The organism is Lacibacter sp. MH-610 (assembly GCF_045780045.1).
In the GTDB taxonomy this organism is placed as follows: domain Bacteria; phylum Bacteroidota; class Bacteroidia; order Chitinophagales; family Chitinophagaceae; genus Lacibacter.
Window position 1 is genome coordinate 346,029 of the sequence record NZ_CP116002.1, and the last position, 230,686, is coordinate 576,714.

Annotated in this window: 216 protein-coding genes and 2 tRNA genes (1 of these 218 running past the window's edge); 106 read left to right on the forward strand and 112 right to left on the reverse strand. The window is 40.5% G+C overall.

All coding sequences use genetic code 11. The features are described from left to right. Window positions 1-180: 180 nt before the first annotated feature. The 3 genes from PDL71_RS01575 to PDL71_RS01585 form a co-directional block, all read right to left on the reverse strand. Window positions 181-432, reverse strand: coding sequence for a hypothetical protein (locus PDL71_RS01575; RefSeq protein WP_407524468.1), 252 nt, complete (start codon window positions 430-432; stop codon window positions 181-183). A gap of 120 nt (window positions 433-552) precedes the next feature. After that, a complete protein-coding gene (locus PDL71_RS01580; RefSeq protein WP_407524470.1) occupies window positions 553-1,059 on the reverse strand; it encodes a DUF2480 family protein in 507 nt (168 codons plus the stop codon). A gap of 165 nt (window positions 1,060-1,224) precedes the next feature. Next, the gene (locus tag PDL71_RS01585) at window positions 1,225-3,345 is read right to left on the reverse strand and encodes a peptidylprolyl isomerase (protein WP_407524472.1); all 2,121 of its coding nucleotides are present in this window, start codon (window positions 3,343-3,345) and stop codon (window positions 1,225-1,227) included. A 608-nt stretch (window positions 3,346-3,953) separates the two neighbouring features. Here PDL71_RS01585 and nadA point away from each other — a divergent pair. Both nadA and PDL71_RS01595 read left to right on the forward strand, forming a co-directional pair. Then, window positions 3,954-4,964 (forward strand): quinolinate synthase NadA, encoded by a 1,011-nt coding sequence (gene nadA, locus PDL71_RS01590; RefSeq protein WP_407528442.1) that lies wholly within the window; start codon window positions 3,954-3,956, stop codon window positions 4,962-4,964. 9 nt (window positions 4,965-4,973) lie between these two features. Continuing rightward, on the forward strand, window positions 4,974-5,942 hold the full coding sequence (locus tag PDL71_RS01595; RefSeq protein WP_407524474.1) for a class I SAM-dependent methyltransferase: 969 nt from the start codon (window positions 4,974-4,976) through the stop codon (window positions 5,940-5,942). 141 nt (window positions 5,943-6,083) lie between these two features. On the opposite strand, the gene PDL71_RS01600 is transcribed toward PDL71_RS01595, so the two are convergent. The 5 genes from PDL71_RS01600 to gcvT form a co-directional block, all read right to left on the reverse strand. Next, window positions 6,084-9,827 (reverse strand): SNF2-related protein, encoded by a 3,744-nt coding sequence (locus PDL71_RS01600; RefSeq protein ID WP_407524476.1) that lies wholly within the window; start codon window positions 9,825-9,827, stop codon window positions 6,084-6,086. Between the two features lie 172 nt (window positions 9,828-9,999). Next, window positions 10,000-10,728, reverse strand: a complete 729-nt coding sequence (locus tag PDL71_RS01605; protein ID WP_407524478.1) for a 2-phosphosulfolactate phosphatase — start codon at window positions 10,726-10,728, stop codon at window positions 10,000-10,002. 58 nt (window positions 10,729-10,786) lie between these two features. Further along, on the reverse strand, window positions 10,787-12,898 hold the full coding sequence (locus PDL71_RS01610; protein WP_407524480.1) for a matrixin family metalloprotease: 2,112 nt from the start codon (window positions 12,896-12,898) through the stop codon (window positions 10,787-10,789). Window positions 12,899-12,949: 51 nt separating this feature from the next. Next, the gene (locus PDL71_RS01615) at window positions 12,950-13,426 is read right to left on the reverse strand and encodes an SRPBCC family protein (protein WP_407524482.1); all 477 of its coding nucleotides are present in this window, start codon (window positions 13,424-13,426) and stop codon (window positions 12,950-12,952) included. A 63-nt stretch (window positions 13,427-13,489) separates the two neighbouring features. Continuing rightward, complete coding sequence (gene gcvT / locus PDL71_RS01620; RefSeq protein ID WP_407524484.1) at window positions 13,490-14,575, reverse strand: glycine cleavage system aminomethyltransferase GcvT; 1,086 nt, start codon at window positions 14,573-14,575, stop codon at window positions 13,490-13,492. A 90-nt stretch (window positions 14,576-14,665) separates the two neighbouring features. Here gcvT and PDL71_RS01625 point away from each other — a divergent pair, with 90 nt between their 5' ends. Further along, entirely contained in the window at window positions 14,666-15,328 is a 663-nt protein-coding gene (locus PDL71_RS01625; RefSeq protein ID WP_407524486.1) for a Crp/Fnr family transcriptional regulator, read from the forward strand. Window positions 15,329-15,377: 49 nt separating this feature from the next. Here PDL71_RS01625 and PDL71_RS01630 read toward each other — a convergent pair whose 3' ends face one another. From PDL71_RS01630 to PDL71_RS01645, 4 genes are all read right to left on the reverse strand, one after another. After that, window positions 15,378-16,004: a DUF998 domain-containing protein gene (locus PDL71_RS01630; protein WP_407524488.1), complete on the reverse strand. Its 627-nt coding sequence runs from the start codon at window positions 16,002-16,004 to the stop codon at window positions 15,378-15,380. Between the two features lie 25 nt (window positions 16,005-16,029). After that, complete coding sequence (locus tag PDL71_RS01635) at window positions 16,030-16,488, reverse strand: nuclear transport factor 2 family protein (protein ID WP_407524490.1); 459 nt, start codon at window positions 16,486-16,488, stop codon at window positions 16,030-16,032. Between the two features lie 172 nt (window positions 16,489-16,660). Then, entirely contained in the window at window positions 16,661-18,832 is a 2,172-nt protein-coding gene (locus PDL71_RS01640) for a PspC domain-containing protein (RefSeq protein ID WP_407524492.1), read from the reverse strand. A gap of 23 nt (window positions 18,833-18,855) precedes the next feature. Next, window positions 18,856-19,254: a PadR family transcriptional regulator gene (locus PDL71_RS01645; protein WP_407524494.1), complete on the reverse strand. Its 399-nt coding sequence runs from the start codon at window positions 19,252-19,254 to the stop codon at window positions 18,856-18,858. A 469-nt stretch (window positions 19,255-19,723) separates the two neighbouring features. Here PDL71_RS01645 and PDL71_RS01650 point away from each other — a divergent pair, with 469 nt between their 5' ends. Then, window positions 19,724-19,852 carry a hypothetical protein gene (locus PDL71_RS01650; protein WP_407524496.1) on the forward strand — a complete coding sequence of 43 codons (129 nt, stop codon included), beginning with the start codon at window positions 19,724-19,726 and terminating at the stop codon, window positions 19,850-19,852. 1 nt (window position 19,853) lies between these two features. On the opposite strand, the gene feoB is transcribed toward PDL71_RS01650, so the two are convergent. Continuing rightward, window positions 19,854-21,971 (reverse strand): ferrous iron transport protein B, encoded by a 2,118-nt coding sequence (feoB, locus tag PDL71_RS01655; RefSeq protein WP_407524497.1) that lies wholly within the window; start codon window positions 21,969-21,971, stop codon window positions 19,854-19,856. A 209-nt stretch (window positions 21,972-22,180) separates the two neighbouring features. Here feoB and PDL71_RS01660 point away from each other — a divergent pair, with 209 nt between their 5' ends. The 3 genes from PDL71_RS01660 to PDL71_RS01670 are packed head-to-tail and all read left to right on the forward strand — an operon-like array spanning window position 22,181 to window position 24,525. After that, the gene (locus PDL71_RS01660) at window positions 22,181-23,818 is read left to right on the forward strand and encodes a M28 family peptidase (RefSeq protein ID WP_407524499.1); all 1,638 of its coding nucleotides are present in this window, start codon (window positions 22,181-22,183) and stop codon (window positions 23,816-23,818) included. Between the two features lie 21 nt (window positions 23,819-23,839). Next, window positions 23,840-24,274, forward strand: coding sequence for an IPExxxVDY family protein (locus PDL71_RS01665; protein WP_407524501.1), 435 nt, complete (start codon window positions 23,840-23,842; stop codon window positions 24,272-24,274). A 17-nt stretch (window positions 24,275-24,291) separates the two neighbouring features. Then, complete coding sequence (locus PDL71_RS01670; RefSeq protein WP_407524503.1) at window positions 24,292-24,525, forward strand: 4a-hydroxytetrahydrobiopterin dehydratase; 234 nt, start codon at window positions 24,292-24,294, stop codon at window positions 24,523-24,525. Window positions 24,526-24,532: 7 nt separating this feature from the next. On the opposite strand, the gene PDL71_RS01675 is transcribed toward PDL71_RS01670, so the two are convergent. From PDL71_RS01675 to PDL71_RS01705, 7 genes are all read right to left on the reverse strand, one after another. Then, the gene (locus PDL71_RS01675; RefSeq protein WP_407524505.1) at window positions 24,533-24,865 is read right to left on the reverse strand and encodes a DUF4870 domain-containing protein; all 333 of its coding nucleotides are present in this window, start codon (window positions 24,863-24,865) and stop codon (window positions 24,533-24,535) included. A 65-nt stretch (window positions 24,866-24,930) separates the two neighbouring features. Beyond that, a complete protein-coding gene (gene selD, locus PDL71_RS01680; RefSeq protein WP_407528445.1) occupies window positions 24,931-25,971 on the reverse strand; it encodes a selenide, water dikinase SelD in 1,041 nt (346 codons plus the stop codon). A 62-nt stretch (window positions 25,972-26,033) separates the two neighbouring features. Then, window positions 26,034-27,494, reverse strand: a complete 1,461-nt coding sequence (locus PDL71_RS01685; protein ID WP_407524507.1) for a hypothetical protein — start codon at window positions 27,492-27,494, stop codon at window positions 26,034-26,036. 9 nt (window positions 27,495-27,503) lie between these two features. After that, window positions 27,504-28,562 (reverse strand): tRNA 2-selenouridine(34) synthase MnmH, encoded by a 1,059-nt coding sequence (gene mnmH, locus PDL71_RS01690; protein WP_407524509.1) that lies wholly within the window; start codon window positions 28,560-28,562, stop codon window positions 27,504-27,506. A gap of 250 nt (window positions 28,563-28,812) precedes the next feature. Beyond that, window positions 28,813-29,136 carry a hypothetical protein gene (locus PDL71_RS01695; RefSeq protein WP_407524511.1) on the reverse strand — a complete coding sequence of 108 codons (324 nt, stop codon included), beginning with the start codon at window positions 29,134-29,136 and terminating at the stop codon, window positions 28,813-28,815. 17 nt (window positions 29,137-29,153) lie between these two features. After that, the gene (rho, locus tag PDL71_RS01700) at window positions 29,154-30,779 is read right to left on the reverse strand and encodes a transcription termination factor Rho (RefSeq protein ID WP_407524513.1); all 1,626 of its coding nucleotides are present in this window, start codon (window positions 30,777-30,779) and stop codon (window positions 29,154-29,156) included. A gap of 363 nt (window positions 30,780-31,142) precedes the next feature. After that, window positions 31,143-31,640, reverse strand: a complete 498-nt coding sequence (locus PDL71_RS01705; RefSeq protein WP_407524515.1) for a hypothetical protein — start codon at window positions 31,638-31,640, stop codon at window positions 31,143-31,145. 166 nt (window positions 31,641-31,806) lie between these two features. Here PDL71_RS01705 and asnS point away from each other — a divergent pair, with 166 nt between their 5' ends. Together asnS and PDL71_RS01715 are read left to right on the forward strand one after the other, a co-directional pair. Beyond that, window positions 31,807-33,255 (forward strand): asparagine--tRNA ligase, encoded by a 1,449-nt coding sequence (gene asnS, locus PDL71_RS01710; RefSeq protein WP_407524517.1) that lies wholly within the window; start codon window positions 31,807-31,809, stop codon window positions 33,253-33,255. 53 nt (window positions 33,256-33,308) lie between these two features. Next, window positions 33,309-33,980, forward strand: coding sequence for a hypothetical protein (locus PDL71_RS01715; RefSeq protein ID WP_407524519.1), 672 nt, complete (start codon window positions 33,309-33,311; stop codon window positions 33,978-33,980). Here the strand turns inward: PDL71_RS01715 and PDL71_RS01720 are convergent. The 4 genes from PDL71_RS01720 to PDL71_RS01735 form a co-directional block, all read right to left on the reverse strand. Then, window positions 33,973-34,311: a DUF2304 domain-containing protein gene (locus tag PDL71_RS01720; protein WP_407524521.1), complete on the reverse strand. Its 339-nt coding sequence runs from the start codon at window positions 34,309-34,311 to the stop codon at window positions 33,973-33,975. The two genes, PDL71_RS01715 and PDL71_RS01720, sit on opposite strands and share 8 nt — an antisense overlap. After that, window positions 34,308-34,988 (reverse strand): glycosyltransferase family 2 protein, encoded by a 681-nt coding sequence (locus tag PDL71_RS01725; RefSeq protein ID WP_407524523.1) that lies wholly within the window; start codon window positions 34,986-34,988, stop codon window positions 34,308-34,310. The genes PDL71_RS01720 and PDL71_RS01725 overlap by 4 nt, the downstream gene beginning before the upstream one ends. A 43-nt stretch (window positions 34,989-35,031) precedes the next feature. Then, window positions 35,032-36,648 carry a hypothetical protein gene (locus PDL71_RS01730; protein ID WP_407524525.1) on the reverse strand — a complete coding sequence of 539 codons (1,617 nt, stop codon included), beginning with the start codon at window positions 36,646-36,648 and terminating at the stop codon, window positions 35,032-35,034. A 94-nt stretch (window positions 36,649-36,742) separates the two neighbouring features. Beyond that, window positions 36,743-37,849, reverse strand: a complete 1,107-nt coding sequence (locus PDL71_RS01735) for a DUF3089 domain-containing protein (RefSeq protein ID WP_407524527.1) — start codon at window positions 37,847-37,849, stop codon at window positions 36,743-36,745. Window positions 37,850-38,003: 154 nt separating this feature from the next. Here PDL71_RS01735 and chrA point away from each other — a divergent pair, with 154 nt between their 5' ends. Next, entirely contained in the window at window positions 38,004-39,179 is a 1,176-nt protein-coding gene (gene chrA, locus PDL71_RS01740; RefSeq protein ID WP_407524529.1) for a chromate efflux transporter, read from the forward strand. On the opposite strand, the gene nadD is transcribed toward chrA, so the two are convergent. Together nadD and PDL71_RS01750 are read right to left on the reverse strand one after the other, a co-directional pair. Then, window positions 39,159-39,746 carry a nicotinate (nicotinamide) nucleotide adenylyltransferase gene (gene nadD / locus PDL71_RS01745; RefSeq protein ID WP_407524531.1) on the reverse strand — a complete coding sequence of 196 codons (588 nt, stop codon included), beginning with the start codon at window positions 39,744-39,746 and terminating at the stop codon, window positions 39,159-39,161. The two genes, chrA and nadD, sit on opposite strands and share 21 nt — an antisense overlap. A 13-nt stretch (window positions 39,747-39,759) precedes the next feature. Beyond that, a complete protein-coding gene (locus tag PDL71_RS01750; RefSeq protein WP_407524533.1) occupies window positions 39,760-39,993 on the reverse strand; it encodes a ferrous iron transport protein A in 234 nt (77 codons plus the stop codon). A gap of 56 nt (window positions 39,994-40,049) precedes the next feature. Here PDL71_RS01750 and ybeY point away from each other — a divergent pair, with 56 nt between their 5' ends. The 3 genes from ybeY (at window position 40,050) to mnmG (ending at window position 43,121) form a co-directional block, all read left to right on the forward strand. Further along, complete coding sequence (gene ybeY / locus PDL71_RS01755) at window positions 40,050-40,487, forward strand: rRNA maturation RNase YbeY (protein WP_407524535.1); 438 nt, start codon at window positions 40,050-40,052, stop codon at window positions 40,485-40,487. Window positions 40,488-40,489: 2 nt separating this feature from the next. Continuing rightward, complete coding sequence (locus PDL71_RS01760; RefSeq protein WP_407524537.1) at window positions 40,490-41,149, forward strand: CAP domain-containing protein; 660 nt, start codon at window positions 40,490-40,492, stop codon at window positions 41,147-41,149. A 103-nt stretch (window positions 41,150-41,252) separates the two neighbouring features. Next, window positions 41,253-43,121, forward strand: coding sequence for a tRNA uridine-5-carboxymethylaminomethyl(34) synthesis enzyme MnmG (mnmG, locus tag PDL71_RS01765; protein ID WP_407524539.1), 1,869 nt, complete (start codon window positions 41,253-41,255; stop codon window positions 43,119-43,121). Between the two features lie 125 nt (window positions 43,122-43,246). Here mnmG and PDL71_RS01770 read toward each other — a convergent pair whose 3' ends face one another. Beyond that, the gene (locus tag PDL71_RS01770; RefSeq protein WP_407524541.1) at window positions 43,247-45,703 is read right to left on the reverse strand and encodes an ATP-dependent helicase; all 2,457 of its coding nucleotides are present in this window, start codon (window positions 45,701-45,703) and stop codon (window positions 43,247-43,249) included. A gap of 62 nt (window positions 45,704-45,765) precedes the next feature. After that, window positions 45,766-45,924 (reverse strand): hypothetical protein, encoded by a 159-nt coding sequence (locus PDL71_RS01775; RefSeq protein ID WP_407524543.1) that lies wholly within the window; start codon window positions 45,922-45,924, stop codon window positions 45,766-45,768. A gap of 301 nt (window positions 45,925-46,225) precedes the next feature. On the opposite strand from PDL71_RS01775, the gene PDL71_RS01780 reads away from it, so the two are divergent. The 3 genes from PDL71_RS01780 (at window position 46,226) to PDL71_RS01790 (ending at window position 51,872) form a co-directional block, all read left to right on the forward strand. Beyond that, complete coding sequence (locus tag PDL71_RS01780) at window positions 46,226-47,743, forward strand: T9SS type A sorting domain-containing protein (RefSeq protein ID WP_407524545.1); 1,518 nt, start codon at window positions 46,226-46,228, stop codon at window positions 47,741-47,743. A gap of 53 nt (window positions 47,744-47,796) precedes the next feature. Further along, complete coding sequence (locus PDL71_RS01785) at window positions 47,797-48,633, forward strand: S1 RNA-binding domain-containing protein (protein WP_407524547.1); 837 nt, start codon at window positions 47,797-47,799, stop codon at window positions 48,631-48,633. Window positions 48,634-49,418: 785 nt separating this feature from the next. Beyond that, entirely contained in the window at window positions 49,419-51,872 is a 2,454-nt protein-coding gene (locus PDL71_RS01790) for an outer membrane beta-barrel protein (RefSeq protein ID WP_407524549.1), read from the forward strand. 38 nt (window positions 51,873-51,910) lie between these two features. Here PDL71_RS01790 and PDL71_RS01795 read toward each other — a convergent pair whose 3' ends face one another. After that, complete coding sequence (locus tag PDL71_RS01795; protein WP_407524551.1) at window positions 51,911-52,771, reverse strand: helix-turn-helix domain-containing protein; 861 nt, start codon at window positions 52,769-52,771, stop codon at window positions 51,911-51,913. A gap of 129 nt (window positions 52,772-52,900) precedes the next feature. On the opposite strand from PDL71_RS01795, the gene PDL71_RS01800 reads away from it, so the two are divergent. The 3 genes from PDL71_RS01800 (at window position 52,901) to PDL71_RS01810 (ending at window position 55,337) form a co-directional block, all read left to right on the forward strand. Beyond that, window positions 52,901-53,425, forward strand: a complete 525-nt coding sequence (locus PDL71_RS01800; protein ID WP_407524553.1) for a dihydrofolate reductase family protein — start codon at window positions 52,901-52,903, stop codon at window positions 53,423-53,425. Between the two features lie 447 nt (window positions 53,426-53,872). Next, window positions 53,873-54,511 (forward strand): GIN domain-containing protein, encoded by a 639-nt coding sequence (locus PDL71_RS01805; RefSeq protein ID WP_407524555.1) that lies wholly within the window; start codon window positions 53,873-53,875, stop codon window positions 54,509-54,511. Between the two features lie 442 nt (window positions 54,512-54,953). After that, the gene (locus PDL71_RS01810; protein WP_407524557.1) at window positions 54,954-55,337 is read left to right on the forward strand and encodes a hypothetical protein; all 384 of its coding nucleotides are present in this window, start codon (window positions 54,954-54,956) and stop codon (window positions 55,335-55,337) included. A 170-nt stretch (window positions 55,338-55,507) separates the two neighbouring features. Here PDL71_RS01810 and PDL71_RS01815 read toward each other — a convergent pair whose 3' ends face one another. Next, the gene (locus tag PDL71_RS01815; RefSeq protein WP_407524559.1) at window positions 55,508-55,672 is read right to left on the reverse strand and encodes a hypothetical protein; all 165 of its coding nucleotides are present in this window, start codon (window positions 55,670-55,672) and stop codon (window positions 55,508-55,510) included. A 26-nt stretch (window positions 55,673-55,698) separates the two neighbouring features. Here PDL71_RS01815 and PDL71_RS01820 point away from each other — a divergent pair, with 26 nt between their 5' ends. From PDL71_RS01820 to PDL71_RS01880, 13 genes are all read left to right on the forward strand, one after another. Beyond that, the gene (locus PDL71_RS01820; protein ID WP_407524561.1) at window positions 55,699-56,628 is read left to right on the forward strand and encodes a carbohydrate kinase family protein; all 930 of its coding nucleotides are present in this window, start codon (window positions 55,699-55,701) and stop codon (window positions 56,626-56,628) included. Next, the gene (locus tag PDL71_RS01825; protein WP_407524563.1) at window positions 56,625-57,548 is read left to right on the forward strand and encodes a pseudouridine-5'-phosphate glycosidase; all 924 of its coding nucleotides are present in this window, start codon (window positions 56,625-56,627) and stop codon (window positions 57,546-57,548) included. The genes PDL71_RS01820 and PDL71_RS01825 overlap by 4 nt, the downstream gene beginning before the upstream one ends. Before the next feature lie 134 nt (window positions 57,549-57,682). Next, window positions 57,683-58,084 carry an HYC_CC_PP family protein gene (locus PDL71_RS01830; protein ID WP_407524565.1) on the forward strand — a complete coding sequence of 134 codons (402 nt, stop codon included), beginning with the start codon at window positions 57,683-57,685 and terminating at the stop codon, window positions 58,082-58,084. A 101-nt stretch (window positions 58,085-58,185) separates the two neighbouring features. Beyond that, entirely contained in the window at window positions 58,186-58,518 is a 333-nt protein-coding gene (locus PDL71_RS01835; RefSeq protein WP_407524567.1) for a heavy metal-binding domain-containing protein, read from the forward strand. A 22-nt stretch (window positions 58,519-58,540) separates the two neighbouring features. Continuing rightward, window positions 58,541-59,173 carry a DUF3347 domain-containing protein gene (locus tag PDL71_RS01840; RefSeq protein WP_407524569.1) on the forward strand — a complete coding sequence of 211 codons (633 nt, stop codon included), beginning with the start codon at window positions 58,541-58,543 and terminating at the stop codon, window positions 59,171-59,173. A gap of 16 nt (window positions 59,174-59,189) precedes the next feature. Next, window positions 59,190-60,479: an efflux RND transporter permease subunit gene (locus PDL71_RS01845; RefSeq protein WP_407524571.1), complete on the forward strand. Its 1,290-nt coding sequence runs from the start codon at window positions 59,190-59,192 to the stop codon at window positions 60,477-60,479. Window positions 60,480-60,481: 2 nt separating this feature from the next. Further along, window positions 60,482-62,407 carry an efflux RND transporter permease subunit gene (locus PDL71_RS01850; RefSeq protein WP_407524573.1) on the forward strand — a complete coding sequence of 642 codons (1,926 nt, stop codon included), beginning with the start codon at window positions 60,482-60,484 and terminating at the stop codon, window positions 62,405-62,407. Beyond that, on the forward strand, window positions 62,394-63,647 hold the full coding sequence (locus PDL71_RS01855; protein WP_407524575.1) for a TolC family protein: 1,254 nt from the start codon (window positions 62,394-62,396) through the stop codon (window positions 63,645-63,647). The genes PDL71_RS01850 and PDL71_RS01855 overlap by 14 nt, the downstream gene beginning before the upstream one ends. 11 nt (window positions 63,648-63,658) lie before the next feature. Next, entirely contained in the window at window positions 63,659-65,152 is a 1,494-nt protein-coding gene (locus PDL71_RS01860) for a multicopper oxidase family protein (RefSeq protein WP_407524577.1), read from the forward strand. Between the two features lie 11 nt (window positions 65,153-65,163). Further along, a complete protein-coding gene (locus PDL71_RS01865) occupies window positions 65,164-66,531 on the forward strand; it encodes an efflux RND transporter periplasmic adaptor subunit (RefSeq protein WP_407524579.1) in 1,368 nt (455 codons plus the stop codon). A gap of 2 nt (window positions 66,532-66,533) precedes the next feature. Beyond that, on the forward strand, window positions 66,534-67,730 hold the full coding sequence (locus tag PDL71_RS01870) for an efflux RND transporter periplasmic adaptor subunit (RefSeq protein WP_407524581.1): 1,197 nt from the start codon (window positions 66,534-66,536) through the stop codon (window positions 67,728-67,730). A gap of 62 nt (window positions 67,731-67,792) precedes the next feature. Continuing rightward, window positions 67,793-68,167: a YccF domain-containing protein gene (locus tag PDL71_RS01875; protein ID WP_407524583.1), complete on the forward strand. Its 375-nt coding sequence runs from the start codon at window positions 67,793-67,795 to the stop codon at window positions 68,165-68,167. A gap of 20 nt (window positions 68,168-68,187) precedes the next feature. Then, the gene (locus PDL71_RS01880; RefSeq protein ID WP_407524585.1) at window positions 68,188-69,120 is read left to right on the forward strand and encodes a toxin-antitoxin system YwqK family antitoxin; all 933 of its coding nucleotides are present in this window, start codon (window positions 68,188-68,190) and stop codon (window positions 69,118-69,120) included. 98 nt (window positions 69,121-69,218) lie between these two features. Here the strand turns inward: PDL71_RS01880 and PDL71_RS01885 are convergent, their stop codons facing one another. Both PDL71_RS01885 and PDL71_RS01890 read right to left on the reverse strand, forming a co-directional pair. After that, window positions 69,219-69,554 carry a cupin domain-containing protein gene (locus PDL71_RS01885; protein WP_407524587.1) on the reverse strand — a complete coding sequence of 112 codons (336 nt, stop codon included), beginning with the start codon at window positions 69,552-69,554 and terminating at the stop codon, window positions 69,219-69,221. Between the two features lie 15 nt (window positions 69,555-69,569). Beyond that, on the reverse strand, window positions 69,570-69,704 hold the full coding sequence (locus tag PDL71_RS01890; protein WP_407524589.1) for a hypothetical protein: 135 nt from the start codon (window positions 69,702-69,704) through the stop codon (window positions 69,570-69,572). Between the two features lie 288 nt (window positions 69,705-69,992). Here PDL71_RS01890 and PDL71_RS01895 point away from each other — a divergent pair, with 288 nt between their 5' ends. From PDL71_RS01895 to PDL71_RS01935, 9 genes are all read left to right on the forward strand, one after another. After that, complete coding sequence (locus PDL71_RS01895; protein WP_407524591.1) at window positions 69,993-71,267, forward strand: tyrosine-type recombinase/integrase; 1,275 nt, start codon at window positions 69,993-69,995, stop codon at window positions 71,265-71,267. A gap of 154 nt (window positions 71,268-71,421) precedes the next feature. Beyond that, window positions 71,422-71,607 (forward strand): hypothetical protein, encoded by a 186-nt coding sequence (locus tag PDL71_RS01900; RefSeq protein WP_407524593.1) that lies wholly within the window; start codon window positions 71,422-71,424, stop codon window positions 71,605-71,607. A gap of 40 nt (window positions 71,608-71,647) precedes the next feature. Continuing rightward, the gene (locus PDL71_RS01905; RefSeq protein ID WP_407524595.1) at window positions 71,648-71,875 is read left to right on the forward strand and encodes a hypothetical protein; all 228 of its coding nucleotides are present in this window, start codon (window positions 71,648-71,650) and stop codon (window positions 71,873-71,875) included. Between the two features lie 69 nt (window positions 71,876-71,944). Beyond that, window positions 71,945-73,480 carry a hypothetical protein gene (locus PDL71_RS01910; protein ID WP_407524597.1) on the forward strand — a complete coding sequence of 512 codons (1,536 nt, stop codon included), beginning with the start codon at window positions 71,945-71,947 and terminating at the stop codon, window positions 73,478-73,480. Between the two features lie 482 nt (window positions 73,481-73,962). Beyond that, complete coding sequence (locus PDL71_RS01915; protein ID WP_407524598.1) at window positions 73,963-75,396, forward strand: hypothetical protein; 1,434 nt, start codon at window positions 73,963-73,965, stop codon at window positions 75,394-75,396. Window positions 75,397-75,438: 42 nt separating this feature from the next. Next, window positions 75,439-79,338 carry a DUF5977 domain-containing protein gene (locus PDL71_RS01920; protein WP_407524600.1) on the forward strand — a complete coding sequence of 1,300 codons (3,900 nt, stop codon included), beginning with the start codon at window positions 75,439-75,441 and terminating at the stop codon, window positions 79,336-79,338. Between the two features lie 18 nt (window positions 79,339-79,356). Beyond that, window positions 79,357-79,875 carry a hypothetical protein gene (locus tag PDL71_RS01925; RefSeq protein ID WP_407524602.1) on the forward strand — a complete coding sequence of 173 codons (519 nt, stop codon included), beginning with the start codon at window positions 79,357-79,359 and terminating at the stop codon, window positions 79,873-79,875. Between the two features lie 30 nt (window positions 79,876-79,905). Continuing rightward, window positions 79,906-84,243 carry a DUF6443 domain-containing protein gene (locus PDL71_RS01930; protein ID WP_407524604.1) on the forward strand — a complete coding sequence of 1,446 codons (4,338 nt, stop codon included), beginning with the start codon at window positions 79,906-79,908 and terminating at the stop codon, window positions 84,241-84,243. A 5-nt stretch (window positions 84,244-84,248) separates the two neighbouring features. Further along, complete coding sequence (locus tag PDL71_RS01935) at window positions 84,249-84,632, forward strand: barstar family protein (protein WP_407524606.1); 384 nt, start codon at window positions 84,249-84,251, stop codon at window positions 84,630-84,632. Between the two features lie 332 nt (window positions 84,633-84,964). Here the strand turns inward: PDL71_RS01935 and PDL71_RS01940 are convergent, their stop codons facing one another. Then, complete coding sequence (locus PDL71_RS01940) at window positions 84,965-86,134, reverse strand: hypothetical protein (RefSeq protein WP_407524608.1); 1,170 nt, start codon at window positions 86,132-86,134, stop codon at window positions 84,965-84,967. Window positions 86,135-86,206: 72 nt separating this feature from the next. Between PDL71_RS01940 and PDL71_RS01945 the strand changes: the two genes are divergently transcribed. Then, window positions 86,207-86,449: a helix-turn-helix domain-containing protein gene (locus tag PDL71_RS01945; RefSeq protein ID WP_407524610.1), complete on the forward strand. Its 243-nt coding sequence runs from the start codon at window positions 86,207-86,209 to the stop codon at window positions 86,447-86,449. A gap of 236 nt (window positions 86,450-86,685) precedes the next feature. Here PDL71_RS01945 and PDL71_RS01950 read toward each other — a convergent pair whose 3' ends face one another. The 3 genes from PDL71_RS01950 to PDL71_RS01960 are packed head-to-tail and all read right to left on the reverse strand — an operon-like array spanning window position 86,686 to window position 88,954. Beyond that, window positions 86,686-87,669 carry a DUF3871 family protein gene (locus PDL71_RS01950; protein WP_407524612.1) on the reverse strand — a complete coding sequence of 328 codons (984 nt, stop codon included), beginning with the start codon at window positions 87,667-87,669 and terminating at the stop codon, window positions 86,686-86,688. Next, complete coding sequence (locus PDL71_RS01955) at window positions 87,656-88,543, reverse strand: AAA family ATPase (protein WP_407524614.1); 888 nt, start codon at window positions 88,541-88,543, stop codon at window positions 87,656-87,658. Before PDL71_RS01955 ends, PDL71_RS01950 begins: the two co-directional genes overlap by 14 nt. A 51-nt stretch (window positions 88,544-88,594) precedes the next feature. Next, window positions 88,595-88,954, reverse strand: coding sequence for a hypothetical protein (locus tag PDL71_RS01960; protein WP_407524616.1), 360 nt, complete (start codon window positions 88,952-88,954; stop codon window positions 88,595-88,597). A 162-nt stretch (window positions 88,955-89,116) separates the two neighbouring features. On the opposite strand from PDL71_RS01960, the gene PDL71_RS01965 reads away from it, so the two are divergent. The 3 genes from PDL71_RS01965 (at window position 89,117) to PDL71_RS01975 (ending at window position 91,132) form a co-directional block, all read left to right on the forward strand. Continuing rightward, window positions 89,117-89,344: a hypothetical protein gene (locus tag PDL71_RS01965; protein ID WP_407524618.1), complete on the forward strand. Its 228-nt coding sequence runs from the start codon at window positions 89,117-89,119 to the stop codon at window positions 89,342-89,344. Between the two features lie 79 nt (window positions 89,345-89,423). Beyond that, window positions 89,424-90,917: a hypothetical protein gene (locus PDL71_RS01970; protein ID WP_407524620.1), complete on the forward strand. Its 1,494-nt coding sequence runs from the start codon at window positions 89,424-89,426 to the stop codon at window positions 90,915-90,917. 5 nt (window positions 90,918-90,922) lie between these two features. After that, window positions 90,923-91,132 (forward strand): hypothetical protein, encoded by a 210-nt coding sequence (locus PDL71_RS01975; RefSeq protein ID WP_407524622.1) that lies wholly within the window; start codon window positions 90,923-90,925, stop codon window positions 91,130-91,132. On the opposite strand, the gene PDL71_RS01980 is transcribed toward PDL71_RS01975, so the two are convergent. The 10 genes from PDL71_RS01980 to PDL71_RS02025 form a co-directional block, all read right to left on the reverse strand. Continuing rightward, window positions 91,122-91,961: a putative phage abortive infection protein gene (locus PDL71_RS01980; RefSeq protein ID WP_407524624.1), complete on the reverse strand. Its 840-nt coding sequence runs from the start codon at window positions 91,959-91,961 to the stop codon at window positions 91,122-91,124. The genes PDL71_RS01975 and PDL71_RS01980 overlap by 11 nt on opposite strands. Window positions 91,962-92,003: 42 nt before the next feature. Beyond that, window positions 92,004-93,239 (reverse strand): restriction endonuclease subunit S, encoded by a 1,236-nt coding sequence (locus PDL71_RS01985; protein WP_407524626.1) that lies wholly within the window; start codon window positions 93,237-93,239, stop codon window positions 92,004-92,006. Further along, on the reverse strand, window positions 93,236-94,858 hold the full coding sequence (locus tag PDL71_RS01990; protein ID WP_407524628.1) for a class I SAM-dependent DNA methyltransferase: 1,623 nt from the start codon (window positions 94,856-94,858) through the stop codon (window positions 93,236-93,238). Before PDL71_RS01990 ends, PDL71_RS01985 begins: the two co-directional genes overlap by 4 nt. A gap of 17 nt (window positions 94,859-94,875) precedes the next feature. Continuing rightward, on the reverse strand, window positions 94,876-95,073 hold the full coding sequence (locus PDL71_RS01995) for a hypothetical protein (protein WP_407524630.1): 198 nt from the start codon (window positions 95,071-95,073) through the stop codon (window positions 94,876-94,878). Between the two features lie 12 nt (window positions 95,074-95,085). Beyond that, on the reverse strand, window positions 95,086-98,154 hold the full coding sequence (locus PDL71_RS02000; protein ID WP_407524632.1) for a type I restriction endonuclease subunit R: 3,069 nt from the start codon (window positions 98,152-98,154) through the stop codon (window positions 95,086-95,088). Between the two features lie 141 nt (window positions 98,155-98,295). After that, window positions 98,296-98,369 (reverse strand) — tRNA-Asn (locus tag PDL71_RS02005). Window positions 98,370-98,441: 72 nt separating this feature from the next. Continuing rightward, window positions 98,442-98,801, reverse strand: coding sequence for a Rieske (2Fe-2S) protein (locus PDL71_RS02010; protein ID WP_407524634.1), 360 nt, complete (start codon window positions 98,799-98,801; stop codon window positions 98,442-98,444). Continuing rightward, on the reverse strand, window positions 98,801-99,985 hold the full coding sequence (hflX, locus tag PDL71_RS02015) for a GTPase HflX (protein ID WP_407524636.1): 1,185 nt from the start codon (window positions 99,983-99,985) through the stop codon (window positions 98,801-98,803). Before hflX ends, PDL71_RS02010 begins: the two co-directional genes overlap by 1 nt. A gap of 110 nt (window positions 99,986-100,095) precedes the next feature. Further along, entirely contained in the window at window positions 100,096-100,839 is a 744-nt protein-coding gene (locus PDL71_RS02020; protein ID WP_407524638.1) for an outer membrane beta-barrel protein, read from the reverse strand. Between the two features lie 117 nt (window positions 100,840-100,956). After that, window positions 100,957-101,033, reverse strand: a tRNA-Ile gene (locus tag PDL71_RS02025). A 62-nt stretch (window positions 101,034-101,095) separates the two neighbouring features. Between PDL71_RS02025 and PDL71_RS02030 the strand changes: the two genes are divergently transcribed. Continuing rightward, entirely contained in the window at window positions 101,096-101,710 is a 615-nt protein-coding gene (locus PDL71_RS02030) for an HAD family hydrolase (protein ID WP_407524640.1), read from the forward strand. 28 nt (window positions 101,711-101,738) lie between these two features. Here PDL71_RS02030 and PDL71_RS02035 read toward each other — a convergent pair whose 3' ends face one another. Next, a complete protein-coding gene (locus tag PDL71_RS02035) occupies window positions 101,739-101,966 on the reverse strand; it encodes a hypothetical protein (protein ID WP_407524642.1) in 228 nt (75 codons plus the stop codon). A gap of 170 nt (window positions 101,967-102,136) precedes the next feature. On the opposite strand from PDL71_RS02035, the gene PDL71_RS02040 reads away from it, so the two are divergent. From PDL71_RS02040 to PDL71_RS02100, 13 genes are all read left to right on the forward strand, one after another. Further along, window positions 102,137-102,604, forward strand: coding sequence for a ribosome maturation factor (locus PDL71_RS02040; RefSeq protein WP_407524644.1), 468 nt, complete (start codon window positions 102,137-102,139; stop codon window positions 102,602-102,604). 39 nt (window positions 102,605-102,643) lie between these two features. After that, window positions 102,644-103,891, forward strand: coding sequence for a transcription termination factor NusA (gene nusA, locus PDL71_RS02045; protein WP_407524646.1), 1,248 nt, complete (start codon window positions 102,644-102,646; stop codon window positions 103,889-103,891). A gap of 77 nt (window positions 103,892-103,968) precedes the next feature. Then, entirely contained in the window at window positions 103,969-106,791 is a 2,823-nt protein-coding gene (infB, locus tag PDL71_RS02050; RefSeq protein ID WP_407524648.1) for a translation initiation factor IF-2, read from the forward strand. Window positions 106,792-106,863: 72 nt separating this feature from the next. After that, entirely contained in the window at window positions 106,864-108,228 is a 1,365-nt protein-coding gene (locus PDL71_RS02055) for a peptidylprolyl isomerase (RefSeq protein WP_407524650.1), read from the forward strand. Window positions 108,229-108,299: 71 nt separating this feature from the next. After that, the gene (locus PDL71_RS02060; RefSeq protein WP_407524652.1) at window positions 108,300-108,758 is read left to right on the forward strand and encodes a MarR family winged helix-turn-helix transcriptional regulator; all 459 of its coding nucleotides are present in this window, start codon (window positions 108,300-108,302) and stop codon (window positions 108,756-108,758) included. Window positions 108,759-108,812: 54 nt separating this feature from the next. Continuing rightward, window positions 108,813-109,523, forward strand: a complete 711-nt coding sequence (locus tag PDL71_RS02065; RefSeq protein ID WP_407524654.1) for a pirin family protein — start codon at window positions 108,813-108,815, stop codon at window positions 109,521-109,523. Between the two features lie 39 nt (window positions 109,524-109,562). After that, window positions 109,563-110,087 carry a YceI family protein gene (locus tag PDL71_RS02070; protein ID WP_407524656.1) on the forward strand — a complete coding sequence of 175 codons (525 nt, stop codon included), beginning with the start codon at window positions 109,563-109,565 and terminating at the stop codon, window positions 110,085-110,087. Between the two features lie 76 nt (window positions 110,088-110,163). After that, entirely contained in the window at window positions 110,164-111,027 is an 864-nt protein-coding gene (locus PDL71_RS02075) for a pirin family protein (RefSeq protein WP_407524658.1), read from the forward strand. A 6-nt stretch (window positions 111,028-111,033) separates the two neighbouring features. Then, entirely contained in the window at window positions 111,034-111,414 is a 381-nt protein-coding gene (locus PDL71_RS02080; protein WP_407524660.1) for an OsmC family protein, read from the forward strand. A 10-nt stretch (window positions 111,415-111,424) separates the two neighbouring features. After that, on the forward strand, window positions 111,425-112,135 hold the full coding sequence (locus PDL71_RS02085; RefSeq protein ID WP_407524662.1) for a pirin family protein: 711 nt from the start codon (window positions 111,425-111,427) through the stop codon (window positions 112,133-112,135). An 11-nt stretch (window positions 112,136-112,146) separates the two neighbouring features. Continuing rightward, window positions 112,147-112,704: an NADPH-dependent FMN reductase gene (locus PDL71_RS02090; RefSeq protein ID WP_407524664.1), complete on the forward strand. Its 558-nt coding sequence runs from the start codon at window positions 112,147-112,149 to the stop codon at window positions 112,702-112,704. 148 nt (window positions 112,705-112,852) lie between these two features. Next, entirely contained in the window at window positions 112,853-114,700 is a 1,848-nt protein-coding gene (locus tag PDL71_RS02095; RefSeq protein WP_407524666.1) for an amidophosphoribosyltransferase, read from the forward strand. 186 nt (window positions 114,701-114,886) lie between these two features. Continuing rightward, window positions 114,887-115,378, forward strand: a complete 492-nt coding sequence (locus PDL71_RS02100; protein ID WP_407524668.1) for a SixA phosphatase family protein — start codon at window positions 114,887-114,889, stop codon at window positions 115,376-115,378. A gap of 4 nt (window positions 115,379-115,382) precedes the next feature. On the opposite strand, the gene PDL71_RS02105 is transcribed toward PDL71_RS02100, so the two are convergent. From PDL71_RS02105 to PDL71_RS02115, 3 genes are all read right to left on the reverse strand, one after another. Further along, window positions 115,383-115,787, reverse strand: a complete 405-nt coding sequence (locus PDL71_RS02105) for a hypothetical protein (protein WP_407524670.1) — start codon at window positions 115,785-115,787, stop codon at window positions 115,383-115,385. A gap of 83 nt (window positions 115,788-115,870) precedes the next feature. Continuing rightward, entirely contained in the window at window positions 115,871-117,184 is a 1,314-nt protein-coding gene (locus PDL71_RS02110; RefSeq protein WP_407524672.1) for an amidohydrolase family protein, read from the reverse strand. Between the two features lie 54 nt (window positions 117,185-117,238). Next, a complete protein-coding gene (locus PDL71_RS02115) occupies window positions 117,239-120,283 on the reverse strand; it encodes an amidohydrolase family protein (RefSeq protein WP_407524674.1) in 3,045 nt (1,014 codons plus the stop codon). A gap of 241 nt (window positions 120,284-120,524) precedes the next feature. Between PDL71_RS02115 and PDL71_RS02120 the strand changes: the two genes are divergently transcribed. From PDL71_RS02120 to PDL71_RS02130, 3 genes are all read left to right on the forward strand, one after another. Beyond that, window positions 120,525-123,557 carry a PAS domain S-box protein gene (locus PDL71_RS02120; RefSeq protein WP_407524676.1) on the forward strand — a complete coding sequence of 1,011 codons (3,033 nt, stop codon included), beginning with the start codon at window positions 120,525-120,527 and terminating at the stop codon, window positions 123,555-123,557. 7 nt (window positions 123,558-123,564) lie between these two features. Beyond that, entirely contained in the window at window positions 123,565-124,200 is a 636-nt protein-coding gene (locus PDL71_RS02125) for a response regulator (RefSeq protein WP_407524678.1), read from the forward strand. 91 nt (window positions 124,201-124,291) lie between these two features. Further along, window positions 124,292-124,786 (forward strand): asparaginase domain-containing protein, encoded by a 495-nt coding sequence (locus tag PDL71_RS02130; RefSeq protein ID WP_407524680.1) that lies wholly within the window; start codon window positions 124,292-124,294, stop codon window positions 124,784-124,786. On the opposite strand, the gene PDL71_RS02135 is transcribed toward PDL71_RS02130, so the two are convergent. The 3 genes from PDL71_RS02135 to PDL71_RS02145 all read right to left on the reverse strand — a co-directional run bounded on the left by PDL71_RS02135 (window position 124,787) and on the right by PDL71_RS02145 (window position 128,607). Further along, the gene (locus PDL71_RS02135) at window positions 124,787-126,058 is read right to left on the reverse strand and encodes a DoxX family protein (RefSeq protein WP_407524682.1); all 1,272 of its coding nucleotides are present in this window, start codon (window positions 126,056-126,058) and stop codon (window positions 124,787-124,789) included. Window positions 126,059-126,079: 21 nt separating this feature from the next. Further along, the gene (locus PDL71_RS02140) at window positions 126,080-127,048 is read right to left on the reverse strand and encodes a GIN domain-containing protein (RefSeq protein WP_407524684.1); all 969 of its coding nucleotides are present in this window, start codon (window positions 127,046-127,048) and stop codon (window positions 126,080-126,082) included. Window positions 127,049-127,398: 350 nt separating this feature from the next. Next, window positions 127,399-128,607, reverse strand: a complete 1,209-nt coding sequence (locus PDL71_RS02145; protein ID WP_407524686.1) for a helix-turn-helix domain-containing protein — start codon at window positions 128,605-128,607, stop codon at window positions 127,399-127,401. A gap of 229 nt (window positions 128,608-128,836) precedes the next feature. Here PDL71_RS02145 and PDL71_RS02150 point away from each other — a divergent pair, with 229 nt between their 5' ends. Together PDL71_RS02150 and PDL71_RS02155 are read left to right on the forward strand one after the other, a co-directional pair. After that, window positions 128,837-129,619, forward strand: a complete 783-nt coding sequence (locus PDL71_RS02150) for an acetoacetate decarboxylase family protein (RefSeq protein ID WP_407524688.1) — start codon at window positions 128,837-128,839, stop codon at window positions 129,617-129,619. A 36-nt stretch (window positions 129,620-129,655) separates the two neighbouring features. After that, a complete protein-coding gene (locus PDL71_RS02155; RefSeq protein WP_407524690.1) occupies window positions 129,656-130,435 on the forward strand; it encodes a glycoside hydrolase family 16 protein in 780 nt (259 codons plus the stop codon). Between the two features lie 5 nt (window positions 130,436-130,440). On the opposite strand, the gene PDL71_RS02160 is transcribed toward PDL71_RS02155, so the two are convergent. The 3 genes from PDL71_RS02160 to PDL71_RS02170 all read right to left on the reverse strand — a co-directional run bounded on the left by PDL71_RS02160 (window position 130,441) and on the right by PDL71_RS02170 (window position 133,617). Then, the gene (locus PDL71_RS02160) at window positions 130,441-131,340 is read right to left on the reverse strand and encodes an HAEPLYID family protein (protein ID WP_407524692.1); all 900 of its coding nucleotides are present in this window, start codon (window positions 131,338-131,340) and stop codon (window positions 130,441-130,443) included. Between the two features lie 96 nt (window positions 131,341-131,436). Then, window positions 131,437-132,219: an alpha/beta hydrolase gene (locus PDL71_RS02165; protein WP_407524694.1), complete on the reverse strand. Its 783-nt coding sequence runs from the start codon at window positions 132,217-132,219 to the stop codon at window positions 131,437-131,439. A 60-nt stretch (window positions 132,220-132,279) separates the two neighbouring features. Continuing rightward, window positions 132,280-133,617 (reverse strand): flavin-containing monooxygenase, encoded by a 1,338-nt coding sequence (locus PDL71_RS02170; RefSeq protein WP_407524696.1) that lies wholly within the window; start codon window positions 133,615-133,617, stop codon window positions 132,280-132,282. A gap of 96 nt (window positions 133,618-133,713) precedes the next feature. On the opposite strand from PDL71_RS02170, the gene PDL71_RS02175 reads away from it, so the two are divergent. Together PDL71_RS02175 and PDL71_RS02180 are read left to right on the forward strand one after the other, a co-directional pair. Continuing rightward, a complete protein-coding gene (locus PDL71_RS02175; protein ID WP_407524698.1) occupies window positions 133,714-134,355 on the forward strand; it encodes a hypothetical protein in 642 nt (213 codons plus the stop codon). Window positions 134,356-134,391: 36 nt separating this feature from the next. Further along, window positions 134,392-135,204 carry an RNA polymerase sigma factor gene (locus tag PDL71_RS02180; protein WP_407524700.1) on the forward strand — a complete coding sequence of 271 codons (813 nt, stop codon included), beginning with the start codon at window positions 134,392-134,394 and terminating at the stop codon, window positions 135,202-135,204. A 1-nt stretch (window position 135,205) separates the two neighbouring features. Here PDL71_RS02180 and PDL71_RS02185 read toward each other — a convergent pair whose 3' ends face one another. From PDL71_RS02185 to PDL71_RS02195, 3 genes are all read right to left on the reverse strand, one after another. Next, window positions 135,206-136,807, reverse strand: coding sequence for a peptidase dimerization domain-containing protein (locus tag PDL71_RS02185; RefSeq protein ID WP_407524702.1), 1,602 nt, complete (start codon window positions 136,805-136,807; stop codon window positions 135,206-135,208). 63 nt (window positions 136,808-136,870) lie between these two features. Beyond that, complete coding sequence (locus tag PDL71_RS02190) at window positions 136,871-137,425, reverse strand: 1-acyl-sn-glycerol-3-phosphate acyltransferase (protein WP_407524704.1); 555 nt, start codon at window positions 137,423-137,425, stop codon at window positions 136,871-136,873. Between the two features lie 96 nt (window positions 137,426-137,521). Beyond that, window positions 137,522-139,513: a prolyl oligopeptidase family serine peptidase gene (locus PDL71_RS02195; protein WP_407524706.1), complete on the reverse strand. Its 1,992-nt coding sequence runs from the start codon at window positions 139,511-139,513 to the stop codon at window positions 137,522-137,524. 176 nt (window positions 139,514-139,689) lie between these two features. Here PDL71_RS02195 and PDL71_RS02200 point away from each other — a divergent pair, with 176 nt between their 5' ends. Then, window positions 139,690-141,564: a phosphoenolpyruvate carboxykinase (GTP) gene (locus PDL71_RS02200; RefSeq protein WP_407524708.1), complete on the forward strand. Its 1,875-nt coding sequence runs from the start codon at window positions 139,690-139,692 to the stop codon at window positions 141,562-141,564. Window positions 141,565-141,616: 52 nt separating this feature from the next. On the opposite strand, the gene PDL71_RS02205 is transcribed toward PDL71_RS02200, so the two are convergent. Next, on the reverse strand, window positions 141,617-144,052 hold the full coding sequence (locus PDL71_RS02205) for a TIM-barrel domain-containing protein (protein WP_407524710.1): 2,436 nt from the start codon (window positions 144,050-144,052) through the stop codon (window positions 141,617-141,619). A 99-nt stretch (window positions 144,053-144,151) separates the two neighbouring features. Between PDL71_RS02205 and PDL71_RS02210 the strand changes: the two genes are divergently transcribed. Together PDL71_RS02210 and PDL71_RS02215 are read left to right on the forward strand one after the other, a co-directional pair. After that, on the forward strand, window positions 144,152-144,739 hold the full coding sequence (locus PDL71_RS02210) for a DUF5606 domain-containing protein (RefSeq protein ID WP_407524712.1): 588 nt from the start codon (window positions 144,152-144,154) through the stop codon (window positions 144,737-144,739). A gap of 91 nt (window positions 144,740-144,830) precedes the next feature. Continuing rightward, window positions 144,831-146,549, forward strand: coding sequence for a M3 family oligoendopeptidase (locus PDL71_RS02215; protein WP_407524714.1), 1,719 nt, complete (start codon window positions 144,831-144,833; stop codon window positions 146,547-146,549). A 66-nt stretch (window positions 146,550-146,615) separates the two neighbouring features. Here PDL71_RS02215 and PDL71_RS02220 read toward each other — a convergent pair whose 3' ends face one another. Together PDL71_RS02220 and PDL71_RS02225 are read right to left on the reverse strand one after the other, a co-directional pair. Next, on the reverse strand, window positions 146,616-147,032 hold the full coding sequence (locus PDL71_RS02220; RefSeq protein ID WP_407524716.1) for a Fur family transcriptional regulator: 417 nt from the start codon (window positions 147,030-147,032) through the stop codon (window positions 146,616-146,618). A gap of 81 nt (window positions 147,033-147,113) precedes the next feature. Next, entirely contained in the window at window positions 147,114-147,770 is a 657-nt protein-coding gene (locus PDL71_RS02225; protein ID WP_407524718.1) for an SCO family protein, read from the reverse strand. A gap of 164 nt (window positions 147,771-147,934) precedes the next feature. On the opposite strand from PDL71_RS02225, the gene PDL71_RS02230 reads away from it, so the two are divergent. Continuing rightward, window positions 147,935-148,333: a MerC domain-containing protein gene (locus PDL71_RS02230; protein ID WP_407524720.1), complete on the forward strand. Its 399-nt coding sequence runs from the start codon at window positions 147,935-147,937 to the stop codon at window positions 148,331-148,333. A gap of 42 nt (window positions 148,334-148,375) precedes the next feature. Further along, window positions 148,376-148,687 carry a DUF3817 domain-containing protein gene (locus PDL71_RS02235; RefSeq protein WP_407524722.1) on the forward strand — a complete coding sequence of 104 codons (312 nt, stop codon included), beginning with the start codon at window positions 148,376-148,378 and terminating at the stop codon, window positions 148,685-148,687. Here PDL71_RS02235 and PDL71_RS02240 read toward each other — a convergent pair whose 3' ends face one another. The 4 genes from PDL71_RS02240 to PDL71_RS02255 all read right to left on the reverse strand — a co-directional run bounded on the left by PDL71_RS02240 (window position 148,688) and on the right by PDL71_RS02255 (window position 152,626). Continuing rightward, window positions 148,688-150,346 (reverse strand): amidase, encoded by a 1,659-nt coding sequence (locus tag PDL71_RS02240; protein ID WP_407524724.1) that lies wholly within the window; start codon window positions 150,344-150,346, stop codon window positions 148,688-148,690. A gap of 46 nt (window positions 150,347-150,392) precedes the next feature. Further along, window positions 150,393-150,905: a GNAT family N-acetyltransferase gene (locus PDL71_RS02245; RefSeq protein WP_407524726.1), complete on the reverse strand. Its 513-nt coding sequence runs from the start codon at window positions 150,903-150,905 to the stop codon at window positions 150,393-150,395. A 415-nt stretch (window positions 150,906-151,320) separates the two neighbouring features. Further along, on the reverse strand, window positions 151,321-152,355 hold the full coding sequence (recA, locus tag PDL71_RS02250; RefSeq protein WP_407524728.1) for a recombinase RecA: 1,035 nt from the start codon (window positions 152,353-152,355) through the stop codon (window positions 151,321-151,323). Then, a complete protein-coding gene (locus PDL71_RS02255) occupies window positions 152,294-152,626 on the reverse strand; it encodes a hypothetical protein (protein WP_407524730.1) in 333 nt (110 codons plus the stop codon). Before PDL71_RS02255 ends, recA begins: the two co-directional genes overlap by 62 nt. A gap of 135 nt (window positions 152,627-152,761) precedes the next feature. Between PDL71_RS02255 and PDL71_RS02260 the strand changes: the two genes are divergently transcribed. After that, window positions 152,762-153,229 (forward strand): DUF4920 domain-containing protein, encoded by a 468-nt coding sequence (locus PDL71_RS02260; protein ID WP_407524732.1) that lies wholly within the window; start codon window positions 152,762-152,764, stop codon window positions 153,227-153,229. Between the two features lie 65 nt (window positions 153,230-153,294). Here the strand turns inward: PDL71_RS02260 and PDL71_RS02265 are convergent, their stop codons facing one another. Continuing rightward, a complete protein-coding gene (locus PDL71_RS02265; protein WP_407524734.1) occupies window positions 153,295-154,701 on the reverse strand; it encodes an N-acetylmuramoyl-L-alanine amidase in 1,407 nt (468 codons plus the stop codon). 95 nt (window positions 154,702-154,796) lie between these two features. Here PDL71_RS02265 and PDL71_RS02270 point away from each other — a divergent pair, with 95 nt between their 5' ends. Continuing rightward, on the forward strand, window positions 154,797-156,710 hold the full coding sequence (locus PDL71_RS02270; protein WP_407524736.1) for a prolyl oligopeptidase family serine peptidase: 1,914 nt from the start codon (window positions 154,797-154,799) through the stop codon (window positions 156,708-156,710). 34 nt (window positions 156,711-156,744) lie between these two features. Here the strand turns inward: PDL71_RS02270 and PDL71_RS02275 are convergent, their stop codons facing one another. The 4 genes from PDL71_RS02275 to PDL71_RS02290 form a co-directional block, all read right to left on the reverse strand. After that, window positions 156,745-157,833: an iron-containing alcohol dehydrogenase family protein gene (locus tag PDL71_RS02275; protein ID WP_407524738.1), complete on the reverse strand. Its 1,089-nt coding sequence runs from the start codon at window positions 157,831-157,833 to the stop codon at window positions 156,745-156,747. Next, entirely contained in the window at window positions 157,826-158,551 is a 726-nt protein-coding gene (gene kdsB / locus PDL71_RS02280) for a 3-deoxy-manno-octulosonate cytidylyltransferase (RefSeq protein ID WP_407524740.1), read from the reverse strand. The genes PDL71_RS02275 and kdsB overlap by 8 nt, the downstream gene beginning before the upstream one ends. Window positions 158,552-158,659: 108 nt before the next feature. Next, on the reverse strand, window positions 158,660-159,856 hold the full coding sequence (locus PDL71_RS02285; protein ID WP_407524742.1) for a DegT/DnrJ/EryC1/StrS family aminotransferase: 1,197 nt from the start codon (window positions 159,854-159,856) through the stop codon (window positions 158,660-158,662). 224 nt (window positions 159,857-160,080) lie between these two features. Then, window positions 160,081-160,710 carry a YceI family protein gene (locus tag PDL71_RS02290; RefSeq protein WP_407524744.1) on the reverse strand — a complete coding sequence of 210 codons (630 nt, stop codon included), beginning with the start codon at window positions 160,708-160,710 and terminating at the stop codon, window positions 160,081-160,083. 243 nt (window positions 160,711-160,953) lie between these two features. Between PDL71_RS02290 and PDL71_RS02295 the strand changes: the two genes are divergently transcribed. From PDL71_RS02295 to PDL71_RS02305, 3 genes are all read left to right on the forward strand, one after another. Further along, entirely contained in the window at window positions 160,954-161,130 is a 177-nt protein-coding gene (locus PDL71_RS02295) for a hypothetical protein (protein WP_407524746.1), read from the forward strand. Window positions 161,131-161,237: 107 nt separating this feature from the next. Next, window positions 161,238-164,357 carry a VPS10 domain-containing protein gene (locus PDL71_RS02300; protein WP_407524748.1) on the forward strand — a complete coding sequence of 1,040 codons (3,120 nt, stop codon included), beginning with the start codon at window positions 161,238-161,240 and terminating at the stop codon, window positions 164,355-164,357. 504 nt (window positions 164,358-164,861) lie between these two features. After that, window positions 164,862-167,531: a DNA methyltransferase gene (locus PDL71_RS02305; RefSeq protein ID WP_407524750.1), complete on the forward strand. Its 2,670-nt coding sequence runs from the start codon at window positions 164,862-164,864 to the stop codon at window positions 167,529-167,531. A 3-nt stretch (window positions 167,532-167,534) separates the two neighbouring features. On the opposite strand, the gene PDL71_RS02310 is transcribed toward PDL71_RS02305, so the two are convergent. Then, window positions 167,535-168,530 carry a hypothetical protein gene (locus tag PDL71_RS02310; RefSeq protein ID WP_407524752.1) on the reverse strand — a complete coding sequence of 332 codons (996 nt, stop codon included), beginning with the start codon at window positions 168,528-168,530 and terminating at the stop codon, window positions 167,535-167,537. 428 nt (window positions 168,531-168,958) lie between these two features. On the opposite strand from PDL71_RS02310, the gene PDL71_RS02315 reads away from it, so the two are divergent. Then, entirely contained in the window at window positions 168,959-169,525 is a 567-nt protein-coding gene (locus PDL71_RS02315; RefSeq protein WP_407524754.1) for a hypothetical protein, read from the forward strand. Window positions 169,526-169,559: 34 nt separating this feature from the next. Here the strand turns inward: PDL71_RS02315 and PDL71_RS02320 are convergent, their stop codons facing one another. The 8 genes from PDL71_RS02320 to PDL71_RS02355 form a co-directional block, all read right to left on the reverse strand. Beyond that, window positions 169,560-169,940, reverse strand: coding sequence for a VOC family protein (locus PDL71_RS02320; protein WP_407524756.1), 381 nt, complete (start codon window positions 169,938-169,940; stop codon window positions 169,560-169,562). Between the two features lie 39 nt (window positions 169,941-169,979). Continuing rightward, window positions 169,980-170,513 (reverse strand): DUF4199 domain-containing protein, encoded by a 534-nt coding sequence (locus PDL71_RS02325; protein WP_407524758.1) that lies wholly within the window; start codon window positions 170,511-170,513, stop codon window positions 169,980-169,982. Between the two features lie 172 nt (window positions 170,514-170,685). Further along, window positions 170,686-171,168, reverse strand: coding sequence for a response regulator transcription factor (locus PDL71_RS02330; protein ID WP_407524760.1), 483 nt, complete (start codon window positions 171,166-171,168; stop codon window positions 170,686-170,688). 87 nt (window positions 171,169-171,255) lie between these two features. After that, window positions 171,256-171,918 carry a head GIN domain-containing protein gene (locus PDL71_RS02335; protein ID WP_407524762.1) on the reverse strand — a complete coding sequence of 221 codons (663 nt, stop codon included), beginning with the start codon at window positions 171,916-171,918 and terminating at the stop codon, window positions 171,256-171,258. A 32-nt stretch (window positions 171,919-171,950) separates the two neighbouring features. Continuing rightward, window positions 171,951-174,299: a TonB-dependent receptor domain-containing protein gene (locus tag PDL71_RS02340; protein WP_407524764.1), complete on the reverse strand. Its 2,349-nt coding sequence runs from the start codon at window positions 174,297-174,299 to the stop codon at window positions 171,951-171,953. 352 nt (window positions 174,300-174,651) lie between these two features. Beyond that, window positions 174,652-176,478, reverse strand: coding sequence for an STN and carboxypeptidase regulatory-like domain-containing protein (locus PDL71_RS02345; protein ID WP_407524766.1), 1,827 nt, complete (start codon window positions 176,476-176,478; stop codon window positions 174,652-174,654). Window positions 176,479-176,490: 12 nt separating this feature from the next. Beyond that, a complete protein-coding gene (locus tag PDL71_RS02350) occupies window positions 176,491-177,471 on the reverse strand; it encodes a FecR domain-containing protein (protein WP_407524768.1) in 981 nt (326 codons plus the stop codon). Further along, entirely contained in the window at window positions 177,468-178,061 is a 594-nt protein-coding gene (locus PDL71_RS02355; protein ID WP_407524770.1) for an RNA polymerase sigma-70 factor, read from the reverse strand. The genes PDL71_RS02350 and PDL71_RS02355 overlap by 4 nt, the downstream gene beginning before the upstream one ends. A gap of 187 nt (window positions 178,062-178,248) precedes the next feature. Between PDL71_RS02355 and PDL71_RS02360 the strand changes: the two genes are divergently transcribed. Continuing rightward, window positions 178,249-178,797 (forward strand): DUF3124 domain-containing protein, encoded by a 549-nt coding sequence (locus PDL71_RS02360; RefSeq protein WP_407524772.1) that lies wholly within the window; start codon window positions 178,249-178,251, stop codon window positions 178,795-178,797. 8 nt (window positions 178,798-178,805) lie between these two features. Here PDL71_RS02360 and PDL71_RS02365 read toward each other — a convergent pair whose 3' ends face one another. The 4 genes from PDL71_RS02365 to PDL71_RS02380 form a co-directional block, all read right to left on the reverse strand. Beyond that, a complete protein-coding gene (locus PDL71_RS02365; protein ID WP_407524774.1) occupies window positions 178,806-179,753 on the reverse strand; it encodes a helix-turn-helix domain-containing protein in 948 nt (315 codons plus the stop codon). Then, on the reverse strand, window positions 179,737-180,522 hold the full coding sequence (locus PDL71_RS02370; RefSeq protein ID WP_407524777.1) for a hypothetical protein: 786 nt from the start codon (window positions 180,520-180,522) through the stop codon (window positions 179,737-179,739). The genes PDL71_RS02365 and PDL71_RS02370 overlap by 17 nt, the downstream gene beginning before the upstream one ends. A 110-nt stretch (window positions 180,523-180,632) precedes the next feature. After that, window positions 180,633-181,283 (reverse strand): cytochrome b/b6 domain-containing protein, encoded by a 651-nt coding sequence (locus PDL71_RS02375; protein WP_407524780.1) that lies wholly within the window; start codon window positions 181,281-181,283, stop codon window positions 180,633-180,635. Between the two features lie 80 nt (window positions 181,284-181,363). Next, the gene (locus PDL71_RS02380; RefSeq protein ID WP_407524782.1) at window positions 181,364-183,037 is read right to left on the reverse strand and encodes a DUF4080 domain-containing protein; all 1,674 of its coding nucleotides are present in this window, start codon (window positions 183,035-183,037) and stop codon (window positions 181,364-181,366) included. Between the two features lie 115 nt (window positions 183,038-183,152). On the opposite strand from PDL71_RS02380, the gene PDL71_RS02385 reads away from it, so the two are divergent. From PDL71_RS02385 to PDL71_RS02400, 4 genes are all read left to right on the forward strand, one after another. Continuing rightward, window positions 183,153-186,422 carry a hypothetical protein gene (locus tag PDL71_RS02385; RefSeq protein WP_407524784.1) on the forward strand — a complete coding sequence of 1,090 codons (3,270 nt, stop codon included), beginning with the start codon at window positions 183,153-183,155 and terminating at the stop codon, window positions 186,420-186,422. 86 nt (window positions 186,423-186,508) lie between these two features. Beyond that, window positions 186,509-186,979, forward strand: a complete 471-nt coding sequence (locus tag PDL71_RS02390; protein ID WP_407524787.1) for a regulatory protein RecX — start codon at window positions 186,509-186,511, stop codon at window positions 186,977-186,979. After that, window positions 186,936-187,946, forward strand: coding sequence for a lipid A-modifier LpxR family protein (locus PDL71_RS02395; protein ID WP_407524790.1), 1,011 nt, complete (start codon window positions 186,936-186,938; stop codon window positions 187,944-187,946). The genes PDL71_RS02390 and PDL71_RS02395 overlap by 44 nt, the downstream gene beginning before the upstream one ends. A gap of 21 nt (window positions 187,947-187,967) precedes the next feature. Beyond that, window positions 187,968-188,765: an amidohydrolase gene (locus tag PDL71_RS02400; RefSeq protein ID WP_407524793.1), complete on the forward strand. Its 798-nt coding sequence runs from the start codon at window positions 187,968-187,970 to the stop codon at window positions 188,763-188,765. On the opposite strand, the gene PDL71_RS02405 is transcribed toward PDL71_RS02400, so the two are convergent. The 8 genes from PDL71_RS02405 to PDL71_RS02440 all read right to left on the reverse strand — a co-directional run bounded on the left by PDL71_RS02405 (window position 188,762) and on the right by PDL71_RS02440 (window position 194,244). Continuing rightward, on the reverse strand, window positions 188,762-189,085 hold the full coding sequence (locus PDL71_RS02405) for a hypothetical protein (RefSeq protein WP_407524795.1): 324 nt from the start codon (window positions 189,083-189,085) through the stop codon (window positions 188,762-188,764). The two genes, PDL71_RS02400 and PDL71_RS02405, sit on opposite strands and share 4 nt — an antisense overlap. A 107-nt stretch (window positions 189,086-189,192) precedes the next feature. Then, the gene (locus tag PDL71_RS02410; protein WP_407524798.1) at window positions 189,193-190,713 is read right to left on the reverse strand and encodes a S41 family peptidase; all 1,521 of its coding nucleotides are present in this window, start codon (window positions 190,711-190,713) and stop codon (window positions 189,193-189,195) included. Between the two features lie 3 nt (window positions 190,714-190,716). Then, window positions 190,717-191,751 (reverse strand): thiamine-phosphate kinase, encoded by a 1,035-nt coding sequence (gene thiL, locus PDL71_RS02415; RefSeq protein ID WP_407524801.1) that lies wholly within the window; start codon window positions 191,749-191,751, stop codon window positions 190,717-190,719. Between the two features lie 21 nt (window positions 191,752-191,772). Next, window positions 191,773-192,171: a four helix bundle protein gene (locus tag PDL71_RS02420; RefSeq protein WP_407524804.1), complete on the reverse strand. Its 399-nt coding sequence runs from the start codon at window positions 192,169-192,171 to the stop codon at window positions 191,773-191,775. Window positions 192,172-192,213: 42 nt separating this feature from the next. Continuing rightward, complete coding sequence (locus PDL71_RS02425) at window positions 192,214-192,993, reverse strand: inositol monophosphatase family protein (protein WP_407524806.1); 780 nt, start codon at window positions 192,991-192,993, stop codon at window positions 192,214-192,216. Between the two features lie 186 nt (window positions 192,994-193,179). After that, window positions 193,180-193,356: a hypothetical protein gene (locus PDL71_RS02430; protein WP_407524809.1), complete on the reverse strand. Its 177-nt coding sequence runs from the start codon at window positions 193,354-193,356 to the stop codon at window positions 193,180-193,182. Between the two features lie 13 nt (window positions 193,357-193,369). After that, window positions 193,370-193,888: a hypothetical protein gene (locus tag PDL71_RS02435; protein WP_407524812.1), complete on the reverse strand. Its 519-nt coding sequence runs from the start codon at window positions 193,886-193,888 to the stop codon at window positions 193,370-193,372. Window positions 193,889-193,899: 11 nt separating this feature from the next. Next, window positions 193,900-194,244 (reverse strand): hypothetical protein, encoded by a 345-nt coding sequence (locus PDL71_RS02440; protein WP_407524815.1) that lies wholly within the window; start codon window positions 194,242-194,244, stop codon window positions 193,900-193,902. A gap of 118 nt (window positions 194,245-194,362) precedes the next feature. Between PDL71_RS02440 and PDL71_RS02445 the strand changes: the two genes are divergently transcribed. The 3 genes from PDL71_RS02445 to PDL71_RS02455 all read left to right on the forward strand — a co-directional run bounded on the left by PDL71_RS02445 (window position 194,363) and on the right by PDL71_RS02455 (window position 197,660). Then, window positions 194,363-194,602 (forward strand): helix-turn-helix domain-containing protein, encoded by a 240-nt coding sequence (locus PDL71_RS02445; protein ID WP_407524817.1) that lies wholly within the window; start codon window positions 194,363-194,365, stop codon window positions 194,600-194,602. A 271-nt stretch (window positions 194,603-194,873) separates the two neighbouring features. After that, window positions 194,874-196,052, forward strand: coding sequence for a glycosyltransferase family 2 protein (locus PDL71_RS02450; RefSeq protein WP_407524820.1), 1,179 nt, complete (start codon window positions 194,874-194,876; stop codon window positions 196,050-196,052). A 75-nt stretch (window positions 196,053-196,127) separates the two neighbouring features. Continuing rightward, the gene (locus PDL71_RS02455; RefSeq protein WP_407524822.1) at window positions 196,128-197,660 is read left to right on the forward strand and encodes a GH3 auxin-responsive promoter family protein; all 1,533 of its coding nucleotides are present in this window, start codon (window positions 196,128-196,130) and stop codon (window positions 197,658-197,660) included. A gap of 2 nt (window positions 197,661-197,662) precedes the next feature. On the opposite strand, the gene PDL71_RS02460 is transcribed toward PDL71_RS02455, so the two are convergent. Together PDL71_RS02460 and PDL71_RS02465 are read right to left on the reverse strand one after the other, a co-directional pair. After that, on the reverse strand, window positions 197,663-198,784 hold the full coding sequence (locus tag PDL71_RS02460) for a BamA/TamA family outer membrane protein (RefSeq protein WP_407524825.1): 1,122 nt from the start codon (window positions 198,782-198,784) through the stop codon (window positions 197,663-197,665). A gap of 71 nt (window positions 198,785-198,855) precedes the next feature. Then, window positions 198,856-199,428: a GNAT family N-acetyltransferase gene (locus PDL71_RS02465; RefSeq protein WP_407524828.1), complete on the reverse strand. Its 573-nt coding sequence runs from the start codon at window positions 199,426-199,428 to the stop codon at window positions 198,856-198,858. 63 nt (window positions 199,429-199,491) lie between these two features. On the opposite strand from PDL71_RS02465, the gene PDL71_RS02470 reads away from it, so the two are divergent. The 3 genes from PDL71_RS02470 to mtgA are packed head-to-tail and all read left to right on the forward strand — an operon-like array spanning window position 199,492 to window position 201,441. Next, entirely contained in the window at window positions 199,492-200,121 is a 630-nt protein-coding gene (locus PDL71_RS02470; RefSeq protein ID WP_407524831.1) for a LysE family translocator, read from the forward strand. 47 nt (window positions 200,122-200,168) lie between these two features. After that, complete coding sequence (locus PDL71_RS02475; RefSeq protein WP_407524834.1) at window positions 200,169-200,684, forward strand: hypothetical protein; 516 nt, start codon at window positions 200,169-200,171, stop codon at window positions 200,682-200,684. Window positions 200,685-200,706: 22 nt separating this feature from the next. Then, entirely contained in the window at window positions 200,707-201,441 is a 735-nt protein-coding gene (mtgA, locus tag PDL71_RS02480) for a monofunctional biosynthetic peptidoglycan transglycosylase (RefSeq protein ID WP_407524837.1), read from the forward strand. Window positions 201,442-201,458: 17 nt separating this feature from the next. Here mtgA and PDL71_RS02485 read toward each other — a convergent pair whose 3' ends face one another. Then, window positions 201,459-202,046: an AAA family ATPase gene (locus tag PDL71_RS02485; RefSeq protein WP_407524839.1), complete on the reverse strand. Its 588-nt coding sequence runs from the start codon at window positions 202,044-202,046 to the stop codon at window positions 201,459-201,461. Between the two features lie 120 nt (window positions 202,047-202,166). Here PDL71_RS02485 and PDL71_RS02490 point away from each other — a divergent pair, with 120 nt between their 5' ends. The 4 genes from PDL71_RS02490 (at window position 202,167) to PDL71_RS02505 (ending at window position 205,661) form a co-directional block, all read left to right on the forward strand. After that, entirely contained in the window at window positions 202,167-204,173 is a 2,007-nt protein-coding gene (locus PDL71_RS02490; protein WP_407524842.1) for an LTA synthase family protein, read from the forward strand. 44 nt (window positions 204,174-204,217) lie between these two features. Continuing rightward, entirely contained in the window at window positions 204,218-204,799 is a 582-nt protein-coding gene (locus PDL71_RS02495; RefSeq protein WP_407524845.1) for an RNA polymerase sigma factor, read from the forward strand. Between the two features lie 11 nt (window positions 204,800-204,810). Then, window positions 204,811-205,128, forward strand: a complete 318-nt coding sequence (locus PDL71_RS02500; protein WP_407524848.1) for a hypothetical protein — start codon at window positions 204,811-204,813, stop codon at window positions 205,126-205,128. Window positions 205,129-205,274: 146 nt separating this feature from the next. Continuing rightward, window positions 205,275-205,661, forward strand: a complete 387-nt coding sequence (locus PDL71_RS02505; protein ID WP_407524850.1) for an Hsp20/alpha crystallin family protein — start codon at window positions 205,275-205,277, stop codon at window positions 205,659-205,661. Between the two features lie 37 nt (window positions 205,662-205,698). Here PDL71_RS02505 and pnuC read toward each other — a convergent pair whose 3' ends face one another. Then, window positions 205,699-206,325 carry a nicotinamide riboside transporter PnuC gene (gene pnuC / locus PDL71_RS02510; RefSeq protein ID WP_407524853.1) on the reverse strand — a complete coding sequence of 209 codons (627 nt, stop codon included), beginning with the start codon at window positions 206,323-206,325 and terminating at the stop codon, window positions 205,699-205,701. Then, entirely contained in the window at window positions 206,322-206,963 is a 642-nt protein-coding gene (locus tag PDL71_RS02515) for a M23 family metallopeptidase (protein WP_407524856.1), read from the reverse strand. Before PDL71_RS02515 ends, pnuC begins: the two co-directional genes overlap by 4 nt. 54 nt (window positions 206,964-207,017) lie before the next feature. On the opposite strand from PDL71_RS02515, the gene PDL71_RS02520 reads away from it, so the two are divergent. From PDL71_RS02520 to PDL71_RS02535, 4 genes are all read left to right on the forward strand, one after another. Next, the gene (locus PDL71_RS02520) at window positions 207,018-207,434 is read left to right on the forward strand and encodes an OsmC family protein (RefSeq protein ID WP_407524859.1); all 417 of its coding nucleotides are present in this window, start codon (window positions 207,018-207,020) and stop codon (window positions 207,432-207,434) included. A 77-nt stretch (window positions 207,435-207,511) separates the two neighbouring features. Then, a complete protein-coding gene (locus tag PDL71_RS02525) occupies window positions 207,512-208,327 on the forward strand; it encodes an SDR family oxidoreductase (RefSeq protein WP_407524862.1) in 816 nt (271 codons plus the stop codon). 158 nt (window positions 208,328-208,485) lie between these two features. Further along, complete coding sequence (locus PDL71_RS02530; protein WP_407524865.1) at window positions 208,486-208,689, forward strand: hypothetical protein; 204 nt, start codon at window positions 208,486-208,488, stop codon at window positions 208,687-208,689. Window positions 208,690-208,742: 53 nt separating this feature from the next. Next, complete coding sequence (locus tag PDL71_RS02535) at window positions 208,743-209,864, forward strand: saccharopine dehydrogenase family protein (RefSeq protein ID WP_407524867.1); 1,122 nt, start codon at window positions 208,743-208,745, stop codon at window positions 209,862-209,864. A 116-nt stretch (window positions 209,865-209,980) separates the two neighbouring features. On the opposite strand, the gene PDL71_RS02540 is transcribed toward PDL71_RS02535, so the two are convergent. Next, entirely contained in the window at window positions 209,981-210,577 is a 597-nt protein-coding gene (locus tag PDL71_RS02540) for a NifU family protein (RefSeq protein WP_407524870.1), read from the reverse strand. Between the two features lie 138 nt (window positions 210,578-210,715). Between PDL71_RS02540 and PDL71_RS02545 the strand changes: the two genes are divergently transcribed. The 3 genes from PDL71_RS02545 (at window position 210,716) to PDL71_RS02555 (ending at window position 212,295) form a co-directional block, all read left to right on the forward strand. Beyond that, on the forward strand, window positions 210,716-211,243 hold the full coding sequence (locus tag PDL71_RS02545; RefSeq protein ID WP_407524873.1) for a ferritin: 528 nt from the start codon (window positions 210,716-210,718) through the stop codon (window positions 211,241-211,243). An 11-nt stretch (window positions 211,244-211,254) separates the two neighbouring features. Next, window positions 211,255-211,458, forward strand: coding sequence for a hypothetical protein (locus PDL71_RS02550; RefSeq protein ID WP_407524876.1), 204 nt, complete (start codon window positions 211,255-211,257; stop codon window positions 211,456-211,458). Window positions 211,459-211,560: 102 nt separating this feature from the next. Further along, on the forward strand, window positions 211,561-212,295 hold the full coding sequence (locus PDL71_RS02555; RefSeq protein ID WP_407524879.1) for an esterase family protein: 735 nt from the start codon (window positions 211,561-211,563) through the stop codon (window positions 212,293-212,295). A 131-nt stretch (window positions 212,296-212,426) separates the two neighbouring features. Here PDL71_RS02555 and PDL71_RS02560 read toward each other — a convergent pair whose 3' ends face one another. The 3 genes from PDL71_RS02560 to PDL71_RS02570 are packed head-to-tail and all read right to left on the reverse strand — an operon-like array spanning window position 212,427 to window position 214,429. After that, entirely contained in the window at window positions 212,427-213,278 is an 852-nt protein-coding gene (locus tag PDL71_RS02560; protein WP_407524882.1) for a TraB/GumN family protein, read from the reverse strand. Between the two features lie 16 nt (window positions 213,279-213,294). Then, window positions 213,295-213,930, reverse strand: a complete 636-nt coding sequence (locus PDL71_RS02565; RefSeq protein ID WP_407524885.1) for a hypothetical protein — start codon at window positions 213,928-213,930, stop codon at window positions 213,295-213,297. Beyond that, window positions 213,920-214,429 (reverse strand): RNA polymerase sigma factor, encoded by a 510-nt coding sequence (locus PDL71_RS02570; protein ID WP_407524888.1) that lies wholly within the window; start codon window positions 214,427-214,429, stop codon window positions 213,920-213,922. Before PDL71_RS02570 ends, PDL71_RS02565 begins: the two co-directional genes overlap by 11 nt. Before the next feature lie 56 nt (window positions 214,430-214,485). Here PDL71_RS02570 and PDL71_RS02575 point away from each other — a divergent pair, with 56 nt between their 5' ends. The 3 genes from PDL71_RS02575 (at window position 214,486) to PDL71_RS02585 (ending at window position 216,876) form a co-directional block, all read left to right on the forward strand. Next, window positions 214,486-214,839, forward strand: coding sequence for an arsenate reductase family protein (locus tag PDL71_RS02575; RefSeq protein WP_407524891.1), 354 nt, complete (start codon window positions 214,486-214,488; stop codon window positions 214,837-214,839). 74 nt (window positions 214,840-214,913) lie between these two features. After that, window positions 214,914-215,393 (forward strand): GNAT family N-acetyltransferase, encoded by a 480-nt coding sequence (locus PDL71_RS02580; RefSeq protein WP_407524894.1) that lies wholly within the window; start codon window positions 214,914-214,916, stop codon window positions 215,391-215,393. Window positions 215,394-215,661: 268 nt separating this feature from the next. Further along, entirely contained in the window at window positions 215,662-216,876 is a 1,215-nt protein-coding gene (locus tag PDL71_RS02585; protein WP_407524897.1) for a PQQ-binding-like beta-propeller repeat protein, read from the forward strand. A gap of 124 nt (window positions 216,877-217,000) precedes the next feature. Here PDL71_RS02585 and PDL71_RS02590 read toward each other — a convergent pair whose 3' ends face one another. Further along, a complete protein-coding gene (locus PDL71_RS02590; protein WP_407524900.1) occupies window positions 217,001-217,261 on the reverse strand; it encodes a hypothetical protein in 261 nt (86 codons plus the stop codon). Window positions 217,262-217,445: 184 nt separating this feature from the next. Between PDL71_RS02590 and PDL71_RS02595 the strand changes: the two genes are divergently transcribed. Beyond that, window positions 217,446-218,603, forward strand: coding sequence for an exo-beta-N-acetylmuramidase NamZ domain-containing protein (locus PDL71_RS02595; RefSeq protein WP_407524903.1), 1,158 nt, complete (start codon window positions 217,446-217,448; stop codon window positions 218,601-218,603). Between the two features lie 77 nt (window positions 218,604-218,680). Here the strand turns inward: PDL71_RS02595 and PDL71_RS02600 are convergent, their stop codons facing one another. Continuing rightward, a complete protein-coding gene (locus PDL71_RS02600; protein ID WP_407524906.1) occupies window positions 218,681-218,875 on the reverse strand; it encodes a hypothetical protein in 195 nt (64 codons plus the stop codon). Window positions 218,876-218,961: 86 nt separating this feature from the next. Here PDL71_RS02600 and PDL71_RS02605 point away from each other — a divergent pair, with 86 nt between their 5' ends. Then, window positions 218,962-219,900 (forward strand): aminotransferase class IV, encoded by a 939-nt coding sequence (locus PDL71_RS02605; protein ID WP_407524908.1) that lies wholly within the window; start codon window positions 218,962-218,964, stop codon window positions 219,898-219,900. Between the two features lie 187 nt (window positions 219,901-220,087). On the opposite strand, the gene PDL71_RS02610 is transcribed toward PDL71_RS02605, so the two are convergent. After that, entirely contained in the window at window positions 220,088-221,131 is a 1,044-nt protein-coding gene (locus PDL71_RS02610) for an NAD(P)-dependent alcohol dehydrogenase (RefSeq protein ID WP_407524911.1), read from the reverse strand. A 194-nt stretch (window positions 221,132-221,325) separates the two neighbouring features. On the opposite strand from PDL71_RS02610, the gene PDL71_RS02615 reads away from it, so the two are divergent. After that, window positions 221,326-222,045, forward strand: a complete 720-nt coding sequence (locus PDL71_RS02615) for a hypothetical protein (protein ID WP_407524914.1) — start codon at window positions 221,326-221,328, stop codon at window positions 222,043-222,045. Window positions 222,046-222,267: 222 nt separating this feature from the next. Here PDL71_RS02615 and PDL71_RS02620 read toward each other — a convergent pair whose 3' ends face one another. Next, on the reverse strand, window positions 222,268-222,624 hold the full coding sequence (locus PDL71_RS02620) for a DUF86 domain-containing protein (protein WP_407524916.1): 357 nt from the start codon (window positions 222,622-222,624) through the stop codon (window positions 222,268-222,270). Continuing rightward, window positions 222,617-222,838 carry a nucleotidyltransferase family protein gene (locus tag PDL71_RS02625; protein WP_407524919.1) on the reverse strand — a complete coding sequence of 74 codons (222 nt, stop codon included), beginning with the start codon at window positions 222,836-222,838 and terminating at the stop codon, window positions 222,617-222,619. Before PDL71_RS02625 ends, PDL71_RS02620 begins: the two co-directional genes overlap by 8 nt. Window positions 222,839-223,061: 223 nt before the next feature. On the opposite strand from PDL71_RS02625, the gene PDL71_RS02630 reads away from it, so the two are divergent. Next, entirely contained in the window at window positions 223,062-223,478 is a 417-nt protein-coding gene (locus PDL71_RS02630) for a ubiquinol-cytochrome c reductase iron-sulfur subunit (RefSeq protein WP_407524921.1), read from the forward strand. Here the strand turns inward: PDL71_RS02630 and PDL71_RS02635 are convergent. The 6 genes from PDL71_RS02635 to PDL71_RS02660 all read right to left on the reverse strand — a co-directional run. Beyond that, window positions 223,468-225,297, reverse strand: a complete 1,830-nt coding sequence (locus tag PDL71_RS02635) for a cytochrome-c peroxidase (RefSeq protein ID WP_407524924.1) — start codon at window positions 225,295-225,297, stop codon at window positions 223,468-223,470. The genes PDL71_RS02630 and PDL71_RS02635 overlap by 11 nt on opposite strands. Before the next feature lie 105 nt (window positions 225,298-225,402). Continuing rightward, a complete protein-coding gene (locus tag PDL71_RS02640) occupies window positions 225,403-226,875 on the reverse strand; it encodes a hypothetical protein (RefSeq protein ID WP_407524927.1) in 1,473 nt (490 codons plus the stop codon). Between the two features lie 503 nt (window positions 226,876-227,378). Further along, window positions 227,379-229,424, reverse strand: coding sequence for a DNA/RNA helicase domain-containing protein (locus PDL71_RS02645; RefSeq protein ID WP_407524930.1), 2,046 nt, complete (start codon window positions 229,422-229,424; stop codon window positions 227,379-227,381). Continuing rightward, a complete protein-coding gene (locus tag PDL71_RS02650) occupies window positions 229,421-229,642 on the reverse strand; it encodes a helix-turn-helix domain-containing protein (RefSeq protein ID WP_407524933.1) in 222 nt (73 codons plus the stop codon). The genes PDL71_RS02645 and PDL71_RS02650 overlap by 4 nt, the downstream gene beginning before the upstream one ends. 163 nt (window positions 229,643-229,805) lie before the next feature. Then, window positions 229,806-230,336: a hypothetical protein gene (locus PDL71_RS02655; RefSeq protein WP_407524936.1), complete on the reverse strand. Its 531-nt coding sequence runs from the start codon at window positions 230,334-230,336 to the stop codon at window positions 229,806-229,808. Between the two features lie 251 nt (window positions 230,337-230,587). Then, window positions 230,588-230,686 carry the end of a hypothetical protein gene (locus PDL71_RS02660; protein ID WP_407524939.1) on the reverse strand. It continues 537 nt past the right edge of the window, so the window shows 99 of its 636 coding nt (coding positions 538-636); the start codon falls outside the window, past its right edge; the stop codon is at window positions 230,588-230,590.

Genomic DNA, 230,686 nt, shown 5'->3' on the forward strand with positions numbered 1-230,686 from the left:
GGGTAAAAAGAAAATCTTTCTGTTCTTAATATCCTTTACCTCATTGATTATAAGTAATGCTGTTTTATTCATCCTTAATTTACCCTTTTCAAAATACAGTATATTGATAAACTCATTGGTTGTAGTCTTTCCGCTGCTTACAACATTAATTGGTTGGAGAATTTTGAAAAAAGCAGAAGATTAAAAATGCTCCATGCTTTTGAGCATTTCATATTCGGTTTCGTAGCTGCTGTGTTTAAACCAGCCGATGACAAAACCACCGCCCAGCCAGAACATAATTTCAAACAGGAGAAAGATTAATCCGCCGATGCTGGTGTATAAATTCAGGAAGCCTTTATAGTCAAAAAGAAGCTGGGCCAGTTTAATCACAAAGAATAAAATCATTCCTTCCCGCAACACTCCGTAATACAAAATGTATTTCCAGCGTGGCATAAGGCGGCGTTTTTCCCAATGTTTGAGGAAGCGCCTTTGCTTCAGCGTTAGCCGGTAAGGATGATAGTTGGAGAGGTCGTTGATTTGCATCGGGACTTTGGGGCCTCGGTTGGTTTTGGTTTATTTTTGCTTAAATACAGGAACCGTACTGCAGGGTTCTCCATACATAATGCTCTTTGCTACCGGTTGCAGCTTACGGGTAATTTCAAAATAGGCTTCAGCAGGTATTGGTTCATCTCCACAACCTTTTACCACAATTCTTTTGCCGGCATACTCTTCACTGTTTAACCTGTTAATGGCTGCCAGCAGTTCCCGTTGCCTCCACTGTTCCGGTGTTTCCATAAACAGTTGCGTGGTTTGTGGTGCCAGGTAAGATGCCAGTAACATATAAGCCCATACCGGAATCACTGCATCAGCACTGCAAATAATCAACACTGTTTTCTGCCGGTATTGCTCCCAATTGGTATTTTTCAATGCCTCCCGAAAATCTTTTTCTTTTAAGATCAACCCCATGAACAGGTAATCTTTTAAATCAAAAATCACGGGTTGCTCCAGGGGCAGTAATTCTTCCAAGTCAATAGTTACCAGGGCGCTTTCAGCAACTTTGTTTACTATCGGTTCACTCATATCCTCTTTGCTTTGTTGATAGTAAAACTACGGCAAATATGAAACATCGATTTTAAGAACAGTACACCATCGTATTTTTTCATACCGCAACTCGTAGAATTACTGTTAATAAAAATGGGCATAACTCAAAATTATGCCCATTTACATTCTTATGATTCAATGTGATTAATAGAAGGTGATCCTGTTGTCTTTTATAGTAGCTGATTTACGCAATCCCTCTGTGTACTTATAACCAATATTTCCTTTGAGTGATTGTTCCATCTGCATACGGCGCATCAGGTAATCACCATCCGTAGATGGTTTTAAACCGATGGATTCGTTTTTCACCAGGAATACGCCTGAATTACCGGCGATGGGTTCTGATACTTTGCCTTTGTTTTTTGCATCAAAAGAAACACCGGTAACTTTTGATTCCTGGCCGATGCCCGGAATAAACGGTGATAAGAAAGAAATGCTGTCAGCTCTGTTTACTACTGTTTTAAAATCAGCAGCAACGGCGTTCAGGTCTCTCTTGGTTCCGATCTTCTTAATAATCTGTTCCGCTTTTTTGTAATTACGTACAATGCTTTCTACCTGCATGCGTACATCTTTGGCACGTGGTACTCCTTCTTCTTTTTCTTCTGTAACCACTGCTACCACATATTTATCGCCAATGCTCTCCGGTTCAGATACAGCGCCGATTTTATTTTCATAAGCCCATTTGATTAAACGGCGGGCGCCGCCAATACCGATGATAGAATAATCATTCGGTTTTACTTCTGCCACACGGGTAGCAAGTTTTTTCTTTTGTGCATTGGCATCAAATGATTTCAGATCCCTGCTTTCAGATGCAAACTGTGTTGCAGCGGTACTGGCAGCATTAATGGTTTCATCACTCGCTTCTACCGGCTTGGCATAGTAAGCAATCTTAAACGCAGGTTCAAAATTCTTTTGACTGATTACTTCAATATAGTGCCAGCCAAATTGTGTTTTGATTACTTTTTTAGTTCCTGCAGGATTGTAGAAAATAAATTCTGAAAACTCTTTGGCCAGTGTTCCGAACTGCTGACTGGTAAATTCATATTCACCGCCATTGTCTTTACTTCCCTGGTCTGTGCTGAACTGTGCGGCCAATGTTTTAAAATCACTTCCTTTAGCAACAGCTGCAGCAATACTGTCTGCTTTAGCATGAGCAACACTGTCGCCCATAATTTCTGCGCCGGTTTGAGGATCTCTTGTACCAAATAATATATGACGGCATTTTACTGAATCGGGTAAGGTACGTTTGCCCACCATGCGTGCCAGTACAAAATTGCCTCCATCGAGGTAAGGACCAAATACACCACCATCTGCAAGACCTTGAATAGAATCTGCATTTGGCACCTGCATTTTTGATTTCAATACAAATCCATCAAAATAAGTTACAGCAGAACCATTGGCGTTTACAAACTGTGCTGCATCTGCAGCCTGTACAAATTGAGATTTCATTTTAGCAACTGCATCTTTTGCAGCGGCTGTATCAGCAGCAGTGGGGGCTGCATCAAAAACGATATAGGAAATAGTGCGGCTCTTTTCCTGTTTGTATTCTGCTTTATGTTTTTGAAGATAGCTGTCAATATCTCCATCAGTTACCGCTACTGTACTATCCGGAATGGAAGCATAAGGAATAGCTACATAGCTGATAGAAGCAATAGCGTTTTGATCATTAACATCTTTATCACTCAGCCATTTGGGGTAGTACACGCTTCCTGCAAACAACGCATTGTATTTATTTCTTAAGCCGGTACTCACCAGGTAAGCAATCAGGTTCTTTTCAACGTACTGGCGCTGGGGATCGTTGGCTTTTTTCTTTTTTAATGAATTGATGAACTGGCGTGCCGCATTGGCATCATAAGTACCCTGCGGTGTTTTAAACTGCTGGGCCAGAACCGGGGGCGGGTTATCACCGTACAACGCTTCGTTCATATCCGTTGCTGAAAAAGTAAGACCCAGTTTATCATATTCATTCTTGAGCAGGGTCTCTTCTACTTCATTATTCCATAAAGCGTCAATAATCTGCTGGCGCATTTCTTCATTCACTTCCATACCTTGTGAACGGTAATTGGCTTCCATTTCTTCCACACGGGTGCTGAAGGTGGCATACTCAATTTCCTTACCGTTTACTTTTCCTAAAGTGGTGCTGTTTCCGCCAAAAACATTGGTACGGCTGCTTAAAGCATCCATTAAAATAAATCCGATCAAGCTCAAAGCAATCACAGCAATACTTACCGCTGCATACCTTTCCCTGATCTGCTGAATAATTGACATAATATTCTATTGTGTACGTTAAAAAAGTGAGCGGCAAAAATAGGGGAAAAAAGAGTTGGAACAAATTGTGGAAAACTCCGCAAAACAGCGCAGGATAAGCGTTTTAAGAAAACGGATGGGCAAGTACTTAAAACAGGAGACAAGGTTGTTAACACCGGGGTGTGAATGGCTGTGGATTAGGATGGATAACCTGCGTAAAAATCGATGTGAGTTTCTGAACGGACGGTGGATTAAAAGCAAAGTTCCGGACCGCAGTACCGGGAGTCTTAATTACCGGCCATTTATTCCACGGGTTTGCACACAGCTGTGAAGTAAAAAGAACCTTGATTTTTTACAGTGATTACAGAATCCACAATTGTGCACAACCAACGTAAATCTTTAATGGTACTGCATTTTGTATGTGGATGGAATTGTGAATTACAGTGTATAAACTGCAGAGTTCTACCTTTGCAGCGATGTAAAAAAGAATCTATCCACAAATTCACAGCCATAATAGTAATAGTGTTTTATATAAATAAATATCTATTAATAGTTATTAAGTGAAATAAAGGACTGATGAATCAATAACAGACTTAAATTCAATCAAAGAAAAAAAATAAAAACAAATGATGAACGAGGTATTGGTCGGCGCCGCCAAAGCAGAGGTGGATAAGAAGGGCTTCCTTGACCTGGAACTGGATCCTGAGCTGGATCTGTTCGCAGAAATTGAGCGGCTTAAAAAGCAAAAGAATGCCATTGTGCTGGCACATTATTACCAGGAGCCCGATATCCAGGATGTGGCAGATTATATTGGTGATAGCTTGGGGCTGGCCCAGAAAGCTGAAGCCACCAATGCTGATATGATTGTGTTTGCCGGTGTGCATTTTATGGCAGAAACGGCCAAAATTCTCAACCCAACTAAAAAAGTGGTCATCCCCGATCTGCTTGCCGGATGTTCTTTGAGCGATAGTTGTCCGCCGCCTTTGTTTGAACAGTTCAAAAAGCAATACCCGGATCACCTGGTGATTTCCTACATCAACTGCAGTGCAGGTATTAAGGCGCTAAGTGACATCATCTGCACCAGCAGTAATGCACAAAAGATTGTGGAAAGCCTGCCACCTGAGCAAAAGATCATTTTTGCACCTGATAAAAACCTGGGTGCTTACATCAATAAAGTAACAGGCCGCAATATGGTGCTTTGGAACGGTGCCTGCATGGTGCATGAAATTTTCAGTGTTGAAAAAATTACAAAACTAAAAATGCGTCATTCCAACGCTAAAGTAATAGCACATCCTGAATGTGAAGAACCGGTATTGAGATTGGCTGATTTTATTGGCAGCACCACACAACTTTTAAAGTATTCTATGACTGACAGCAGCAATGAATATATTGTTGCTACGGAAACCGGTATTCTGCACCAGATGATGAAGAGCAGCCCGCAAAAGACATTTATTCCTGCGCCACCCAATAACAGTTGTGCCTGTAATGATTGTCCGCACATGAAACGGAATACACTGGAAAAAATTTATTTATGTATGGAGTATGAAACGCCTGAAATTATGATGGATGAAGAATTGCGGTTAGCAGCTAAAAAGCCGATTGATAAAATGCTGGAGTTAAGTGCTCAGTTTGGATTATAAAAAGTTTTTATGCGCTACATTACGCAGGATGATTTTATTGAAACCTTTTCAAAACTTAAACAGAGAGGTTTAGGCTTTTTATTATCGAAGTTTTCATTGAACGAATCTAAAAGAACCATCAGCGCTTTCAATGAATGGGATATAGAAGGAAGTAACTGGTGGATGATTCCGGCTGTACAGCAACGATGGAATTTTTTAATTACAGGTTCAGCTCAGCTCACCTATGAACAATATCTGGCTCAAAAATATCTTTCAACCAAACAAACAGGCACTCTTCTTTCAATTGGAAGCGGCACCTGCAGTCATGAAACTGAACTGGCCCGCTTATGTAAAAACTGGCAATTTCATTGTACTGATATCGCCGGTGATTTACTAAAGGAAGCTAAATCACTGGCGCAAAAAGATGAAATTGATAATATCTTTTTTTATGAAACAGATGTAACAAAGCATGAATTACCGGGTAACGCATTTGACATCGTTTTTTTTCATTCTTCATTACATCATATTCCTCATGTACATCAGTTTTTAAACAATCGAATATTACCAATAATAAAAGATGAGGGATTAGTCATTATAAACGAGTATACAGGTCCTGACAGGTTGCAATATCCTTTGCATCAAATTAATGCTATTAATGAATTATTGAAAATAATGCCGGCTTCAAAAAGAGAAAGGTATAAGAGAAAAGCAATTAAAAATACAGTTTCAGGCCCGGGGCTTTGGCGTATGATTGTTGCAGATCCTTCAGAATGTGTGGATTCTTCATCTATCTTACCATCCTTACATGAGTTAATGCACACTATCGAGGAAAAACCAATAGGCGGCAATCTGTTAATGTTACTGTTTAAAGATATATCACACCATTTTCTTACAAACGATTCTGCAACAAGACAATTGCTGGATATTTTATTTAAAGCTGAGGATAGTTATTTATTGAATAATCAAAGTGATTTTATTTTTGGGGTTTATAAGAAATAAAAAAGGGCTGGATGGAAATCCGGCCCCGCTTTAAAATCCAATATCCTATGAAAAACCGAGTGTAAGATATAAACAGTTTTGAAAAGGTTGCAATATTTTCCCAAAAAAAATTATTGTGTCCTTTTTAAAAAAATTTAATTCCTAACTAAACAGGTATTCTACATCTTCTCTTGTGAGTGATTTTACAAAGCCTGTATCATCGGTAATCAGGTCTTTTGCCAGTGCCCGTTTCCCTTCCTGCAGCACCAGTATTTTATCTTCAATGGTATCTTTACAGATCATCCGGTAAGCGAAAATATTATTTACCTGGCCGATACGATGGGTACGGTCAATGGCCTGTTGCTCCACAGCCGGGTTCCACCAGGGGTCAACAATGTACACATAATCAGCAGCTGTGAGGTTCAAACCCACACCACCTGCTTTTAAAGAAATAAGAAACACACGCACTTCTTCATTGTTCTGAAATTCATTCACTGCTTTTTCCCGATCAGGCGCCGATGTACTTCCATCAAAATAAACAAACGGTATTTCCAGCTCGGTTAATTTTTCTTTGATAAGCCCGAGCATACCCAGGAATTGAGAAAACACCAATGCTTTATGATGCCCCATGTTTTCCTGCAGTTCACGGGCCAGTTCATCCAGCTTAATAGAAGCATTGGGTAATTTTTCAGTTTCGTTCAGAATAGAAGGCGAATCACAGATCTGGCGCAACTTCATTAAACCCTGTAAGATGGTGAGTTGTGAACTGCCGATGCCCTGCTCTTCAATGGTACCTAAAATTTTAGAACGGTATTCATTGCGATACGCATCATAAATTTTACGTTGTTCATCTTCCATTTCACAGTACAATACGGTTTCTGTTTTCTCCGGAAGATCTTTCGCCACCTGTTCTTTAGTACGACGTAAAATAAACGGATATAACAAACGCCGCAGGTGATCTTTCTGTTCTTTTTCTCCAAACTTATCAATGGGTGTTGCAAAGTCATTTCTGAAATGCTCTACACTACCCAACATACCGGGATTTAAAAAGTTCATTTGCGCAAATACATCAAACGTATTGTTCTGCAGTGGTGTACCGCTCATGCACAAACGGTTCTTTGCTTTAAGTAAACAAGAAGCTTTAGCTACTTTACTCTGCGGGTTTTTAATCGCCTGGCTTTCATCCAGAATCACATAATCAAACTGCTGCTCTGTAAATAATTTGATATCACTTCTCAATGTACCATAGGTAGTAATGATCACATGAGATCCATCAAATGATTTTACATCCCTTGTACGTTGTGCACCATGATGAATATAATACGTTAAGGAAGGAGTGAATTTTTTAATTTCATTTTCCCAGTTAAACATCAACGTTGTAGGACAAGCCACCAATGCTTTTAAGTTGCCGTTCTTTTCATTGAGATGATGCAGAAAAGATAATGCCTGGATGGTTTTACCCAAACCCATATCATCTGCCAGAATACCGCCCCAGCCCACTTCATTTAAAAAGTTGAGCCAGTGAAAACCACTTTCCTGGTAAGGACGAAGAATCGGTTGCAGGTGTTGAGGTGGTTCAACAGCTTTAATACGGTTGAACTCACGAAGACGTTCATACTTTTCTTCCAGTTCAATCATCAACTCTGTTTCATCTCTTGTTTCATAGAGTTGATCAATAACACTGATGTGATATTTGGATAAACGAAGCTGCTCCTGTTTGTTTTCACCAAGGCGGAATAACATGGAATAACGTTTAATCCATTCTTCCGGCAACACACCGAGTGTGCCATCCTGTAACTGCACAAAACTCTGTTTGTTCTGCAATGCTTTTTTTACTTCAGCAATGGTTACACGTTGATCGCCAAACACAACATCCACTTTGGCATCAAACCAATCTACACCGTTGCTGATGTAGATTTGAGTTTTTGGTTTATGTGTATTGAAACGGAAATTCTTAAGTACTTCCCATCCTTCTACCGGTACTTTCATTTCCTTCATGGCATCCACAAACAAAAAGAACCAGTTATTACGCAGCACTTCTGCTCCTTTCAGTGCCAGTTGTGCACCACCTTCCGGTCTTATAAATTGGGAATGCAGGTTTTCAACCTTGGTTAAAAATTCTTTTTCTTTTTCCCTGTTTCGGTGTACCAACACCAAACCATCATCCTGTTGTAAAATAATTTCATCTTTATCATTAGGACGGATCTTATATCCTTTATAACTGAAAGTGGGGTTTAGTACAAGATACTCACCACGTTCCTGTAATTGCAGAGTTACTTCCGGCTCGCCTGCTTTAACTTCTTTAATTAAACTTTCATCAAACTCTACATGATAGTCTTTGGCCAGGCGTAAGGCTTCTTTTTGCAGAAAGTTTTCCAGCTCTTTACCACTTATAGTTGTATTACCATTGCCTACAAACGGAAGCGCCAGCAAAGCATCTTCTTTCGTTTGCCAGGTACGCATTTCATTGTTGAGTAAAAATACAAGCGGACTGTTCCATTCATTCTCTGCCACATCTACATCAGCACTGTTTACTTTTACTTTATAACTCCATAACCATTTTTTATCCTGTTGTTTCAGTTCAAAAAAAGGATGCAGAAAAACAGAAGACAGCGAAACCTGTTGAAGAGTTTTGGTTTTAAACTCTTTTCCCTTTGGTAACAAATAAACCGGGCCGCTATGTTCAGTAAACAGTTTTTGCAGGCGGGGAAGCATATAATCTGTAATTAACTCCCTTGTATCTTCCGGTAAATCATCTTCTTCATGATGGATGATGTTTTCCCAGATACCGGAGAATGGAGAATTACGGTTTACAAACTTGCTGATTTCTGCCGGTTGTAATCTTCTTAAAAGCTGCAATAGCTGTTTATCTGTTTCGGCTAATTCATTGGTTTCAACAAACCTGGAGATATCCAGCTTTTCTACATTACCAACAAAAGCAAGACCTTCTTCATCAGCCTCCCCCTTAACAACATCAACCGTGAAATAAGGAAACTGTTTGTGATTATTATTTAACACCACACCTAACCGCACACCTGTTTTCAGTTCTTCTGCTTCAGCAACAGCAGTAACGGTTTCTTCCTGTACCGGTGCAGGTTTTTTAAGTGTTGAAGGATCTACTCGTTTTACGGTTTGATCCAGCACTCGTAGAAAAGGTTTACCGTCTTTATAGATGAATTCAAACTTATCCTGCCAGTTATCTTTTAAACTGTAGCCATAAATTCCTAATAATTTATCTTTTTCTTTATCAATATTGCGGATACTGTCAAAGTAAAGAGGACCATATACATTAAGCAGTTGAATAAACACAATCGCTTTATGCTCGCAAATAGCATGTTCTGTTTCAGCACAGGTACAGCTTGTATCAAAGTTGCGTTCATCATTTCTTTTGATGGTAACGGGCCAGGATTCACCTGCGCTGGTAACTTCTGCTTTCACCACATCATCTTTTGCCGAAAGAATGGAAGCTTTATTGGTTCTTAAAAACTGTTCTGCATCATGCAGGGCTGCAGGTGCTGTGAGCGTACGGATACTTTTCAAATCGATGCTTTTCATTTTTACCACCGTATGGCGCTGGTCATACACCGCATCTTTCAGTCCCAGAATATTCCGGTCAATTAAATCCTGCAGGTAAAACAAAGAAGCTACCTCGTGCCGGCAGATATCGCCCAGGTTATACGGGCAACTGCAACGCACATTCATCGAGCGCTCATCCTTGTACTTCTGAATATATACCTTGTAAAACGTGGCGTAAGAATCATCTTTTACACGAAACACAACAGTACCCATAAGTTCATCATGCTCCACCAGTTCCACAAAACCAATAGCATGAATTTTTTTTCCCCTGCGGATGACTTCTTCTGTTCCGTGATTGTAAGCGAATTTTAGTAAGTGCGGTAGTGCCAAGCCAAGTAGAGTTTAATGAATGACGAAATACATTTTATTGCACGAGTTGAATCAGGGGCAATCGGCAAATGTAAAAGCATTTCCTTCATATTTCCATTGGAAAATGCAAAGAATTAAAAACAAAAGGCGGGAGGAATTAATTCACAGAAACTGCCTTATCTTTAGAGATTTTTTATCCCCGTATCAGCAAACCTTCTTTGTACAACGGCAGCACATTTGCTGCATTTTCAGTTAAGCAAAAACGGATGTCTTCAATCAAACCAAATCGCTCCACCAGGCGGTGATAATGTGTAAGCTTGGGTGCAAAACCAATTAAATCATCTTGCTGTTGCAAATACATGTTTTCGGCCGTTAATGAACTGTCGCAATGAATGGTAAAATATTCTTTGATGCGATTTATAACCGCACCGGCAAACAAGGTGTCTTCCAGGTTGTAACGGTCTTTCCATCCGGCACAACCCAGCACTACGTTTTTATTTTCTTTGATTAAAAAATCACACACCGCACCAAGATTGGGAAATGAGCCCGTAATAATGGTTTCGGCCTGGTTATCTAATGCCATTTGCAGTAATCTTGTACCATTGGTTGTAGTAAGAACCAGCGTACGGTCTTTTATAAACTCCGGATGATATTCCAACGGTGAATTGCCATGTTCCAATCCTTCTGCAATTTTTCCATCACGCTCACCGGCAGCAATGCCGTTTACATTTTTACTGAGCGCTACCGCTTTGGGAACACTGTCAACCGGAATCACACACTTCGCCCCGTTATTCAATGCATATGCTATGGTTGATGTAGCACGAAACACATCAATAATAACAACAACAGCTCCTTTCAAATCATATAAATGAAGTAAAGCGGGAGATAAACAGGTAAACAGTGTAGGTTTTTGTGATGACATAGCTGCAAAAATAAGGTTGCCGGCGTAAAACACCGGCAACCCATGCAAAAGTGCATTGTTAATATAGATTGGTAAGCTTACCGCTGATGATTTCTTTTTTAGTAACCAGGCGGTACGTATAAACAGCGTTCGAAGTTAATTGAACAGGGAACGATACAGAAGAGGAAGTGATTTGCTTTGAGAAAACAAGCTGCCCGCTGCTGTTAAAGAGTTCCAGCGTTGCCGGTTGTTCCAGTGCAATGCTGTTGTACAAAAACAAAGTTGAAGCGCTGAGCCATATCTTCCATTTTGGTGTAGCATCTCCGTTAATGGTTACAACAGAAGAATACGTGACCTTTCCGTCATAATCTTTTTGTGCCAGCCTGTAATAACGCTTGAAAGGACCGGCCCCGTTATCGTTAAAGGAATAAGAAGTTTTTTCAGCAGAGCTTCCTTTGCCTTTAATAAATTTCAGTGGTGAAAAAATCCGGCTATCGTCGCTACGCTCTACGGTAAAGCCATCATTGTTCAACTCCTGTTCTGTTTCCCAGGTAAGAAGATTGACTGTATTGCTGATACGCTTGCCGGAAAACAAGGTCAGTGTTACGGGTAAAGTAGTACAGGAGCCGCCCGGTACAGCCGTCATCGGTGTTCCTGCGCCGGCGGGATTGAAACAGGTGGCAGCGGTTGAATAGCCCATTTTCGCATTGCCCGCTGCAATATCTCTTGCTGCCAGTGTACGAACAGAAGCTCCGTTAGATATGGCATAGTGCATTACAAGACCCGGCGCAATAATATGTCCCAATCCATGTAAGTGTCCTACTTCATGCAATGCAACAGATTCAAAATCAAATTCAGAGCCTGAAGGCGCAGCAGGACCGTATTCCCATGTGAAACCGGCAGCGGGAGGTTCGTTAAACACTATATCAATTTCTTCTAACCACAAAACGGTATTGGCCTGATCGCAAACACCACCAATTCCCGATCCTGAAAAATAAGAAGTGGCTCTTGCTAACACACCCACAGGCAAACCGGAATCAAAAGAAACAATATTGATATTATCGTTTGCAGCCGTAGCCACAGCAGAAGCTGTTGAAGATGTATTGATATTAAAACCGGTATTACAGCGCCAGGTTACTAAAGCACGGTTAAAAGAACTTTTTGCAGCCGCATTACTGTTGAATGTAGTATTAAAGGTGAGTGAATAACCACCCTGCCCGTTTAAGTTCCGCAGGTAGTAACGTTGCCTGGTGCTGGTGGCGAAGTTCAGAAATGTATTGTCAATGCTTGTGTGTGCATAGTTAATTGTAAGATTGGAAGGAGAAAGAAAATCTATTCCGCCATTGGTTCTTACAAAAAAATCACCGGTACCGGCATTTGGCGGAACTTTTACGGTGATGGAAGTAGCGCTCCACGAAACATAATCTGAAGCAACTGCGGGTATAATGTAATTTGATCCGCCGTTATCAGCATTTCTGAATGCTACAAAACCGGCGCCTCTTGCTGCTTCAAAATTGTTTCCTGTAATCGTTAAAAAATCTCCGGGTACAATGGTTCCGGCATTGGTGGGCGAAGGAGAAAAACCGGAAACAGTATTGATAGCTTCTGCTTTAAACATTTGTTTGCGTGCAACAAATAAAGAACCATCTGTTGTAAGGGCAGGGGCACCGGTTAGCTTTTCAATGGTAGCAAACAGCTCCTCTTCGTTGAAACTTCTTTTATTCACAACATCATCATATACGAGGTTGTTTTGTAAAAGGGCTCCCTGCACATCCGCATATGTTTCAAATACAGGCAAACTATTCTGCGGAATACTTTTACTTATTGCTTTTGTTTCACTCTCAGCCGCCAGCATAAAAACATATTCACTTCCTGTTTCTAACTGCAAGGCCGGGTGTGCAATCATGGCCCGGTCTCCGTCAACACCGCCGAGTGTAAGCACGGCCAGTTTTGTTTCTGCAAGCCTTCCTTTAAGCCAGGCTTTTATCACAACTGTATTGCGGGTGTAGATAAGCCCGTTTTCTTTTTGCGTAAAACAATCTTTCGAAACCACCTCACCAAGTGTTATAACTGCAGCAACATTAACCCTTTGTTCCAGCGGAACGGGATAGACCATACACTGTGCAAACAATGTTGTTTTAATACCTGTTAATAAAAGCAGTGAAAGAAAGAAGGCCGTAAGATGTTTCATTTGTTTTGATTGAGTATTCTAAGATAGAGCGGCTTTTCGGAGGAGGAAAATTTAGTTATTCAGAAGCGCTTCCCATTTTTTTGTTTCGGCATATTCTTTAATGGTCCTGTTACGATGCACCAGCAGTTGCTTCATGTAATTGGTAAGATAAACCCGGTTAAATAAACGACCGAAGATGCCGTAAGGCGATTCAAACTGTAAAGTATCAATAACAATGGTTCCGTTTTGTACCGGTTTGAAATAGTGCTGATGCTGAAATAATTTAAAATCCCCTTCTTCCATTACATCTTCAAAAAAAGAGAAGGGTTTCATTTCTGTTATCCTGATTTTGAGAAAGCGGGTTTTAAATAAATGCTTTGCTTTCCAGGTAACAGATTCTCCCTTTTGTATTAAGCCGTTGGTGATACCGCTCACAGCTTCTTCTTTATGCTGTTGTTGTGAAATTTTATGCAGACCGATATGACGGCTTAAATCAAACACCACTTCCGGTGGAGCAGCAATAAATGTTGTAATATGAATGGTGGGCATATATTAAAGCGGTTGAATGAGTATCGGAACCTACTACAGCAAACAACGTGCTCAAATAATCGTTTACAGAAAAGGAACCTTCACCACCTTTGCCTTGAGTAATTTATCCCGCACCTCTACGTAAATCTCCGAGTCAAAAGCACTGTGCTCAACTGCTACATATCCAAGACCAATGGCTTTTTGCAATGAAGGAGATTGTGTGCCGCTGGTAACTTTTCCGATTTCATTACCTGCTGCATCTTTGATTTTATACTCATGACGGGGAATACCACGGTCAACCATTTCAAAGCCAATGAGCTTACGTTGCGCACCATCGGCTTTTACTTTTTCAATGATGGGTCTTGCTGTAAACTCTTTGGTAAACTTTGTAATCCATCCCAACCCCGCTTCTAAAGGATTGGTCGTATCATCAATATCATTCCCGTACAGGCAAAATGCTTTTTCCAAACGCAGCGTATCCCGTGCACCCAGGCCAACCGGCTTAATACCGCTTGCTTTTCCTGCTTCAAAAATGGCATCCCAGATTTTATCTGCTGCACCATCTTTGTCTTCAAAATAAATTTCTACACCACCGGCGCCCGTATAACCGGTAGCGCTTACTAAAACATTTTCAACTCCTGCAAATACACCTTTTGCAAAGGTGTAATACTTAAGATTGAGAATATCCATCTCTGTTAATGGCTGCAGAATTTTGGTAGCGTTGGGTCCCTGTACAGCCAGCAAGCAGGTTTTATCGCTGATGTTGTGCATTTCTACATTACCTGTGTTATGCTGTTGAATCCAGTTCCAGTCTTTTTCAATATTACTGGCGTTAACCACCAGCATATACACCTTATTTTCTTCTACACAGTACACTAATAAATCATCAACAATGCCGCCGTTGTTATTTGGCAAACAACTGTATTGAGCTTTTCCGTTCGTGAGCTTGGATGCATCATTGGTAGTTACACGTTGTATTAAATCCAGCGCTCCTTCTCCTTTCAAAATAAATTCTCCCATATGGCTCACATCAAACACGCCACAGTTATTACGAACAGCAGCATGTTCATCATTGATTCCGCTATAAGAAATGGGCATATTGTAACCTGCAAATTCGGCCATTTTGGCCCCAAGAGCAATGTGTTTGTGTGTAAAGGGAGTTTGCTTCATTTTAATCAATCGTTTAGAGTTGCAAAAGTAGGCGCAAGGGGTGAATTAAAAATAAATTAACTTGTATCTGTTCCGGAAAAGCTAAATCGTATGATTGATACAAATGTTTTGCTTGCCTGGGGTGCTGCTTACCGAAAGCTGTTGCCCGGCGAAATCCTTTTTAAAGAACAAACACATTGTCATTTTTATTACCAGGTAGTGAGCGGGCAATTACGCTGGACAAATGTGGACGATGATGGCAGCGAATACCTGCAGGGACTTGTTAATGCAGGTGAATGCATTGGTGAGTTGCCTTTATTTGATGATGAACCCTACGCTGCTACCGCAATTGCTAATAATGAAGTAACGGTATTGTTTTTGGAGAAGACTACTTTTCTGAAATTGTTACAAGAGCAACCGCAGATTCATTTTCAATTTTCAAAATTGCTGACACAGAGGTTGCGGTTTAAATTTCATATGTTAAAAAGTCTTGCCCGGCATAATCCTGATAAAATTATACGATCCGTTCTTGAATATTTTAATCATACAGGTAACCACAAGTGCAATGTTTGTCATAAAATACTATTGACAAGAAAACAAATAGCAGAGATGACATCATTACGTGTGGAAACGGTGATACGGGTAATGCGTCGTTTGGAAGCAAACAGGGAGGTAAGCATTTCAAGAGGAAAAGTGTACCTCGGCGCAGACGGTTGCTGCAAAAAAGAAAGCTGCCCGGTAGATGCCCTTCTTAATTTTACCGGAAACGGATGATTCCTGATTGATTTTTCAAGGTTCGTTTATTTGTTCAAAAAAATCAGTTTCAATAAAAGGAGCTTCTTTTTATAAACAGTGCAGTTATCAGCAAAGAAGCTAAAACACTTCCTTCAAGAATCCGCTGATACAATCCACCGTAGGCACTATCTAATTGTGTAAAAAATAAAAACGAAAACACAATTGCCAGCAAGCCGCACAATGTTATAATTGAGCCCACCCCTTTTGGCTCTTTCCATTTAAAAGCACTAATTCCCAACAGCAGCAACAGGAAAGGAACGGTTAGATACGTTACCAATCCTGAAAGACTATGAATCAATTGGGCAATACTTGGATCAACCATTTTTTTATTACATCCCGCATCGCAGGGAAAAATGCCGGTGAGCAAAGTACCGCCGCCATAAAACAAACCAATGCCTTTTAAAGCAATTGATGCTGCTCTGCTTTTTGGGAGATGCTTTATTGCAAGAAAGCAAAACAAAAATATCAAAAACCCGGATGGTATATAACCCAGTAACCGGAGATAAATGCCATACTTTGTATCTATAGCATATGATTCACTCAGGTATTGTGATAACTGGCTGTACCCGGGAATAAGTAATGCACCGAACACTGCGGCAACAACAAATAGTGCTATACCCAATAAACCAATTACAGAAACCGTAAGTCTGCGCATGCCTTCTTATTTTATGAAAGTAGAATTAATGATCCACGCTGATTATTCTCGTCACCTTCCAGCCTGTTGCTGTTTTTTTCCATACATGAATGAATTTAAAAACGCCGCAATCCATCTTTCCGTTTTCCATGTGGCAGAAACGATGTTGGGCTATTTGCACTGCACCATAGTTAGGCACGGGGTATACTTCCATGCTTTCTTTAATCAACGTTCTTGTAAGGTCCGGTACATTTTTTAGGATGTTGGTAAAAGCGTTGATATTGTATTTGAAATCAGACAAACCGGTTTTGTCGTGATAAAACTCCAAAGAAGAATCCATAAACATCGAAAAAGCTTTCAGGTCTTTTTTATTGAAGGCATCAAACCACAGACTGTCCTGTGTAAGGATGGTGTTGTACAATTCCCGGTCTGTGTGCTTTTGTGTTTGAGCCCGCAACATAGCCGAAGCTAAAAGCAGCATAGAAATGATTGTAATTTTTTTCATGTAATTGATTTTAAGAAAGCACCATACTGGTCTGCCGAAAGGGGAGAAAAAAGCCCCGCCGCTTTGTTCCGAAGCATTGGGGCCGTTGGCTGTTCCAACTTTAACCACTATGTTTAAATGAGTGCATTGGTGATGATGAGGTTTTGTTTTGACGATGATAAGGTTGTAATGGTTACAATGCACTCACTGTAATGGGCTGAAATAAGATCGTATTGTTATCTGTATGGTTAGCAATGGCCTTGGTTTTAGCGGTGTCTGCAGCAGGCTTGCCGGGTTGATAGCGGTAGCGGTTAGTATCAATTTCTTTTTTGATTTCCTGCTCACGCTCTTTCAGTTCTTCTTTGCGGCGTTCAATTTCCTGCAGCTCATCCTGTGCATCACGGTTGTTATACTTGTATTTTTCATTGTCTTTACCATCTGTACGACGTAAGCCATCAGCCGTCATCACATAATCCACATCAGGACTGTAATCAAAATCGGTGTACACATCTACATCCCAGTCTTCATCAAAACGGTTCCAGCGGTTTTTGTGTGTAAAGCGATAGTTTACGGGGTTGAGTTTACGTTCAATGGAACGATCAAAGCGTATTTGATTTCCTACAGGAACCTTCACTACTACGGTTACATGCTGTCCACGGAACTTATCGGTTTTTGCAATGGCCATATAGCTGCCAAGATCCAGCACACTGTCTTTATAGCTTACATGGTAATCTATTTTTTCAGCTTTTGCCTTTGCATTTGATTTGCTTTGGCCATAACTGCGGCGCACCATTTGAACACTAAAAAAGGAATCTGTGCTTTGTTCAATCTGCAAACGAACGGTGCTCAGCTTCAAACTATCATCATTAATATCCCATCCGCTGGCATCGTTATCATCATGCAGCCACCAGTAATGTCCGCTGTAGTTTACTTCAGGTTCAGTTACGGTTACTGTCATTTTACCTTTTACCGGTTGTGTTATAGAAACAGTTTCTGTAACCTCAGTACGGTTGCGGAAGTTTTTGCTGATACTGCTGATGAGCATAATCACACAAACCCAACCTACAATCCACAATCCACCAAACACATAACCTAAGTAGCTGTTTTTCGATTTGATGCTGAAAATTTTGCGGATGATCCATGTAAAGAAAGCAACGGCCGGTACTAACAGGAAGAAGAATAAAGTACCCCACACCGCAAAGTTTTGATAACCGCCTTCAAAGAAAAAGTCTTTCAATGGCCAGGCTACAATACCCGCTACAGTAATTCCGAACAATCCCATAAGTAGTGCAAACGCAATACAACCGGCAATGAACAAAAAGAATGCTTTGAACAAAATACCGATGGCATTACCAATACCACTGGCGGTGCTTTGTGCTACAGGGCGGGCTTCACTTGCAAATGCCTGTGCACGCTCTTTCACTTCTTCGCCTACAACAGCGGCACCTGATTTCATTTGTTCACTTACACGTTGTGCACCTGTTTTCACATCATCGCCCATTTTTTTCAAATCTTCTTTTACGGCTTTGCTGATGCTGCCCACATCAATTTTTTCGCCTCTCATCTGCAGCTTATCTGCAGCGGTTGTGGCCTTGGGCAACACAATCCATAATACCACATAAGTAAGGAACAGTGTACCTCCAATACCACTTGTAAAGAAGAACGGTGCGGGTGAAAAATCAAATATGTTCGGGATAAAGCCCAGTGCTAAGGGCAGCACAAAAATTAAACGGGGAATCCATACAGCGATGTTGAAATAATTGGCCAAGCCGCTGGCAACACCGGCCACCACTTTCTCATCCGGATCACGGAAGAGACGTTTTTTGATGTTGGACACCAGTTCACGTTGTGGTAATACCGCCCACAGAATGATGTAGATCAATACACCTGCACCAAACCCGCCGAACGAAACGAGTGCAAACAACACACGAACAACGGTAGGATCAATTTTGAGATAATGAGCGATACCACTGCACACACCACCAATAATTTTATCATTGGCATTGCGGCTGATGCTGCCACGGGGTTCTTCCGTTGCTGTAAATGTAGAGCCACTGTTAGCGCCAGCACCGGCAGCAGAAGAAAGCGATGGTTCGCTGTCCATCTGTTCAAAATCTTCTACACGGCCCATGCTGTTAAGGATGGTGTTTACGGTATCATCTGTAATACAGGCAGAACCTTTTTTCAGATCCTCTTCAAACAACTCGGCAATACGGTCTTCAATATCATTGATGATTTCGTCTCTTCCTTCCTCTTTGGCAAAGTAGCGGCGTAAACTTTCAATGTAGCGCTGTAATTGTTCAAAAGCAGTTTCCTCTATAGGAATCACCCGTCCTTTGAAGTTTATATTAATTACCTTTTTCATCTTTAAAAAATTTAGAGTGGTGGTTAAAGTGGATTTTCACCGGAGGAAGGATGAACAGTTATGGTTTCACCTTCTACTGCTTTGTTGGTTACACCGTTTTTCTGCGTTACCGCATTCACGGAGTTCACCATCTCGTTCCAGGTAGCCTGGAGTTCTTTGTAAAAGGCAGCCCCTTTCTCTGTGAGTGAAAAATATTTGCGGGGAGGTCCGCTGCTGCTTTCTACCCAGCGGTAGGTGAGCAGATCGGCATTTTTCAGGCGAGTTAAGAGCGGATAAAGGGTACCTTCAAGGAGGGTGAGATTGGCTTTCTTCATCTCCTCGATGATATCACTTGGGTAAACTTCGCCCCGTTGTATAACGGAGAGAATGCAAAACTCCAGCACTCCCTTTCGCATCTGGCTTTGTGTGTTCTCGATATTCATAACCTCTGAGTTTTGTTTTTTTGATGTGGTGGCCCTGTAGCTATCAGGACGGGAGGACGGCTCAACTTGCGCTTCGTTCAGTACCCTCTTTCACCACTTTAATCATTGACAAAACAAACATAAGACAATATTTGGTACTATGCAACACATAGTACCATCTTTTTTTTAGTAGTTGGCAGAAGAAGATAGCTTACTATTTGCTTAAGTAGCTATTTTTCAGCGACTTGAAACAATTTCTGCAGTCAAAAATATTTTAAAAATTTTTTTCTGATGGCCGGAAAACAAGGTGTTTTAGCTTTCCTTTTTGAAGAAACGGTCTGGTTTCTGTTGTTCCTGAAGCCTGGAAAAGGTCCCTTTACATGGTTTTTGAACCAGCGGGGTCGCCAATAAAATTCATACAATCATCAAACGGCAGTCATTGACCATAAATGACCAATGCTGAACTTTGCATTTGTAAACACTCATAACTATGTGGAAATTGATAGCGCTGATAGGATCACTCACAGCCCTGGTATTGCTGGCTAATAAACTCATTGATAAATGGATGAATGTACCGGGTGCTGATTTCAATAAGATGTATGATAAAACGATGTTGTGATTTATTGCAACAGCCAATACGCCGTCATACTCAACACATAGGCAAGCCCTGTCATGTACAGCAATTGAATGATGGGCCATTTCCAGCTTTGTGTTTCTCTTTTTACAACAGCAAGAGTGCTCATACATTGCATAGCCAGCAAATAAAAAATCATCAGGCTCACACCTGTAGCTAAGGAATAAACCTTTGTACCATCAGCTTTCACTGCTGCATTCATTTTATTACGCAGCGTTTGTTCATCTTCTTCTCCACCTTCTACTGAATACAAAGTAGCCATCGTTCCTACAAATACTTCACGTGCCGCAAAGGAGGTAATGAGTGCAATACCAATCTTCCAATCATAACCCAGTGGTTCAATCACTGGCTCAATGGCTTTACCCATGATGCCGGCATAAGAGTTTTGCAGCAAGGCTGCCTGTTTTTCTTTTTCAAGTGCTGCAGCGCTGTTGGGGTTTTGCTGAATGAGCGTTTCATATGTAGCAGTGGTTTCACTCATTACATTTTCCGGGCCATAGGAGCTTAATACCCATAACAAGAGCGAAATCACCATGATGATTTTACCTGCATCAAACACAAACACTTTGGCTTTTTCAATCATGGTGTACAAAACATTTTTCCAGCGGGGGCTTCTGTAAATAGGTAATTCTAAAATGAAAAAACTTTTGTCTTTAATGTTTATGAGTCGCTTGGCTATCCATGCCACTATCAATGCAATCACCAATCCGAAAATATAGAGCCCCATCATCACCAAACCCTGCAGGCTCAAAAAACCTAAGTAAAACGTATTGGGAATAACCAAGGCAATTAAGATAGTATACACCGGTAGCCTGGCACTGCAACTCATAAGTGGTGTTACGAGTATAGTGAGCAAACGCTCTTTACGGTTTTCAATATTACGCACACTCATAATGGCTGGTACGGCACAGGCAAACCCGCTGATCATAGGCATTACACTCTTACCATTGAGCCCCACTTTACGCATCAACTTATCGGTAAGAAAACTGATGCGGGCCATATAACCTGTTTCTTCAAGAACGGTAATTAATCCGAACAAAATCATAATCTGCGGTACAAACACCAGGATGCCGCTGAGGCCGGCTACCACTCCATTAATCAATAAATCGCTCCACCAGCCTTCATTTAAAAAAGCGGTCAACCAGGTTTGCAGTTTGGCAAAGCCGGTTTCAATCATATCCATGGGGTATTGTGCAATCCAGAATACGCTTTGAAACAGCAGGAACAATACTGTAAGCAAAATGGCATAGCCCCAAACTTTATGCAGGAGTAATTTATCTAACTGCTCAGCATACAGTTGTTTTTCACGCTGCGTTTTTTCAATCACCGTGTTTTGCATTACCTGGCGAATGCGCTGATACCGTTGTACAATTTCAGTACCCTGCACGGCTGTGGGTTGAAACTTATTATCTGTTTCAGCAGCTTCTATCTGCACCTGCAGCGCATCAGGCAAAACAAAATTTTCATGATTGATGAGATGGTGCAGGGCGCTGTAATCACTAAGACCCGGTATCAATTCTTTCACCTTAGTGATTGCTTCAGGCGCCAGTTCTTTGTTTTCAATAAAATCATAGGCCGGCGGTTTCCAGGTTTGTGTAGCGGCTTCGTAAATGCGTTTTTTCAGCAAATCAAACCCTTTGTTTTTCCTTGCATTTACCGGAACAACAGGAACGCCCAGCTCCCGCTCTAACTGCAGCACATCAATCTTCATTTCTTTCCGGCGGGCCAGGTCCATCATGGTAAGCGCTACCACCACGGGTTTTTTTAAATCAATGAGCTGTGATACAAATAATAGATTCCGTTTCAGGTTGCTGGCATCTGTTGCCACCACTACCACATCGGGCTTAATGGAAGCATCCTGGTTCATGAGCACTTTATAAGCCACCCACTCATCGCTGCGGCGGGGATATAAACTGTAAGAGCCGGGCAAATCAATCAGTTCAGCTTTCACCGTTTCATTCAAAAGCACAGTGCCGGAGTGTTTATCCACTGTAACACCTGGAAAATTGCCCACTTTCTGGTTCAATCCCGTTAAAGAATTGAACAGGGAAGATTTTCCACTGTTAGGGTTACCGGCCAATGCTATCTGGATGGTTTTGCTCATGCGTGTGCAAAGGTAACGGCAAAGCTTGTTTGCCATTTACGAAGATGGAAAAAGAACAGGCCTGTTTTAACCCTTGAATTTCAACAAGGGAATGCTTTTTGTAACTATAACATAGGGCTTCGTAAAAAATTTGACAAATTCATTGATAAAGAGGGAGAGAAAAGAAGCAGCCGCTACCTTTGCTTATTCTGTTTAACCAACAAATTACCATGAAACGTTTTCTATCTTTCTTTTTGCTTGTACTTGTATCTTTTTCAACCTCTGCACAAAAATTAAACAAAGCAGATAAGGTAACACTTGCCAACTTAAAAGCTCATGTTATGTTTTTGGCTGATGATAAGCTCGAAGGTAGACGCACCGGCACCAAAGGAGAAGAATTAGCCTATCAATACATCAGCAGCCAATTTGAGAAATACGGACTGGAAGCCAAAGGAACCAGCGGTTATTTACAACCCTTTGAAGTAAACGAAGGCAAACAGATTCTTTCTACCACATTCCTGATTATGGATGGTGAACATTTTAAGGTGGAAAAAGATTTCTTTCCATTAGCATGGAGCGGCAACGGAAGTGTGGAAGCGATTGCTTCACCCAGTCTTGCAGAAAATGGAGGCCCCTGGTTTTATGATCTGAAAGAATTGCTGGAGCAAAATCAAAACAATCCGCATTTTGATCTTTCCAATGCTTTGCGTGAAAAAGAAAAAGCTGCTGTAAGTAAAGGCGCCTCGGCGTTGTTGCTATATAACAGTGGTTCCATAGCAGACAATCTGAAGTACGACAGCAAGGATAGATCAGCAGTTTCTGCCATTCCGGTTTTGTATCTCACCAAAAGTATAACTGCCAAACTGTTGAAAGATATTTCTCACACATGGGATATTAAATTAAAAGCGGAGCAGGGTGATAAATTACGCAAAGGACATAATGTGGTAGGTTATATCAACAACAATGCACCTATGACTATTGTGCTGGGTGCTCACTTTGATCATTTGGGTTATGGAGAAGATAATAACTCCCGTCATACAGGAGGCACCGCTATCCATAATGGTGCTGATGATAATGCCAGTGGCACCGCTGCATTAATGGAGTTAGCACGTCTTTTGAAAAACGGCAGTAAGAAAAGTAATTATCTCTTTGTTGCCTTTAGCGGAGAAGAACTGGGTTTGTATGGTTCTAAATATTACGTTGATCATCCAACGGTTTCACTCAGCGCTGTTAATTACATGATCAATATGGATATGGTGGGCCGCTTCAGCGATTCTTCCAAAACCATTACCATTGGTGGCGTAGGTACCTCACCAAGCTGGGGTAAACTCCTGAACGGTGAAAAGAAAATGCCCTTTGCTGTAAAGGTTGACAGCAGCGGAACCGGACCCAGCGATCATACTTCCTTTTATCGTAAAGACATTCCTGTTTTGTTTTTCTTTACCGGACTGCACACAGATTATCACAAACCATCTGATGACTTTGATAAAATCAACTACAACGGTCAACTGCAGATTGTGAATTATATAAATCGTTTGGTAAGTCGTACGGAAACCGAAAACAAATTAGTGTTTACAAAAACAAGAGAACAACAAACCACCACTTCTGCCCGCTTTACCGTAAGCATGGGTATTATGCCTGATTATACATTCAGTGGCGGCGGCGTTAAAGCAGATGGTGTAAGTGATGGAAAAGCAGCACAGAAAGCAGGCATCAAAGCGGGTGATGTGATTGTACAACTTGGTGATTTTGCCATCAGCTCTGTAGAAAGTTATATGCAGGCGCTCAGTAAATTTAAAAAAGGCGATGCTACCAAAGTGAAAGTGAAACGGGGCAATGAAGAGCTGCTGTTTGATATTGTTTTTTAAGAAACATACCGCAACACGTTCATGAAGCTTAAAGTTGATAATGAATTACTGGTAGATGAGTTTTTTGAAGACACGCATCTGCTGGGCATAATGGCGCCGGTTGAGAGCCATCTTTTTGTATGGCAGATCAATCAGGGCCTTGGTTTTGATTTCCGCATTAACGATGATCTTGAAATTCAACTCAACAAAAAGAGCCGCACCTATTTTTTTAAAGTATATGAATTTAAAGAGTCGCTACGCACCATTACTTATTATCTCTACAAAAATCATTGCGATGGTGAATATCTGTTACCGGAGTTCAAACACCTGGATTATTTATGGCTAACAAAAGGCGAAGCATTAACAACCACAGAAGCAACGGAACTGCATAAGGGTTTGCTGAGTATTCATCATGTGCAACTGGTGGTGGAACTTACCAATGAAAAAATCAAGAATAAGCAGCATTTGATTTTATAATATCAATTTCAATATTTATGTGGACCGAAACCAACAATCAGCTTTACCGTAAATTTGAATTCAATAATTTTTCTGAAGCCTTTGCTTTTATGACAAGAGTGGCAATTGAAGCAGAGAAAGCCAATCACCATCCATTATGGTCCAACGTTTGGAACAAGGTGGAAATATGGCTGAGCACTCATGATGCCGGAAACATTGTTACAGAAAAAGACCGGCAACTGGCCCGTGCCATTGATCAATTATTGAAGTAAGATCTGCTTATTTAATAAACTGAAACCATTGCTGGTACATCGGCCCAAGTACAGGAACCGGTTTTTCTTCTCCATTAAGTGCTGCTATTAATCCCAGGATCCATAATACTAACATTACAATCCATACAAGGGAAAAAATCCGAAACATAAACGGAACAGCGATACCCAGTACAGCTAAACCAACATACAATGCAAAGCCAGTTACGATTATTCCAAAGCTTTGTCTTAAATGAAAAGTGGCGAGTGAGCTTTTAGGATTCGTGTTTCCATATTGCACAAAAGCAATGATCCATCCGATAATGGTGATGTAAGAAACCCAGGAAATAGTTTTGGCGTCCATACGATGAAGTTTTTAAAGTAAAGAATCAACATCAAGGTAGTGAAGGCCAAATGCAATTACAATAGTCAGGCAAGAATCTTTATAAGTTTTTCTCCTGCGGGTATGAACTTACCAATGATCACTGCATCTCCGTTTATTTTTTGAATTTCTTCAACGGCATCTTCTGTTGCTGCAATAAGTAATCCGCCATTGGTTTGCGGATCAGGCAGCAGGTTAAAAGCTTCCATCACATTTACACCGGTTTCAAAACCAACTTTGGTACTGTAGCTATTCCAGTTACGGTAGGTGGCATCGGGTACAATACGTTGGGCCAGGTAGGTTTTTGCTTCTTCAATCACCGGAATAGTAGCATAGTTCAGTTCGGCACTCAAACCACTTCCTTCAGCCATTTCAATTAAATGCCCTAAAAGTCCAAACCCTGTAACATCAGTCATGGCGTGTACACCGGGTAAAGATGAAAGCAGGGCGCCTGCTTTATTTAATTGTGTCATCCATTTCACAGCAATGCCGTCGTGTTCCGGTTGCAACACTTTTCTCTTTTGTGCAGTTGAAAGAATTCCTACGCCGATGGGTTTGGTGATCAGTAAAATATCACCCTCCCTGGCAGTATTATTTTGTTTTAACTGCTGATTGTTGACAAGACCGTTTACCGCCAGTCCGAAAAAAGGTTCTTTACTGTCAATGCTGTGCCCGCCTGCCAATGGAATATTGGCTTCTTTGCAAACAGCTCTTGCACCATCTAATACCTGTTGGGCCAAAGAAGCAGGTAATGTTTCCACCGGCCAGCCGAGAATAGCAATGGCCATCAACGGAGTGCCGCCCATCGCATATACATCGCTGATGGAATTAGCAGCAGCAATTCTGCCAAAATCAAAAGCATCATCAACAATTGGCATAAAAAAATCCGTGGTTGAAATCAAAGAGCTGCCGTTTCCCAAATCATACACTGCAGCATCATCTTTACTGTCATTGCCTACCAGCAAGGAAGGAAAGTGTGCTGCCGTTTCATTTGTTTTTAAAATTTCTTCCAGCACGGCAGGTGCAATTTTACAACCACAACCGGCACCATGTGAATATTGAGTGAGGTTAATCTTTTCAGTTTGCATATTCATAAAAAAACAAAACCATTTGGTTTTGTTTTACAAAGTTGAGGGTTTATCGGTAAGCTTTATTCTCTTTTTAATAGTACAACCGCACTTTTATTAAGTGTGGATGTAAAGAACACCTGGTAACGTTGATCACCGCTGTACACTACCAGCAATCCTGAGTTTGGCGGAATAGATCCAAGATTTTCAGCAAACAATGTTAACTGAACGATTTCTCCTTTTTTGAAATAGACAGTGTGTTTGTAAGCGCTTGCTTTTAAACCAATATTGTTAATGATTTTTTCATTGTTGAGAAATACACTCACGGTGTCACCATCAATTTCACCATTATCATACAAAGCCAGCGTAACGCTGTCTTCAAATACACTTAATGTTTGAATTACTTCTGTTTCTCTCTTGGTGATAGCCGGGTTATTGATAACTGGAGGCGCACCGGGTTTTTGAATGGCCGCAGTGGAATCTCTTGTTACAGCTTCATTGGGTTTTGATATAGCTACCTCTGTTTTTTCTGGTGCTTTTGTTACAACAGGTTGTTGAACTATAGGCGGCTGCTGAACAGGTTTTTGAACGGTAACCGGTTGTGCATTGTTCTGTGGTGCAGGTTTCGGCTGATTGTTGGCAGCAACAGTCGGTTGTTGTTTGGGTGGTGCCGCTACCGGTACTGATGAATTGTTTTTTGGTTCGGTAACAGGCTTAGAAGAATTCTTTACAACTGTGTTTGATTGCGCTGAATCTTTTTTCACCACAGGTGCCGTTATGGTTGTATTATTTTGATTGATCGGCTTGGTTTCCGGTTGCTTTTGTACAGAAGCAGTTGTTTGTACTGTATCTTTTTTTACAGTTCCAGTTGAAGCTGGTTGCTTGGTAATTACTTCAGGCTCTTTGCTGATAACACCGGCAGGTGATTTAGAGGCTATCGTTGGTTCCTGTTTTACAGGTTCTTCAGTTTTAGTTGCAGTAGCAGGATTTGATTTCGGTTTATTTACAGCTACATCAGCCACTTTGAAACCCGGTACAAATGCAATGGAGCGGTGCAGCTGTTTTTCTTCCAGTCGTTTAAAAAGCTGTGTGGTTTCGTAGAGTGGCTCTTTCTTTACTTTTACTTTTCCGCTGATGGACATGTATTTGTTTCTGAAACGGCTGGTAGTCCATTCTCCACTCATTGTATCTGCATCGGGTTGTTTGGGATTAAGATTAAAAAAATAAGCGGCTTTGATTTTCCGGTTGGCACGTTCGTCAAAATTTCTGGATACTGATTCATCATCTTCTACAATCAACATATTGCCGGATACTCTTGCAGTTACACGAACCGTATTGTAAATAAGTGAATCGTTTACGATGAACAGGCGGTACAGATAACCGTTGATCTTTCCTTCTTTCTGCTCCAGCACCATTTCAAAATCAATACGCACTACAGGGCTGTCCTGTATCATGGTTCCCTTCCAGGTTCCTTCAAATTTTTGTGCAGTGGCAGCAAGAAACAGGCTGCAGAGCAGGGCTAAAAGTAAGAGTGGTTTTTTCATCTTTTTGAATTAAAGAAGTTTCTGATAATTGGATATAGTTACGCTTTCGCAGGGTATCTTCTGTAATAACGTTTCCAGCTGCTCTCTATTATTCATTCCTTTTAAATACCATTTGTCGTAATAGCGGAGAAGGATCCGGAAACAGTCTTCCACACGGTCTTCTATCAATGCGTTGATGCTCTCTTTTGTTTCCAGTCCGCCCAGTCTTTTTTTGATACGGATGATGGAGTTCACCAATCGTTCCCGCTCCAGTTTACCGTATTCTTCCGTAATGTGTTTCAGTCTTTCTTCAAAAGGAATATCTAAAAAGTAAAGCGGTTGTTGCCGCCATTGTTTCCATAGCACAATAGGGATATTCACATCCCCGATCCGCTGGCTTTCATCTTCCACCCAAATGCAACGATTGGCTTTCCGGTGCAATTCCAGTGCCAGCTTATTTTCAAACAGCTCCTGTGAGGGTTGCGGCGGCATACCGATGTTTCCAAATGCAGAGCCTTTATGATGGGCCAGCGTTTCCAGGTCAATCACTGTTTGGCCGTTTTGTTCCAACGCTTTGAGCACATAACTCTTTCCGCTTCCGGTAAACCCGCCTACTACTTTAAAAGAATAGTTTTTTTCAAACTGTTCCAGCACCCACCGTCTGAAAAGTTTATATCCACCTATTAAGGTGTACACTTTAAAGCCATACAAATCCAACAGCCAGGCCACCCCTGCACTACGCATACCACCCCGCCAGCAATGAATAAGAATTGTTTTCGTTGGCGGCTGTACGTTGTCCGTATTTCGATTATCGGCTAACGGAACTCGGCCAACAATGTCTTCCGCTTCCTCCACCATTTTCCGCATTTTCACACCAAAATAATCAAGGCCGATTTTGATCGCCTCTTCCCTGCTTTTTTGTTTGTAAGCAGTGCCTACAACTTTTCTTTCTTCATCAGTAAATAAAGGAAACGAAACTGCGCCGGGTATATGTGCATGTTTGTACTCACCCGGACTACGTACATCCAGCACGGGATGCTGTTGTGCCAATTGTAAAAACTCTTCGATATGAATTTTAGTAACTGCCATTGCTGCTATAAAAATAATTACTCCTCCTCATCTTTTTGAAAGCGACTCATCAGCAGGCTGATGAACCAAAGCAACAGTGATAAGGCAAAGAACAGAATTGTAAGCCTTTTGGCAATTACAAAGAAATGAAGATCGGAGGTATAGAACCACAGATAGCAGGTGAGTAAAAAACAAATCACTCCCAGTCCCCGGAAAATATAATTGAGCAGTTGCAGCATAAGAAAAACCCCCGCAAAAGCAGGGGAGTTATTTAGTTTTCTTTGATGTTGATGTTTACATCTTTTCCTTTCTTTTCAATCTTTATCTTGCCGCCATCATCCGTTTTCAGCTCCACCTTTCCGTCTTTGCCTTCAATCTTAATACCGTCTTTTGAGTTGATTTTAATACCCACAGTATCTTTGCCATCTTCAGACGACTGAATGCTGATACCGTCTTCATTGATTTTCACTTCGCCGGAATCAGTTTTGATTTCGATTTTGGTTTCGCTTTCAACTTTTTCATTATCTGTTTTATCACCACTGTCATTACAGGCCATCAATAAAACAAACGCAAAAGGGAAAAGAAGTTTTTTCATATGTGTTTTTTAATTGTTTAACCGTTCATGCTGGTTAAAAATTCATTATTGTCTTTTGTGCCTCTCATGTTTTGAAGCAGTGTGTTCATTGCTTCCTCAGTATTCATATCACTCATGTGCTTACGCAATACCCACATACGTTTAGCCACATCTTTATCCAGCAGCAGGTCATCTCTTCTTGTACTGGAAGCTACAATATCAATGGCAGGGAAGATGCGCTTGTTAGCAAGTTTACGATCCAATGCTAATTCCATATTACCGGTTCCTTTAAACTCTTCAAAAATCACTTCATCCATTTTGCTTCCGGTATCAACAAGTGCCGTAGCAAGGATGGTAAGCGAACCGCCGTTCTCAATTTTACGGGCCGCACCAAAAAACTGTTTTGGTTTTTGCATGGCGTTTGCTTCCACACCACCACTCAATACTTTACCACTTGCAGGAGCTACGGTATTATGTGCACGTGCCAAACGTGTAATGGAATCCAGTAAGATAATTACATCATGACCGCACTCCACGAGGCGCTTGGCTTTTTGCAATGCAATCGTACTCACTTTTACATGCTTTTCAGCAGGCTCATCAAACGTACTGGCAATTACTTCAGCTTTTACGCTTCGTTCCATATCTGTTACTTCTTCCGGACGTTCATCAACAAGAACAATCATGAGGTAACAATCAGGATGGTTTTCAGCAATGGCATTCGCTACTTCTTTCAGCAGCATGGTTTTACCTGTTTTAGGTTGTGCTACTATCAATCCACGCTGACCTTTACCGATAGGTGTAAACAAATCCATGATACGGGTGCTGTAGTTGTTGCTCGACGTACACAGATTTAATTTTTCATAAGGGAATAAAGGCGTGAGATAATCAAAAGGCACACGGTCTCTCACTTCATCCGGACGCTTACCATTGATGGTATCTACCTTCAGCAGCGCAAAATATTTTTCTCCTTCTTTGGGAGGACGAACAGCGCCATAAACCGTATCGCCGGTTTTTAAACCAAACAACTTGATTTGTGAGGGCGATACATACACATCATCCGGACTGGATAAATAGTTATAATCACTGCTTCTTAAAAAGCCATAGCCATCAGGCATCATTTCCAGAACTCCTTCTGCTAAAATCACACCATCAAATTCAATATTAAATACCTGTTCTCTTTTGTTGGGATATTGCGGACGTTGCTGCACCGGTGCTTCAGGCTGTGCTGTTTCGGCACTTTGTGTATCAGCGGCACCTGAATCTTCAGCCACATAGTTATCATCGCCGGGAAGCGAAATAGCAGACAGGAAATTAGCCGCCAGTTCAGCCGGGTCGGGAGCCGTTTCTGTTTTCTTAACCACTTTTTTACCTGCGGGAACAGCGTCTTCTTTTTTCTTTTTGCCCTTGGCAGGAGGAGTGGTATCACCACTTTCCACTACCGCCTCTTCAGTACCTGTAGAGGTGGATGTTTTTACAATACGTTTACGGCGGGCTTTTTCTTCACCTCCGGTTTTTGTTTCACTTGCCATAACTGCCTGTTTGTCGAGGATTTTGTAAATAAGTTCCTGTTTGTCCATTTTTTTGGCGCCTGCAATCTTAAGTTGCTCTGCTACATCCAGCAGCTCAGGAACGAGCATGTCGTTCAGTTGAAGTATGTCGTACATAGAGTTTTAATTCATGAATCAGATACCGGTGATCAATAGTAAATCTGATACGAAAATTTGTTGATTATGATAAACGTTGGGAGCGGAAAACGACTTATTCAGACGAGCTTGATTTTGAAGAATCGGATTTTGAAACCAGTCTGTTTCCGATGCAATGTTACGGCATTTTTGAAAAAAGCAAAAAAATTGTTGTTGGGAACTGGCTGAAAGTCCTTTAGGTATCGGTTTTGTATGGCGGCGGCTTGCGGAAAAGGTCTTCAAAACAATTATTTAACTACTTGCTATTGTTACAAAGGCTTTTAAAAGAAGCAAGCATGGGTGTGTTCTTGCACGCCTATAAATCAAAAGGGACGAGTATGTAAATTAATGTATTGCGGCTCTTTTCCAATTGTTGTTAGTGTCTTCTACAAACTTTACGGAATTCCCTTTAAAATTAAACCATGATGAATCCATTGTCAGCCCTTTTTTTGAATACATATATCCCCAAGAAGTGTCGAGCAATCCGTCAACTGTAAAAAGAATGGTATCACCAGACTTTATGAACTCCCGAAGTTTTGTTTCCTCTAATTTGATTCTTAAAGCAGAAACTATTTTAGTATCAAGTTTTAAAGAGTCTTCAATTACATGTAAAAAATGAGCGTCTTGATCACCATCTTTGTCATTTAATTTGATTGAAATTCCATTTAGCCTTTTGTAATGTCTTGTAAAATCATCCATTTCATAAACATCTTTTTGGCTAAGGATAAGGTTTGCCAGCTCATTAAACTCCTTGTCTTGGTATTTGATGGGTTCGGGTACAAGTTCAACACAAGAATTTAAAAGAAGTATAAAGAGAGTTATGAGAAGGGTTTGTTTGTTCATGTTTTTCTGCTTAAAACGAGTTAACACGTAAAATTGATGCTTTAAAACTACAAGTAATATTAGTCAATTGAAAAATAAAACCTTTTTATTTCAAGTAGTTCTATCTGTTAATTGCCCGCTTTAAACAACTTCTCATTCTTTATCTTTGCCCCTCAAAATCAAGTGTATGTTTAATAAAAGAACGAAGATTAAGGAACTGCTCAGTTGGGAACCCGGCGAACAGGAAGTAACCGTTATGGGATGGGTGCGTACGTTTCGTAACAACCAGTTTGTAGCGTTGAATGATGGCAGTACCAATAATAATCTTCAGGTGGTGCTGGAGCTGGGTAAGTTTGATGAGGAGCTGCTGAAACGTATTACCACTTCTGCTTCTTTGAAAGTGAGCGGTGTTATAATTCCCTCTTTAGGTAAGGGACAAAAAATGGAATTGAAGGCAACTGCTATTGAGATATTGGGTGATAGTGATGCTGAAAAATATCCTTTGCAACCCAAAAAACACAGTCTAGAATTTTTAAGAGAAATCGCACACCTCCGTTTTCGTACCAATACGTTTGGTGCTGTATTTCGTGTGCGTCACTCCATTGCATTTGCTGTTCACAAATTCTTTCACGAAAAAGGATTTGTATACCTGCATACACCCATTGTTACTGCCAGTGATGCTGAAGGTGCCGGTGAAATGTTTCGTGTGAGCACATTACCTTTTGATAATCCGCCACGTAATGAAGATGGAACGATCAACTTTAAAGAAGATTTTTTTGGCCGGGCTACTAACTTAACGGTGAGCGGTCAGTTAGAAGGTGAATTAGGTGCAACAGCCTTTGGTGAAATTTATACATTCGGTCCTACGTTCCGTGCAGAGAACAGTAACACAGCCCGTCATCTTGCTGAGTTCTGGATGATTGAACCGGAGATGGCGTTTCATGATTTAGAAGACAACATGAACCTTGCTGAAGAATTCATCAAATACATCATCCGTTTTGCAATGGAGAACAACCGAGAAGACCTGGAGTTCCTGGCGCAACGTTTGGCGGATGAAGAAAAACAATTGCCGCAGGACAAGCGCAGCGAAATGGGTTTGATTGAAAAATTGGAGTTTGTTCTCAATAATAATTTCGAACGCATTACTTATACTGAGGCAATTGAAATCCTGCTGCAATCTCCTGCTTATAAAAAGAAAAAGTTTCAATACGATGTAAAATGGGGTATTGATATGCAGAGTGAGCATGAGCGCTATCTCGTGGAAAAGCATTTTAAAAAACCCGTGATTGTTACGAATTACCCTGCAGCTATCAAAGCCTTCTATATGCGTCAGGACGATGGATGTGAACCGGGCCGGGAAACCGTTGCCGCTATGGATATATTGGCTCCGGGCATTGGAGAAATTGTAGGAGGCTCTCAGCGTGAAGAACGTTTGGATAAGCTCATGAGCCGTATGGAAGCGATGCATGTGCCCGCAGATGAATTGTGGTGGTATTTAGACACTCGTCGTTTTGGTACTGTGCCGCATGCCGGTTTTGGGCTTGGTTTTGAACGAATGGTGCAGTTTGTTACGGGCATGGGAAATATCCGTGATGTAATTGCCTTCCCCCGCACACCCAAAAACTGTGAATTTTAAACAACAAGCTTCAGGCTAAAGGCGTTTTAGTATCTTACAGCAAAACCTGTCTTATGCAAAAAGCCTCTCTTTTCCTGTTTTGTTTTTTTGTGTACATAGTACTCAGTTCCAGTAACTGTAACAAAAAGTCCAATCAAACACCCGAGCCTGATTTCACTTATCAACCAACTACAACAGGTAGTCAATGGAATTATACTACTACAGGCACAGCAGGGGGCACTTCTGTTAATGCTGCTTTTGTGCTTACGGCTACCTCAAGAGATACGCTTTCTAATGGCCGTACGTATAAAGTTTTTACGAACTCTATCGGTCCGAACGAATATTATAATAAATCCGGGAATGATTATTACAGAATTTCAAGTCTGGCCGCTTTACCGCAACCGGTTGAGGTTTTATATTTAAAGGATAACCAGGCCGCAGGCTTTGTGTGGAGTGAAACGAAGAACTTTACCATCACAGGAGTTCCCTTCCCTATTCCGGCAACACTTACATTTACGAATGCACGTGTAAAGTATGATACTTCTTTTAACGGTAATAATTTTAAAGATGTGATCAGGGTACGGTTGTCAATAGCTATACCGGGTGTAACTATTGATAATAATGATATCACCTATCTGTTTGCAAAAAACGTAGGTATGATCGCCAACAAAGTAAATATAAAAGTAGTAGCGGCGGGTATTGATGTAAATACAGAAACCAAGCTCGGAACTTTTACTGTTAAGTAATCTCTTTATCCGGCTCTACAGCATTTTCTTTTGCGTCTTTACGAATCAGTTCCGTTGTTATTTGTTCCAGTTTTCTGATGCGTGCATATAGTTTCAGAATCACAAAGACAAACAGAACAATACAGGTATAAAAAATCAAGTCAGCACCACGGCCCACTCCCATACGGTGGGCTATTTTATTGGTCCACTCCGGAAATACAATAAATAATACCGCTAACAGCACCAATGAAACTAAAAGAATCAAATCGGTTAAGCTGTTTCGCAACCGTACAAAATAATACAGGGCAATAAACAGAAAAGAAGCAATCAATAGAATCTGTATGCCGCTCATTGAAAAAATTTGTATAAAAGTAAATCAAAGAAAATACGTACGCTGTTGAAGGTTGATTGACCCCGCCTCATCGTTTCATTTTTGTACAAAATAGTTACAGGAACTTCGCACCACCTCCATTGATAGCGCTTAATGTGAAATAAAAGTTCGGTAGCATGGCTCATTCTGTTTTCAGTAAACTTTAATTGCATAGCGGTTTTCCTGTAAAATGCCCGTAAGCCATTGTGTGCATCTGAAAGAAGAATACCGGTAAAGCTATAGTTTACCCAACGGGCCGCTTTAAGTAAATACTTACGGAGGAATGGAATGTTATTAGATGGAAATAAAAAACGTGACCCCATTACCAGGTCTGCTTTGTTGTCCAGCAACGGTTGCAGCAGTTTTGGTAAATCAGCGGGCTGATGTTGACCGTCTGCATCAAAATGGATAATAATATCTGCACCTCTTTCAAGGGCAAACTCTGTTCCTGTTTGCAGTGCGGCTCCTTGTCCCAAATTTGTTACATGTTTAATGTAATACACCGGTAGCGTCTTAAGGAATTGTAATTGTGAAAGCCGGGAGCCATCATCAACCACTACCACGTTTATATTCATTTGTAACAAAGAAAGTGCTGTTTGATAGATTGTATCCTGCTCATTGCAGGCGGGAACAACAGCAAACACTTCTGATGGAGGCATTTATTAAAGATATGAAGATAACCGACTCTATAGCGGTTTGAAACTAATATAGAGAAGCAAGAGAAGACTGCTGGGGAACGATTAAGTGGAAGATCCGTAACCGTCCGTTCTTGAAAACTTCTTTCGCTCCTTTTGATTTTACAAAGAACACTTCTTCTTCTTTCAGCGTTGGTTGTGTTACCAAAATAAGCTGCACGGGCTGAGATGTTCTTAATCCTGTATTGTTGATCTGTTTCAACGTTTTCGCCACACTGTACTCGCCTGCAGATGGATTATACTGCAGCAGCTTTATGGAGGATACCGCCACAACAGGAAGATTGTATTTCTTTTTGAGAATATCAATTTCAGTTTCAATAATATTTTTTTCGATTGCACTTATCTGGTGGAGGTCTTTAAGATTGTCTGTAGCGGCATTAAAAAGGAATTTTCCAAACAGCATAAGATTCACAACAACAACGGATGTAATTGTAACTCTTTTTAATACAGTAAAAGATGGCAGGTGAATAAATGGCAGGCCATCCAGTTGTTTTCCAAAATAGATAAGAAGCAGAAGCGAGCAAACAATAAAGTACCTGTCTTCACGCAGATAAGTAAATACACTTCCATAGTTTACCTGGGGACTGTACAGAACAGAAAGAAATACGAGAAGTGTAATAATGGAAAGGATAACAGTAAGTAAGAAGAGTTTTGAAACCTGCAAGCCAGATCGCTCTTCTTCAAAGTTCCAAAGACCGCCTTTTGATTTTTTGATGGCACGAATAAAACAATAGCCCAACAGAACAACTGATAAAATAAAGCTTGAGAGATAATACGGAACCAATGTCCATTTACCTATAAGGAGTAATTTATTTTCAATGTAGCTGATGTTCAGAAAGCTTTTTAATAAGAACGGATAGGCCCATTGCAGATTTTGAGGATAAAATCCTTTTTCATCAGCAATATAGGCAGCGCTTCCCGTTTCCTGGTACAGCATTGCTACCTGGAAACTTAACAGGCAAAAAACCACCGATAACGATAGCAAACCGCTTTGATATAAATGTTTTTGTTGCTTCCACCATCCTGTAAAAAGTAAAAACAACGGGAATATAAAAACCAAAGGATAATACTGGTAGCGAAATGCTGCAGGTAAAAAGAAAAATATGGAAGCAATAAAGATTTGCGCTTTGGTAGCATAGGGCATTTGTAAGAAGCGTAAACTAAACAAGACACCCCATAACATAAACAGCGCACTGTAAAGATCAGATATGCCAAGGTGCGCAAAGGGGTCGGGGTTAGCAGCAATAATGATCCATAACAGCACTTGTGTTTTTGCTCCAATCTGCATCAGTTGAAAGATCGACCTCAAAATGATTAACAGTAAAAGCATACCCATACTCATCAAGAATAAATCAGCAGCGGCGCTGCTACCTGTTATTGCTTTTGCAATCGAAACAAGGTAAGCAACCAGTGGCGGCCATTCATTCATTGGTTGGTATAGAATGGAGGAAAGATCGTTAGGGTTGGCGGTTGTAAAAGAAAGTCCGTTGCCGCTTAATAAATTATCAACGGCCGCATGAATCAATTGATGATCAGTTCCTGCAGGAGGATACAAAAAAATATAAAGGATTCTGAAGAAAACGGCGAGCATGAAAAACGCTCCCGAGGTTTTTCCAGGATTCATGATATTGGAATTTCAATACTAAAATAGCTGAAACTTTGATAATCAGCAAGTCCAGCCACGATTTTTGTGCCTCATCGGAGTAAACAGCGTAGTTCTACTTTTCCAGACGTTGAAAATACGCATCCACCCTTTGTGTTATATTATGGCGGATGTTCATATAAAAGAGATTGATATCTCCGGGGTGATAGTTTTTGCTGAAGTATAAAATACTGCCCGGAAACTTTGGTCGTTCCACCCATAGAATTCCTTTATATATCTGTGCTCCGTTCGGATGTGGAACTATTTTATTGAAGTTGTACAATACAGCACCTTGGTTCAGGTTTCTTTTAACAGGTAAAGAATCAAGACTCCAGGTGAGTGGATTTGTTACCCAGGAGCCGCTTGTTTCTTCTTTAATATAGGTTGGAATATATTTCCTGCGGTAAGTTCTCCAGCCTGCAAAACATCCTGTAGTTGTTGAATCATTACATGGCTGCAGAAATACAAATTCTTTTTTTGCAATTACCAAGCCCGGTATATAGGCGCAAACCAATTGCTTTGATAAAGCCGTTCCGTCAAAATAATTCTTGAGCAACAGCTGTGCATGCAAGGTACCCTGGCTATGGCCGGCTATGATAACAGGTCTTCCATTATTGTAATATTTCAGATAATATTCAAAGGCCTTCTTTACATCTTCATACGCAATGCGTAGCGCCATCTTGCCCTGTTCTTTGTCTTGGGTAAAAAAGGAATACAAATGCGCTTGCCTGTACCTTGGGGCAAACACACGACACTTGCCATTAAAAACACTTGCCTGGTATAGTATAGATGAGTAATCTGTTTTCGCATTAATAGCAGCATCATTGATATCTGCATTCCAGGTTTTGCCTCTCAATTTTTTAGAGGTCAATGTGGTTGGATGAATGAAAAACACATCAACCAACGAATCTTTTGGTTCATTAAGTAGTGGCAGAGGAATACTGTCCGATAAGTCTTTTTTCCATGGGTGGGCTGCCCAGTAATTTATGTTTGAATAGTCCGGAGCAGATAAAGAATCGTTTTCTGGAAAGGTTTCTTTGTATTGTGTAATGAATGATTTGTAAGTTGGTCTGCAGGCAGAAAGAATGCAAATAAAAAAATGGATTAAGAGGGGGAAGAAACGATTATGTATTTTAAAGAGATTTAAAAAGATCGTATGTAAGTGGTTTCTGTTTGGTTGCATGAAAGTTAATTGTGTTGAGAAATCAAATGAGATTCAGGGCCTTTTGTAAACAAGGTTTATGATATTTATTTACTTTTAATTATTATCTCTTCCAGCTCAAAAATAAGCAGAACTGATTCTTAAGCGCCATATACCATTTCTAAAAAGTGTATTAATGTACACCCTTACTGCATTTGGTGGCCCACAAGGCCATTATGGTCTTATGATGAAGAATTTTGTAAATAAACAGCGTCATGTAACGCAGGAAGAGCTTACGGAGCTGATCTCTTTCTGTCAGCTTTTGCCAGGGGCTTCGTCTACACAGACTGTTACTTTGATTGGGTATAAGCGGGGTGGCATACCTCTAGCTATTATCACCCTACTCATTTGGATTATGCCGGCCTGCTCCCTTATGACCGCATTTTCGTTTCTGGTACACTCTATTGATAAGCAGGCGTTGCATACGGATATTTTCAAGTTCCTTCAGCCAATGGCTGTTGGCTTCCTGATTTATGCGGCTTGGGGTACTTATAAGATTGCTGTTCATAATACAATTACAAGAGTAATTATGATTGTTGTGGCAATCCTGATATACCTGTTTTTTAAGTCACCTTGGATCTTCCCTATTATTTTAATTGCTGCAGGAATTGCTACTAATTTCAGTGATAAAAGGATTCCGCAAAAAGGTCAGCCGCCTAAAAAAGTAAAATGGACCAATATCTGGCTTTTCGCTATTGTGTTCATTCTTGCCGGCTTATTGAGTACAATTGCCAATAAGCAACAGTGGGAAAACAGGAAGGCGTTTAACCTGTTTGAAAACTTTTACCGTTTTGGTAGCCTGGTATTTGGTGGCGGACAGGTTTTAATGCCCATGATGTATGAGCAATTTGTGGTTCGTGAAAAAACACAATATGTTACCAAAGAAGAATTATTAACCGGTGCCGGTTTTGTGCAGGGTATACCAGGTCCCGTTTTTTCAATGGCTACTTATGCCGGTGCTATGGCGCTACGTAAAGATGGACAAGGAATGCAACTTACAGGTGCTGTAATAGGTACGGTTGCTATTTTTTTGCCGAGTGCCTTGCTGGTCTTGTTTTTTTATCCGGTCTGGCATAACTTAAAAAGATACGTTGTTATTTACCGATCGCTTGAAGGAATTAATGCTGCTGTTGTAGGCTTAATGATTGCTTCCGGTGTTTATGTTACACGAGATATAATTGTACTTGACTTCAATACTGTTAGTTATATAAATACTATTGTAATCCTCAGTACTTTTTTGATTTTAAACTTTACAAAGATCCCAACACCGCTGATTCCTCTTGTGTGTCTGTTACTGGGTTGGCTGCTTTAGTTTATAGTAGTTATTCTGTTCAATTTCATCTTTTACAACATCCGGCACCAGGAACCGTATGGATTTATGATGCTGAATTAGATTACGTATATGAGTAGCCGAAATTTGCAGTAAGGGGGCTTTTATTTTAATAACGTTCGAATTGACGTCAGATAGGAGTGGAAAACCCGGGCGCTCGTAAACATATATAACATACCGGCTTTTTAGCTGTGCTGCGTTTTTCCAATCATCAAGGTTCTGAAAGCTGTCGCTTCCCATAATTATAGAAAAATCATAGGCAGGATACTTTTCATGGAGGTAATGAAGCGTGTCAATAGTATAGGAAGGTTTGGGTAATTTGAATTCAATGTCCACAGCTTTCATATCATTGGAGCCTTCGATTGCTTTATTAACAAGGTGAAGCCGGTCGTATTCATTCAAAAGTGTTTTTTGCTGCTTAAAAGGATTCTGGGGAGATACGACGAACCAAACTTTTGAAAGATCGGTCTCGTTTAATAGGTGTTGGGCAATAATCAAATGACCATTGTGAACTGGATTAAACGACCCAAAGTAGAGACCAATTTTCATAAACAATTGAAAATCAAAAATATATGCGTTTTACAATAATCGATTCAGCTTCTTCCTGGCGCAGACTTAAGTGATAGCCGGCAACCTGAATACTTATTGGATCACCCAGGGGGGCTATTTGCTCAACGATGATTTCTTCTCCTGGAACACAACCCATTTCCATCAATTTTAAATAGAGATCCTCATTTTTAAATGACAGAATCAAACCTTTCTCACCGGGTAAAAGCTCTGATAGTTTTTTATTCATAAATCTGTTGCAAAAGTATCATCCATATCCATTCAGGATTTCCGATTTTTGAAAATATGTCAAACGTGATTCGCTTTTTTTTCAATGATGTACAAATCAGCTTTAGAGACCGCACTATTCTAAAGTTGTTCTTAGCTTCTTTATTTAAAAAGGAAAGGCGCTCAATTGACTATCTGAATATCATTTTCTGCACAGATGAAAGTTTATTACAGATCAACAAAGATTTTCTGAATCATAATTACTACACGGATATTATCACTTTTCATTATACCTCATCTGATCAGCCAATTCAGGCTGAACTTTATATCAGTGTTGACAGAGTGAGAGAGAATGCAGATAACTTAGGTAGCACCATTAATGCAGAACTCCATCGGGTTATTTTTCATGGGTGCCTTCATCTCTGCGGATATGGAGATAAAACTTCACAACAAATTAAGAAGATGCGTGAACGGGAGAACCATTATTTACGTTTGTATTTTTCGAAACACAAATAGACATGAGGTATTTAAAGGCTGTATTTCTCCTTTTGATTTATAATCTTTCGTTTTCGCAGGGTTCTATTACACTTCAGGACAAACCATTTGTTTTTAATAGGCCCATTGATTCGGTGATTTGGAATACTTTGAAAGCTGATGTTGCTTTCCGTGAGCTGAATATGCAGGAACAAATGTTGTTTTACTGGACGAATCTAATGCGTCAAAATCCACAGACGTTTTATAATGATATTGTAAAGGAATTTATAAGACAGTTCCCGGAAGCAAATAAGCCGGAGGTTAAAAGTCTTGAGCGAGATATTCAAAAGTTAAAAACACCTCTTCCTCTTTTATTGCCGGATGCTAATCTTGGCAGAATGTCCGCTGAACATGCAAGAGATTTGTCCAGACGAAACGGTGTTATATCCCACAGGTCTTCCTCGGGCAGGGACTTTGTACAGCGATTAAAAGAAGTTGGTTCATTCAGGTGTGGCGCAGAAAACCTTTTTATCGGAAATCCCAACCCCCTCGAAGCATTAATTACCCTCTTAATTGATTATGGTGTGCCTGATAAAGGCCATCGGGTTAATCTTTTGGACCCAACATTTGAGCGTATGGGAGTTTCCTTTTCAAGTCTATCAAATAAGAAGTTGGTTCTGGTTCAGGTGTTTGCCTGCAAGTAGCAGTTTCACGTGAAAAAATGAAAATGTTCCAGGGTGGAACGTTCCACGTGAAAAAACAGATTTCAAAGTTTGCAGGGCTATCTTTGCAATCCTTTTATTTTGAATGTTTCCAGAATACGATATTATAGTTGTAGGTGCCGGTCATGCAGGTTGTGAAGCAGCCGCTGCAGCTGCCAATATGGGCAGTAAGGTGTTGCTCATCACCATGAACATGCAAACCATTGCTCAAATGAGCTGTAATCCGGCCATGGGTGGAATTGCGAAAGGTCAGATTGTGAGAGAGATAGATGCGCTGGGCGGGTATAGCGGTATTGTGAGTGATAAAAGCATGATTCAGTTTCGAATGCTGAACCGAAGCAAGGGACCGGCTATGTGGAGCCCCCGTACGCAAAACGACCGTATGCTCTTTGCTGCAACCTGGAGAGAAATGCTGGAGGCAACACCCAACGTTGATTTTTACCAGGATATGGTTCGGCAACTGCTCGTAAAAGATGGAAGATGTTATGGCGTAATTACTGGGTTGGGACATGAGATAAAGGCGAAATCAGTAGTTGTCACGAGCGGCACTTTTTTAAATGGTGTCATTCATATTGGTGAAAAGCAATTGGGGGGTGGACGTATCTCTGAAAAAGCAGCAACCGGTATTACTGAGCAACTGGTTGAACTTGGATTTGAAAGCGACCGGTTAAAAACCGGAACGCCTCCCCGCATTGACGGAAGAAGCCTAGACTACTCAAAAATGGAAGAGCAGAAGGGGGACGAAGAAATCTCTGGCTTCTCTTACATGAACGTAGAGCGTATTACAGCGGCTCAGCAAAGAAGTTGTTTTATTACCTATACCAATTCAGCGGTACATGAAATCCTGAAAACAGGGTTTGACAGGAGCCCGATGTACCAGGGGCGCATTCAGGGAACGGGTCCAAGGTACTGCCCGAGCATAGAAGACAAAATCAATCGATTTGCTGACAGAGACCGTCACCAGCTTTTTGTAGAGCCGGAAGGATGGAACACAGTGGAAATCTATGTTAATGGCTTTTCTACCTCTTTACCAGAACAAGTACAATACGAGGCGCTTCGTACGGTACCCGGCTTTGAGAATTGCCGCATGTTCAGGCCTGGTTATGCCATTGAATACGATTACTTTCCGCCTACACAGCTTCAGTACTCATTGGAAACCAAGCAGATACAAAACCTGTTCTTTGCCGGACAGATTAATGGAACCACTGGTTATGAAGAAGCAGCCTGTCAAGGGTTGATGGCGGGTATCAATGCCCACCTGAAAGCCAGAGAACAGAGTCCGTTCATTTTGAAACGAAGTGACGCCTATATTGGTGTGTTGATTGATGACCTCATCAGCAAGGGAACCGATGAGCCCTACCGCATGTTTACCAGCAGGGCTGAGTACCGGACTCTGTTGCGTCAGGATAATGCTGATTTGCGTTTAACAGAGCTTAGCTACAGAATGGGACTGGCGAGCCAAGAACGAATGGAACAGACAAGGTACAAACTTGACTCTGTTGAAAAACTGAAACAAGTGTTAAGTGAAGTTTCAATCACTCCTGAAGAAATTAATTCCTTCTTAGAATCAAAGAACAGTGCGCCGATTACTCAAAAACAAAAGGCACAACAGATATTGTTACGACCAGGCATTTCGCTGGAAGCATTTGTACATGCTTCGCCCACATTGCAAGAACTAACGGCAGGATATAACCGAGAAATTCTGGAGCAAACAGAAATACAGGTGAAGTATGATGTGTATATAGAAAAAGAAAAAGATTTGGTACAGCGCATGAGTCAGCTGGAAGATTTAGAAATACCTGATTCCTTTGATTACAACAAGATTTCTTCTTTAAGTGCAGAAGCCTTGCAAAAGTTCAAAAAGATAAAACCCAGAACACTTGGACAAGCATCACGCATCAGTGGTGTAAATCCCAGCGACGTGCAGATATTGATGGTGTATATGGGAAGGTAGTGTGATTGTGTTGTGAACCATTGACGCCATTGTTACCGAACGATGAAGAGTGCGACGCAAGAGACGATGCCATGAAATAAATAGCCGGTCAACAAAATTAAAAAAGCTCCCGCAGGAGCTTTTTCTTATTCAATGATTCTGAGTTTTGCATAATTGAGCATAATCTTCTTCTCACCATTCAATTCAAATTTTACAGTTGCAATGGGATTGTGTGCACTTCCTTCCATTTTAGCCACCACACCAAAGCCGAACTTTTGATGCTCTACTTTTTGACCTTCTTGTAAATTGCTGGTATCACTGGCAACAAAATCTGCAGCGGGTTTATGCTCGATGGTTTGATTACGAGCTGGTGTAATTAGCGAAGAGGTTGTTGTTTTCTTTTGCGAGGGCGGAGGTCCGTATTTCTTTTCAGCACGGGCTACATCATCATAATCATTTCCTTTATTGCCCCAACCTTTCATACGGTCAAATGCAGAGCCACCGCCAAAGGATGATTGATTACGTAATCCGCCGCCTGCATAACTTTTATCAATATGTGTTTCAGGCAACTCATCTAAGAAACGACTCGGTTCGTTTTGTACAATCTGTCCGAACTTATATCGGGTATTGGCATAAGTAATCCAGAGTTTCTTCTTGGCTCTTGTAATCACTACATAAAACAAACGGCGCTCTTCTTCCAGTTCTTCACGAGTGTTAATGCTGAGCGCATTGGGAAAAAGCATTTCTTCCAACCCCGCAGCAAACACACATTCAAACTCCAAACCTTTGGCTGCATGGATGGTCATGAGTTTTACACTGTCAGCATCAGGGTCTTTTTCGTCAGCATCGGTGAGCAGGGTGATTTGTTGTAAATAAGCACCCAATGATATCGGGCCAACTTTCAGCTGCTCTTCTGTAGGCGCTGCTTCAAACGTGAGTTGCTGTTGCGGTTTGTCTTTTTCTTCAAAAGGATTATCGGCAATTACCACACCATCATCATCAATTTGCTGACGGTTCGTAGTGTCATCTACCCATTCCTTAATAGAGTTGAGTAACTCTTGTATGTTTTCATAGCGTTGCAACCCTTCCGTGCTTTTATCATTGAACAGTTCTTTCACCAGGTTGGTTTGTTTACCCACATGCACTGCCACTTCATACGCATTGTTTTTCTGCAGCATACTGGCAAAGCTTTTAATCATGGTTACAAACTCATCAATGGCATCGGCAGTGCCTGCTTTAAAGCCCAACTCTCTTGAACGTGTGAGTACTTCCCACATGCTGATGTTTCGCTCATTGGCAAAAAGCACACATTTATCAACGGTGGTTTTACCAATGCCACGTGCCGGATAATTAATTACACGCTTGAGCGCTTCTTCATCACGTGGGTTGACGATTAAACGCAGGTAAGCAATAAAGTCTTTGATTTCTTTACGCTGATAAAAACTGATACCGCCATAAATAATATAGGGAATAGCCATGCGTCGCAGGCTTTCTTCAAACGCACGGCTCTGTGCATTGGTGCGGTAGAGAATAGCAAAATCTTTATTACGATAGTGGTTGCGTAGTTTTTGTTCCTGGATGGTATCAGCCACAAACTTGCCTTCATCATTATCCGTCATAGTGCGAACAAGACGAATCTTTTCACCATCTGTATTATCAGTAAAGAGAATTTTTTCTATCTGGTTTTTATTGTTGGCAATTACTTCATTGGCAACATGCAGAATGTTTTTAGTGCTGCGGTAGTTCTGCTCCAGCTTTACCACATGTACATTGTCATAATCTTTTTGAAACTGTAAAATGTTTTCAATGGTAGCGCCACGGAAGCTGTAGATGCTCTGTGCATCATCGCCCACCACACATACGTTTTCATGCATGGCGCCGAGCAGCTTGATGATTTCATACTGAGCCGGATTGGTATCCTGGTACTCATCAATCATGATGAACTGAAACTTGCGCTGGTACTTGCTTAAGCTTTCCGGAAAGTTTTTGAGCAGTTCATAAAATTTAATGAGCAGATCATCAAAGTCCATCGCTCCGTTTTTAAAACAGCGTTTGCTGTATGCATCAAATATTTGTGCAATGGCCGGCCGGTTGGCCCGCATATCTTCCTGCTGCAGGTGCCAGTCGTTCTTGTATTCTTCAGCATTCACAAGAGCGTTCTTGGCTGATGAGATTCTGTTATAAACCGTGGATGGTTTGTAATGTTTATCATCCAGGTTCATTTCATTGATAACGGTTTTGATCACGCTCTTGGCGTCATCCGTATCATAAATGGTGAAGTTGTTAGGGTAGCCCAGCTTATTAGCTTCCGTACGTAAGATGCGGGCAAACACACTGTGAAAGGTGCCGATGTATAAGTTGCGTGCTTCGTGGTTGCCGAGGATATGCTCCACACGCTCCTTCATTTCTTTGGCTGCCTTGTTGGTAAATGTTAGCGCCAATATATTGAAAGCATCTACACCTTTGGCCATCAGGTGAGCAATACGTGTAGTAAGTACTTTGGTTTTTCCGCTCCCGGCGCCGGCCACAATCATGAGCGGTCCGTCAATCGTTTCTACTGCTTCTCTTTGCCGCTCATTGAAACCTTTTAAATAATCCATCATGGGCGCAAGTTACTTGAAGCAGCCTGTAAAAATTGTTGTGTGAAAAATTATTGAAGCGGTATTTAAGCTCCCCGCTGTGCACCGCCCACATGCTTGCCGGCGTTGTTACCTGCTTTTGTATTGGCTTTGCCGCCTTTGGGTGCAATGAATGCTGATTTACTTTGAGGAGGTGTTCCTTTCTTTTTGTCTTTCTTGTTTTTTCCTGAGTTGAATAGCGACATGAGTTTTTGCTTTTAACCATAAATCTCTGAAAAGACGGGTAAAAAACAAAAAACAGGAACTGTTATTTACGGATCAAAGTTCGTGAGCCTTTTGCAGCCACCGGTACATCTCTTTCTCTGGCATTAATATTGTGCCTGTTGAATATCCTTCTGAATCAATTGTAACTCCTCTCCCTTTTTCACATTACAGTCGCAATCGTTTACGGTTAAGAAAATAAGTATTTATACGATAAAGTAATAAGCGTTTACTCTTATTTGTATCGTGTGTTTCAAGTTATTTTGTACAACACAATCTATTAACATGAAAAAAGTTTTACAGCTGCTCGCAACTGCGGGTATCAGCATTTTCTGCAATACCGCTCAGTCTGTGGCACAAACAGCAGTTACTGCCTACAACATCACCTCACAAACACCTGCAACCACTTCTAATACTTCAGCAGGTTGGAACCTGGCTGCTCCTTATCCTAACAGTACAACCTATACAAACTTTTATGGTCAGCGAAACGGAGGTGCAGCAGGTGTGGAGCGGGTGGTGACAGGCTTCAATATTGGCGCCAGTTCCTATATACCAAGACCAAGACCGGGCGGAAGGCCTTTTGACAATGTGGTTATTAATCGTCACCCTTCCATACCCGGCGATACAGTTAACACACTTTACGAATACACTGCCGGTGCCGGTAATAACTTATTTTTTGAGCCTTCTTATTTGCCCAACCTTCAAGACGTAATTAACAGCTTTGTATGTAACCGTGGATCTGATAATACCTTTTCCAATTCGCCCACCACACAGGCGAATATTGAACGGATTGACTTAATCATTAACGGTGGCATTATTTGTAATTCACCTACTTTCCAGGGGTTTTTAATTAATGAGCGGAACGGCAACGATAATTTTAAAGTTGCTGCTATTACCGCTCTCAACGGGTCCAACTTAGTAAGCGGTTTGGGAAATCTTGTATCTATAATCACCACCAACTGGGGAGCTGTAGGCCCATCTTTTATATCAAGAGTAATGAGCCGGAGAACAGGATCTGATCCTAACTTAAGAGCCAAGCAGGATATAGCATCACAAACAATCAGCGGTGTTTATATTTCATTCAGTAACCTGGGTATTACCAATGGCACCCGTATTTACGGACTTGCCGTTTTTCCTAATGATGTAACATCAGCTATGGACCTGGTTGGTCTTACCAATGTTCCTTCCAATACAGATGCCGGGGCTAATGGCGGACTTGATATGATGGCGGGCGGAGGCTACTTTGTACAATCGTCATTGCTGCCGCTTCAATTAAAAGATTTAAAAGCTGCTGTTAAGAATACCGATGTTGTTTTAACCTGGGTGGGTGAAAACCAGGTGAATGTAAGTCACTTTGAAATTGAACGCAGCACCGGTACGCCCGACAAATTTGAAAAGATCGGCAAAGTAGATGCCTCCGGTTTTAATCAATCATATTTATTTATTGATCCGGTGGTACCACAAGGCAAAGCCTTGTACTACCGTCTTAAAATGGTGGATAAAGATGACAGTTACAGCTACAGTTCTGTTGTAAGAGCGGCAGTGAGTGTTAAACAATCCTACCAGCTAATTCCTTCGGTTGCAAAAAGAGGCGAAGTGGTTTATCTCTCGTCAAGAGAGTTGATTAATGGTGTTGCAAAAGAACTTACAATTATGAATGGCAACGGCCAGGTGGTGTACACCAGTCGCATCTTACAAAATGGTGTTGTGCCTATTCAAACAAGTCAGCTTTCTGCAGGAATATATGTACTCAAAATACAAACGGAAACAGACGTAACACTGCTGCGTTTTATGGTACAATAAGAAAGCTGTAAAGTTTCGCTGTTAAACTCTGCCGGCCTGCGTATCTTCAACGCATGATACAAACGGGTAATTATAACCGGCTCACAGTGCAACGTATAAAAGATGCCGGGGCTTTTCTGGATGATGGTAAGGAAGGTATTCTTCTTCCCAAACGATTTGTGCCCAAAGGAACCAAGGTGGGCGATGAACTGACGGTGTTTGTATATCACGACAGTGAGGACCGTTTGATTGCCACCACGCAACACCCCAAAGCTGTAGTGGGGGATATTGCTTTTTTAAAAGTAGTGGGTAACAGTGCCCACGGTGCTTTTTTAGATTGGGGGCTGATGAAAGATTTGTTTGTACCTAAGAGCAAACAGATTTCGCCTATGCGTTTGGGTGGTGAGTACCTGGTGCATCTTTATATTGATACCCAGACCGGCCGAATTGCCGCCAGCCAGTACATAGAACATTTGCTGAGCAATGAAGAACTCACGGTGAAAGAAAAAGAGGAAGTGGAGTTGATTATCTATCGTGAAACAGAACTGGGCTGGGCCGTGATCATCAACAATAAGCATTCGGGATTGCTCTATGCCAATGAGGTGTTTCAAACTTTACAGGTAGGCGATAAAATGCAGGGCTATATTAAACAGATACGGGAAGACGGAAAAATTGATGTGGCTCTTGGAAAACTTGGTTATAACAAAGTGGAAGATGAAGCAACTAAGATTTTACGACTGCTGGAAGAACACAATGGTTATTTACCCTATCATGATAAAAGCGAACCCGAAGCCATTTATAATTTCTTTGGTATGAGTAAGAAGGTGTTTAAAATGACGGTGGGTAAACTGTACAAAGAACGGAAGATAGCACTTACAAAAACGGGTATGCAATTAATGGAAAAGAGTTGATGTTTTAATATGGTTTTAAAGTAGATTAAATGTATCATAATGATCTTAAAAGTAATCTATTACTACTATTTTCTTTTTTACATCAAAATACTTTCTGAAAGAGAGCCTCATACTGTTACTGTGTTTGTATTAAGTGTTTGTGAGGGCTTAATATTGAATTTTTTTATCAGGGTATCATACACTTATGCTACTTGTAATTTGTATGGAGTTAGTGGTGACATTATAATAACAGCTCTAATCTTGATTGTCAATTTTTATTATTATCTCACTTTAAAAAACGGAATCAGAATAATAAGGGAAAAACCGGCACTTTTTAAGAGTAAAAAAATCTCATTATTCATTGTTGTATCCTTTTTTCTTGTCTGTTTGAATTTGATTTTTAGTGGGGGGTATGTATTACAAAATATTAGAAGCAATTGTTAGCAGCTTTCGCCCTGTTAGGTTTCTCTTTCAATGATAAAAGAAAGAATAAAAAAAATACACCTCCCTCATTGTTCGGACAGTGCGAAGCCGCATGTATCACAAGCGAGAATTCATAAGTAAATAGATAAACAAATTATTACAGATTCTTTCCTTTTCACATCATTATCTCCTGAAGCATCAAATTATAATTTATGTGTTCTTCAGTATGCGAACATTACTACTAGTGACCGCATCCCCCCGATGTAAAAAAAGGACAACCACTCCACCCCCTGTTCTCCGTTTACAACAGCCAATGCATTCCTTATCAATATTAACTACGAAAAAAATCGGATGTGGTTCATTTTTGCTGAAACTATCGTTTTATGAAAAAAACATTGAACCTTATCATCCTTTTCTTCACCGCCTTACAATTGTATGCCCAGTCTCCTGTAAAAGGCACCATTACCGTACGTGTATTGAATGAACAGCAGCAAGCATTGGAAAGTGTTACAGCCACCTTATTGCGTAGCAAAGATTCCTCACTGGTAAAAACTGCTATTACCGATCGTAACGGTGTGGCCGAGTTTGTGAATATTGCAGCAGGCAATTATTTTATTAAAACATCTTTACTCAATCATCAGCCCTTTTTATCTGCCTCCGTTACAGTAACAGAAACGCAAACAACAGTAGCGGCACCTGATATCATTTTAAAACCGGCTGCCAAAGAGTTAAAGACCATTGAGGTAAGCGCTAAAAAGCCTTTTATTCAAAAGCTTACTGACCGTATCGTTGTAAACGTAGAAAACAGTGTAGTAAATGCCGGCAGTTCAGCCTTTGATGTATTGGAGCGCTCACCGGGCATACTCATTGATAACAACGACAACATCAGCATGCGTGGCCGTGCCGGTGTTATTATTATGATTGATGGAAAACCTTCTCCCATGAGCGGTGCTGACCTGGTGAATTATTTAAGAAGTCTGCCTTCCAATGCTATTGAGCGGATTGATCTCATCACCAACCCTTCCAGTAAATATGATGCAGCCGGTAACAGCGGTATCATTGATATACGATTGAAAAAAGATCAACGCTACGGCACTAACGGTTCAATAACTGCCGGCTACGGACAAGGTGTTTATCCCAAGGCCAACAGCGGTATCAACTTTAATCACCGGAATAAGAAACTGAATTTGTTTGGTGGTTATAACTATGCTTACCGTATGAATCTCAATCACCTCATTTTAGACCGTAATTTTTTTGAAAACGGAAATTTTTCAGGAAAAGATATCAAGGATAATTATACCAAGATTCCGCTTAACCTCCACACGTTCAGGCTGGGTGCAGATTGGTACCTGAGCAAAAAAACTATTGCCGGTGTGGTGGTAAACAGCAATTACAATCTTGTACAACCGAGAAACGCCAACAGCTCCGTAGTAATTAATAATAACTACGAACCTATCTTTACCTTCAACACCAATACCAATAACCGCAATAAAAATTTTAATACCGTAGCCAATTTTAATATCAAGCACGTGTTTGACAGCACCGGCAGACAGTTAACGGCTGATATAGATTACGGTCAATTTGGGATTGATAATTATTCAAGCGTTGCTACAAATTATAAAAAGCTGGATGGCTCTGTGCTGCAACCGGACTATATACTGGATGGTTACCAGGATGGCAAACTTCGCCTCGCTACTGCAAAAGCAGATTATACGCATCCCTTACAAAAGCAAGCAACAATTGAAGCAGGTATTAAAACCAGCTTCGTACACACGGATAATGATGCCCGGTTTTTTGATATGAGCACTGGTGTTCCGAAAGATGATGTAAACAAAACCAATCATTTTTTTTATGATGAAAATATTAATGCGGCCTATGTAAACTTTAAAAAGCAGTACAAGAAGGTTGATTTTCAGTTAGGGCTCCGTGCTGAAAACACCCGTGTTAAAACCCGGCAGGTAAAAGGCAATGTGTTGTGGGATAGTGCCTACACACAATTGTTCCCCAGCGCCTTCTTTAATTATCATCTCAAAGAAGATCAAACACTGGGCCTCTCTGTGAGTAGACGCATTGACCGGCCTAACTACTCCCAACTGAACCCCTTTTTGTTTTTGATTGATGTAACTACTTATGGTACCGGCAACCCTTCATTGCTGCCGCAGTTTACCTGGAGTTACGAGTTAAGTTATACCGTAAAAAATATCAATATCACTTTTGGCTACAGTCACACTAACCGCAACCAGAATATTGTCATCACCCGTTTTAAAGATGTATTCCCAAATATACCTGCCGATGATAATGTTACAGTACAGATTCCCGTAAACCTCAGCTCCAGCGATTACTATGGTGTTACCATTGCGGCGCCTGTCAAGATTAATAAGTGGTGGAATATGATGAATAATGTAAATGTGTTTTACAATCACTTCAACGGCAATCTTGCGGGAACTACTTTAGACAATGGAAGAGCAGTAGCAGATATACGCACCAATCAAACCTTTACTTTCAAAAAAGGCTGGACAGCAGAACTTAACGGTAACTATAACACGGGAGGGCAATATGGTTTTATGGTTACAAGACCGCAATGGGGCGTAGGCGCCGGTGTTCAAAAAAATATATGGAAAGGAAAAGGCCAGGTACGGTTCAATGTAACAGATATTTTCTGGACCAACCTGCCCCGTGCTACCATTACCTATAACAACTACATTGAAAAATGGAGAGCGTACCGTGAAACAAGGGTAGCCAACCTGAGCTTTACCTATCGTTTCGGAAATAATAAAGTGCAGCAGGCGAGAAGAAGAACCACCGGTTCAGAAGAAGAACGCCAGAGAGCACAATAAGTCTCGTTTTCTCATGCTGATAGATCGGACCGGTAGTCTTACCGGTCTTCTTTTTTGTGCAGGCTTTTGAGCAGGTGCAGGTGAGGTTGCAGATCAATAAGATTTTGACGTGATAAAAAACGGCGCAGGTGTTTGTAGAAATGACTGTGATCATAATAACCCCATGCTGCTGCATGAAAATCACGTGGGTTTTGCAGAATCTTACTGATGGCGCTTCGTATACGCATTACCTGTAATGCATTTTTATAACTCACACCGGTGCATTCTTTAAAATAACGCTGCAATGTTTTTGCAGAAACGCCATATGCAGCAGCACGCTCCTGCGCCAGTGTGAGAAAATCATTATTGGTAGCAGCCTGTTCCAACAAAGACGTTACAATATGAGCTTTGTGTAAAGATGTTTTATGTGTGTTGAGTTGCCGGAGATAATGCTCCTGCAACAGTTGTACCCTTTGCTCAAAATCAACAGCTGACCGTACCTGTTGCAGCAGTTGCGCATCCATCAGGTAGCTCAATGAAAAGACCTGTCCTTTGTATTCTGAAAAATTAATTCGTTTTTCAAACAGCACCGGGCTCACTTTAAACTTGATGCCAAACAAAAGATTGCCGGTTTGGTGAAAACATTCAATATGATTGAGTCTCGGTAAGAAACCATCATTACGGATAGGAGTGTTGATTTCGTTTACCTGCATTACCAACGGTGTGCCCAGGTTAATGAGAAACGTATAACCAAGGTTAGGAAACAAAACATCACTGAAACCCTGCGGGTGCTCTTGCCATAAATCATCAAAATCTGTTTCCCAAAAAAAATCAATGAAACGGGATAGCTCCCCGGATGCGTACACACGCCGGTAGTTGTTTTCAAAATGATGCTGATGTATAAACTCTATATGCCGCACTGCTGCAAAATAAATTTCAGTCTTTGGATGACAGCGTTAATATGTATGAATGGCAAGGCTGCCTCACATAAATATGTGAGTCGTAACAAATGGCTTGTCTTCTAATTTTACCGGGTTAATCAAAAATATATGCCAAGACCACTTGAACTTTATATTGCCATGAGCCTGGATGGATATATTGCGGCACCCGGTGATGATCTTTCGTTTCTGGATGCGGTACAAACACCCGGTGAAGATTATGGTTATGGTGCATTTATTGAAACTGTGGATACTGTGATTGTGGGCAAACGCACTTATGATAAAGTATTGCAGATGGGTTATCCTTTTCCGCATGCAGATAAGGAAGCATATATTATAACACGTACACCTCTTGCCTCTATCGGCAACAATCATTTTTATACAGGTGATGTGCTCACACTTGTACAACAGCTCAAAGCAAGAGAAGGCAAAACAATTTTTTGCGATGGCGGTGCACAGGTGGTGAATCTTTTACTGCAACACAGTTTGATTGATTTGTTTACCATTTCCATTATACCCGTACTGCTGGGTGGCGGCACCCGTTTATTTGAACAGTTTCCCGTGCAGCAACTGCAGCTGGTAAAAACCAATGCTTATAAGAGCGGGTTGGTACAGCTGCGGTATCAAAAGAAATAATTTTTTGGAAGCGTTTCGCAGGGCTGGTTTTCCCACTGCTGAAAAATAATCAATGATGAAACAGCATCCGGACCTTGTTGCGTCTGCTGAGCGAAGCCGAACGTATTACCAACGAGGAATTCATAAGCAATTAGATAAGTTTAATTTGGAGGGAGTAATGGCGGTGTGCAGGTGTCGTTGGTGATAACACCCAACGACGGCGGGCTGAGTACCGTTATAAATTAATTAATACATCTAAGCTGTGTGCAAGACTTACAAAGGTCAAAAATTGTGTAAGACGGACAGGCAGTAATGCCAAATGGAAACAAAATAAAAGAAATGCCTGCCGCTCATCACAAATCAATAATAATTTGCTGCTGCGTCTCAACAATCGATATACATACCTGTTAGTGCAATTGCGCTCCCTAATTTTAAAAAGGGTCAATTAGTATCATTTAAAAACACACTATGAACCGGAACATTTTTTCAGCAGTTGTACTGCTGTCGCTTGCCGTAACAACAAGTTTTGCACAATCCAATCCGTTTACAGGTTCTGAAAAACCGGTCACTAAAACCTACAGTAACACAGGCTTTACAAAAATCAAGTTGCTGGATGTAGATGGTGCAGTAGAAATTGAAACAGGTAAACCCTTTTCTATCGCAGTAGAAATGAAGGAAAAGTATTTCATCATTTTTGATGTAATACAAAAAAGTGAGGAACTCACTTTGAAATTTAATTACACTAAAGACAATAATAAGTACATCACCAATCCGCAGATAAAGGTAAAAATCACCTGCCCATCTTTGGTTGATTTGTTCAAACAGGGTAATGGCACCATTGCTTTATTTTTAAAAAGCGAATCTGATTTTTCCTTTGTAAACGATGGCAACGGTGCTGCTGTTGTAAAAGGCACCGCACAAAAAGTGCGTTTGCAATGCACCGGTAATGGTGGCATCAATGCACAGGAACTTTTGGTAAGCAACGCTTTTGTTGAGATAAATGGCAATGGAGGCGTCAGCATCAATGCTTCTGAAACACTTTCGGTACATCGAACAGGCAATGGAAAATTGGTACAAAAGGGGCAAGCTGTGATTGAAAATAAATAAAAAACAATTCTTGCCGTTGTTGTTGTTCTACATAGCTGATAAAATAAAAAACAGCAAACAGCTCTTTACTTCGCAGCAACGTCTCCCGCTGTACTGCGTTTGAAATGATGCAAATTGCCAGATGGGGACGTTGCGTACTACGGAGCAGAATTTGTATCTTTTTTCTGTGCCTGTATGCAAGTAATACCTTAAAGTGAAGGAAATGTTGATTCAACGAAGAAGCATAGTTCTTCGTAGTACGCAACGTCCCTTACCGGAGACGTTGCTGCGAAGGAAGGAATTCATAAGCACTTAGATAAGTTGAATTTGGAGGGAGTAATGGCGGTGTGCAGGTGTCGTTGGTTAAAACACCAAACGACGGCGGGCGGTGTGCAGTTGTAAACTAATTAATAAATTTATGCTCGTTGCAGCACCAACCATGTCCAACCAATAGTAAAATAAGATGACTAATAAAATATTATTACAATATGTAATTTCATCTGTGATTGCATGCTTTATCTTCTATATTATAATTATAGTCAGTAATAATTATAATGAACTTTTTCAAGTAGTATTTGAAGGAACAAAAGATTATTTAAATTTTATTTTGTTTTGGCTTTTACAAGGATTGACTATTGGATCGGCTTTACTTTTTCTTGGTAAAATGAGTACAAACCTTATGCTGCAATTTGTCATATGTGTACTTACTTCATTATTCATCACTTATTTCTATCGGCCTGCAATTGAATCTGCATATGAAGGCGTTTTAGTTTGGGTAGTTTTTTTAGGTATAATTGCTGGGGGACTTATTTTTTTAGTAAACAGATTGATGTCTATTTGGTGGTGATTTTTTAACTTCCCAGCAACGTCTCCCGCTGTACAAGTGTTGAAATGATGCAAATTGCCAGATGGGGACGTTGCGTACTACGGAGCAGCATGTGTATCTTTTGCCGCTGTTGGATTTTCCATATTTAATAAAATGAAAAAACAGTACCCGACCTTGATGTGTCTACTAAGTCAAGCCGGATGTATAACCAATGCATCATAAACTTCCACCCACCCACGGGCTGCACCGCTTAGGCGTAAATGGCCCGCTGTTGTTTTGGCGGCCATTGAAGACGGGCGGTGATAACTGTTGCCACCGGCACCGCTGCTGAAAGCCCCAAAAGGAGTTTTTGTCAAAACAAATCCACCTTACTTTTGCCCCCATGCCAAAACCCATCATTTGTATAGGAGCTGCCCTGGTGGATGAACTCTTTCATGCCACCGAAACCATTCTCAACGCTACTACCAATAATGCACATGTAACCAAAACAGCCGGCGGTGTGGCCCGCAATATTGCCCACCAGTTAGCCCTGCTGGGTGTGCCGGTGCAATTGATTTCAGTATTCGGTAACGACAGTGATGGCCACTGGCTCAAACAGGTATGTACACAGGCGGGCGTGCAATTAGATGGTTCCGTTACCATAGAAGGACTGAGTGGTAAATACACGGGCATCCTGGATCGGGACGGAAGTTTGTACACAGCCTTTTTAACCAATGCTGCTATACAATTGATTTCGCCATCGCACCTGCAGCAGCAACGGGCCTTGCTGCAAACAGCCGGCTATATCCTTGCCGATGCAAACGTGTCTGTTGAAACCATGGAATGGCTGCTCAGCTTCAGTAAGGAAACGGGTATTCCGTTTATTATTGAACCGGTGAGTGTGCCCCCGGCCAGCAAACTGGCGGCATTACAGTTAGAAGGTTTGTATTTAGTAACACCCAATGAAGATGAACTGCCGGTGATGTGCGGCGATGAAAGCAGCAGCACCAAAAAACAGGTAGAAGAATTATTAAACCGTGGCGTGCAGCAAATATGGCTGCACAATGGTATTCACGGCAGCAGTATAGTTAGTAAAGAAAAAACAGTATCACTTCATGCATCGCTGGTGGAAGTGGTGGATTGTACAGGTGCGGGCGATGGATCCTTAAGCGGTTACCTGCTGGGGAAACATTTGGGAAAAGAGGACCTGGACTGTTTAAAAATTGCACACTCGCTCTCTGCTGAAATTTTACAGGTAAACGGCGCCATTGCCACTCATTTAAACCGGGAACAACTGCTGGAGCTGGTTCCTAAATATTTTCCTGAAGCATGAATTCATTTTTAGAAATACATCCGCAAGTGCAGTTGGCCTTGCAGGAAGGAAGACCTGTAGTGGCCTTGGAATCTACCATTATTTCGCACGGCATGCCTTATCCGCAAAATGTAGAAACAGCATTGGCCGTAGAAGAGGTAGTGCGTGACGGAGGAGCTGTGCCTGCCACCATTGCCATCATGAACGGAAAATGTTATGTGGGTTTAACTGCAGAGCAGGTTGAATTATTTGGTAAAGCAAGAGATGTGTGGAAGGTGAGCCTGCGGGATATACCTTATGTGCTTACGCAAAACAAAGCAGGTGCTACTACGGTGGCGGCTACCATGCGTATTGCTTCTATGGCAGGCATTGCTGTATTTGTAACAGGCGGTATTGGCGGTGTACACCGTGGCGCTGAAAACAGTATGGACATCAGCGCTGATTTAACGGAGATGGCGCAAACCTCAGTAGCCGTGGTATCAGCCGGTGTAAAATCTATTCTCGATATTGGTTTAACATTGGAATACCTGGAAACAAAAGGCATCCCTGTTGTAACAATGGGCCAGGATGCATTCCCCAGTTTTTATTCCCGTGAAAGCGGCTACGAAACACCGTTACGATTGGATACGGCAGCGGCTGTGGCGGCTTTACTGCACAGTAAATGGCAACTGGGGCTGGAAGGTGCTGTACTGATTGCAAATCCTGTTCCTGCACAGTATGAAGTACCGGCATCACAAATGGAAGCACATATACAGCAAGCCTTGCAGGCAGCGGCGCAACAACAGGTGAAAGGAAAAGAGGTAACGCCGTTTTTATTGCAATACATTGCGGCACATACAAAGGGAGAAAGCCTGGCCGCCAATATTGCGTTGATCAAACATAATGCAAGGACAGGTGCTGAAATTGCAAAGGCCTATGCAGCGGTTAAAAAATTGATCTGAAAAATCTGTAAATCAAACAAATAGACTTTTTGCAATCCCGGTTTTTCCCATTCTTAACGTTCCGTTAGATGGATGAGCAGGAAAAAACCTGAATGTAACTCCAAAATAGTTCTACTTTTGCTGCTGCAACAGCAATGAAAAAATTCATCGCCGCCATATTAGCCTTTTTATTTCTTGCTTCTTCCACAGGAGCAACGGTGCACATGCATTACTGCATGGGCAAGCTGGCTGATTGGGGTCTGACATCTGAAAGCAACAGCAGTTGCGGTAAATGCGGTATGGAGAAGAGCAGCGAAAACGAGAACGACGGCTGCTGCAAGGATGAACAGAAATTTGTTAAGAACACTGCCGACCAGAAGATTGCAGAAACTTCCTTTGAGTTCAAGACTGCTTTCAGTGAGGCTGTTGTGCATAGCTATCCTGAATTACCTGCTTTACAAATCACTTCTATTACTGAAGAATATCCCTTCAGTCATGCGCCACCCCGAACGCAGGGTGTTGCCGCATATATTCTCAACCAGGCATTCCTGATTTAAGACTGACTTTTTCTTTGAAGCCGGGCAAATGATTTTGCCGGGCTATTGGCATTTACTATGCCTTTTTGTACTTTATTTCTCAACATCACAACCCAACAAAAATGAACACAATTAAAATGCTGTTGATGGCAGCCTTCACCATCTTCTCCGTTTCTGCAATGGCACAACAAAAGAGTGCTAAAAAGAATAACCCGCAGCAGGAAACTTCGTACTACTGTCCCATGAAATGTGAAGGTGATAAAACCTATGCCAAAGCTGGTAAGTGCCCGAAATGCAAAATGAACTTAAAAGAAAAAAAAGCAACAACAGCAAAAGCCTACTACTGCCCTATGAAATGTGAAGGTGATAAAACCTATGCCGAAGCCGGTAAATGTCCGAAATGTAAAATGAACCTTGTTGAAAAGAAAGAAGAACATTCCAATCACAAACATTAAGTAACGTTCAAAACAAAAGGATATGAAACAGATTTTTTCAGTAATGATAATAGTTGCCGCAGTTGCTTTTACGGCCTGCAACAATAATACAGCTGCCAATGAACACGAAGGGCACGATATGCATACACCTGCCAAGGATACAACACAACATACCGCAGCGCCGGATGATAAAGAATTGAAAACAATTACAGCCGTGTTTACCAATGTAGATGCGAAAGCGGCTGCTACCATCAAGGAAATAGTGGATCATTACCTGCATATTAAAAATGCATTGACAAATGACGATGCAGGTGATGCGGCCGATGGTGCGCAGGCCATGGAAAAGGCATTGGCAAAAATGGACAAATCGCTTTTTACAGCAGAACAGAAAACAGCGTATGATGCTACCGAAGAAGCATTGAAAGAACATGCAGAGCATATTGGTAAGAACGGTGATAACATCAAACATCAGCGTTCCCATTTTGCAATGATGAGTGAAGAAGTATATACACTGGTAAAAAACTTTGGCGCCGGCCGTGCTTTGTATCATGATCATTGTCCGATGGCCCGTGATAACAAAGGCGCTTTGTGGGTGAGCGAAATCAAAGAAGTAAAGAATCCTTACTTCGGTGCTCAAATGCTTACCTGCGGAACGGTAGAGGAAGTAATTCAATAATGATTAATCAAACATCATGGTTCAAAAATTAATTGAACTGGCTTTGCGTAACAGGCTTATTGTGCTGCTGCTTGCAGGCGGCCTGTTTGCCTATGGCATTTACTCAGTAAAAGAAAATCCCATTGATGCCATTCCTGATTTGAGTGAAAACCAGGTAATCGTTTTTACGGAATGGATGGGACGCAGTCCGCAGGTGATCGAAGACCAGGTAACTTATCCATTGGTAAGTAACCTGCAGGGTATTCCTAAAATCAAAAACATCCGTGGTTCTTCCATGTTCGGGATGAGTTTTGTATATGTGATTTTTGAAGATAACGTAGATATCTATTGGGCAAGAACAAGAGTTCTGGAGCGCTTGAATTTTGCACAGCGTTTATTGCCGCAAGGTGTAACGCCTTCATTGGGTCCTGACGGAACAGGTGTGGGCCATATCTATTGGTATCATCTCGATGCACCAAAAATGGATTTGGGTGAACAACGTGCATTGCAGGATTGGTACATCAAGTTTGCCTTGCAAACAGTACCCGGTGTAGCGGAGGTGGCATCCTTTGGTGGTTTTGAAAAACAATACCAGTTGGTGGTTGATCCGGTGAAGCTGCAATTCTACAACATCTCGTTGATGGATGTGATGAATAAAGTGAAAGCGAATAACAATGATGTAGGCGGCCGCAAATTTGAAATGGCAGATATGGCTTACATCATCCGTGGACTGGGTTATCTCAAAAGCAAAGAAGATGTAGAAAACATTGCACTCGCTAATTACAATGGTATTCCCGTTCGGGTAAAAGACATCGGCTCTGTACAAATGGGCGGCGATTTACGTCTCGGCATTTTTGATATGGATGGCAAAGGCGAAGTAGTGGGTGGAATTGTAGTGATGCGTTATAATGAAAATGCCAACAAAGTAATTGAAGCCGTAAAAGAAAAAATGAAAGAAGTGGAGAAAGGATTACCGGAAGGTGTCACCTTTAAAACTTCGTATGACCGCAGTACTTTAATTCAGGAAGCGATTGATTCTGTAAAAGGAACGCTGATGGAAGAAATGATTGCGGTATCACTGGTAGTACTCATCTTTTTGTTTCACTGGCGCAGTGCCGTTATTATTCTCATTCAATTGCCCATCTCTGTTGCAGCCGGTTTTATTTTTCTTGAACTCTTCGGTATCTCTTCCAACATCATGTCACTAACCGGTATTGCACTGGCAATTGGTGTGGTGGTGGATGATGGTATTGTGATGGTAGAGAATGCGTACCGGCATCTGAGTGAAGCTCAGGCTGCAAAAATTAATTCATCTGACAAAGCATAATTATGGCAAACTGGTTCAAACGAAATAGAGACCCGTTAACAGCAGAAGAAAGAAATGACATCATTGAAAAATCATCCAAGCAGGTGGGGCCGGGTGTATTTTATTCCACCATCATTGTGGTTACTTCCTTTCTGCCGGTGTTTTTGCTTACAGGTATGGAGGGTAAACTCTTTCATCCCCTTGCTTGGACAAAAACATTTATTCTGCTCATAGATGCGGTGTTGGCCATTACATTAATGCCGGTATTGATTTCTTTCTTTTTAAAAGGAAGATTGAAACCGGAAAGCGCTAACCCCATTACACGAACACTGGAAAAAATTTATACACCTATTCTCAAATGGTGTTTGAAGTGGAGAAAGACCACCATTGCTGTTAACATCATTGCACTGGCCACAGGTATCATTATGATGACACGTTTGGGTTCTGAGTTTATGCCACCGCTGGATGAAGGTTCGTTGTTATTCATGCCTGTTACATTGCCTGATGTTTCCAATTCAGAAGCCAAAAGATTATTACAGGTGCAGGACAAACTCATTCGTACGGTTCCTGAAGTTTCACATGTGTTGGGTAAAGCAGGAAGAGCCAATACTGCAACAGATAATTCGCCCATCAGTATGATTGAAACCATCATCTTGCTCAAACCAAAAAACGAATGGCGAAAAGGATTAACAAAAGATGATATCATCAATGAGCTCAATTCCAAAATGCAGATACCCGGTGTTACCAACGGATGGACACAACCCATCATCAACCGCATCAACATGCTTTCAACAGGTATCAGAACGGATGTAGGATTGAAAGTATATGGACAAAACCTTGACAGCATTTATGTATTTGCACAAACCATCAAGAAACAACTGGAAGGCATTGATGGTGTAAAAGATTTATATGTAGAACCCATCACCGGCGGTAAGTATGTGGACATTGCTATTAAGAGAGAAGAGATTGGTCGTTATGGTTTGAGCGTGGATGATGTGAACACAGTCATTGAAAGTGCATTGGGTGGTATGAAACTTACTACTACCATCGAAGGCCGCCAACGGTTTAGTGTAAACGCAAGATACGGCCAGGATTTCCGTAACAATCTCGAAGCACTCAAACGCCTGCAGGTTCAAACAATGGAGTTTGGTCCTGTTCCGTTGGAAGCAGTGGCTGATATTCAACTAGGCGATGGTCCGCCCATGATCAATTCTGAAAATGCCATGCTGAGGGGTACGGTGTTGTTCAATGTAAGAGAAAGAGATCTGGGAAGTACAGTGAAAGAAGCACAGGAGCGTCTCAACAAAATGATCACCAAATTACCCAAAGGTTATTTTCTGGAATGGAGTGGCCAATGGGAAAACCAGATCAGGGCCAACCGCACACTCAAAATGATTATGCCCATTGTCATCATCATCATCTTTATGGTGTTGTACTTCACCTATCATTCATTTAAGGAAGCAGCCACTACTATGATCACTGTTCCGTTTGCGTTGATTGGTGGTGTGTTCATGGTGTACTTCTATGGCATCAACTTATCCGTAGCAGTAGCTGTTGGTTTTATTGCCCTGTTTGGGATGGCGATTGAAACGGCGATGCTCATGACTATTTATTTAAATGAAGCGATGAATAATATGGTGGCCAAACACGGCAACTCCAAAGCCACCTTAACGCCGGCTATCATTCGTGAATTTGTAATTGAAGGTTCAGCTAAACGGTTACGTCCCAAACTCATGACGGTATCTGTTGGTTTGTTTGGTTTAATACCCATCCTGTGGGCTACCGGTGTGGGCAGTGATATCATGCGGCCCATCACCATTCCGTTAATCGGCGGTACTATTTCATCTACCATTTATGTGTTACTCATAACTCCTGTGATTTTTGAAATGATCAAGGAAAGAGAATTAAAACGTAAAGGCAAAATTGAATTGATCGATGTTAAAGAATAAACTATTACCGCTATTGCTGGCAACGGTGTTTGCCGGCAACAGCCAGGCGCAAACATTAAAATTGGATGCAGTCATTGACAGTATCAAATCATCACACCCTGTGGTGAAGATGTATGACAATGAAATCCGTTCTATGGATGAAGCAGCCAAAGGTGCAAGAAGCTGGATGCCGCCGCAAGTAGGTATTGGACAGTTCATGACACCTTATGATGTGCGTCTCTGGCACCGGGAAGATGATATACCGGGCATGGGCTCCGTAATGTTCTCCGGTGAGCAAATGTTTCCCAATAAGAAAAAACTGGATGCCGATGAACGGTATATGAAAGCCATGTCATCAGTAGAAAAAGAAAAAAAGAACGCCACACTGAATGAACTCATCAATGATGCCAAGCAGTTGTATTATGAATGGATCATTCTTAAAAAGAAGCTGGTGACGCTCCGTGAAAATGAAAAGATCCTCGACTTCATGATCAAGAATGCGGAGATACGGTATAAAAACGGTTTGGAAAAAATAAGCGCTTACTACAAAGCCAAAGCGGCATTGGGCGATGTGAGAAATATGCAGTTAATGTATGAAAGTGATATTAATGAAAAACGCATCCGCATCAATACACTCATGGGCCGCAATGCCATGATTCCTTTTGATATTGATACCACATACACGCTGTATGATTTTTCAACCATGGTATTTGACAGCACTTTGTTTTATTCCAACCGCAGTGATCTCAAATCATTGGATAAAGAAATAAAACTCACACAACTGAAACAGGAAACAGAAAAAACAGCATTGAAACCACAGTTTGGTATCCGCTATGATAATATGATCGGCTTTGGTGCTCAGCCGCTGCAATACACCATCATGGGCATGGTGCGTATTCCTATGGCCAAGTGGTCATCAAAGATGAACAAAGCAAATATGGAAAGCCTCAAATGGAAAACCTATGCCATACAATCACAAAAAGAAATGATGGCGAATGAATACAGTGGTATGGCCTATGGCATGCGCAATGAACTGGAGTTGAAGAAAAAACAACTCAAGCTCTATGATGAAACCATACTGCCTGCATTACGCAACAATTATAAAACCATGCAACTGGGTTATGAACAGAACACAGAAGAATTGTTTATGCTCTATGATGCATGGGAAGTTTTAAACATGAAACAACTGGAGTACACGGAATTGCTCAACCAGGCACTAAAACTCCAGGTAACAATTGAACGGATCATTGAAAAACAATAAAACACAGGATGATGCAAAGAAGAAATTTTTTAAAATTATCAGGTTTGAGTGTGGGCTCCGTAGCTGCAGGCGGTTCGTTGATCGGTTTATTAACCGGTTGCCGTAAAGATCATCATCGTGGTTTGAAGACAGAACCTGTGTGGGTAAAGGAAGGTGATTTTTCACGGTTGCTTTCGTTTCCCTCAACAGCAGGAGCCAATCATACAATCACGGCACAGGTAACATCAACTAACCTCAATGGTGCAACCATTCCCGTATTGGGTTATCAGCCCAATCGGATGCTGGGTCCTTCGTTCAGAATCAACAGAGGTGATGCAGTGAATATTTTATTGCAGAATAATTTATCAGAACATACCAATATTCATTGGCATGGTTTAAAAATTCCGGCGTTGATGGATGGACATCCTGATCAGTTAGCCAATGCAGGTGGTACGTTCCGTTATCAGTTCACCGTAAATCAGAGAGCAGGTTTAAGCTGGTATCATCCGCATCCGCATAATAAAACCGGCAAACAGGTTTTTCAGGGACTGGCAGGTTTGTTTATCATCAATGATGCGGAAGAAGCAGCTCTCAATCTTCCGTCAGGTTCCAATGAACTGCCATTGGTCATTCAGGATAAACGCATCACCAACAGCAGTATTCCCTATGATCCTTCTGTAGAAGAAATCATGGCAGGTTATATGGGTGAATCCATTGTAGTAAACGGAGTGTATGCTCCATATACAGAAGTAGCCACCCGTTACTACCGCTTACGCATCTTGAATGGTTCCAATGCAAGAGTGTACAACCTGGCTATGAGTAATAATGCTGATATGGTGATCATTGGTAATGATGGTGGATTATTGAGTAATCCGGTAACAGTAAAAGAAATACTCATTGCACCTGGTGAACGATTGGATGTGCTGGTGAACTTTAGCGGAACAGCAACAGGTACAGATTTATTTTTAGTGAATAAAAAGTTTGGGTATGGCGGTGATGCACAGGGTGTGCAATCTTTCCGCATTATGAAATTTAAAGTAACAACGGCCGTTACGGATGCATTTACCGTTCCTGCAACGCTTTCTGTGATCAATAACATTCCTTCATCTTCTGCAGTAAGAACAAGAACCTTTGAAATCTCCAATGCAATGGAGCATCATGGTTACCCCATGAACGATGGTATGAAGATGCGCCACCGCATTAACGGAAAACTTTATGAAAGCGGCCGTATTGATGAAACTGTAGCAGCTAATACCAATGAGGTTTGGGTGTTTAACAACAGCAAAGGCGATGAACCGCATCCTATGCATTTGCACGGTGTATTTTTCAGAGTGTTGCAACGTACAGGCGGCAGAGGAAACATTATTGCTTCTGAAAGCGGATGGAAAGATACCGTGCTGGTAATGCCCGGCGAAACAGTAAGCATCCTTGTTCCTTTTGAAAACAATCCGGGCAAATTTGTTTTTCACTGTCATAACCTGGAGCATGAAGATGATGGCATGATGTTACAATATCAATTGAGTTAATGGATCATACAATGAAGAAATTAATTATTATAAGCAGTTGGCTCCTGATGATGGCAATAGCCTGCAACAACAAACAGCAGGAGTCGCATACACAACACAACACAGAAGTAGTGAAGGCACAGTACACCTGCCCTATGCCGGAAGATTCTGTGTTCAGTGATCAACCCGGTTCTTGCCCCAAGTGCGGTATGGATCTGGTGAAAATGGAAACAGAAGATCATGCACATCATCAAAAGGATATGTACACCTGTCCTATGCCGGAGGATTCTGTGTTTAGTGATCAACCGGGTTCCTGCCCCAAGTGTGGTATGGATCTGGTAAAGATGGAAACCAAACAGGCCAATCAAGATGTTGAACTGGAATCCTTATTAAAACCTACCAATGAATTTGTAGTATCCTCCATTCCTGTTACAACCATTGAACAGCGGGGTGAACAGATAGAGATTGAAGCACTGGGCAACATTGCTTATGATACAAGACAGGTAGGAAGTATTTCAGCAAGAGTTTCGGGCAGAATTGAAAAATTGTATGTGCGCTACCGGTATCAAAAAATTCAAAAAGGGCAGCGCATTCTTGATATCTACAGCCCTGAAATGTTAACTGCACAACAGAATCTTTTATTCCTCCTGAAAAACGATCCGGGCAATACCACAATGATTGAAGCCGCTAAAGAAAAACTATTGTTGCTGGGTATGAGTAAAGAACAATTACAACAGGTAGTACAATCAGGAAAACCATCTTTAACCATTGCTGTGTACAGTCAGTACAATGGTCATATTCATGAATCAACCAATGGCGGCAGCATGAATACACAATCCGGTACCATGCGGGATATTTCTTTGATCACAGAAGAACTTTCATTGAAAGAAGGAATGTATGTGCAGAAAGGGCAATCTGTTTTTACTGTGTTCAATCCTGATAAAGCTTGGGCGGTGCTCAATATTTATGGCGACAATCAATCATTGGTGAAAACCGGTAATGTTGTACGGGTTGTACCTGAAACGGCACCCAACAAAGACTTCAGGGCAAGCATTGATTTTATTGAACCTTTCTATCGAAAAGAAAGTAAAACCTTAACAGCAAGAGTGTATTTCAATAACAGCAGTTTAAAGATTCCGGTTGGCAGCCAGGTAAAAGCCACGGTATTTGGTAATACAAAAGAAGCGTTCTGGTTACCCAAAGAAGCGGTTCTTTCATTGGGTATGGACAAAGTGGTATTTCAAAAAACCAATGGCGGATTTAAAGCAACAAAAATCAGTACAGGCATCATCCATCAAAAACATATTCAGGTGCTGAGCGGATTAACAACAACTGATTCCGTTGCGGTGAATGCACAATACCTGATGGACAGCGAGAGCTTTATAAAAATAAAAAACTGATCATGCGATATCTTACTATTTCTCTGATTACTTTATTCATTCTTGCAGCTTGTAAGAATAAAAACAATGTAGCTGCAGATCCTGATACCTATTACACCTGCTCCATGGATCCGCAGGTGGTGGAATACAAACCGGGCAAATGCCCCATCTGCAAAATGGACCTCACACCTGTAAAGAAAAAGAACGGTGAGAAAAAAGATGAACTGCAGTTGAGTGATCAACAGATGCAACTGGGCAATATTCAAGCAGATACCATCCGCAACGGAAGCATTGGTGATCAGTTGGTATTAACAGCCACACTCAATTTTGATCAGATGAAAGCTTCCTCTGTAAGTTCAAGAGTGATGGGCAGAGTGGAGCGGTTGTATTATAAAAATTTGGGAGACTATGTAAAGAAAGGTGCAGCGTTGTATGAAATCTACAGTGAGGAGTTGAACAATGCCAAACAGGAATATCTTCTTGAATTAGATAAGAAAAAAACCTTTGCTGCAGAAACCGTGATTGATTTTGACCAGTTGATTCAAAGTGCTAAAAACAAATTGCTTTTATGGGGAATGAGTGAAGCACAGATCAATGAGCTGGCTGAAAAAAGGAAAGCAACACCCACCACAACGTTTTACAGCACCGCCGGCGGCTACATTACACAGTTAGATATCCGTGAAGGAGATTATGTAATGGAAGGCGGAACTATTGTAAAACTGGCTGATCTTTCAACCTTATGGGCCGAAGCACAGGTGTACACATCGCAAATGGCAGAAGTAAACAGCAACAGCATGGCTACAGTTCAGCTTCCTGACTTTGATAATAAAGAAATCAAAGGACGCATTGAATTTGTAAATCCTGAAATCAATCCTGATACAAGAATCAATCTCATCCGTGTCTCGATTCCTAACGCCGGCAATCAATTGAAACCGGGTATGCCTGCCTATGTACTATTGAAAAGCCCGCAACGTACATCACTCACTTTACCTGTTGATGCGGTGATTAGAGATGGTAAAAGCGCCACGGTTTGGATCAAAACAAGCGCCAGTACTTTTAAAAGCGTAATGGTGCAAACAGGTTTGGAAAGTAACGATCGTATTGAAATCAAATCAGGATTAAAAGAAGGGGATGTAGTAGTATTAACCGGTGCATATTTACTGCACAGTGAGTATGTATTTAAAAAAGGAGTAGATCCGATGGCGGGACACAATCATTAAAACCGGTTTGCACATCAGCGCAACCCTTACAGCCGATTGATTTTATTTCGTTATTTTGAACCATGAATTTCATCGGCAACCTTATCTGGCTCCTTTTTGGAGGATTCTTTGCAGCGCTCTGCTATTTTTTCGGCGGTCTTGTTTTGTGCATCACCATTATCGGTATTCCCTTCGGTTTGCAATGTTTTAAACTGGCCGGTTTGGTACTCTGGCCTTTTGGAAAAAAAGTAATCTCCTCTTCCTCTGATAGTGGTTGTTTAACCATCATCGCCAATATTATCTGGATTGTAGTGGGTGGTATTGCAGTAACACTCAATCACATTATTATGGGTGCTATTTTATACATCACCATCATTGGTATTCCATGGGCCAGGCAGCATTTTAAGCTGGTGGAAATATCCCTGATGCCCTTTGGAAAGAAGGTGGTGGAGGAATAGATTTGTAGAAATGAATACATATGAAATCAACCTCTTTGATTTTTCTTTTATTGCTTGGTACTGCTCTTTGGGCACAACAACCACCTTACACTAAAAAATTACTCCGCACTACTTATCAAAGCGATTTGTTTAAAACAACTCCAAAATTAAATGAGGGGATAGGTGTTACCTATCTTGAAACAGAACTAACCTTGTGGGATGTAGATGATAATAACACTACATACATTAAATGGAATTATAACACGGTTATAAAAGTAGAAGGTCCTTACAAAAACGGTAAGCGAAACGGTGTGTTTACTTATTATGTGATTGACAGTCTTGATAAAAAAAGACTGTACAAAATTTATGAGCAGCAATTTGTGAATGACAGTTTAAACGGCACCTGGACCACTTATAATCTCAAAGGGATAAAAGTACAGGAACAGAATTATGTAAACGGTCTGCTCAAAGGAATGGCTACTACTTATAATTATGATGGCAAAACAATACTTTATGCTATTGACCATATAGACGGTACCCGTAAATACATTGAACGTAATTTTTATAAATCCGGTACGGTTGAATCTGAAATAACCATTGAGGATAAGAAAAAGAATGGCGACTATAAAGAATACTTTCCAGATGGAAAACTAAAACGAAAGCTTTTCCTCAAAAACAATGTGCTGGAAGGGCCGGCCAGTATTTATTATGAAAGTGGTGTTTTAAAAGAAGAAGTTTCTTTTTCAGATAATAAGTTTAACGGAACCCGTAAGTATTATCATCCTAACGGACAGCTCTGGATTGAAGAAATTTATAAAGATGGAATGCATTGGACTGTAATTTCCAACTACGATGCAGAAGGAAACAAACGGAATCCCGGAACATTGAAAGAGGGTAACGGCACTTTAATTCTTTACAATGAAGATGGAACAGTTCGGGAAACAGTACAGTATGTAAACGGAGTTGAGCAATAAAAAAAGCCTGGAATAATCCGGGGCTTCCTTTCTGTTATTTAAGCACGGTTCATGTTTAAGTTATAGGCAGATACTTTATCACATTTAAATAAAACCAATCACTTCTTGCTTTTTTCTTTCAACTTCTGTGCAACACTGTCATAATATTCCTGTGTTAATTTCTCCGTCCAGGTAGTTGGTTGTGCACCTCCGTAAATAGCTAAATAAGTCACGGCACTTTCTTTGGTAGAAGTATGCCAGTGCTCAATATCTTTTTCGCATTTAATTACATCTCCCTTGCGGAGTATCACCGGTTCTTTTCCTCTTTCCTGGTAATACCCTTCCCCTTCTACAATAATAAGCACCTGTGGCGATCCGTGTTTATGCCAGTCAAGTGTGGAGTTGGCCCGGAACGTGGCCTTGGTAATACCATAGCTGATGGTACTGTCTGCCATTAACAAAGGATTTAACTAGGCCTCACCAATATAATGGGTATTGGGAGCTTTTGTGCCTTCTTTTAAATAAGAACTTATAGTATATCCGCTTGACTGGGCAAAACCGGCAAAAGGTATCAAGCCGAATAATAAGAGTATTGCTGTTTTCATGTTGATTTTTTTATTGGAACAAAGTACAAATAAAAAAGGGTTATACTATTTGAGTATAACCCTTTTACTTTTTTTGCTCCCCCTTCAGGACTTGAACCTGAGACCCTCTGATTAACAGTTTGAATTTTCCACATTTCATGGCTTTTCCTGTAGCTTCCTGTCTTTTCATATTTGCCTGACAGTGAACATGTTATGCGTTTTTAAGTGTAGCTTTGTTTTCCTCGGATGTTACAGAACTATCTAATTTGTATGTTCCTTGTATGTACCGGGTGTTATTAAAGCTATAGTATGGTTACATTAAAACTGATATTAGATAATAGAAAGAAAAGAGAAGATGATGTTTATCCTTTGAAGTTGCGGGTAACCTGTAATAGGCTCCAAAAGTATTACAGTACAGGATTTAAGTATACATACGAAAAGTTTGATTTAGTCATGAGAGACAACCCCCCAAAGCAACTTCGTGCTGATAGGGTTGAAATTGAAGAGCTGGTATTGAAAGCAAGGAGAATAATGCGTGAATTAAAAACATTTTCCTTTTCTGCGTTTGAAAAGCAATTTAGAAATGATTTAAAGCCGCAGTATGGCATTTTTGAGTTGTATGAAAAGGTAATTAAAGGAAAAATGGAGAGCGGTGCCATAGGTACTGCTGTTAATTACAGATGCAGCTTAAACAGTTTACGGAAATTTTCTCCAAAATTGGATTTTTCAGAAGTAACGCCGGAGTTTTTAAAAAGCTTTGAAAATCGTTTAGTAAGTGAAAAAAAATCCATTACCACAATTGGAATCTACATGCGCCCTCTTAGAGCTATCATTAATGAGGCCATAAGCCTGCAACTATTTCCTAAAGAATGCTATCCGTTTGGAAGAAAAAAATATATAATTCCTGAAGGGAAGAACCCCAAAAAGGCAATTGATACTGTTGACTTCTTTAAACTGTGGTCTTATAAGTGTAAGAAGCCATTTGGTTATGAAGCAAGGTCCAAAGATTTTTTTATTCTATCTTATTTATGCCAGGGCGCAAACATTAAAGATTTACTTCACTTAAAATATGAAAATTTAAGTGATAATCAGATTCAGTTTTTTAGAGAAAAAACAAAATCAAGTAGTAGAGCTAACCCTGTATTAATTACCATCCCATTATTAGATGAAATAAAAGAAATCATCAATAAGTGGTCAGCAAATGAATCTAAAGAATCATTTGTATTTCCGTTCTTAAACGAAAAGATGACTGCTGAAGAGCGTTTTAAAACTTCAATGCAGTTTGTTCATGTAACCAACAAGCACCTTGCCTTAATTGCTGCCAAACTTGGAATAACGAAAAAGGTGACTACCTATGTTGCACGGCACCAATTTTCAAAAGCAATAATTGATGGAGGAGAATCAATTGAATACCTCTCTGAATGTTTGGGACATTCTGATATCAGGGTTACAAAAGCATATGTTCAACGATTTAGTTTGGAAAGAAAGACAGAAAAAGCGAAGAGACTTATTATACCGGTTAGCGAGAATTTAGAAACATTTAAACCCCGTTTTCATAAAGAAAAGATAAAAGCGTTTTCTTAAAAAAAAACTGTTTTTCGTTCCTGGAAATCTTCGAACTTTGTAAAAATTATTAGTATGAAACAAAATTTTTCCACCATTCTTAAAAATTATGAATTATGTAGATTCAAAACAAGCATCTAAAATTCTATGTGTTAGTATAAGTAAATTATACAAAATGACACACAAAAATGAAATTGCCTATTACAAAATAGGCTCAAAAAATGTGTTTGATGTAAATGATTTGGAAGAATACATCAAACAACATGAAATCAAGCCCATCAGGGAGGTTCAACTTAAAATGATTCCTGGACAATTAAGTGAAGGGATAGGAAAGACAAAGTTTGAATATGATAGGGCGTAAAAGAAGGGTTCCTCCCATTTATGAATTGGAATTTATGAAAATGGCAGAATTTGCCAGAGAAATTAAAATGAATGACAAGCAGCTTTATGAACTGCTTAAAGACGAGAAGCTCATCCTCTATAATGGAAAACCTTCAGATGAGATGTATTATTCAGGCAGAATGGTCTGGGTAAGAAGGAAAGGTAGAATGGCCTATACCCCCATTCTTACAAGTAAAGGGTATTATTTCTTGATGGATTTAATAAAGAATTCTTCAACTATCAATTAGCAAGTTTCATTTAATGTTTAACTACGGCCTCTTCATACGAGGAGGCCTTTCTTTTCTAAATTTTAAAAAATGAAAATTTTTATCCCCATATTATTGGCAGATCAACTAGAAAAAGAGCTTTCCAACAAAAACCGGCCATTGCCATATTTTAAGAAAGACAAATTGTATTATATTATTAGCGTTGTCTATAGTGGTTATTTGATTAATTACTTCAATGAATCTGATTCTGTAGTTCATAAATACCTTAGTTCACAATTACTCCAAAAGATTCTTGGTAAAAAATATAATTTCTATATCAATTTTTTAATTGAGAAGAATATTCTACGTAGAACCAGTGGATTTAAAACCGGGATAAATTCATTTGGTTACTCGTTGCCAAATTTAGAACACTACGGGCACACCGGGTACACAATTACTGATATGGTCATAAAACGAAAACTGCAATCACACTTTCGAAGTAAAAACAATCTATTCATTAAAAAAAATGAGCATTTAACAAAAGACTTTAAATATTTAATGTTTAATCAAGAAATGGCGTTAAAGTTTTGCAGGAGAGTATCACAAATCAAGTCCAAGTCAAATAGTGCCAAAGATCTAAGACTTAAGTACAAAGAAAAAGTTGTCGAGGTATTGTATAAAGACCCCACACAACAGGATGCTTATTCCAAATTCATCATAAGCAATTTTGTTGAAAAGCAATACAGGTTTAAAATATGCACATCCAATAATCGATTCAATTCTATTCTAACTCTTTGCCCAAGTGTTCTAAGGAATTTCTTAAGTTACAAAGGGCAAGAGCTTGTTAGTATTGATCTAAAGAACAGTCAACCTTACTTACTATTGATACTATTTAATCCTAAGGTCAATGAAAAAATGAAAAAAATATTTTATTCTATATATAATTCTAATAATCAGACTACTAATCACTACCCTTTTACTTTGAGCAAAACTACACACAACATTGATTTACAAGAGTTTATAAAGTATAAAACCCTTCTTTCAAATGGTAATTTTTACCCTTTTTTTTTTGAAAAGCTTGGGTTCGAATCAAAAGACTACTCATCATTAAAAAAGCATTTCAAAAAATGTGTCTTTGGAACATTATATAGTCGTAATTCCGGAAGATCACAATTTATTGCCCCGTCTGAGAAACTGTTGTCACCGGATGATGGAATAAATTTAGAGATACCTTATGGTAAGGTTGGTGTTAAAACAATAATGTCTCGAGAGTTTCCACGTATTTATAGAGTAATCAGGGACTTAAAAAGGGAGAGATATCAAAACCTTGCATTATTCCTGCAAAGAGTCGAAAGCTATCTTTTTCTGGAAGTCATAATACCGTTGATTCGAGAGCAAAATAAAGCCGTACCGCTTTTTCCAGTTCATGACTCAATAATCACAACACCGGAGCACCTGGAGTTTGTACTTAACACAATGAGTGATGTTTTAGAAGAATATGTTGGGGTAACGCCAAGTTTCTCCATTGAGCAACTTAATATTGATAAGGCTGAAGAATATTTAGGTAGTCTTATTGAACGAGGAAGGGTACTACCCAAAGTTATAAGTATAGGTAAGCAAAAAGAATGCTATGGAAAGGCGGCATAATTGAAGGTGATAGCTATCTATATCATTTTTTTAAAGTGAAATAGATCGATTTATATAATGAAGTTTGATTAGGGGGGCATTAAACGATGCCCCTTTATGCGCTTGGTGTAAAAACAATCTTTCCGTACGGCTGGAAAACAAACAATATCTGGACGTCGTGAAGAGGAAGCGTGTAGCGCCGCACAGATTTTTAGCAATCTTGATGTAATTAGATTTGAAAAAGGCATAATGTATAGTCAAAGGCACCCACGTAACAGACTTTGTTAGGAATAAAAGTGCATACACAATAATATTTGTGTTATCACTCTTGTTAATCCTTAACTTAAAATTGTTGAAGTATTTCGAAATAAATCTGTTTATTAAATAGTAAAGTAGATTTCAACAAAGAAGCATTCACAAAATTATTTTCAGAAAACGCTTGCATATTAATATTTTGTCAGTTAGTTTAGATTTCAGAAGAACCCTAAACACCCAACTTACTTATGAGAGCACATCTCTCACATTTTTTGTTCCTATTCTTAATTGCAACTTCTTTACAAGTCGATGCACAGGTAGAAGATACTCTAACAGGGAAATCATTACTTTCCTATAGTAATGCTATAACAAATAAAGTTCAAAGAACAGATCAGCAAATCTCATCTCTCACTCAACGGGCTTTAACGAAACTGAAAAAACAGGAGCAAAAGCTGTACAGGAAACTCTATAAAATTGATTCAGTTGCAGCAAAAAACATCTTTTTCCAATCCGCCAATCATTATAAAGAAGCTCAACAAAAAATTACTATCACAGTACAGCAGGTGCAGAGCAAGTTTTCAGGAGAATACATTTCGTATTTAGACACCCTTACTAATAGCATTGCCTTTATAAAGGAAGGAAAAGATATATTGAATAAAAGTAAAGAAGTTCAACAAAATCTAAAAGTTGTTTCAGAGAAAGTGAAAGCGCTAAATAATACAGTACAACAGACTGAACAACTCAAGAAATATATTACTCTACGTAAGGAATATCTTAAAAACCAGTTAAGTAAGTATACGTCTTTAAGTAAAGACCTTACCAAGCTAAATAAAACAGTATTTTATTATTCACAGCAGGTGCGTGATGTGAAAGAAGCTTTAAAAGACCCAAAGAAAGCTGAGCAAAAGGTATTGGCTTTGTTGAGAGAAAACCGGATGTTTCAGGATTTTATAAAGAAGAATTCATTCCTTGCAGGCATTTTTGATATTCCCGCTGATTACGGTACCTCTGGAGTTGGTTCGCTTCAAACGAGAATGCAGGTAAATGCAATCATACAAACCAGAATGAATGTAATGGGCCCGAATGCACAACAACAAATACAACAAAATGTACAGGCAGGTCAACAACAACTCAGTACACTTCGGAATCAGTTTCCATTTTTAAACTTTTCGTCAGAAATGCCGGATTTTAAACCCAATATGGAACGAACCAAGCAGTTAAAAAAGAGATTTGAAATGGGATCGAACATACAAACTGTACGGGCACAAACGTATTTTCCTACAACAACTGATTTTGCACTTTCAATAGGATATCGTTTAAACGAAAAGAGTGTGATCGGTATAGGAAGTTCTGTGAAAATGGGATGGGGAACAGGAATTGATAATATTCAGATTACATGTAGCGGTTACAGTCTTCGCTCATTTATTGACTGGAAGTTAAAAGGTGGCTTCTGGTTAAGCGGTGGCTATGAATTGAATTATCTCAGTGCAAGCAGGCGTATTACTTATGTCACTTTTAAAAACGTACAAAAACAGAGTGCTTTGTTTGGACTAAGTAAAATAGTGGATATGAAAAGTAGGTTTTTTAAAAAGACAAAAATTCAGATTCTTTATGATGTGTTTTGGAAAATACAAAATCCTGTGACCGAACCTGTAAAATTCCGTATTGGGTACAATTTTTAAACAGCAATAGAATAATTTTTTTAAAACTTTATTTAAAATCTTATGAGAATAAATAGCCTTTTTGTTTTATGTATTTTGTCATTTCATATTTATGCTCAAGGGCCCGAAAAAGTACAAGCACCACCTTCGCCAACTGTAGCATCATTAGGTAAATTTGATCAGATTAATGTTGATTATTTCAATGGCTTAGTGAATGCTCAGGTACCACTTTATACTATTAGAAGCGGATCTTTTTCTATACCAATTCAATTAATGTATCATGGTCAGGGAATGAAACCGGATCAACGATCAGGTTGGGTTGGATTAAATTGGAGTTTGAATATTCCATGGGCAATTACACGGGTTTTAAATGGCGAACCTGATGAGAAATTGTTGTCAGGCCACACCTTCGATATCCCAGGCTATCAATATCCCTTCAGCGCATCATATTATAATCATTATGGTGTACTTGATAGAAGTGATTGGCATTCATATAGTGCTTTAGTAGAATACCAAACTAAGTTTTTTAATTTAAACAATACATCCTGGTCTGATAAAAGACCCGTACCGTCACCCGATGAGTTCAAATTTAATTTCTTAGGTTTTTCGGGTAGTTTTTTACTTGATCATAAAGGTTTTTGGCGTTTCAAATGTGATCAGCCGGGTGCATTAAAGGTTATTGAAGTAAATATTTTTCCTGATGTACCTGTTTCAACAACACCGTCACAATTAAGTAGCATGGATTATGCAGTAGAGATAACAAGTTTACAACCGGATGGAAGTAATCCATACAAAACTCGTAAGAAAAGAATGATAAAAGGATTTACTCTTGCAGATGGTTCAGGAAACAAGTATGTTTTTGGAGGTGAAGAAGGTTCTATTGAATATTCAAGATTTCCATTCAGTTTTCCGGCAGAAGACTATTGGGGTAATTTAACCATTCCGACAACTTATTATCTTACAAATATTATTCCTTTAAAAGGAAGTGAAATTACTTTCGAGTATATCAAATCAAATCGCTATCAATTTAATACAACTGAGATTTGGAAAACCCTGCAATTAAATACCGTAGGGTATTCGTCCTCTACAAATGGACCTGGAAACAATGTTAGTTTAAATATTATAAACGGCTCATACCTGAGCAAAATAGCTTTTGAAGATGGATATGTACTTTTTGAAAGAAGTTTTACAAATGATTTAAGCAACCCATATACAATTGGAGGTGGTGCATACATACCTTTTAATGGGTATCCGGATATATTTGAACAAAATCAAATGCAAGTAAACGAACCGCAGTATTATAAGCTTGACGCAATCAAAGTGTATGATTCTGACGAAAGATATAGAAAGCATATTCAATTTACATATGATGAAATAAGTACCAAGCGACTAATGTTAAAAGAAGTGAAAGATGTTTCAGAAGAAGTTCCAGTTCGATATCAGTTTACTTATTATGAAGATCCCTCTAAACCACAACCGCCATACCACTCACGGCAATTAGATCATTGGGGGTTTTGGAATGGCATTAACTGGTTTCAAACAAATGCTAATAATATTTCAATGAGCAATTATCCAAGTTATTATGCATCAAGGGAACCTGTATTTGACTGGGCTAAGCAAGGGGCATTAGAAAAAATTGTTTATCCCACCGGAGGTCATTCAAAATTCACTTATCAATTAAACGACTACACTGGTCTGCTGAATTACTATAACGGGAACACTTCAAATATTTTTGACCCCAATGCGGATATTACTTATTCAGAGATTGCAAGTCCGGCAATAAAAAATGCTGGCGGATTAAGGATATGGAAGGTTGAAGATTTTTCTCCTGAAACAAATCAAACTTACACAAAAGAATTTGAATACAGACTTCCTGAAGAAAATGGAGTTCAAAAAAGCAGCGGTATCCTTGCCGGGTTGCCTAGTTATATAGAACAGGGGCAGCTATGGTTTAACACATGGTACTATTTTCTTTCATGGCAAAATTATAATACTCAGCCGTTTGGTTTAACAAACGGCTCCCATATAACATATTCCCGGGTAAAGGAAAAGTTGCCGAGTGGAGCTTATATTGTTCGTGTATATTCAAATAGCAATAATATATCTTATCGTGATCAAAAATATTTAAATAAGGCTATTGGTAATAATAACGTTTACAGAGGTAATATGCCTTATTCAAGTCTTGAGTTAGAAAGGGGGCAACTACTTGAAGAACTCTATTATAATTCGGCAAATATTTTACTTAAAAAAATAAAGTATTCGTACAATACAAATCCTCAAAGACAAGACGACCACGTACGTATGGTTGAGTTTACAGCGCTGGATATGAGTACAGGATTTGCGGACCTTGTTTCGAGTTTTCGACCGAATACATCAGGTAGTACTGATTACATAAAAATTAGGAATGCATACTCATACAAGAAATATATGTATCCTAACAATATTTCAAAGATTGAAGAAACAGTATGGGATCAAAACGGCGTAAATAGTGTTTATTCTGTAACAGACTTAGAATACGATCAATATAGAAATATAAGAAGTAAATCAACATTAACCAGCGATAACAAACTGGTAAAGATATTATTTAAATATTCAGGGGATTATCCTTCAACGGGAACCGATGTGGCTTCATTGGGGATAAAATTACTCAAAGAAAGCCATTGTAATTCCTGTGTAATTGAAACAATTACAATTACAAGTAATGCTGATGGTTCAAACCCAGTTGTAACTGATGCGGTTTTAAATTTTTACAAACAAGACAAGCCTCTTTTAGAAAAACAAATAAGGTTAAATAAAAATCAGATAATTCCTTATACTGCTTCATTTGATTCATATATCGGTAATGATAATCAATTTCACTTTAACAGTTTTTACAATAACGAACCTGTTTACAGAGGAGAATTGTATAATAATGAGAGTAAAGTTATTCAGGAAAGAATGAAAGAAGGCATTACTTATTCTTATGTTTGGTACAATTCAACTTTTCTTTCTGCTGTATGCAAAGGAGCATTTGCAAGTGATATTGCATTTACAAGTTTTGAAGAGAAAGATATGTTCTTTGAAAGAGGTAACTGGTACGTTTCAGGTCTTATCACAGATAACACGGTTTCGTTGACAGGATATAAATCTTATCCTTTAGCGAATGGTAACATAACTAAAAATGGCCTTAGTAATTCACTGCAGTATATCGTTACCTACTGGAGTCAAAACGCCTCTGCGGTAGTAAACGGTACAACAGGAACACAGGGGGTAACAAGAAATGGATGGACATACTATGAGCATACTATTAGTAATACAACCTCGATAACTATTTCAGGAAATTCCCGAATTGATGAACTTAGGCTGTTACCTAAAGCTGCACAAATGAGCACATTTGTTTTTGATCCTGTATTTGGTATGACAAGTCAAAGTGACCCGAATAATGTATTTACTTTTTATGAGTATGATAACTTGGGCCGATTAAAAATTATAAAAGACCATAATAAAAATATTGTAAAAACGTACTGCTACAATTACTATGCAGGAAACTTAGTAAGCCCTTGTTATAACGGCACACAGGGTTATGTCAATTCAGCTCAATCAGGGTGGTTTACCAAGCAATGTCCTAATGGTGAGATAGGTACGCAGGTTCTTTATATCGTTCCTGCGGGAACCCATACCGCTGCTACTTTTGAACTAGCAAATCAACTGGCTCAGCAGGATGTAATCAACAATGGACAGGCGTATGCTAATGCAAATGGCACATGTCTTAATACTACATGTGTTACTGGTACAGGCAATTGCAACGGGCCTGATTTAAAGTGCATCCGGGGAGTTTGTGAAAAAGCGAAAAAAGTTATGCTTGGATATTACTGTGACGGAACTTTTTTTCAGGTAATATTTAGATATGAATGGAGTGATGGTTCAAAGAGCGCTGAGTTTACTGAGTCAGCAGGTTCCTGTGGAGGTGGTCCTGAATTTTAAAAAATTAAAATCATTTATATGTTCAAATTTATAATAATAGCTTTTACATTATTAACAACTACAGCAGTAAGCATTTACACCTTATCTGTACCTGCAATTTCTACCGGAGCTATCAATTTTCAAAACTATCAGGGTAAAAAAATACTTTTGGTAAATATCGCTACATCAGGCTCCAATCTTGAACAACTTACAGAACTAGAACAGTTCTATCAACTCCATAAAGACAGCGTTGTTGTCATTGGTTTTCCCAGTAACAGCTTTGGTAATACTACACAAACAAATACGGGTATCAAACAATTCCTTGATTCTTACGGTATCACATTCCCCATAGCTGCAAAATCTGATGTGGATGATGTAAATGCAAATACTGTTTATAAATGGCTGGCAAATGCCGCAGATAACGGTTCTCACGAAGTAGAAATAACGGAAGATTTTCAAAAAGTGCTAATTGGAAAAACAGGGAAGATAAAAGGTGTATTTTCTGCTGCACTTCATCTGCAAAGTCAATTTATTTCAAATGCGCTTCGTGCAAACTAAAACCGATTTGACGAACATTAAACTCAATATATGAGGCACTCATTAATTACAGGATTGTTTTTAGTTAATAGCATTGCTGTGTCTGCACAGCTTTCTGCTAACAGAAACTTTATAATGACAACAACCATGAGGCAACCTGTTTCAACTGTTACTCAAGTTCAGGCTTCAACTGTGCATACAGGTTATAAAACTGAAGTAGTACAGTATTTTGACGGGTTGGGGAGAACAATTCAAACTGTACTGCCTAATGCAAGCCCTCAATACAGAGATATTGTTATGCCTGTAGAATATGACCTTTATGGCAGAGAAGTAAAAAAATATTTACCTTTTGTAAACGTATCTCAAACTGATCAATGGGGTGCTTATAATTCTGCATGGGCATCTCAACAAACGTCATTTTATAACGGACAAGCATCAGGTGTTACTCCGGACACTGCCCCTTTTTCAGAAGCAGTACTTGAAAACTCTCCTTTTAACAGGGTACTTGCTTCAGGTGCACCGGGTATTGTGTGGCAACCTAATGTAAATAACCCGTATGATGCTGCAAAAAAAACCATTAAAGTTAATTATGAAACAAATGTTGCAGGCGATAATATCAAACTATGGTCTGTGTTACTTACTACTTCTGATTTTAATATTTCTCAAATTACAAGTACAGGTTTGTACGCACCGGGGCAGTTGTTTGTGAACAGAACAACAGATGAACATAATAACATTGTTAAAGAGTATATTGATAAAGAACAAAAAGTAATTCTCAAACGAGTACAAGACGATGCTGGCTGGTTAGAAACCTATTATATTTATAATTATCTCAACAAGTTAGTTGCAGTCATACAACCTGAAGGAACTGCTGCTTTACCAGCTTCATTAACATGGGACTTTGCTGATAAGTGGATGTTTTTATACAGGTATGATCATTTGAACAGAATGGTCATGAAGAAGGTGCCGGGTGCCGATAGTATTGTTATGATGTATGATAAGTGGGACAGGTTAGTATTAGTACAGGATGGTAAACAAAGAAGTACTAACCAGTACATTTATACGAAGTATGATTCTTATAATAGACCTATCATAACAGGACAATACACCGATGCTTCAAGTCATCAGTATATAAGAGATGATCTTATGAATGCAACAATACGTTTTGAAACTGCATCTGCCAATACCTATGGCTATACACTTAATCAAACATTTCCTGTTTCTGCTTCAGAAAATTACCTGCTCACTATTTCTTATTATGATAACTATTCATCAATACCCTGGGTAAATAACGGATATGCTTTTGTACCTGAAAATGCAGTACCCGCTGCTATACAAAGCAACAATATAAAAAATTTGGTTACAGGATCTATGGTGAGGGCAACAGGACTAAACATGTGGTTGCGTACCGTTACCTATTATGATCAAAAATATCGCCCTGTACAAATTATTAACGATAACGTATTTGGCAAAAAAGACAGGGTTACAAGAAAATTGGCATTTGACGGGTTGGTAGAAGAAGAATGGAGCACACATACCAGCGATTTTTATCCTGCAGGTCTCCTTACTGTAAAAAAATACAGCTATGACCATACAGGAAGATTATTGACGGTGAAAAGTACCATTGGCTCCCAACCTGAAGTAACGGTGGCAGATAATCAATACAACCAGGTAGGTCAGCTTCTCAGCAAGAAACTGCATACCACTGCAGCTAATCCTGTACCATTACAGCAAATGGATTATGGCTACAACATAAGAGGATGGCTCACCAATGTAAATAGAGTAGAAAATACTGCTGGTGTAACAGCCTATGACCCTAATGACTTATTTGCATTTGAACTCAATTACAATACCACCGCACTTGCTGGCAGCACGGGGCAGTTTAACGGCAACATCAGTGAGCAGAAATGGAAAGGCCCAGTGGCTGAAACCCCAAGAGCGTTTTCTTACACCTATGATAAAGTAAACAGGATAAAAACCTCCCGAATAAGTGAGTATAACGGAAGCTGGAGCGCACTCAGTACAAAGTATGCAGAAGATATAACCCAATATGATAAAAACGGAAACATTAAAGGGCTTAACCGTTATCATAACAATGTGCAGGTGGATCAGATGAACTACAGCGCCTACAGCGGTAATAAACTGCTACAGGTAGATGACCCTTTAAACACAGTGGGTGTGGGTTTTAAGAACGGTACTAACAGCGGTAATGATTATACCTATGATGCGGTAGGTAATATGACATCAGATCAAAATAAAGGTATCTATTCCATTACTTACAACTACCTTAACCTGCCTGAAGTAATTGAAATACCGGGGAAGGGTACAATAACCTATACTTATGATGCAGCGGGAAATAAACTTTCAAAAATAATTAATGAAAACCTCGCAGTATTTACAGCTTATTATTATGTTGGCACATTTGTTTACAAGAAGTCTTGGACTGAATATGAACCCGTTGGGTGTAACGGTTGTTATGTTCCTCCTTCAGAACAAATAGTTCTTCCATTACAACCCGAGCTGATTCTCCATGAGGAAGGCCGCATACGTTTAAAACCAATTGATGAAAACTATCATCTGGCTGCCGGAAATAGTAGTTACCAGTATGATTACTTTATGAAAGACCATTTAGGAAATGTTCGGCTTGTTATAACAGCGGAGGGGCAGACTGACTTGTACGTTGCCACAGTTGAAAGAGGTTTAAAAGGAAAAACAGCACTGAAAGAAGATCAACTCTTTAACAATCTTTCTACTACAACACCAAGGCGAACTTATATTCCTGTAAACTTTGATATTCCTGCAAATTCAGCTAATCAATTTGTTTATAAGCTTAGCGGAACATTTAGTGAACAGGTTGGGATAAGTAAAGTGTTAAAAGTTATGGCAGGAGATAAAATAAGTATGGAAGTGCGTGCTTATTATGAACAAAACCAGGCACCCGCACCCGACCCTAATTTCTTAAATGAGATTGTAACCATCCTCACAGGGGGTATTGTAGCCAATGGAGGAGCAAAAGGCGGAACTAATACACCCGCAGGTATTACAGGAATCGTAAACCCGCTTGTAAGTAATTTTTTAACCAACAATCCAGACAGGCAAAATTATAATACTACAAGACCTAAAGCTTTTTTAAACTATATCTATTTTGATGAAAACTTTAATGTGGTAAATAGTGGTGCTAAACAGGTACAACCCGGAGCACCTGCTCCCACACTTGTTATCTCTCCTGTAAACAATACCGTACAAAAACATGGTTATCTTTATGTATTCTTAACCAACGAAAGCCCTACGGATGTGTATTTTGATGATTTAAAAATAAGCCATATAAGAGGCCCAGTACTCGAAGAAACGCATTACTACAGTTTTGGTTTGAGTATCCCTAATTTAAGTACAAGTGCAATAGGTAAGGGAGAGAATCGTTACAAGTATAATGGTAAAGAATTGCAGTGCAAGGAGTTTAGTGATGGTGGTGGGTTGGAGTGGTATGATTACGGAATGAGAGAGTATGATGTACAGATAGGAAGGTTTTTTAGACTAGACCCTATTGCAGAAGAATTTTATCAATTAACGCCATATCAATACGCAAGTAATGAGCCTGTTGGTAATATTGATTTAGATGGACTTGAAGGAACCGGTGCTGTAAGTACAACCTCGTCGAAAGAGGAAAAACCTAATAATCCACAATCCATAAAAGATTATTGGCAAGGAGCAAAGGATGGATTTATTGGTTATTTTTCTAGCTTGTGGGCACAATCTAGATACTTTCAAAAAAATCCAAGTGAACTTGTTAAGTATGGACTTAATCAAATTGTTAACCCAATAGAAAAATTTAAAAATTTAAAGAATTTTTGGGAAGTAATGCCAATGAAGATGGCTTATGATTACTATCAAACTAGTAAAGCTTTTTTAGGCAATTTAGTAGATGGCAACTACTATGCGGCAGGACAAATAGGTGGGTCTAAAGCAGCAGAAGGAACATTGCAAATAGGCTTGATGCTCATAACTTCTGGATTAGCAAAAGGATCTTTTATTTCAAGAAACTCTTTAGTTGCAGAAAGCAGCGTAACAGAATCGTTAGGAACTCGATTTGTAACTGAAGTTGAAGTAAATAGCCGAGGGAGAGTTATTGCAACTGGAACTATTGACTTACAACCAACATTTGACAGAATAGCTAAAGGAAACGTAGGTAGTCACATATCAAGAAATGATGGAGCTGTATTCCAAAATAGAGAAGGACTACTTCCTCGTGCGAATGGGTTAACTTATAAAGAATATAATATAGCCACACCTGGACAGTCTGGAGCAGGTGCAATCAGATTGGTGGTTGGTAGTAATGGGAAAGCATATTTAACCACAGATCATTATATCTCATTTATAAGAGTTAGATGAAATATATGGAAAAATTATTAAAGAAAAACGGTATAATTGAATATTTCCAACTTCAACATCAGATTGATGAAATTGAAGAATTTGCCAAAGCTAATAACTATAAGTTTTATTTAATTAACCAAGATATTAAAAGCAAGGGAGATCTATTAAAAGCATTTTTTTCTATATGTGAATTCCCAGATTATTTTGGCTTTAACTGGGATGCTTTAAATGATTGTTTACAAGATTACTCATTTGCGCCTGCTAATGGTTATATATTTGGAATTTTAAACTCAAAGAAAATAGAGAGTAGTCTTGGAGCTGAGTATGATACTTTTATTGATATTTTTTCTGAGTCATGTAAAAAATGGGAGGCTGAAAACAAGCCATTTGTTTTGTTACTGGGATAAATTAATTCATTTTTCACAGCATTTTTCCAATATAATAAAGGTAAATAGGTCTCTCAAAGAACTGTTCGGCACACACAGCGCCAGACCAAAAGAGGAGTTGTGATTCATGTATTTGTTTTCACTTGGATGGAATCACAACACCTCTTTTGCCATATAGGTTGCTTCGCAAGTCTGTCACAGTATGTGCAGCGTCACTGTTCTTTGTTCGGGAAGCTCTCCCTGTCTGTACCATCTCTTCCACTCATTCCCAGCCCATACTTCGTTTCGGCTTGGTTACGACTCGTGCCTTGTACTGTGTCCTTTAGCATGAAAATGAATGCCTTCGTACAAGCCTATACTTTTAAATTTTTTCTTTCATAATCCATTACACAGCATTCATAGGTGAAATTATCTTCATAGGCTTTTTCATCTTGTCCTAGTATTTTATAAAGTTCAGATCGTCCTCTGTAACACTCAAAGTAATATGGATCATTGACCTCGATTTTTATTTTCTCATATACATTTATTGAATGCGAAAAATAAAATAATGCATTTTCATGGTCGTTCAAGTTTATAGCATAGTATGCCAAAAGGTTGCTAGCAATAATAGTTGACTTGTTTTCTTCAACTGCGTTCAAATCTATATCATAGAGGAAGTAATTTGTTATATTTTCTAACAACCTATATGCAAAATCATACATACCAAAGTTCTCTAGTATATTTAAGGCTTTAACTAAATTAGATTCTTCTGTTAAGATATAAGAAAGTTTACACCATTCGATAGTCCTATCGCTTGATAAATTTTCTTTAACAATACACTCTATTTTTTCATAGTTATTCATTTTAATGTATAAAATTAGCTCTACTTCAAAAAGCTCATTTTGATGTTTTTTACGATCAATGTACTTATTATATAATCTGATTTTGTTAATCAGTTGTAACGCAGTATTCAAATCTTCTTCGGTTCCGTAGTCAATAAAATTTAAGGCTTTAATAATTATAGCTGGAATATTTTTAAAGAGTTTTACTTCATCATCTAAATTGTTATCGTTTCTGCCGTGAGGTTGTTGTTTTGTCGAATAGCTTAAGAGATCTTTCTGCCCAATACGATTTATACTTTTCACAGAATCAATATTTACTCCAATTGACAGCAATTGCATTTTTAGTGCTTCTTTACATCTTTCAGATGTCAAATTAGGGTCAATGATAAATGGCAGGCTTTTAACAATAGTATTACCATTTGTTTTTAAATACGAACGAAACCAGTAGGGTTCATTAAGGTTCACATTTTTCGTTATCTCAAGTTCACATATTTTGTTGTCAATTTTTTTTGAATATGAGAGTTTTCTTAACTGATTTTCTTGAACTTTAAATCCTGACTCTAGTAAAACATTATCAAATGTTTTAAAAATGTTTCTAAGGCCACCCAGTGCATGCACCTCTTCTGCAGCCTGACTTTGCATAAGTTTTATCGCAAAGAGTACTATAAAGACCAACGCAACGATGATTAATATTACTGTCATACCAAAGGTTGTCAGCTAATTTAAGGATAATTCTCCCTATGTCAAATTCTCCCTATTTGCTCACTTTGAGATGTGGCAAAATCAAGACGAAAAGGCTACTACAGGGATGATAAATTTTTAAGTGATATTGGAAAGAATGTCAGGCGGATTCGCATTGCTAAAGGGTTGACTCAAATGGAACTTGCTTTTCTATGTAATGATACTGACTATTCTCAAATAAATAGAATTGAACGAGGTAAAGTAAATTTCAGTGTGTCCTACTTGCATTTGATTTCCCAGGCTTTAGAAGTCTCACCCGAAGATTTGCTTTCTTAAAGGCACTTTCGTTTTCAGTGGTTTTCAAAAGTGGAAGTGAAAACCGTCTCAAAAGAAAGTGGCAAACAAAATACAGCGTAAGCTTCCACGGTTTAAAAAACAAGTTGAATGGCTTCCCGAACTATCCAATGTATGGCCATACAGGTGAAGGATGACGGAAGCTCGATTACCGTTTTTTATTGCCACCGCAGGCAAAAACATACCACCCTTAACGGATGGTATGTTTGTTTTCAGAATCAGTTAAGAAACCAGCAGTCAGACCGGTTTACAGACGCATGACGGAGTTGTTCTGCCAGTTGGAAGGCATTTACACTCCTGTCCAGAAAGTTGTCAATATAAGTGCTCTTATTAGCTCCTGTAAAGAGATTATAAAGACGCCATAAATTGATGTTTCCGTTTTCATCCCTGCAAAAACTATTATCTCTGTAATAGTCTTTTACAACACTAGAAATCTGATTATCCCCAAAAAGAATGGGTGAAATTTCAGCTTTCAGGTCATTAGGTAGATGATTGTACATTCTGCAACGCCCAATGAGGTGTGCAAACTGCTGTTCGGTAAGGCTGTGCTCTGTCAGTTGTTTCAGATTGTGAAGATGATAGTTCTTGTTATAGGCCTCTATGAGAGTTCTGATACAAGCTTTTAACTGGTCCAAGTTTTTAACCTTTACATCCCCGAGGTATCCATCTGTCCAGACGCATAAGTTAGTGCAAACCTTATTTTTAAAACCTATGAAGATTTTAAAATGCTGGTCTGACAAACTACGGCTGTAAAGATTATCCAGGTTATAGGCTTTTACACCGCCAATAGTTAATGAAAGATGGTTCCCATCAACCGTATCCCAGATGGAAGGAATTTCAATCACAAACATCATCCGCTCATAGTACAATGTTTTCTCCCATTCATTTAACTGGTTGGCAGGTTTGTCTTTTGCTTCAGGAATTCTGCCTTTAATGGGGTGAGATACTCTTATTTGAGGATTTAAGATATGCTCTCCATGAAAAATATCTGCTGTTAATGATACGGCTGCATCAACAAACTCACTGTGAGAAATCAAAGTTTCATTATCCTTTACAAAAACGGGGATAATATGACGGCTTTTGATTTCATCCAGATTGGCTTCAACAGTATTGGCCCCAATGAAGGCAGCGTTTTCTTGCTCTGTATCCGCATTACTTGTTTGTAGCACCGGTAATGCTTCCAGTAGTTCAGTGTTTACCATTTTGAGAAAAGTTTTGAGGGTTATAAATTTTGTTTTCTGAAGAGCTTCCCATTATTCGTTTCTTTTGGAGTTCAAACTCACCTTTAAGCGTATTGCTCATTGGTAAAGATTGTTCATAAAGTTGTATCAGTTCCTGAATACTCCTGCACTCAGAAATTCTGTTACTGATGCTTTGGCTGGCTTCACCTTCATTACACCAGTTAACAAGACTTTTACCTGTATCAACAGAAATCTGAAAAGTTTCTTTATCAATGAATAAACCCGTTCTGTCTTTACTGCAAATGGCTTTGTGCAAACAATCAAGCTCGAAAGAAACGCTCACTTCATATTCAAACCCATCCCTCGTGATAGGCGCCATTCCTACTTTTTGAGGTTGCGTTTTTCCATTTCGCTCTGTTAAAACATAATCTGTTTTTGAGCGGATTGTTGTGATGATGTGGCAGCCCGAGTAAATGATTGCATCGAGAAATTGCTGATGTCTTGGAGTAACAGAAGCCCAGGCAGCAAAAGAATTGGGTACACGCATCTTTGCCGTTTCTCTTTCATGTATTTCGAGACAACCGCCTTTTCCTGACCACTCATGACTGATGCTGTCAATAATGATGACTTCCATGTTCTCTTTTTCACACAGCTTAATAGCCTCTATATATTTTTCCGGAGAAAAAGGTTCTGTTAAACAGATAACATTGAACTCTCCTAAGTGACTATAAAGTGATGCGGAAAAGTTTTCAGTATCTACAACGGCAATTTTGTTCCAATCATTACAGATACCATAAGCCATAAGTAATGCAGAATATGTTTTACCGCTACCACTCGGACCAGACAGCGCAACTTTCAGCTTTACCTGCTGCTTCATTGCTTTTTGTAATTTCATAATCTGAAATTTTATAAGTTTTTGAATTTTCTTTTTTAATCATTAACTGAGTTACTGTAGTGAAGTTTTTATATCATAGGATTCCACTGCTTTAATTCCAAGCACTTCATTTGTTTTACGATACCGAAACCCAAAATGATAAATGATTTCATAGACCGTTTTGGATGGCCAATGAATGACTTGGTAGGGCTTAACCAGTACCCGTTCAAAATCTCCAGCTACGGGTTTACCAATGAGGTTTAAAACAGCTTTTTCGGTGATAAATACTTCCACAGCGCAACGGGGAATGATATAAATAAACCTGTTTGTTGCCCTGCATAAGTAGCTCACTTCTACTCCGGTAACTTCAACCAGAATTTTATCAGGTGAGCCTTTGTTCTTCTGAACAGCATAATTTGTAACTTTTGCCATAGAAAAAAGTTTTGATGAAGAAAAATTTAAATATTGCAGTACTAGAACCTTGGGTAAAAATTTGGAAAGAACTAACTTGTAGGGGGGTATGATCAATAGAGAAACAGGCCGGGGGGTATTATTTTGGTAGTTGATGAAAGCCTTGAATACAATAAAGTAGTTATGGAAAATTTAGAGAAAGAAATAGTAACGCTCGAAGAAGAGGAGATACTCACTGAAGAAGCTGATTTCAATTCTGATCAGGATGAACTGCTTTCAGTTAATGAGGACGAATTTTCAGGTCAGGAATTAGAGTACATACCTAATAGTGGTATGGATGGTCCCAGTGATGAATATTTGTGCGAAGAATGTAAGGAGCTTGGGTATTGTAAGAACAAATTGGCTCCGTAGGCAATAGCAAAGAAATTTTAATGCAAGCTTTGAAATTCCGTAATAATTTATTATGTTGAATTGAACTTACTAATTACACATGCAATTTATAGAACGCCACTTTATTGAAGCAAATAAGCTAATCCCACTAGTTTTAGGCATTACTCATAGAAGATATCTGGTTGACAAAGATGCTAAACATACTAATTCTGAAATAAGCGAAAAAATCAAAATGTTTCTGGACCCGTTAAAACCGGATCTTAAAGTTTTTATAGAATTTCCCTATGTAGATAAAGTTTACAGAGACAGCTATTATAACTATTTTTCTACCAAGTATAAAGAATATCATAGAGATTGTATAAGGTTATCTTTTTTTACAGCAGATACAGTAGAAGAGAGCTTTAACGAAGAAACGGACTCTATTTTGCTCAACAAAAATTTTTGTGGTTATTGTGTTTTAAGGCCTACTTTCCCAAACGTAATTGGTAGAAATTTGATCTCCAAAAAGGCATTGAAGCAAAGTGATATTGTAACCTGTATACACCATGAAACAGTTTTGGTAAATGGCTTTAGACTAGATATAAAAGGATTCCCGCATAGTTCACAAGATCAAGAAAGTATTACTTGTGCTGAAACAACTATTTGGGCATTAATGGAATACTTTGGCCATAAATATGCAGAGTATAAACCTGTGTTACCCCTTACAATTATAAATAAGCTAAATGAATATTCTGATAAACGAATGTTACCTAGCAGCGGATTAACGCCTGAACAAATATCATTTGTACTAAAAGACTTTGGTTTTGGAACCCTTATTTATACGAAGGAAGATGATAAGGCTAACTTTTTCCCAAACTTATCTGTTTATATTGAATCAGGATTCCCTGTAATAGTTGCAATAGAAAGCAACAAACATGAATATGGACATGCAATTCTCATGATTGGTAGGAAATCAATTAGTAATTCAATGCTTGTATCAGCATTAAATGGAAAAAAAACACCATTAATACCGTTCAGTTCTATTGTTAAAGAATATGTGGTGCAGGATGATAATTTATATCCTTACTCAATTATTCCCTTAAATTCCCCTGGAAAAAACTATCATATTGACTCCGGTTTTAAGAGCTTTAAGATAAAAGCGTTTGTAGTTCCTCTCTACAAAAAAATGTACATGGATGTACAAACAGCGAGAACTTTTTTTGAGAAAATATTTATAGATGAGGAATATGGAATAAGAACCACTATTCCACATATATTTCGGATGTATATGGCCTCCAGTAGGTCATTTAAAGAGCATATTGGAAAGCAGGCAAACATGGATCCCGTATTAAAGCAGGTGCTCCTTTCTGTCGCAATGCCCCGGTTTATCTGGTGCGGTGAGTATATCAATAATAGGGATGCTGCAAAGGGTACTGTAAGCTCTTTAATAGTACTAGATGCCACTGCCGGGACTGAAATCTGGCAGGATTCCTTTATCTTTGCCTGCCATAAAAGGAGGTCACTATTTTATGCGGCTTTTGATCATACAATAAGACTACAAACTTTACGTTACCCTTTTGAAAACTTTGAGATGTACAACCATAATTTAAATTAAGTGTTATGCCTGCAACAAAAAAACAACCAGTAAAAAAAGAAATAATAACTATTTATATTGGCAAAATGGCGGTTCAATTTGAAACGGTTCCTGTAGCTGATGTTGATAAGGCAAACGCACGTATACAGCGAAAAGTACAGCCTGTCTTTAATCAGATTAAACGAACACGAAAAGCTGCTGCTATTACAGCGTCCAAAATAATTCTTAATGCCTGACATTATCGTCAGGCTTTTTTTCATGTTGTAATTTGAATTTAGGGTAATTATTTTTTAGAATCTCAAGATCAACAATTCGCTTCTCCCAGTTTGGTGGTACCCGCTCTTCCGAATTCAGTGTTTTTATAAGTTCATACTTTTCAATTAAAGGATGAAATTTCTTTCCGTAATCATATAAGCCATTATACGCCAGTAATAGCAACTCGTAATTTGATAACTGCGCCCTTAGCATTTTAACATGCTCTCTCTTAAACTTCGAAGAAAATGGAGCTCGTTCTGCATACCGAACGATACGATAAAGATTGCGGAAATAATGACCGATATCGCTTTGATAAACATGAAAATAATATTCATAGATTTTCATCAACTTATCCTTCCCTGTACTTTCTCCAACTTGTATATCTGCATTTGGCTTAATATCGAGATTGCTTACTGCTCTGGTGCCGCCGGACGACCAGTTATAATCAATGGTAATTCTGTGAGCCAAATCATCAAAAAATGCCCTTCCTTTTGAAGGGTTCGATTCTGTAGATATCCCGTATACAACTGTATTTATATTATCAACCAGCTTATGATGCTGATCTATGAGCTTTAAAAAGTTATTACTGAAATTTTGCCTTGATGTATTACGAAGGTTTTCCAGAACCAGCAAGGTACTCCCTAATGTAACCATCGGCATTACCAAGCCAGTAAAAAATGGTTGAATTTCTTTTGCTTTATCTTTATCAGGCATTAAAATATTACCATCAAAATAATCTCCTAAAAAGAGAAACCAAAGTGCTAATAAAGCCCCCAAAATTAAAAGAGTAATTGCTGTAATACGTAGCATAGAAAGTGTTTTAATATATATTTTGCATAATTAAAGGAACTACTAACTTTTCTTTTTTGTTTTATACTCCGCTCCATCTTCTGCTGCCATACTTAATTCCTCATCCTGAGTTTGCGCATACGCCTTTGCTGTACTGTTTTTACCAACCTTCACCTGCCCGTTCATCAACATCGGTAACAACCAATCACGAAGGGAAGCAAGTTGTTGGTTTTCAAGAGCAATTATGTTTTGCTTTTCAAAAACAGGATTTAGTATTTCGCTAAACGAGTTTAAGATTTCTACCGTAGGTATTACAACTTTCAACGAAAACAAATCATCCTTTGTTATTGCACCAAAAGTTGTTCCGTCCGTATTTCTCCGATCAAATACTTGTTTTAAGTTTTTGAGTACTTCGTATAAGTATGGCGTGCACTTGTTTTTACTATTTAAAGCAGCTAAGCCTCGACCAATGCAACATTTGTTTAGTGCAATGTTCATTGTTCCAACTGGCGCACGAACACTTAACAGTATATCACCCTTTTTTGCAAATCTTGATGGTTCAGTTGTAAATTGTCTTACTGAAGGGAACCGTAACCCAAAATCAGTACACCCTTGGTAAAAAACTTCACCTATCCCATTTTCATTATAAGATTCACCTGGTGGTGATTGGCCCATTGTGATATTGGCAATATCCTTTAGTTCACCATCATCCCACCCCTCCGGCACCTCCCTTTTCAACTCTTCATTCCAAACCATTTTACCACCAGAGCTTTTGTAGGGTTTACCATTTTTATCAGGAAAATCAAACTGCACAAACCAGTAATCGTAAATGGTTTTGGCCATGGCCTCTAACTCGGAATTGATATGGTTGTTGAGTTCGATTTTTTCTTTTATGCTTTTTAAATAATTAGAAACTTTCTTTTGAATTGATAATTCTGGCAATTTGACTTCAATGTCATAATATGCCTCAAACGTCATACTTGGGACCCCTGTTCCAGAGTTTAATTTACTAAGATCAAGATTTATTAAATAGCAAAACAAATAATATCCATCTACTAAAGTTGTATTTATTTCAGTATAATAAATAGTATCAACAGTCCAAAAAGGTTCGTTAACCCATTGAATGTTTGATAACGTTCCCTTACGAGGAAGAAGAATGCTTTCTTGATCATACAAATATTTATCAACGTACCTCATTAACCCACCACTCCCATAAACCGGGATTTTACCCGGTTTAAGTGCTTTATGGTCTTTCCCATTTCTTATCCTTAATAAATCACGGACTTTATAACTTCTCATAAGGACAACTTTTGGAAGTTATTTTTAATTTCTGTTTCTAATTTTTTCGAATCAGCAAACATAGATTCTAGGCTTCGCTGATAGTGTTTAATTTTCTGTGAAAACTCCTTTTCTGTAATTGTTACATACTCAATCTTCACCTCAAAATATTGGCCCGTACTAAAACTATAGTTCTTTTCTTTGATCTGCTCATAACTCACTACCACACTAAAATCTTCTACTGCTTTGTGCTCGTTGAAGGTGTTGATGATTTGTTCCTCTTCTTCCTTTCGTAATACTGTCTTTTGGTTCTTGCCATCTTTTACCGTTTCACCCAGTTTGGAGGCATCCATCAATACAATATCACCCTTGGTATTGGCCTTGTCTAAAAACAATATACTTACGTTGGTACCTGTAGTAGCAAAAATGTTACTGGGCATACTAATAACACCTCGCAGCATTTTCTTTTCCACCAACCGTTCCCTGATTTTCTTTTCAATGCCCGAAGATGCCGTAATGAACCCGGTGGGTACCACAACAGCCGCTCTGCCTTTCTCATTCAGGGAGTACATGATGTGTTGTATAAAGGCAGGATATATAGCCATACCCTCTGGCTTTGCCTTAGGCACATTGGGCATACCTGCAAAAAAGCGTTCGTGGTTTTCCTTACTTTTCAGATCTTCCACAAAATCGCTGAAGTCTAACTTAAACGGCGGGTTTGATACAATGAAATCAAATTTCTTAAGCTTGCCGTCCTTCTCCCGGTGATACGGATCTACCAGTGTATTACCCTTTACGATGTTAGGGATGGAATGTACCAGGTTGTTCAAAATGAGGTTTAAACGCAAAAGATTGGAAGACTTTTGTGAAATATCCTGTGAGTAAATGGTACACTTATCTTCTCCAATGGCATGGGCCAGGTTCATCAACAACGTACCCGAACCCGCTGATGGGTCATAACAGGTAACGTTTTTCACTTTTTCTGTTACCAGGCAGGAAGCCATAATTTTGGCTACGGCATGCGGTGTAAAATACTCAGCATATTTACCGCCGCTGTTGGTATTGTAATCTTTGATGAGGTATTCAAAAATGGTGGCGTAAAAATCAAACTTTTCGTGAAAAATGTTTTCAAAGGAAAAGTGCACCAGTTTGTTGATGAGGGCTTTACAAAACTCATCCCGCTTGTCAATCACATAACGGCTCAGGTTTTCAAAGAGCATGATTTTTTCACCGCCATCAGTCTTAACTGAAAAGATATCACTGTTTTCTTTGGCAATGGCAGTAAGCGTACTGTCAAATAAATCTGCAAATTTGGCTTGATTCTGATTTTTGAAGAGATAAGAAATGAAATGCTCCGGTTGCAATCGTGCAGTGCTTTCACTCAGTTGCATGAGCAGCAAGTCATAATCACTCTTTTTGTACTTCACAATTGCTTCTTCCCATTTCTCTGCCTTTGCCAGTTTACTGTCGAGCTGCTTTACTTCAAAGGCAAACTTATCATTGAGAAATTTATATAGGAATACCTGTGTAATGATTTTAAACTCATTGCCGTCGTTTCCCAATCCATAGTTGGCACATACACTTTTTAGGTCGTCAATGAGGTCTTTCGTGTTTTTTTCAAATTCAATAGTTCTGTTCATTTACTGTGCTTAATAAATTATCTTTTATATAGATCTTTTCGTTTAATTGCTCTGTTTATTCTTTTTGTATCAGTAATATTTTTTTCTTTAGCAAGTCTATTAACAACTTCTTGCCAATACTTGTCCGAACACGTTTTTGTATTACCTCTATACTTATTATCTAAATCAAGGGCAACTTTAACCTTTGATATTATACAGGGAGAATATTGTTTCATACAAAATAAATTTTACGCTACACGTCCGTAATACTCGTTCATGTATTCTTTTACAATTAAGTGATTGATGGCCTGTGAACGTTCTGCATCCAGCGGCAGGTCAAATTTATTTTTGAGCTGGCTGATCACCAAACGCAGCATCATACGTTCCACAAAACTTTCATTTTCCAGCACATTGGCGTTTTGCAGAATATGAGCGTCCACTTCTTTTTTCAAGCTTTGCAGCGCTTCAAACAATTTACTTTCACTGTCGGTCAGCGGGTCTTTCTCCATCAGGCGCTTGTGCAGGCGGCTGTACTTGGCATCATTGTCATATTTTGCCCGGAGTAATTGGTTTTTACGTTCCAGTTCTTTTGCCGCATCGTAGATTTTTTCCAGATCCCTGATATTGGCCTCCATTTCTTCCTTCGTAACCTCATTCAAGTTCTTCTTTTTAAACAGGCGCTCAAGTTCTTCTTTTAAAGAAATAAACACCGGATCGTGCGGGTCAAAATTTCCGCCGAGCATTTCCCGTGTTTTCTGCAGGATGTCTTTCAGTTTATCTGCAATGATCAATTCTTCTTCACGAAGCTTGGTAAAAGCAAACACCACATCTTCCAGCGCCACATTCAGCAGGTTTGCCGTATCCAGGTTGTTCTCCAACGCCTCTTTGGTATTGATAAGGGCCAGGTGGTTGTTGGCTTCCCTTGCCAGCAGGGTAATTTTCTGGAAATCCAGTTGCTCCAGCATTTCATAATGACCCGATAAGCGGATGAGGTTGTACAAATCACGGGCATTGTTTAATGCTTTGGTGAGCTCCTGCATGGTTTTCTTATCGCTGATCTGTGAAATCTGCTGTGAGAAAATTTCCGCATTGCCTGTATTGTAATGAAACAGCACATCCTTTATGGTAAGGATGTCCTGTTCAATTTCTTCTTTTGTTTTAAAGAGATTGGAGTAGTGTTGCATTTCATCGCCCAGCTCGTTTTGCAGTTCGTTGAAATAGTCACGGTTGGTTTTGTCAAATTCACGCTGGATATCGGCAAAGTCAACCACATAACCGTATCTGAAATTCTTATAGGTTCTGTTCACTCTTGTTAAGGCCTGCAGCAGGTTATGTGCTTTGATGACCCGTGTTACATACAGCTTTTTCAGCCTGGGAGCATCAAACCCTGTGAGCAGCATATTGTAAACAAATAGTAAATCAATGGTACCGGCCTTAAAATCTTCAATCAATTCTTCCCGGTCGTCCTTGGTTCCTGCATCATGCAGGATCAATGCTGCCCGTTTGACCCTGCTCTCTTTTTCACGCTTTGCGCCATAGGAGGCTGCGGGTTCGGCCGCCATCGGCAGGGCTTGCTCATCCGTTAAAGCATATTTGGTATCAAACAGCTCCTTGAGTTGTTCTGCCTGCTCCGATGAATCACAAATAACCATAGCGCCAATGGTGTTGTCGTTAAAGGTTATGCGTGACTTCTGAAAATCATTGACAATATAGTCCAGCAGCGGCTCCACAAATTTTGGATGCGCATATACAAGTTTCCTGTCGCCCTGTCCTTTCAGTATATCAATTTCTTGCAGGGCCTGTTTCAGTTTCAGGTGATAGCTGGTTTCAATCTCTTCACGTATCAGGCGCAAGGTATAGCCATCTGCAATAGAAGCATTGTAGTAGTATTTGTGAATATACTCACCGAATAATGCTTTAGAATTATAATCAGTACCTAATAACGGTGTGCCGGTTAAACCGATTTTGATGGCATTGGTATCTGATTCATTCAGGTTGGCCAGAAAGCTTCCCTTGGGGTTGTAACTGCGATGTACTTCATCCAGGAAGTAAATACGCTGGATATTAATGTTATAGTCTTTCCTGTTGACAACGTCTTTATCTTCTTTAAACTTCTGAATATTTACTACAGTAATTTCAGGTTTGCCCGTACTGTTATGGATGGCTGTGGTTTTTTTTAAGTCTTTTACAAACTCATCCCTGGAATTGATTTTGTGAACGACCAGGCCCCTGCTTTTAAATTCTCTGCCAGCCTGTATGAGTAAGTCCAAACGATCAACAATGAAATAGAATTTCGGAACAATGTTCTTTTCCCTGAAGTAGTGAGTAAGAAATTTTACATTGTAATAAGTAAGTGCCGTTTTACCACTACCCTGTGTATGCCAGATAATTCCTTTGCGTACACCTGCGTTCAATTTCTTTTCAATTGCTTTTGTTGCAAACAGCTGCGGGTAACGCATTACGTGTTTTTCAAGTCCATCTTTGGTTTTCACATACGTAATTGCATATTGTAATAGAAATGATAGACGCTCCGGCTGAAACAATGAAGTACAAATCCTGTTTGTTGGTGTATTGGGAAGTTTGTTGGTTAAAAACTCTTGTGCCTGTTTAATGCTCACCAAATTGTTATCCTTTAATACATCCGTTTCTGTTTCTTCAGAAACGGATTGCAAAATCTGTGTGAGATTAAACGTTTCTTCTTCACGGAAGTAATTCAACTTTACATTGCCATAAGCCGGAGTTGCATAAAAAGCTCCTTGTAAAGGTTGGATGCCCTCCTCGTCATATTCCATATTATTGGAAAACACCATCAGTTGTGTGATGTTGATGAACTTTCGGAACTTCTTATTTCTAAAGCGGCTTTGTATGCGTTTGTATTCGGCTTGAATGCCATCAAGATTGTTTGGTTTCTTTACTTCAATAAATACCAATGGAAAACCATTGATCAAAAGTGTAATATCAGGACGAAATTCTTCATCACCATTGATGCATGGTAACTCGGTTACAACATGAAGTTGATTGTTACTGAAGTTTTCAAAATCAATAAGCTTAGCACCGGAACCATCTGTAAGCATTTCATAAAAGCTCTTTCCAAGGTCTTCGTTATCCAATGCCACATTGATTTTTTCAAGAAGCAATGAAACATCTGCTTCTTCCATTTCGGGATTCAGCCGTATTACACTCTCCTTTAAAATGGATGTGAATATATTAGTACTTGTGTCCCACTTAGCCTTTGATAAGGGAAGGTAGGTATATCCTAACCTGCAGAAGTGCAGTATTGCAGGTATTTTTACTCTGGTATTTTCGTTGAAAGCCATTCGAAGGCGGGTGTTTGCTATGTTTTAGTCTGCTTGATGCAAAAGATTTTATCCACAACGGCCTCCTAAATTATGTATGTTCCCTGTATGTACCAAACAAAAAAGCAGCTACGTTTTTAAACGTAACTGCTTGATTTTCTGCTCCCCCTTCAGGACTTGAACCTGAGACCCTCTGATTAACAGTCAGATGCTCTAACCAACTGAGCTAAGGAGGAATTTCCCGTTTTGGGAGGGCAAAAATAGGGGTTTTCAAAGTTTGTCCCCAACCAATCCACAACTTTTTTTATTTAAAAAAGACCAAACAACCTGCTTTCTTCCAATCCTATATACACACCATCTTCCCGTATCTCCACCGGGTAGGTCTTTAAGTAATAACCTTCACCACTTACATTACGTCCGTTCTGCAAACTGAATCGGTAACGGTGCAGCGGGCAAACAATATTACCCAATGCATCTACAAACCCAGCAGCCATATGCCCACCGGCATGCGGGCACTTATGAGCACAGGCAAATACCTGGTCACCATTTCTTGCAATACAAATGGTTTTACCTTTTACCTGTAGTTCACAAAGCTGGTTTTCCTGCCAAAAAAAATCCTCCGCACTTTCTGCAATCTTATGCCAGTTGTATTGTTGGGGAGCGGCCATTAAAACAGGTGTTCTGTTTTGTAAGGATAGCGGATGCGGTAGAGGTTCCGCACACTGTCTAATACTTTTGAACGCAGTTCATCAATATTTCTTCGCTCTGTAGCGCTGATGAATACACAATGCCCCTGAGTATCCTGCTCCCAGCGTTCTTTGAGTTCCCGCAAAATCATTTCTTTTACTTCATCTTCCAGCCACTCGTCAAACTGGGTTTGCTCATACAAATCCATTTTGTTGAAAATGGTAACCACGGGTTTTTCAGCACAGTTCATCTCCTGCAATGTTTTCAGTACCACCTGCATCTGGTCTTCATAATGCGGGTGGGAGATATCCACTACATGCAACAACACATCGCTTTCTCTTACTTCATCCAGCGTACTTTTAAAACTTTCTACTAAATGATGCGGCAGCTTGCGGATGAAACCAACCGTATCACTCAAAAGAAACGGTGTGTTTTCAAACACTACCTTACTCGTGGTGGTATCCAGCGTGGCAAAGAGTTTATTTTCAGCAAACACATCACGCTTGCTCAGTAAATTCATGAGTGTGCTTTTGCCCACATTGGTATAACCTACTAAAGCCACACGGATAAACTCACCACGGTCTTTCCGCTGGGTGAAAGCCTGCTTATCAATTTCAGCGAGGCGTTTGCGCAGCAGTGAAATTTTATCTTTTACAATACGACGGTCTGTTTCAATTTCTGTTTCACCCGGGCCTCGTGTACCAATACCACCACCCTGCCGTTCCAGGTGTTTCCACATACCTTTCAACCGGGGTAACAGGTATTGATATTGTGCCAGCTCTACCTGCGTTTTGGCCTGTGCTGTTTTAGCACGGCTGGCAAAAATGTCGAGAATCAGATCACTCCGGTCAATGGTATAAACACCCAACGCCTTTTCAATATTCATGATCTGGGCGCCGGTAAGTTCATCATCAAAAATCACCAGTGTAATATTCCTTGAAACTACATACTGCTTTATTTCTTCCAGCTTGCCCTTGCCTACAAAGGTTTTACTGTCAGGGTGCGGCAGTTTCTGTGTAAACCTTTTTATAGTTTCAGCACCCGCCGTTTCCGCTAAAAACGCCAGTTCATCCAGGTATTCATTTACCTGTGTTTCTGTTTGGGTTTTGTGTACCAGTCCCACCAGCACGGCCCGTTCGCTGCTTATTTTCTTACGTTCTATCATATTATTTCAGGACTGCAAAGGTAACAATACCCGCAGAGTTGGTGACTTCTTATCTCCAATAAAAAAGCGGAAGCTCTTGCTCCCGCTCTTAATTATATGTTGTATGATGATTAAAGTCCGGTAAATACAAGACCTATTATAAAGGGGCGGATGGTATTAGGTCCCTGGCCTTCTTTAATAAAATCGTTGAGCTGGTATTGTGCAAACAAGCCGATATTACCATAACCGATCCTTGCAGTGGGCGCCAGTCTTAATCCGTTAAAGTGAACACGGCTTTTGTCTTTACGGCTAAAATCAACATTGCCGGATGCATCACGGTTAAACTTTGTTTTATCAACGGCGCTCAGCATGGTGCCTACTTTTACACCTAAGGCAAACTTGAGACTTTTATTAGGAGTTTCAGGTTTGGTCATAAAACGTAACTCCACCGGCGCTTCGAGGTAAGCGGTACCCAGTTTGATTTTTTTATAGCTGATGGCTGTATCTGCTCCGGTGTTTCTGGCAAAACGGAAAGTGGTTGGGTTGGTAATGTTTAAATCACGGCGGGCACCGTTATCAAAAAACATATGATCCGTACCAAAGCCCACACCAATACCTACGCTGAAACGTGCATCGGTTTTAAACGGAAAATCAAATATGAAATAAGCATTGAAAGAGCGGGCCAGTCCCTTGGTGGCAATAGAATCGGGTGCCTGTGCCCAACCCAGGTAACCTAACTGAAACATCAGGTGATCCTTAGGACGGTTGGTGAGGTTGGCTTTGCTCCAGTCTTTTTTCTTAGAAGGAGTTGTTTCCTGGGCTTGTGTCATCAAAAAAGAAAAAATCAAACCCGTTACTAAAAAGCATTTCTTCATTGTCGTGAATTAGAGTTATTGCAGATCACACAGAGGTGAAGCGCAAATGTATTGGTAAAGCGGTTAATCAAAGGTTAAACCTACTTTCTAAAAAAAGCTCCGCATCCGGAGCTTTATTGGTGGATCCTGTAGGATTTGAACCTACGACCCTCTGATTATGAGTCAGATGCTCTAACCGACTGAGCTAAGGATCCGGCCTTTTGGGCGGGGGCAAAGATAGAGAAAACCAACTTTCAGCTGAATACAATTTCTTTGCATGATGAACGGCATCAGGAATATCATATTTGATTTAGGCGGTGTGTTACTGGATATTGACTTCAAAGCTTCGCAACAGGCATTTGAGCAATTAGGTATTCATGATTTTGAAACAATGGTTTCACTTTCACATGCCAATGATTTGTTTCATGCGCTGGAAACAGGAATGGATGCTCGTCTCTTTTATGAAGGGCTCCGCCATCATACTAAAACGAACTGGAGTGATGAGATTCTGGAAGAGGCCTGGTGTGCACTCTTGCTGGGCTATCGAAAAAAAAGTATAGAACAACTCTGGCAACTGAGAAACAGGTACCGCAGTTTTTTACTCAGCAACACCAATGAAATTCATGTACAACGGTTTGAAAAAATGTTTCAGCAACAATTTGAAGGCCGGGAACTTTCTTCTTGTTTTGAAGAGGCGTATTACTCTAACCGTATTCAAAAAAGAAAACCTGCACCGGATGCGTGGTTGTACATCATCAATGCTCATGCATTAAACCCTGCTGAAACATTATTTATTGATGATGGCGCTGCTAACATTGAGGCAGCAAAGCAATTAGGGATGCAAACCATTCACTTATTGCCCGGTATGTACATTGAAGAACTTGGTTGGTAAAGTAATCACAAACAACGATTGTCTTTATTTATTTCACTTCTTCAAATTCAATATAATCTCCACCCTTAGCCGGTTCTTTAGGCGCTTGCTGTGAAGTTGATTGTTGAAAAGCATCGGTCTGGCTGTTCATTTGCTGCTGAAATTCCTGCATACGTTTTTTCATAGTACCGGCTACACGGGTTACCGGGATGATAAAGTGAAAGATAAAACGGTACAACAGGTAAATGCCAATTACAATAAGTAGAATGCGTATCATAGCCCTGCAAAGGTAGTTTGAATTAGTTCTGTTGTAATTAAAGGATTGATAAAACCTCCGGCAGCAACCCGAAAAAAGATTTGTGCTGTTAAGGTTCGATAACGTACATTTGCATCGGAAAAAGAAGCAACAGAAGGGAACGGAATCGTTCCCTTCTTTATTTCACTTACATGAGTATTGAGAATAAAACAGAAATCATCAGGGGGCTGGCAGAGCAAATGATTGCAGAAGAGCCCGGTTATTTTTTGGTGGATATAAAATTAAAACCCGGCAACAGCATCCAGGTGTTGCTGGACGCAGATGCCGGTGTATCGCTCAACAAATGCGTGATTTACAACCGTTTACTCTACAAAACCATTGAAGAAAGCAACTTGTTTGCTCCGGGTGATTTTGCATTGGAGGTATCGTCTCCCGGTTTGGACGAGCCGCTCAAACTCCCCCGTCAATACCTGAAAAACATAGGCAGAGCTGTAGAAATAGTGTTGAAAGACGGACGTAAAGTAAGCGGTAAACTGTTAGCCGCCGAACCGGAAATTATCGTGGAAGAAACAAAGGGCAAGGGTAAAAAACAAGAAACTGTTCAACATACATTTTCATTGGACCAAATAAAAACAACAAAAATTCAAATTGTATTTTAAAACAATCCCGTAACAGGCGGGAACGAAAAAAACTGAGTTATGGCTAGTATCAACCTCATTGAAAGCTTCCAGGAATTTAAGGATGCGGAAAACATTGACCGCCCCACCATGATGAAAGTACTGGAAGATGTGTTCAAAACATTGCTCCGCAAAAAATACGGAAGTGATGACAATTTTGATGTGATTGTTAACACAGAGAAAGGTGACCTGGAAATCATGCGTCGCCGTACGATTGTGGAAGACGGACAGGTGGAAGATCCCTTGGCCCAGATCAGTTATACCGATGCGGTAAAAATTGAACCGGATTATGAAGTAGGCGAAGAGTTGTATGAAGATGTGGACATTCATGATTTCGGTCGCCGTGCCATCCTTGCTGCCAAGCAAACATTGGCCAGCCGTATCAATGATTTAAAGAAAAACGTGCTGGTAAAAAAGTACAGCGATCGTATAGGCGAAATCATCAGTGCAGAAGTGTACCAGGTGTGGAAGAAAGAAGTGTTGCTGCTGGATGAAGAAGGTAATGAACTGTTGCTCCCCAAAAGCGAACAGATTCCACAGGATTATTTCAAGAAAGGTGAAAATATCCGTGCTGTAATTAAGAAAGTAGATCTTAAGAACAACTCACCGGTTATTATTCTTTCCAGAACAAGTCCTTTGTTCCTCGCCAAATTACTGGAAATTGAAGTGCCTGAAATTTTTGACGGTTTGATTGTTATTAAGAAAATAGTTCGTGAACCCGGCGAAAGAGCAAAAGTAGCAGTAGAAAGCTATGATGACCGTATTGATCCTGTAGGTGCTTGTGTGGGTATGAAAGGTAGCCGTATTCACGGAATTGTGCGTGAGTTGAAAAATGAAAACATTGATGTGATCAACTTTACAAACAACATTAACCTTTTAATCCAGCGTGCATTAACACCTGCTAAAATCACCAGCATGAATGTAGACGTAGAAGGTAAACATGCTGATGTATATCTCAAACCCGACCAGGTTTCACTTGCAATTGGTAAGCGGGGTGTAAATATTAAACTCGCCTGCGAATTAACAGGCCTGGAAATTGATGTGTACCGTGATACGGAAGATGAAGAAGACCAGTTTGATATTGACCTCGATGAATTTGCAGATGAAATTGAACCCTGGATCATTGATGAACTCAAACGTGTAGGTTGTGATACAGCACGCAGTGTTCTTGAACTTACACTGGAAGAACTGGAGCGCCGTACTGATCTGGAAAAAGAAACCATTGCAGATGTACAGCGTGTATTGAAAGAAGAATTTGAAAGAGAATAAACCGGAAATCAACTTTATAAAAGTTGCTGCTTTATAAAAAACGCTTATTAAAGAAAAAGAAAATTTAAAAGAACTGAATGTCTGACAGTACCACACCACGTTTAATGGCTGCCGCCAAAGAATTTAATATCGGGAAAGATACCCTGATTGATTTTTTGGCCGGTAAAGGATTTAACAAAGACGACCTGAAACCTACAGCAAAGCTTACGGAACAGATGTACCGTGCCCTGCAGGCAGAGTTTTCTTCTGATAAAGCGGCCAAGGCAAAGAGTGATCAAATTGAAATTCCAAAGGGCGGATTAGCAGAAAAGAAGAAGAAAGAAGAGGAAGAAATCCTGTTTAAAAAAGAAGTCAAAAAAGCAGCTCCTAAAGAAGAGCCTGCTCCTGTGGTGGAAGAAACACCTGTACCACCCGTGGTAGAAGTGGAGGAAGTAAAAGCCCCTGAACCACCTGCCGAGCCGGAGGTAGTAAAGGTAGAAGCTCCTGAAATTGAAGGACCCAAGATTGTTACTAAAATTGATCTGGATAAAATTGATACTTCTACCCGTCCTAAGAAAACCGTTAAGAAAAAAGAAGAAACACTGGCTCCTGTTAAGGAAGAAAAACCAAAAGAGGTAAAAGAAGTAAAAGAGGTGCAGCCGGTTATAGAAGAAAAACCGGTAGCAGAACCTGAACCGGATGAGGAAGTTGTTATTGAAAATATTAAAGCAGAAGTACTGGAAGGTCCCAAAATCCTGGGTAAAATTGAATTGCCCGTAAACCCTGAAACAAGACCGAAACCTTCAGCTGCTGATAAGGAAAAGCGCAAACGCAAGCGTATTCCTATTGATAAAAAAGGAGCCACACCTGCTATTGAGGATGATCGTAACCGTCCAAGATCGGGCGATGGAAACCGTGGAGGCAACCGTGGCGGTCAGCAGGGAGGCGGAAACAGACAAGGCGGTGGAAACCGTGGCGGATTTACTAAGAGAGAGGATAAGGTTATTGATGAGAAAGAGATCCAGGAAAAACTCCGTCAAACACAGGCTAAACTGGCAGGTGCCGGTGGCCGTGGTAAGAGCCTGAAGGCAAAATACCGTAAACAAAAGCGTGAAGAAGCGGCTGAAAATGTTGATGGCAACCAGGAAACAAACATTTTACAGGTAACAGAATTCATCAGTGCCAGTGAATTGGCAAGCCTGATGGATGTAACACCTACAGAAGTTGTAGCCAAATGTTTTGGACTGGGCTTAATGGTTTCTATCAACCAACGTTTGGATGCGGAAGTTATTGAGTTGGTGGCCGGTGAGTTTGGATACGAAGTACAGTTCATTGATATGGAAAAACAGGCAGAGATGGAAGAAGAGGTTGAGGAAGACAGCGAAGATGAACTGGAACCACGTGCTCCTATTGTTACCATCATGGGTCACGTTGACCATGGTAAAACATCGTTGCTGGATTATATCCGCAGCGCCAATGTAGTTTCAGGCGAAGCGGGAGGTATCACACAGCACATAGGTGCGTATGAAGTAAAAACAGAAAGCGGTAAAAAAATCACTTTCCTTGATACGCCGGGTCACGAAGCGTTTACGGCCATGCGTGCCCGTGGTGCCAAGGTTACGGATATTGCAGTGATTGTGGTAGCGGCTGATGATGCAGTGATGCCTCAAACAAAAGAAGCTATCAGTCACGCACAGGCAGCCGGTGTACCCATGATTTTTGCGGTGAATAAGATTGATAAAGACGGCGCCAATCCTCAAAAGATTTATGAGCAGCTTTCACAAATGAATATCCTGGTAGAAGAGTGGGGTGGTAAATTCCAGAGCCAGGAACTCTCTGCCAAAAAAGGATTGAACGTAGATAAGCTGCTGGAAAAAATATTGCTGGAAGCAGAATTATTGGAACTCAAAGCAAATCCTAACCGTGAAGCTACAGGTTCAGTAATTGAAGCCTCGCTTGATAAAGGACGTGGTTATGTAGCAACCATCCTTGTACAGAACGGAACATTACATCAAGGTGATTTGATTGTGAGTGGTCAGCACTTCGGTCGTATCAAAGCCATGTTTAATGAACGTAACCAGCGTGTGGAAGTAGCAGGTCCCTCTACTCCTGTGCAGATTCTTGGTTTGAATGGTGCACCGCAGGCGGGTGAAAAATTCAAGATGTATGAAGATGAAGCGGAAGCAAAAGAAATTGCTTACCGTCGTGCACAAATCCTGCGTGAGCAAGGTATCAGAACCAAGAAACATATCACACTGGATGAAATCGGCCGTCGTTTGGCACTCGGTAACTTTAAAGAACTCAACCTCATCATTAAAGGTGACGTGGATGGTTCAGTAGAAGCGTTGACGGATTCATTGCAAAAACTATCAACTCCGGAAATAGCAGTGAATGTTGTTCACCGTGCTGTAGGTGCTATCAGTGAAGCTGACGTAACATTGGCAAGTGCATCTGATGCGATTTTGATCGGCTTTAACGTTCGTCCATCTTCACAGGCAGCAAGACTGGCAGAAAATGAAGGGGTACAGATCAAGAACTACTCCATCATCTATAACGCCATTGAAGAAGTGAAGAGTGCGATGGAAGGTTTATTGGAACCACAGATACAGGAGAAGGAAGTGGCCACTGTTGAAATCCGTGAAGTGTATAAGTTTGATAAAGCCACCGTTGCCGGATGTTTTGTTACAGAAGGTAAAATCAAGCGTGATGCCAAGATCCGTCTCTTCCGGGATGGTGTATTGGTGTACCCACGCCAGGAAGGTGCCTTTGCAGAGTTGGGCAGCTTGAAACGCTTTAAAGATGATGCTAAAGAGGTGCTCAATAATATGGAGTGTGGTTTAACCATTAAAAACTTCAGCGACATTAATGTGGGTGATACCATTGTGGCTTTTGAACAGGAGGAAGTGAAGCGTACACTTTAACATCCATAAAAACATTCGTTAAATCAGGGATGGCGATGCTGCAAAGGCCGTCATCTCTTTTATTTTTGATTTATGCAATTATCCAGAAGTTTTCTTCTTTTGTTTTTACTCTTCGGTCTAGCTGCCGTTACATCTGCACAACGTAAAAAAGTGGTAGCAGATAAAATTATTGGCATGGTGGGCGACCGTATTGTATTGAAATCTGATATTGACAACCAATTAGCAGATGCCAAACGGCAGGAAGTGGATCTGCCGCCCGATGCCAATTGCTTTTTAATGCAACAGCTCATCATTAACAAGATGCTGGCCATACAGGCAGAAAAAGATTCGTTGCCCGTAAGTGATGAAGAAGTAGAAGCTGATATTGATAACCGTATCCGCTATTTCATTCAACAATATGGTTCCCGTGAAGTGATTGAACAGATCACCGGTAAAACCATTTACCAGTTTCGGGAGGAAATGCGTGGTCCTATAAAAGAAGGCAAGCTGGCAGGGGCTATGCGTAATAAGATTGTAGAGAATATCAAAATCACCCCTACTGAAGTAAAAGCTTATTTCGACCGGATTCCGAAAGACAGTCTTCGTTTTTATGAAACAGAACTGGAAATTGGTGAGATCGTAATTTATCCCAAAGCCGGCCGTGAAATGGAAGAGTATGCCCAGGATGAATTAAAAGAATTCAAACAACAGGTAGAAGCAGGGGAAAAGAAGTTTGAAACCCTTGCGTCCTTATATACAGAAGATCCCGGCAGCAAACAGACCGGCGGTATGTATGTATTGAACAGAACAGATAAACAATGGGATCCAACCTTCTTTAATACTGCTATGAGTTTGAAAGAAGGCCAGGTATCACGTGTGATTAAATCAAAATTCGGGTATCATATTATTCAATGTGTGCTGCGCAATGGTGATGAAGTAACAGTTCGTCACATTCTTAAAATTCCACGTATTACTGAACCTGATATTGCGGCAGCACTTTATAAGCTGGATACGATCCGTAACAGTTTGAAAGAAGGAAGAATCAAGTTTGGCGAAGCAGTGAGTAAGTATTCTGATGAAGAGCAATCTAAATTTACCGGCGGTCGAAAAATGGGAGCTGATGGTTCTTCTATCATCACCATTGATCAATTGGAAAAAGATATTATTCCTGTACTGGATACCATTAAAGTAGGTGAATACTCAAAGCCCATTGCTTTTACAGATGAGAGAGGTAAAAAAGGGGTACGCTTAGTGTACCTGATTTCAAAAACCGATCCTCACCGTGAAAATATGAAAGATGATTACAGCAAAATAGCAACCAGGGCGCTTGAAGAAAAAAAGGAGAAGGAGCTTGAAAAATGGTTCCGTAAAAATGCCTCTACTTTTTTTGTGCAGATTGATGATGAGTACAAGTCCTGTAAAGATATTATGCAGTTACTTCAGCCTGTCAACAACTAATAAATCGTTAAGAAACCCCGCAAAGCGGGGTTTTGTTTGGAAAATTGCATGTATGTACATATATTTGCATTGTGAAACTGGAAGAAGCTATACAGAGTGTGAAATTCAAGAATCAAACCCATAAAGCCGGGCTCAATATTTTGTACACGGCCTGGTGGCTTAAAACTGTTATGAGCCGTGAGTTAAAGAAGTTTGGACTTACCCATGAGCAATACAATGTGTTGCGGATACTCAAGGGAAAAAGTCCGGATGAAATGTGTGTAAAGGATATTGCAGGCAGGATGATTGAAAAAAGCTCTAATGTGCCAAGGATCATTGATCGGCTGGTAGCCAAAAAACTGGTGAAGCGATCTACAGATGCCAACGATAAAAGGCACACCGTTATGACCTTGACACCTGCCGGTTTTAATATCCTGGATACAAGCACCAAACGGATTGATGAACTTTTTGGTGAGCTCATTGCCATCAATGAAACATCAGCAACAACGCTCAACCAATTACTGGAACAATTCAGGGAAAAAGAAAACTGATATTTTTTTGAACAAATGCATGTACATACATGTAATTAAGATAAGGAGTTTACAATGAAAACAATTCTTCACAAAGCAGCAACAAGGGGTCATGCCAATCACGGCTGGCTTAACAGTTATCACACCTTCAGCTTTGCAGGTTATTATGATCCGGCAAGAATTCATTTTGGCGCATTACGTGTGCTCAATGATGATACAGTAGCTGCCGGTATGGGCTTTGGTACTCATCCGCATGATAACATGGAAATCATTTCCATTCCCCTCAGTGGTGATTTAAAACACCGTGACAGTATGGGTAATGAAGCCATCATCAAGCAAGGTGATATACAGGTGATGAGCGCCGGCACCGGCATCAGTCACAGTGAAATGAATGCCAACCGTGATAAGGAAGTAAAGTTTCTGCAGATATGGGTATTCCCCAATCAGAAAAATGTGCAGCCACGCTACGACCAGTTAGCCATGGATGAAAGTAAAATGAAGAACAATTTTTTACAGGTGTTAAGTCCTGATAAAAATGATGAAGGCGTTTGGATTCATCAAAACGCATGGTTCAGTATGGGACTGATTGAGAAAGGAAACACCATCAACTATGTGTTGAAAGATAAAAACAACGGCGTGTATGCCTTTGTGATTGAAGGTGCGGTTTCTGTGAATGATGAAGTATTGGAAAAAAGAGATGGATTAGGAATTACAGAAACAGATGCTTTCACTGTAACAGCAACAGACAATGCAAAAGTGTTGTTGATGGAAGTACCAATCAAATAACAAGTAAACAATTACATAACAATAAAAAACCTAAACAAAATGGCAACGTACAAAATTGATGCAGCACACAGCGACATCCTCTTTAAAGTAAAGCACCTGATGATTACAACCGTAACAGGTCAGTTCAAAAACTTTGATGCTACTTTAACAGCATCCAGCGAAGATTTCAGTGATGCACAAATCAGCTTTACGGCTGATGTGAACAGCATTGACACAAGAAGTGAACAAAGAGATGGTCATTTAAAAAGCAATGACTTCTTTAATGCAGAGCAATTTCCTGAATTAAAATTCACTTCTACTTCACTTACTAAAAGCGGCGATGGCTATATTCTGAAAGGCGATTTAACCATTCGTGACGTAACTAAGACAGTTGAGCTGAAAGCAGATTATAACGGAGCTATGGTAGATCCCTGGGGTCAAAAGAAAGTAGGCTTTGAAGCAGAAGGAACCATTAAGCGTAAAGAATTCGGATTGAGCTGGGATGCAGTTACTGAAGCTGGCGGTGTTGTGGTAAGTGATGATGTTAAACTGCAACTGAACGTGCAGTTTGTGCAGCAGAATTAATACACTCACAGTTGTTGAGTTTTCATCAACCTGTGAGTACAGCTCACAGGTTTTTGATTTTAAATAAGGAGCGATTATGAATAAAGCAATCAAATACATCCGTAAAGCCTCACCGGCACATATGGTGGGCGACGGATTTAAAGTAAAACCCTACATCAGCAGGGATATGTGGAAAGATGTAAGTCCGTTTCTCATGCTGGATTATGTAGAGCCATGGAACTTAATGCCTACCGATCATCCACGTGGTGTGGATGTACATCCGCATAAAGGTTTTGAAACCGTAAGTATTTTATGGGAAGGTGCCCTGGCACATGAAGACAGCAGCGGTGGTAAAGGCAAACTCTTTGCAGGTGATGTGCAATGGATGACAGCAGGCAGCGGTATTCTGCACAAAGAATTTCATGAAGAAGAGTTCAGTAAGAAAGGTGGTGTGCTGCACAGTGCCCAGCTTTGGGTGAATCTTCCGGCGCAATATAAAAATGTATCGCCGGCATACCAGGATATTCATGCTAATGAAATACCTGAAGTGGTACTTAATGATGGTAAAGCAAAAGTTCGTGTATTGGCAGGAGCGTTGAATGGGGTTGCCTCTAAAGCAAAAACATTCACCCGCATTAATATCTATGATGTATATGCACAGTCGCATGCTGATTTTTCTTTAACCGTTCCGGAAGGTGATAACACATCCATTCTTGTATTAAACGGAACCATTCATATCAATGATCATGAAATTGCAAGAGCAGGCGATATACTTGTGTTTGAAACATCCGGTGATACCGTAACCATTCAAACTAATAACGATACCCATCTGTTGTTATTGAGCGGTGAACCTATTGATGAGCCCATTGCAGCCTATGGCCCGTTTGTGATGAATACACAAAAAGAAATCATGGACGCCATTAATGATTATAACGCCGGTAAGTTTGGAGTATTAAATTAAAAAATTATGATTCACTCAACTATTGGCAGTGAAGCCTACAAGGTAAAGCACAGCAACGGACGCCACAGCTTTTTTGCAGATGAACCGGAAGACAAAGGCGGCAAAGACACAGCGCCCACGCCGGATGAGTTGTTAGAAGCAGCATTGGCAAGTTGTACGGTCATCACACTTCGTATGTACACTACACATAAACAATGGAATGTAGGAGCAATTCAAGTGAGTGTATCCTTGGTTCGTGAAAAAGAGAAAAGCATCATCACCCGTGAATTGTATTTTGAAAACGAACTGAGTGAAGAACAAAAGCAACGGCTGGCACAGGTAGCCAAAGCCTGCCCTGTTTCAAAAACACTGGGTGGTATCAATGAACTTTTAGTAGAAGTAAAATAAAAAATTATCTATGAAACATATTCTTTTCAAAAAAGACGAAAGAGGTATTAAAGACATTGGCTGGTTAAAAAGCAATTTCACCTTCAGTTTCTCCTCCTACTACAATCCGGCCCGTAATGGTTTTGGATTGCTCAAAGTATTTAATGATGATTTTGTAGAAGCAGGTAAAGGTTTTGGTTTGCATCCGCATCAAAATATGGAAATCATCAGCGTCATGCTGGCCGGTAAGATGAATCACAACGATACAATGGGCTATAAAGAAATTGTGGAAAAAGACTGGGTACAAATCATGAGCGCAGGCAGCGGTCTTCGGCATGAAGAATACAATGTGGGTGATGAAGAAGTGAACTTTCTGCAAATATGGATTGAACCCAAATTGCAGAACATCAATCCCCGTTACCAGAAACGTTTTTTCCCCAAAGAAAAACGTAAGAATCAACTTACTACCATTGTGAGCAATGAAGAAGGGCAGCACCACTGCTGGATCAATCAAAATGCAAAACTCAGCCTGGGTTGCTTTGAAAAAGATGCTGTTGCTGATTATCAGTTGAATCCTGTAAACAAAGGCGTGTATGTTTTTGTTATGAATGGTTCAGTAACGGTTAACGGTATTGAGTTAGGCAAACGTGATGCGGTTGGTATTTGGGAGGCTTCTGCCATCAGCATTCACACAAAAGAAGAATCAGAATATATTATTATTGAAGCACCCATCAATCATTAAAAAAGTATCACATGAATATAGAAATTATTGCAGGCAGCCCCAGAGAGAACAGTGTAACACACAGAGTGGCTTTATTTCTCAAAACATTTTTAGAACAACATACACAGCATACTGTAAACATTATTGATGTACGGGAATGGAATCTCCCGCTGCTCCAACAGGTATTTGTGAGTGTGGAAGATACTCCTGAAGAGTTCAAACCGTTGAGCAAGCGTATGTTTGCGGCCAATGCATTTATCCTGGTTACACCGGAATACAATGGCAGCTACACACCTGCTATGAAAAATGTGCTGGACCATTATCCCAAGCAAAGCCACAAAGCGTTTGGCATTGTTACAGCCAGTCCGGGCATCATGGGTGGTATGCGTGCTACACAGCAAATGCAATTGCTCATCAATGCTTTGTTTGGTATTGCCAGTCCGCATATGCTGGTAGTGGGCAATGTAGATAAGCGTTTTGATGCGGAGGGTAACTTGCTGGATAACAGCTTTCAGAAATCAATTGATGTGTTTGTGAAGGAATTCTTATGGCTGGCAGAAAGCTTGCATCCTGAGACGGTGTTGAATTGAGCCTTAACTCAAACCTATAAGGTCTGCAGCATGGCAATTGCAGCACAGCAGACCTTATAGGTTTTGCAGCCTGATTTAATACGTCTATGTAAAAAAGGAGCTTTACATTTGCACTTTCAATTTCAAACGGCTCTTTTCCCAATACGTCATGAGTGATGAAATCAAACACGAATGTGGCCTTGCCTTCATTCGTTTAAGAAAGTCTTTCTCCTATTACCAAAAACAATATGGTTCGGCACTGTACGGTCTTAACAAACTGTACCTGCTCATGGAAAAACAGCACAACCGTGGACAGGACGGCGCCGGCATTGCTGCCGTAAAATTGAATGTAGAGCCGGGTTATCCTTTTTTGAGTCGTACCCGCAGCAATGCCAACCAACCTATTGCTGATATTTTTCATAAGATCGGACAGGAGATACAGGAACTGGAACGCTACCAGCCCGATATCAAACAGCATCCGGGACTCATGAAAGGTCATCTGCCTTTTCTGGGTGAAGTCATGCTGGGGCATTTGCGTTATGGCACCCAGGGAAAAAACAATGTAGAGTTTTGCCATCCCTTCATCAAACGCAACACACATCCTTCCAGGAATTTAGCCCTTGCCGGCAATTTTAACCTTGTGAATACGGAAGAACTCTTTAGTCTTGTAAATATTGACCCGGGAGAATTTCAGCGCCAGAGTGATTTGGCAGCCATGATGGAAGTAGTACATCATTTCCTCGTAAAAGAAGATGAAGTTAGCCCCAACAGTCCTGCCATCTGTTCACTGTTAAAAAAAGCAACACCCCTGTTTGATGGTGGATTTACCGTAGGTGGTATGACGGGTAACGGAAGTGGTTTTGTGATTCGTGATGCACATGGCATCCGTCCTGCTTATTATTATATCAATGATGAAGTAATTGTGGCCGCCAGCGAACGTGCAGCCATCCGCACCACATTTAATGTAGGTGAAAATGAAGTGCTGGAACTAATGCCCGGCCAGGCTTTGATTGTAAATCCTGATGGTAATTACAGCATTGAACAGGTGTTGGAACCGAAAGAACGCAGAGCCTGTTCCTTTGAACGGATTTATTTCAGCCGTGGCAGTGATGAAAAGATTTACAGGGAACGGATTACACTCGGCCATAAGCTAAGTAAGCGGGTGCTGGAGCATATCAACTATGATTTAAAGAATACCATCTTCTCCTATATTCCCAATACAGCGGAAGTGGCGTTTTATGGTTTGGTGAAAGGCATGGAAGAATACCTTAACCAGATCAAAGTGCAACGTATCATGAGCTGGGGTAATGACTTTGATGAAGATAAGCTGAGTGAAATGGTGAACCGCAAGATTCGCCAGGAAAAAATTGCCATTAAAGATGTGAAGCTGCGTACGTTTATTACAGAAGACAGCAGCCGTAATGAAATGGTACAGCACGTGTATGATGTTACCTATGGTACGGTACGTAATCATGAAGATACACTGGTAGTGATTGATGATTCCATTGTGCGTGGTACAACCTTGAAAGAAAGTATTGTACGTATGCTTGGAAGATTGAAGCCGAAAAAAATCATCATTGTTTCCAGTGCGCCGCAAATACGTTATCCTGATTGTTATGGCATTGATATGAGTAAGATGGGAGATTTTGTTGCCTTTAAAGCAGCCATTGAATTATTGAAAGAACGTGGACAGGAATCGTTGATAGATGATATCAAGAACACCATTAAAGAAATGGCCCGCAACAACCAGTTGCATACTGAAAATGTAGTGCGCCGTTTGTACAAATCATTTACTACAGAAGAAATCAGTGATAAGATTGCTCAACTCATTACACCGGCAGGATTTACCATTCCCGTGCAGGTAATTTATCAAAACATAGAAGATCTGCACGCCAGTTGTCCTACTAACACCGGCGATTGGTACTTTACAGGTAATTACCCTACACCCGGGGGGAATAAAGTATGTAACAAGGCCTTCTTAAACTACTTAGATGGTAAAAATGTAAGGGGTTATTAAAGCAGTTTGGCTGAATTTTTGCATGTAAATAAACAGACCCGTCTTTAAAATCACTCAACGGTACCAGAAAACAAACCACCCGGAACACAACCGGGTGGTTTTGATTTTTATGAAACCCGTAGTTTTAGTTCCGGATGAACAACAAATGAAATACAATAATTTCTACGGGTATAATCTAAACAGTATATGAAGAAGTTGCTTATTATCAGACATGCTAAAAGCAGTTGGGCCAACAGTAATGAATCTGATTTTGAACGGCCGCTCAATGACCGGGGCAGAATGAATGCACCTGAAATGGCAGAACGTTTAGTAAAGCGGAAGGTTTTGCCGGATGTCATCATCAGCAGTGCGGCAAAGCGGACCGTTGAAACATCTTTGCTTATGATGAAACAGCTGGGTTTGCAGCAACAGCAACTTATAAAGAAGCAGGAGTTGTACCTGGCAACACCGGAAACAATCCTGGAAACTATTTTATCGCTGGATGATGCCTGGCAAACAGCAGCCATTATAGCTCACAACCCCGGTGTAACTGATTTTGTAAATAGCATATGCGAAGTAAAAGTGGACGATATGCCCACTTGTGCAGTATATGCGGTTCAAATCAAAACGGATAGCTGGAAAAATTTCAGTACAGCAGCAAAAGAGTTTTTGTTTTTTGAGTATCCCAAACTACTGTAATGCATTATTGCCATACAGCAAATCTTAGCTCCTGTGTTGTGGCTGCTTTATCATCCTTTAAATTAACGCCGGTAAAAGAAGAACTGGAAACCTGCCACTCACGGCTTACAAAGTCGAGCTCAAATAAAGGAGATAAAATATCCATTGTAACGGTTTCAGTAACCGGATTTTCACTCCAGGTGCCATCATATATAGTTGTTCCATCATCTACCTTTAATTTTCCATCAGCTGTAAATAAGAATTTCATACCGGTAAATAAAATGGTGTAGTTAGAACTGAAATCACGTGCAAAGCTCACCTTCCATGCTTTGGAAACTAAAACGCTGGTAACCGTTGGGGGCTCTGTTTTTTTACGGCAGGCCGCCAGCAAAATCACAAAAACCAGCAGTAGAGTAAAAGATTTTTTCATAAGAATTTAGTTTGGTTTAGCTATACAACGCATAATTGAGCCGCTTAGTATTAAAAAAGCCTCCCGGAGGGAGGCCTTTGCTTTTAGCGAATATTGTATTTGTACTTATACCTTTCATATAACTGTTTGTGTTTATCATCAAGACTCACCTGGCGGCCCTGGATAAATGCATGGGTAATAACGCTGGTTCTTACATCCAGTATATCGCCCTCGCTGATAACTATGTTAGCATCTTTACCGGCTTCAACAGATCCGGTTTTATCATCAATACCCAGAATTTTTGCGGCATTGAGTGTGATAGCGGTTAAAGCCTGTTCTTTAGAAATACCATAGGCAGCAGCGGTACCTGCATTAAACGGAAGGTTGCGGCCACGGGTTTGACCGTCTTCATCGTTTATGGCAAAGAGCACCCCTGCATTTTGCAGGTAGGTAGCTGATTTATAAGGCAGATCAATATCATCATCCGGTGTGGTGGGCAGGCTGTGGCGTTGTGCCAGGATTACTGCAACATTGTGTTGCTTCAGCAAATCAGGAATGAGCCAGCTTTCTGTACCACCTACAATTACTACATCAAAGCCAAACTCTTTTGCAAAATCAACCGCTACCAGCATTTCTTTTACAATATCACAATGCACAAAGAGTTTCTGTTTTTTATCAAACAGTTTTTTAGTGGCTTCAAACTTTAAGTTAGTGGCAGTATGTGCCGCTTCTTTATGATAAGCTTTTGCTTCACGGAAGAAGTTTTTGATTTCTTCAATACGTGCCAATCCTTCTTTTACAAAATCTGCAGCGTTTCTTGTTTCAGTTAATCCTAAGAAAGCCGCAAAAGGACTGGGTCTGAAAAACAACGAAGGCATATTCAGGTGCATGGCGCCATCCGCATTGTACAAAGCGTCTTCCCAGTTCCATGCATCCAGTTGCACAACAGATGAAGAACCGCTGATGGTTCCTCCCTGAGGTACAATATTGGCTAACAGAATTCCATTGCTGCGTAAAGTACCAATCACTTTTGAATCGCTGTTATATGCTACAACAGAACGGATGCCCGGGTTGTAGGTTCCTATTTCAGTATGATCAACCGTGGCACGCACACTGTTTACTTCTACCAGGCCTAATTGAGATGCGGAAAGAATAAGACCGGGGTACACATGTTTGCCTTTGGCATCAATAACAGTTACATCGCCTGCAGGAATTGAAACAGAGCTTCCCACTTCTGCAATTTTACTGCCGTTGATTTTAACTGTGGCATTTTCAATAACCTGACCGTTGCCAACATGTACTGTGGCATTTTTGATAAAGATCAGTCCTTTGTTTTCTTTAGCCGGGTAAACTGTTTCCTGGCTCTGTGCACCGCTCCATACAAACAGAGCCATGCATATAATGATTAAATGTTTCATATATATCTTTTTATTGTAGTTATGAATACCTGCGTTCATCACTAAAAACAAGTTTTATTGATTGCTGTTCTGGTTTACTGCATCTGCTTCAATTACCAATAATCCATGTTTATGATTGTGTTCGCTGCAGGTGTGCATTACTTCCATGCTGGGCGCAAAAGGAACGGTTGGGTTACCCATCCGTTTTTCTCCCACCATTTTTGAAATAAGACGGGCACGCTCTTTAGCAATTTCAATACGCATCTGCTCATCTTTAGCACGGTCGTAGTACACAATACCATCCACAATGGTGTAAAGAGATTTGCAATAAATACTCAGCGGATGATCGCTCCATAACACAACATCTGCATCTTTTCCAACTTTGATGCTGCCAACTTTGTTATCTACATGCAGCATGATGGCAGGATTGAGTGTTACCATCTTTAAAGCTTCTTCTTCACTCATACCTCCGTATTTTAAACTCTTACCTGCTTCGTGGTTCAGGTGTCTTGCCATTTCAGCATCATCTGAGTTAATAGCTACCAACACACCTACACGCTGCATAATGGTGGCATTGTAAGGAATGGCATCCACTACTTCCATTTTGTAATTCCACCAATCACTGAAGGTAGAAGCAGCAGCTCCGTGTTGCTTCATTTTATCAGCCACTTTATAGCCTTCCAGTATATGTGTAAAGGTGTTGAGTGTAAACCCGAACTTTTCAGCCACACGAATCATATCTGTAATTTCACTTTGCACATAAGAGTGACAGGTGATGAAGCGTTTCTTGTTCATGATTTCCACCAGTGCATCCAACTCCAGGTCTCGGCGTGGAGCCACAGCTTTAGGATTCTTTTTCTTTTCTTCTTCAAACTTTTTCCAGCCTGCTTCATAATCCTTCGCCCTGGTAAATGCATCTATCAATACCTGGCTTACACCCATACGTGAATCAGGAAAACGGTTGTTTTGGTTAGAGCCTGAACGTTTTACATTTTCACCCAAAGCAAACTTGATGAAGCCGGGCCAGTCCTGGAACTTCAATCCATTATCATTGGCACCCCAACGTAATTTGATGAGTTGTGTTTGTCCACCGATTGTGTTTGCAGAACCATGCAGAATATGTGATGAGGTAACACCGCCGCTTAACTGGCGATAGATATTAATATCATCAGGATTGAGGTTATCTGTAATACGAACTTCAGAGGTTACACTTTGTCCGCCTTCATTAATGGATGCGGCGGCAATATGTGAGTGCTCATCAATAACTCCGGCTGTTAAATGTTTGCCGGTTCCGTCAATTACACGGGCGCCGGGCTCGTTTAAGTTTTTGCCGATAGCTGCAATCTTTCCGTTTTTGAGCAAAACATCTGTGTTTGAAAGAATGCCTTCTTTTTCATTGGTCCAAACCGTTGCGTTTTTAATAAGGATGGTTTCCTGTACCGGCATTTGTTCAAATCCATAACCGTTGAAAGGATAAGTTAACTTGCCCATCTTAGGAGCTGCAGGCGCACGAACACTATCTGTTTTGCTTTCAACATCTTTTACAAAACTGGCGGTCCAGGTAAAGCGGCTGCCATTTACATCATCACCTACCCCACTCCAGAGCTTATCATTGGCAATTCCGCTGAGACGAATGTTATTGCGGCTTCCTTTTGCATCCGGGAAATTTAATTTCACCTGTTTGCCATCAAAACTGAAACGACCTGTTACAGTATCTTTCCCGATAACATTAGCAGTGCTGTTATTTTTTACATCAAGCGTAAAGGTTTTGTTACCTGCGGGCGAGTACACCACCAGGTTGTAAACACCTTTTGCTTCGCTCCACGCCTCTTCTTTCACCGCATATTTTTCACCCTGGATCCAGTTTTGATAAATCACAGTTTTATCATTGAAAACAGGACCACTTGTAATTAAAAAGTTCGCAATCTTTCCGGCATCTAAACTGCCGATCATATCATATACACCCAGCACAGTAGCCGGATTTTTTGTAAGTGCTTCCAATGCCTTGGTTTCGCTTAAGCCATATTGAATGGCTTTGCGAAGGTTTGCCATAAACTGTTTTACATCCCGCAGATCAGAACTGGTTAAGCAAAAATTAATACCTGCTTTTTCAAACAAGGCCGGGTTGGCAGGCGCCATTTCCCAATGCTTCATATCAGCCAGCGATACGTAGCGTGCATCATGCGGATCTTCCACATCCATCGCAGCAGGAAAATTCAATGGAAGTATAAACCATGCATTGGTGGTTTTCATTTCATTGATACGCTGGTATTCATTACCTCCTGCCTTAATGATGTATTGTACACCAAACTCATCACCAATACGATCGGCACGTAATACATTCCATTTATCACCGGCATCAAAAAACTGCGGCAGGTTCTGTAATGCATTCCAGTACTTGAGCGAAAGATTCACACCTTCTGCACCCGGATTTGTTTTGTACCAGTTTGCATCCAGGTAAGTTTGACGAAGCAAAGCAATATTACCCATCATGGAACTTGGGTAAGACTGTGTGGAAAGGCCTTTGTTAAATGAATAGTGAGCAGATGCTTTTTCTTTGAGAATTACTTTGTTTTCTTTTTCACCGGCAAGTGATACAAAAACACCACTGCCTCTTGCAATTCCGTCCCGCTGGTGTACCAGTGCGGCACCAAAACCGGTTTCCCGGAAGTTTTTTGCTTTGGCATCATCGGTTACAAAGAGATGCGATGCGGTTACATCTGTACGGATGGCCTGGTTCCAGCCAAATGCTCCTTTTTGATTGCTGGTAAGCTGTGCAGGAGCATTAAAGTTAAATCCACCCTGTGCTCTTTGCAAGGCAGGCATACCATAATCGGCATACACATCAATGAAGGATGGGTAAATGAATTTGCCCTTGCAATCAATCACCACAGCATCAGCCGGAATGCTAACGCCGGTGCCTACAGCTACTATGCGGCCGTTTTTTACAAGCAGTGTAGCTGCGTTAAGTGTTGTAGATGCATCTTTTACAATGGTGGCATTTACAAATGCATAAGCAGTATTACGGGGATCTGCCACACCGTTAACAGGAAATGTTTCCTGTGCTTTGATACCTGTAATAAAAAGCAGGCACCAAATAAGGTTTCGAATTTTTCTCATTGCTGATTATTTTGGAATGCTGGAAGGTAAGCGATTCTGCTATTTGAATTAAAACCGATTGATGAGCGGAAGTAGATTTCGTAAATTCCTCATTTTGATAGTGATTCTCCGAAAAGCGCTGTTCTGTTTTGTAGAAATGTTTCGAAATTTTTAAAATAGAAGGTTATCTGTTGCTCAAAAAAGGTAAACCATTAGGTAAAATCAATAGGAATAGCTACTTTTATTTTAAATCCAATATTGTTTGACCCTGACTGCTACTATACCCGACAATTTATTATTATCCAACCATTTGTTCTATGTTCTGGTTGGTGAAGAGGGCAGGTACCTTACCGCCAACCCTCATTTTCAAAATACATTCGGAGTTACTACAGAAAATAATACGGATTTCTCTTTTGCACGGATCGTTCATCCGGATGATAAGGCCGCCTTTCATAAAATCATTAGTGAGTGCAAAGTTCATCCCGGCAAACCTGTTACGGCTGTTTTAAAAAGACCGGTTCCGCATACTCATTACACACATGTTAAATGGGAATTCATTTGTTTGCAGGAAGTTACAGGGGAAGAAGCGGTGATACAGGCGATAGGTTTTGATATCAGCAACGGAGTAAAAACGGATGAGCCTGTTCATAAAAACAAGCATACAATCTTTACAGATAACAAAGCGCTTGAAAGCCTGCTCATAAACAGCATTGATATTATTTTATTGGTTGATGCCTCTTCAGTTATTTCATTCTGCTCTCCCAATATTACCCGTGAAATGGGGTATACCCAGGCTGAAATGATTGGCAAAACAGGTTTTGATTTTGTACACCCCGACGATCAACCTGCTGCTTTTGAAATATTTGAAAAGGAATTGAAGTATCCTGATCAGAATAATTCAGTAGATGTAAGACTTCGTAAAAAAGACGGTACCTGGTTGTGGGTGGAAGCAAAAGGAAAAAACCTGTTAGATGACCCATTGGTGCAAGGAGTTATCATTAATCTTAATAACATCAGCACAAGAAAAGCAGCAGAAGAAGCATTGCAGCAAAGTGAAACACGTTACCGGAGTTTTTTTGAAAACCTGCCCTATCCTCTTTTCCTTGTAGAAACTAATAGCGGCGCTATTGCAAACTGCAACAACAGCACACTTCAGAAATACGGGTATTCTTATGCTGAGTTGATGCAAATGAATTTCACAGATTTATTTGAAGAGCAGCCTGAATTTAAAGACATTGAAGAATTGTGCCGGCAACAGGTACTCGTACGTCATCAGAAAAAAAGCGGCGAACTCATCATTGCCAAACTGGAGCATTATCAAACACATACAGATGGTAATGGCTATCAACTCATACTGGTACAGGACCTCACAGATAATTACAACCGGCAAAGAGAGTCGCAATTGGCTTTTGAAATTTCTGCCATCTTAATGCAGAGTACCTCCATTAGCCAATCGCTTGAAAAAGCACTGCAGAAAATAAGGAAGTTCACAGGATGGGATCTGATTGAACTTTGGTCGCCTTCTTACGATCAATCATTTATTAAGAATGATATATCTGCTTTTTACCCTAAAAACCCCTGCGCTTCAAAAATTAAAAAGTTTGTTTTTGAAACAAGATTAAATCAATACAATAAAGAGCAATATGCACAGGTTCCTGTTTATGCAAATCAGCAACCTTACTGGATTGAAAATTTAGAAAAAGATCAAGCGCTTGTGCGCCGGGCAATTGCGGTACAGGCCGGTTTTAAATCTGTATTGGCGGTTCCTATTCTGAATGAAGGTGATGTGGTGTGCTCTGTGTACCTCTTTTCGTTTCTTGAAAAGAAAAGAAATGAGCATGCAGAAAAGCTGATTCAAACACTGGGCAGCCTCATTGGTACAGAGCTGCAGAAAAGAAAACGGGAATCAGAGTTGGATCAGTTTTTCAAAATCAGTCCTGATATCATGACTATTGCAGGGCTGGATGGTAAGTTTATAAAAGTGAATCCCGCTTTTGAATCTTTTATTGGTTACAGTCAGGAGGAAGCTAAAGAGCTGCACCCGCTTCATTATGTATTTGAAGAAGACAGGGCCGCAGTTCTTGAAAAATTAAAAGATCTTTCCAAAGGAATTTCTGTACCTTATTATGAAAACAGGGTGGTAACCAAAGACGGACAGTTGAAATGGATTTCATGGACGGCCACCCCGATCTTTGAAGAAGGAATGATCATTGCCACCCACAGAGACATTACTGATAAAAAAGCGTTTGAAGAAAAGATAAGACTTATTAATGAACGTTATGAGTATGCCACAAAAGCTACTACTAATGAAGCTATCTGGGATTTAGATTTAAAAAGTAATGAAATAAGCTGGAGTGAAGTGTTTACCAACATGTTTGGTTACAGTTCATTAAAAGAAGATGCAACACTTGGTTTCTGGGAAAGTAAATTGCATCCGGAAGATAAAGAGCGTGTAATAACAAGTTTCCATGATTTTATAACGCAATCAAACACTGCTAACTGGTATTGTGAATACAGGTTTGAAAAAAAAGATGGGAGCTACGCCTATATTGTTGACAGAGGGTACATGATTTTTGATGATCAGAAACAGCCAATACGTGTAGTAGGCGCAATGGAAGACATCAGCGACCGGAAGAAGCTGGAAGAAGAATTGATACAAACAGAGCGGATGCGCCAGATGCAAATTGCACAGGCGGCGGTAAATGCACAGGAAAAAGAGCGGGCAGATGTGGGCAAAGAACTGCACGATAACATCAGCCAGATGTTAACGAGCACCAAGCTTTTCCTTGATATTATGCGGAACAAAACACAGGATGAATTGCTGGACAGAAGCATCAAGAATATTAATACCATCATCACAGAAATCAGAAATATTTCACGTTCACTGGTGCCGTCCAGCATTGAGGATCTGGGGCTTATTGCATCTTTGAACGATTTGCTGGATAATATCAGGGTCACCAATATTATTGATGTTGAGTTTTATCCTGATCCTGAAGTAGAAAACTTGATTAATGCCAACTATAAGTTAACTTTGTACCGCATTGTACAGGAGCAGATCAACAACATTGTTAAGCACGCTAACGCCAGCCAGGTATTAATTGAGTTGTACCATGAAGAAAACCGTATAGAACTCGTAATAACAGATGACGGTATTGGTTTTGATGTGAATAAGATAAAAAAAGGACATGGTCTTAAAAACATGCGAAGCCGGGCCGAACTCTTAAACGGACATTTAGAAATTATTACTTCACCCCAAAAAGGCTGTAAATTAAAAGTTCACATACCTTATCAATAAACTGATTATGGAAAAAATCACAATCCTTATTGCAGATGATCACAAACTGATCCGGGAAACCTGGAGTTTTATTCTTAACAGCGATCCTCGTTTCCAGGTAATTGCTCAATGCAGCAATGGAGAGGAAGCTATATCGCTGGCGCAACAGATGAGACCCAAAGTGGTGTTACTGGATATTAACATGACGCCTGTAAGTGGTATAGAAGCCACTGAGCAAATACGCAAGTATTCACCTGCCAGTAAAATTATTGGAGTATCCATGCACTCACAACCGGCTTATGTTAAGAAGCTGCTTAAGCTGGGAGCACATGGTTATGTTACCAAAAACTCACCGCAGCAGGAAATGTTTGAAGCCATTGTAGAAGTGAGCAAAGGCAACCGCTTTATTTGCTCTGAAGTAAAAACCATCCTGAGCGAACAGGCTTTTGAAGATGAAGGCTCCGGAGCTAATGCCCTTTCAGCAAGAGAGCTGGAAATTATTAAGCTCATTAAAAACGGTCTTTCTTCAAAAGAAATTTCTACAGAGCTCAACATTTCTTTAAAAACAGTAGAAGTACACCGTCATAATATTTTAAAGAAACTGAACCTTAAAAACAGTGCTGCACTTGTTAACTATATTAATGAGTCGGGCCTTGTAATATAACAGAGTGAACCTTAAATGAACCGGGGAAACAGCTTGCTGTTTCCTCTTTTTATTTTCAGGAGTTTGCTAATTTCACCGCCAAAACATTGCTATGGCCATACGCATCTTCATCACCGGCGGAACATTTGATAAGGAATACAATGAGCTTACAGGGCAATTGTATTTCAATGACACACATATGCATGACCTGCTGGAGATGGGCCGCTGCAAAGCTGATGTGGAAATAAGAACCCTGATGATGATTGACAGCCTGGAGATGACCGATGATGACCGTGACCTGATTGTTCACCAATGTAACAATGCTGACGAAGATAAAATTGTAATCACCCACGGTACAGATACCATGAGTGATACAGCCCGGTATATTGCTCAAAAATTAAAAGCTACCAATAAAACAATTGTTCTTACCGGCGCCATGATCCCCATCAAGTTCGGTAGTAGTGATGGCTTATTTAACTTAGGAAGTGCTCTCGCTTTTGCACAAACATTACCTGCAGGTGTGTATGTAGCCATGAATGGCCGCTACTTTAACTGGGATAATGTGCGCAAGAATAAACAAACCGGCATGTTTGAAGAATTGAAGTAACTACTTTTCTTTTTTTCGCTCTCCTTTCCATGGCAATACAAAACCTCTTGCTTCATTCAATGTAATTCCAAATACCTTATTTCCTTCAACATAGCCGCTGTGATAGTAAGTGCCGCTTTGGTCAGCCGTTGTAAATGCAAAGTAAACTTTATCCCAATCAGTATTTAAAAAACCTCCGCTAAAGGGATAACCATAAAACTCTCCGTCAAATTTTTTACCCTCTACTTTCGTGAATTTAAATTCTTTCAGATAAGGTTCGCTTTCCGGAGTAGGACGCAGGTCGATGATATATGTACCGAGGATATTATCTGTACGCAGCGTATATTTATATTCATGCCGGTTTATCCATTCTGTTGTTCCTTTGAATAATACATCTTTACGTTTACTAAAAACAGTCTTCCCTATAATGTAAATATGTTTGAATAAAGCAGGTTTCTTATCGTTGCCGTCAACTCCTTCTGTTTCTGTTATGATTTGCAGGGTGCCATCGGACAATAGTTGTTTGGATAAAATTTTTTCATTGTCAATCATCCTGCCATCAGCTGAAATGGTGATGGTATCTGTCCAGTTAGTATTCGGCTCTTTAGGAAATGAATTGGAAAATGTAAAGCTGTTGCTCCTGCCCACTTGTTCAATATCAACATTGGCAAGCATGGTGTAGGGCTTATTGGTTGTATAATCTAAGTACGTTAAACTTCCCTGCCAGCTACCGATAATTGGTTGAAAGTCTTTTACTGAAACAATTAATGATTGCTGACCAAATGATGAATGACTAAGAAAGAATAACAGCAAAGTTGCAGCAGGCGCAAATTGTTTAATGGTGTTTTTTGAACTGCTTCGTTTCATAATCCAATGGTCAATTGAGTATTTGCCTGCTCCCGAAACTGATATCAATACAAATCCCCAGAATAATAACTGCTGATAATACATACCAATGATGGGTGCAGGTTCATTGTACCAGATAAAGGAAATTACAAAAAACTGAAAGGCTAATTGTATGGCTGAAAATCTTGTAAAGAAACCAAGAGCAATACAAAGCCCGCCAATAAACTCACCCCATGCGGCGGCTGCTGCCCAAAATGCAGGTGAAGGAAATGTAAATCCAAGTTTACTTACCTGCTCAATAAACCAGCCGGGAGCACCTATGTCGTGCATCTTGGGCCAGCCTGCTCCTGCTGCTATACTAAAGCCAATATAAAATCGAAAGAGCAACCAGGCAATGTTAAATACTTTGTTGCCCGTGAATGTGCTGCCGAAAAAAAACTGTTTCATAAAAATTAGTTGTAAGGTGAATTAATCGTTGATATTAAAGGTTTGATTATTGTCTTCTTTTTTTACAGTAAGAAATGGCGGCTGGTCAGAAATTTTTGCTCCGCTCATGACTGTGTTTACCTGCTGCTGTGATGCGAGATAAATTTTTGTACCTGCAGGAAAACGATAAGTTCTGGTGCCATAAGGCATCATCACAAATGCAGTAGTTCCGTTTCCTTTTTCATCAGGACGGTAAGAGATGACTGTAACTTTTGAAGGAAGAATACTGTTGTTTCTTAATTTGAAACGCACCATTTCTGTTATGCTTTCTTTTTTTACTGTAACTGATGCTGAAGGCATATTGTATTCATTTACAATTTCAACATTGCCTTTTACATTTTGCTCAACCAGCTCTTTTGCATTGACTCTTATTTCTGAGTTGCCCGTAGTGTTGATTGTAGTTTTGTGTGTTACAAATTTTCCTGCATCAATATCGCTGTTGCCGTTTGATTGTAAATAGAATTCATTGGATGAGCCTGTTAATGAAATATCGGCATTACCGTCTGATATTAAATTAAACGAAGATTGCTTCATTTCTTTTACGGTAATAGAAGTATTGCCTTTGTTGGATAAAACTTGGAGCGATGGTGCTTTAATTGTTACAACCGTATTGTTTGATGAAAGCCAGCGCTTGTATTTACCGCCGCTTAAATCCATGGAAAGTTTTAAGGTGGCACCTTCTACTTTGTAGCGGAAAAAATCTTTTAAATTATCATCAATAGATACTTCCAGTGCACAGGTTTGTGTGTTGCTTTCCACCACCACCTGTACGTTCATGTGACTGATTTCAACATTGCTGAATGCTGCAACGGGAGTGTTCAACTGTACAAGTTTACCGCTGCCGCCCAGTTGCTCCCATTTTTCACCATTGTACCTGGAGTAGGTGGACTGTGCTGTTGCTGAAAAGCTGATTGCTGCGCTGGCGATGATGGCCAGAAGAAGTTGTTTCATGATTTCGAATTTTTTGGTTGAACGAATTTGTTTCAGCAAAGATTCGTTCATGAACAACGGCGGGTCGCCTCAAAAGTTGATTTGAGACGAAGTAAAGAAGTCTCAAATCATTTGCAGCAGTCTCAAATGCTCTAAGTGATTGAAAACAAGCGGAGTAGTTTGGGGTGAAGTGATGCCATATGCAGATGCGATGAAAGGATTGCGACGCAAGGGACGATGCCACATGCACAGGTGTTTGTATCAAAAAAGAATTTATTAAACCAGATGTGAACTATTTATATCTCACTGGATTCTACTTCACTGTGTGCGAAGAAAACCTCACACAGAGGAAAGGAGGGCACAGAGAAGTTTTACAAATTCTTCTCCATCCACTCTTTGGGACTGAGACCTGTTTGCTTTTTAAAGGCACGGTTAAAGGTGGCTTTGGAATTAAAGCCGCAATCAAAGGCGATGCCAAGGAGGGTTTGATTTTTCTGCTCGCCCTGTTTGAGCTTTTCAAGCATGGCATTGATGCGGTACTCGTTTACAAAATCATTAAAGTTGATACCGAAACCGGTGTTGATGATTCTGCTGAGCAGCGAAGGGTTGGTGGAAAGTTGTTTGGCTAATTGCGAAAGCGTGAGCTCCGCATTTTCATACAGATGCTGGGATTGCATGAGCGTGCTGATTTTTTCTTTCCAGTTGTCTAACTCAATGTTGTTGATTTTGCTTTCAACGATTTCAAACTCGGCTTCAGTTGTAGTTGCTGCAGTAAGTAAAGCAGGTGATTTGTATTGAAGCAGCAACTCAGGCTCAAATAATAATTTACGCAAAGGAACAACCACTGCATTAAAACCATTAATCGCTACATAATACACCACCACAGCAAATACAAAAAAGGAATACCAGGAACCTCTGTAATCCATATTTTGAAAGAAGGGAAAAAATGATAACAACTCCTCCAGCAACGGAAGCATGGTGATAATGGCAAATGCGATTAAAAAATTGCGAAGCCAGTTGAGATTAGCTACATCAACAAAAGAAAATTCATACATCACATATTGCTTGTACTGGCGGTAAAAGCGAATGGAAAGCACTAAGTAAAAAAGAATACTGATGTTTTGCAGCCACTGGTACCAACCGTCAAAATCAGGGTCGCTGTAGCCATCCATCAGGTAATATTTTTTTACAATGAGCTTATCTGTAACAACTACTATCAAACTCCACAACAAATAAACTACACCGGGAACAAAGTGCAGCAAATCCTTTTTTGAAAACCGAAAATGAAAATTGGTAATGCTTCTTACATAGAAGTACAGCAAAGGCCCCATGAACAATCCATGTACAAAGGGTGTGTAGAATAAAATTTCACGATACACGGTGCCTTGTACATACCAGCCCGCAAACCCCGTCATCCAGGGAACTACGAATAATGCAGCAAAAAATAAAAACCAGCCCAGCAGTTGATCGCTCAGGCTATCCTGTTTGTAACCACGGCGCCATAACATGAACGCATACACCATAATGTGTACAAAAAAGATGAGCAGCAGCGAACTGTAAATATTAAAACTGAATTGCATGCGAGATTGAAAATAACAAACTCTGTTCAATAATGGCACATGGGGTTTTAATTTAATCAAATGTGAAGCATTTGATTCTCTGCGCTCTCATAGCCTCTGCGTGAGATTTTTTTTACACGCAGAGAAGCAGAGGTCGCAGAGAGAAATGATAATGAAATTCTCATTTCATAGCAAAGGATGTTGTTAATCTCAATGGTGTTAAACATGTTTTGTATTTTTAGCGAAATACATGGCATTGAATTCCAATCAGCAATTTTTTAATGAACCACAAAGGGATGTAAGCATTTCAGCAGGGGTAACCAAACTGCCCTGCTTCTTTAAAAAAGTACATTACACGGTTTGTTTATTTGCTGCATCAAACGAGGCGTTGATGAACCGGTTACTAGGAACAGGTTTAGTACCTGCGTTGAAATGGGGAAGAAGTTATGTGGTAGCCATTGGTTTGGTGCAGTATGAAGAAAGTGATTTGGGTAGTTACAATGAAGTGATTGTGGCCATACCATCTTTACCTGAAGGAATGAAAAAGCCTTTCAGCAGTTGGCTGGATTTAATCGGTTCATTGGAAAACAGAAAGGTAGGGCAGCACATCATTCAGATTCCTGTTACGAGTGAATTTTCAAGAGCAGCAGGAAATGAACTCTGGGGTTATCCAAAAATTGTTGCACCGGTTGAACATGATTTTAAATCTGCATCACTGCATTCAAAAGTAGTTGACCCTTTGAGTAATGAGTTGATAATGGAAGTGAAAGGCGAATTGGGTTTTGGTATTCCATCTATTCCTTTGTCATTGATTACCTACTCGTTTATGAATGAAAGATTAGTGCGAACAAAAGTGAAAGTAAGTGGTATGATGAAATTAAGATTGAATCATGGTTTGCGCTTGAGAGTTGGTAATAGTAAACATCCAATGGCGAATGATTTACGAATGCTGGGGCTTGATGGAAAGAAACCTTTTTTGGTGATGGATACAGATAAATTTCAGAGTGTGTTTCATGAAGCGCTCCCCGTATGACGCCCTCGTCTGCACGGGAATATTTAAATCAAAGCAATGATTGACCATACGAAATACCATTTGATTTTTGAAGATGACTTCAACGAACCTGCCTTGAATGCAGGTAATTGGCTGCCGTTTTATTTGCCGCAGTGGAGTTCACGGGCAGCATCCGAACCAAATTATAAAATTGAAAACAGTAATTTGATTTTGCAAATTACCAAAGAACAGCAACCGTGGTGCCCGGAGTTTAATGGTGCGGTGAAATGTTCATCGGTGCAAACGGGTGTGTTTGCAGGTAAGCTGGGGTCAAGTATTGGTCAGCATGGCGTGTTCAATAAAAATTGTGTGGTGCGTGAAGAACAAACAGCACAACATACTTTTTTGCCGAAGTATGGTTTGGTGGAGATAAAAGCAAAAGGCATTCATACTTTATCGAATGTTGTATCACTGTGGATGATTGGTTATGAAGATGAACCGGAACGCAGTGCTGAGATTTGTGTGTTTGAAATCAAAGGATGGAATGTACAGAAAGAAAAGGCTGTGATTGGTTATGGCATTCATCAATTTGCTGACCCGAAATTGAAAGAACAATTCTTTGAAGAAGCATTTGACATTGATGTGGCGGACTACCATGTTTATGCAGCAGAATGGATGCCGGGCAAAACTGTTTTTTATATCGATGGACAAAAAATAAAAGAGTTACCGCAGGCGCCTGATTATCCTATGCAACTGATGTTGGGTGTTTATGAAGTGCCCGAAGGAGCAATGGATAGCAGTGATTACCCGAAAGAGTTTGTGATTGATTGGGTGAAAGGTTATTCTCTTAAATACTAAGCTGTTTATACTTTGTAGTACTTTGGCTTGGTGTGCAAACGGTGACCCGGCTCATAAATCAAACGTATAAATGTGCTGAACCGTTGATTGTTCCGTTGCAGCGGAATGCCGCTAACAATACCTACCAGTAAGTTTTCTGCAAGACCCACCCGCATTTGCGGACGCATGACGGTGTGTAGGTTGCGGTTTTCGATTTCTTTATTGATTTCAAGCCCCACAAAATTCCTGGTACCCGGAATCATATAGTGCATACTTGTATTTACCTGCCAATTGGTGGGGGCAGCTTTTTCACCTTGTGGTACAAATATCCTGGGACCTGCATACACCATGCTGTGAAAATTAGTGCCCCATCGCTTTGCTGCCACTACAAACGGGTTGTATAAATGTCCTTTGAAAATATTTTTTTTACCGTAGGTATTAAATTCCCTCAGTTCCAGTTCATGAATGTAACCTGCTGCCAATGAGGTTTTGAGTTTTTCTGAAACAAAGAAAGAATACTGCATAGCCATTTTAAAACTGTTCAGTTTGCTGGAAGGCACAGAGTCACGCTGTACACCATTTACCGGATAATAAAACGAGAAGGGTAATTCCACTTCAAGACCCAACCGGTTAACAGGTGCAAACTCATATTCAATAAGTGCTGTATAGAGGTCATACTTGTTGTTATCATTCAATCCCAAACCGATGTTCCATTCTTTTTCACCTTTGCGTGCGCCTAAGTCTCTGATGAGGTCAATGAACAACGGCTCCGCATGTAATACTTTGTCTTTTCCTTTCTTATCACTTTGTACTTCTTCAATATAAAGGCTGTCTGCTATTTTCCTGTATTCCTGAGTACTGTCAACTTGTGCAAAACCTGTTACAGTAAACAGAAGCAATCCCATGAATGCAGTAGATTTTTTCATACCGCAAAAATATCTGATACTTATTGCGGACGAATAGCAATCACTATAAATAAGAAATTTTTAAGAATATCAACTTCAGTTATGAGTTGACTTATTTTAATGCGCTATAAAATCTTCAATACGTAGCGCCACTACTTCCCATCCTTCTTCCAGGTTCATATTATGTCCACCTTTCATCATCACCAGTTCTGCACCAAGCTGTTGCGCATTTCTTTGCAGTGATTGTTTACGGATGAGAAAGTCCTCTTCACCACCTATCATGAGCAAAGGAATGGGTGATGGTTTTCTTTCCGGCAAGTTCAACAACATCATATCCAGGTAAGCCCTGAAACTTTCATCCTGCATCTTTGGAACTATGTCATCAATCAATGCATCACATACCGTTGGTGCAAACATGAGCTTCTTTGCTTTTTCCTTTGAATTGAATACAGGTTTAAAACTCATCGTAACCAATGCTTGTAAAAAAGAAAACGGATAGGCTTTGATTACCTGCCATGTAGCACCACTGATGCCGCTTGCAGGTACCGAACAAAGCAGCACAGCTTTTTTAATTTTTGCTGAAGGATGCTTTTGCAGATAATGCTGCACAATAAATCCACCCATGCTGTGACCAATCAGATATACATCACCTTTAATTGTTGAAACTACGCTATGCACATCTTCTATGTATTCGTTGATAGTTCTCCATCTCAATGAACCTTTCTGTTCGCTTCTCCCATGATTGCGGTAGCTGATGGCAATCACATCATAGCCCTGTTGTGTAAACCACGGTTGAAAATTGGTTTGCCAGTACCAGGCACCAAAGCACACGCCGTGCAGCAGAACGATTGTTCCTTTTGAGGGTGCCGATGGTTTTGTATGGATGGTTTCTATTTGCATGATGATTGCCCACAAAGGCACGAAGGACACAAAGAGTTATTTATTGCTACAAAAATATCTTTAGAATTGACGTTGTGTTTCTTTGTGTACTCCGTGGGAAACAGCCTCCTTCCTCACATAATCCTTCGGCAATTGTTTCAACAATCTTTTTTTGAACAAATGGTGGTCTACGGTTATCGTATGCCGTGGTGTGTTGATTTGTTTAAAGTCAGGATGTTTCAGCTCCTCATCAATCAACTGCTGCACATTGGCAGGGCGTTTCCACTTGCCTGCAATTTCCCTGGCCATGATTTTACTTTGTAATTCACTGCCCGGCCAGATACAACCCAGCGGCTGAAACAAGCCAATAAAATAAACATTCTCAATTGTAGGATGTATCATCCGTAACCATAACGGCACTTCCCCTTCACTGTAATCAATAAAACTTTTATCAAAAAACGGATGTGCAATGACATAACCTGTGCATGCAACAATGGAATCATATTCACCGACTGTTCCATCTTTGAAATAAACCTTATCACCATCCAGTCGTTCAATATCCACTCTTGGTTTTATTTTACCATGACGGATGGTGTAAAACAAATCTTCATTAATAGTAGGATGATGACTGCCAACTGGTCCTTCCGGTTTTTGCAAACCGTATTCTTTATAATCACCATTGCGAATGTATAAGGAAAGATGTACCAACGGTCGCCAGATGAAACGTGGCAACCAGTCAATCTTATGGCTGAACACATCAGCAGGTTTGCCCATTAAAAATTTAGGTGCTACCCAATAACCTCTGCGCCAGCTCATATCCACACTCTTTGCAACCCGACTGCTTTCCACTGCTACATCACAAGCACTGTTGCCACCACCAATCACCAGCACACGTTTATCTTTAAATCTTGAAAATCGTTTTACATGATGCGAGTGAATGAACTCACCGTTGAAACTTCCTGCAAACTGCGGCATGCGTGGTTGCCAGTGATGACCGTTGCACACCGCCAGTGCATCAAAGATGTTTTTACTTTCAATATTATTCTTCACTGTTGTTACCAACCATCGTCCGTCGTTCATCCGTTCACAGTGCTTCACCAGTGTTTCAAATTCAATGAAAGGCAGTAAACCAAAATGCCTTGCATAATTCTGAAAATAATTTTTCAATTGTACATGGCTTGGGTAATCCGGATAGTTTTCGGGCATGGGATAATCTTCATACTGGCTTAAGGTGCGGGATGAAATGATATGCGTGGTTTCAAACACAGAGCTGTGACTTTCTTCTTCTGTAAACACCCAGTTGCCGCCTACTTCTTTGCCGTAGTCAAAAACGGTTACCTGCAATCCTTCATCTAATAAATTCTTTGCCGCTGTTATACCGCTCGGACCGGCGCCTATTACACATACATGTTTGGTCATGAAGGGAAGTTACGGGGTTTGGGCAAAATGATGAAACATCCGTAGGGTTTTGTAACACTTTTTAAGAATCCTGTCTAAAGATCAAAACAACAAAATATGACACACTTTTTTAAACTGATTACCGCAACTGTACTTTTTATGCAGTATAATTCTTCACCCTTATTATTTAATCAAAAAAATCATACTATGAATATGAATGGATCATCTGTTGATACGGTACAAACAATAACAATTACAAAAGTGGAAACTCCCTGGTATGCCACAAGAAATATGATAATAAAACGGTTTGAAGCCGCAATTCCTGATTATGAAAAAATACCGGGTTTAAATGCCAAATCATTTTCATTGAGCAGCAGTGGAAGCTACTTCGGTGGCATTTATTACTGGAACAGCAAACAAACGGCTGAAGCATGGTTTAATCCCGGATGGTTTGAAACAGTAAAAAAGAAATATAAATCTCCGGGTGAAGTGTTATACTATACTGTAACGGGTGAGGAAATTGTAGTACAGGCATTAACCGGAAAAGAGAAGTACTGGACAGTTGTTTCCATAGGCCAAAAAGAAATCAACACAGCGGCACAGGGATTAATAAAAGTTTCATTTGTAAAAAACGAAAAGGGAAGTGAAGGCCATATTTCATTATGGAAAACAGAAGAAGATGCAAGGGCTTATTACCACAACAGTTTATCAGCCAATGAATTTTTTGATACACCGGTATTGCTTGTACACGGTAAGTAACAAGCTTTTTACTTCTTATATTTAATTATTGATTTTATGAAGTTTAGCGATCATACATTATCGGATGAGCAACTTATTGCTGATGCAGTAGCAGGTAATAAAGAAGCTTTAGAGGTTTTAATAAAACGATATCAGGATTATATTTATAACATTTCTCTGCGACTTTTTATTGATCCTGATGATGCTTTGGATGCCACCCAGGAGGTGTTGATCAAAGTAGTAACCGGTTTAAGAACATTCGGGGGCAGAAGCAAATTCTCAACCTGGCTTTACCGGATTGCCGTAAACCATTTTTTAAGTGCGCCTGTAAATAAAATCGAAAAACAATTTGTAAAAGGATTTGATGTAAATACAATTGATTACAGGGAAGAGGAACGTAATTCTTATACAGAAGACGAGTTAGAAGAGGTACGCATTCTCTGCTCCACTGCAATGCTGCTCTGCTTAAACAGGGATCAACGGCTGATTTATATTATAGGCGAAGTTTTTAATGCAGATCATACAATAGGTGCAGAACTCTTCAATACAACACCTGGAAACTTCAGGGTGTTGCTGCATCGTGCTAAAACGGATCTCATGAATTATGTATCCGGCCGCTGCGGCTTGATCAATCCTAAAAATCCGTGCCGCTGTAACAAAAAAGCAAAAGCAATGATTGAAAAAGGATATGTTAATGCATCAAACCTGCAATTTAATAAAGCTCATCTTCAAAAAATAAACACACTGGTAACACAGCGAAAAGATGATGTGAGTGACGATATTCATTTTCGTGTAACAGAACTTTTCCGCAATTCTCCTTTAGTCATTAAAGATGAGCTCAATAAAATTTTTGATAATATTATTAAATAGCTTATTTCTTTTCCAGTGTTGGATATTGTATTCCCAACTGTTCTAAGTATGAATTATACTTAGACGGGTCATAATAAAATGGTTTCAGCTTGGGGCGGTACTCATTCATAATATCTGTGTTCAGAAATATAGCAGGCTTATCATCTGCTTCTACAAATGATTTGTACTTCACGTCTTTTGTTTGCACATTGTTGAAATAATCCCATGCATCTGCAATGATTTTTGGATTGGTGAGCATATCAATCAACGTAGCGGCTACTGTTTTGCTTCCTGCCACTACACCTTTGTGTGCAATAGGAGTCGCCATAGCAATGCCATCTACCCAGCTATGACCCGGTGTGCCGGGAATATTAGATGGATAACGAAGTACAACCGTAGGCACATTCCAGCCGATATCTGCAATATCATCACTGCCGCCACCCCAGCTAAACTGCACAGGTCCTTCTAATGTATCCAACTTCAAAGCCAATCCATCAATCACTCTTCCACGATTATCTTTCTTAGGAGCGCCGCTCATTTTTTGTACAGCTCTTGCTAATGTTTGGTCTTCATTACTCCACGTGGGCAAACCAACCACCTGAATATTTTTATACATCGCTTCAGCAATGGCTTTATTAAAATGTCCGGGCCATGCTGTGCCCAGCAAACGATGCTTTACAGTTGTTTGCGACATCATAGCTGCACCATTGGCAATACGAATGCCATCATCATACATGGCTTTGATATCTTCATAATTTCTTTCTCTGAAATAGTACCACACGCTTGCTTTACTCGGCACCACATTGGGTTGATCGCCACCATCTGTAACAACATAGTGCGAACGTTGTGTGGGTTTTAAATGTTCCCGTTTGTAATTCCAACCGATGTTCATCAACTCTACTCCATCCAATGCACTCTTTCCCCGCCAGGGTGCACCGGCTGCATGTGCAGCACTTCCGTCAAATAGAAATTCAACAGATACCAATCCGTTTTGACCCGCATCACCCCAACTCACATTTAGATTACTGCCTACATGTGTAAAAATGCAGGCATCTACATTTTTAAAATAGCCATCACGTATATACCATGCTTTACTTCCTACGAGTTCTTCTGCAATGCCGGGCCAGATCATTAATGTGCCGGGCAGTTTTTCACGCTCCATAATTTTCTTTACTTCAATAGCAGAAAGAATCACCAATGGTAATCCGCTGTTATGTCCTTCACCATGACCGGGAGCGCCTTCTACAATCGGATCTTTAAAAGCAACACCGGGTTTTTGTGATGCTTTGGGAATACAATCCACATCGCTGCCCAGTGCAATCAATGGTTTGCCATTGCCCCATTTGGCAATCCATGCAGTGGGAATGCCTGCAATACCACGTTCAATTGTAAAACCGTTTTCTTCTAAAATTTTGGTGAGATAAGCTGAGGTTTCTGTTTCATGAAAACCCAATTCAGAAAAGCTGAATACCATATCCACCATCACCTGTGCATCCTTGGCACGGTTGCCGATATTGGTGATCACTTCTTTCTTCCATCCTTCTGCTTTAGATGTCGGAGTTAATTTTTGTGCATAGAGTTGACTTGATAGCATACAACTGAATACAAGAAACAGCTTTCTCATGTAATTATGTTTTGGTTGATGATTGAAAGTTAGGAAATAGTTGCTATGAAGACAGAACGTTGATTATACTAAATGATGCAATCCCTGTTCTTTATTCTTTCCCTCAACTCCTGCAAAAAATGAAATGATTTGCCGGAAGTCTTTCTCTTCATCAGACGGATAAATTAATTCGCCAATGATCACTTCTTTTTTTGTGAAATCAAGACCGGCTAACAGGATAGGCACCTTTGCTTCTTTTGCGATGTAATAAAAACCCGTACGAAGTTTATCTACTTTTTTTCTTGTGCCTTCCGGGCTCATGGCCAAACGGAAATTTTCATGTGCATGGAATTTTTCTGCCACCTGCTGCACCATTCCTGTTTTTGAAAACCGATCTACCGGTGTGCCCCCAATAGCACGAAAGAACCAACCGAAAGGTCCATCAAACAATTCTTTTTTGCCAAGGAAATAAGCATGTTTGATAGGGATCAGATGCCGGGCGCTCAATCCCACCACCACATCCCATCCACTTGTGTGTGGACCAACAGCAATAACCATCTTCGGAACATCATAAGGAAAATGACCGGTTATTTTCCAGCCCTTGAATTTAAACCAGAGGGATAAAAGCCATCCTACCATAGCAATCATTGAGAGCAAGAAAGATAAGTGCTTTTTTTGAATACAGTATTCATAAAAAAGCCCCGTTTAAAACGGGGCTTTTGCATCATCTGAAAATCAGTTGCCGGTTCCTTTAATGTATTTATCATACCATTGCTGGTAACGCTCTAACCGATCTTTGATATAAGAAGGTTTGGTAAGTCCATGAAACTGTCCCGGGTAAACAATCAAACCGGTAGGTACTCCATTGGAGCGGAGCGCCTGGTACATTTGTTCACTGCCAATAGCAGGCACATTAAAATCTTTTTCACCCGTTAAAAACAAAGTAGGCGTTTTAATTTTTTCTGCATTGAGGAATGGGTATGACAGTTTTAAATATTTCTGGTAATTATTGTTTTTCCAAGGTGGACCGATTTCATTATCCAACTGGCGTATGTATTGATCCACTCCATATAAAGAAAGTTGTAAAGCACTTCCTGCTCCGCTGCAGGCTGCTTTAAACCTGGAATCACTGGCAATTGAATAATTGGTGAGAATACCTCCATAACTCCAGCCGCCTATACCGATTTTATCAGCATCAATAATGCCTGCTTTAATCAAATGATCGGCTGCACCCAGAATATCCATTACTTCTTTATTACCCCAATCGGCATAAATAGCTTTGCAAAAAGCAGCACCTCTGCCACTGCTGCCACGATAGTTAACAGCAATTACTGCGTATCCTTTTGCTGCCAGCATTTGCCGTGTAAGATCAAATCCAAACTCATCCTGTGCTACCGGGCCGCCATGGATGAAAAAAATAGCCGGAAGTTTTTTACCCTCACTGCCGGGCGGAAGGAATAACAGGTTGGAAACTTTCGTTCCGTCTTTACTGGTAGAAACAATTTTTTGAACGGAACCTAACTGCAACGGTGCTAAAAATGCATCCTGCACTTTGGTGAGTCTTCTCTTCACTCCATTTTCAACCGCAAATAATTCCGCAGGTAATTGTGGCTGACTGATGCTGGTGAGCCAATTTCCGTTTGGATGTAATTCTAATGATCCTACGCTGTGGTCTTCTTTTAAAATACCTGAAAATGCCCCGGAGCCAATGTTGTAAATACCGATGTAACGGGCACAATCATCTCCCACAATCACTGCTACTTCTTTACCATCTTTTGAAAAACGGGGTGAAGTAACTGTACGATCCAGCGAAGCCGAAAGCAATTTTGGTTCTCCACCTGAACTGTTAATCAAACATAACACCGGTTGGTCGTACATATTAAATGCATCTTCACTGCTGCTGCGTATATAAGCGATGGTTTTACCATCAGGGCTCCATTGTGGTGAGCCATCAGTTCCTTTCCAGGTGGTGAGCTGCCGCATTACGGCACCTTTCTTTGCTTCAATGATGTAGATATCATCATTGCTGTTTTTATCAGGATCGGCGGTACGGTTACTTACAAAAGCAAGTTGTGTACCATCAGGGCTCCACTTAATGGATTCTTCATCGTATTGACCACTGGTGAGCGTATCTGTCTTTTTATCTTTTACATCAAAGAGATAAATATGTGTTTTACGCTTGTCGTACAAATAACCCTGCACATCCTGTTTAAACTGGTAGCGGTCAATAACCCATGGTTCATTCTTTTTCTGCTTGCTGGTATCTTCTGCATCTTTTATAAGAAGCGCCAGCCTTGATCCATCGGGGCTCCATTCATAAGTTTGGAGCTCTCCTTTTACATTGGTAAGGGCATAAGCTTCGCCTCCCATCCTGTTGAGCACATATACCTGCGATGTGCCGCCGTTGCGGGCAGTAATAAAAGAAATGAACTTACCATCAGGGCTCCAGCGGGGAGTCCCTTCTCCTTCAGGCGTGTAAGTAAGCTGCAGGTTAGTAGCGCCATCCCAGCTCATCATCCACAAATCACTTTTTCGGTTGTCTTTAGCGCTGTCAGGTGTGCTGATGCTGTATAACACCCAGTTGCCATCGGGTGAAATTTGTCCGCCACCCACAGAAGGTAAACGATAGATATCCCCCGGCCGTAGGTTCCGTTTGTTTTGTGCTGAAAGGGTAAGGCACATACCACTGAGCAGTAATACCAAGGCCCATTGAATTTTTTTATACATAGTCAGGTTGATTTGAAACCGAATGTAATAAATCCCTTTTTAATTCAACGGTACAGAAAAACAAGGAGTTGGGGTAATATCAATTCTTTTTAAAGGTGATACAACTCATCTCTTTTTTCATAGCTGTAAACTAATCTTGCTGCGTTATTAATTTGCTAATCAATAAATGTAATACTATGTTTGAGCTTTCAAAATCTCCCTTTAAGAATATGATTGCTAATGCCCAACCAGAATTGAAAGAATGGGTTGACCAGATGGCCGCCCATTTCAACCCTGCCAAAGTACATTGGTGTACCGGATCGCAGGAAGAGTATGATTCCCTTTGCCAACAATTGGTAGACAAGGGAACCTTTATCAAATTAAATCCTCAAAAACGTCCCGACAGCTTTGCCTGTTTCAGCGACCCCAGTGATGTGGCCCGTGTAGAAGACCGCACTTACATCTGCAGCCGTCGTAAAGAAGATGCCGGTCCCACCAATAACTGGATGGAACCAAACCAGATGAAATCAGTGCTGGAAGAGCTTACTAAAAACAGCATGAGCGGACGCACCATGTATGTAATTCCTTTCTGCATGGGACCGGTTGGTTCTAAACTCAGCCGCTACGGTGTGCAGATAACTGACAGTGAGTATGTGGTGATTAATATGCGCATTATGACCCGTATGGGTGAGCAGGTAATGCCTTACATCGGAAATGAATTTGTAAAATGTTTGCATACTCTTGGTGCACCATTACAGCCCGGACAGGAAGATGTAAAATGGCCTTGTAACCCAACCGTAAAATACATCAGTCATTTTCCGGAGGAGCGCCTGATCATTTCTTACGGAAGTGGTTATGGCGGTAATGCGTTGCTTGGTAAGAAATGTTTTGCCTTACGTATTGCCAGTGTGATGGGTCGTGATGAAGATTGGCTGGCCGAACACATGCTCATTATGGGCGTTGAAAGTCCGGAAGGTGAAAAGAGTTATGTAGCTGCTGCCTTCCCCAGCGCTTGTGGTAAAACCAATTTTGCAATGCTCATTCCGCCAAAAGAAATGGATGGCTGGAAGGTAACCACCGTGGGTGATGATATTGCCTGGATTCATAAAGGACCACGTGGCCATTTATATGCCATTAATCCTGAGGCCGGTTATTTTGGTGTGGCACCCGGTACCAATGCCAAAACTAACCCCAACGCTATGGAAAGCATCAAGGCCAATACCATTTTTACCAATGTGGCAATTACGCCTGATGGTGATGTGTGGTGGGAAGGTATGACCAAAGAAGTACCTGATGGGTTGATTGACTGGCACGGAAAGCCTTACGATAAAAACAGCGGTAAACCTGCCGCACACCCCAATGCCCGTTTTACAGCACCGGCTTATCAAAACCCGGTAATTGACAGTGAATGGGATAACCCTGAAGGTGTAAAAATCAACGCCTTTGTTTTCGGTGGCCGCCGCACCAGTGTAATGCCTTTGGTGTATCAATCTTTTAACTGGAATTTTGGTGTGTACCTGGCAGCTACTATGGGAAGTGAAATGACTGCTGCTGCTTTTGGCGAACTGGGTAAAGTTCGTCGTGATCCTTTTGCGATGTTACCGTTCCTCGGTTATCATATGGGTGATTACTTTAATCATTGGCTGCAGTTTGGCCGTGACCTGCCTAACGCTCCCCGCATTTTTGGTGTAAACTGGTTCCGTAAAGATGCAGATGGTAATTTTATGTGGCCCGGCTTTGGCGAAAATATGCGTGTGCTCAAATGGATTGTGAACCGTTGCAAAGGAAAGGCCAATGCTATTGAATGTCCTATCGGCTGGCGTCCCCGCTACCGTGATCTTGATTGGAGAGGATTGGATTTAGATAAATTCCCGAGAGAGCAGTTTCATGAATTACAGTTGATTGATGCCGAATTGTGGAAGCAGGAACTGCTGGGTCATGAAGAGTTATTTGAAAAACTTTATGATCGTATCCCCAAGGAGTTTTTATTTATGCGTCAGTTGCTGTTGAGTGCATTATGGCGCTCGCCCAACAATTACCAGTTGGCAGCAGAGCGTATTGATAATCATTAAAAATGTACAGAGTGATAAAAAAGACCGCTGCATTACAGCGGTCTTTTTGTTTTTATTGAAAGGTGATAGTAATTGCATTTCCTTTCCATACAAACGGAGACAGATGAAGCGTTCCGTTTTCCTGCAGGTTCCATTGCTTCCATGATTGTTTGTTAAGCTGCACTTCTGATACATTGCTGAGGCCATGTACAAATACTTCAACGTTGCGTTGCAAAGGTTTTCCGGTATACAATCCTGTACTGCTGAGCATCATAGCGGCATTGTTTTCTTTTTTCATGCAATACAGTTTTATCAGTTCAAATTGTTTTGCAGCTAATGCTTTTGGATTGGCGCCATCATCTTCATACAGTTCCCTTGTTGCTGAACCTTCTGCTGTATAATAGTGAAGTATCAATTGATCTTTGGGATAATAAGCAGTGTTTTCAAAAGCCGGCAGCATTGGAATTACAGAACCACCTTTTACAAATACAGGGATGCTTTCGGTTGTTACATCCACTTCTATCCATCTTCCTCCATCGTATTTTTTTGAAGGGCTAAAAAAATCATACCACACACCTTTAGGTAAATACAAAGTTCTTTTGGCTGCATTTTTTTCAAGTACCGGAGCAATGAGCAATGCATCACCAAATAGATATTGATCAGTTGCTTTGTATAAATTACTGTCTGTATTGTCATGATAAAACATGGGTCTTACCATCGGGTTGCCTTTGGCAGCAGCATCATACATTAAAGTGTACACATAGGGCATTAACCGGTAGCGTAACTGTACAAACTTTCTGAGAATGGTTTTATTGGGCTCATCATAAAAAACAGGCTCACTTTCAATCTGCGGAATTTTAGGATCAGGTGCGTTCACACTTCCATGCGGGCGAAAGATGGGAGTAAACACTGCCATTTGTAACCAGCGCAAATACAATTCAGGGTCCCGCTCTCCCATGGCAAAACCTCCTGCATCGCTGTGCATGGTAGGTACGCCGCTCATACTCATGCTGAGCATAATAGGTAGCTGTGCTTTAAACCCGTTCCAGCTACGGTCCACATCACCACTCCAGGGAATAGAACCAAAACGCCAGGTGCCTGCATAACCGCTGCGGTTGAGATGGAACAAACGTTGTGCAGGATATTGCTTCGCATATTTATCAAACACCATTTTACTCCACTCGTGACCATACATGTTGTGCACTTCATCAGCATTGAACAAACGTGTTTGTTTAAAATCTTTCATGTTGTGATATACATAGTTGGGATGTTTTTCAGGCTCACCCAGGTCGCCCCACCAGCCGACAACTCCTTTTTTAATCTGTGCGTCATACTTACTCCAGAACCAGTCTTTGGTTTTGTTTTGAAAAATGTCTAACAAACCTGTATGACCAAAATAAAATTCTTTAATCCCGATAGTGTCACCTTTTGCATCAACGGTATTCAGTTTGTTTTGCTGTGTGTATTTGTAGTTGAATGATTCGCTTAAAACAAAGGGTTCTGTAATCAAAATGGTTTTGATGTTTTGCTTTTTTAAATCAGCAATCATTTTTTCAGGTTCAGGAAAACGTTGTTTGTTCCAGTCGAGATTACCCATATTCCATGCACCATGCACCGCATCGCCAAACCAGAACAAATCAATAATCACGGCATCAAAGGGAAATTTTTGCTCTTTCATTTTTGCAGCTATGTTCATTACCTCTTCCTGTGTGCGGTAGCCAAACCTGCTCATAAAATTGCCGAGCGCCCAGCGGGGAGGTAAACTCATTCTTCCAACCAATGAAGTGAATTGCTGTATGATCTGTGCTGCATTATCACCAAAGAAAGTATAGAACTGAAGCTTGCCTGCTTTAAAAGCCACTTCCAGTGTGTCTTTACCGGTTTTACCAAAATCCATATAACCACGGGAGGGATTATCATAAAACACACCGTAGTTATTACTGCTTACATAAAACGGCATGGAATAGTTAAGATTATCTGCATTGATACTATAACCATACCATGGATTATTATCAAGCCCTACCCGTTGATTACGTTTATTAAAAGCAATACTGCGGCTTCCTGTACCAAAAAACTGTTCATCTTCATCAATTAAGTTGAATTGAAAAGTATGATGCCCTTCTTTTGTAAGATAATTGCTGAGATACATTTCATCGCCTGTTTTAACTGAACGGTAGCTGATGGTAACAGGTTGTTTTAATATTTCAACTTCTGCAACAGCATTTGATAAAACAATTTTTTCAGCATTCTGCAATTTTATCTTGATGCCTGCAGGTACTGGTTTTGTAATAACAGCATTACTTATCTGCTCTCCTTTATAGGAGGCTGCTTCAAAAGTGGTTTGAATAATCTGGCCCGGGTAATTTCGGAAAATGATTTTGCCGGCAGTTGTAGCAATGGTGATTGTTCCGGGTTCCTGTTTAATGGACTGAAAAGAACCAAAACCTTCCTGCGCAAGTACTCCTGTTGCAACCGCCAGAAAACAGAGCAGGTAAACAAAACGGGTCATAATCAATAATTTTCCCGAAACTAAACAGAGAACAGCTTCAAAACAAGAAAGTTTCCATTTCATCTTTTCAACCTAAATTGCACGCCTTAACAGATGACTATGGAATATGGAAAATTAATTGCAGTTGCCGGTTTGCCCGGACTGTATGAGCTCATCAGCAGCAAAACCGACGGAGCTATTGTACGTTCACTGGAAGATGGCAGCAGCAAGTTTGCCAGCAGCCGTCAGCACCAGTTCTCTCATTTAGAGAGCATTGAAGTGTACACCGTTCGTGATAATGTAAACCTGGTTGATATTTTTAAAGCGATGGATGCTGCCGGTGGCAGCCTGCCTGCTGAGAAAGATGCAAAAGCGGTGAAAGCTTACTTTGAAAAAGTATATCCTGACCTGGATTTTGAAAGGGTATATGCCAGTGATATGAAAAAAATGGTGAAGTGGTTTAGCATCATCAAAAGCAAAGGCATTGAATTGAAGCTGAGTGAGGTAGTTGAAGAAGAAGTTTCAGAAGAAGCACCTGCAGCAGAAGAAAAAAAACCGGCTAAAAAAGCTACAGCCAAAACAGAAGCAGCTGCAGAGGAAGTAAAGCCGGCTAAGAAAGCAGCAAAGCCAAAAGCTGAAAAGAAAGAGGAGGCTGGTGAAGAAGCACCGAAGAAGAAAGCGGCTCCTAAAAAGAAAAAAGAAGAGTAATTGAATTTAATAAAAAAGTTTGCCGGGAAGACGGTAAGGCGGAAAGAATCTTTCCCGTCTTCTTATCTTCCTGGCATTTTAATTCTTAATCATGTACACAGCAGATATTAAACCCGTTGAGCGTAGTTTTTTGCCAAAGGATTTCACCATCACCACATGGGATGCATTGGAACCTTATTTTACGTCATTACTCATCAAAGCAATTAACAGCAAAGCAGATCTGGAACAATGGTTGAAAGATAGTAGTGAGTTAGAAGCCGTGATAAGCGAAGATGCCTGCTGGCGACAAGTACGTATGACCTGTGATACAGAAAACAAAGAACTGGAAGAGGCCTTCAACTATTTCTACATGGAGATTGCACCCAAAATGCAGCCTTATGCAGATAAGCTCAACAGGAAGTTGATGGATAGTCCGTTTACAAACCAACTGGACCACGATAAATACTTTACGTATCTGCGTTCTATTAAAAAGAGTATTGAACTGTTTCGTGAAGAAAATATTCCTATCAATGCGGAGTTGAGTGTAATGCAGCAACAGTTTGGACAGATTGCAGGAAAGATGACGGTGGAAGTGGAAGGCAAAGAATATACATTGCAACAGGCAGCTAAGTTTTTAGAAAATCCCAACAGAGCCTTACGTGAAGAAGTATATCTCAAAATTCAAAACAGAAGATATGCTGACAGAGATGTGTTGAATGAGCTCTTCAACAAATTAGTTGAAAGACGTCACCAGATTGCAATGAATGCAGGCTTTGCTAATTATCGTGATTATAAATTCAAGGAGCTGGGTCGCTTTGATTATACACCACAGGATTGTTTCAATTTTCATGAAGCAGTAAAGCAGCATGTAGTGCCATTGGTTAAAATCATTTATGAAGAACAGAAAAAATCCATTGGTGTAGATGTGTTGCGTCCATGGGATATGGAAGCTGAACCGGAAGGTATTCAACCGTTACAACCGTTTATCAACGGAAAAGAATTGCTGGATAAAAGCATTACATGTTTTGCACAGCTTAACCCCTTCTTTGCAGATTGTTTGAAGAAGATGGATGAGATGAAGCGTTTTGATTTAGACAGTCGCAAGGGCAAGGCACCCGGTGGTTATAACATGCCTTTAGCTGAAACAGGCGCACCGTTTATTTTCATGAATGCAGCAGGTACATTGGATGATGTAACTACGATGGTACATGAAGGTGGTCATGCAGTACATTCTTTTCTCACACATAATTTAGAACTCACAGGATTTAAAGAATATGGTGCTGAAATTGCAGAAGTAGCCAGCATGGCAATGGAACTCTTCAGCATGGAGCATTGGCATATTTTCTTTGCTGATGCAGAAGAATTGAGAAGAGCTAAATTCAAACAACTGGAACGTGTGCTCACCATTCTTCCATGGATTGCACGCATTGATGCCTTTCAACATTGGATTTATGAAAATCCGAAACACACTATTGAAGAACGTGCTGCCTATTGGGTAAAGCTGGCGGATGAGTTCAGCACAGGAATGATTGATACAACAGGGCTGGAACATTTCCGCCCCAATGAATGGCAGCGTCAATTGCATTTATTTGAAGTACCGTTCTATTATATTGAATACGGTATTGCACAGCTCGGCGCTATTGGCTTGTGGATGCAGTTCAAACAAAATCAGCAACAGGCATTAAATAATTATATCAACGCATTAAGCCTGGGCGGTACTAAAACCTTACCGGAGCTCTATGCAGCAGCTGGATTGAAGTTTGATTTTTCGCCTGAACATATTAAAACGTTGATGGAGTTTGTGAGAACTGAAATGGACAAACTCAGTTAAGATTCTAAAGAGTAATAAAAAGAGGAGACAAAAATCTTGTCTCCTCTTTTTATTTATTTACCGTTATTATTTACAGTCATCACAAACACCATTCACCACCATATTACTTTGGTGCGGTTCAAACCCTTTGGGCAGTTTTACTTCGGGTACAAGTACATCGTCCAGGCAAATGGTTTTACCACAGTCTTCACAAATAAAGTGAACATGGTTATCATGATGATGGCCTTCCTCACAACGTTCTTTGCAAAGTGCATACTTTACAGAGTTATCAGCAGTAGGTATGGTATGAATGATGCCCTTTTCTTCAAAAGTCTGAAGTGTTCGGTAGATAGTAACCCGGTCAATGTTATCACCTGTTTTCTTTTCAATATCCGCATGTGCCAGGGCCCCTTCATTGTTATAAAACAAATCAAGTATCTGCATACGGCTGTCCGTAATGCTCATGTGGTTTTTTTTCAATATGTCACGAATGGCTTCGCTCATGAAGTAAAATTAAGAAAGGTTTTGTTTCTTTTGATAACGGCCGACAGGCCTACTTGCCGACAAAGGCTGGGTTTGGTTAAATTACATCGGGTTATTTTGAAAGATACCGTTTACAAAACGTGGTCCGTTGTATTTTTCTTTCAGCAGCAACTGAATGTCTTTATCTAACTTTTTCAATTCCTCTTTATTCAGTCCATCATAAATGCCACGTACTTTGCCGCTTTTATCAACGAGGGCAAAAAGCTGGGTGTGGATGAATTGTTCTTCAATAGCTGCTGTTTCATCATTCTGATCGTCCAGCAAGTAACTTTTTCTTGCGGCCTCATAAAGTTTGGCTTTGGTGCCGGTTAACAGCAGCCACTGCTTGCTGTCAATCTTCAACGAATCAGCATAATGCTTCATGCGGCCAACCGTGTCCTTATCAGGATCAACCGTATGGCTGAGAATCATAAAATCCTCTTCACTTTTATATGTGTCAGCAATCGCCAGCATATTGGTATTCATCTTGGGACAAATGCCTTTGCAGGTAGTAAAGAAAAATTCAACCACCTGCACTTTGCCGGCCACATTACGGTTGGTAATGGTATCGCCATTCTGATCCACAAATTCAAACTCTTTTACTTCGCTCAGGGTGGGTAGCTTTTTGCGCCATAAATCCGTTCCCCAAAACAATACGAGATAAAATACCCCTAACAGCAACACAAAAAAGCCCAGGTAAAACCAGATTTTCTTATTCATAACTGCTGCAAAGTTAAGCAAGTACACTTTCACCAATTGGTTTGTAAAATCGTTTTACCCGGCTACTGCAGTAAACACCAAACAACCGGGAGCCGCAGCAAAGGGAGAAATCCGGTTAAAATAATATTTGCAACAAAATTGCAAATATGTATATTTGCAGGCTCATGAACTTTAAAATAAACTGGGAGGCTTTAGGAATCGGAGCATCGCTGGCCTGTGCTATTCACTGTGCAATACTGCCGTTGTTTATGAGCAGTCTGCCTTTGTTTGGTGTAAACATCGTACACAATCTTTTTGTAGAAGTGCTCTTGCTGGGCACAGCTTTTATCATTGGTTTTACTACGTTATGGCATGGGTTTAAAAAACATCATCACCGTATAGCTGCCCTGGTGTTGTTTTGTGCCGGAATGCTGCTGTTTACCATTAACCAGTTTGTTGCTTTTTCATTCTCTACATTTTTGCTGGTGTTGCCTGCGGTAGCATTGATTATAAGTGCTCATTTTTTGAATCATCGTTATTGCACTATTGCAAAGCATTGCCATAAAGATGATTGCAGCCATTAATCCTCTCCAACTTTTTTAAACAGTTCTTGTTATCTCATCACTATGAATACAAAAGTCATTCGTTTACTTCGCAAAACAGGTATTGCAGAAGGTATTTCCTTTTTAGTATTGCTGTTAATTGCCATGCCGCTCAAGTATATATGGGACTGGCCGCTGGCCGTTAAGTATGTGGGTTGGGCGCATGGTCTGTTGTTTGTGAGCTATGTAGCATTGGCTTATTATGCTAAAGAAATCTACAACTGGCCTTTTTCTAAATTCATCAAAGCATTTATTGCAGCGTGGTTACCACTGGGCACTTTTGTGTTTGATAAGCAGTTGAAAAAGGAAGAGGCGATATTGGAAGCAAAAGCTTGATTAATACTTAAACTTTTCAGGATGCACTTCTTCCCATCCTGTATTTAACTGCAAAGCTCTTCCCACACTTAATAAATTAGCTTCGCCATACAGATTGCCGAGTAAAGTAATACTGGTAGGTAAACCTTGTCTGGTAAATCCTGTGGGCATACACAGTGCAGGATGACCGGTTAAGTTGGTAATCGCTAATTGACTTCCTGCATAGGTAGGTGTAATCACCACATCCACATTTGCAAAAAACTCCTGCATTTTTTTCATCAACAAATAACGATGCCGTTGTGCATTTACATATTCCGCCGCAGGAATAAAACGTGCGGCTCTGAAATAATTCGGCCAGTCATTTCGGTTTTGCCGTGTAAGTTGGTCATCCAGGTTGGTTCTTGTAAGTTCATCAAATGCCGCTGCAGCTTCTGATGCGAGTGTGATGCCCACAATGTCATAAGGATAGGCTGCTGTATCAGGAAAATTCACCGGAATTAACTGCACACCCATTTGCTCAAATGCTTTGAGTACTTTCCATTCATTAGCACTTGTATCTTTTATCCGATCAAAGAAATTTTTTGCGTAACCGATGCGGAGTTTTTTTATATCTGTTTTTGCTGAATAGTTGAACGGCCTGTTTACTGCGCCGGGATCTTTACCATCAGTTCCTTTGATGTAATAAAATACTACGGCTGCATCTTCTGCACTGCGGCAGATAGGACCTGTTTTATCCAGGCTCCAGCAAAGGGTCATTCCTCCGCTGCGGCTTACTGCACCAAAAGTTGGGCGTAACCCGGTTGCTCCATTTGTATGTGAAGGTGAAACAATCGAACCCAATGTTTCTGTGCCGATGGCAAAAGGAACCAAGCCTGCAACCGTAGCACTGGCGCTACCTGCTGAGGAGCCTGAGGAGCCAAAGTTTTGATTCCATGGATTTTTAGTGCGGCCACCAAACCACCAATCGCCTTGCGCCAAGGCACCTAAGGTGAATTTTGCAACCAATACTGCACCTGCTTCTTTCAGCTTTGTATACACATAAGCATCTTCATCAATCACCTGATCTTTGTAAGGTGCAGCACCCCATGTTGTTTTTGTTCCTTTTACGGCAAACAAATCTTTTAAGCCGTAAGGCATACCATGCAGTGGTCCACGATAATTACCTGCTGCAATTTCTGCATCGGCAGCACGTGCCTGTTGCATTGCCATATCTTCTGTAATACTGATAACACATTGCAAGGTGTCGCCCCATTTTTTAATACGGTCAATAAAAAATTGTGTGAGCTCAACGGAAGTGATCTTTTTGCTTTTGATAAGTGCTGCTAATTGCAGCACAGAATAAAATGCCAGGTCGTTTTTATTAGAAGGCATGGAAACATTCTTTGGCAGTTCCCATTTCACCGGCTTCTGCACTGTTTCAAATTGCATACCCGGTAACACCGGGCTTTGCCATAAACTCATCGGCACACTGTTCTCTAACTTTAATGGGTAACGACGTTTGTATTGTGCATTCCGCTGAAGAATGGTGAAGTACATACTGTCAATTTCGGCTGCAGTAAAGTTGATGGAAAATAATTTGCCGGCTGTTTGAATATCAGTTCTGCTGATGGTATCTGTTTGCTGTGCTGCTGAAATAATTGCTGCTGTGACGAATAAAAGGAATAAACTAATTTTTCTCATGCGTTTGAATTGGGACAGAAAGCTACAGAAAAGTACAACAGCATCATCAGCTAGTTGATGAACGGAATTTCACCCACACATAATCATCCAGCAGCATATTGTTTTTGATCACTGCTTTTTTACGGATGCATTCCATCTCAAATCCGTTTTTTTCCAACACCCGCATGCTGGCCTTGTTGGTTTCAAACACTTCTGCATAAATACGATTGACATGCGGATAACCTTTCCAAATAACATCACACATTAAAGCAATGGCTTTTGTAGCAATCCCTTTGCCCCAATAAGGTTCGCCCAGCCAGTAACCGATTTCCATATTATTCCGGTACACATCTGTTTTGGGAACCATACCGATGCTGCCGGCAAACTGCCCATCCGCTTCAATCACAAAATTGAGTGCGGGGGTGATACCAACATTCAGCGCCAGCCACTCTTTCGCCTCTTTTGTAGTATAAGGGTGCGGGAAATAATCCCTTACCTGGTCCCATATCTTTTTGTTATTTGCTAATTGTACTAATGGCTCCAGGTCCTTAGAAAGCCATGATCGTAAAACTGTTTGCATACTTAAAAATACGTTGCCCTTTTGTAAACCTCCCTAAAACAGAAAGCCCCGCAATTGCGGGGCTTTCTTCAGAGTAAAATTTCTTCCATCAAGGTAAATACATTTTTAGGTTTTAGATTAGGGTTCGGATGGAAAAGATTTTTTAAGGATTTCAGATTTTACATTTGTTTTTCAGGATTTTGAATCTGTTTTCATGGAACAATGGATCATTGATTTGTTCAAAGGAATTCAGATTTTATTTAATACCCATCCTGCATCATTTTGCAAAACGGGAGTGTAAAGATGAAAATTTGTAATAGATAAAACAATGTATTTTAACAGGTATTAGTACCTGTATGTTTACTAGTGTTTTTACCAAGAAAAAAGCCGCCCCTTTGCAGGAAACGGCTTTGATACTTACAAACAAACCCGAAGTTTACGATGCAGAAGCCGCACCGCTTTGAATTTCTTTTATCTTTTCACGGATCTTTCCTTCAATTTCATCGGCCAATCCCTGGTTATCTGTGAGCAATGTTTTTACTGCTTCTCTTCCCTGGCCCAATTTATCGCCATTATAACTAAACCAGCTTCCGCTCTTTTGCACAATACCCAGTTCTACACCCATATCAATAATTTCACCGGTTTTGCTGATGCCTTCACCAAAGATGATGTCAAACTCAGCAGCTTTAAACGGAGGTGCTACTTTGTTCTTCACCACTTTTACTTTTACACGGTTACCAACGGCCTCATCACCATCTTTAATCTGGCTCATACGGCGGATATCCAAACGTACTGATGCATAAAACTTCAACGCATTACCACCGGTGGTGGTTTCAGGGTTACCAAACATCACCCCGATTTTTTCACGCAACTGGTTAATGAAAATGCAAATGGTGTTTGTTTTATTAATCGTAGCCGTGAGTTTACGCAAGGCCTGGCTCATTAAGCGAGCCTGCAAGCCCATTTTACTGTCACCCATTTCACCTTCCAGTTCACCTTTTGGTACAAGCGCTGCCACAGAGTCAATTACCACCACATCCAATGCACCACTTAAGATTAAACGGTCAGCAATTTCCAAAGCTTGTTCACCATAATCAGGTTGTGAAATCAAAAGATTATCTACATCTACACCTAATTTTTGAGCATAGCTGCTGTCAAACGCATGCTCCGCATCAATGATGGCACAGATACCACCTTTCTTTTGTGCTTCTGCAATAATATGTGTAGCGATGGTTGTTTTACCGCTGCTTTCAGGTCCGTAAATCTCTACAATACGGCCACGGGGCACACCACCAATTCCCAGCGCCACATCTAATCCAATGGAACCGGTACTCACTACTTCAATTTCATGAATACCTTTTTCATTCATCATCATCACACTGCCCTTGCCGAAGTCTTTATCAATCTTGTCAATAGTGAGCTTTAACGCTTTGAGTTTTTCGTTGCTCTCCTTGCTTGTGTCTTTGTTCATTGTTTTCTTTGGTTTCTCCAAAGTTAATAGCTCTTCCATATCGGGTTTGTTTTTGTTTGCAACTAATTTGTTTAGCAAGATTAAAACTAAAACTTTTATAAACCAAATCTTTTAGCAAAAACTTTTTTGGACCGGCACATTCGCCCAAAAATTGTACAGGGCCTGAACCTTGTGCCTCGATTCTTGTGCCTTGTTCTTTTGTTTTATTGGGGCTTTCACCTCTGGTCTTTTTATCAGCACCTGTACCCCGCCCGTCTTCAATGGCACGCAAAACAAGAGCGTGCCATTTACGCCTAAGCGGGGCAGCCCGTGAGCAGCACTGCATCTTTCAGCAGATTTTTAACAGTATCCGGTTGTCCACAACTGTTTAGCGTTTAACTTTGTGGTTCAATCAAACATTTGTTATATGAAGCATCTTTTAAATGTTGCCATTCTTCTTTTTGTGGGAACCATCGCTTTTGCACAAAGTCCTAAACCTGCTGAAAAAGGAGTTACCTATGGCGCAGGTACGACCAACGAAAACACAATTGCCATTACTGAAATGGAAAAGAAAGTGGCGGCTGATAATAAGTTTGAAGGGAAAGTAGTAGGTAAAGTAACAGAAGTATGCCAGGAAAAAGGCTGCTGGATGAAAGTAGATAAAGGCAATGGTGAAACCCTGATGGTGAAGTTTAAAAACTACGGTTTTTTTATGCCTAAGAATATTGTGGGACAAACAGTGGTGCTGGAAGGTGAAGCCGTGATAAAAGAAGTAAGTGTAAAACAACAAAAGCACTATGCAGAAGATGCCGGCAAGAGTAAAGAAGAAATTGAAAAAATAAAAGAACCCAAGAAAGAAACACAGTTTGTGGCTAAAGGAGTATTGGTATTATAATCAGCAACTTTTTATTATAAAAAACCCGCTTTATTACAAAGCGGTTTTTTTAATTGGTTAATGTTTTATTGTTTGATGATGCTTCTGCTGGTCATTTCATCATTTACCCACAATTGTAATGTATAAGCAGCCGGTATTGCACCGTTCAAGGCTTTTAACTCTTCCCGCCACACACCATTGATTTTTTGTTTGGCAGATTGATAAATGATTCTGCCATCTGCACTTACAATCCTGTATTGAACTTCTTTTACCGTATTCAACTTCAATTGAAGAATGGCGCTTTGTGTAACAGGATTGGGACTGATTGAAAATTCTTCCAGCCCTTCAATTGAAGCTACAGGAGTAGTTCCGTTCATCAGGTTGTTTACATCAATCCGTACGGCCGGCAAATCAGGATAAAAAGTATTACCCGGGCATTGCGTGGCACACCCGTCTCTATGACCGGAAATATTATTGAGTGTTAGATTACTGTTTGCATGAAAAGCTGTGGCAAGTGCATTAATGTTTCGTTCACAGGCTTTCCATGCAAGTAATTGTGCCAGGGTGTTTCTTGCAGCCGTTGTTACGGTAATATTTGTATAATCACCCAGCATGCAAACACCCATGGTGCCACCGTTAGTGCCGCAAAAGTGAGCGCCTGTTATATTATCAGTACTGCTTCGGTAACGTCCTTCATATAAAACACCATTCGGTGCTATCAGCCAGTTATAACCAATATCAGAATAACCATTGGTACCGGTATGTTGGTTCCAGATAGCTAATACAACCGCACCCCAGTCTGATGAACTATTGGTACCTGCGGCATGATGTACTATTAAATGTGTAACCGTTGTGGTGGATGGACTCCACACCTGTGTGCAACCCCATCCTGCTCTGTTTACAAATGAAGGTTGCGGTAAACTGCAGGCCGTTGTTCGGTTCGTAGTTGTGTTGCTGTTATTGGCTATTCTTCCGGCTGGAGCAATGGATTTACCCGGACTGAAAAAGTTGAGAAAGATTTGCTGAATACTGTTTCCCTTTTTATGGAGATTGCTGCTAATATTCAACTCATAATACCGGAACGAAGGGTCTAATTCCATGAGTTGCGATACAAAGGAGAAATTTGTTTTTTCATAGTGCTCATCAGTAGTAATGGTTTTCCAATCTGTCCAGTTGCGTTTGTCTGTTGAAAAACGGATCCGGATGCGACTGTTACCTGCTTCATCATCTACTTCATCCCAACCACAGGAAAAAGATAAGAACGGGCTAATGTCTTTTAACAGCAGTTGCTGTGGAGCAAAGCGGTATTCCACAGGTTGATCTTTATCCACAACTGTTCTGGCTGTACTATGTACATTGGTTGTTTGCACCAGCCTCAGATTAGATGTTAACGGTTGCTGAAAGTGAAATAACTCACGGTAGGTTTCGCTGTTTAGTTCCTGTGCAGGGAGTGAAAGATGTAAAAAAAGAAAAAAGGGTAAAAGCAGCTTCATACCAACAGTTTTGGTTAAGATAAGATGATTTTTACAAACGGCTTGCACAGACCTTTTTCTTTTTCTACCTTCTGCGTTCAAAAAAACTTTTCATTATGCGGAAACTCTTATTCATCCTTGCAGCAAGTGTAGTACTGGCTGCCTGTAAAAACGAAACCAAAGCTCCACGGGAAGTAAAACAGTACACCATTGAACAGTTCTTTCAAACTGAAAGTATTGGTGGCGGTTCTTTCAACAAAGACGAAAGCAAAGTGTTGGTAAACAGCAATCGGAGCAAAATCTTTAATGTGTATGAATTAAACCTGGCCGATACTTCATTGACTGCTAAAACCAATTCAACCGTTGAATCTTTTTTTGCTGTTGACTATGTTCCGGGCACGGATCATTTTTTATACAGTGCCGATAAGGGTGGTAATGAGAATGATCATATCTATTTACAAAAGACAGAAGGAACAGTAAAAGATTTAACACCCGGTGAAAAAGAAAAAGCGAATTTCTATGGCTGGACAAGGGATAAAAAAACGATGTATTACGGAAGCAACGTACGCAACCCCCAGTTTTTTGATCTGTACAAAATGGATACATCCGACTGGGCACCTAAAATGCTTTATAAGAATGACAGCGGTCTGGATGTGAACAGTATTTCTTACAATGAACGTTATATTGTTCTTACAAGATCTGTAACAACCGATCGTAATGAAATGTATTTATTTGATGCACAAACAAAAATCACTAAAAAGTTATCTACTGACAGTTTGGGTGATGCTACCTACAATGCCGCCGGCTTTGAACTCAATGATGAATATCTCTATTACATCACCACTGAAGGCAATGATTTTTCCTATATCGTGAAATACAAACTGGCCGATGGTACCAAAGAAAAATTCTTCAGCACCAACTGGGATGTGAATTATATGTTCATCAGCGAAAACGGAAAGTATCATGTAATTGGTATCAACGAAGATGCAAGAGATAAAGTATTGTTGTTTGATCATGCAAGTGGAAAAGAAATTGAAATGCCGAAGCTTGAAAACGGTTATATCGGTGGTGTTACAATTTCGCCCAGCGAAACAAAAATGCTTTTAACGGTAGTGAGCGACCGCAGCAGCGCCAATAAATTTCTTTACAACCTGGAAACGAAAGAACTCAAACAACTCACCAAAACTCTTACACCTGAAATTAACAGCGATGATTTGGTGGACGCTGAGATTGTTCGGTTTAAATCATTTGATGGGTTGGAAATTCCGGCCGTGTACTACAAGCCCCACAATGCATCTTCTTCCAACAAAGTACCGGCATTGATCTGGGTGCATGGTGGTCCCGGCGGACAAAGCCGTGCAGGTTATAACACTTCTATTCAATATTTTGTCAATCACGGTTATGCAATTCTTGCGGTGAACAACCGTGGCAGCAGTGGTTATGGCAAAGCATTTTATAAAATGGACAATCAGAATCATGGTGATAAGGATCTGAAAGATTGTGTGTGGGGTAAAAAGTGGCTGGCAGAGCAGGAGTATATTGATACCGCTAAGATTGGTATTTACGGCGGTAGCTATGGCGGCTTTATGAGCCTGGCCGGCATTATTCAATACCCCAATGAGTTTGCAGTAGGCGTTGATGTATTTGGTGTGGCCAACTGGATGCGTACACTCAAAAGCATTCCTCCCTATTGGGAAAGTTTCCGTAAAGCATTATATGATGAAATGGGTGATCCCAACACGGCTGACTCCGTTCGTTTAAAAAACATTTCACCTTTGTATAATACAGAAAAAATCAAAACGCCTTTATTGGTATTGCAGGGTGCTAATGACCCACGTGTGTTGCAGGTGGAAAGTGATGAAATAGTTGCAGGCGCCAAAAAGAACGGTACACCTGTTGAGTATGTATTGTTTCCTGATGAAGGACACGGATTTGTGAAAAAAGAAAATCAAATCAAATCAGCGAATGAAACCTTAAAGTTCTTAGATAAGTATCTGAAGAAAGAAGAACCGAAAGGAAAGTTGAATTAAAATAAAAGGCCGCTTACTTGAAGCGGCCTTTTTATTATAACTTTTCGTACAAAGCTCTCAGCTTCTCTCTCGTCATAATTTTTTCCCAGTCTTTTCCCAAGGCGTTTTCCCAAAGCGGTTTCATACCGAGTGATACATTCATCATGGTTTCAAATTGTTCATCACTCAAGCCTTTACAGATGCCTTGCGGAATTTCATAACCGCCTTTCTCCACCATGCGTTTAAATTCAGCTACACCTGTTGGGTAATATTCTTCGAGGTGATTCATTACAATACAATTGCCGATACCATGCTTGGTGCCCAGCAAATAGCTCAAGCCATAACTCACTGCATGCGCCACGCCCACCTGTGAATACGCAATGCTCATACCACCTGCATACGAAGCCATCATCAGTTTATCATCACACTCATCATCCCAAACATCTTTTTCCAGGAAGATATAACGACAAAGTTCCAATGCTTTTTCACCATAGCTTTTGCTGAACTCATTTAAATAAGTTCCTTCCAAACTTTCAATGCAATGGATATAACAATCCATTCCTGTATAAAAACGCTGATTGCCCGGCGCATTCTTGCACAACTCGGGGTCTAATACAATTTGATTGAATGGTGTAAAATCAGAATTCATTCCGAGTTTTCTTGTGGGGCCTGTTAATACTGTTGTTCTGCTCACTTCAGCACCGGTGCCGCTCAAAGTTGGAATGCCCACTTTATAAACACCGGGCTGTTTTACTAAATCCCAGCCTTGATAATCTGCACTTGAGCCGCTATTATTCATCATCAATGAAACAGCTTTCGCCAGATCCATTGTGGAACCGCCACCAATACCAATAACACCGCTCACTGTGCCATATTTTTCTTTGAGTTGATTGGCCAATGCATCTACATAGGTCGTCTTTGGTTCATATGTAACATCCGCAAAAATGATTTCATCATTGCCACGCAACGGCACACGGCTTGCCAATGGGTTGCCTTCAAAAAAATGATCTACTAAGAAAATCATGGGTGCATCTGCTTTACGATGCGGTGCAATGATTTCATCTAACTGGTTAAAACAACCACGACCATACACCACATAATCCACCATTTTAAAATTGCGGAACTGCATATAAGAATTATTCATTTGATAAATAGTTGTTCGCCTTTTCCATATCCTCCGGTGTATCAATCTCCACACCCATATAATCTGTTACCACCATCTTCAACGGAATACCATGTTCTAAATAACGGAGACATTCAATTTTTTCTGCCGCTTCTAATGGTGTCATTTCCCATTGGGTAAATTGCATCAATGCTTCTTTACGAAATGCATATACACCAATATGCTCATAATAAACCGGTGTAACCTTTTTATCACGGTGATACGGAACAACACTCCGGGAAAACATCAGTGAATTCATGTTTAAATCCACCGCTACTTTTACATAGTTTGGGTCAGCTATATGCTCCGGATGATCCAACACCTGCATGAGTGATGCTACCTGCACCTGTTCATCTTCAAATACATTCAACAGTTTCTCAAGCGGCTCCCGTTTTACAAACGGTGTATCGCCCTGTATATTTAAAATCACATCCACATCCATATGGGCTGCTGCTTCTGCAATACGGTCGCTGCCGCTCTCATGTTCCTTTACACTCATCACCGCTTTGCCGCCATTAGAAATAATCTCATGAAAGATCACATCGCTATCTGTTACCACTATCACTTCATTAAATAAACCGGTGGCAACAGTATTATCATAAGTATGACGGATAATAGTTTTACCCTGCAACTGCTGCATGAGCTTTGCAGGAAAACGAGTGGCTGCATAACGGGCCGGTATCATGGCAATTTTCTTCATTCAATTAGTTTTAAACCGCTAAGGCACTAAGACCACGAAGTAATAAAATTCAAAGCCACCTCTCCTTTTTCCTCTGTGCACTCCGTCTCTCTGTGTTTAAAAATGAATTTACTTCACCGCTTCCGCTGCAAGTTCTTTCAACTTTGCACAACGCTCAGCAAATTGTTCATCCGTCCAACCAAGATTGATGGGGGTGCTCACACATCTGCTCATCACGGCATCACTCTGCGGGAATGGTGCATTGACGATCTGTTTTACTTTTTCAATCGTCTCCGGCGGAAATTTATTCAGCAGTACAGCATTCTTCAAATGATCCCACTTGCGGATGTAATGCCAGTTATTATTGTACCAATAAAAAATACCGGGCAGTTTTGCTTCACTGCACAATGCAACAAATTTTTGCGTTTGTGCTTCTGTTTCAAAAAAGAACGAAAGGAAAGAACAGGTATCACCGCTTTCATCGGGCACAATTCTAAAACTCAATCCATTAACATCGCTCAATGCATTCTTTAATTGCTTATGACGACTGCGTTGTACTTCCAGCACTTTATCCAGGCGTTTGATCTGTGCCAGGCCAACTGCCGCATGCAGTTCAGATATTCTGAAGTTATAACCGATGAACGGATGCAGATCAGCACCACGATCCACACCTAAATGATCATGACCATGATCGCTGTAGCCATCACTTTTTATAAATACATCTTTATTATTCGTCATCACCACACCACCTTCACCGCAGGTCATAATCTTTACAAAATCAAAACTGAAGGTCCCTGCATCGCCAATTGTACCCAAATGTTTTCCTTTGTAAGTGCCGCCGATACTTTGACACGCATCTTCCAGTAAAATCAAATTGTGTTTTTGACAGATGGCTTTGAGTTCATCCATATAACTCATGCTGCCGCACATATGCACGGGCATGATCATTTTTGTTCTGGGAGTGATGTTACGTTCCACTGCTTTGGGGTCCAGCGTTAAACTTTCATCCACATCTGTGAGCACAGGAATCGCACCAACGGATAACACCGCTTCAAAGCTTGCCACAAACGTAAACGTAGGCATGATCACTTCATCACCATAACCAATGCCGAGTGCTGCCATTGCAGTTGTGAGCGCTGCTGTACCACTGCTCACCAGTTGTGCATACTCACAGCCGAAGTAGCTGCATATCTCTTTTTCAAGTTCCTTACTCTTCCACATGCCTTTGCGCTGTGCATCAAAACCATAACGCATAAGGATGCCTGTTTCCAGCACATCATTTACTTCTTTGCGTTCTTCGGCGCCAAACCATTCGTATCCGGGCATAAAATAAAATTTCGGCAAAAATAAAGAGCCCCGCCTGAATGCGGGGCTCTTTATTAAAGTTCTGAGGAATTTATTTATTAGAGGACATTAGAAATCAAATTGGCCCCACTCTGTGCTTTCATCTTACTCTGTATGAAAAAAGGCACACAGAGGACACAGGGTGCACAGAGAAAAACAGTACTTTTCGGATTTACTCTGTGTTCTCTTCTTTCCTCTGTGTGAGACTACTTGGCTTTATTCATTTCAAGCAATACAGTTACTTCCACTTCTTTACCCACAACCAGTCCACCGGCTTCTGTAGCACGGTCCCATTTGAGGTTGTAGTCAAAACGATTGATGGTAGTTGTAGCTTTAAAACCGGCTTTATCACCACGTGTGCTGGTAGCAACACCGCCAAACTTTACATCAAACTTTACGCTCTTGGTTACATCACGAATGGTAAGGTCGCCTACCAGTTCATATTTGTTATTACCAAGTGGTTTGAATGATTTACCAACAAATGTTGCTGTTGGAAATTTTTCAGCATTAAAGAAATCATCGCTCTTTAAATGCTTGTCACGGTTTTCATTGTCTGTATTGATAGAGTTGATATCAACGCTGAAGTTGATCTTCGCATCACTCAGATCTGCTTTGGTATGCTCAATAGATCCGTCAAAAATTTTGAAAGAACCTTCAGTTTCAGAAACCACCATATGTGTTACTGTGAACTTGAGGTTGGAATGACTTTTGTCTAAAACCCATTTAGTGGGAGTTTGTGTTGCAGGAGCAACAACTGTGTTTTTTTGTTGAGGTAAGAAAGCTGAAAGGGTAGCGATTCCGGCACCGGCCATCAGCACAAATAATAATTGTTTCATTGTTCAATTGATTTAGGACGCAAAGATGCGGAATTATATGTACGTACATGCAATCAGGGTGTTAAAAAAATTTAAACGACTGCCTGAGCGGGAAAAAACGGGGTCTGAACAGGAAACCGCAACTGAAACCGGTTTTCCGGCTCAATGCTTTCTGTTGTACCTGGTATAAAATCACCAGTTTGTGTGATAGGATAACTTGCCGGACCGTTTAATTTTGCATCATCATCCACCAACCTTATCATCATGAAATCAAAACAGGTACTTTCCGGTTCAAGAGCCGTTAAAAAACCTTCGTTAAAAAAAGCTACCGTTAAAAGCCCCCATCAGCCACAGCAGTTCTGGCAGGCAGTGGCGATGGTAGCAATGTTTGAGCTCAAGCACAGGCGGCAGATTATTGAGACGGAATTCTACCGGAAATAATATTCAGCTATAGTTATTCCTGCTTCTTTCGTGCTGTCGCCACCCATCAAAAACATTTTGCGGCTCGCCTTGGTTTTCTCAACTTCATGGCCTTAAAACCAATTGTAATGAGAAGACTCTTTCTGTTGTGCCTGCTCGGCATGAGCATTACTGCACAGGCACAGGTAAAGCTGGAACAATTTAAAAACATGAAACCCCGCAACATCGGCCCGGCCGGTATGAGCGGACGTGTTACAGCCATTGATGCTATTTATTCGAATCCGGAAATCATTTTTGTAGGCGCTGCCAGCGGCGGCGTTTGGAAAACAGATAATGGCGGTGCTAACTGGAAACCTTTGTTTGATGAGCAACCGCTCATTAACATTGGTGCACTGAAAGTTCAGCAAAGCAATCCTTCTGTAATCTGGGTGGGCACGGGCGAAGGTAATCCCCGCAACTCTTTGAACTTAGGTGAGGGTATTTTTAAAACCCTCGACGGTGGTAAAACATGGAAGCGCATGGGTCTTGAAAAAACAAGAAACATCCACCGCATCATCATCGACCCCACCAATCCCAACACCGTGTATGCAGCTGCTATCGGTAACCCTTATGGTATTCATCCGGATCGTGGTGTGTACAAAACCACCAACGGCGGCGAAACATGGGAGCGTATTCTCTACACCAATGATACCAGCGGTTGTGCAGAGCTCATCATGGATCCTTCCAATCCCAATAAACTCATTGCCAATATGTGGCAGCACCAGCGCAAGCCATGGAACTTTAACAGCGGTGGCCCCGGCGGTGGAATTTACATTACTGTTGATGGCGGTAAAAACTGGAAGAAGCTGAGCAAAGAAGATGGACTGCCTGCAGATCCAATTGGTCGTTGCGGTTTGGCATTTGCTCCTTCACGTCCAAACATTGTGTATGCAAAAGTAGAAGCCACCAAAAATGGTTTTTATAAAAGTGAAGACGGTGGTTTTACCTGGAAGCTGGTGAACAGTGATCCGGCACAGGTAACAGATCGTCCGTTTTACTATAATGAAATTTATGTGGATCCCAAAAATGAAAACCGCATTTATGATATTCACTCCACAGTTACATTAAGTGAAGATGGCGGTAAATCATTCACAACGTTGATTCCTTATAACGGTATTCACCCGGATCATCATGCATGGTGGATTCATCCTACCAATGAAAACTTAATCATTGAAGGAAATGATGGAGGTATTGGCATCAGTAAAGACCGTGGTTATACCTGGCGCTTTGATGAGCAGTTGCCTTTTGGTCAGTTCTATCATATCAATGTTGATAATGAACTTCCCTACAACGTTATGGGTGGTTTGCAGGATAATGGTAGCTGGCGTGGTCCTGCGTATACATGGATCGATGGCGGTATCCGCAACTATTATTGGGAAAGTTTATGGGGTGGTGATGGTTTTGATGTAGTGCCTGATCCTAACGACAGCAAATGGGTGTATGCCATGAGCCAGGGCGGAAGTGTGGGACGTTATAATATCACAACAGGTCAACAGGAGTTTATCCGTCCACCGGCACCTGAAGCAAGAAAGAAAATGCGCTTTAACTGGAACAGTGGTATTGCACTCGATCCGTTTGATAAGAACACCGTTTATTACGGCAGTCAGTTCTTACATAGAAGTAAGGACCGTGGTACAACATGGGAAATCATTTCTCCTGATTTAACGACCAACAATCCGGACTATCAAAAAGAAGAAACTGGCGGCTTAACATTGGATATTACAGGCGCTGAAAATCATACAACGATTCTTGCTATTGCACCTTCTGCTCTCAACCGCAATGTGATTTGGGTGGGTACGGATGATGGCAATGTGCAGCTCACACAGGATGGCGGTAAAACATGGACCAACTTCCGTGGTAAGATCACAGGTATGAACACCGGTGCGTGGATTACACAGGTACATGCCAGTCGCTACAATGAAGGCGAAGCATTTGTAGTAAGCAATGATTACCGTCGTGGTGATTTTGCCATTACTATTTTCCGCACAAAAGATTTTGGAAAGACATGGGAAAATATTTTAGCGAATAAAGGATTGAAAGGTTATGCATTGTGTATGATCCAGGATCCTGCAGAACCCAATTTGATTTTTGTAGGCACAGAACATGGACTGTGGGTGAGCTTTGACAATGCCAAAAGTTTTCAGCAATGGAAAAACGGTTATCCTTCTGTATCAACTTATGACTTAGCTATTCAAGAGCGTGAAGCTGATTTAGCTATTGCAACGTTTGGTCGTGCCTTGTGGATTTTGGATGATATCCGTCCGCTGCGTGCTGTAGCCAAAGCTAACGGCGCCAGCCAGGCGAATAAAATAAAAGTGTTTGATGCTCCAACTGCTTACCAGGCCAATTACCGTAACGCACCCGGTTATGAGTGGAGCACCTGGGGTTTGTATGAAGGTGAAAACAGGAGAAGAGGTGCCATGGTTTCCTTCTTTGTAAATCATGCGGCAGATACCAGCAAAGCAAAAGCAGATAGTGCCATGGTGAAAATATTTGATGAAGCAGGTAAGCAACTCCGTTCGTTCAAAGTAAAAGCTGATAGTGGCTTTAACCGTATGTACTGGAACTTTGATACCAAAGGAAGCCGCCAGCCCGGCAGTCCTAAACCAAGACCCGGTGCTGCAGAGCAAGGTGGCGGATGGCCTGTTTATCCCGGCACTTATAAAATGGTAGTAACATTGGGTAAAGCCAGTGACTCTACGATGATTAAAGTGGAAGGCGACCCACGAGCACCTATGACGAAAGAAGTTTATGAGGCCAAAAAGAAAATGGCTGACAGATGGCAGGCAATCGCCGATAAGTTAACTGCAGCATTGGATAAAATTGCAGATGCCGAAGAAACCTTAACAAAGATGGATGCACAGTTGCGTGGTGTGGAAGGTAAAGAAGCTGATAGCTTGCGTAATGAAGCCAAGAAGATCCGTGATGAAATCAAGAAGATCCGTGAAAGCATCAGCGGCCGCAGTGCAGAAAACAGGCAGGGCATTACCCGTTTTGCTGATATCACTACACAAAGCATTTTATTCAATGCACGTGGTGAGATTGGTAACAAACTCGCTGCGCCTACTGCACAAACGGAACGTTTGATGAGTGAAGCAGAAACAGCCGTGAATGAAAGTGTAACCCGAATTAATGAATTTATGACTACGAAATGGGCGGCGTACAGAAAGCTGGTGGAGAGTATGCCGGTGAAGTTGTTTAAGGACTGAGCAAGGAGTTAGAAAGAGTAAAAAGAGTAAAGGAGAGCCGCTGCAGATTGCAGCGGCTCTATTGTTTTGGAGAAAGTAATGTTCTTTTAATTACTCCGTTTGTTTAAATTTATGTTGATTATTAAGTGTTTTTAAGCCAAAATATTACGCAAAGCAAGGCGTTGTATGTCACCCTAAACAGCATCCTACTTAAATTCAAACTAACATGACTTTACCACCCGACCCCACTCTATTTTTAGCACATTGCAAGGCACACAACGCCGACACACAAAAGCCAACCTTGCAAAGAGCTAAAAATCCCAACACAAAGCCTACCCACCCCCGCTTACGGAATTCTTATCAACTTGACTTTAGAATATCATCTTAAATCAACTATCAACAAAACCCCAGTGGTTGATGCAATCATCCTTTAAGGAATAAATTTTTAGATAACCCTGTTCAACATTCAATTTCTTTTCCTTACTTTGCGAAGTAACTATCATAAATTGACACTTACTTCATAAAATGGCAAAACAATACTATAAGGCTGTTTACTTCAGCGACTATCCTTCAGAAGATTCAAAAGATAAATCCGTGACACTTGCCTTTAGTGAACCAGAAGCTCCTTACTATACTAAGGTCAAAGACATGACAACTCAAGAAATTAAGGAGCTAATTGGAATAAAAACTTATAAACAGCTTTCCGTATTTGCTGACAAACAAGAACGGTCAATTAACCAAGTTGTAAAGCGACTGATAAAACAAAACTTATCAGAAGTTGACCAAGTCAATGGCATGACTAAAAAAGATGTAACTTTTGTAAAAAGCAAAGACACTCCTTTTCAAAGATGGTATCCTTATATTGAAGGCTATTCAACCGACTTTGTAAAATCGCTTATCAAGAACTTTGACATCAAAGACACTTTAATTTACGAACCATTTGCAGGGACGGGCACGACTCTTTTTGCAGCAGATGATGAAGGACTCTCAACAGTTTACTCAGAGGTAAACCCTTTGCTGCAATATCTCATTCAGACAAAAACAAGAGTTCTCAAAGCAAAAGAAGCTCAAAGAAAAAAACTCTACGACAACTTGAATGATATTTCTCAAACGTTAATTCAATCACTCGACAAATTTGAAGAAGATAAATCGTTGAAGGAAGCATACAAAGCACTATTTGCTGATAGTGAATATTTTTCTGCCGAAAAACTTTCCGAAATCCTCAAGCTACGTTCCTATATTGACATTGTAAAATTGGAGGATGAATTACTTGCAGACACTTTAACCATTGCTGTTTTGTCTTGCTTATTACCAGTTTCTCATCTAAAGAAAGCAGGTGACGTGAGATTTAAAACAGAAAAGGAACTTGAAAAAGAGTTTACAACCTTTGAAGAAATACTGCCTCAAAAAATTGCTGATATAGCTGAAGATGTTTTAAATTTCAATTTCACCCTGAAAACAAACCACGAATTAATTTTAGCCAACGCTAAAAATATCAGCAGAATTAACGACCTGAAAATTGGGGCAGTCATTACAAGTCCACCATATTTGAACGGAACAAACTATTTCAGAAATACAAAAGTAGAATTGTGGTTTCTCCGCTATTTACAATTTGAAAATGATTTACGCTTTTTTAGAGACCAGGCTTTAACGAGCGGTATTAACGATGTTAAGAAGGAATATGCTTATGTAAATGGTTTGGACATTTCTTCAAAAAGTAAAATCCTTAAGTTAACGTTGCTGGAGTTGCACAAAAAAGCATACGATTCACGAATTCCAATAATGGCGAAGAGTTACTTTGAAGAAATGTATCGGATATTCAGCGACTGTAAGGAACACTTAAGCAACAATGCAAAAATCTTAATTGACATCGGTGATTCTATTTTTTGTGGAGTTCATATTAACACAGATGAAATCCTAATTGAACTTCTGACAGAACTTGGTTTCAAATTGATTGACAACAAAATTCTGAGAAAGAGAAGGTCAAGGAACAAAGAAGTTTTGACACAATCACTTCTTGCATTTCAATACAATTACAAAAATGGTAAGCACATCAATGGTAACACTCCGACAATTTGGAGAAAGAATTGGAATCATTTTAAAACTGTTGTTCCCCATCAACAAGAACCGTATTCAAGTCGTAACTGGGGACACAACAATCATTCGCTTTGTTCATATCAAGGGAAACTGAAACCCGCCATTGCCCATCATTTGGTTGAAACATTTGTTCCTGCAAACGGCTCAATGCTTGACCCATTCGCAGGAGTAGGAACAATTCCTTTTGAAGCAGCATTGGCAGGAAAAGCTTCTTTCGGCATTGATATTAGTTTACCAGCTTACTACATTTCTTATGCAAAGGTGACTGCACCGCAAGCAAACGAAAGTCATAGCTACATAAATTCTTTAAAGCAGTTCATTAAGAGAAACAAATGCACGAAGGAAGAATTGAATGAGGCGAATACTTTCGGTTTCAACAAAACACTTGCAGAATACTACGAAGAAACAACACTGAAAGAAATTTTACTTGCAAGAAGATTTGTGAAAGAAAATTATCCGAAAACTCCAAGCGAAATGTTGGTAGTAGCTTCATTACTACACATTCTTCATGGCAACCGACCCTACGCATTAAGCCGACGTTCACACCCTATTGTGCCTTATGCACCAACAGGAGAATTTGAATATAAGAATTTAGTTAATAAACTGACAGAGAAAGTTGACAGGGCAATCAATGAAGAATTACCAATAAATTTTCGCAACGGAAAAATCTTCAATCAGGACACAACAATCATTTGGCCACAGGAAATAAATAATCTTGATGCAGTAATCACTTCGCCGCCCTTCTTCGATAGCACAAGATTCTATTTGGCAAACTGGATTCGCATTTGGTTTTCAGGATGGTCAGAAAAAGATTTCAAATTTCAGGTCAACAATTTTGTTGAAGAAAAACAGAAAAAGGATTTTGCCATTTATGAAAGCATATTTCGCCAGTCAAAGGAGCGATTGAAGAAAGACGGAGTTTGCGTTTTGCATTTAGGTAAGAGTGCAAAATGTGACATGGCGAAAGAGTTACAGAAAATTAGTAAGCGATGGTTTAAGACTGCCGACTTGTTTGATGAAAGTGTTGAGCATTGCGAATCACATGGAATACGGGACAAAGGCACTGTTACTTCACATCAATATTTAGTTTTAATATAACTTTTACTTCTTTAAATATTCATCTGCCTTGGCAATATGAACCGGAGAAATAATTTTAGAATGTTTAAAGAAATCAAACCCAGTTTCTTTTAATAAGCGATTGCGTAGCTTTATTATTTCATCCATGTAAGCACTATATTTTGTTAGCATGGCATCAACAACATCTGAGTTTTTCAGATTATCTAAAGCATCTGGATTATAAAAAGCTTTTCCTTGCAGGATGTCGTAATCAATACCTGTAATAACAGAGAGCTTTTTTAACTCTGTAGGATTATAATATTCAGACGGCCACTTTCCTGATTTCTCTCCGTTATGGTCTCTGCATAAAAGCGTAGCATTATCAGTGCTTAAAGGGAAAAGATAATAAATGGGAAGAGTATGGTCTAATGGCCTTTCAATCGCTGATTTGACGGTGCTCAAATCTTTCCCACATTTAAAACATTTGTATCCAAAACGCTCATGTATTGTTTTACTATCAATTTTGTGTTGTCCAGACAAATCCAGATACATTCTTCTTTTTTGAGCCGCCTCTCGGTGCTGGTCAGAAATTCTGGATTGATTTTTTATAGAATTATAAACTCCTTTACATAATCTACATTCTCCCTGCCTACCTGATGCACGGGCAGAGTGTTTATCAAAAAGATAGGTTGGTTTAATTGTATTGCAGACAATACAATACTTATATTCTTGAGCTTCGTTAATATAATCGTCATGAAGAATTGCAAATTCACCTTCCTCAATTATCTTGTTTTCTTTGGTGTTTTCTAGTTTATAGTCATAAAACTTTGTTTCCTCACCAGATTTGAATTTAAACTGACAAACAGGGCATTCAATTTCAAATTCCTCATTAATTTCATCTTTTCTGACAAACAGGAAGTTTTTACAGCTACTCCTGAGGCATTGAAAGCCTTTAAAGAGCACATCTCCCATGCCCTTAATGTGAGCTTCTCTAATTTGATTCTCTTTTAAGACTTTTGTATAGGGGCTTCTTCTTGACATTTTCTTTATGAATGACAGTAACATAATCTGCCGAAAATACAACTTTATTAAAAAATGGTCGACGCACCAAGCCAGGCACATTTGCAAGGCGCACAAAGGCGACACACAAAGCCACCCTTGCAAAAGAGCCTGTCTTGTTCCTACGCTTCCGGGACACACCCTGCTTCGGTGGACACATACTCTCAATTCAAAACACCAAGACGAAGGGCGAACATACAAAAGGGAGTTTGCTGCTATGCTGGCAGACGAATATATTCTCAGCTTCATATCGCTATCAGCCCATATCCGGCTGACCGAATTCTATCAGCTTTTGTTGATATCTTCATCATCAGTTTTTCAATCAGCTGCGGCTCCGGGCTGGACATTATAAAATACCAGCACAGCAGCAAGCTCTTACCGTTGCTTTCATTATAATTCCAATTTTAAGTATGGCAGACGATTTAATAAAAATATTAATTGACAAGGGGCTTTTAAGTATTATGCTGCTTATCGCCGGATATTGGGTTAGCAAGTACCTGGAGATAAATAAGCAGACTAATGAACTTCGAAATAAATTAAAGGAAAATAACCGTGAAAAAATTCTAAACGCAATTGAAAAGCAGCTTTCTTTATTTTACTATCCCATTTATTTCAGACTTCAAAAGGATAATGCACTTTGGGAGCTATCGCCCCGGTTATCTGATGATCCCAATAGCCTCCCTATAGATACTAATGATATCATTGAAAGTGAGTATATACTAAAAAATCATCGTGAAATTGTATCAGTAATTGAGAATAACATTCACTTTGTAGAAGTTGACGAAGAATTGCAACTAACAATTAATGCCTATCTTAAGCATATTGCGGTTTATGAAACAATTCGTAAAATTGATGCATTAAAAAGTTATAACCCTATTGACTTCAATGCTCCGTATCCTGAATTATTCGAAAATGTCATTAAAGCGAGAATGACAAAGCTGCAACAAAAAAACAACGACTTGCTTCAGCAGGTCTAAAGAATATGCCAAAACTCAGGGGCTAAAAACCTCCTTACTCTTCCCCCGGCTCCCACAATTGAATCTTATTTCCCTCAACATCCATGATATGTACAAACTTGCCGTAAGGATAAGTTACAATGTCATCCAGTACAGTTACACCTTCAGCTTTTAATTGCTCCACCAGTGCACTAATGTTTTCAACACGGTAATTAATCATGAACTCTTTAGCTGAGGGTTCAAACATTTTTACTTTTTCCGTAAATGTATTCCAGGCAGTAGAACCTTTTTTGGAAGGATCCTCTGCATCACGCCACTCAAAATTGGCGCCCCACTTTCCCGCATCTATTCCTAAGTGGGTATGATACCATTCTTTTACTTTTTCGGGGTCTTTGCATTTAAAGAACACCCCACCGATTCCTGTAACCTTTTTCATATTGTTGTTTTAAATATTATAAAATCAAATTGCAGGTCATCAGGCAATGGCCGCCTGTTTGCGTTTTAAGATGAGGGCTGTAATCAAGGATACGATCAACCCCACCGGTAAAATTTCCATATAGCTGAACATGGCAAAGAAAAAAGGGTTCTTGTACATTTCTTTGTAGGAGTTCATTTGCTCAATGGTTTTTTGTAACTCCGCAGGTGTTCCGCTTGTTTTTGCATTTTCAATCATGGCGGCAGCGTATTTCTCCATAAAATCCGGCATATAATAATGATGTACAAAAGCCCAGGTAATCACATACATGGTGGAAGCGATCAACGAAATAAACAAACCCATTAAAAAGGCTTTACCAAAACTGATGACCCCTGCATTTTGTTTGTCACGGAAATTTTTAACCGCCACAAAAATGAGGGAGAAGGCAATGAGCATACTCAGGTAGCCCACCACCATGGAACCGGTGCCGGCTTCCAGCTCCGGGTGTTTGGACATATAGATCATGCTAAAGGCCATAATGGTTGAAGCAACCACGCCGGAAATCAAACCAAAAACCAAAACATTCTTTTTCATATTTTTTGTTTTAGGGTGTAAAGATGCTGCGGCAAAAGAGCAAGGGCCTCATACCAAAGTATGAAATACCGTTTGCAAGTACAAATTCATACGAAAGGAGGAGGAAGAATAGCACACAGAGCTAATGGGAGAACACTGAGGAAAAGGCTAACGGCAATAATAGGATCATTTTTCAATCAATCAACATCAACTGTCTTGCTTTTTCAATAGCCTGTGTGCGGCGTTTTACATCCAGCTTAAAAAACAAATTAGACGTATGTGTTTTTACGGTGGGGAGTGAAAGAAACAAGCGGTCGGCTATTTCCTGGTTGCTCAGCCCCTGTGCCATTAGTTGCAACACTTCCAGTTCCCGGCTGCTGAGGCCCAGCTTTTGTTTTTCTGTTTCAATGGCCAGCAGTTCTTCATCTGTCCATACTTTTTCATACACGGGTTTTTCAACAATCACCGTTTCAATTTTTGTTTTCGGCCTCATGAGTTTGAGCGCCAGCCAGATGCCCAGGCCGGTAAAAATCAATGCAATAAATAGCAGGTATAATTCATAAGCATGGTTGAGCAACAGCAGCTTATACTGCAACACCTGCAACAGTATCAGCAGTGCTACCAGGGCAGCAGCGTAGAGAAGAACCTGTTTGTATTGATGCCGGAAGCGGAACATGACGCTAAAAATACTGCTTTCTGCAAAACGTAAAAAAGGGTTGCTTAGAAAAGCAACCCGCATCACAATCACTACTTATTAAACAACTTATTTTTTTACCACTTTGCCGCTTCCATTGATGCGTGCATTTACAGCCGGAGTTCCTTTGTAATACACATCACCGCTGCCATCAATCCGCACGTCCAGCAATTCACTCACGGTAAGTTCTGTGTTACCACTACCACTTACTTTAACAGTTGCTTTTTTGCACTGCAATCCAAAATTTCTTACATCGCCACTGCCGGAAATATGAATATCAGCTTCCTCTACTACGGCATTGTTGATGCTCACATTGCCGGAGCCATTAATCTCAACACTGAAGAAATCAGTGCCGGTAAACGGGCCATCAATTATAAAATCACCGCTGCCGTCTACACGCACTCCTTTTAAGGAAGGCAGGGTAATAATTGCTTTTGACTTGCCTTTGGTAACCCAAACATTGCGTTTGTAACCAACACGTAGTTCATCGCCACTCAATGATGTTTCTACTTCATTTACCAGGTTTTCATAATCACTTACGGTTACCCTGAAACTGCTGCCCTGTATCAAAGTAATATCTGTTATACCTGTAATTTTTACCCGGGAAAAACCGGAAACAGTACGTTCTTGTGTTACTATATCACCCTTTCCATGAATGATCTCTTTTTTGCAGGATGTAAATACGATTGAAATAAAGACAAGTAATGTTGCTGAAAATTTAATTGTGTTCATAACTGATTATTTTTTGATGATAAAATGGTTTTTTAAAATTCAATTTTGTAATTCAGAACAGGAATCAATCCATTTTGGTGAATAGTAATGACTTCCTGTTTCAACGGATCATAAAAGCGACCGAAGACATTTAAACGATTGGTTGCGTTTTGCAGATCGAGCGAAAGAGTACTGGTTAATTTTTTACGGTTCCATTTCATGCTCAACTTCAGATCAGTACGATAGTAAGCGGGCACCTGTAACGTGAATGCATCTTTTTCAACATACTTAGCGGCACCGGCTGCTTTTGATCTTTCAATATCAATAGGTGTCTCTCTGAAACCACCCTGGTACACTAATTTGATGTTGATACCAAATGTGCGGCGCTGATTGGCAGCGATAAATTCCTTTCCTGCCACCAGGTTGCTTACAAAGCCACCATTAAACCTGGTATTACGCTCTATTCCATCCAGCGCTGTGTATTTGGATTGATAGAATGAGTTGCTGAACATGTAATAGAAATGATTGCTCAGGTATTTTTCCAGGGAGATCTCCAAACCATAGTTGTGTCCTTTGCCTTTGTTCACTAAAGCATCTGTTACAAAACCATCAATGATGTTGAGTGTGGAGAAAGTGCTGGTATCACTGTTGGCCACAGGAACATTGCTGAGTTGCTGGTAATACAATTCTGTACGCAACTTTAAATTTTTACCCAGCAGGTACTGGTGCGATAATACATAATGCTGAGATTGTGTAAAACCTAAATTCTTATTCGGTTGTTGTGTATTGCCTGAAGCATCATTTACCTGTGCAAAGTATACGCCCAATCCCTGCACCTGGCTATGCAAACCATACCCGGCAGAAAGTGAATGTTTATTGTTGATATCCCATTTTACAGAGGCTCTTGGTTCAACAACACTTTTATTGTTGAGCAATAGTTGCAGGTAATGAAGACCACCGTTCAAGGTAAGTTTATTGGTAGGCTTGTACTGCCATTGTGCATACGACTGAACAGTGTAGGTATTACCGGTATGATTGATACGATCCAGTAAAGGCTCATCACGTTCTTCTTTTGACCGTTGATAATAGTTGTATGCAATCCTGTTAACAATCACTCCTGCACGGAACGAACTCCTGGTGCTGAATTTATGATTGAGCATACTGTTGAAGCCCCACCTCCCCGTTCCGTATTTTTCATTACTCCACTGCTCAACAATGGATTTTGTTTTGGCGTAATCCAGTTCAAAGGTTGCTTCTACTTTTGAGTAACTGATGGCCGACTTTAATGTAGTACTGCTTCCCAAACGAATGGTGTGTGTAACTGCATTCATATATGTTTTACCACTGTAAGTAAAACGGAAACGATCGCTTTCGTTTTTCCACTCCGTTGTATCTTCTAAAAATTTACTCGCTTGTGAACTCAAACCGCCAAAACCAAACAGTGTGAATGTGCCGGCTTTATTCGCAGGTAAATAAATATTATAAGACAGGTCCTGGAAGTTAGTAGGAGAGCCATTAGGTATAACACCCAGCTTGTTCAAAATATTTAATGTTGAATATCGATAGTTGATGAGATAAGAACCTTTATAATTTTTTTTGAAAGGTCCTTCTGCAGAAACATTCAGACCGAGCACACCGGCCTGGAATGCAAATTCTCTGCGCTCATTATTTCCTTTCCGCAATTTGAGATCAAACACACCACTCAATGCATTGCCATATTCAGCAGCAAAAGCACCGGTGAGAAAATCTGAGTTGGCCAGTAACTGTGAACTGAGAATCGAAATACCGCCGCCACTACCTGCAGCATTGCTGAAGTGATTGGGATTGGGAATATCAATGCCTTCCATACGCCATAACAAACCGGATGGTGAATTACCACGAATCACAATATTGTTATTACCATCATCAGCCGAAACAACCCCGGCAAAATTGGTGGCCATACGCAAAGGATCATTTACCGAAGCTGCGTAACGCTGTGTTTCTTCAACCGTAAATGCCCTTGCACTCACGAGGCTCAATTCATTGATGGGTTTGTTCTTGCGTTTGTCACCTTTAATAATGATTTCTGATTGTTCTTTAACAATGGATTCAACAGGAATGGTCAATACTAATTCTTTGCCTGCATTCACCGTAAGATTGGCAACTACTGCCTCTTTAAAACTTACATGTGTGATCCTGATGGTGTGCGTACCTACGGGCACATTTAAGAACCGGAAATTACCGAGACTATCAGTGAGTACAGACTTATTACCCAAGAGTGTAACGGTAGCTCCCGCAACAGGTGTTTGTAAAACAGTTTCATTAACCGTACCACGAATGGTTTGTGTAAACTGTGTGAAACCGATTGCTTTAATAAAAGTGAAAATGATGATAAGGAAAAACTTTCCCCGGTTGTTTGTCATGATAAGAGTTTCTTGAATAACAACTCAACGAACCCTTACCCTTATGCCTGCAATATTTTTTTTGAATGAAAACCTGTTAAAGACTGTTAACAAAACGGAACTGTATTTGATTAAAAGAAACGTGTTTTACTATTAAAATATTAATTCAATTCGTTTAAGCAGCCTCGGAGAGGCGTAATGTTAGTAGGAAAAATGCATGAAAAGCAAACAAAGCCCCATAGGGGCGATATGTTATTATTCAGAAATAGTAAAACATGTCGCTCCTACGGAGCTTAACTTCTTATTATTTAATTGTACTACTGACATTGACACCCCGCTGGGGTTTAGGTAGATTTTCCAATAGCACAACACGTTAAAATATATTAACGCCTGCCGTAAAACCGATCCATCCTTTTACACGGTCAGAAAAATCATACGAACGCAACGCATTATTATAAAAAGGGAATTTATAACCGGCTACTGCCACTTTTTGATCGCTGATGAGAACAGAGAATGATGGGCCTGCATACACTGAAATCCCTTTTACGGGTTGCCATTGTATATTCAATGAAAATTTATTGAGCAGATTCATGTAGTCCCATGTGCCTGCATATAATGAATGACTTGCAAGTTCCGTGTTTAAAAAGATCTGTTTACTCAACCGGATATCTTTCCCCAAACCAAAGCCAAAAGAATATAACCGTTCATTGGATTGAAGTGTAGCGCCTGCATGAATGGCTGAATACATTTTTCTGCTGCCGGTACGAATGGCCACATTCAATTGTGTTACTTCATTGGTGCTGATGTTGAGTTTATGATAACCGTTTTTCCGAACAAAATTGAGCAAACCAATGCTGTACCCATCAGAACTATCAGCCAGATTGATTAATCCAATTTGTACGCCTCTTACGTGTTTGGCATAATTGAACACTCCGGCAATTTGTACACCTTTCATGTTACGATTGGCTATATTACCTACACCGGCAATTTGAAGACCACTCGTTTGCTGCTTGCTGAAATTACTAACACCGGCAATTTGCATACCTTTTACTGTATCAATGGCATGATTATAAACACCACCAATCTGTAAACCCGTGAATTTTCCTTTTACATAGTTACTTACTCCGGCTGCCTGCAAACCATTGACCGTGTCCAGCACATGATTGTGTAATCCCGCCACCTGTAATCCACGTACATCACCACCTACCAGGTTCAATAACCCTGCCCCCTGCAGGTATTTTACATTTGTTTTTGTGATATTGAATAATCCTCCCAGTTCCATCATGCTCACACCACCGGTATACCCACCTAATACATTCACAGAAAAGGCCGTAGTGATTTGCGGACTCAATTTTCCCTGTGTGCTTAAACCGGGAAACAATGAAATTTGAAACGCTCTTGTGGTAAAGAACTTACCTAGGTTGATGCTTTGCATCCGTTGTTTGGAGGAAAGCAAAAAACGTCCGATCCAGGAACGTTGTACTTTAATTGTGTCTTCTTTGGTGTAAGTAACTGTTTCACCTGTAGGAAGTTTTACTTCAATAGTGTCAGGTAAAAAATAATCTTCCGGCGACACCGTGATCATGGTTGTAAAATTATCCTGTGGCCGCAGGCTGATGATCAACTGCTGATTGAGTTTCGGTTGAATGGTTAATGTGGTGTCTTTATACGAGTCTTTACTTACAGTGATCGTAGCTGTTTTGTAACGGCTTTTTAGTTTCAATGTAAAAGCGCCCTGACCATCTGTTAGATCAGAAGCCAGCTGATCGGGTTCATAAATGCTGGCATTGTTCAAACGCTCACCGGTAAATTCATCAATGATATAACCAGCCAGGTAATAATTCTTGTCTTCGGTAGGTGATTGCTTTACAGTGGCAGCAATCGTAATGGCTTTGCGGCGCAGAATTAAATAGTTGCCGCTCTCAATATAATCATAGCGGTTGTTGAACAGGTAATTCAATACTTCACGAACCGGTTTGTTGGTGAAATTTAAACTCACGAGGCTGTCACGCTTTACAATGCTGCTGTTATAAGAAAAATAAAAATTGCCGTTGTTGCTGATAATTTCCAGCACATTATCCAGCCGTTGTTTGTTAACCTGTACGGTAATGCTTTTGTTGAGAATATTTTGAGCTGCTGTACAAATACTGAAACCCAGTAAAAAGCAAACAACAATTCCTTTCCTGTAAAATGCGTTCATTCCTTTGTTCTGTTACTGTAAGATGATTTGGTTTTCTGTTGTTACCACCTGCAACTGAAACGTTTTAGCAATAATGTCCAGCACATTCTCTAATGATTCATTGTTGAACGTAGTGCTGAGGCGGAGGTTACGTAACCCCGCACGACCGATCACTATATTGCTGCCATAGGCTTCATTCAACACTTCTACCAGTCGCCAGAGCGGAGTATTATCACACACAAATTCTTTGCTTTGGTAATAATCATAAAGTTGATCAGTAATGACAGTTTTTACAAGCGCTGAATCTTTTGCAGGTGTGATCAGTTTTTCGTTGGGTGTTAAACGAATGGTTTTGCCATTTCTTGTTACTTCTACTATTCCTGTTTTTACGATCACTTCTGTTTGACCGTTCACTGTTTTAATATTAAACGATGTGCCCACAACTTTCACTTCTACATCATTCACTGCAATTACAAATGGCTTTTCTTTATTGGCTGTAACAGTAAAGAATGCCTCTCCCTGCAGTTTTACAGCACGTTTCCTGCCCTTGGTGAATTTTTTATTGTACTCAATACTTGAATTCTTATTAAGAGTTACAACACTTCCATCAGGTAATGTATCAGCCAAAACAGTTTGTTGTGTTTGCACCAGTTCAATACTGTCACCTGTATTAAAAAATGTACCTGCAAACCATCCGCCAACAACTATTATAATAACTGCAGCTGCCATCTGTAACCAGCGCTTCGGCTTTGTAATAGAAATAATACGGCCACCTGTTTTTACTTCATTTCTTTTTTCAACAAAACGTTGCCATGCTGCATGCTCATTTACGGTACTTGCTGCTGCAGCTTTTTGACTTTCCTTCCATACAAATTCAAGATGCTCCAGCTCTTTCCTGTTGGCTTCGCTCTGAGACAACCATTCTTCCACCTGCTGTTGTTCAAGAGGTGTGGCTTCCTGCAGCAGGTATTTTACCAGCAGCACATCCATTGTTGTATGTAAAGGTTCGTTCAAATGAAAAGGATTAACAGATTAAAAAATAAAACGATCAATGGCAAATAATCTACAAGTTTTATACGCAGCAACTTTAATGCTTTACCCATCTGTGCTTCCACTGTTTTGATGGAAAGACCCAGTTTATCAGCAATTTCCTGGTACTTGAGCTCTTCAAAACGGCTCATCTGGAAAATGGTACGGCATTGCTCGGGTAACTCACTCAGGGCTGTTTTTATTTTCTGCTCCAGCTCAGCCAGCAAAATTTTCTTTGATGCTGTTTCTCCTTCTCTTGTCGTATTGCTCATGGAATATTGGGCATGCTGCGTATAGGAATGTTTTACTTTCTGGTGTTTGATATAGTTGCAACTTTCATTATAGACTGCCCGGTAGAGATAAGCTGTAACCGAAGAAGAGATATTGAGGTTTTCGCCACGGTCCCACAGTTTGAGAAACACATTCTGTACAATACCTTCAGCAGCAGGGCTATCCTTTACAATGGTACAGGCATAAGCATGCAGGTTTTTAAAATGGGATTTAAATACCTGTTCAAACGCCGCCTCGTCTTTTTGAACGAGTTGCCGGGCCAATTGAGGTTCGTTTAATGCCATGCTTAACACTCTAATGCCGGTTTATATAAGAATAACAACTGTAAAGGCTGTTACCCTTAACCCGGACAAAATTTTTTATAGTGCGGGCTAAAGTAGACAAAAGAGCCGGGCCCGTCAATCACATATTTAAGTGAAAAAGAGGCATACCCCATCTTTTCCGAATGGATAGCTTTCAGTAAATTGGGGAATGAAAACTTCCCGTTTATACCTTCATCAGCATCAGTTGATCAGTATTTTTTGGATTCTTACCTGTGCTTTGCTTTTATTTAGTTCCTGCAAAGAGGTTCAAAACAATGCATTACCGCAAACGGCAGACTGGAGTAAAAGAACTGCAACATTAAGCAGCAATGATTCGCTGTCTGCAGGAACCACCTATCTTTCTGTGTACTCACATATCTATACATTATCACAGGAGCGGATCAGCGATTTAACGGCCACCATCAGCATGCGCAACACCAGCACCATCGATACCTTATATCTTTTTAAAGCGGAATATTTTGATACCAATGGCAAATCCGTCCGCAACTATGTTACACAGCCCATTTTTATTACTCCTATGGAAACAGCGGAGATTGTGATTGAACAAAAGGACAATGCCGGCGGCAGCGGTGCCAATTTTATTTTTGATTGGAAGAGTAAACCCGGCGCACCGGAGCCTTTGTTTGAAGCCATTATGATTTCTACATCGGGCCAGCAGGGATTGTCTTTTACAACACAGGGCAAGCGGATAAAGTAAATAGCTTTTTAAATTGATCGAAACTGCAAAGGAGTTAACTGTACCTGTTTTTTAAAAAAACTGTTGAAATGCGTAGCTTCTTTAAAACCCAATGCAAAAGCAATTTCAGCAACATTCCATGGACTGTGTTTCAATAAAATCTTTGCTTCCTGCAAAATACGTTCACCTATAATTTGAGAAGTGGTTTTACCGGTGTTTTCTTTTATGGCTCTGTTTAAATGATTCACATGTACATTTAACTGTGCGGCAAAATCAGAAGGCGCTCGTAATGTAACCTCCGGATGATGTTCATCGATGGGGAATTGCCGTTCCAGCAATTCCATAAACATCGTAGCAATACGTTGCGAAGAGGAAAACTGTTGCGGTCCACTGATATCGCTGTTGGGTTGCATTTTTAAAGCCATATGAATCAACTCGAGCACTAATGTTCGAAGTATATCGTATTTATGAACGTAATCGCTTTTAAGTTCTTCAAACATTCGTTGAAAAACAGCAGAAGCTTTAGCCAATTGATCTTCATTTAACTCAAATACCCGGCTACCCTCCGGTTTGTAAACAGCATACTGGTTTAAATTCCCAAACTGGTGAAAAAACTGCTGATCAAAAATGCAGAAAACACCGCCGGTAATTTTATCCAGGTGCTCCCATTTGTAAGGAATGTTCGGACTGGAAAATGTAAGTGCCTGTTGTTGTACTTCATAACATTTATCAGCATAATATACTTTACCGCTGCCGAGTGTTATGGTGATTTTATAAAAATCCCTGCGGCTGTAAGGAACAGGTTGGGCACGGCTGCCCACATATGGATCCAGACGGAACACATTAAAGTGACCGATTTCTTTATTCATGGTTTCCGGCACCCAGTTAAACTTACGTTTATAAAATTCCTCTATGGTTTCCACCTTACGCATCTCCCACAAACTTACAGTTTGTTTTTGTTTACGACCGGCGAACATAGTTTTTATTAAAGTTGTAAATCAAACTCATATTCCATACAAAACGGTTGCCGGCAATTTCTGTTTTGAAGGCCCTGTTCATGATGGTTTGCAGGCTTAGTGGAAATCTTTGATGTGCTATTGTAAAACTGTGTGTAGCATAAAAACCATCTCTGCCGGCCATGTTTAAGTAATACAGCTGCGGGTTGAATTTGGCATAGAAATTTCCAGCGAGTTGAATATGGGTGAAGTTGGCATTGAGGGTGATGAAATGTGTGTTTTGTACGGAGGTTTTATCTAATCCGTGTGAGTACAAATAATAAACACCCACTGTTGTATTTTTTGAAACAACAAAGCTTGGTGTTAAGTCCATGGCTGCATAGCGATCGGCACGGTTGATAGTAACGGTGGTCCCGTTGTTATTCATGGGCACAGTTCTGAACACATAGGATGGATGTGCACCCATACTCATTCTGAACCTGGAGTTGTTGACGAACTTGTATCTCCCCCAAAAAATAAAAGCCCACGGCTTGCCATCCATTCCAAATCGGAAGAAAGGTTCAAAAGTGAGTTTCTTGCCGCCGATGTTTAGATCAAACATCATAGCAGGTCTGCCCAATGAAAACGATGGAATGAGTGAAATGCCGTTTTGTGTAGCGGTAATGGTGCCGCCAAAATGAACTGTTTTTGGAATACTATCATTTACAATTACAGATGTTCCTTTCGATTGTAAGCATAAAAACAGGCATACAATCCAAAATGTATGTTTGCAGAAAAATAATTTGGGCATCTGGCTTAATTCTTTTTTACAAAAGAACTTTACCTGAACTGTGTTGCCTAACAGAATTCAAACAAGTGATTATAGAATTCAAACAAGCGGAAAAAAAAGCAAGCGATTGCTTACTGCTTTCCGTGAATCATTTTTGAAACCAGCCCGTTGTATAATTTGGAATCGCTCCATACCACACCGCTTATATGGATTACTGCGTAAGTATAAAAGGCCCATTGCAGCAACTCATGTGTTTCTTTGGCGGGGTCATGAATGGATTTAAAGAAAGGCACCTCTTCAAAAGCCAATATTAATCCTGTGCAGGCCATAAGTACAATCAACACATAAAAAATAAGATAACCTGCCTGCACCATGCTGAAATGATTTTGCTCCAAAGCAGTTCCTTCCACCTGTTGTTTGCGATTGAATGATGCTTTGAGTTTAGAGGCAAGGCGATTGTTTTTACTTAAACGAAATTCTATGAACATACGCCACAGTAACAAAATACAAATTCCGAAACCTGCATATTTATGTAATTCCCAGATGGGTTCCCGGAAAGTTCTTACAATGGCTCTTGTTTGATCCCTGTCGAGTGTTACACCTTTTTCCTGTGCAGCATTATTGACCGCTTGTATTTGTGTACGCCCATCAAGAATAAACTCGTTGATGCTAACGGTAACAATAGAAACAGAGAAAAACAACGCAGTAGCCCAGTGCCAGATACGGATGGATAGAGGCTTGGCATCAGCAAACGGACGGATAGTGGTGGATGGATGACTCATGCGGGAGGTTTGTTTTGCAATATAATATTTCAGGATAATGGGGGCATACCATTTATAAAATATAGTAATGGAATGATTGCTTATTGCTTAGCCGCCTGTTGTTCCATCACCTTCGGCTCTTCTTTTCCATTATATTCAAGAACTATTACTGCATCATCTTTTATAATATGATTGTATTGTACAAACTCCTGCCAGTTAAAATGAACAGGAAATAACACATGGCGGAACTGATGATGATTGAGTTTGAATTGCTCCGTAAGTTTTGATTTTAAGGCCGCATCTACTTCTACCTGCAAGAGATCTACCGGTTTTATTTTGTGCTGCAGGTAATAATCAATGGAAATGAGTTGTTGCAATACAACATCATCCGCATACGATTCTTTAGCAAATGCAAATAAAAGCTGATACACATCCCGCAGATCATGTTTGTGAAAATCAGAATGGGTTTGAAAATAATTACCAAGCCCGAGCAAAAAATCAAACACACTGTAATAAGCCGTTACATATTTGAGCGTATGAAATGCTCTTGGTTTGTTCCAGTAAATTTCCAATGCTTCTTCTACAAGTGTGATATTTGCCAGCTCTTCTTTACTCAGGTACTTGCTTTCAATAATCTGGTAGGGAGCCACAGGATCATACTTGTAACCATGCTGCTCCGTTTTGTATCGAACCGGTGTGCCTTTCAGGAATTTTAAAAAACCCAGTTGCAGTTCAGGCGGAAAGAGTTTGAACACTTCTTCAAAACTGTACTTGATGTCTTCATAATAATCCAGGGGAAGACCCACAATCAAATCCAGGTGCAGTTCTACCTTATCACGCACCTGTGCAATGATGCTTTTTGTTTTTTCAAAGCTCTGCTTGCGGCTCACTTCAAGATTTGCCTTTTGATTGACGGTTTGAATACCAATTTCAAAACGAAATAAACCCTTTGGCACTTTTTCATTGATGAATTGGATGATATCAGGATGCAGGATATCAGCCGTTATTTCAAACTGAAACACATTTTCCGGACGATGATGATCTAAGATGAACTGAAATACATCCAGTGTAAAATCACGTTTCATGTTAAAAGTTCTGTCCAGGAACTTGATGACCCTTCCGTTTTGCATTAAGTACAACAGGTTGTCTTTAATATCCTTCATGGGCAAATACCGCACTTTGTTATCCAGGCTTGCCAAACAGAATTCACATTTGTAGGGACATCCCCTGCTGGTTTCTATGTAACTGATTTTATTGTACAAATCTTCAGCAGGATCATGCACATAAGGATTTACACCAATAAAGTTGCTCATATCATACATGGTGCTGCGTTCCATGTACTGCACTTGCCCATCTTTCTTCCAGGCAAGATTTGGTACTAAAGAAACATTCGGATAGTTGTTCAACAACTCATGAAAGGGAATTTCACCTTCACCTGTAATAATAAAATCAACACAATCATTTTGAATCATCTCTTCCCATTCATAACTCACTTCAGGTCCGCCGAGTAAAATTTTTGTATTGGGGTTTATGCGTTTGATGCGTTGTGCTACATCGAGTGTTTGTGTAATATTCCAGATATAGCAACTGAATGCCACTACTTCATACTTACTGCACTCTGCTGCAATCTCCTCCTTGTTTTGCTTGATGGTAAATTCTTTCCATTGCAAACCCTTGTGCTCTTTATTGAGTGTGTACAACAGCCTTATGGCCAGGTTCATGTGAATGTACTTGGCATTGAGCGTAGTTAACAGGATTTGTACGGGCTGTTGCATCCGGCAAAAATAAACGTTCCGCACCAAGCCTGAAATGGGAGAACCGGATATTGCTGATTTATTTTAATTCACGGATTATTATTTCTATTTTGTGTGCACCTTAAACTACCAATATATGAATAGCCGATACTTGCCGCTGTACTCTGTACTGCTGTTGCTCTCTTTTCATTCAATGGCTCAACAAGCCGCCTTTAATCAAAACTCATCCCGCAGTAATCATACCCGTAGCATGACCACCGGTAATGACTGGCAGTTCGGCATCAACTCCGGTGCTTCTTTCGGGCTCAACATTAATGAAGCTTCCTTGTTTCGTGGCAATGGTCTTGCTACAGGATTAAATGGTCAATACTTTGCAGGCCCTTTGGGTTTGGGCATAAGTGCCGGGTTCATCAACAGCAAGCTCAATACATCTGCCATCAATCAATTTATTATTGACCGAAAGTTTCCTCAAACAAGTACCATTACAACTACTCCTGCACAAAATGCATTTTTGATGCTGGGGCCCAGCTTCCGGCTTGGAACCAAAGTGCAATTATTAGCAGGTGTAAAAGCCGGTATCTTTTTTAACCAGGGAGGCGGATTAATCATTGGTCAGCAGGGAGCATTGCGCCCGTTCTATCGTTTTGAAAGTGGTACCAAAAGCCTGTTCCCCGGTTTTAATGGCTCTGTTTCCTTTTCTTATCCTGTAGGTAATACATCAGCCATTGTATTATCAACTGACTATCTGCGTTCCTCTTCATCTGTGCAGGTATTTGATCCGCAGCGGGGCATTGACATACCGGTTGAGCAGAAAAAGAATTTTCAAACGATTAACGCAGGTGTTTCCTTCATTAAAACCTTCAATGTAAAATCTCCACGAGATGTTGCCAGTGGCCAGGCAAGCGGTAAACGATCTGCTGTAAACAATGATGATGAGCAGCAAACCACCAACCGTGTATTGAAAACAAAAACACGCAGCAATCAAAGCAATGATCGTGTAAGTACAGATACAGATGATGATGGTGTAAGCATCATTGATCCGGAAAACAAACGGGTACTCAAAACAAAAACGAAAAGTAATCAGAGTAACGATCGTACCACCACTCAAAGCTGCGGACCTGTAACATTAAAAACCACCAGGCCTGATGGTACAGTTGAAGAACAGACATTCAGTTGTCCGGATGATGCATTGCAGTATCAACGAAAAGGCGATATGCCGAACCGTATTTCTATGAACGTAACAGTTCCTAAACAAACACAGGGAGCTACGTTTGGTGAAAAAGTAAACAGAGGATTGAATCATTGGGGCGATCGTAGTGAATACACTGAACGAATGCAGACAGGTTCGCATATCATTTCCGGAAGGATCATACATACAACTAATGAAAAAAGTATTATTACCAACCGTAATCATATAGGTGGTGCAGCTGCAGCCAGTTATGCGGCCACAGGACTTATGGTACAACCGGGCGTTCAAACCAATCTTTATGTTCGTGAAAGCAACAGCGGGCTGGCTACCGGCAAACGCACAAGAGAAGCAGGCAGTGGTATGGCAACGGGACGCCGTCAGTATCAACCTTTGTTCTTTGATGGCTTACCACAGGAAGATGTTTGCAATCCTTGTCTTGGCCAGGTAAAAAACAATCCGTTGTATGAAGAAAAAGGCGGCACTAATAATCCTTTATATAAAGGGAGGATAATCGGTAATGAACAATGTGATGATAAAAATTCAGTATTTGATGTACAACTGATTGATCGTAATACAGGTGCGGTAGTAGCTACTACAAAAACAAATGCCTGCGGTGAATATTGGTTTGCTAATGTACCTGATGGTAACTACAGTGTTGCTGTTCTTGCCATTTGGGCAAGCAAAAAAGGGTATGATTATTACCAGGCACAGTCTAATGCAAAAATCAACGTTGCGGGCGAAGTATTGGTGCCCGATGAAACATGGCAGCATATTATTTATGGCGCAGCAAGAGGTAAGGTAAGTGTACAGGATATATCAGTAGTGATGGCAGATACCGATGGTGATGGCCAGGCAGAATTTTTCCGGGCAAACGGAAGGCTTACTGATGGAAATACGCAGGACTTTACACCATCATCCGCTGCTAAAGGAGGTGGTACCGGCAAAGTGAGTATGCAGGATTTTCATTTTACACTCCCCGCTTCCAATCAAAGAGGCGGTGGTAAAGTAAGTGTGCAGGATATACATTTTACAAAACGTACAGGCAAATTTACTGCTACAGCTACTTTCAGTGATGGCACAACTCAGGATGTAACAGAGTTGATTGAAATAAAACAAAGCGGAGCTGTGCAGCAATTCAATGTGCAGGTGGGCGATGTAGATGGTGATGGCGCACCGGATTTGATCTGGAGTCCACGCAGCAATGTTGGTGTAAGTTCCCAATCAGCAAAAGTGAATGTACAGGATCTTTCGTTTACTAAAAAAACAGATCATTATATACAGTCTTTACCGGTTTATATTGGTGATGTAGATGGTGATGGTGCGGAAGAAATGATTATTGGCAGTGGAAAGATTTCAGATTTTGGCATGAGCCGTAAGGGCGGCGGTTTTCAAAATGGTGATATTCCTAACCAGGATGATTATACCAATTCTGTCGCAGGTAATCCTGTTGGAGGATTAACGATTAAAGGAGGTAAAAACCCTGGAGGCGACTCGGGGCGTATTTATCAAAGATCAGCAAACGGAAACGATCCTTTTCAAAATGATTTTCCGTTGGCTATTCCCGGCAGTCCTATCGGCGGTTTAAGTATTAAAGGCGGCAAAAATCCCGGAGGTAATATTCAGCAACGTACCACTAACAGTTTGGGCGAATTTGAATTTGAGAACCTGGAAGCGGGTAACTATACATTTATTATTGAGGCAACCTATGTATTAAATGATGTTACTGATATTGATTTGAGTGATGAAGGAACAGGTATTTATAGCAGAAATGGCATTGTAAAACTTACCGCATCTCAAAACAGCCAATCTTTACGAACCAACCCTGCCACTACAGAACCAGCTCCCAATACAAAAGCACAGGATTACAATTCTTCCCGCTCTAACAAAACCGCAAGCATTGCCTCCTTTAATGATTTGCTCGAAGTGTTGAAGGATCTGGATCACCAATTGCAAACAGACAACACGCCACAAACCAAGGCAGGCGTAAGCACATCCCGCAGTAATGTACGCAACCTGAATGCAGTGATTGAAAGCATTATCAACGATATTGAAAACGATAACACCAATGCGGCCAAACAAAAAATGAGCAGCATGAATATGCAGTTCCTGGCATTGCAGCAATCATTACAAAAGCTGGGCGGAAGGTACACAGCTATTTCAAACGTGCTGAAAACAAAACACGATACAGCAAAAAACAGTATCAGTAATATCAGGTAATCGTTACGGCGGCACCTTCAAAAAAGGTATCGCCCCAAAATCTCAGGGAGAGATAACCGGTTTAAACTTTCTTATTTTCGCCCTGTATGTACCGTCAGCAACTTACGAGAGAGCAGGCTTTGCAAAAAGCAAAACACTATTGTGCTTACCAGGAACGATGTCACAGTGAAGTGAAAGAAAAACTCTACGGCTTTGGTTTGCGTAAGATGGATGTAGAACAGTTGCTCACACAATTGATTGATGAAGACTATTTGAATGAAGAGCGGTTTGCAGTACAGTTTGCAGGAGGTAAATTCCGGATGAAACAATGGGGCCGGGTAAAAATAAAATACGAACTCAAGCAAAAAGGAGTAAGTGAGTATTGCATCAAAAAAGCATTAAAGGAGATTGATGACCAAGCTTACCAAAAAACGCTCCGTAAATTATTTGATGAAAAGATGAAAACCCTCCGCTCAGAAACCAATCAGTTCACCCGTAAACGCAAACTACAGGACTATCTCCTGCAAAAAGGATATGAAGCGGCATTTATTCAGCAACTCTTTTCAAATGATGATTGATTCGTACTTTGCAGGAATGAAGCAATTTTTATTGCTGCTGTGCTTTATCAGCGCAAGTATTGCATTAAAAGCCCAGAAGCCTTTCCGCAATGAATTGATGATTTTAACAGAGAACGATAATTACGACCTGGAATTAACGGATCGTTATTATTCCAATGGTTTTATTATTCAATACAACCGGCTTGCTGTTAAACACAAAGAAACTGCTTTAAAAAAAATTCACCGTGCAGAACTGGCACATAAGGTTTATAATCCTGTAAGCAACCGGCGTTCATCTGCGGAAGTATTAGCCATTATGGACCGGCCTTTTGCAGGATGGTTCTCCGCCTCTTATGGTGCTAATCTTATTTACAAATCTCAACACATATTGCAATACCAGGTTACGGCTGGTATTATGGGTCCTGCTGCAGCAGGACGTCAGGTTCAACAAGGATGGCATAAACTTATCGGTTTGTATAAAGTGTACGGATGGGAGTACCAGTTAAATAATGAAGCAGGATTAAATGTGGCGGCAGAGTATTATCATTCCCTTATTTCAAAACAAGACAACAACAACACAACCGTGCACCTCACGGGCAAAGCAAGTTTAGGCAATACGTTTACTAATGTGGCGGCAGGTGTTTTGCTCAAAACAGGAAAACTGTTATCAGAAGAAAATTCTCATTACTGGAATGCGGGCCTCGGCAGGGATGTAAAAACATCACCCCGTCATGAATTTGTTTTTTTTGCAGAGCCTTTAATACAATATCAACTTTACAATGCTACGATACAAGGCGGTTTGTTTAGAAGCGATAAAGGTCCGTTTACCACAGCTCTTGAGCCATTCGTATTTCAAACAAAAACCGGGTTTATGTTTAACGGTAACAGGGCAGGCATCCGCTGGTATTATACCTTCCGCACAAGAGAAGGTAAAGCAATGTGGAAAGGAGAGCATTGGGGAAGCATTGGACTAACACTTCGTTTTTAAAAAATCATTTAACTATACTTCATGAGTCGTTTATCCATTACATTAGTTCAAACTAATCTGCATTGGGAGGATAAGCAAGCCAACCTGGCCATGCTGGAACAAAAAATCAATTCCATGCAGGAACCAACTCATATTGCCGTATTACCTGAAATGTTCAGCACGGGATTTAGTATGAAACCGAAATTGCTGGCAGAAGATATGAATGGCGATACAGTGAGTTGGATGAGGCGGGTAGCCGCTGAAAATAAAATAATACTTACGGGGAGTGTAATGATAAAAGAAGGAGATGATTTTTATAATCGGCTCATCTGGATGTTACCGAACGGACAGTGTGCCTGGTATGATAAGCGGCATCTGTTTGGCTATGCCGGTGAACACGAGCATTACACTGCAGGAAACAAACGCCTCATCGCATCCGTAAACGGTTGGAAAATCAATCTGCAAATCTGCTATGACCTCCGCTTTCCTGTTTGGGCAAGACAAGCTGCCGGCCAAAATGAAAATGAAGCAGAGTATGATATCCTGATCTATGTAGCTAACTGGCCGGAACGGAGAATACATGCCTGGCGTACTTTATTACAGGCAAGAGCTATCGAAAACCAATCTTATGTGATTGGTGTAAACCGGGTGGGTGATGACGGCCACCAGGTTCATCACTCCGGCAATTCAATGGTGGTAGATGCGATGGGTGAAGTATTGTATGAAAAAGCAGAAGCAGAAGATGTTTTTACCATTTCACTTTCTAAAGAAACGTTAGAAGAAGTAAGAAACAAACTTCCTTTTCTCAAAGACAGAGATGGATTTATGATTCAGCCCTAACGTTTTTCCACAGAAACAATTTTGTAGTAGTACGAAGGTGTTGCACAAAAGCAGGGCGCCCGTTCTGTAGTTTCTTTCAAACAAATAAAAACAGCTGTTGAGTCTGCTGTTGGTTGCAGGCTCCATGGTAATTCTTCTTCTTTCAGTTGTTTGGCTTTCCAGTTACCGCTGCGGCTTTCTGCAAAATACCAACCAAGACCATCAGCCGCAGGGCTGCCACCCCAGTAGATATATCCATTACTGCACTCTGCCTTTTCATCTTTATTACAGGAAGCAACTGTAAGGCAAAGCACTGTCAGCACAACAAATAATCTCAACATAGAAGAAGTTTAAAACATGACCTTGCTTTGCTGCAAAGCGTTGCACTTTGCAAAATTTTATTGCCATGTACTTATCTGATAATTAAATTTGATTTATAATAAAGCGTTTACTTCCGGCGCTGCTTTATCAATTCAATTGCTTTCTCCAGCTTAGGATCTTTATTCAGTTTTATACTTTCTGCCGTCGCTTTAACTTCTATATCCGGCAATACACCGGTGCCTTTTGCAAAATTCCTGTTGTTTACAATACGGTAGAGCGGTAACCGTACTCTCAATTTGGTGTTGGGCAAAACTATTTCCGGAATGAAGACTCCGTTATTACCATAATAGCCGCCTCCTGTTTCTTCACCCAGCAGTGTTACGTTGTTCTGTCCTTTTATGTTGGACAAAAACATGGTTGTGGCTGAAAAAGAATAACCCCCCGTAAGCACTATTACATTTCCCTTATATGCATTTGTTTTGGGCTCGTACTGTTTCTGAAAAAAAGAGAACCGAAACAGGCTGTCATTTTGTTTCCGGTTGAGCAGTACCATGCCAATGTTATGAAAGAATTTCTTTTTCACTTTAACGGATGAACGGATCACTCTTGTTTTGCTGAAGATAGAGTCAGTAAAATAAAAAGGTTCTTGCTTAACAAAACGGGTGAGCAGTAGGGAGGATTTAATAAGACCGCCGCCGTTATTCCGAACATCAATAATAAGATTGGTTACCTGCTGCCGCTCCAAATGACGGAATGTTTTTTTGAGATACGACTTTTTTAAATACCTCGTAAAGCTGTTGATACGCAGCAACGCATAAATCTTAGAACTGTCTATTGTAAAACTTCTTACAGCATTGATTTTTCGCCGGCGTTCTGTTGTGGTGGCGGGCGGTGTACTTATTACATGGCGTCTTGTTGTATCCCTGCTGCTGCCCAGTGAGGGTATTACTATGGTGCGTACTTCATTACGTTCATTAGTATAAGTAACTGTATAGTTTTTTAAGCCGGGAAAACGGCTGTTGTAATAGGATGCAAAGCTGTTGCTGATATTTTGATAGCTGAAGTTTTTGGCATAACCATCAATAGCAACCAAGGGAAATAATGTATCAATGACCCGGCGGGCTGAAAGGCTATTAATGGAATGAATCTTTATGCCCGGCTTCAGTACAGAATCTCTTCTGTTAAAATTGTTGGTGATGATAAGTGTACTGTCATCTGCAATTTTTAAATTCAAAGGGAAACCCTGTGGTGCTTTTCCCCGCATAGAACGGGCATAATTTTCTGAAAGCCGTACACTGGTGTGACCGCAGCGGATGGGGAATACCGTTTCAGCAATAAGATTCTTAAACGCATTTTCGTTGAGTGAATCACCTGTTAAATGATAGGCTCTTTCAAAAGAAGCTTCTATCTCTTCTGGACTGCTGTACCAATCCAGCGAAGGATGATTACGTTTTAATGTTTGCTCTAATGCTTTTACGTCCTCTTTTAATTCTTGTGGGCTGAATTTTTTTTCAGTCGAATAATATCCGGTAACGGCGCAGGAACTGAATGCTGAAATAAAAATTAAAATCAACACCTGCCGGGGTAATGAACGCCGGCAAAGCATACTGCAGAACTGTTGAAAGTTATGAGTGGATGTTTTTCGCATCTGTTATTTTGAAAACGCATTCCAGCCCTGTGCTACCAGTTGATGTTTGTTGCCACCTCTTGTAATGATGGTAGCACCTTCTTTTGCATCAGCAATATAACCAATGACGCTGATGCCGTTTACTTCTTTCACTTTTTCATAGTCATTTTGTGAAATGGTAAATACCAGTTCGTAATCTTCTCCGCCGCTTAATGCACAGGCGGTGGGATCAATCTCCAGTTTGTAAGCAAACTCTTTGGCATCAGGATGAATGGGAATTTTATCTTCATACAACACCGCACCCACTTCACTTTGTTTGCAGATGTGGAGCACTTCACTGCTGAGGCCATCACTGATGTCCATCATAGCGGTGGGTGTGAGTTGTACATTCCTGAAAAAATCAATGATATCTTTCCGGGCTTCCGGTTTTAATAAACGACCAACGATGTATGCTCTGTTTTCTAAATCAGGCTGTACGCCTTTTGTTTCTAAAAATATTTTCTTTTCTCTTTCTAAGAGTAACAATCCAAGATAAGCGCCGCCCAGGTAACCGCTCACACAAATCAAATCATTCACTTGGGCACCACTTCTTTTTACAAAGGTATCCGGTGCCACTTCACCAATGGCTGTTACACTAATTACTAATCCTTTGGAAGATGAGGTAGTATCACCTCCAATCAAATCCACACCATACTCTTCACAGGCGGCATAAATACCTTCATATAATTCTTCCACCGCTTCCACACTAAAGCGATTGCTGATGGCAATACTCACTGTTATTTGTGTGGGTGTGGCATTCATGGCATAAATATCACTCACATTCACCACCACACTTTTATAACCTAAATGCTTAAGTGGTGTGTACATCAAATCAAAATGCACACCTTCCATGAGCAGGTCGGTTGTTATAACGGTTTGCTTGCCGAAATGGTCAATCACTGCTGCATCATCACCTACACCAAGTATGGTTGATGCATTTTGAAACTCGATATTTTTCGTCAACTGCTCAATCAGTCCAAACTCTCCGAGAGAGGAGATTTCTGTTCTTTCTTCACTCATAATATATTTCAGATTTTAGATTTACGATTTCAGATTGCGGTTCAATCTCTCCTTTTCTTTTTCAGCACTTAGATTTTTAAGTGATGTATTTATTGATGTTATTGTTATTGAAAGCAATTCATTAGCTTCTTTATAAAGTGCTCGCAACTCAGATTTGAGTTCCGGGTTAAACTCTGCAAGTAGTTCATAAAAAAACATACTTTCATCGAGCTCTTCCTCAACTATTCTTAGCTTATTAATAAAGTCAGGTTTTGATTTTGCTCTGCAGGCAGCCCTGTAGTTAGCTCCGCTCGAAGCAGAACTTCGGATTACCTGGCTGTTATATTCTTTGTTTACTGCATTGAAAGGAAGCTGCAAACAAAGCTTGACTGTATTAACCGCCAGCAGCTTTGTACGCTTTTTCATTTCATTTTTATCCATGACTTAAAGTTAATCTGCAATCGTACATCTAAAATCTGCAATTCACAATTGTTTTCGATTATGAATTACTTCCACCAACTCCTCATGTATTTTACCATTTGTTGCTACTAAATGTGGTTGATACGGTGAGTAGTGATTGTTTTCAAAATCAGTTACTTTACCACCTGCTTCTTCTACCATTAAAAATCCGGCAGCACTGTCCCAGGCCTGTAGCTTGTGCTCATAAAAACCGTCAAATCTTCCGGCTGCCACCCAGCACAAATCTAATGCAGCGCTTCCAAGCCGGCGTACAGGTACACCTTTTCTGATCAGGTGCTCAAATACTTCTAACGGACCATTGGGCATATCAAGATAGGTGTAAGGAAACCCGGTTACAAGACAACTCCTGAGCACTTCGGTTTGATTACTTACATTGATACGTTTATCATTAAGTGTAGCACCTTTTCCTCTTTCAGCCAGGAAGAATTCGTTCAGAAACGGACTGTACACAGCGCCCAGGATCATTTCGCCGTTTTTTTCAATACCAATACTCACACAGCAGATCGGAATACCTTTTGAAAAATTAATGGTGCCGTCAATCGGATCAATAATCCATTTGTACTGAGAGTCCTGTTTTAATTCCCCGGTTTCTTCGCTTAAAATAAAATGATCAGGAAAGTTTTTTTGAATAACGGAAATAATTGCTGCTTCTGATGCATGGTCAGCCGCAGTAACCAGGTTGTTTACACCTTCTTTATTGGAAACGGTATATTCTTTATCATAAAAATGAACGAGTTGTTCAGCGCCTGCACGTGTGGCTTCAATAAGGGTTTGTTTAAGCATGCGCAAAGATAGCGGCGGATTTCAGACTGTAAAACATAACAACAGCTTATTTGACCAATTGGTCATATATATGCATTTATATTAGTAGCAAGTTAGAATATTAATATGTTGGCATTATTAAACAAAAGAGTAAAGTCAGTATTAAAATCTTAGATTTTAATACTGACTTTACCGTAATTAAAAATATTATAACCAGACTCTTTCGATAGCTAAATATACAATCAACCCTACAATTATTATAAGAGCAAGGATTAATGCTTCTAGCTTTGCACTTCCGCTATCTTTTGCTTTTAATGCTTTTATGATCGAAAAAATTTTATTGCTTATTGCAATACCGAATATAATAGCAGCCATTAACTTCATGGGTATAATTTTACTAGTCCAAATAAGCTTCTGCAATACATACACCAAAGCTTACTACAGCTATAGCCACCCCAACAGGACCAAGAAGTCTTTTTGCTATGGCTCCAAAGGCTTGTTTCATTGCGGCCTTTGACCAACTACCCGTCATTGAAGGCCCTGCAGCTGACGCAAATTGAACACCAATTGCAACCAATCCGCATCTTAAGTAATCATGCCAAGTTACATCCCCTGCGTATGCAGATTGTCCAAAAAATTGTGAAAAATAATTATTGCGCTTAGAAGTTGGAGATGGTTCATTCGATGCTAAAATCATTGCAAAAGGAATTAAATCAGCCTCCACCGCACCAGAATCAATTACCATTTGATTCAGCTCTTCATTAGTGAAGCCTTTTGTATTTAGATAAGCTCTGGCTTCTGTTAATAATGGATTTAAACTGCTTACAACCTCATTTATAGGCACATTAAACCCATGATTTGTTGGCGATGGAGTGTATTGAATCACAGCATTGTAGTTAAGAACTAAATCGGACATCTGTTGAATGCTTAAAGAGCCAGGAAGTTCACCCAACCCACCCCTCCGGGAGGCTGCACATACACGTCCTCAAGATACTCATTTTCTGAGGTGATATCTGCAAAAGCTTCTGAAGAATTATTGATAGTCAAGCTTGGGTTGTTCAATTGACTTGCTGTAACAGAACCTATTAACGATTTATTCTTATTAATCGCATCATAAAATCTAATTTTGGCTTCACTGTTATTATGATTATTATTTGTTTTCTTGCAGGACTGAATTAAGCCAGCAACTCCAAAGAATGTAATTTTCAAGGCTATTAACATAACTATACCCCTTGAAATCTTGATTAAGTTTTTTCTTTTGCTTTGTAACATGGTGTAAGTTTTTTTTAAATAATAGTGTTAATCATTGCAATGACCATGTGAAAGAAAAAAAAATACTAATACCGAACAATTCCAATTTGGAATATGTTGTTAATGAAATGCTAACACAATGTACTTAGAAAAACTGCGGAAAATACGGGAATCCAAAATGCTATCGCAAAAACAACTTGCCGAAATGATTGGGTTAGATCAATCTGCTTATAGTAAAATCGAAAACGGTATCAATCAATTAAGTGTTTTTACACTTTTGAGCATAGTTGATGCACTCAAAATATCGGTTACTGATATTCTAAATCAGAAATCCTTGATTTTAAACCAGCCATTAACTTACAATAAAAAAAAATTTTAATGAAAAGCTAGAGATTTATAACAATGCAATTAAAGAATTAGAGCTTATTGTAGAAGATAAACTCAAGAATATTGAGGAGCTTAAGAAAAACAGAGATGAATTAATAAAAAAATGGAGAGACTTAACAATTAACATTAATGCTTGCTCGCCTGACAGGCGATAATTCATCATTCTTTAATCAACCTATAAACGTAGAGTCGCCTGCTTGGGTGGATGAGAGAAGGCATGCAGCTTCAATTTTCAAATTTTACCATGTAGATTTGGTGCTTCTATGCAGCTATCTGTCATCATCGTTAATTACAATGTAAAATATTTCCTGGAGCAATGTCTTTGCTCTGTACATAAGGCAATCAGGGATTTACAGGCTGAAGTAATAGTGGTGGATAATGCATCAACTGATGGAAGCAACGAATACCTGTCATCAAAATTTCCGCAGGTACGATTCATCCCGCTCTCTGAAAATCCGGGTTTTGCAAAAGCAAACAATCTTGCATTACAGCAGGCAACAGGGGAGTTTATTTTATTTCTGAATCCTGATACAATTGTTGCAGAAGATACCTTTCGCCAATGTATTTCTTTTTTTGAGCAGCAGTATGATGCCGCATCTGTTGGCGTGCAAATGATTGATGGCAGCGGCACTTTTCTTCCGGAGAGCAAAAGAGCGTTCCCTTCAGCAGCAGCAGCTTTTTTTAAACTGAGCGGAATAGCGGCGCTCTTTCCCCATTCACCGGTATTTGCACGGTACAACCTGGGGCATCTTTCCCTTGATGAAATACATCGGGTGGATGTTTTGAGCGGTGCATTTATGATGGTGCGTAAAACAGTGCTGGATATAACAGGCGGTTTTGACGAAGCTTTTTTTATGTATGGCGAGGATATTGATCTCAGTTACCGTCTTTCAAAAACAAAGAAGAATGGTACTGCATACGCTAACTATTATCTGGGTACTGTATGTATCATTCATTTCAAAGGTGAAAGTACAAAACGAAACTCCGCCCGTTATGTGCATCTGTTTTATAAAGCCATGCAGCAGTTTGTAGATAAGTACCCGGATGAGTTTTATCACGGGTTCTTCAAAATCATTTTTACAACCGGTATTGCAGTCCGTCGTTTCATCAGCAGCCTCAGCAGGTTTCTGCCGAAAGCTTCTCCCAAACAAAAGCAGAATGAAACGTTGTTAATAGCTGCACCCGCACCTCTTGCAGAGCAACTGCAAAAAAAAATACCCGGCTTTACCTGTACAGGAGTTGTACAGGATCTTAATTCAAAACTTCCCACTGCTGATGCAATTCTCTTGTGTAATAGCGAAGCGTTATCGTATCAGCAAATTATTGAGCAAACAAAACGGCTCGGGCAAACGTATCACATCTACATACATGGCGAACACAGTAAAAGCATAGCAGGAAGCTATTCTAACAAAGAAAGCGGTGTTACGATGGAATTGCAGTAAGAAACCGTCTTTACAATTTTATCTTCTTCAATACAACGCATTGCATTACATTTGTTTTCATCAAGTTTGCCATCAATGCCGCTATTTGATATTCATCTTCCTAAAAGCATCAGTAAGGCACTCAACCTTCCTGTGAACTCGCCCAAGAGGCAACAGGTAAAGGCGTTGAAAAAACTGTTGAAGAAAGCTGTGCAAACAGAGTTTGGACAACGTTACCAGTTTGATGAAATTTTAAACAGCCGTCATCCCGGTAAACGGTTTCAGCAACTGGTACCCATACACGATTACAATAAAATTTATAACGAGTGGTGGCATAAAACACTCGAAGGTCATACGGATGTTTGCTGGCCCGGTAAGATTAAATTTTTTGCACTCAGCAGCGGCACCAGTGAAGCTGCCAGCAAGTATATACCTATTACACAGGATTTAATGAAGGGCAACCGGATGGTGATGATTAAACACCTGCTTACCCTGCGCACTTATGAAAATCTGCCGGTACGCAGCTTAGGTAAAGGATGGCTCATGCTGGGCGGAAGTACTGATCTTCAAAAAGGTCCGGGTTATTATGCCGGTGATCTCAGTGGTATTACCGCTAAGAAAATGCCGTTCTGGTTTTCGCCCTTTTATAAACCCGGTAAAAAAATTGCCAAAACAAAAGACTGGAATAAAAAGCTGGATTACATTGTTGAACAGGCGCCTAACTGGGATATTGGTTTTGTGGTGGGCGTGCCTGCATGGATACAGATGTGCATGGAAATGATTATTGAGCGCTACAAGCTTAAAAGTATTCACGACATCTGGCCCAATCTTGCCTTCTTTGTACACGGTGGTGTTTCGTTTGAACCATATAAACATGGTTTTGAAAAACTCATCGGAAAGCCGTTGATTTATATTGAAACCTACCTGGCCAGCGAAGGATTTATTGCTTACCAGAGCCGGCAGGATGCTGAAGGCATGAAGCTGGTTACCAACGAACACATCTTTTTAGAATTTGTTCCTTTTGAAGATAAAAATTTTGATGCCGATGGAAATATCAAAGCTGATGCGGAAGCACTCATGATTCATGAAGTAGAAGAAGGTAAAGAATATGCACTCCTTATAAGCACCAGCGCCGGCACATGGCGTTACCTCATTGGCGATACGGTAAAATTTACCGATAAGGAACATTGTGAAATTGTCATCACCGGTCGCACCAAACATTTCTTATCTCTTGTGGGCGAGCATTTGAGTGTAGACAATATGAACAAAGCCATACAAATAGTAAGTGATGAGTTGAATATTTCGATTCCTGAATACACGGTGGTAGGTGAGCCCCATGGAACTTTCTTTGCTCATCATTGGTATGTGGTTTGTGATGACCGTGTAAATGCGGAAACACTACGCACCAGGATTGATAATGCACTCAAAGAAATTAATGATGATTATGCAGTGGAGCGTGGCAGTGCTCTTCGTGATGTGTACCTGGATATTTTAAGTGAGGATTGTTTTATGAAGTTTATGGAAAGTAAAGGAAAGATCGGGGGTCAACATAAATTTCCGAGAGTATTAAAAGGTAAGATGCTGGAGGACTGGAAACAGTTTCTGAGTTTACAAAAAGCAACATCCTGATTTTAAAACGCATCCCCGATCCTGAAATAATAACCCAGCATACCGTTGGCAGTTACTGCAATATCTCCCCTGAAATAAATCTTTTTCTCTTTGTTGATAAGTACTCTTAAGCCGGTGCCGCCACTTACCTGCACCTGTTGTGCCAATAAACGATCAATAGATGGGGCGGTATTACCTGCCGCAGCAAACACAGCGATTTTTAAAAAACGGTTGAGCCGGTAGCGGTACTCTGTCTGTAACGTCCAGAATGTATTATCACGAAAGCGGCCCTGGAAAAATCCACGCATCATATTGGAGCCACCTATTCTTGCTTTTTCAAACAAGGGCATTTCATCCGTAGCTAAAGAAGTATAGAGCTGGTGTGCAAAAATATGACGGCCTGTTTCGTTATACTTTCTCAGATCAGTGGTGATGAGTGTGTAAGCATATTGTTTGTTCTGCAAATCATAGTTAGCTATAACGGTAGCATCAGCAAAAAAACCTTTGGTGGGGCTGAACTGGTTATCTCTCTTATCTGCCGTAAATGATAAACCGGCTCCTGTAATTCTTGAATTGTTATTACCCGCAGGCGGTACGGCTGTAATACCTTCTTTTTCCTGGAATTTATTTCTTGAATAATCGCTGAAGTAAAATGAAACTCCTGCAAAATATTTATTACCCAGGTTGCGCTGCAGTTTAGCCTGTGCATACACTCTGTTATAAGTTACTTCCGCATATTGATCATTGGTTACAGATGGTTTTGTAAAACCCCAGAAGCGCTCATAGTTACTGATGAACCCTCCACGGAAGAAAATATAAAACTGTTCATTGGATGTATAAGTAGAAGTGTAGGCTTCTGCCGTAAACTGGTTACGGGTGCTGTACAAAGCCTGTACCCAACTTAAACTGGGGCGGACTGTTTTGCCGCTGTCACTTTTTGTTCTGTAGAAATAATCCACAAATACCCCGGCCTTCAATCCTGTTTCAGGAGTGATTGTAACACTGGGCAAAGGAAGAAAACGGAGATTACGATTGGTAAGCGTGTCTAAATTGAGTTTCTTAAAGAAACTTTTCTTTTGTGCTTCAACAGGAAGATGAATAAAGCAAACAACAGACAACAGGATGAAAGAGCGAAAGAGAATCATTTATAAGTTCAATCAGTTAATAAGCCATATAACAAAAAATTGGGCATTTGGTTGAGCCATGTACAAAAGAGCTAAGGGGCATCGGCATCCGGTTCATTCCAGTCCCACAAAATCACCAGCCAATCTTCATGATCATCCATAAAATGATGAATGGTTTTAAACCCGGTTTTTTCATGCGCCCTTATGCTTCGGGTGTTGCGGGTGGCTACAGAGGTAACTACAAAATCATATTGTGCCTGCAGTAGCTCTTTGTGCTTTTGGTACAACAGCTCAAATACACCTCTGCCCCGGTAATTTTTATGAATACATATCTGCCCCATTACATAAAAGCGATGCGTATAAAGTGGTTGACCGTGGTAGTTTAACTGCTGCAGCATCTGAAATAAGGAAACCAATTCCGGGAAAATGCCTCCTGCCTCCGGCATCAGTACCAATGCATAAGCAATTACACGGCTATCATCTTTTACAATTACTGAAGGAGATAAAGCATGCAGAATTTTTAATTTTTCTAAGTTGTGTTCAACCGTTACAAATCCCTGTTCCTGCTCCTCCTGCCAACTGGTATGACCGGCCAGGTATAATTGCTGCAGTTCCAGTATCTGCATCAGTTCTTCATCTGTTTCTACTGTTTTTGTAACAAGCATCTTGTAAGTTACTCAAATTTAGTTTTCTTTTTTAAGTATGATGGTATTGATTTATTTTACAGCATGCAGGAAGCAATTGTAAAAGGCCTGGCATTGGGTTTACTGCTCGCCATATCGGTGGGTCCTGTTATTTTTTCTATCATCAAGCAGAGTATTAATAACGGCCATAAAGGTGGCTTAAGTTTTATTTTCGGCGTTGCTTCCAGCGATATTACCCTGGTCCTCATCAGCAATGTGTTTACAGAACTGTTCAACCGTTTATTAAAGTTTGAACGTATCATTGGCATGGGAGGCTCGGTGCTGCTCATCATCATCGGAGTTTATTTTCTTTTCTTTAAAAAAATAAAACTGGCTGATGATGGTATTTCGCCACATCATCATCTCAAAACATCTGACTACGTCAAAATCTATTTTGCCGGTTATTTCATGAACACACTCAATCCGGGTGTAATCGCTTTCTGGTTTACATGGGCTACTGCCTTTGCAGCCATGCCTATTGATGACCGCCTGGTTTTGTTTGCTACCTGTTTAGGCGTTGTATTTGCAGCTGATCTGCTTAAAGTGTTCCTGGCCGGTAAACTCCGCAGCCGGCTTACTGCTAAAGTCATCCACCGCATCAATCAACTGAGCGGATTCATCCTGATTGTATTTGGTATTCTACTTATTGCAGGATTGATTTTTTACCGTAAGTGAGGTTCTTAACAAACTTTTTAAAAAACGGGCTGTTGCTTTGTAAACACATGAGAATCTATCTGCTATTGGTTTTTTTATTTTCTGTTGCTGTTTCAAAGGCACAATTCAACCAACTGGTATTGCGTAAAGATGGCCGTGCTATTAAACGCTACCAGGAAGGATCTGTAATAACCCTGCAAACAAAAACCGGTTTGAAGTATACCGGCACTATCTACCTTATTCAAAATGACAGTATCTACTTTCAGGAAGAAGGGATGAAGGTGAGTGATATAGCCGTGGTTTACAAGCATGCTAAGCGTAAGGCAAAACTCATACCCATGGGTAAAGAAGAATTTTTGTATGCCAACCTCGGCATTCCGCTTTTTGCAACTATTCTTACATTGGGAGGCCAGCCCTTTGGCTCCTCACTTGCATTTGGCGCTACACTTGTTTATGGTCCGGTGTTACTGTACAATCTTCAGCGGATCATTTTCAATGGCAACCGCAGGTACGTCATTGGCAATACCTATACCTTGCTGGCACTGGATTTATATAAAGCAGAAAAGCTTCCGGGGAAACAATGACCGTTTCTTTTATCTTGCAGCCATGGCCTCTAAACAATCTTCTTCTTTTTTTGTACGGTTCTTTCGTTTTGTAAAACGTTTGCTGCTTTGGTTATTTGTATTACAGCTCGTTTATATTATTGCTTTGAAATGGGTAAACCCGCCTGTAACAATCACTCAACTCGTAAGTCTGCTGCAGGGTGATGGTTTGAAAAGAGATTATGTAGATGTAAATGATATGAGTGCTGCTGCTAAACTATCAGTTATGGCTGCCGAAGATCAACTCTTTCCGGATCATAATGGTTTTGACTGGAAGAGTATTGAAAAAGCAATGGACTATAACAAACGAAAACCTAACCGTGTACGGGGTGCTTCCACAATCAGCCAGCAAACGGCCAAGAATGTTTTCCTCTGGCAGGGCCGCAGCTGGTTTCGTAAAGGACTGGAATTATACTTTACACAAATGATTGAATGGATCTGGGGAAAGGAGCGGATATTAGAAGTATATCTGAATGTAATTGAAATGGGGCGTGGTGTTTATGGCATTGAAGCAGCCGCACGAACCTATTTTAAAAAACCGGCTCGCTTGTTAAATAAAAACGAAGCAGCACAGATTGCAGCCTGCTTACCCAACCCAAAAAAATATACAGTAAAACCGTTGAGCAGGTATGTATCTGCACGTAGCGGATGGGTGCTCCGGCAAATGAATAACCTGGAAGGAGATGCGGATGTACAAAGGTTAATCTATCCTGCACAGAAATCATTCAAAAGCAAATAAGAAAGAGCTGGTTGTTCTCACATCTCCTGCTCTGCCATTCTTCCTCTGTACAGCGCATCAGTAGCTGCTATTGCCTGTTGCAATCGCTCTTCATAATTTCCGCTTATTTCTGCCCACGGTGTTGCCTGGTGTACGAGCAGGTCTTTGTAATAATGATAGAGTTTCAATCGTCTTTCAAGATCAGGATACTCCCGCAGTTCATCTTTCACCCAAGGCAAATCAGGCTTGCAAAGCAGGTAAAGATCATATCTCCGTTCTGTAATCTGATCCAGTATCCATTTATGACATTGATCAAATACAAACTCACACCACACTTTCATCACGTACATATCAGTATCAATAAATAAATACGGGTGGATGCTTTTTGCAGCAGTTCTGTTTGCTGAAATTCCCAGTAGCTGTTGAATACATGTATCTTCCTGCTGCAGTTGTGCTTTAGCAATGGTTAATAAATCGTCGTATTCATAACTCTTACCATGAGTAAGCAAATATTCCCTTGCATATTCCGGACAGTATAAGGAATGATAATGTGTTGCCAGCTGCCGGCAAAGCGTGGTTTTTCCCGTGGATTCAGGTCCTACAATCACAATTTTTTTAATACTCATGAATTAGCTCTTATAGAAATACTGTCAAATGCAGCGGCGGTGTAAAAATAGAAATCTGTTTTTACTTAAAGTTTCCATTCATCCTTTCTGTTTGACAGAATGTTCTAATTTCGTTAATTCATGAAAAGGATACTGCATACAAGAGTACTACGCTGGGCGTTGTTGAATGGTGTTACATTGCTGGTGCTTATGAGCATTTTACGACTGGTGTTTACTTTTCGTTTTCACCCCGTTTCTTTTTCATGGAAACAAAGTCTGCCTGCCTTCTGGCTGGGTCTTCGGTTTGATCTGCGTGTTACCTGTATCGTTACTCTTCTTATCTGGCTGTTGGCATCTATCCCCTTTTTCAATCCGTTTAAACACACTGCTGCTAAAAAGTTCTGGCTCGGGTTTATGGCCCTGGTTACATTGGTGTTTTGTATTTTTTATGGCGGTGATTTTGCACACTATGCTTACCTCACCCAGCGGCTCAATGCCTCTGTTATTAACTACACAGAAGATGCTGCTATATCTGCAAGAATGGTATGGCAAACCTATCCCGTAGTACGTATCGTTTTATTGTTAGTTATTGCAGTTTATGGAATGATGTGGCTGGTTCGCCGTTATTACCGCTGGGCAGCAACTGAAGTTCAACCGGTGGGCAGGGTAACAAAAATCATTTCATCAATTGTTGTATTCCTCTTGTTGGGTCTTGGTATTTTCGGAAAGATCGGGCAATACCCTTTGCGCTGGAGCGATGCTTTTACCTTGGGTGATGATTTCAGCAGTAATACAGCGCTCAACCCTTTTCAGAGTTTTTTCAGCACACTCAAGTTCCGACACAGCACCCGTGCTGATGAAGCTAAAACCAAAACTTATTACCCCTTAATAGCTGAGTATCTCGGTATTCAAAACAAACAGCCTTTGCAATACGATCGTTATGTACCTGGTGTTGATTCACTGGCTCAGCGTAAAATGAATGTGGTACTGGTGATTTGCGAAAGCTTCAGTGCGTATAAAAGTTCTATGTGGGGAAATCCGTTAAACACCACACCCTATTTTCAACAGCTTTGCAAGGAAGGTGCATTTTTCAGTCAGTGTTTTACACCTGCCTATGGAACGGCAAAAGGAGTTTGGGCTTCTATCACCGGTATTCCTGATGTTACTACTTCCAAAACAGCCAGCCGTAATATGGCCATGGTGAACCAGCATACCATCATCAATGATTTTAAGGGGTATGAGAAATTTTATTTCCTGGGTGGCAGCACCAGTTGGGCGAATATCCGTGGCTTATTGGTGAATAATATTGAAGGATTGCAATTGTATGAAGAAGGAAGTTTTGCTTCGCCACGTGTGGATGTATGGGGCATCAGTGATAAAAACCTTTTTCTTGAAAGTCATGAAGTTTTAAAAAAGCAAACGGCTCCTTTTTTTGCCGTTATTCAAACAGCCGGTAATCATCGCCCCTACACTATTCCTGAGGAAGACATGGACGAGTTTAAAAAAGTAGAATACCCTGCAGATAGCCTGCGCAATAATGGCTTTGATAACAATGATGAATTGAATGCTTTCCGTTACAGTGATTTCTGTATTCAGAAGTTCATGGAAACTGCCTCCAGGGAAAAATATTTTAAGAATACACTGTTTGTTTTTATTGGCGATCATGGAATATTGGGCAGACCGGGTCCGCCATTTAACAAAACATGGATGGAGGGTGATTTAACAAGAGAGCATGTTCCGCTCTTGTTTTATGCTCCCGGCTTGTTGCAACCGAAAACTTATACGGCTGTCTGCTCACAGGTGGATCTCTTACCTACCATCGCTTCTGTAACAGGTACTGCTTATCACAACACAACACTTGGAAGAAATATTCTCAGCCCTGTTCATCTTGCAGACACTTCTTTATTCAAGCAAAGTGCATTTCGTTTTAATGCTGAAACGAACCAGGCCAGCCTGGTAATGAACCAATATTACTACGAACTGCATATGGCAGATGGTAAAGAGCGGTTGTTCTACCTCCATTCTGACGAGACCGTACCTGTAAACGAACAAACGGAACAGGTAAAGAAACAGGCAAAAGAATTAACAGAGGCGATCTGGGAAACCTCCCGTTACATGCTGTTGCATAATAAAAGAAGCAATAAATAAGCAACCCGATCCATTTATTCCTGCCTTTAAAGTAAATTCAACCAATGCCCGTCAACTATTGTAAAGACGGCTGCATGGAGTTAATGGCTAAGCAATCAATCATTCAAACGGTATCAGCATACGGAACCCGGCTCTTCGGTTTCATACGCAGCCGTGTGAACAGTGATGAAGATGCAGAAGATATTTTGCAGGAAGTGTGGTTTCAGCTAAGCAACCGGGGCGAAGTTGAAACCCTGGAAAGTGTGAGCGGATGGTTATACCGTGTGGCAAAAAATAAAATCATTGACCGTTCCCGCAAAAAGAAAGACGAGTTACTGGAAGATTTTGGAACGGAAGATGAAGAAGGAGCTTTTCAGTTGCCGGATTATCTTTTAGCTACTTTTAACGACCCCTCTTCAGAAAGTTTGCGCAAGTTATTTTGGGAAGAACTCACCAATGCCCTTAATGAACTGCCGGAGAAGCAACGTAATGTTTTTGTGTGGAATGAACTGGAAGAAATGACTTTGCAGCAGATTGCTGATCAGGAGCAGGAAAATATCAAAACCATTATCTCCCGTAAACGTTATGCAGTACAGCATCTTCGCAAGCGGCTGGAGGATTTGTACAATGAATTTTTAAACGATTAAATAAAATAAGTATGAGCAAGTTTCGTAAATGGATGATTGTGGCGCCTTTTGTATTTGCAGGTGCAGTGCTGTTGTTTGGATGGATTGTGATGCTGTTGTGGAATGCCATTCTTGTGCCCACACTGCAGGTAGGTGTGCTTAGTTTCTGGCAGGGTGTTGGGTTGCTCGTTCTCACACGCATATTGTTTGGCAGTATGGGCGGTGGCGGATGGAAAAAAAGAGGTGTTGCCGGAGCAGGCTTCAAACAGAAATGGATGAATATGAGTGAAGAAGAACGTTTGAAGTTTAAAGAAGAATGGAAAAAACGCTGTGGCTACAGCAGGGACTAAAAGTGATACAGCAAAAAAAACGGGGCATTGCAAATGCCCCGTTTCTGTTTAAAGTAAATCAGTTTTTGAATCGTCTTCTTTTTTACAGGCCGCAATAAGGCTGTTGAAAAGGAGACATTTTTTATTCATAACAAAAAACAAAGACAATGTATTATCAAAGTCACGCCGCAAAAGGCACACACGGAAGCAAACATTTGCTTTACCGTTCGCAGCAAAGAGCTGCAGTAAGTATTTACAAAACAGAAACCAGTTATGAAATGCTGGTATTTGCACCCGGACGCATTAAGGAAAATTTTTCAGTGAATGTAAAGGGAAACGAACTCACAGTTTCCTACACACCGCCGGAAGGGTTTCCAAAATTTGATTGGGTGCTGAGAGAGTACAGCCGTGGTGGGTTCATCAGAAAGTTTACGATGGATGAAACCATTGATGCCACTGCAATCACAGCTAAGTATGTTGATGGCGTGTTACAGGTATCATTGCCACTTACTCCCGGAAAAGAAAAGACAGAGCAAACGGTTACCGTTGCATAAGTTGGTTTTGATTCAGTAATGTTCAAAAGCGGCAGCCTTAAGTGGTTGCTGCTTTTTTGGCTTTCTGCATCCAGGTAATCAATCCGAATACAGCCATCACCAGTAAAATCAAATAATATACACTGGTAAATACATACTGCTTTACAAAGTATAAAGGAATAGAAGTGATGTTCGTAGCAATCCACCAGTACCAGCTTTCCACTTTCTTTTTGGTCATGAGCCACATGCCCGTGAAGGCAGTGGCGCTTGCAAACGCATCCGCCCACGGAATAGCACCGGGTGCAAAATTTTGTTTGAGATAGCTGAGTGAAAAATAAATCGTGATATAAAATGAAGTAAAGAATAATAATTGATAACGCCACCATCTCCCATCAGAAAAAGTAATATGCAATACAGGATGCTGTTCTTGATCTTTCTTCAGCCACAAATACCAGCCATAAATACTCATCACTGTATAATAAAAATTTACACTCACCTCGCCAAACAAATGACCCTTGGCAGAGAGATAGATATAGATGATGGTATTGATCAGGCCAACAGGATACACGAGGATATTTTCTTTCCTGCTGAACCATACACTGGCAATACCTGCAAACACAGCAATGTATTCCAATGCTGTAGTAGCTTTCATGCCTTCTGTAAATTGTTGTAAGAATTCGTTCACCGCTTGGTTGATTGTTTTTTAGGCCGATACCATTTCCATGCTTTGAGGTAACGCACACCTTTCTGTGTTTCAAATCTTGTAGCCACCTGCTGCCATTGTCCGTTGGGTGCAAAAGTCCACACAATAAAATGCAGATGCGGAAACGCAGTATAGCCGGTGTTGCCGCTCCATGCAATTTGCTCACCTTGTTTCACTGTATCACCTACATTTACCAGCACGCCCTCTTTTTGCAAATGCCAGTAGCCGCTTCTGCTGTTATCAGCATGTTGCAATACTACAAAGTTGCCGTATTGACGGTATTCACTTTTCAATCCGCCTTTATCACCATCTTCCCGCAAGCGAATAACCACGCCATCTCTTGCTGCCAATACTTTTGTTCTTTTGGGCATTTTAAAATCCAATGCAGCTCTTTCTTTATGAGAGAATGCTCCAAAGTATCCCTGTACAATGAACCGTTTCTTACCTGCTTCAAAAGGTAATTGATAAACATAGCTGGTATCATCTTTTATTGTTCCTTTCTGCAATGCTTTGATTTCGGTACGCAGCGGGTTGCTGCTTACGGAGCAGGAAGAAATGAATAGCTGTGTAAACAGTATTACAGGAATCCAGTTATAGAAAACAAATAATTTCTGTTTCAAATGCTGTAAATTTAAGCCCTTAATAACATTCTTCTTTCAAAAAACAAAACAACTATGATACGTCATGCAACAGCCGTTTGGAACGGCAGCGGTAAAGAGGGCAAAGGACATCTTACCACCGCCAGTACAGTTTTAAATCAAACACAATATTCATTCAATACCCGTTTTGAAGATGGTGTGGGCACTAATCCTGAAGAGTTGGTAGCCGCAGCGCATGCTGGTTGCTTTGCCATGAAGCTGAGCTTTGTATTGGGCGCCGCAGGGTTTACACCCACTTCTTTAGAAACAAAATGTGAGATTACATTTGAAGAAGGAACGTTGAAAAAATCACATCTTATTTTAAAAGCAAGTATTCCCGGTATTGATAATGCGAAATTCCAGGAGTGTGTAAAAGATGCAGAGCAGAACTGCCCAATCTCCAAATTATTAGGCGCAGGCTTGCAAATTACAAGCGAAGCTTCGCTGGTATAATAAATGAACTGCTTACTGTAAAAGTCCGGTACATAGTGCCGGACTTTTTTTGTTATTTTCAATTCAGAAATACAACAATGAGTGCAATCACGAACAAAACGGTTTTAATTACAGGAGGCGCTTCAGGCATTGGAAAACTCATGGGTGAATTATGCTTACAGGAAGGGGCCAAACGTTTGATCATCTGGGATATCAATCGGAAACACATGCATGATGTGGATGCAGAGTTCACCGCCAGGGCTTATGAAGTACATTCCTACTATGTAGATGTGCGGAATGTTGATGAAATAAAAATGGCTGCCGATGATATTAAAAAAAAATGGGGAGGCATTGATATTCTTTTCAATAATGCAGGGATTATTACCGGCAATAAAAACTTTCACGAATTTACACATGAGGATATTGAAAACACCATGCGTATTAACAGCAACGCACTCATGCATGTAGCGTTAGAATTTCTGCCCGGTATGATCGCACAGAAAAGCGGACATATTGTAAACATTGCATCAGCAGCCGGTTTGATGCCCAACCCCAAACTATCTGTGTATTGTGCATCCAAACATGCAGTAATCGGCTGGGGCGAAAGCATGCGACTGGAGCTGGAACAAATTTCAAAAGACCTTCATGTTACCACCGTTACACCATCGTACATCAGCACAGGTATGTTTGAAGGGGTGCGTTCGCCATTGGTACCGCTGGTGCGACCGCAGGTAGCAGCAAAAGCCATCATCAACGGGGTAAAGAAGAATAAAATTTATGTACGCATGCCATGGATTGTTTACAGTGTTCCATTCATCAAAGGCCTTTTACCTCAACGATGGATGGATTTTTTAACAGGAAAGATTTTTGGTTTTCATAAAAGCATGGATGCCTTCAGAGGTAAAACAAATTGAGTATGCAAAAAGTAAATCTCGCCGAAAAATTTTCAATGTTCACAGAACATTGGTCGCCCAAAATAGCAGGTGAGCTGAACGGGCAGCAGGTAAAACTTGTAAAATTTTAAGGTGAGTTTGTATTTCATCACCATGAACAGGAAGATGAATTGTTTTATGTGGTGAAGGGTAGTTTTGATATGCACTTTACTGATAAAGTAATAACGATTAATGAAGGAGAGTTTATCATCATACCCCGTGGTGTGGAGCACAAGCCTGTTGCCAGAGAAGAAGTACAGGTTATGTTGTTTGAACCCGCAACTACACTCAACACAGGAAATACAGAAAATGAAAAAACAGTAAAAGATTTAGAAAGCATCTGATCGTTCCTGTTTCCCAACTTCTTTCTCCCGAACTTTGCACCAAATTCAGTTTTATGACGACTGCTGTTCTCGGCGCCGGTATGGTGGGCCGTGCCATTGCACTGGACCTTGCTACCAACTTTGAGGTTACTTCCTTTGATATTCATACACAACATCTGCAACTGCTGCAGCAAAAAAATCCTTCCATTAAAACACAGCAGGCTGATTTGCAAAAACACAGTCAGTATGCAGCCATGCTGGCACCATTTGATTTGGTAGTGTGTGCAGTGCCCGGCTTTATGGGCTTTGCTACATTACGACAGGTGATTCTGTGCGGCAAGAATGTAGTGGACATTTCTTTCTTTCCTGAAGATGCACATCACCTGGATCACCTGGCAAAAGAACATAATGTAACCGCTATTGTGGATTGCGGTGTGGCGCCCGGTATGAGCAATTTAATCCTCGGCCGCTATAACGAAGAAATGGAAGTGAGCAATTTTGAAGCGTATGTAGGCGGTTTGCCCAAAATCAGAACCAAACCGTTTGAATACAAAGCGCCTTTCTCTCCTGTGGATGTGATCCAGGAGTACATTCGCCCGGCACGATTAAAAGAAAACGGAAATATCGTTATTAAACCTGCTTTAAGTGATTGTGAGTTGATGGAGTTTGAGCAGGTAGGAACACTGGAAGCATTTAACACCGATGGTTTACGGAGTTTGCTCTTCAACTTTCCTGCCATTCCCAACATGAAAGAAAAAACCATGCGGTATCCCGGTCATGCAGCATTGATTACACAACTCAAAGAAATCGGCTTTTTTAATGAAGACCCTATCAATGTTCATGGTGCGAACATTTCACCCCTGCAGTTTGCATCAGCGTTATTGCTAATACAATGGAAACTGGGTGAAACAGAAAAAGAATTAACAGTGATGCGTGTACTGGTTGACGGACATATCGGAAACCAATTTCAAAGAATCGAGTATAATTTGTTGGATACGTTTGATGAAACTTCTCAAACTTCTTCCATGGCACGCACTACCGGTTATACCTGTACCGCCGCTGTTCATTTACTGAATAACAAAATGTTCACTCACAAAGGAGTCTTTCCGCCGGAGTTGATTGGTAAGGATAAAGGATGCTTTGATTTTGTTTTGCAGTATTTAAAAGAACATGGTGTGTATTGGGTAAAATCATGAAGCCACAGAAAACACAGCCTAACAAAAAAGCGAAGCTTTCGCTCCGCTTTAAATATCTTGATCTTACTATCAATTAAACTGTTGCTCAACTTACGTTCAGAGGATGGGGGCTTCGCTTACTCCGCTTCCGCCACCACTTCTTCCACTTCCGGAATCATGCGCTTCATCATGCCTTCAATACCGGCTTTTAAGGTAATCATGGAAGAGGGGCAACCGCTGCAGCTTCCCTGCAACATCAGGTTCACTTTTCCATCCTTAAAACTTTTGAACTGGATAGCGCCACCATCCATTTCCACCGCAGGTTTTACATAGTTCTCCAAAATTTCCTGGATGCGTTTTACCACATCACCCTCATCGCCGCTGAAAACCACTTCTTCTTTAGCAGGCTGCACCACTTTACTTTCATCAATCACTTCATTTCCTGCTTCGAGGTATTCTTTTAAAAACGTACGCACACTGGGAATCACTTCCTGCCACTCAATATCCTCACCGGTGCGGGTAAGTGTTACAAAATTGCTGGCAATGAATACCGCTTTTACAAACGGAAATGTAAACAACTGCTGTGCCAGGGGACTTGCCTCGGCGGCAGATACTTCCGGGAAATCAATGCTCTTGCCGGGATAAAGGAGTTTGTTGGCTACAAACTTCATTGTTTCCGGGTTAGGCGTCATTTCTGTATAAATACTGATAACGGGGTTACCTGTTTGAATCATAGCTTTCAGTTTAAAATTCCTTCAAGAGGACTGCAAATATAAGAACAAAGCAGGGCAACGATTGTTCGGCCCGGGGATTCAGTTCCGATTGGGCATTTATTTCCTGATATCGTAACTTAGAAGGATTAAATTGACAATATGTTAAACGCAAAAATTGAAAAAGCACTCAACCAACAGATTCTGCTGGAAGCAGAGTCGAGCCAGATTTATTTAGCCATGGCCAGTTGGGCCGAAGTGGAGGGTTATGCAGGTATTGCCGCCTTCCTGTTTCATCATAGCGATGAAGAGCGCATGCATATGCTCAAACTGCTGAGGTTTGTAAATGAGCAGGGCGGTCATGGTGTGGTACCGGCATTGCCTGCCCCATCAGCTAAATACAAAGGAGTAAAAGAACTGTTTCAGCAGGTGCTGGAGCATGAAATACTGGTAAGCAACGAAATCAACAAACTCGTGGATATCTGTTTGAAGGAGAAAGATTACACCACCCATAATTTTTTGCAGTGGTATGTGAGTGAGCAGATTGAAGAAGAAGCACTGGCCCGCAACGTAATGGACAAACTGAAACTCATTGGCGGCGATAAAAGTGGCATGTACTTTTTTGACCGTGATATTGCCGGGCTGGCAGCAGCAGAAGGTGGCGGTGCCGATGCGGAAGGCGGCAAATAAAACAATCCACTTTGTTGAATAAAGAACAAAAGGATGAAACGCAAAATATGGGTGTTTCATCCTTTTCATTTAACTTCATTTTGATTGATGGAGGTAGCTTAGGTAACCGGCAGGGGTACTGCTATGGAGCATCGTTGCGCCTGCCTGCCGACAGGCGGGTCGCACACTTCATCGTCTGTTTCAATACTAATCAGATCAAAGAAGCAAGAAGTTAATTGATGATGTGTTCTTTTATTTTTCAATAAACAAACAAAAGCCCGGCCCCCCCTCTGCCTTTGGAGAGGGGAATGAGGGGTGAGGTTAAAACATTTCAGCTTATGAACAGAGAAATTTTCAGTTGGTACAGTCCTGCACTGGGTAAAGACATGCCCATTGTGAGTTATGGTCATTATGGTTTTGCTTTATTGCTGGTACCTACTGCCGCAGCAGATTACTTAGAGTATGAACGTTTTCAACTGATTGATTCCATCAGACCATGGATTGATTCGGGCAAAGTGCGTGTGTTTTCCGTAAACAGCATTAACACAGAAAGCTGGCTTAACAATGAAATGGCCGGTGAGCATAAAGGCATCCGTCATAACCAGTTTAATGAATACATCTACAACGAAGTAGTACCGTATATCAAAAACAAAACAAGCTGGGAAACACCCATCTATGTAAGCGGTGCTTCCTTTGGTGCCTTGCACAGCATGAACCTTTTTTTAAAACGTCCTGATTTAATCAGTGGTGCCATTGCCATGAGTGGTGTGTATGATTTAATGGAATACACCAAAGGTCATTATGACGACCAGGTGTACTACAACAGTCCCATGCACTATATGCCTAACTTAACGGATCATGGAATTTTAGAACAGATCCGTCGTTCGCCACATATTCATATTGTTACCGGCAGTGGTGCGTATGAAGATCCTTCCAGCAGCGGACGCTTTGCAAAAATTTTATACGATAAAGGTATTAACTACAACCTCGACATCTGGGGCGAAGAATGGCCACACGACTGGAACACATGGCGTGCCATGATGCCCGTTTATCTTGAACATAAATTGTGGTAAACCACTAACAGGAACTTACAACAAAGTTCTGGAGAGTTAAATAAAAAACAAGCAGAAAGAGACCTATTCTCTTTCTGCTTGTTCTCTATATTTCTTAACCTCTTTGTCTCTTCTTCTCCGTGTTAAAAAACTCACATCTTCACCGCTTTCACCGTATAACCGGCTTTTTGCAACAAACCGATCACACCGTTTTTACCGGCGAGATGGGCGGCACCTACGGCAAAAAAGCAACTGCCTGTTTTCATGTTTTGTTCCATTACAGGAATCCAGTTGTTATTGCGCCGGGTGAGCAATGCTTCTTCAGCGTTCATCAGATCAGGAGAGCCTTCCACTGATTGCATCAGTTTATTCAGGTTCTGTTCTTTGTACATTGCCACCATGGAAGCAAATTGCTTTTGTTGTTGTTCGTAGTCACGAATCATTGTTACAATGTTTTTGGCTTCCACACTATCCGGTATATCATCAAACACTTTCATCTGGTCTTCTACTGTTTCCAGTCCTTGCAGATCTTTCTTTTGCTGTTTGGCCAGCGTCATAAAATATTGTTCGTAGGATTCACTGCTGCTGCAGGGCAGCATTTTCAAATACAACATACTCATGACCATCATGGGTTTAAAACCATTGAACATAACAAGCGGCATCTGTAGTTTTGATTTAAAGAAACTATCCACCAGTGCATAATCATCACCAAATATTTTTTTCAGACTTTGTCCGCCGGTAAGTGCAGCCAGTTTCATCAGTTTCATTTGCATGGCAGGATCATCTATGTCTATTTCCAGGAAAATCTTTGCAGCCTTGCTGAATTTTTGCTCTACCACCGGCGACATGATAAAATCTTCTTTACAAATCATGTGAATAGTGCCAAAGAGATAAGAAGGTTGCTGCAAACCCTTGCCGCTGATTTCCCAGAGCAGACTGTTTTCATTTTGTGCATTTACTGAGAGAGCGACACAAAGCAGGAGGGATACAAAAAATGATTTCATGAAAAGCCGGGATTGGTTAATTCTTAAAAGGAAGTTCATTCATTTCGTTTACAATCTGTCTTAATTTTTTTACATGCCTGCCATAAAGCAGGTTGATATACCATTTGTTTAAAAAGAAAACAGGAACTGTAAATACCAGTGAAATAATAAACAGTGCTATAAAAAAGTAAATAAAGAACGCTTCTTTATTCAGCGGCACATCCTTTGGTAAGGGAGAGGTGAAATAAACAATTATACCGGAAAGCATTAAAATAACCGGTACCAGTAAGGTGCCCGCCCATAAATACAGCTTTAGTAATTTTTCAAGCGTTACCAGTTGTGTACTCAGGTTGCTTTTTACTTCGCAGGTTACACATTCCATATTTAAAAGCAGTTTGCGTTTGGTGATGTAATACCATCCGTACAAAGCGCCCAATACAGCCATCATCAACGCCAGGTACAACATACCGGTTTGATTTTGTACGAGGTAATAAATAATGGTACCTCCATACATTACCACCACCACCATTAACTCCCAAAACAAATTGCGTTTGAGTTTGGCAATAGGGCTCTTAGATTTTTTACTCAGCAGTTGCTCCAGCTCTTCAGGTGAAGTGGATGCAGCACTGCTGCCCACCTCTTTCCATGCTGATTTTAATGCTTCAAGTTCCATAAGCTTCCTCCTTTGTAAATGTTCTCAATTTATCTTTGATACGGTTCATTTTTACCCGCAGGTTGCCATTGCTGATACCAAGGATCTCTTCCATTTCTTCATAACTTTTATCTTCCAGGTACAGCATTACAATCGCTTTTTCTACATCGCTCAGTTTTTGAATGGCCGCATACATTTGTTTTAACTGTTCTTCTTTGGCATCATCTTTTACATCAGCCTCTTCTCTTGGTATAAACTCAGGAAACTGCAGGTCTACCCGGCGGTTTTGTTTGCGTAAATCAGAAATGGCGGTGTTCAATGCTATGCGGTACATCCAGGTGCTGAACTTACTTTCCCCTCTGAAACTCCCATAGGCTTTCCACAGTTGAATCACAATTTCCTGGTACAGATCTTCTTTGCCCACTTCATCACGGCCATACATATGACATACCTTACGGATAATGCCCTGATTGCGGTTTACAATCTCCAAAAATTCGTTCTGTACAGCGGTTGGTTTCAACTAAAACAGCAGTTTAATGTTATATTGGTTGCCCGAAAGGTAAATTTGTTACGCAGATGAAAAAAATATATCACCTCGGCACCTGTACTACCAGCCAGGCTATTATTAAGGAAACAGGTATTGCTCAAAAAGGTTTTGAAATGCAGGATATTAAAGTAGAGAAAATAACACCTGCCCAGTTAGAGGCGATGCAAAAAATGGCCGGCAGTTATGAAGCACTCTTCAGCCGCCGTGCTTTAAAGTACAAAGAGCTGGGTTTGAAAGATAAACAGCTTACAGAAAAAGACTACCGCCACTACATACTGGAGGAATACACTTTTTTAAAACGGCCCGTAGTCATTATCAACCAATCCATCTTCATCGGCAGCGAAAAGAAAACAGTGGAGGCATTGAAGAAAGCAGTGCTTTAACCGGTCGGTACGGCCCTTAGACCGTCAGACCAAAAAGTACAACAATCGTTTTTTATATTCGATAATTTCAACACATGATTCGCCACGCCACCACTGCAGATTTTGAATTCATTTTTGAACTCTACATGCACCCGGCCATCAATCCGTGGTTACTGTATGAGCCCATGGATGCGGTGCATTTTCAACCCATCTTTCAGGAACTGCTCGAAAGAAAAGTTTTATATGTATTTGAAGTAGCGGAGATACCCGTGGGTATGTGCAAACTGGTGCCTGAAGAACACCGCAGTGCTCATGTGTTGTATGTGGGCGGTATTGGCATTCACCCCTCCTTTGCAGGAAATGGTTATGGCGTACAACTCATGGAAGCAATCAAATTATTTGCTGATGCGGAAGGATACAGGCGTTTGGAGCTGAGTGTTGCGGCCATCAATGAAAAAGCCATGCATGTATATGAAAAGGCGGGTTTTCTGAAAGAAGGCATTCTCCGCAAATACACCTATCAAAAAGCAGAAGACCGTTACCTGGATGAAGTAATGATGAGTTGCTTATTATAACTGCAGGTTTCTTCGCCTGTTCAACGGCGTTACTATTTATATGATGAAGATCATTTGGAAATCGCCTGTTCCTCACCGTACCTTTGAAACAGTCTTACAGCTATGACTTAAAAGAATACTCCGGCTTGGAGGATTGCAAACCGGCAGTTTCCGTAAACCCATCTGCTACGGCAAATCCATTTGAAACAATATTCAGACTTGATGAACGGACTATACGTTTCAGAAACGTATCCTGCGCTGTATCAAGCCAACCTTTAAAACGGAGTTTATGAAAACGATGTTTAAAGCGTTCTGGCTGATGATCGCATTGTTGGCTTTGAACGCATGTAAAAAAACAGTAACGGAAGAGCCTGCTCCGTTGGATCAAAACAAGTTTGCATTTGTAAATGACGAAAGCGGTAATTTTTATGCAGTAAATGCGCAAACCGGTTTGTTGTTATGGAAACGTAACACAGAAGGTGCCGGTGGTTCGTATATTTCATCACCCGCTGTAACACAGGATGCTGTGGTATTTGCTGACAGGGGTAATGAAAAGCTTTTCTGCTTTAATACACCGGATGGTACTGTAAAATGGACCAAAAACTATGTATATGCAGGTTACTATGCTTCACCGGTAATCATGAACAACATAGCCTATGTTCCTAATTACAGTGATTATTTTGAAAAGATAACCGGTTATACATTGGGTGGTGGTGTGGCAGTAAAAGAATTTATGGTGCCGAACGATTATGATGCCAACTCACTCAACATTGTAAAAGATCTGTATGTAGTTGCTACATGCGGCGGACACTTGTTTGGTGTAAGCCAGGATGGTATCAAGCAATGGGAATACCGGAGTAATACAGGATGTTACCACAATAACCCGGCTATTAATGACGGCATTATTTACATACTCAGCAGCAGCGGCAAACTCAGTGCTGTAAAAGCTGCTACCGGCATGGAAGTATGGAGCCGCATGGTAGGCGAAATGGTAGAAAATGCTTCTGTAGTGTATAACAATGGTATGTTGTTTATTGCAGGTTATTATACCAATAATAAGATTTATGCTTTTAATGCTGCTGATGGTGCATTAAAACACACCTATCAAATGCCGGAAGGCGGCAGCTTCTATTATTACTATAACACACCTGCTGTAAACGATGGTAAATTGTTCATGCTTTCTCAAAACGGAATACTGGTAGCCTTTGATGTGAACAATGAAAACATACTCTGGCAAAAAGATTTCGGTATTTCCGGCAGCGGACGTATGCAGGCACAAATTACCTTCCATAACAGAACAGAAAGCATTGCTGCAATGTCTTCTGTAGTGATAGCTAACAACACTTTGTTCTTAACCGTGGGTAAAACCATGTATGCTGTTAACCTGAAAGGAGATATCATGTGGCAGTTCAGTGCCGATGATTATATCTACAGTTCACCTGTTGTGTTGAGTAACTATAACAAAGCATACCGTGGCGGTAATGCGGGAGTAGTTGTTCAATAAGGGTTCTTTACGGGAAGTTTGCAAAAGCCCCGGCACTATGCCGGGGCTTTTGTTAAACAGGTACTATTAAGTTTTCAATTGCAATAAGTGACATTGTTATGCAGGCGAGATAAGAAGTTGGTGGTTACTTCCACAAAAATCCTGCGATAAACAAACCAAACACCAGTGTTACGTGTACAAAGAGCCATGCTTTTTGCCATTTTTTGCGCTCCTGCCAGGTAGCAGGGGCAAAAGGATCAAAAATTAAAGCAAGCCCCAGGTTGGAAGCGGCATCGGTTATATCGCCTTTTACTAGAAAATAAAGGCATAACAGAAGAAAGCCTGAATAAAGTAAACGGTTTACTGTAAGTGATGTATCCTGCTTGCCGGTTTTTATGATGGTCATGGTTTTTTATTGATTAGTAGCCTGCCATCCTTTTTTGTTACACTATTCGATTTCAGTTTTTTTAAACCACCTTACCTTTTACTACCTCCTGCGACTCACACTAAGCTTTTAAACGCACTTATATTCTTCACTCTAAAACTTTTTCAAAATAAAATCCTGCAGGACTTTAAGTAAATTGTATTCCATGTCTGCAACTCTTATAACCGGCATTGATGTATTGCTTTCAACAAAACGTTTCAGCCATCAACGCATTGCCCTTGTTACCAACAACGCTGCCCTTACTGCAACGGGTGAACAATCACGCATGTCATTGCTCAAAAATAAGTTTCATCTTACAACACTTTTTTCTCCGGAGCATGGCATATCGGTACAAGGTGCTGATGGTGCCGCCCAGCAAAACAGCATAGATGCAGCTACAGGCTTACCCATAATCAGTTTGTACGGCCATAAACTGTCGCCATCAGAAGAAGATTTGAAGGATGCAGACCTTGTACTCTTTGATATTCCGGATGTGGGTTGCCGCTTTTATACCTATCTCTGGACCATGACCTATGTAATGGAAGCCTGTGCACAATACAACAAACCATTCATCGTGCTGGACCGGCCCAATCCCATGGGCGCATTGATAGAGCAGGCGGAAGGTCCTTTTTTAGAGGAGCAAAATTGTTCTTCCTTCACAGGCCGCTGGAATATTCCTTTAAAACACAGTTGCACCTTGGGCGAACTTGCTTTGTACTTTGCTGCTACAAGATTACCGCAGCTCACCATAGAAGTGATTCCTGTACAAAACTATCAACGGCACTATACTGCTTTAAAGGAGTTCAGCTTTGTACCTACCTCGCCGGCATTGCAAACAATACGGGCAGCTATGTTTTATCCGGGCACCGGTTTGTTGGAAGGCGTGAACCTCAATGAAGGAAGAGGAACCGGCTATTCCTTCACAGTTTTAAGTGCTCCCTGGATACATGCAACGCAACTTTGTGATGCACTGAATGCACTACAATTAACCGGTGTTGCTTTCAAACCTGTACATTACCGGGCAGTAACACCACCTTATATAAACGAAAATTGCAACGGTGTTCAACTGCATATTACCGATCATTCAAAACTGCAGGCAGTGCATACAGGAGTAACTGTATTACAAACAATAGCTGCATTGTATCCGCAGCAATTGGAGCAACGTTTGTATCCAACTCATGCCAACCCTTCCGGCAGTCAACATTTAGATAAACTGCTGGGTTTCCCCAATGCTTTTGAAGCAATTGTTACAGGTCAAAAAATAAACCTGCAGGTGGCAGAGGAATGGTACCGGCAAATACAAGCTTATCTTTTATATTATTGATCCAATGCATCTAAAAGAAAAAGACGTCTTGCGACGTCTTTTCTCAGTTCACGGGGTACGAATGCAGCCAGCAGCAATTAAGCCGCATCTGCATACGGTTTCTTATAGCCGTTGGGCTTTATTTCTTTTTCTTTTTGTTTGGGGCTGAGTTCAATGGCGTGCAGGGATTGCATTTCACGGTACAGGAAAATCAAGCGTCCGGCTACGGCAATAACCGTAAGTGCCACTGAAAAAAAAGCGGATGGATACGTACTTAAAAAATCAAGTAACATAGGATGGGATTTTTGGGTTTTCAAATAATTGTTCGGATCAGGTTTAAAACTATGCAACCCGTTTCATACAGCCTGTAATAGCCGGTATGTTTTTCAGAGAATACAGTGTTCCATTTAGTGCCGCTAAAAAATTCACTACGGGTCTGCGGCTGCCCATTCTTTTGTTTCTTTGTAACAGCCTGTTTTACAGGGCCGCTTTTTTTATGATGCCTGCTTTTTTAAATGACCGGTTTATTTCAAACGGGGAAGCTGTGCTCCACAGTTCTGATCTTTCTATACAAAGAGGGTATGGTGTGTTTGATTTTTTAAGAACGGTGAACGCACATCCCTTGTTTCTGCAACATCATTTAGATCGTTTTTTTCATTCGGCTGAAAATATGCACCTGCAGCTGCCATACAGTAAAGAAGAGCTCAGTAACATTATTCATCAATTGATGGAACAATCAAAGCTCAAAGAAGCGGGCATCCGTCTCCTGCTCACGGGTGGATATTCGCCGGATACTTATCATATCAGCAAGCCTAACTTACTCATCACCTGTAATCCTGTAGTTACTTCCACAAAAGAAATGTTTCAAAAAGGATTGTCTGTTATCACTTATGAACATCAAAGGGAATTGCCGCATATCAAAAGCATCAACTATTTAATGGCAGTATGGCTGCATCCTTTGTTGAAAGAAAAGAAAGCTGATGATGTATTGTATCATCATAACAATCGCATCACGGAATTTCCAAGGTCCAATGTATTTGCGGTGATCAACAATGTATTGGTTACACCGGCACGTGATATGCTCAAAGGCATGACAAGAAAATTTGTATTGGAGCAGGCTGCTTCTTTTATATCAACAGAAGAACGAGATATCCACCCTGAGGAATTGTATCACGCTTCAGAAATCTTTCTTACCAGCACCACGAAAAGAGTGATGCCTGTTTTACGTGTAAATGATAAAGTCATAGAAAACGGAACACCAGGTCCTGTTGCTGCTGCTATGTGGGAATTGTTTATGAAGATGGAGCAACAACTGTAATTGCCTCAATGCCCATTCTTTGCACGTCATAGCGAGGAGGAGGTACGACGACGTGACTATCTCCTGAACATTTATACAAATCCCTGTCTTTTGTACTTCATTACAGGCTGCAATACCTTTTTACTTTGCATGGTGACGTATCAATCTTCTTCATTACATTTTATACTTTGTATTTCTTACTTCGTACTTACAAAGTGCTCATATCAATCACAAACCTGTACTTTACATCACTCTTCAGAAGTCGCTCATAAGCTTCATTGATCTGGTCCATACGAATGAGCTCAATATCAGAAACGATGTTATGCTGTGCACAGAAGTCCAGCATCTCCTGTGTTTCAGGTAATCCACCAATGAGTGAACCGGCAATACTCTTACGGCCAAAGATGAGGTTGAACGCCGGCACCGTAGCCGGTTGAGCAGGAGCACCCACACAAACCATTACACCACTGGTGCGTAATAAGCCGAGGTAGAAATTATAATCATGATCGGCAGATACAGTGTCGAGTATAAAATCAAAATAACCCATCACACTCTTGATCTGCTCTGCATCAGAAGTAAGCACAAACTTATGAGCACCTAATCTCCTTGCATCTGCTTCTTTAGAAGCTGTATGACTTAACATGGTTACTTCAGCACCCATGGCTGCTGCCAGTTTAACACCCATATGTCCTAAGCCACCTAAACCTAATACACCCACTTTGGTGCCCTTGCCCACCTTCCAGTGGCGCAACGGAGAATAAGTTGTAATACCGGCACACAACAAAGGAGCTGCTGCATCTAAGGGCAGGTTATCAGCAATATGTAAAACAAAATCTTCATGCACAACAATGGAAGCACTGTAACCTCCGTGCGTATGACCACCACTTATTTTATCAGGAGCGCCATAAGTACCGGTAGGTCCCTGGTGGCAGTATTGCTCCAATCCTTCTTTACAGTTATCACATTCCCGGCAGCTATCTACCAGGCAACCTACTCCGGCTTTATCACCCGTTTTAAATTTTTTTACATGACTGCCCACCGCTGTTACTATGCCCACAATTTCATGACCCGGCACACAGGGATAAACGGCATTATGCCATTCATTGCGAACGGTGTGCAAATCACTGTGGCATACACCACAATACCGGATTTCAATCTGTACATCATGCGGGCCGGGAACACGGCGTTCAATGGTAAGAGGCACAAGAGGAGTAGTGGCGCTGAGGCCTCCGTAAGCTTTAGTGGAAGTCATAAAATGTGATTGTTTTTGGGAATGATGCTAAAGGTAATGGCATTTGGTTGAGAAACAGCAACATCTGGAAAATCAGGCTGAATTATTTTCTCAAAACATTGCATTTGGTAAAATAACGCTTTACCTTATACTTCCTTCGCCCCCTATCTCAACTAAGTAACCTTCACTTTCTTCACATTCTAAACCAAAACGACATGAGAAAATTCCTTCTCCTGCTTCTGCTGTTACCTGTAATAGTATGGAGCCAAAACAAAAACGTGGTGAATACCACAAGAGTGTTTCCCAAGATTGATAAAGTACTGGAGTTTGAAAAAGCTATTGCTGCCCATTCACAGAAGTACCACACCGGCGACTGGAAATGGCGGGTTTTTGAAATCCAGACCGGTCCTGATGTGGGGGGTTATCATATTACTGAAGGCCCTGCCAGTTGGGATATGATTGACAGCCGGGGCAACCTGGGTACGGAGCATAACAACGACTGGAACAAAACCATCGCTCCCTTATTGGTACAGGAGCAGCAAAGCAGTTACTCTGTGTACCAGGAAGAGCTGAGCACGATTGCTATTGGCGATTATTCTGATAAGATTGTGATTACGCATTATTATCAGAAACAGGGTTATGGTCCGGAGTTACGGGCGCACTTAGCGAAAATGAAAAAAGCATGGGAAGCAGGAGGTTCTACCATGGCAGTTTATACGGCTGCTGTTTCAGGTCCTGCGCAATTTGCCGTTGTAAACCGCTTGAAACAGGGTTTGAAAGAATTAAACAGTGGTTTCCGCACGCCCATCAAAGAACGCTATGAAAAAATTCACGGAGAAGACTCATGGGATGGCTGGATGGATTTTGTTAAACATCATATCGAAAAAACATGGAGCGAACTCTTATACTTCCGGGCTGATTTAAGTTCCAGATAACAACGGCAACCTTCAGCTCAACCGCAACCTCGTGTTGCGGTTTTTTTATGTATAGGTGAAAGGTTATTGAAGCATTTGTTGGAACAACACTGCGAACCGAACCTGTCTAATTATTAAGAGTAAACTTTTCTATTCAGTTCTTAAGAAGAGATGCATTGCAGACGGGATAGTACACGGTATAAAGCAAAGGTTAAAAAAGTAAAATAAATTATAGTGCTTTACTTACTTTTCTTTTTCTCTGAGCTGAGCAAGTATTCGTTCCAACTCATTACCAAGAGAGGGCAACTCATTTTTAATTACGTTCCAAACCAAAGGAAGATCCGTGCCAAAGTATTGATGAATTAAACGGTTGCGCATTCCTTTAATAAGTTTCCACGGAATTAGTTTTTCCTGTTCTTTTAATTCCTCGGGTAGTTTCGTGACCGCTTCTCCGATTACCTGGATATTATAAAGACAAGCTTCAGTCATCATAAAATCTGCCGCAAAATCGTCAAAGGAAACTGTGGAAGTATATGTTTGAATGTGACGGATACATTTTAATATATCTTCAATAATGAAAGAAGGCTTTCGTTCAGGCATACACAATGTCTTTTTGAACGTAAGGAAGGTATTTGGGTTTTATAGAGCGTAGGGGAACTACATCTGTTTTAATTCCAAAAAGGGCTTCAATTTCATCGGCCATAGCTACAAAATTCAGGCCCATATTCCCGTTCAGTTCCACAGCTATATCTATGTCACTGTCGGGTCCGGCCTCACCACGGGCATACGAACCAAACACGCCCAATTTGCTCACAGGGTATTTGCGTTGCAGTTCCGGTTTATGAGTCCTTAAAATGTTCAGTATTTGTTCCAGTGTGTACACTATACAAAGTAACTGAATTTTATGGATTGAGGTAATCAACCTTGAGGTGAATAAACAATACCTGTTTCCTGCCGTCATAAGGTAGTTCGTACCTCTTACCTCTTACTTCCTTCTTAATACTCCCATAACACATCTTCCTCATCTTTGACACCACATGAACCGTAAAACATTTTTACAGGAGTCAATAGGAGCGCTCACAGCAGTGTGCCTTAGTTGTGCGGCCTGCACCAGGTATAATGAAGAAGAATTATATCCCGTGCGTAACGGTCCCTTGCTCACCATCAACCTCAACAATCAATTACTCAATAACGGCGATACACTCATCAGCAATAATATCATCGTGGTTCGTTTGGCTACTACCAATCAACCTGCATCCTTCACCGCTGTGCAACGAGACTGCACCCATGCAGGCGGACTCCTCTACTGGGATCAAGCCACCACACGCTTCATCTGCCCTGTGCATGGCAGTGAATTTTCAGCAACAGGTGTGGTGCTTACAGGTCCTGCTTTTAATAATCTCAAACGTTATACCATCACCTTGCAAAACAATCAACTGCTCATCACTTCTTAACTACGGCCGGTTTGGGTGCATCATTCAACGTATGTATAAATGCAATGATCGCTTTGGTTTCCGCAGCCGTTAATCCTAAGCTATCTGCCGGCAAGGTTTGATTGCCTGTTTTCAAACCCAAACCTTCACCACCGCCTTTGTTATAAAATTGAAGCAGCTCTTCTAAACTCCCGTACACACCATTGTGCATATAAGGAGCGGTAAGCGCTGCATTGCGTACCGTAGGTGTTTTAAAGGATTGCAGCAGTTGCGGTAGTGGGTGCATCTTCCACCGTCCCTCGTCTTTGTCCGGTTGGGTGCCTCCTGCATCAGCCGGTGTGCCCAGCACTTCACTTTCTGTTTTTTGAAAATTCGGAGGCACGGTACCGTTAAACAAAGGCATGAAATGACAGGTGCCGCATTTGGCCTTGCCCATAAATAAATTAAATCCCTGAACTTCTTCTGTATTCATCGCATTCGCATCGCCCCGCATATACGCATCAAACCTCGAGTTGAAGTTTGCTAAAGAACGGATATAAGAAGCCAGTGCATTCTGCACCTGCCAGGGTTCAATAGCAGCAGCGGAGGGAAATGCTTTTGCAAACAGTGTTTTATATTCTTTATGTTGTTCCAGTTTGATAACGACCTCTTTCAATGATCCATGCATCTCTTCTTTATTCTCAATTACATCGGCGCTTTGTGTTTCCAGATCGGTGCGTCGCATATCCCAGAACTGTCCATGCTGTAAAGCTGCATAGCTGAGGGAGGGTGAATTGCGTTGTATAAAACCACCGTTGAGGGAAGCGCTTGTTTTCAATCCATCACTGAAAGCCTTTTCAGGTTGGTGACAACTGCCGCAGTTGCGGTTATTGTTCACGGAAAGAATATTATCGTAAAACAAACGTTCACCCAATCTTGCTTTTTCATTAGTAAAAATATATTCCGGTGCCGGTGTAAATCCGTTTACATCAAAACCATCAGCATCAAACAAAGTAGCTGCCTCTGTTTTATAAACCCTTCCGTCCTGTACAAAAGCAATTTGTTCCTCCTGCTGGTAACGGTGTAATTGCTCACACAGCGGGTTGATGTATTGTGTGATAAATAAAGCACGGTTAAAATCATTAAATGAAACCGGCTTGCTGCAAAAGGTAATGGCTTTTTCATACTGAGCCAGCAACTCACTGAAGAGGGATTCATTTTTACTTTGCACCGGGCTTAAAGATGTTTGCAGCAACTGTTTTAAACTGTTTAAACTTACAGGCAGTTCTTCCAAGCCGCCTAATGCCACCGGCATATCAAAACCGGTAATGCCCAATGTAATGATGCGGTACAGTTGCAAACGCATGGCATCCATCACCTGTTCTTTTGAAAAGCTGATAGCGTTGAAATGTTGTTTCATCCGTTCACAGGTACCTGTCATGATTTTAAGATTACGGATGAGTTCTTCCCGGTTGTTGGTATCAAAGGAAGGATAGATCAATTCTTCTATTACCTGGAACCCTTCCGGCGGTACGGCTTTGTTTTCTTCCAGCTCCAGTTCATCCAGTGCCGGTCCGTTTACAAACCTTGATGTAGTAGGCATAAAATATTCCACCGCCCATTCTATTTCTTTGTATTGACGGCGGGCCTTGCGGAAAGTTTGCTGCAATGCTTCACTGCTCTCCGTTGCTGTGGCCAAAGGCAGCAGGGTATCTTTTAAAAATTGCTGCAGTTGTTCAATACCGGCCAGCACTTCTACACGTGCTGCATCCGCTTCTGTTTGTTTGGTATTGCATTGACACACCAGTAAAGCGCTTCCTGCAATCATAAACAGGAAAACAAGTAATGTACTTTTCTTCATGCGTTCATTTTATTACATCGGTACAAAAAAACCATCATCATCACTTCAATTAAATAAAGAACCCCCTGCACCAAACAGGGGGTAGAGGTTGTATATAAGAGTGCATTATCTGGGCACGTTGCGCAACAGAATCACCTGGCCACCTTCTTTATTGGTGTTAGTGCCGCTGCCATCCGCATTCAGGTATTTGTTTTCCTGCCAGGTATGCGGGTGAATATTAGCAAGGAAGGTATTGGGTACACCAATGATATCAGAAATATCCCACATAGCGCCCCACTCCCAGCTGCCGAACTTGGTTTCACCTACCGGATTGTACTTGGCATTCCATGCCGCATCGCCACGCTTGTGGTTCATATTGATGAAGGGACGGTTTTGCTTGCTGTTGATATTATACTGCCAGATATAAGAATCATGGGTAGAAGCGGTGTAATAAGAATCACCATCTTCCTGGATGTACACATAGTTATCCGTTACACAAACGTTATCCGGGTTAATGATGCCGGTGCCGGGTGTAGCATCACCATTCACCACTAATTCTAATTTTCCTTTGAGCGGATCAGCCGCATCCAGTACTAATTTGTACAAACGGCCCCACATGGTATAACCTGGCTGGGGATTCATACGGTCAGGCGACTGACCCGTAGCTACAAAATACAGTTCACGGTTATTGGCAGCGCTGCCCTTGCGGTAGTCAAGGTCTTCTACACGGGAGAAACGGATGGCGCCACGGTTATTAGCTTCTGTATTGATTTGTGCACCGGTAAGGTTTTTAGCATCAGGTATTTCCACAAAATCCACATCATAAGAAGTACCGGCGGTGATATCTGTTTCCACCTGGTTGCCATCCCTGCGTTTAAGTACATAAAACTTTCCGCTGTTGAGGTCGCCCACGGTATTGCTAACGTACATAGCTACCTGCCCTGCACTGAGGTGACCGGTAGTAAAGCTCTGGTCTTCACCAATCAGGATTACGGTTTTACCGGGATAAGCGGCCTTGGTTAAAGGCACAGCATTTTCCATACTGGCTTTGCCAAGTGCAGGCAGTACACGGTCGGTACGCTGGCGGTCGCTCACCAGGGCCAGCGGGCTGATGCCATGCACCATACTTTCCTGTCCGCTTTCACCGGCGGTTAAAAAGATGGGTCCAAAACCATGCTCGGCAGGAGTAGCCAGTGTGGCGCTGCACAAACGCCATACACCACCTACACCATCTACAATGTATTCGCCTTTTACAGGCTTAAAGGTTTTATCAAGATATACACGGGATACAGAACGTAAAATTTCATGATTGTTAAGCATGATGTAACCATCACCGTTAGGGTCTTTTAAAAGGGCGGCACCATCAGGCTGGGCGCCGAAAACAAAAGAAGGTGAGTTTGGCAGTACATCATCGCTGCTGATGAGGGTGTTAATAGTAACGCCATCAAAACCGGGCATAGTAAAAGCGAGAGCCGGGTTTACAGAACGGTTTTCAAAAACAATGTCCGTGTTGGTGTTATCCGTTTTGTCTTTTTTCTTACAGGAGGCGGCGGCCAGTGCTGCCGTGAGCAGTACAAGAGGCATCAGTTTTTTGGTCATAGCAAATGATTGTTTAGAACCGCAAAACTCACGGCAGCAGGTTATAAAAACGTTACGCTCATGTAAACAAGCGGTTACCAAACTGTTACCGCAATATGATGGTGTAATGTTTCATAACAGAAAGACGTAGGAGCTTCAACAGTTGATGGGTTATACAGAGCCCAACGCCTGCACGTCATGGCGAGAAGCCTTAATGCCTTGTGCGGATGGGGAGGCGACGTGGCTATCTTCTGAATGCTTCCTTACAAATCTAAATGTGACTTAAAAGCAAATACAAAAAGTCTTACTGATACTATTTTGCAGGATGCTTAATATAACGCCGATAAAGCCGCTTCAAATATTTTTAATGAATGATCAACCTTTTACATGCCATTGTGGAGCACGTTGCGAAACACTTGCAGATTTTTATCACACCAATGCAAGGAGATTGATACAATATTGTTCGAATGATAGATGTAGATTTATTTGCTATGAAGAAGAGGATGAGGTTTTATTTCAAGAGGTTAAATTTCTCGCATTCCACAGTTTTTTAAATAAATAAAGATTGGATCGTAAAATTCAGGTAGTCGTGTATAATCTCTATTGTCACCTGCTGGAACAAATACAATAATTCCTTCTCTTGCCCTTGTTAGTAGAACCCGATAAGTGTTTAATAGAAACATACGTTCTTGCAAGTTTTTATTTTCCTGCCAAGTTGTTCCCGAAAAATTTTTAAAATCCCAAGAATCATTCCTTCTTCTAAGATCAGCATCCCAACAAACGCAAGCCCAATCAATTTCCAATCCTTGAACTTTATATTCTGTTGCTGTAAGTTCTAAATAATATGAAGATCGAACATCATTTTCATCATTTAAAAACCATAAGGCTTCATCAACTACATCTCTTACATTAATTCCATATGGTTTCAAACGTAACCCTCCTGAACTGGCTAACATTCCTATGCGCTTTGATCCTGCTTTTTTATTTCTCAACCACTCTTTTGCCTTGTTAATATCTCTTGTTATTACTAATGGATAAACTTCTTGAATAGAATTTGCGATATTCTTTGCAGGAACAACTTCATTAGCAATAACAGCCTGAACCCAATTGTTCAAGTTGGCTGCTTTAAAAGATCGCTGACTTACGCTCAAATGTAGTTGCTCGTTTTGTTTAATAAGTAAGTGGGAATAATTATTATTAAAAAGTTTTTGATTATCTGTTGAACTGTCTCCTTTAATTAGCTGAGGGGATATATGGACTTCCCAATTTTGATACTTACTTTGTATTGCCTTTCCCCATTCAGCTATTCCACCTTCTCCAGTATTAATCTCTTGGCCACCTCCGATTAATGCGATGATAACAGCCCAACCTTCATGTCTACTCATGAATTCAAATAGCAGCTCAGCCTCTGATTTTTCTTCAATATCAAAAGGGGTTGTTTCTCTGTTCCTGTTTTGCTTGGCTTTATTACTGAATTGTTTTGCATCCCAACAACGCTGTGCCTCATCGAAAACCACAATGCGTTCAACAGGGGCAGTCTTTCGTCTAATGTTATATTTTATGAATTGGTGTAGATTTTGAATTTTAGATTTTACTTTCCGTTCAGAGCCGCCTTTTGCAGGTTTTTCAGAAATTAATCCCTTTTTATAAAGTTGTTGTTGTCTTTTATAATGATCTCTTGCAAGGGATTCTTTAAGAACATTTATAAGCGGGACATTTCCCGAGAAATATGCGGTGTTTGTATCAGTTCCACCAAAAGCATCTTTCTCGTGTACAACATCAAGTCCTACAAGTGTTTTTCCTGCGCCTGGTACGCCGGTAACAAAACATATAATTTTCTTATTGTGTTCTTTTGCGTTATTAATAGCCTGAATTAGGTAAGTACTTGTTTTAGCTAAATTATCTGCACCATAATTTGAAATTTCTTTTACATCCTGTCCAGCGAATAAAGAAGTTGCAGCCTGAATAATTGTTGGCGTTGGACTATAGTCACTCTCGTCCCATTTTTTATAGTCAATAGATTCATTTGAATCAATGTGATAGGCAGTATAAGCATTATTGAGAATCTGTGATAAGTTCACAGCATTCGCATAAATACAATCCTTAACTAATTGTGGGGTTTCTTCAGTAAAGTTTTTGACTATTGATTTTGCTAGTGGGGCAAACAGAATCGGTACAATAGTTTTACTACTGCTTTCTTTATGAAAATCATGAAGATCAAATGCATAATCTTCTACTTGTCTTAAGTCTGCTAATTCATACTGCTTTCTGTCGTATTTAAACTCAACTACAAAAATCAAATCATCTGCTAGTATTACTGCATCAATCCTGCTTTGTAACCGGGGAATTTCATATTCAAGAAATAAATGCCATTTTGAAGCTTTGTTATTATTATCTACTAATTCGACGAATGATTTTTTTAATAGTTCAATACTACTGTTCCAAGATGTTGTTGTTATAGTATATTGACTGGCAAACTGCGTATTGGCTAAATTTAATTTGCCAATTATTTCCTCATTAGGCGTTTTCAAAAATACTTCAATGGATGCGGAGTAATACGAACCTCTCATTTCTTGAATTCTTTACTGTTAAAAAATTCAGCAACTGAGGTGTCTAGCGCTTTAATCAGCCTTTCTAATATTTCAACCGAAACATTACGTCGCCCATTTTCAACATCAGTAACATAAGTACGGTCTACTTCCGCTTTGTAGCCTAAAGCTTCTTGTGAGAGTTCTTGTTCTTTCCGAAGTTGTCGAATTCGAAGCCCAACTTTTCCTTTTAAATCCATGCCCGGAAGGTCTAACAATGTGGCTTTTAAGTCAACGGACTTTAAGGGTCGTATTGTAGTTTTGAAAAACAAACAGCGCAGGCAGTCCGCTTTAAACGGTCCACCTGCGCCGGTTAATGCAAACCCGGTTGCACGGGGTTTACAGCAATACGGTTCTTATCAATTACTTCTTCATAAAACGGCTGCCCTTTTCATTGAGCTCTACCATTTTTCCGTTCTCTAAACGGATATCATTTACATAATTCATAGAATCAACCACACCTTTGGGATCGGTCCATACCTGTTTGTACCAAAGGGTTACCCATTCTGCTTTTTTATCAGCAGAGATTACAGATACATAATCATACATGGTGATCTTGAGATCATTGTACATAGGCCGTGCTGCTTTAAAAAAGCCCAGAGCACTGTCCCGGCTCAGCCTGGCCTGGAACTGGTCAAAATCAATGGTAAGCGAATCACCAATAAGGGAAGAAAGGGTGGTAAAGTCATTGTCAACAAATGCTTTGAGGCTATTCATGGCTGCTGCTACATTTTCAGTACTGCCGATGGCCCAGTTTTTATATGGCTCTGCCAGGGTATAAGCAAGTTTTACTTCGGCAGCGGGGGCGGCATCGGTGGTGGCAGCTTTGTTGTCTGCAGTGTTGCAGGCGTTCATAACAAGCACGAGGCAAAAAAGAAGAATCATCTGTTTCATAAAAATGGTTTTGGGTTTAAATGAAGAAAAAAAAGGGATGAGAAAAGTTAGGGCATTTAAATGCTGAATGCAAGTGTTTGGTTGAAATAGTTAAGAAAGCGGCTTTAGATAACTGCAAAACAAAGAGTTGAAACGGGGAGGGAAAGTGTTACTTTAAACCCGTGTTTTGCTTTGAGTTTTTGCGGTTTAGAAAATGAAAACGAAGGAGCGAAAGCATCAGGAAATTCTTAGTACAAAAACCCTACACATCTTTAACTCATTACTGAAACATGTACCTGCGGTGTATACCCCGCCTTAAACACTTCTACATAACTCTTAGGTGTAAGTACTTCCACGGTCTGTGCCGCATC

Excerpts from the sequence above, each read along its gene's own strand:
- PDL71_RS02325 (WP_407524758.1), bottom strand. The coding sequence starts at position 170,513 with ATGAAAAAGAATGTTTTGGTTTTTGGTTTGATTTCCGGCGTGGTTGCT.
- PDL71_RS01995 (WP_407524630.1), bottom strand. The coding sequence starts at position 95,073 with ATGAAACAATATTCTCCCTGTATAATATCAAAGGTTAAAGTTGCCCTT.
- PDL71_RS02205 (WP_407524710.1), bottom strand. The coding sequence starts at position 144,052 with ATGACCCGTTTTGTTTACCTGCTCTGTTTTCTGGCGGTTGCAACAGGA.
- PDL71_RS02620 (WP_407524916.1), bottom strand. The coding sequence starts at position 222,624 with ATGCCTGAACGAAAGCCTTCTTTCATTATTGAAGATATATTAAAATGT.
- PDL71_RS02525 (WP_407524862.1), top strand. The coding sequence starts at position 207,512 with ATGAGTGCAATCACGAACAAAACGGTTTTAATTACAGGAGGCGCTTCA.
- PDL71_RS02560 (WP_407524882.1), bottom strand. The coding sequence starts at position 213,278 with ATGAAATCATTTTTTGTATCCCTCCTGCTTTGTGTCGCTCTCTCAGTA.
- PDL71_RS02380 (WP_407524782.1), bottom strand. The coding sequence starts at position 183,037 with ATGCAACAGCCCGTACAAATCCTGTTAACTACGCTCAATGCCAAGTAC.
- PDL71_RS01965 (WP_407524618.1), top strand. The coding sequence starts at position 89,117 with ATGGAAAATTTAGAGAAAGAAATAGTAACGCTCGAAGAAGAGGAGATA.
- PDL71_RS01855 (WP_407524575.1), top strand. The coding sequence starts at position 62,394 with ATGTTAAAGAATAAACTATTACCGCTATTGCTGGCAACGGTGTTTGCC.
- PDL71_RS01830 (WP_407524565.1), top strand. The coding sequence starts at position 57,683 with ATGAAAAAATTCATCGCCGCCATATTAGCCTTTTTATTTCTTGCTTCT.
- PDL71_RS02485 (WP_407524839.1), bottom strand. The coding sequence starts at position 202,046 with ATGAGTATTAAAAAAATTGTGATTGTAGGACCTGAATCCACGGGAAAA.
- PDL71_RS02455 (WP_407524822.1), top strand. The coding sequence starts at position 196,128 with ATGCCGCTATTTGATATTCATCTTCCTAAAAGCATCAGTAAGGCACTC.
- PDL71_RS02500 (WP_407524848.1), top strand. The coding sequence starts at position 204,811 with ATGAGCAAGTTTCGTAAATGGATGATTGTGGCGCCTTTTGTATTTGCA.
- PDL71_RS02440 (WP_407524815.1), bottom strand. The coding sequence starts at position 194,244 with ATGTTACAAAGCAAAAGAAAAAACTTAATCAAGATTTCAAGGGGTATA.
- PDL71_RS02365 (WP_407524774.1), bottom strand. The coding sequence starts at position 179,753 with ATGTTCGCCGGTCGTAAACAAAAACAAACTGTAAGTTTGTGGGAGATG.
- PDL71_RS01635 (WP_407524490.1), bottom strand. The coding sequence starts at position 16,488 with ATGAAAAAAATTACAATCATTTCTATGCTGCTTTTAGCTTCGGCTATG.
- PDL71_RS01650 (WP_407524496.1), top strand. The coding sequence starts at position 19,724 with ATGTGGAAATTGATAGCGCTGATAGGATCACTCACAGCCCTGGTATTG.
- PDL71_RS01990 (WP_407524628.1), bottom strand. The coding sequence starts at position 94,858 with ATGAACAGAACTATTGAATTTGAAAAAAACACGAAAGACCTCATTGAC.
- PDL71_RS02600 (WP_407524906.1), bottom strand. The coding sequence starts at position 218,875 with ATGTTACTTGATTTTTTAAGTACGTATCCATCCGCTTTTTTTTCAGTG.
- PDL71_RS02220 (WP_407524716.1), bottom strand. The coding sequence starts at position 147,032 with ATGAGCGAAGCCATTCGTGACATATTGAAAAAAAACCACATGAGCATT.
- PDL71_RS01885 (WP_407524587.1), bottom strand. The coding sequence starts at position 69,554 with ATGGCAGACAGTACCATCAGCTATGGTATTACCAAGGCCACGTTCCGG.
- PDL71_RS01895 (WP_407524591.1), top strand. The coding sequence starts at position 69,993 with ATGGTTACATTAAAACTGATATTAGATAATAGAAAGAAAAGAGAAGAT.
- PDL71_RS02105 (WP_407524670.1), bottom strand. The coding sequence starts at position 115,787 with ATGAAAAAATCTTTTACTCTACTGCTGGTTTTTGTGATTTTGCTGGCG.
- PDL71_RS02290 (WP_407524744.1), bottom strand. The coding sequence starts at position 160,710 with ATGAAACAATTATTATTTGTGCTGATGGCCGGTGCCGGAATCGCTACC.
- PDL71_RS02400 (WP_407524793.1), top strand. The coding sequence starts at position 187,968 with ATGAGTCGTTTATCCATTACATTAGTTCAAACTAATCTGCATTGGGAG.
- PDL71_RS02330 (WP_407524760.1), bottom strand. The coding sequence starts at position 171,168 with ATGTTCCGCTTCCGGCATCAATACAAACAGGTTCTTCTCTACGCTGCT.
- PDL71_RS02260 (WP_407524732.1), top strand. The coding sequence starts at position 152,762 with ATGAAGCATCTTTTAAATGTTGCCATTCTTCTTTTTGTGGGAACCATC.
- nadA (WP_407528442.1), top strand. The coding sequence starts at position 3,954 with ATGAACGAGGTATTGGTCGGCGCCGCCAAAGCAGAGGTGGATAAGAAG.
- PDL71_RS02175 (WP_407524698.1), top strand. The coding sequence starts at position 133,714 with ATGACACACTTTTTTAAACTGATTACCGCAACTGTACTTTTTATGCAG.
- PDL71_RS02575 (WP_407524891.1), top strand. The coding sequence starts at position 214,486 with ATGAAAAAAATATATCACCTCGGCACCTGTACTACCAGCCAGGCTATT.
- PDL71_RS01670 (WP_407524503.1), top strand. The coding sequence starts at position 24,292 with ATGTGGACCGAAACCAACAATCAGCTTTACCGTAAATTTGAATTCAAT.
- PDL71_RS02240 (WP_407524724.1), bottom strand. The coding sequence starts at position 150,346 with ATGAGAAAAATTAGTTTATTCCTTTTATTCGTCACAGCAGCAATTATT.
- PDL71_RS01825 (WP_407524563.1), top strand. The coding sequence starts at position 56,625 with ATGAATTCATTTTTAGAAATACATCCGCAAGTGCAGTTGGCCTTGCAG.
- PDL71_RS01685 (WP_407524507.1), bottom strand. The coding sequence starts at position 27,494 with ATGAAAAAACCACTCTTACTTTTAGCCCTGCTCTGCAGCCTGTTTCTT.
- PDL71_RS02655 (WP_407524936.1), bottom strand. The coding sequence starts at position 230,336 with ATGAAACAGATGATTCTTCTTTTTTGCCTCGTGCTTGTTATGAACGCC.
- PDL71_RS02375 (WP_407524780.1), bottom strand. The coding sequence starts at position 181,283 with ATGAGTCATCCATCCACCACTATCCGTCCGTTTGCTGATGCCAAGCCT.
- nusA (WP_407524646.1), top strand. The coding sequence starts at position 102,644 with ATGGCTAGTATCAACCTCATTGAAAGCTTCCAGGAATTTAAGGATGCG.
- recA (WP_407524728.1), bottom strand. The coding sequence starts at position 152,355 with ATGAACAAAGACACAAGCAAGGAGAGCAACGAAAAACTCAAAGCGTTA.
- PDL71_RS01595 (WP_407524474.1), top strand. The coding sequence starts at position 4,974 with ATGCGCTACATTACGCAGGATGATTTTATTGAAACCTTTTCAAAACTT.
- PDL71_RS02370 (WP_407524777.1), bottom strand. The coding sequence starts at position 180,522 with ATGCCCAAATTATTTTTCTGCAAACATACATTTTGGATTGTATGCCTG.
- PDL71_RS02580 (WP_407524894.1), top strand. The coding sequence starts at position 214,914 with ATGATTCGCCACGCCACCACTGCAGATTTTGAATTCATTTTTGAACTC.
- PDL71_RS02040 (WP_407524644.1), top strand. The coding sequence starts at position 102,137 with ATGAGTATTGAGAATAAAACAGAAATCATCAGGGGGCTGGCAGAGCAA.
- PDL71_RS01810 (WP_407524557.1), top strand. The coding sequence starts at position 54,954 with ATGACTAATAAAATATTATTACAATATGTAATTTCATCTGTGATTGCA.
- PDL71_RS01835 (WP_407524567.1), top strand. The coding sequence starts at position 58,186 with ATGAACACAATTAAAATGCTGTTGATGGCAGCCTTCACCATCTTCTCC.
- PDL71_RS02535 (WP_407524867.1), top strand. The coding sequence starts at position 208,743 with ATGACGACTGCTGTTCTCGGCGCCGGTATGGTGGGCCGTGCCATTGCA.
- PDL71_RS02085 (WP_407524662.1), top strand. The coding sequence starts at position 111,425 with ATGAAACATATTCTTTTCAAAAAAGACGAAAGAGGTATTAAAGACATT.
- PDL71_RS01905 (WP_407524595.1), top strand. The coding sequence starts at position 71,648 with ATGGCAGAATTTGCCAGAGAAATTAAAATGAATGACAAGCAGCTTTAT.
- PDL71_RS02295 (WP_407524746.1), top strand. The coding sequence starts at position 160,954 with ATGAAATCAAAACAGGTACTTTCCGGTTCAAGAGCCGTTAAAAAACCT.
- PDL71_RS01940 (WP_407524608.1), bottom strand. The coding sequence starts at position 86,134 with ATGACAGTAATATTAATCATCGTTGCGTTGGTCTTTATAGTACTCTTT.
- PDL71_RS01780 (WP_407524545.1), top strand. The coding sequence starts at position 46,226 with ATGAAAAAAGTTTTACAGCTGCTCGCAACTGCGGGTATCAGCATTTTC.
- PDL71_RS02245 (WP_407524726.1), bottom strand. The coding sequence starts at position 150,905 with ATGCAAACAGTTTTACGATCATGGCTTTCTAAGGACCTGGAGCCATTA.
- PDL71_RS01875 (WP_407524583.1), top strand. The coding sequence starts at position 67,793 with ATGAATTTCATCGGCAACCTTATCTGGCTCCTTTTTGGAGGATTCTTT.
- PDL71_RS01730 (WP_407524525.1), bottom strand. The coding sequence starts at position 36,648 with ATGAATCCTGGAAAAACCTCGGGAGCGTTTTTCATGCTCGCCGTTTTC.
- PDL71_RS02170 (WP_407524696.1), bottom strand. The coding sequence starts at position 133,617 with ATGACCAAACATGTATGTGTAATAGGCGCCGGTCCGAGCGGTATAACA.
- PDL71_RS02435 (WP_407524812.1), bottom strand. The coding sequence starts at position 193,888 with ATGTCCGATTTAGTTCTTAACTACAATGCTGTGATTCAATACACTCCA.
- PDL71_RS02210 (WP_407524712.1), top strand. The coding sequence starts at position 144,152 with ATGGAATATGGAAAATTAATTGCAGTTGCCGGTTTGCCCGGACTGTAT.
- PDL71_RS01610 (WP_407524480.1), bottom strand. The coding sequence starts at position 12,898 with ATGAAACATCTTACGGCCTTCTTTCTTTCACTGCTTTTATTAACAGGT.
- PDL71_RS02010 (WP_407524634.1), bottom strand. The coding sequence starts at position 98,801 with ATGGCCGCTCCCCAACAATACAACTGGCATAAGATTGCAGAAAGTGCG.
- PDL71_RS02540 (WP_407524870.1), bottom strand. The coding sequence starts at position 210,577 with ATGATTCAAACAGGTAACCCCGTTATCAGTATTTATACAGAAATGACG.
- PDL71_RS02235 (WP_407524722.1), top strand. The coding sequence starts at position 148,376 with ATGAATACAAAAGTCATTCGTTTACTTCGCAAAACAGGTATTGCAGAA.
- PDL71_RS01770 (WP_407524541.1), bottom strand. The coding sequence starts at position 45,703 with ATGATGGATTATTTAAAAGGTTTCAATGAGCGGCAAAGAGAAGCAGTA.
- kdsB (WP_407524740.1), bottom strand. The coding sequence starts at position 158,551 with ATGAAGAAAATTGCCATGATACCGGCCCGTTATGCAGCCACTCGTTTT.
- PDL71_RS02230 (WP_407524720.1), top strand. The coding sequence starts at position 147,935 with ATGAACTTTAAAATAAACTGGGAGGCTTTAGGAATCGGAGCATCGCTG.
- PDL71_RS02020 (WP_407524638.1), bottom strand. The coding sequence starts at position 100,839 with ATGAAGAAATGCTTTTTAGTAACGGGTTTGATTTTTTCTTTTTTGATG.
- PDL71_RS01665 (WP_407524501.1), top strand. The coding sequence starts at position 23,840 with ATGAAGCTTAAAGTTGATAATGAATTACTGGTAGATGAGTTTTTTGAA.
- PDL71_RS02635 (WP_407524924.1), bottom strand. The coding sequence starts at position 225,297 with ATGAAGAAAAGTACATTACTTGTTTTCCTGTTTATGATTGCAGGAAGC.
- PDL71_RS01790 (WP_407524549.1), top strand. The coding sequence starts at position 49,419 with ATGAAAAAAACATTGAACCTTATCATCCTTTTCTTCACCGCCTTACAA.
- PDL71_RS02595 (WP_407524903.1), top strand. The coding sequence starts at position 217,446 with ATGTCTGCAACTCTTATAACCGGCATTGATGTATTGCTTTCAACAAAA.
- PDL71_RS02300 (WP_407524748.1), top strand. The coding sequence starts at position 161,238 with ATGAGAAGACTCTTTCTGTTGTGCCTGCTCGGCATGAGCATTACTGCA.
- PDL71_RS02200 (WP_407524708.1), top strand. The coding sequence starts at position 139,690 with ATGTTTGAGCTTTCAAAATCTCCCTTTAAGAATATGATTGCTAATGCC.
- PDL71_RS02145 (WP_407524686.1), bottom strand. The coding sequence starts at position 128,607 with ATGCAATTCAGTTTTAATATTTACAGTTCGCTGCTGCTCATCTTTTTT.
- PDL71_RS01660 (WP_407524499.1), top strand. The coding sequence starts at position 22,181 with ATGAAACGTTTTCTATCTTTCTTTTTGCTTGTACTTGTATCTTTTTCA.
- PDL71_RS01715 (WP_407524519.1), top strand. The coding sequence starts at position 33,309 with ATGCAAAAAGCCTCTCTTTTCCTGTTTTGTTTTTTTGTGTACATAGTA.
- nadD (WP_407524531.1), bottom strand. The coding sequence starts at position 39,746 with ATGAAAATTGGTCTCTACTTTGGGTCGTTTAATCCAGTTCACAATGGT.
- PDL71_RS01625 (WP_407524486.1), top strand. The coding sequence starts at position 14,666 with ATGATTGATACAAATGTTTTGCTTGCCTGGGGTGCTGCTTACCGAAAG.
- PDL71_RS02070 (WP_407524656.1), top strand. The coding sequence starts at position 109,563 with ATGGCAACGTACAAAATTGATGCAGCACACAGCGACATCCTCTTTAAA.
- PDL71_RS02490 (WP_407524842.1), top strand. The coding sequence starts at position 202,167 with ATGAAAAGGATACTGCATACAAGAGTACTACGCTGGGCGTTGTTGAAT.
- PDL71_RS01775 (WP_407524543.1), bottom strand. The coding sequence starts at position 45,924 with ATGTCGCTATTCAACTCAGGAAAAAACAAGAAAGACAAAAAGAAAGGA.
- PDL71_RS02130 (WP_407524680.1), top strand. The coding sequence starts at position 124,292 with ATGGCCATACGCATCTTCATCACCGGCGGAACATTTGATAAGGAATAC.
- PDL71_RS02055 (WP_407524650.1), top strand. The coding sequence starts at position 106,864 with ATGCAATTATCCAGAAGTTTTCTTCTTTTGTTTTTACTCTTCGGTCTA.
- PDL71_RS01605 (WP_407524478.1), bottom strand. The coding sequence starts at position 10,728 with ATGTCATCACAAAAACCTACACTGTTTACCTGTTTATCTCCCGCTTTA.
- PDL71_RS02345 (WP_407524766.1), bottom strand. The coding sequence starts at position 176,478 with ATGAACGCATTTTACAGGAAAGGAATTGTTGTTTGCTTTTTACTGGGT.
- PDL71_RS02180 (WP_407524700.1), top strand. The coding sequence starts at position 134,392 with ATGAAGTTTAGCGATCATACATTATCGGATGAGCAACTTATTGCTGAT.
- PDL71_RS02555 (WP_407524879.1), top strand. The coding sequence starts at position 211,561 with ATGAACAGAGAAATTTTCAGTTGGTACAGTCCTGCACTGGGTAAAGAC.
- PDL71_RS01695 (WP_407524511.1), bottom strand. The coding sequence starts at position 29,136 with ATGAAAAAACTTCTTTTCCCTTTTGCGTTTGTTTTATTGATGGCCTGT.
- PDL71_RS02360 (WP_407524772.1), top strand. The coding sequence starts at position 178,249 with ATGAAAACTTCCCGTTTATACCTTCATCAGCATCAGTTGATCAGTATT.
- PDL71_RS01870 (WP_407524581.1), top strand. The coding sequence starts at position 66,534 with ATGCGATATCTTACTATTTCTCTGATTACTTTATTCATTCTTGCAGCT.
- hflX (WP_407524636.1), bottom strand. The coding sequence starts at position 99,985 with ATGATAGAACGTAAGAAAATAAGCAGCGAACGGGCCGTGCTGGTGGGA.
- PDL71_RS02090 (WP_407524664.1), top strand. The coding sequence starts at position 112,147 with ATGAATATAGAAATTATTGCAGGCAGCCCCAGAGAGAACAGTGTAACA.
- PDL71_RS02135 (WP_407524682.1), bottom strand. The coding sequence starts at position 126,058 with ATGAAACAGTTTTTTTTCGGCAGCACATTCACGGGCAACAAAGTATTT.
- PDL71_RS02190 (WP_407524704.1), bottom strand. The coding sequence starts at position 137,425 with ATGGTAGGATGGCTTTTATCCCTCTGGTTTAAATTCAAGGGCTGGAAA.
- PDL71_RS01880 (WP_407524585.1), top strand. The coding sequence starts at position 68,188 with ATGAAATCAACCTCTTTGATTTTTCTTTTATTGCTTGGTACTGCTCTT.
- PDL71_RS01985 (WP_407524626.1), bottom strand. The coding sequence starts at position 93,239 with ATGAGAAGTTATAAAGTCCGTGATTTATTAAGGATAAGAAATGGGAAA.
- PDL71_RS02195 (WP_407524706.1), bottom strand. The coding sequence starts at position 139,513 with ATGTATAAAAAAATTCAATGGGCCTTGGTATTACTGCTCAGTGGTATG.
- PDL71_RS02395 (WP_407524790.1), top strand. The coding sequence starts at position 186,936 with ATGAAGCGGCATTTATTCAGCAACTCTTTTCAAATGATGATTGATTCG.
- PDL71_RS02285 (WP_407524742.1), bottom strand. The coding sequence starts at position 159,856 with ATGCCCGGATACGAATGGTTTGGCGCCGAAGAACGCAAAGAAGTAAAT.
- PDL71_RS01735 (WP_407524527.1), bottom strand. The coding sequence starts at position 37,849 with ATGCAACCAAACAGAAACCACTTACATACGATCTTTTTAAATCTCTTT.
- PDL71_RS01845 (WP_407524571.1), top strand. The coding sequence starts at position 59,190 with ATGGTTCAAAAATTAATTGAACTGGCTTTGCGTAACAGGCTTATTGTG.
- PDL71_RS02305 (WP_407524750.1), top strand. The coding sequence starts at position 164,862 with ATGGCAAAACAATACTATAAGGCTGTTTACTTCAGCGACTATCCTTCA.
- PDL71_RS01785 (WP_407524547.1), top strand. The coding sequence starts at position 47,797 with ATGATACAAACGGGTAATTATAACCGGCTCACAGTGCAACGTATAAAA.
- mtgA (WP_407524837.1), top strand. The coding sequence starts at position 200,707 with ATGGCCTCTAAACAATCTTCTTCTTTTTTTGTACGGTTCTTTCGTTTT.
- PDL71_RS02215 (WP_407524714.1), top strand. The coding sequence starts at position 144,831 with ATGTACACAGCAGATATTAAACCCGTTGAGCGTAGTTTTTTGCCAAAG.
- PDL71_RS02605 (WP_407524908.1), top strand. The coding sequence starts at position 218,962 with ATGTTTTTCAGAGAATACAGTGTTCCATTTAGTGCCGCTAAAAAATTC.
- thiL (WP_407524801.1), bottom strand. The coding sequence starts at position 191,751 with ATGAGTGAAGAAAGAACAGAAATCTCCTCTCTCGGAGAGTTTGGACTG.
- PDL71_RS02320 (WP_407524756.1), bottom strand. The coding sequence starts at position 169,940 with ATGAAAAAGGTTACAGGAATCGGTGGGGTGTTCTTTAAATGCAAAGAC.
- PDL71_RS02430 (WP_407524809.1), bottom strand. The coding sequence starts at position 193,356 with ATGAAGTTAATGGCTGCTATTATATTCGGTATTGCAATAAGCAATAAA.
- PDL71_RS02110 (WP_407524672.1), bottom strand. The coding sequence starts at position 117,184 with ATGAAACATTTAATCATTATATGCATGGCTCTGTTTGTATGGAGCGGT.
- PDL71_RS01760 (WP_407524537.1), top strand. The coding sequence starts at position 40,490 with ATGAGGTATTTAAAGGCTGTATTTCTCCTTTTGATTTATAATCTTTCG.
- infB (WP_407524648.1), top strand. The coding sequence starts at position 103,969 with ATGTCTGACAGTACCACACCACGTTTAATGGCTGCCGCCAAAGAATTT.
- PDL71_RS02095 (WP_407524666.1), top strand. The coding sequence starts at position 112,853 with ATGAGTGATGAAATCAAACACGAATGTGGCCTTGCCTTCATTCGTTTA.
- PDL71_RS02030 (WP_407524640.1), top strand. The coding sequence starts at position 101,096 with ATGATGAACGGCATCAGGAATATCATATTTGATTTAGGCGGTGTGTTA.
- PDL71_RS01750 (WP_407524533.1), bottom strand. The coding sequence starts at position 39,993 with ATGAATAAAAAACTATCAGAGCTTTTACCCGGTGAGAAAGGTTTGATT.
- PDL71_RS02035 (WP_407524642.1), bottom strand. The coding sequence starts at position 101,966 with ATGATACGCATTCTACTTATTGTAATTGGCATTTACCTGTTGTACCGT.
- PDL71_RS02495 (WP_407524845.1), top strand. The coding sequence starts at position 204,218 with ATGCCCGTCAACTATTGTAAAGACGGCTGCATGGAGTTAATGGCTAAG.
- PDL71_RS02645 (WP_407524930.1), bottom strand. The coding sequence starts at position 229,424 with ATGAGAGGTTCGTATTACTCCGCATCCATTGAAGTATTTTTGAAAACG.
- PDL71_RS02155 (WP_407524690.1), top strand. The coding sequence starts at position 129,656 with ATGATTGACCATACGAAATACCATTTGATTTTTGAAGATGACTTCAAC.
- PDL71_RS02405 (WP_407524795.1), bottom strand. The coding sequence starts at position 189,085 with ATGTTGAGATTATTTGTTGTGCTGACAGTGCTTTGCCTTACAGTTGCT.
- PDL71_RS02590 (WP_407524900.1), bottom strand. The coding sequence starts at position 217,261 with ATGACCATCATAAAAACCGGCAAGCAGGATACATCACTTACAGTAAAC.
- PDL71_RS02315 (WP_407524754.1), top strand. The coding sequence starts at position 168,959 with ATGGCAGACGATTTAATAAAAATATTAATTGACAAGGGGCTTTTAAGT.
- PDL71_RS02065 (WP_407524654.1), top strand. The coding sequence starts at position 108,813 with ATGAAAACAATTCTTCACAAAGCAGCAACAAGGGGTCATGCCAATCAC.
- PDL71_RS01725 (WP_407524523.1), bottom strand. The coding sequence starts at position 34,988 with ATGCCTCCATCAGAAGTGTTTGCTGTTGTTCCCGCCTGCAATGAGCAG.
- PDL71_RS02150 (WP_407524688.1), top strand. The coding sequence starts at position 128,837 with ATGGCATTGAATTCCAATCAGCAATTTTTTAATGAACCACAAAGGGAT.
- PDL71_RS01975 (WP_407524622.1), top strand. The coding sequence starts at position 90,923 with ATGCCTGCAACAAAAAAACAACCAGTAAAAAAAGAAATAATAACTATT.
- PDL71_RS02115 (WP_407524674.1), bottom strand. The coding sequence starts at position 120,283 with ATGAGAAAAATTCGAAACCTTATTTGGTGCCTGCTTTTTATTACAGGT.
- PDL71_RS02445 (WP_407524817.1), top strand. The coding sequence starts at position 194,363 with ATGTACTTAGAAAAACTGCGGAAAATACGGGAATCCAAAATGCTATCG.
- PDL71_RS02465 (WP_407524828.1), bottom strand. The coding sequence starts at position 199,428 with ATGCTTGTTACAAAAACAGTAGAAACAGATGAAGAACTGATGCAGATA.
- PDL71_RS01970 (WP_407524620.1), top strand. The coding sequence starts at position 89,424 with ATGCAATTTATAGAACGCCACTTTATTGAAGCAAATAAGCTAATCCCA.
- gcvT (WP_407524484.1), bottom strand. The coding sequence starts at position 14,575 with ATGAAGCAAACTCCCTTTACACACAAACACATTGCTCTTGGGGCCAAA.
- PDL71_RS02080 (WP_407524660.1), top strand. The coding sequence starts at position 111,034 with ATGATTCACTCAACTATTGGCAGTGAAGCCTACAAGGTAAAGCACAGC.
- PDL71_RS02610 (WP_407524911.1), bottom strand. The coding sequence starts at position 221,131 with ATGACTTCCACTAAAGCTTACGGAGGCCTCAGCGCCACTACTCCTCTT.
- PDL71_RS01820 (WP_407524561.1), top strand. The coding sequence starts at position 55,699 with ATGCCAAAACCCATCATTTGTATAGGAGCTGCCCTGGTGGATGAACTC.
- PDL71_RS01705 (WP_407524515.1), bottom strand. The coding sequence starts at position 31,640 with ATGAACAAACAAACCCTTCTCATAACTCTCTTTATACTTCTTTTAAAT.
- PDL71_RS02545 (WP_407524873.1), top strand. The coding sequence starts at position 210,716 with ATGTTAAACGCAAAAATTGAAAAAGCACTCAACCAACAGATTCTGCTG.
- mnmG (WP_407524539.1), top strand. The coding sequence starts at position 41,253 with ATGTTTCCAGAATACGATATTATAGTTGTAGGTGCCGGTCATGCAGGT.
- PDL71_RS02615 (WP_407524914.1), top strand. The coding sequence starts at position 221,326 with ATGAGAAAATTCCTTCTCCTGCTTCTGCTGTTACCTGTAATAGTATGG.
- PDL71_RS01900 (WP_407524593.1), top strand. The coding sequence starts at position 71,422 with ATGACACACAAAAATGAAATTGCCTATTACAAAATAGGCTCAAAAAAT.
- PDL71_RS02140 (WP_407524684.1), bottom strand. The coding sequence starts at position 127,048 with ATGAAACAACTTCTTCTGGCCATCATCGCCAGCGCAGCAATCAGCTTT.
- PDL71_RS02185 (WP_407524702.1), bottom strand. The coding sequence starts at position 136,807 with ATGAGAAAGCTGTTTCTTGTATTCAGTTGTATGCTATCAAGTCAACTC.
- PDL71_RS02470 (WP_407524831.1), top strand. The coding sequence starts at position 199,492 with ATGCAGGAAGCAATTGTAAAAGGCCTGGCATTGGGTTTACTGCTCGCC.
- PDL71_RS02160 (WP_407524692.1), bottom strand. The coding sequence starts at position 131,340 with ATGAAAAAATCTACTGCATTCATGGGATTGCTTCTGTTTACTGTAACA.
- PDL71_RS02265 (WP_407524734.1), bottom strand. The coding sequence starts at position 154,701 with ATGAAGCTGCTTTTACCCTTTTTTCTTTTTTTACATCTTTCACTCCCT.
- PDL71_RS02460 (WP_407524825.1), bottom strand. The coding sequence starts at position 198,784 with ATGATTCTCTTTCGCTCTTTCATCCTGTTGTCTGTTGTTTGCTTTATT.
- PDL71_RS02390 (WP_407524787.1), top strand. The coding sequence starts at position 186,509 with ATGTACCGTCAGCAACTTACGAGAGAGCAGGCTTTGCAAAAAGCAAAA.
- PDL71_RS01580 (WP_407524470.1), bottom strand. The coding sequence starts at position 1,059 with ATGAGTGAACCGATAGTAAACAAAGTTGCTGAAAGCGCCCTGGTAACT.
- PDL71_RS01800 (WP_407524553.1), top strand. The coding sequence starts at position 52,901 with ATGCCAAGACCACTTGAACTTTATATTGCCATGAGCCTGGATGGATAT.
- PDL71_RS02505 (WP_407524850.1), top strand. The coding sequence starts at position 205,275 with ATGTATTATCAAAGTCACGCCGCAAAAGGCACACACGGAAGCAAACAT.
- feoB (WP_407524497.1), bottom strand. The coding sequence starts at position 21,971 with ATGAGCAAAACCATCCAGATAGCATTGGCCGGTAACCCTAACAGTGGA.
- PDL71_RS02520 (WP_407524859.1), top strand. The coding sequence starts at position 207,018 with ATGATACGTCATGCAACAGCCGTTTGGAACGGCAGCGGTAAAGAGGGC.
- PDL71_RS02270 (WP_407524736.1), top strand. The coding sequence starts at position 154,797 with ATGCGGAAACTCTTATTCATCCTTGCAGCAAGTGTAGTACTGGCTGCC.
- rho (WP_407524513.1), bottom strand. The coding sequence starts at position 30,779 with ATGTACGACATACTTCAACTGAACGACATGCTCGTTCCTGAGCTGCTG.
- PDL71_RS02310 (WP_407524752.1), bottom strand. The coding sequence starts at position 168,530 with ATGTCAAGAAGAAGCCCCTATACAAAAGTCTTAAAAGAGAATCAAATT.
- PDL71_RS02640 (WP_407524927.1), bottom strand. The coding sequence starts at position 226,875 with ATGACCAAAAAACTGATGCCTCTTGTACTGCTCACGGCAGCACTGGCC.
- PDL71_RS01585 (WP_407524472.1), bottom strand. The coding sequence starts at position 3,345 with ATGTCAATTATTCAGCAGATCAGGGAAAGGTATGCAGCGGTAAGTATT.
- PDL71_RS01915 (WP_407524598.1), top strand. The coding sequence starts at position 73,963 with ATGAGAGCACATCTCTCACATTTTTTGTTCCTATTCTTAATTGCAACT.
- PDL71_RS01960 (WP_407524616.1), bottom strand. The coding sequence starts at position 88,954 with ATGGCAAAAGTTACAAATTATGCTGTTCAGAAGAACAAAGGCTCACCT.
- PDL71_RS02410 (WP_407524798.1), bottom strand. The coding sequence starts at position 190,713 with ATGCGAAAAACATCCACTCATAACTTTCAACAGTTCTGCAGTATGCTT.
- PDL71_RS01890 (WP_407524589.1), bottom strand. The coding sequence starts at position 69,704 with ATGAAAACAGCAATACTCTTATTATTCGGCTTGATACCTTTTGCCGGT.
- PDL71_RS02075 (WP_407524658.1), top strand. The coding sequence starts at position 110,164 with ATGAATAAAGCAATCAAATACATCCGTAAAGCCTCACCGGCACATATG.
- PDL71_RS01675 (WP_407524505.1), bottom strand. The coding sequence starts at position 24,865 with ATGGACGCCAAAACTATTTCCTGGGTTTCTTACATCACCATTATCGGA.
- PDL71_RS02355 (WP_407524770.1), bottom strand. The coding sequence starts at position 178,061 with ATGGCATTAAACGAACCTCAATTGGCCCGGCAACTCGTTCAAAAAGAC.
- PDL71_RS02385 (WP_407524784.1), top strand. The coding sequence starts at position 183,153 with ATGAATAGCCGATACTTGCCGCTGTACTCTGTACTGCTGTTGCTCTCT.
- PDL71_RS02630 (WP_407524921.1), top strand. The coding sequence starts at position 223,062 with ATGAACCGTAAAACATTTTTACAGGAGTCAATAGGAGCGCTCACAGCA.
- PDL71_RS01925 (WP_407524602.1), top strand. The coding sequence starts at position 79,357 with ATGTTCAAATTTATAATAATAGCTTTTACATTATTAACAACTACAGCA.
- PDL71_RS01850 (WP_407524573.1), top strand. The coding sequence starts at position 60,482 with ATGGCAAACTGGTTCAAACGAAATAGAGACCCGTTAACAGCAGAAGAA.
- PDL71_RS01640 (WP_407524492.1), bottom strand. The coding sequence starts at position 18,832 with ATGAAAAAGGTAATTAATATAAACTTCAAAGGACGGGTGATTCCTATA.
- PDL71_RS01615 (WP_407524482.1), bottom strand. The coding sequence starts at position 13,426 with ATGCCCACCATTCATATTACAACATTTATTGCTGCTCCACCGGAAGTG.
- PDL71_RS02340 (WP_407524764.1), bottom strand. The coding sequence starts at position 174,299 with ATGACAAACAACCGGGGAAAGTTTTTCCTTATCATCATTTTCACTTTT.
- PDL71_RS02475 (WP_407524834.1), top strand. The coding sequence starts at position 200,169 with ATGAGAATCTATCTGCTATTGGTTTTTTTATTTTCTGTTGCTGTTTCA.
- PDL71_RS02450 (WP_407524820.1), top strand. The coding sequence starts at position 194,874 with ATGCAGCTATCTGTCATCATCGTTAATTACAATGTAAAATATTTCCTG.
- PDL71_RS02000 (WP_407524632.1), bottom strand. The coding sequence starts at position 98,154 with ATGGCTTTCAACGAAAATACCAGAGTAAAAATACCTGCAATACTGCAC.
- PDL71_RS01840 (WP_407524569.1), top strand. The coding sequence starts at position 58,541 with ATGAAACAGATTTTTTCAGTAATGATAATAGTTGCCGCAGTTGCTTTT.
- PDL71_RS02420 (WP_407524804.1), bottom strand. The coding sequence starts at position 192,171 with ATGGATAAAAATGAAATGAAAAAGCGTACAAAGCTGCTGGCGGTTAAT.
- PDL71_RS02165 (WP_407524694.1), bottom strand. The coding sequence starts at position 132,219 with ATGCAAATAGAAACCATCCATACAAAACCATCGGCACCCTCAAAAGGA.
- PDL71_RS02335 (WP_407524762.1), bottom strand. The coding sequence starts at position 171,918 with ATGAACACAATTAAATTTTCAGCAACATTACTTGTCTTTATTTCAATC.
- PDL71_RS01805 (WP_407524555.1), top strand. The coding sequence starts at position 53,873 with ATGAACCGGAACATTTTTTCAGCAGTTGTACTGCTGTCGCTTGCCGTA.
- PDL71_RS02650 (WP_407524933.1), bottom strand. The coding sequence starts at position 229,642 with ATGGATTTAAAAGGAAAAGTTGGGCTTCGAATTCGACAACTTCGGAAA.
- PDL71_RS02225 (WP_407524718.1), bottom strand. The coding sequence starts at position 147,770 with ATGAATAAGAAAATCTGGTTTTACCTGGGCTTTTTTGTGTTGCTGTTA.
- PDL71_RS02125 (WP_407524678.1), top strand. The coding sequence starts at position 123,565 with ATGGAAAAAATCACAATCCTTATTGCAGATGATCACAAACTGATCCGG.
- PDL71_RS02565 (WP_407524885.1), bottom strand. The coding sequence starts at position 213,930 with ATGGAACTTGAAGCATTAAAATCAGCATGGAAAGAGGTGGGCAGCAGT.
- PDL71_RS01865 (WP_407524579.1), top strand. The coding sequence starts at position 65,164 with ATGAAGAAATTAATTATTATAAGCAGTTGGCTCCTGATGATGGCAATA.
- asnS (WP_407524517.1), top strand. The coding sequence starts at position 31,807 with ATGTTTAATAAAAGAACGAAGATTAAGGAACTGCTCAGTTGGGAACCC.
- PDL71_RS02100 (WP_407524668.1), top strand. The coding sequence starts at position 114,887 with ATGAAGAAGTTGCTTATTATCAGACATGCTAAAAGCAGTTGGGCCAAC.
- PDL71_RS02425 (WP_407524806.1), bottom strand. The coding sequence starts at position 192,993 with ATGCTTAAACAAACCCTTATTGAAGCCACACGTGCAGGCGCTGAACAA.
- PDL71_RS01910 (WP_407524597.1), top strand. The coding sequence starts at position 71,945 with ATGAAAATTTTTATCCCCATATTATTGGCAGATCAACTAGAAAAAGAG.
- PDL71_RS01720 (WP_407524521.1), bottom strand. The coding sequence starts at position 34,311 with ATGAGCGGCATACAGATTCTATTGATTGCTTCTTTTCTGTTTATTGCC.
- PDL71_RS01630 (WP_407524488.1), bottom strand. The coding sequence starts at position 16,004 with ATGCGCAGACTTACGGTTTCTGTAATTGGTTTATTGGGTATAGCACTA.
- selD (WP_407528445.1), bottom strand. The coding sequence starts at position 25,971 with ATGCAAACTGAAAAGATTAACCTCACTCAATATTCACATGGTGCCGGT.
- PDL71_RS01935 (WP_407524606.1), top strand. The coding sequence starts at position 84,249 with ATGGAAAAATTATTAAAGAAAAACGGTATAATTGAATATTTCCAACTT.
- PDL71_RS02585 (WP_407524897.1), top strand. The coding sequence starts at position 215,662 with ATGAAAACGATGTTTAAAGCGTTCTGGCTGATGATCGCATTGTTGGCT.
- ybeY (WP_407524535.1), top strand. The coding sequence starts at position 40,050 with ATGTCAAACGTGATTCGCTTTTTTTTCAATGATGTACAAATCAGCTTT.
- PDL71_RS01575 (WP_407524468.1), bottom strand. The coding sequence starts at position 432 with ATGCCACGCTGGAAATACATTTTGTATTACGGAGTGTTGCGGGAAGGA.
- PDL71_RS01645 (WP_407524494.1), bottom strand. The coding sequence starts at position 19,254 with ATGAATATCGAGAACACACAAAGCCAGATGCGAAAGGGAGTGCTGGAG.
- mnmH (WP_407524509.1), bottom strand. The coding sequence starts at position 28,562 with ATGGCAGTTACTAAAATTCATATCGAAGAGTTTTTACAATTGGCACAA.
- PDL71_RS01955 (WP_407524614.1), bottom strand. The coding sequence starts at position 88,543 with ATGAAATTACAAAAAGCAATGAAGCAGCAGGTAAAGCTGAAAGTTGCG.
- PDL71_RS01920 (WP_407524600.1), top strand. The coding sequence starts at position 75,439 with ATGAGAATAAATAGCCTTTTTGTTTTATGTATTTTGTCATTTCATATT.
- PDL71_RS01930 (WP_407524604.1), top strand. The coding sequence starts at position 79,906 with ATGAGGCACTCATTAATTACAGGATTGTTTTTAGTTAATAGCATTGCT.
- chrA (WP_407524529.1), top strand. The coding sequence starts at position 38,004 with ATGTACACCCTTACTGCATTTGGTGGCCCACAAGGCCATTATGGTCTT.
- PDL71_RS01860 (WP_407524577.1), top strand. The coding sequence starts at position 63,659 with ATGCAAAGAAGAAATTTTTTAAAATTATCAGGTTTGAGTGTGGGCTCC.
- PDL71_RS01950 (WP_407524612.1), bottom strand. The coding sequence starts at position 87,669 with ATGGTAAACACTGAACTACTGGAAGCATTACCGGTGCTACAAACAAGT.
- PDL71_RS02275 (WP_407524738.1), bottom strand. The coding sequence starts at position 157,833 with ATGAATAATTCTTATATGCAGTTCCGCAATTTTAAAATGGTGGATTAT.
- PDL71_RS01980 (WP_407524624.1), bottom strand. The coding sequence starts at position 91,961 with ATGCTACGTATTACAGCAATTACTCTTTTAATTTTGGGGGCTTTATTA.